The 230,686-nt window shown below is 53.8% G+C and carries 212 protein-coding genes, 5 tRNA genes and 1 pseudogene (2 of these 218 running past the window's edge); 84 read left to right on the top strand and 134 right to left on the bottom strand.

Annotation, left to right across the window (positions count from 1 at the left end; all coding sequences use genetic code 11):
* On the top strand, window positions 1-127 hold the 3' portion of the coding sequence (locus C1N58_RS10185; protein WP_394564861.1) for a methyl-accepting chemotaxis protein. 1,448 nt of this gene lie to the left of the window's left edge; 127 of the gene's 1,575 nt are visible here — the last part of the coding sequence; its start codon lies beyond the left edge, outside the window; the stop codon is at window positions 125-127.
* A 114-nt stretch (window positions 128-241) separates the two neighbouring features.
* On the opposite strand, the gene ptsG is transcribed toward C1N58_RS10185, so the two are convergent.
* The 14 genes from ptsG to yceD all read right to left on the bottom strand — a co-directional run bounded on the left by ptsG (window position 242) and on the right by yceD (window position 12,472).
* Window positions 242-1,678, bottom strand: coding sequence for a PTS glucose transporter subunit IIBC (ptsG, locus tag C1N58_RS10190; RefSeq protein ID WP_006118840.1), 1,437 nt, complete (start codon window positions 1,676-1,678; stop codon window positions 242-244).
* Window positions 1,679-1,968: 290 nt separating this feature from the next.
* Window positions 1,969-2,760, bottom strand: coding sequence for a metal-dependent hydrolase (locus tag C1N58_RS10195; RefSeq protein WP_394564862.1), 792 nt, complete (start codon window positions 2,758-2,760; stop codon window positions 1,969-1,971).
* 11 nt (window positions 2,761-2,771) lie between these two features.
* Complete coding sequence (gene holB / locus C1N58_RS10200; RefSeq protein ID WP_033737552.1) at window positions 2,772-3,761, bottom strand: DNA polymerase III subunit delta'; 990 nt, start codon at window positions 3,759-3,761, stop codon at window positions 2,772-2,774.
* The gene (tmk, locus tag C1N58_RS10205; RefSeq protein WP_164483135.1) at window positions 3,758-4,393 is read right to left on the bottom strand and encodes a dTMP kinase; all 636 of its coding nucleotides are present in this window, start codon (window positions 4,391-4,393) and stop codon (window positions 3,758-3,760) included. Before tmk ends, holB begins: the two co-directional genes overlap by 4 nt.
* Entirely contained in the window at window positions 4,383-5,402 is a 1,020-nt protein-coding gene (gene yceG, locus C1N58_RS10210; RefSeq protein WP_394549684.1) for a cell division protein YceG, read from the bottom strand. Before yceG ends, tmk begins: the two co-directional genes overlap by 11 nt.
* Window positions 5,399-6,214: an aminodeoxychorismate lyase gene (pabC, locus tag C1N58_RS10215; protein WP_394564153.1), complete on the bottom strand. Its 816-nt coding sequence runs from the start codon at window positions 6,212-6,214 to the stop codon at window positions 5,399-5,401. Before pabC ends, yceG begins: the two co-directional genes overlap by 4 nt.
* A 121-nt stretch (window positions 6,215-6,335) precedes the next feature.
* Window positions 6,336-7,577, bottom strand: a complete 1,242-nt coding sequence (fabF, locus tag C1N58_RS10220) for a beta-ketoacyl-ACP synthase II (RefSeq protein WP_033737555.1) — start codon at window positions 7,575-7,577, stop codon at window positions 6,336-6,338.
* Window positions 7,578-7,662: 85 nt separating this feature from the next.
* Window positions 7,663-7,899 carry an acyl carrier protein gene (acpP, locus tag C1N58_RS10225; RefSeq protein WP_003849865.1) on the bottom strand — a complete coding sequence of 79 codons (237 nt, stop codon included), beginning with the start codon at window positions 7,897-7,899 and terminating at the stop codon, window positions 7,663-7,665.
* A 152-nt stretch (window positions 7,900-8,051) separates the two neighbouring features.
* Entirely contained in the window at window positions 8,052-8,786 is a 735-nt protein-coding gene (gene fabG / locus C1N58_RS10230) for a 3-oxoacyl-ACP reductase FabG (RefSeq protein WP_006118833.1), read from the bottom strand.
* Window positions 8,787-8,796: 10 nt separating this feature from the next.
* Window positions 8,797-9,729, bottom strand: coding sequence for an ACP S-malonyltransferase (gene fabD / locus C1N58_RS10235; protein ID WP_394564154.1), 933 nt, complete (start codon window positions 9,727-9,729; stop codon window positions 8,797-8,799).
* Window positions 9,730-9,745: 16 nt separating this feature from the next.
* Window positions 9,746-10,699 carry a beta-ketoacyl-ACP synthase III gene (locus C1N58_RS10240; RefSeq protein WP_006118831.1) on the bottom strand — a complete coding sequence of 318 codons (954 nt, stop codon included), beginning with the start codon at window positions 10,697-10,699 and terminating at the stop codon, window positions 9,746-9,748.
* The gene (gene plsX, locus C1N58_RS10245; protein WP_283787263.1) at window positions 10,700-11,740 is read right to left on the bottom strand and encodes a phosphate acyltransferase PlsX; all 1,041 of its coding nucleotides are present in this window, start codon (window positions 11,738-11,740) and stop codon (window positions 10,700-10,702) included.
* Between the two features lie 25 nt (window positions 11,741-11,765).
* Window positions 11,766-11,936 (bottom strand): 50S ribosomal protein L32, encoded by a 171-nt coding sequence (gene rpmF / locus C1N58_RS10250; RefSeq protein WP_003849870.1) that lies wholly within the window; start codon window positions 11,934-11,936, stop codon window positions 11,766-11,768.
* 14 nt (window positions 11,937-11,950) lie between these two features.
* Entirely contained in the window at window positions 11,951-12,472 is a 522-nt protein-coding gene (yceD, locus tag C1N58_RS10255; RefSeq protein WP_006118829.1) for a 23S rRNA accumulation protein YceD, read from the bottom strand.
* Window positions 12,473-12,612: 140 nt separating this feature from the next.
* Between yceD and C1N58_RS10260 the strand changes: the two genes are divergently transcribed.
* Window positions 12,613-13,200: a Maf family protein gene (locus tag C1N58_RS10260; protein WP_394564155.1), complete on the top strand. Its 588-nt coding sequence runs from the start codon at window positions 12,613-12,615 to the stop codon at window positions 13,198-13,200.
* A 12-nt stretch (window positions 13,201-13,212) separates the two neighbouring features.
* Here the strand turns inward: C1N58_RS10260 and rluC are convergent, their stop codons facing one another.
* Window positions 13,213-14,169: a 23S rRNA pseudouridine(955/2504/2580) synthase RluC gene (rluC, locus tag C1N58_RS10265; protein ID WP_039341117.1), complete on the bottom strand. Its 957-nt coding sequence runs from the start codon at window positions 14,167-14,169 to the stop codon at window positions 13,213-13,215.
* 571 nt (window positions 14,170-14,740) lie between these two features.
* On the opposite strand from rluC, the gene rne reads away from it, so the two are divergent.
* Window positions 14,741-18,004: a ribonuclease E gene (gene rne / locus C1N58_RS10270; protein WP_394549687.1), complete on the top strand. Its 3,264-nt coding sequence runs from the start codon at window positions 14,741-14,743 to the stop codon at window positions 18,002-18,004.
* 299 nt (window positions 18,005-18,303) lie between these two features.
* Here rne and flgL read toward each other — a convergent pair whose 3' ends face one another.
* From flgL to flgB, 11 genes are all read right to left on the bottom strand, one after another.
* A complete protein-coding gene (gene flgL, locus C1N58_RS10275; RefSeq protein WP_058708499.1) occupies window positions 18,304-19,266 on the bottom strand; it encodes a flagellar hook-associated protein FlgL in 963 nt (320 codons plus the stop codon).
* Window positions 19,267-19,280: 14 nt separating this feature from the next.
* Complete coding sequence (gene flgK, locus C1N58_RS10280; protein WP_054634182.1) at window positions 19,281-20,921, bottom strand: flagellar hook-associated protein FlgK; 1,641 nt, start codon at window positions 20,919-20,921, stop codon at window positions 19,281-19,283.
* A 123-nt stretch (window positions 20,922-21,044) separates the two neighbouring features.
* The gene (flgJ, locus tag C1N58_RS10285; RefSeq protein ID WP_054634183.1) at window positions 21,045-21,989 is read right to left on the bottom strand and encodes a flagellar assembly peptidoglycan hydrolase FlgJ; all 945 of its coding nucleotides are present in this window, start codon (window positions 21,987-21,989) and stop codon (window positions 21,045-21,047) included.
* On the bottom strand, window positions 21,989-23,098 hold the full coding sequence (locus C1N58_RS10290) for a flagellar basal body P-ring protein FlgI (RefSeq protein ID WP_006118822.1): 1,110 nt from the start codon (window positions 23,096-23,098) through the stop codon (window positions 21,989-21,991). Before C1N58_RS10290 ends, flgJ begins: the two co-directional genes overlap by 1 nt.
* 9 nt (window positions 23,099-23,107) lie before the next feature.
* A complete protein-coding gene (locus C1N58_RS10295) occupies window positions 23,108-23,812 on the bottom strand; it encodes a flagellar basal body L-ring protein FlgH (protein WP_170317968.1) in 705 nt (234 codons plus the stop codon).
* Window positions 23,813-23,877: 65 nt separating this feature from the next.
* Complete coding sequence (flgG, locus tag C1N58_RS10300; protein ID WP_006118820.1) at window positions 23,878-24,660, bottom strand: flagellar basal-body rod protein FlgG; 783 nt, start codon at window positions 24,658-24,660, stop codon at window positions 23,878-23,880.
* 17 nt (window positions 24,661-24,677) lie between these two features.
* On the bottom strand, window positions 24,678-25,436 hold the full coding sequence (locus C1N58_RS10305) for a flagellar basal body rod protein FlgF (RefSeq protein WP_033737560.1): 759 nt from the start codon (window positions 25,434-25,436) through the stop codon (window positions 24,678-24,680).
* A 20-nt stretch (window positions 25,437-25,456) separates the two neighbouring features.
* Window positions 25,457-26,704 carry a flagellar hook protein FlgE gene (flgE, locus tag C1N58_RS10310; RefSeq protein WP_394564156.1) on the bottom strand — a complete coding sequence of 416 codons (1,248 nt, stop codon included), beginning with the start codon at window positions 26,702-26,704 and terminating at the stop codon, window positions 25,457-25,459.
* Between the two features lie 26 nt (window positions 26,705-26,730).
* Window positions 26,731-27,402 carry a flagellar hook assembly protein FlgD gene (gene flgD, locus C1N58_RS10315; protein WP_006118817.1) on the bottom strand — a complete coding sequence of 224 codons (672 nt, stop codon included), beginning with the start codon at window positions 27,400-27,402 and terminating at the stop codon, window positions 26,731-26,733.
* Between the two features lie 12 nt (window positions 27,403-27,414).
* Window positions 27,415-27,819, bottom strand: a complete 405-nt coding sequence (gene flgC / locus C1N58_RS10320) for a flagellar basal body rod protein FlgC (RefSeq protein ID WP_006118816.1) — start codon at window positions 27,817-27,819, stop codon at window positions 27,415-27,417.
* 2 nt (window positions 27,820-27,821) lie between these two features.
* Window positions 27,822-28,235: a flagellar basal body rod protein FlgB gene (gene flgB, locus C1N58_RS10325; protein ID WP_006118815.1), complete on the bottom strand. Its 414-nt coding sequence runs from the start codon at window positions 28,233-28,235 to the stop codon at window positions 27,822-27,824.
* Between the two features lie 153 nt (window positions 28,236-28,388).
* Here flgB and flgA point away from each other — a divergent pair, with 153 nt between their 5' ends.
* The 3 genes from flgA to C1N58_RS10340 all read left to right on the top strand — a co-directional run bounded on the left by flgA (window position 28,389) and on the right by C1N58_RS10340 (window position 29,890).
* Window positions 28,389-29,048 (top strand): flagellar basal body P-ring formation chaperone FlgA, encoded by a 660-nt coding sequence (gene flgA / locus C1N58_RS10330; RefSeq protein ID WP_033737561.1) that lies wholly within the window; start codon window positions 28,389-28,391, stop codon window positions 29,046-29,048.
* Between the two features lie 102 nt (window positions 29,049-29,150).
* Window positions 29,151-29,453: a flagellar biosynthesis anti-sigma factor FlgM gene (gene flgM / locus C1N58_RS10335; RefSeq protein WP_006118814.1), complete on the top strand. Its 303-nt coding sequence runs from the start codon at window positions 29,151-29,153 to the stop codon at window positions 29,451-29,453.
* Window positions 29,454-29,458: 5 nt separating this feature from the next.
* A complete protein-coding gene (locus tag C1N58_RS10340; RefSeq protein ID WP_006118813.1) occupies window positions 29,459-29,890 on the top strand; it encodes a flagella synthesis protein FlgN in 432 nt (143 codons plus the stop codon).
* 275 nt (window positions 29,891-30,165) lie between these two features.
* Here the strand turns inward: C1N58_RS10340 and C1N58_RS10345 are convergent, their stop codons facing one another.
* The 5 genes from C1N58_RS10345 to rimJ form a co-directional block, all read right to left on the bottom strand.
* Window positions 30,166-31,860: a methyl-accepting chemotaxis protein gene (locus C1N58_RS10345; RefSeq protein ID WP_205956305.1), complete on the bottom strand. Its 1,695-nt coding sequence runs from the start codon at window positions 31,858-31,860 to the stop codon at window positions 30,166-30,168.
* A gap of 505 nt (window positions 31,861-32,365) precedes the next feature.
* Window positions 32,366-33,904: a murein biosynthesis integral membrane protein MurJ gene (murJ, locus tag C1N58_RS10350; RefSeq protein ID WP_006118811.1), complete on the bottom strand. Its 1,539-nt coding sequence runs from the start codon at window positions 33,902-33,904 to the stop codon at window positions 32,366-32,368.
* A 121-nt stretch (window positions 33,905-34,025) separates the two neighbouring features.
* Window positions 34,026-34,946: a Gfo/Idh/MocA family protein gene (locus C1N58_RS10355; RefSeq protein WP_394564157.1), complete on the bottom strand. Its 921-nt coding sequence runs from the start codon at window positions 34,944-34,946 to the stop codon at window positions 34,026-34,028.
* Complete coding sequence (locus tag C1N58_RS10360; RefSeq protein WP_394549688.1) at window positions 34,947-35,591, bottom strand: YceH family protein; 645 nt, start codon at window positions 35,589-35,591, stop codon at window positions 34,947-34,949.
* A gap of 15 nt (window positions 35,592-35,606) precedes the next feature.
* On the bottom strand, window positions 35,607-36,197 hold the full coding sequence (gene rimJ, locus C1N58_RS10365; protein WP_033737566.1) for a ribosomal protein S5-alanine N-acetyltransferase: 591 nt from the start codon (window positions 36,195-36,197) through the stop codon (window positions 35,607-35,609).
* A 408-nt stretch (window positions 36,198-36,605) separates the two neighbouring features.
* On the opposite strand from rimJ, the gene C1N58_RS10370 reads away from it, so the two are divergent.
* From C1N58_RS10370 to C1N58_RS10405, 8 genes are all read left to right on the top strand, one after another.
* Window positions 36,606-37,169 (top strand): lipoprotein, encoded by a 564-nt coding sequence (locus tag C1N58_RS10370; RefSeq protein ID WP_006118807.1) that lies wholly within the window; start codon window positions 36,606-36,608, stop codon window positions 37,167-37,169.
* 157 nt (window positions 37,170-37,326) lie between these two features.
* Complete coding sequence (gene pyrC, locus C1N58_RS10375) at window positions 37,327-38,370, top strand: dihydroorotase (protein ID WP_394564158.1); 1,044 nt, start codon at window positions 37,327-37,329, stop codon at window positions 38,368-38,370.
* Window positions 38,371-38,432: 62 nt separating this feature from the next.
* Complete coding sequence (gene dinI, locus C1N58_RS10380) at window positions 38,433-38,678, top strand: DNA damage-inducible protein I (RefSeq protein WP_006118805.1); 246 nt, start codon at window positions 38,433-38,435, stop codon at window positions 38,676-38,678.
* A 142-nt stretch (window positions 38,679-38,820) separates the two neighbouring features.
* Window positions 38,821-39,093, top strand: coding sequence for a hypothetical protein (locus C1N58_RS10385; protein WP_394564159.1), 273 nt, complete (start codon window positions 38,821-38,823; stop codon window positions 39,091-39,093).
* Window positions 39,094-39,338: 245 nt separating this feature from the next.
* On the top strand, window positions 39,339-39,593 hold the full coding sequence (bssS, locus tag C1N58_RS10390; RefSeq protein WP_006118802.1) for a biofilm formation regulator BssS: 255 nt from the start codon (window positions 39,339-39,341) through the stop codon (window positions 39,591-39,593).
* A 96-nt stretch (window positions 39,594-39,689) separates the two neighbouring features.
* Entirely contained in the window at window positions 39,690-40,808 is a 1,119-nt protein-coding gene (solA, locus tag C1N58_RS10395) for an N-methyl-L-tryptophan oxidase (protein WP_394564160.1), read from the top strand.
* A 291-nt stretch (window positions 40,809-41,099) separates the two neighbouring features.
* Window positions 41,100-41,675: a cytochrome b gene (locus C1N58_RS10400; protein ID WP_394549690.1), complete on the top strand. Its 576-nt coding sequence runs from the start codon at window positions 41,100-41,102 to the stop codon at window positions 41,673-41,675.
* Window position 41,676: 1 nt separating this feature from the next.
* Window positions 41,677-42,252 (top strand): YceI family protein, encoded by a 576-nt coding sequence (locus tag C1N58_RS10405; RefSeq protein WP_162286204.1) that lies wholly within the window; start codon window positions 41,677-41,679, stop codon window positions 42,250-42,252.
* Between the two features lie 39 nt (window positions 42,253-42,291).
* Here C1N58_RS10405 and C1N58_RS10410 read toward each other — a convergent pair whose 3' ends face one another.
* Window positions 42,292-43,341 (bottom strand): oxygen-dependent tRNA uridine(34) hydroxylase TrhO, encoded by a 1,050-nt coding sequence (locus tag C1N58_RS10410; protein WP_033737572.1) that lies wholly within the window; start codon window positions 43,339-43,341, stop codon window positions 42,292-42,294.
* Window positions 43,342-43,601: 260 nt separating this feature from the next.
* Here C1N58_RS10410 and C1N58_RS10415 point away from each other — a divergent pair, with 260 nt between their 5' ends.
* From C1N58_RS10415 to C1N58_RS10425, 3 genes are all read left to right on the top strand, one after another.
* Window positions 43,602-44,525, top strand: coding sequence for a Kdo(2)-lipid IV(A) acyltransferase (locus C1N58_RS10415; protein WP_006118797.1), 924 nt, complete (start codon window positions 43,602-43,604; stop codon window positions 44,523-44,525).
* Window positions 44,526-44,691: 166 nt separating this feature from the next.
* On the top strand, window positions 44,692-45,042 hold the full coding sequence (locus tag C1N58_RS10420; protein ID WP_058701399.1) for a DUF3147 family protein: 351 nt from the start codon (window positions 44,692-44,694) through the stop codon (window positions 45,040-45,042).
* A 166-nt stretch (window positions 45,043-45,208) separates the two neighbouring features.
* A complete protein-coding gene (locus C1N58_RS10425; RefSeq protein WP_033737574.1) occupies window positions 45,209-45,610 on the top strand; it encodes a MysB family protein in 402 nt (133 codons plus the stop codon).
* Here the strand turns inward: C1N58_RS10425 and C1N58_RS10430 are convergent.
* The 3 genes from C1N58_RS10430 to C1N58_RS10440 form a co-directional block, all read right to left on the bottom strand.
* Window positions 45,601-45,825, bottom strand: coding sequence for a YceK/YidQ family lipoprotein (locus tag C1N58_RS10430; RefSeq protein WP_033737575.1), 225 nt, complete (start codon window positions 45,823-45,825; stop codon window positions 45,601-45,603). The genes C1N58_RS10425 and C1N58_RS10430 overlap by 10 nt on opposite strands.
* A 158-nt stretch (window positions 45,826-45,983) precedes the next feature.
* Window positions 45,984-48,536 (bottom strand): glucans biosynthesis glucosyltransferase MdoH, encoded by a 2,553-nt coding sequence (mdoH, locus tag C1N58_RS10435; RefSeq protein ID WP_394564161.1) that lies wholly within the window; start codon window positions 48,534-48,536, stop codon window positions 45,984-45,986.
* Entirely contained in the window at window positions 48,529-50,067 is a 1,539-nt protein-coding gene (locus C1N58_RS10440; RefSeq protein WP_172677658.1) for a glucan biosynthesis protein G, read from the bottom strand. The genes mdoH and C1N58_RS10440 overlap by 8 nt, the downstream gene beginning before the upstream one ends.
* Before the next feature lie 280 nt (window positions 50,068-50,347).
* On the opposite strand from C1N58_RS10440, the gene mdoC reads away from it, so the two are divergent.
* Window positions 50,348-51,472 carry a glucans biosynthesis protein MdoC gene (mdoC, locus tag C1N58_RS10445; protein WP_033737578.1) on the top strand — a complete coding sequence of 375 codons (1,125 nt, stop codon included), beginning with the start codon at window positions 50,348-50,350 and terminating at the stop codon, window positions 51,470-51,472.
* A 32-nt stretch (window positions 51,473-51,504) separates the two neighbouring features.
* Here the strand turns inward: mdoC and C1N58_RS10450 are convergent, their stop codons facing one another.
* Entirely contained in the window at window positions 51,505-52,965 is a 1,461-nt protein-coding gene (locus C1N58_RS10450; protein WP_039341167.1) for a phospholipase D family protein, read from the bottom strand.
* 156 nt (window positions 52,966-53,121) lie between these two features.
* Here C1N58_RS10450 and C1N58_RS10455 point away from each other — a divergent pair, with 156 nt between their 5' ends.
* The gene (locus C1N58_RS10455) at window positions 53,122-54,282 is read left to right on the top strand and encodes a glycoside hydrolase family 1 protein (RefSeq protein WP_033737580.1); all 1,161 of its coding nucleotides are present in this window, start codon (window positions 53,122-53,124) and stop codon (window positions 54,280-54,282) included.
* Here C1N58_RS10455 and C1N58_RS10460 read toward each other — a convergent pair.
* The 6 genes from C1N58_RS10460 to C1N58_RS10485 all read right to left on the bottom strand — a co-directional run bounded on the left by C1N58_RS10460 (window position 54,273) and on the right by C1N58_RS10485 (window position 59,360).
* A complete protein-coding gene (locus C1N58_RS10460; RefSeq protein ID WP_367143172.1) occupies window positions 54,273-54,446 on the bottom strand; it encodes a hypothetical protein in 174 nt (57 codons plus the stop codon). The genes C1N58_RS10455 and C1N58_RS10460 overlap by 10 nt on opposite strands.
* A gap of 32 nt (window positions 54,447-54,478) precedes the next feature.
* Window positions 54,479-54,622: a hypothetical protein gene (locus C1N58_RS10465; RefSeq protein ID WP_006118788.1), complete on the bottom strand. Its 144-nt coding sequence runs from the start codon at window positions 54,620-54,622 to the stop codon at window positions 54,479-54,481.
* Window positions 54,623-54,737: 115 nt separating this feature from the next.
* Window positions 54,738-56,156, bottom strand: a complete 1,419-nt coding sequence (locus tag C1N58_RS10470; RefSeq protein ID WP_394549691.1) for an efflux transporter outer membrane subunit — start codon at window positions 56,154-56,156, stop codon at window positions 54,738-54,740.
* Entirely contained in the window at window positions 56,153-57,247 is a 1,095-nt protein-coding gene (locus tag C1N58_RS10475; RefSeq protein WP_394549692.1) for an HlyD family secretion protein, read from the bottom strand. Before C1N58_RS10475 ends, C1N58_RS10470 begins: the two co-directional genes overlap by 4 nt.
* 2 nt (window positions 57,248-57,249) lie before the next feature.
* On the bottom strand, window positions 57,250-58,929 hold the full coding sequence (locus C1N58_RS10480) for an MFS transporter (protein ID WP_110267697.1): 1,680 nt from the start codon (window positions 58,927-58,929) through the stop codon (window positions 57,250-57,252).
* A 2-nt stretch (window positions 58,930-58,931) separates the two neighbouring features.
* Window positions 58,932-59,360, bottom strand: a complete 429-nt coding sequence (locus C1N58_RS10485; protein WP_033737583.1) for a MarR family winged helix-turn-helix transcriptional regulator — start codon at window positions 59,358-59,360, stop codon at window positions 58,932-58,934.
* Between the two features lie 162 nt (window positions 59,361-59,522).
* Here C1N58_RS10485 and C1N58_RS10490 point away from each other — a divergent pair, with 162 nt between their 5' ends.
* From C1N58_RS10490 to C1N58_RS10505, 4 genes are all read left to right on the top strand, one after another.
* Entirely contained in the window at window positions 59,523-60,368 is an 846-nt protein-coding gene (locus C1N58_RS10490; RefSeq protein ID WP_394549694.1) for an AraC family transcriptional regulator, read from the top strand.
* A gap of 36 nt (window positions 60,369-60,404) precedes the next feature.
* Window positions 60,405-60,812, top strand: a complete 408-nt coding sequence (locus C1N58_RS10495; protein WP_394549696.1) for a DUF2000 domain-containing protein — start codon at window positions 60,405-60,407, stop codon at window positions 60,810-60,812.
* 372 nt (window positions 60,813-61,184) lie between these two features.
* Window positions 61,185-61,445, top strand: a complete 261-nt coding sequence (locus C1N58_RS10500) for a biofilm/acid-resistance regulator YmgB/AriR (RefSeq protein ID WP_394549697.1) — start codon at window positions 61,185-61,187, stop codon at window positions 61,443-61,445.
* Between the two features lie 133 nt (window positions 61,446-61,578).
* Window positions 61,579-63,084 (top strand): SulP family inorganic anion transporter, encoded by a 1,506-nt coding sequence (locus tag C1N58_RS10505; protein ID WP_172912330.1) that lies wholly within the window; start codon window positions 61,579-61,581, stop codon window positions 63,082-63,084.
* 35 nt (window positions 63,085-63,119) lie between these two features.
* Here C1N58_RS10505 and C1N58_RS10510 read toward each other — a convergent pair whose 3' ends face one another.
* Together C1N58_RS10510 and C1N58_RS10515 are read right to left on the bottom strand one after the other, a co-directional pair.
* Window positions 63,120-63,317, bottom strand: coding sequence for a DUF6404 family protein (locus C1N58_RS10510; protein ID WP_006118780.1), 198 nt, complete (start codon window positions 63,315-63,317; stop codon window positions 63,120-63,122).
* Window positions 63,318-63,850: 533 nt separating this feature from the next.
* Complete coding sequence (locus C1N58_RS10515; protein WP_237166121.1) at window positions 63,851-64,090, bottom strand: YrhK family protein; 240 nt, start codon at window positions 64,088-64,090, stop codon at window positions 63,851-63,853.
* Window positions 64,091-64,730: 640 nt separating this feature from the next.
* Between C1N58_RS10515 and C1N58_RS10520 the strand changes: the two genes are divergently transcribed.
* Window positions 64,731-65,198: a hypothetical protein gene (locus C1N58_RS10520; protein WP_394549700.1), complete on the top strand. Its 468-nt coding sequence runs from the start codon at window positions 64,731-64,733 to the stop codon at window positions 65,196-65,198.
* A 178-nt stretch (window positions 65,199-65,376) separates the two neighbouring features.
* Here C1N58_RS10520 and C1N58_RS10525 read toward each other — a convergent pair.
* From C1N58_RS10525 to uvrY, 6 genes are all read right to left on the bottom strand, one after another.
* Window positions 65,377-65,463, bottom strand: a tRNA-Leu gene (locus C1N58_RS10525).
* A 10-nt stretch (window positions 65,464-65,473) separates the two neighbouring features.
* Window positions 65,474-65,547 (bottom strand) — tRNA-Cys (locus C1N58_RS10530).
* Between the two features lie 40 nt (window positions 65,548-65,587).
* A tRNA-Gly gene (locus tag C1N58_RS10535) sits at window positions 65,588-65,663 on the bottom strand.
* Window positions 65,664-65,853: 190 nt separating this feature from the next.
* Complete coding sequence (gene pgsA / locus C1N58_RS10540) at window positions 65,854-66,402, bottom strand: CDP-diacylglycerol--glycerol-3-phosphate 3-phosphatidyltransferase (protein WP_006118776.1); 549 nt, start codon at window positions 66,400-66,402, stop codon at window positions 65,854-65,856.
* Between the two features lie 68 nt (window positions 66,403-66,470).
* Window positions 66,471-68,303 carry an excinuclease ABC subunit UvrC gene (gene uvrC / locus C1N58_RS10545; protein WP_394564162.1) on the bottom strand — a complete coding sequence of 611 codons (1,833 nt, stop codon included), beginning with the start codon at window positions 68,301-68,303 and terminating at the stop codon, window positions 66,471-66,473.
* Entirely contained in the window at window positions 68,296-68,955 is a 660-nt protein-coding gene (gene uvrY, locus C1N58_RS10550) for a UvrY/SirA/GacA family response regulator transcription factor (RefSeq protein WP_394549703.1), read from the bottom strand. The genes uvrC and uvrY overlap by 8 nt, the downstream gene beginning before the upstream one ends.
* 430 nt (window positions 68,956-69,385) lie before the next feature.
* Between uvrY and C1N58_RS10555 the strand changes: the two genes are divergently transcribed.
* A complete protein-coding gene (locus tag C1N58_RS10555; RefSeq protein ID WP_006118773.1) occupies window positions 69,386-69,610 on the top strand; it encodes a DUF2594 family protein in 225 nt (74 codons plus the stop codon).
* Window positions 69,611-69,643: 33 nt separating this feature from the next.
* On the opposite strand, the gene C1N58_RS10560 is transcribed toward C1N58_RS10555, so the two are convergent.
* The 3 genes from C1N58_RS10560 to C1N58_RS10570 all read right to left on the bottom strand — a co-directional run bounded on the left by C1N58_RS10560 (window position 69,644) and on the right by C1N58_RS10570 (window position 72,703).
* Window positions 69,644-70,255: an acyl-homoserine-lactone synthase gene (locus C1N58_RS10560; RefSeq protein WP_006118772.1), complete on the bottom strand. Its 612-nt coding sequence runs from the start codon at window positions 70,253-70,255 to the stop codon at window positions 69,644-69,646.
* A gap of 121 nt (window positions 70,256-70,376) precedes the next feature.
* Window positions 70,377-71,099 (bottom strand): transcriptional regulator SdiA, encoded by a 723-nt coding sequence (sdiA, locus tag C1N58_RS10565; RefSeq protein ID WP_164483119.1) that lies wholly within the window; start codon window positions 71,097-71,099, stop codon window positions 70,377-70,379.
* 908 nt (window positions 71,100-72,007) lie between these two features.
* Complete coding sequence (locus C1N58_RS10570) at window positions 72,008-72,703, bottom strand: extensin-like domain-containing protein (protein ID WP_164483118.1); 696 nt, start codon at window positions 72,701-72,703, stop codon at window positions 72,008-72,010.
* 285 nt (window positions 72,704-72,988) lie between these two features.
* Here C1N58_RS10570 and cycA point away from each other — a divergent pair, with 285 nt between their 5' ends.
* On the top strand, window positions 72,989-74,383 hold the full coding sequence (cycA, locus tag C1N58_RS10575) for a D-serine/D-alanine/glycine transporter (RefSeq protein WP_039341206.1): 1,395 nt from the start codon (window positions 72,989-72,991) through the stop codon (window positions 74,381-74,383).
* 39 nt (window positions 74,384-74,422) lie between these two features.
* On the opposite strand, the gene C1N58_RS10580 is transcribed toward cycA, so the two are convergent.
* From C1N58_RS10580 to C1N58_RS10590, 3 genes are all read right to left on the bottom strand, one after another.
* Window positions 74,423-75,397 (bottom strand): metal-dependent hydrolase, encoded by a 975-nt coding sequence (locus C1N58_RS10580; protein WP_394564163.1) that lies wholly within the window; start codon window positions 75,395-75,397, stop codon window positions 74,423-74,425.
* A gap of 47 nt (window positions 75,398-75,444) precedes the next feature.
* Window positions 75,445-76,080: an HTH-type transcriptional regulator RutR gene (gene rutR, locus C1N58_RS10585; protein ID WP_033737596.1), complete on the bottom strand. Its 636-nt coding sequence runs from the start codon at window positions 76,078-76,080 to the stop codon at window positions 75,445-75,447.
* Between the two features lie 134 nt (window positions 76,081-76,214).
* Window positions 76,215-77,120 carry a DMT family transporter gene (locus C1N58_RS10590; RefSeq protein WP_394549707.1) on the bottom strand — a complete coding sequence of 302 codons (906 nt, stop codon included), beginning with the start codon at window positions 77,118-77,120 and terminating at the stop codon, window positions 76,215-76,217.
* A gap of 469 nt (window positions 77,121-77,589) precedes the next feature.
* Between C1N58_RS10590 and wrbA the strand changes: the two genes are divergently transcribed.
* Genes wrbA through C1N58_RS10605 form a run of 3 tightly spaced genes read left to right on the top strand, consistent with a single transcriptional unit; the run spans window position 77,590 to window position 79,868 of the window.
* Window positions 77,590-78,189: an NAD(P)H:quinone oxidoreductase gene (gene wrbA, locus C1N58_RS10595; protein WP_006118683.1), complete on the top strand. Its 600-nt coding sequence runs from the start codon at window positions 77,590-77,592 to the stop codon at window positions 78,187-78,189.
* Between the two features lie 20 nt (window positions 78,190-78,209).
* Window positions 78,210-78,440, top strand: coding sequence for a YccJ family protein (locus C1N58_RS10600; protein WP_006118682.1), 231 nt, complete (start codon window positions 78,210-78,212; stop codon window positions 78,438-78,440).
* A gap of 54 nt (window positions 78,441-78,494) precedes the next feature.
* Window positions 78,495-79,868 (top strand): NAD-dependent succinate-semialdehyde dehydrogenase, encoded by a 1,374-nt coding sequence (locus tag C1N58_RS10605; protein ID WP_110267822.1) that lies wholly within the window; start codon window positions 78,495-78,497, stop codon window positions 79,866-79,868.
* Window positions 79,869-79,935: 67 nt separating this feature from the next.
* Here C1N58_RS10605 and agp read toward each other — a convergent pair whose 3' ends face one another.
* From agp to C1N58_RS10620, 3 genes are all read right to left on the bottom strand, one after another.
* Window positions 79,936-81,543, bottom strand: coding sequence for a bifunctional glucose-1-phosphatase/inositol phosphatase (agp, locus tag C1N58_RS10610; protein WP_394564164.1), 1,608 nt, complete (start codon window positions 81,541-81,543; stop codon window positions 79,936-79,938).
* A gap of 261 nt (window positions 81,544-81,804) precedes the next feature.
* A tRNA-Ser gene (locus tag C1N58_RS10615) sits at window positions 81,805-81,892 on the bottom strand.
* A 71-nt stretch (window positions 81,893-81,963) separates the two neighbouring features.
* A tRNA-Ser gene (locus C1N58_RS10620) sits at window positions 81,964-82,051 on the bottom strand.
* Window positions 82,052-82,273: 222 nt separating this feature from the next.
* Between C1N58_RS10620 and yccA the strand changes: the two genes are divergently transcribed.
* Both yccA and C1N58_RS10630 read left to right on the top strand, forming a co-directional pair.
* On the top strand, window positions 82,274-82,930 hold the full coding sequence (yccA, locus tag C1N58_RS10625) for an FtsH protease modulator YccA (RefSeq protein WP_006118679.1): 657 nt from the start codon (window positions 82,274-82,276) through the stop codon (window positions 82,928-82,930).
* A 102-nt stretch (window positions 82,931-83,032) separates the two neighbouring features.
* Window positions 83,033-83,359: a TusE/DsrC/DsvC family sulfur relay protein gene (locus C1N58_RS10630; RefSeq protein ID WP_394564165.1), complete on the top strand. Its 327-nt coding sequence runs from the start codon at window positions 83,033-83,035 to the stop codon at window positions 83,357-83,359.
* Here C1N58_RS10630 and yccX read toward each other — a convergent pair whose 3' ends face one another.
* Window positions 83,360-83,638: an acylphosphatase gene (gene yccX, locus C1N58_RS10635; RefSeq protein WP_033737600.1), complete on the bottom strand. Its 279-nt coding sequence runs from the start codon at window positions 83,636-83,638 to the stop codon at window positions 83,360-83,362.
* 81 nt (window positions 83,639-83,719) lie between these two features.
* Between yccX and rlmI the strand changes: the two genes are divergently transcribed.
* Together rlmI and hspQ are read left to right on the top strand one after the other, a co-directional pair.
* On the top strand, window positions 83,720-84,910 hold the full coding sequence (gene rlmI, locus C1N58_RS10640) for a 23S rRNA (cytosine(1962)-C(5))-methyltransferase RlmI (protein WP_033737601.1): 1,191 nt from the start codon (window positions 83,720-83,722) through the stop codon (window positions 84,908-84,910).
* A gap of 60 nt (window positions 84,911-84,970) precedes the next feature.
* Complete coding sequence (gene hspQ / locus C1N58_RS10645; protein WP_006118675.1) at window positions 84,971-85,288, top strand: heat shock protein HspQ; 318 nt, start codon at window positions 84,971-84,973, stop codon at window positions 85,286-85,288.
* A gap of 33 nt (window positions 85,289-85,321) precedes the next feature.
* On the opposite strand, the gene C1N58_RS10650 is transcribed toward hspQ, so the two are convergent.
* Window positions 85,322-85,735 carry a CoA-binding protein gene (locus tag C1N58_RS10650; protein WP_033737602.1) on the bottom strand — a complete coding sequence of 138 codons (414 nt, stop codon included), beginning with the start codon at window positions 85,733-85,735 and terminating at the stop codon, window positions 85,322-85,324.
* Window positions 85,736-85,902: 167 nt separating this feature from the next.
* On the opposite strand from C1N58_RS10650, the gene C1N58_RS10655 reads away from it, so the two are divergent.
* On the top strand, window positions 85,903-86,541 hold the full coding sequence (locus tag C1N58_RS10655; RefSeq protein WP_394564166.1) for a YccT family protein: 639 nt from the start codon (window positions 85,903-85,905) through the stop codon (window positions 86,539-86,541).
* Window positions 86,542-86,609: 68 nt separating this feature from the next.
* Complete coding sequence (gene mgsA / locus C1N58_RS10660; RefSeq protein ID WP_039341234.1) at window positions 86,610-87,068, top strand: methylglyoxal synthase; 459 nt, start codon at window positions 86,610-86,612, stop codon at window positions 87,066-87,068.
* Window position 87,069: 1 nt separating this feature from the next.
* On the opposite strand, the gene helD is transcribed toward mgsA, so the two are convergent.
* Window positions 87,070-89,124 (bottom strand): DNA helicase IV, encoded by a 2,055-nt coding sequence (helD, locus tag C1N58_RS10665; RefSeq protein WP_394564167.1) that lies wholly within the window; start codon window positions 89,122-89,124, stop codon window positions 87,070-87,072.
* 123 nt (window positions 89,125-89,247) lie between these two features.
* Between helD and C1N58_RS10670 the strand changes: the two genes are divergently transcribed.
* Complete coding sequence (locus C1N58_RS10670; protein WP_054634211.1) at window positions 89,248-89,691, top strand: YccF domain-containing protein; 444 nt, start codon at window positions 89,248-89,250, stop codon at window positions 89,689-89,691.
* Window positions 89,672-91,819: a YccS family putative transporter gene (gene yccS, locus C1N58_RS10675; RefSeq protein WP_394564882.1), complete on the top strand. Its 2,148-nt coding sequence runs from the start codon at window positions 89,672-89,674 to the stop codon at window positions 91,817-91,819. The genes C1N58_RS10670 and yccS overlap by 20 nt, the downstream gene beginning before the upstream one ends.
* On the opposite strand, the gene C1N58_RS10680 is transcribed toward yccS, so the two are convergent.
* Window positions 91,816-92,442 carry a TfoX/Sxy family DNA transformation protein gene (locus tag C1N58_RS10680; protein WP_054634362.1) on the bottom strand — a complete coding sequence of 209 codons (627 nt, stop codon included), beginning with the start codon at window positions 92,440-92,442 and terminating at the stop codon, window positions 91,816-91,818. The genes yccS and C1N58_RS10680 overlap by 4 nt on opposite strands.
* A 210-nt stretch (window positions 92,443-92,652) precedes the next feature.
* Here C1N58_RS10680 and sulA point away from each other — a divergent pair, with 210 nt between their 5' ends.
* Window positions 92,653-93,144 carry an SOS-induced cell division inhibitor SulA gene (gene sulA / locus C1N58_RS10685; protein ID WP_039341244.1) on the top strand — a complete coding sequence of 164 codons (492 nt, stop codon included), beginning with the start codon at window positions 92,653-92,655 and terminating at the stop codon, window positions 93,142-93,144.
* Between the two features lie 351 nt (window positions 93,145-93,495).
* Window positions 93,496-94,569 (top strand): porin OmpA, encoded by a 1,074-nt coding sequence (gene ompA, locus C1N58_RS10690; protein WP_058707592.1) that lies wholly within the window; start codon window positions 93,496-93,498, stop codon window positions 94,567-94,569.
* Between the two features lie 82 nt (window positions 94,570-94,651).
* On the opposite strand, the gene matP is transcribed toward ompA, so the two are convergent.
* Window positions 94,652-95,119, bottom strand: a complete 468-nt coding sequence (gene matP / locus C1N58_RS10695) for a macrodomain Ter protein MatP (RefSeq protein ID WP_146212551.1) — start codon at window positions 95,117-95,119, stop codon at window positions 94,652-94,654.
* Window positions 95,120-95,214: 95 nt separating this feature from the next.
* On the opposite strand from matP, the gene C1N58_RS10700 reads away from it, so the two are divergent.
* Both C1N58_RS10700 and fabA read left to right on the top strand, forming a co-directional pair.
* The gene (locus tag C1N58_RS10700; protein WP_039341249.1) at window positions 95,215-97,041 is read left to right on the top strand and encodes an AAA family ATPase; all 1,827 of its coding nucleotides are present in this window, start codon (window positions 95,215-95,217) and stop codon (window positions 97,039-97,041) included.
* A gap of 68 nt (window positions 97,042-97,109) precedes the next feature.
* Complete coding sequence (fabA, locus tag C1N58_RS10705) at window positions 97,110-97,628, top strand: bifunctional 3-hydroxydecanoyl-ACP dehydratase/trans-2-decenoyl-ACP isomerase (protein WP_006118663.1); 519 nt, start codon at window positions 97,110-97,112, stop codon at window positions 97,626-97,628.
* A 69-nt stretch (window positions 97,629-97,697) separates the two neighbouring features.
* Here the strand turns inward: fabA and rmf are convergent, their stop codons facing one another.
* The 6 genes from rmf to rlmKL all read right to left on the bottom strand — a co-directional run bounded on the left by rmf (window position 97,698) and on the right by rlmKL (window position 105,665).
* Window positions 97,698-97,865 carry a ribosome modulation factor gene (rmf, locus tag C1N58_RS10710; protein ID WP_006118662.1) on the bottom strand — a complete coding sequence of 56 codons (168 nt, stop codon included), beginning with the start codon at window positions 97,863-97,865 and terminating at the stop codon, window positions 97,698-97,700.
* A 258-nt stretch (window positions 97,866-98,123) separates the two neighbouring features.
* Entirely contained in the window at window positions 98,124-98,708 is a 585-nt protein-coding gene (gene pqiC, locus C1N58_RS10715) for a membrane integrity-associated transporter subunit PqiC (RefSeq protein WP_033737612.1), read from the bottom strand.
* On the bottom strand, window positions 98,705-100,348 hold the full coding sequence (gene pqiB, locus C1N58_RS10720; RefSeq protein ID WP_394564168.1) for an intermembrane transport protein PqiB: 1,644 nt from the start codon (window positions 100,346-100,348) through the stop codon (window positions 98,705-98,707). Before pqiB ends, pqiC begins: the two co-directional genes overlap by 4 nt.
* Window positions 100,335-101,603: a membrane integrity-associated transporter subunit PqiA gene (gene pqiA / locus C1N58_RS10725; RefSeq protein WP_054634216.1), complete on the bottom strand. Its 1,269-nt coding sequence runs from the start codon at window positions 101,601-101,603 to the stop codon at window positions 100,335-100,337. Before pqiA ends, pqiB begins: the two co-directional genes overlap by 14 nt.
* Before the next feature lie 16 nt (window positions 101,604-101,619).
* Complete coding sequence (locus C1N58_RS10730) at window positions 101,620-103,545, bottom strand: ABC transporter ATP-binding protein (protein WP_172912324.1); 1,926 nt, start codon at window positions 103,543-103,545, stop codon at window positions 101,620-101,622.
* A 5-nt stretch (window positions 103,546-103,550) separates the two neighbouring features.
* Window positions 103,551-105,665 (bottom strand): bifunctional 23S rRNA (guanine(2069)-N(7))-methyltransferase RlmK/23S rRNA (guanine(2445)-N(2))-methyltransferase RlmL, encoded by a 2,115-nt coding sequence (rlmKL, locus tag C1N58_RS10735; RefSeq protein ID WP_110267711.1) that lies wholly within the window; start codon window positions 105,663-105,665, stop codon window positions 103,551-103,553.
* A gap of 108 nt (window positions 105,666-105,773) precedes the next feature.
* Here rlmKL and C1N58_RS10740 point away from each other — a divergent pair, with 108 nt between their 5' ends.
* The gene (locus C1N58_RS10740; protein WP_054634217.1) at window positions 105,774-106,883 is read left to right on the top strand and encodes a YcbX family protein; all 1,110 of its coding nucleotides are present in this window, start codon (window positions 105,774-105,776) and stop codon (window positions 106,881-106,883) included.
* Between the two features lies 1 nt (window position 106,884).
* Here the strand turns inward: C1N58_RS10740 and C1N58_RS10745 are convergent, their stop codons facing one another.
* The 4 genes from C1N58_RS10745 to C1N58_RS10760 form a co-directional block, all read right to left on the bottom strand.
* Window positions 106,885-107,427 (bottom strand): cell division protein ZapC, encoded by a 543-nt coding sequence (locus C1N58_RS10745; RefSeq protein WP_054634218.1) that lies wholly within the window; start codon window positions 107,425-107,427, stop codon window positions 106,885-106,887.
* A 142-nt stretch (window positions 107,428-107,569) separates the two neighbouring features.
* A complete protein-coding gene (gene pyrD / locus C1N58_RS10750; protein WP_006118653.1) occupies window positions 107,570-108,580 on the bottom strand; it encodes a quinone-dependent dihydroorotate dehydrogenase in 1,011 nt (336 codons plus the stop codon).
* 134 nt (window positions 108,581-108,714) lie between these two features.
* Window positions 108,715-110,016 carry a flippase gene (locus C1N58_RS10755; protein WP_283787334.1) on the bottom strand — a complete coding sequence of 434 codons (1,302 nt, stop codon included), beginning with the start codon at window positions 110,014-110,016 and terminating at the stop codon, window positions 108,715-108,717.
* An 83-nt stretch (window positions 110,017-110,099) separates the two neighbouring features.
* A complete protein-coding gene (locus tag C1N58_RS10760) occupies window positions 110,100-111,080 on the bottom strand; it encodes a glycosyltransferase family 2 protein (RefSeq protein WP_110267713.1) in 981 nt (326 codons plus the stop codon).
* A 756-nt stretch (window positions 111,081-111,836) separates the two neighbouring features.
* Here C1N58_RS10760 and ssuE point away from each other — a divergent pair.
* From ssuE to ssuB, 5 genes are read left to right on the top strand one after another with little or no spacing between them, the layout of a single operon-like run.
* Window positions 111,837-112,388: an NADPH-dependent FMN reductase gene (gene ssuE / locus C1N58_RS10765; RefSeq protein WP_039341268.1), complete on the top strand. Its 552-nt coding sequence runs from the start codon at window positions 111,837-111,839 to the stop codon at window positions 112,386-112,388.
* 9 nt (window positions 112,389-112,397) lie between these two features.
* Complete coding sequence (locus tag C1N58_RS10770; protein WP_394564169.1) at window positions 112,398-113,351, top strand: sulfonate ABC transporter substrate-binding protein; 954 nt, start codon at window positions 112,398-112,400, stop codon at window positions 113,349-113,351.
* A gap of 10 nt (window positions 113,352-113,361) precedes the next feature.
* Window positions 113,362-114,510 carry an FMNH2-dependent alkanesulfonate monooxygenase gene (gene ssuD / locus C1N58_RS10775; RefSeq protein WP_394549718.1) on the top strand — a complete coding sequence of 383 codons (1,149 nt, stop codon included), beginning with the start codon at window positions 113,362-113,364 and terminating at the stop codon, window positions 114,508-114,510.
* Between the two features lie 10 nt (window positions 114,511-114,520).
* The gene (gene ssuC, locus C1N58_RS10780) at window positions 114,521-115,312 is read left to right on the top strand and encodes an aliphatic sulfonate ABC transporter permease SsuC (RefSeq protein WP_033737624.1); all 792 of its coding nucleotides are present in this window, start codon (window positions 114,521-114,523) and stop codon (window positions 115,310-115,312) included.
* Window positions 115,309-116,097, top strand: a complete 789-nt coding sequence (gene ssuB / locus C1N58_RS10785) for an aliphatic sulfonates ABC transporter ATP-binding protein (protein ID WP_164483106.1) — start codon at window positions 115,309-115,311, stop codon at window positions 116,095-116,097. The genes ssuC and ssuB overlap by 4 nt, the downstream gene beginning before the upstream one ends.
* A gap of 32 nt (window positions 116,098-116,129) precedes the next feature.
* Here ssuB and pepN read toward each other — a convergent pair whose 3' ends face one another.
* Entirely contained in the window at window positions 116,130-118,745 is a 2,616-nt protein-coding gene (gene pepN, locus C1N58_RS10790; RefSeq protein ID WP_039341279.1) for an aminopeptidase N, read from the bottom strand.
* Between the two features lie 241 nt (window positions 118,746-118,986).
* Here pepN and pncB point away from each other — a divergent pair, with 241 nt between their 5' ends.
* From pncB to C1N58_RS10810, 4 genes are all read left to right on the top strand, one after another.
* Window positions 118,987-120,192, top strand: a complete 1,206-nt coding sequence (gene pncB / locus C1N58_RS10795) for a nicotinate phosphoribosyltransferase (RefSeq protein WP_006118645.1) — start codon at window positions 118,987-118,989, stop codon at window positions 120,190-120,192.
* A gap of 157 nt (window positions 120,193-120,349) precedes the next feature.
* Complete coding sequence (gene asnS / locus C1N58_RS10800) at window positions 120,350-121,750, top strand: asparagine--tRNA ligase (RefSeq protein ID WP_039341285.1); 1,401 nt, start codon at window positions 120,350-120,352, stop codon at window positions 121,748-121,750.
* 300 nt (window positions 121,751-122,050) lie between these two features.
* Window positions 122,051-123,229 carry a porin gene (locus C1N58_RS10805; protein WP_006118643.1) on the top strand — a complete coding sequence of 393 codons (1,179 nt, stop codon included), beginning with the start codon at window positions 122,051-122,053 and terminating at the stop codon, window positions 123,227-123,229.
* Between the two features lie 209 nt (window positions 123,230-123,438).
* On the top strand, window positions 123,439-124,629 hold the full coding sequence (locus C1N58_RS10810; RefSeq protein ID WP_033737628.1) for an amino acid aminotransferase: 1,191 nt from the start codon (window positions 123,439-123,441) through the stop codon (window positions 124,627-124,629).
* Window positions 124,630-124,671: 42 nt separating this feature from the next.
* Here the strand turns inward: C1N58_RS10810 and C1N58_RS10815 are convergent, their stop codons facing one another.
* The 7 genes from C1N58_RS10815 to cmoM all read right to left on the bottom strand — a co-directional run bounded on the left by C1N58_RS10815 (window position 124,672) and on the right by cmoM (window position 135,340).
* Window positions 124,672-125,301 (bottom strand): MBL fold metallo-hydrolase, encoded by a 630-nt coding sequence (locus tag C1N58_RS10815; RefSeq protein ID WP_033737629.1) that lies wholly within the window; start codon window positions 125,299-125,301, stop codon window positions 124,672-124,674.
* A 36-nt stretch (window positions 125,302-125,337) separates the two neighbouring features.
* Window positions 125,338-125,889, bottom strand: coding sequence for a YcbK family protein (locus C1N58_RS10820; protein WP_033737630.1), 552 nt, complete (start codon window positions 125,887-125,889; stop codon window positions 125,338-125,340).
* 187 nt (window positions 125,890-126,076) lie between these two features.
* On the bottom strand, window positions 126,077-127,891 hold the full coding sequence (ldtD, locus tag C1N58_RS10825; protein WP_394564170.1) for a L,D-transpeptidase: 1,815 nt from the start codon (window positions 127,889-127,891) through the stop codon (window positions 126,077-126,079).
* 169 nt (window positions 127,892-128,060) lie between these two features.
* Window positions 128,061-132,527: a chromosome partition protein MukB gene (gene mukB / locus C1N58_RS10830; protein WP_289366464.1), complete on the bottom strand. Its 4,467-nt coding sequence runs from the start codon at window positions 132,525-132,527 to the stop codon at window positions 128,061-128,063.
* A complete protein-coding gene (gene mukE, locus C1N58_RS10835; RefSeq protein ID WP_006118636.1) occupies window positions 132,524-133,249 on the bottom strand; it encodes a chromosome partition protein MukE in 726 nt (241 codons plus the stop codon). The genes mukB and mukE overlap by 4 nt, the downstream gene beginning before the upstream one ends.
* Window positions 133,230-134,552, bottom strand: coding sequence for a chromosome partition protein MukF (gene mukF, locus C1N58_RS10840; RefSeq protein WP_033737632.1), 1,323 nt, complete (start codon window positions 134,550-134,552; stop codon window positions 133,230-133,232). The genes mukE and mukF overlap by 20 nt, the downstream gene beginning before the upstream one ends.
* A complete protein-coding gene (cmoM, locus tag C1N58_RS10845; protein ID WP_033737633.1) occupies window positions 134,549-135,340 on the bottom strand; it encodes a tRNA uridine 5-oxyacetic acid(34) methyltransferase CmoM in 792 nt (263 codons plus the stop codon). Before cmoM ends, mukF begins: the two co-directional genes overlap by 4 nt.
* A gap of 125 nt (window positions 135,341-135,465) precedes the next feature.
* On the opposite strand from cmoM, the gene elyC reads away from it, so the two are divergent.
* Entirely contained in the window at window positions 135,466-136,251 is a 786-nt protein-coding gene (gene elyC / locus C1N58_RS10850) for an envelope biogenesis factor ElyC (protein WP_006118633.1), read from the top strand.
* A 99-nt stretch (window positions 136,252-136,350) separates the two neighbouring features.
* On the opposite strand, the gene kdsB is transcribed toward elyC, so the two are convergent.
* The 11 genes from kdsB to serC all read right to left on the bottom strand — a co-directional run bounded on the left by kdsB (window position 136,351) and on the right by serC (window position 149,324).
* A complete protein-coding gene (gene kdsB / locus C1N58_RS10855; RefSeq protein ID WP_185199756.1) occupies window positions 136,351-137,100 on the bottom strand; it encodes a 3-deoxy-manno-octulosonate cytidylyltransferase in 750 nt (249 codons plus the stop codon).
* Entirely contained in the window at window positions 137,097-137,279 is a 183-nt protein-coding gene (locus C1N58_RS10860) for a Trm112 family protein (protein WP_006118631.1), read from the bottom strand. The genes kdsB and C1N58_RS10860 overlap by 4 nt, the downstream gene beginning before the upstream one ends.
* 84 nt (window positions 137,280-137,363) lie before the next feature.
* The gene (locus C1N58_RS10865) at window positions 137,364-138,581 is read right to left on the bottom strand and encodes a winged helix-turn-helix domain-containing protein (protein ID WP_394564171.1); all 1,218 of its coding nucleotides are present in this window, start codon (window positions 138,579-138,581) and stop codon (window positions 137,364-137,366) included.
* 20 nt (window positions 138,582-138,601) lie between these two features.
* A complete protein-coding gene (gene lpxK, locus C1N58_RS10870) occupies window positions 138,602-139,603 on the bottom strand; it encodes a tetraacyldisaccharide 4'-kinase (RefSeq protein WP_394564172.1) in 1,002 nt (333 codons plus the stop codon).
* Window positions 139,600-141,348 carry a lipid A ABC transporter ATP-binding protein/permease MsbA gene (msbA, locus tag C1N58_RS10875; RefSeq protein ID WP_006118628.1) on the bottom strand — a complete coding sequence of 583 codons (1,749 nt, stop codon included), beginning with the start codon at window positions 141,346-141,348 and terminating at the stop codon, window positions 139,600-139,602. The genes lpxK and msbA overlap by 4 nt, the downstream gene beginning before the upstream one ends.
* 34 nt (window positions 141,349-141,382) lie before the next feature.
* Window positions 141,383-143,638 carry a DNA internalization-related competence protein ComEC/Rec2 gene (locus C1N58_RS10880; protein ID WP_394549726.1) on the bottom strand — a complete coding sequence of 752 codons (2,256 nt, stop codon included), beginning with the start codon at window positions 143,636-143,638 and terminating at the stop codon, window positions 141,383-141,385.
* A 201-nt stretch (window positions 143,639-143,839) separates the two neighbouring features.
* Window positions 143,840-144,124, bottom strand: coding sequence for an integration host factor subunit beta (gene ihfB / locus C1N58_RS10885; protein ID WP_003849360.1), 285 nt, complete (start codon window positions 144,122-144,124; stop codon window positions 143,840-143,842).
* An 82-nt stretch (window positions 144,125-144,206) separates the two neighbouring features.
* Window positions 144,207-145,880, bottom strand: a complete 1,674-nt coding sequence (gene rpsA, locus C1N58_RS10890) for a 30S ribosomal protein S1 (protein ID WP_033737767.1) — start codon at window positions 145,878-145,880, stop codon at window positions 144,207-144,209.
* Window positions 145,881-146,001: 121 nt separating this feature from the next.
* Window positions 146,002-146,682 carry a (d)CMP kinase gene (gene cmk, locus C1N58_RS10895; RefSeq protein ID WP_394550858.1) on the bottom strand — a complete coding sequence of 227 codons (681 nt, stop codon included), beginning with the start codon at window positions 146,680-146,682 and terminating at the stop codon, window positions 146,002-146,004.
* A 189-nt stretch (window positions 146,683-146,871) separates the two neighbouring features.
* Window positions 146,872-148,158, bottom strand: a complete 1,287-nt coding sequence (gene aroA, locus C1N58_RS10900; protein WP_394549727.1) for a 3-phosphoshikimate 1-carboxyvinyltransferase — start codon at window positions 148,156-148,158, stop codon at window positions 146,872-146,874.
* Between the two features lie 80 nt (window positions 148,159-148,238).
* Window positions 148,239-149,324 carry a 3-phosphoserine/phosphohydroxythreonine transaminase gene (gene serC / locus C1N58_RS10905; protein WP_006118621.1) on the bottom strand — a complete coding sequence of 362 codons (1,086 nt, stop codon included), beginning with the start codon at window positions 149,322-149,324 and terminating at the stop codon, window positions 148,239-148,241.
* A gap of 310 nt (window positions 149,325-149,634) precedes the next feature.
* Here serC and ycaO point away from each other — a divergent pair, with 310 nt between their 5' ends.
* From ycaO to pflA, 4 genes are all read left to right on the top strand, one after another.
* Window positions 149,635-151,398, top strand: coding sequence for a 30S ribosomal protein S12 methylthiotransferase accessory factor YcaO (ycaO, locus tag C1N58_RS10910; RefSeq protein WP_394564173.1), 1,764 nt, complete (start codon window positions 149,635-149,637; stop codon window positions 151,396-151,398).
* Window positions 151,399-151,776: 378 nt separating this feature from the next.
* Window positions 151,777-152,637, top strand: coding sequence for a formate transporter FocA (focA, locus tag C1N58_RS10915; RefSeq protein ID WP_033737642.1), 861 nt, complete (start codon window positions 151,777-151,779; stop codon window positions 152,635-152,637).
* A 72-nt stretch (window positions 152,638-152,709) separates the two neighbouring features.
* Complete coding sequence (gene pflB, locus C1N58_RS10920; RefSeq protein ID WP_006118617.1) at window positions 152,710-154,992, top strand: formate C-acetyltransferase; 2,283 nt, start codon at window positions 152,710-152,712, stop codon at window positions 154,990-154,992.
* A gap of 153 nt (window positions 154,993-155,145) precedes the next feature.
* On the top strand, window positions 155,146-155,886 hold the full coding sequence (pflA, locus tag C1N58_RS10925) for a pyruvate formate lyase 1-activating protein (RefSeq protein ID WP_039341323.1): 741 nt from the start codon (window positions 155,146-155,148) through the stop codon (window positions 155,884-155,886).
* A 107-nt stretch (window positions 155,887-155,993) separates the two neighbouring features.
* Here the strand turns inward: pflA and C1N58_RS10930 are convergent, their stop codons facing one another.
* The 6 genes from C1N58_RS10930 to lrp all read right to left on the bottom strand — a co-directional run bounded on the left by C1N58_RS10930 (window position 155,994) and on the right by lrp (window position 165,068).
* Entirely contained in the window at window positions 155,994-157,148 is a 1,155-nt protein-coding gene (locus C1N58_RS10930; RefSeq protein ID WP_006118615.1) for an MFS transporter, read from the bottom strand.
* Window positions 157,149-157,464: 316 nt separating this feature from the next.
* Complete coding sequence (serS, locus tag C1N58_RS10935; protein WP_039341327.1) at window positions 157,465-158,757, bottom strand: serine--tRNA ligase; 1,293 nt, start codon at window positions 158,755-158,757, stop codon at window positions 157,465-157,467.
* Between the two features lie 91 nt (window positions 158,758-158,848).
* Window positions 158,849-160,192, bottom strand: coding sequence for a replication-associated recombination protein A (locus C1N58_RS10940; RefSeq protein WP_394564883.1), 1,344 nt, complete (start codon window positions 160,190-160,192; stop codon window positions 158,849-158,851).
* Window positions 160,193-160,199: 7 nt separating this feature from the next.
* On the bottom strand, window positions 160,200-160,811 hold the full coding sequence (gene lolA, locus C1N58_RS10945; protein ID WP_039341330.1) for an outer membrane lipoprotein chaperone LolA: 612 nt from the start codon (window positions 160,809-160,811) through the stop codon (window positions 160,200-160,202).
* Window positions 160,812-160,993: 182 nt separating this feature from the next.
* Entirely contained in the window at window positions 160,994-164,455 is a 3,462-nt protein-coding gene (locus C1N58_RS10950; RefSeq protein WP_282498624.1) for a DNA translocase FtsK 4TM domain-containing protein, read from the bottom strand.
* A 118-nt stretch (window positions 164,456-164,573) separates the two neighbouring features.
* Window positions 164,574-165,068 (bottom strand): leucine-responsive transcriptional regulator Lrp, encoded by a 495-nt coding sequence (gene lrp, locus C1N58_RS10955; RefSeq protein ID WP_006118610.1) that lies wholly within the window; start codon window positions 165,066-165,068, stop codon window positions 164,574-164,576.
* A 524-nt stretch (window positions 165,069-165,592) separates the two neighbouring features.
* Here lrp and trxB point away from each other — a divergent pair.
* From trxB to infA, 5 genes are all read left to right on the top strand, one after another.
* Window positions 165,593-166,561 carry a thioredoxin-disulfide reductase gene (gene trxB, locus C1N58_RS10960; protein ID WP_033737645.1) on the top strand — a complete coding sequence of 323 codons (969 nt, stop codon included), beginning with the start codon at window positions 165,593-165,595 and terminating at the stop codon, window positions 166,559-166,561.
* Between the two features lie 135 nt (window positions 166,562-166,696).
* Entirely contained in the window at window positions 166,697-168,463 is a 1,767-nt protein-coding gene (gene cydD, locus C1N58_RS10965) for a heme ABC transporter permease/ATP-binding protein CydD (RefSeq protein WP_033737646.1), read from the top strand.
* Entirely contained in the window at window positions 168,463-170,193 is a 1,731-nt protein-coding gene (gene cydC / locus C1N58_RS10970) for a heme ABC transporter ATP-binding protein/permease CydC (RefSeq protein ID WP_394549732.1), read from the top strand. The genes cydD and cydC overlap by 1 nt, the downstream gene beginning before the upstream one ends.
* 33 nt (window positions 170,194-170,226) lie before the next feature.
* Window positions 170,227-170,919, top strand: coding sequence for a leucyl/phenylalanyl-tRNA--protein transferase (aat, locus tag C1N58_RS10975; RefSeq protein ID WP_006118606.1), 693 nt, complete (start codon window positions 170,227-170,229; stop codon window positions 170,917-170,919).
* 344 nt (window positions 170,920-171,263) lie between these two features.
* Window positions 171,264-171,482, top strand: coding sequence for a translation initiation factor IF-1 (gene infA / locus C1N58_RS10980; RefSeq protein WP_002211347.1), 219 nt, complete (start codon window positions 171,264-171,266; stop codon window positions 171,480-171,482).
* A 90-nt stretch (window positions 171,483-171,572) separates the two neighbouring features.
* On the opposite strand, the gene clpA is transcribed toward infA, so the two are convergent.
* Together clpA and clpS are read right to left on the bottom strand one after the other, a co-directional pair.
* The gene (clpA, locus tag C1N58_RS10985; RefSeq protein WP_006118605.1) at window positions 171,573-173,849 is read right to left on the bottom strand and encodes an ATP-dependent Clp protease ATP-binding subunit ClpA; all 2,277 of its coding nucleotides are present in this window, start codon (window positions 173,847-173,849) and stop codon (window positions 171,573-171,575) included.
* Between the two features lie 53 nt (window positions 173,850-173,902).
* On the bottom strand, window positions 173,903-174,223 hold the full coding sequence (clpS, locus tag C1N58_RS10990) for an ATP-dependent Clp protease adapter ClpS (protein WP_006118604.1): 321 nt from the start codon (window positions 174,221-174,223) through the stop codon (window positions 173,903-173,905).
* A gap of 318 nt (window positions 174,224-174,541) precedes the next feature.
* On the opposite strand from clpS, the gene cspD reads away from it, so the two are divergent.
* Complete coding sequence (cspD, locus tag C1N58_RS10995) at window positions 174,542-174,766, top strand: cold shock-like protein CspD (RefSeq protein WP_006118603.1); 225 nt, start codon at window positions 174,542-174,544, stop codon at window positions 174,764-174,766.
* A 67-nt stretch (window positions 174,767-174,833) separates the two neighbouring features.
* Here cspD and C1N58_RS11000 read toward each other — a convergent pair whose 3' ends face one another.
* The gene (locus C1N58_RS11000; protein WP_058707609.1) at window positions 174,834-176,483 is read right to left on the bottom strand and encodes an ATP-dependent nuclease; all 1,650 of its coding nucleotides are present in this window, start codon (window positions 176,481-176,483) and stop codon (window positions 174,834-174,836) included.
* Window positions 176,484-176,618: 135 nt separating this feature from the next.
* Here C1N58_RS11000 and C1N58_RS11005 point away from each other — a divergent pair, with 135 nt between their 5' ends.
* The 3 genes and pseudogenes from C1N58_RS11005 to ltaE form a co-directional block, all read left to right on the top strand.
* The gene (locus C1N58_RS11005) at window positions 176,619-177,518 is read left to right on the top strand and encodes a lysine exporter LysO family protein (RefSeq protein WP_033737650.1); all 900 of its coding nucleotides are present in this window, start codon (window positions 176,619-176,621) and stop codon (window positions 177,516-177,518) included.
* Between the two features lie 123 nt (window positions 177,519-177,641).
* The gene (gene poxB, locus C1N58_RS11010; protein WP_033737651.1) at window positions 177,642-179,363 is read left to right on the top strand and encodes a ubiquinone-dependent pyruvate dehydrogenase; all 1,722 of its coding nucleotides are present in this window, start codon (window positions 177,642-177,644) and stop codon (window positions 179,361-179,363) included.
* A gap of 62 nt (window positions 179,364-179,425) precedes the next feature.
* Window positions 179,426-180,424: pseudogene (gene ltaE / locus C1N58_RS11015) on the top strand (low-specificity L-threonine aldolase); the annotation flags it as partial.
* 90 nt (window positions 180,425-180,514) lie between these two features.
* Here ltaE and C1N58_RS11020 read toward each other — a convergent pair.
* Both C1N58_RS11020 and C1N58_RS11025 read right to left on the bottom strand, forming a co-directional pair.
* Window positions 180,515-181,315 carry an N-acetylmuramoyl-L-alanine amidase gene (locus C1N58_RS11020; protein WP_193751009.1) on the bottom strand — a complete coding sequence of 267 codons (801 nt, stop codon included), beginning with the start codon at window positions 181,313-181,315 and terminating at the stop codon, window positions 180,515-180,517.
* A gap of 20 nt (window positions 181,316-181,335) precedes the next feature.
* The gene (locus tag C1N58_RS11025; protein WP_039341355.1) at window positions 181,336-181,656 is read right to left on the bottom strand and encodes a heavy metal-binding domain-containing protein; all 321 of its coding nucleotides are present in this window, start codon (window positions 181,654-181,656) and stop codon (window positions 181,336-181,338) included.
* A gap of 105 nt (window positions 181,657-181,761) precedes the next feature.
* Between C1N58_RS11025 and C1N58_RS11030 the strand changes: the two genes are divergently transcribed.
* The 6 genes from C1N58_RS11030 to C1N58_RS11055 all read left to right on the top strand — a co-directional run bounded on the left by C1N58_RS11030 (window position 181,762) and on the right by C1N58_RS11055 (window position 186,238).
* Entirely contained in the window at window positions 181,762-182,301 is a 540-nt protein-coding gene (locus C1N58_RS11030; protein WP_058701036.1) for a lipoprotein, read from the top strand.
* Window positions 182,302-182,523: 222 nt separating this feature from the next.
* Window positions 182,524-183,252, top strand: a complete 729-nt coding sequence (artP, locus tag C1N58_RS11035) for an arginine ABC transporter ATP-binding protein ArtP (protein ID WP_110267732.1) — start codon at window positions 182,524-182,526, stop codon at window positions 183,250-183,252.
* Between the two features lie 15 nt (window positions 183,253-183,267).
* Window positions 183,268-183,999: an arginine ABC transporter substrate-binding protein gene (gene artJ / locus C1N58_RS11040; RefSeq protein WP_394564174.1), complete on the top strand. Its 732-nt coding sequence runs from the start codon at window positions 183,268-183,270 to the stop codon at window positions 183,997-183,999.
* A gap of 6 nt (window positions 184,000-184,005) precedes the next feature.
* Window positions 184,006-184,722 carry an arginine ABC transporter permease ArtQ gene (artQ, locus tag C1N58_RS11045; protein ID WP_033737656.1) on the top strand — a complete coding sequence of 239 codons (717 nt, stop codon included), beginning with the start codon at window positions 184,006-184,008 and terminating at the stop codon, window positions 184,720-184,722.
* On the top strand, window positions 184,722-185,390 hold the full coding sequence (gene artM, locus C1N58_RS11050; protein WP_394564175.1) for an arginine ABC transporter permease ArtM: 669 nt from the start codon (window positions 184,722-184,724) through the stop codon (window positions 185,388-185,390). Before artQ ends, artM begins: the two co-directional genes overlap by 1 nt.
* A gap of 116 nt (window positions 185,391-185,506) precedes the next feature.
* Window positions 185,507-186,238, top strand: coding sequence for an arginine ABC transporter substrate-binding protein (locus tag C1N58_RS11055; protein ID WP_033737657.1), 732 nt, complete (start codon window positions 185,507-185,509; stop codon window positions 186,236-186,238).
* A 60-nt stretch (window positions 186,239-186,298) separates the two neighbouring features.
* Here the strand turns inward: C1N58_RS11055 and rlmC are convergent, their stop codons facing one another.
* The 10 genes from rlmC to C1N58_RS11105 all read right to left on the bottom strand — a co-directional run bounded on the left by rlmC (window position 186,299) and on the right by C1N58_RS11105 (window position 195,178).
* Window positions 186,299-187,444: a 23S rRNA (uracil(747)-C(5))-methyltransferase RlmC gene (gene rlmC, locus C1N58_RS11060; protein ID WP_033737658.1), complete on the bottom strand. Its 1,146-nt coding sequence runs from the start codon at window positions 187,442-187,444 to the stop codon at window positions 186,299-186,301.
* Window positions 187,445-187,492: 48 nt separating this feature from the next.
* Entirely contained in the window at window positions 187,493-187,960 is a 468-nt protein-coding gene (locus C1N58_RS11065; RefSeq protein ID WP_033737659.1) for a YbjO family protein, read from the bottom strand.
* A gap of 73 nt (window positions 187,961-188,033) precedes the next feature.
* Entirely contained in the window at window positions 188,034-188,879 is an 846-nt protein-coding gene (potI, locus tag C1N58_RS11070) for a putrescine ABC transporter permease PotI (protein ID WP_054687951.1), read from the bottom strand.
* Entirely contained in the window at window positions 188,876-189,838 is a 963-nt protein-coding gene (gene potH, locus C1N58_RS11075) for a putrescine ABC transporter permease PotH (RefSeq protein WP_039341374.1), read from the bottom strand. Before potH ends, potI begins: the two co-directional genes overlap by 4 nt.
* Window positions 189,839-189,847: 9 nt before the next feature.
* On the bottom strand, window positions 189,848-190,981 hold the full coding sequence (gene potG / locus C1N58_RS11080; protein ID WP_033737661.1) for a putrescine ABC transporter ATP-binding subunit PotG: 1,134 nt from the start codon (window positions 190,979-190,981) through the stop codon (window positions 189,848-189,850).
* 110 nt (window positions 190,982-191,091) lie between these two features.
* Complete coding sequence (gene potF, locus C1N58_RS11085; RefSeq protein WP_033737662.1) at window positions 191,092-192,201, bottom strand: spermidine/putrescine ABC transporter substrate-binding protein PotF; 1,110 nt, start codon at window positions 192,199-192,201, stop codon at window positions 191,092-191,094.
* Window positions 192,202-192,693: 492 nt separating this feature from the next.
* Window positions 192,694-193,173, bottom strand: a complete 480-nt coding sequence (locus C1N58_RS11090; RefSeq protein WP_033737663.1) for a type III secretion system chaperone family protein — start codon at window positions 193,171-193,173, stop codon at window positions 192,694-192,696.
* 86 nt (window positions 193,174-193,259) lie between these two features.
* Window positions 193,260-194,162, bottom strand: coding sequence for a 30S ribosomal protein S6--L-glutamate ligase (gene rimK / locus C1N58_RS11095; protein WP_054687952.1), 903 nt, complete (start codon window positions 194,160-194,162; stop codon window positions 193,260-193,262).
* A 22-nt stretch (window positions 194,163-194,184) separates the two neighbouring features.
* Window positions 194,185-194,907: an oxygen-insensitive NADPH nitroreductase gene (gene nfsA, locus C1N58_RS11100; RefSeq protein ID WP_054687953.1), complete on the bottom strand. Its 723-nt coding sequence runs from the start codon at window positions 194,905-194,907 to the stop codon at window positions 194,185-194,187.
* Window positions 194,908-194,923: 16 nt separating this feature from the next.
* Window positions 194,924-195,178 (bottom strand): DUF1418 family protein, encoded by a 255-nt coding sequence (locus C1N58_RS11105; protein WP_054687954.1) that lies wholly within the window; start codon window positions 195,176-195,178, stop codon window positions 194,924-194,926.
* Window positions 195,179-195,414: 236 nt separating this feature from the next.
* Between C1N58_RS11105 and C1N58_RS11110 the strand changes: the two genes are divergently transcribed.
* The gene (locus C1N58_RS11110) at window positions 195,415-195,678 is read left to right on the top strand and encodes a GrxA family glutaredoxin (RefSeq protein ID WP_033737667.1); all 264 of its coding nucleotides are present in this window, start codon (window positions 195,415-195,417) and stop codon (window positions 195,676-195,678) included.
* A 105-nt stretch (window positions 195,679-195,783) separates the two neighbouring features.
* On the opposite strand, the gene ybjM is transcribed toward C1N58_RS11110, so the two are convergent.
* Entirely contained in the window at window positions 195,784-196,149 is a 366-nt protein-coding gene (gene ybjM / locus C1N58_RS11115) for an inner membrane protein YbjM (protein ID WP_033737668.1), read from the bottom strand.
* Between the two features lie 254 nt (window positions 196,150-196,403).
* On the opposite strand from ybjM, the gene C1N58_RS11120 reads away from it, so the two are divergent.
* A complete protein-coding gene (locus tag C1N58_RS11120) occupies window positions 196,404-198,092 on the top strand; it encodes an aspartate:alanine antiporter (RefSeq protein WP_033737775.1) in 1,689 nt (562 codons plus the stop codon).
* A gap of 367 nt (window positions 198,093-198,459) precedes the next feature.
* A complete protein-coding gene (gene ybjG / locus C1N58_RS11125) occupies window positions 198,460-199,065 on the top strand; it encodes an undecaprenyl-diphosphate phosphatase (protein WP_033737669.1) in 606 nt (201 codons plus the stop codon).
* Window positions 199,066-199,156: 91 nt separating this feature from the next.
* Here the strand turns inward: ybjG and C1N58_RS11130 are convergent, their stop codons facing one another.
* Window positions 199,157-200,359, bottom strand: coding sequence for a serine hydrolase (locus C1N58_RS11130; RefSeq protein ID WP_058701041.1), 1,203 nt, complete (start codon window positions 200,357-200,359; stop codon window positions 199,157-199,159).
* 273 nt (window positions 200,360-200,632) lie between these two features.
* Here C1N58_RS11130 and C1N58_RS11135 point away from each other — a divergent pair, with 273 nt between their 5' ends.
* A complete protein-coding gene (locus tag C1N58_RS11135) occupies window positions 200,633-201,289 on the top strand; it encodes an HAD family hydrolase (RefSeq protein WP_058701042.1) in 657 nt (218 codons plus the stop codon).
* A 1-nt stretch (window position 201,290) separates the two neighbouring features.
* Here the strand turns inward: C1N58_RS11135 and C1N58_RS11140 are convergent, their stop codons facing one another.
* Both C1N58_RS11140 and C1N58_RS11145 read right to left on the bottom strand, forming a co-directional pair.
* Window positions 201,291-202,427 carry a PQQ-dependent sugar dehydrogenase gene (locus tag C1N58_RS11140; protein ID WP_058707616.1) on the bottom strand — a complete coding sequence of 379 codons (1,137 nt, stop codon included), beginning with the start codon at window positions 202,425-202,427 and terminating at the stop codon, window positions 201,291-201,293.
* Window positions 202,428-202,586: 159 nt separating this feature from the next.
* Window positions 202,587-203,222 carry a carbonic anhydrase gene (locus C1N58_RS11145; protein WP_033737671.1) on the bottom strand — a complete coding sequence of 212 codons (636 nt, stop codon included), beginning with the start codon at window positions 203,220-203,222 and terminating at the stop codon, window positions 202,587-202,589.
* Between the two features lie 375 nt (window positions 203,223-203,597).
* Here C1N58_RS11145 and rimO point away from each other — a divergent pair, with 375 nt between their 5' ends.
* A complete protein-coding gene (rimO, locus tag C1N58_RS11150; protein WP_394564176.1) occupies window positions 203,598-204,926 on the top strand; it encodes a 30S ribosomal protein S12 methylthiotransferase RimO in 1,329 nt (442 codons plus the stop codon).
* Here rimO and C1N58_RS11155 read toward each other — a convergent pair.
* From C1N58_RS11155 to C1N58_RS11180, 6 genes are all read right to left on the bottom strand, one after another.
* The gene (locus C1N58_RS11155) at window positions 204,923-205,372 is read right to left on the bottom strand and encodes a DUF4385 domain-containing protein (protein WP_033737673.1); all 450 of its coding nucleotides are present in this window, start codon (window positions 205,370-205,372) and stop codon (window positions 204,923-204,925) included. The genes rimO and C1N58_RS11155 overlap by 4 nt on opposite strands.
* The gene (gene gsiD / locus C1N58_RS11160) at window positions 205,369-206,274 is read right to left on the bottom strand and encodes a glutathione ABC transporter permease GsiD (RefSeq protein ID WP_394549739.1); all 906 of its coding nucleotides are present in this window, start codon (window positions 206,272-206,274) and stop codon (window positions 205,369-205,371) included. The genes C1N58_RS11155 and gsiD overlap by 4 nt, the downstream gene beginning before the upstream one ends.
* Window positions 206,274-207,200, bottom strand: a complete 927-nt coding sequence (gene gsiC / locus C1N58_RS11165) for a glutathione ABC transporter permease GsiC (protein WP_394564177.1) — start codon at window positions 207,198-207,200, stop codon at window positions 206,274-206,276. The genes gsiD and gsiC overlap by 1 nt, the downstream gene beginning before the upstream one ends.
* A 109-nt stretch (window positions 207,201-207,309) precedes the next feature.
* Complete coding sequence (gsiB, locus tag C1N58_RS11170) at window positions 207,310-208,845, bottom strand: glutathione ABC transporter substrate-binding protein GsiB (protein ID WP_033737674.1); 1,536 nt, start codon at window positions 208,843-208,845, stop codon at window positions 207,310-207,312.
* 54 nt (window positions 208,846-208,899) lie between these two features.
* A complete protein-coding gene (locus C1N58_RS11175) occupies window positions 208,900-210,789 on the bottom strand; it encodes a dipeptide ABC transporter ATP-binding protein (RefSeq protein WP_081049466.1) in 1,890 nt (629 codons plus the stop codon).
* The gene (locus C1N58_RS11180; RefSeq protein WP_033737675.1) at window positions 210,752-211,711 is read right to left on the bottom strand and encodes an isoaspartyl peptidase/L-asparaginase family protein; all 960 of its coding nucleotides are present in this window, start codon (window positions 211,709-211,711) and stop codon (window positions 210,752-210,754) included. Before C1N58_RS11180 ends, C1N58_RS11175 begins: the two co-directional genes overlap by 38 nt.
* Before the next feature lie 218 nt (window positions 211,712-211,929).
* Here C1N58_RS11180 and moeA point away from each other — a divergent pair, with 218 nt between their 5' ends.
* Both moeA and moeB read left to right on the top strand, forming a co-directional pair.
* The gene (gene moeA / locus C1N58_RS11185) at window positions 211,930-213,165 is read left to right on the top strand and encodes a molybdopterin molybdotransferase MoeA (protein ID WP_394564178.1); all 1,236 of its coding nucleotides are present in this window, start codon (window positions 211,930-211,932) and stop codon (window positions 213,163-213,165) included.
* Window positions 213,166-213,933, top strand: a complete 768-nt coding sequence (moeB, locus tag C1N58_RS11190; RefSeq protein ID WP_058707619.1) for a molybdopterin-synthase adenylyltransferase MoeB — start codon at window positions 213,166-213,168, stop codon at window positions 213,931-213,933.
* 93 nt (window positions 213,934-214,026) lie between these two features.
* On the opposite strand, the gene C1N58_RS11195 is transcribed toward moeB, so the two are convergent.
* The 7 genes from C1N58_RS11195 to mntR all read right to left on the bottom strand — a co-directional run bounded on the left by C1N58_RS11195 (window position 214,027) and on the right by mntR (window position 223,025).
* The gene (locus C1N58_RS11195) at window positions 214,027-215,619 is read right to left on the bottom strand and encodes an ABC-F family ATPase (RefSeq protein WP_039341417.1); all 1,593 of its coding nucleotides are present in this window, start codon (window positions 215,617-215,619) and stop codon (window positions 214,027-214,029) included.
* A 321-nt stretch (window positions 215,620-215,940) separates the two neighbouring features.
* Window positions 215,941-216,342 (bottom strand): H-NS family histone-like protein, encoded by a 402-nt coding sequence (locus C1N58_RS11200; RefSeq protein ID WP_014606234.1) that lies wholly within the window; start codon window positions 216,340-216,342, stop codon window positions 215,941-215,943.
* A 702-nt stretch (window positions 216,343-217,044) separates the two neighbouring features.
* Window positions 217,045-218,574, bottom strand: coding sequence for an efflux transporter outer membrane subunit (locus C1N58_RS11205; RefSeq protein ID WP_058701048.1), 1,530 nt, complete (start codon window positions 218,572-218,574; stop codon window positions 217,045-217,047).
* 1 nt (window position 218,575) lies between these two features.
* Window positions 218,576-220,144 carry a DHA2 family efflux MFS transporter permease subunit gene (locus tag C1N58_RS11210; protein ID WP_054634255.1) on the bottom strand — a complete coding sequence of 523 codons (1,569 nt, stop codon included), beginning with the start codon at window positions 220,142-220,144 and terminating at the stop codon, window positions 218,576-218,578.
* Window positions 220,141-221,289 (bottom strand): HlyD family secretion protein, encoded by a 1,149-nt coding sequence (locus tag C1N58_RS11215; RefSeq protein ID WP_394564179.1) that lies wholly within the window; start codon window positions 221,287-221,289, stop codon window positions 220,141-220,143. The genes C1N58_RS11210 and C1N58_RS11215 overlap by 4 nt, the downstream gene beginning before the upstream one ends.
* 143 nt (window positions 221,290-221,432) lie before the next feature.
* Window positions 221,433-222,542 carry an SLC13 family permease gene (locus C1N58_RS11220; protein WP_054634256.1) on the bottom strand — a complete coding sequence of 370 codons (1,110 nt, stop codon included), beginning with the start codon at window positions 222,540-222,542 and terminating at the stop codon, window positions 221,433-221,435.
* Window positions 222,543-222,566: 24 nt separating this feature from the next.
* Window positions 222,567-223,025, bottom strand: a complete 459-nt coding sequence (mntR, locus tag C1N58_RS11225) for a manganese-binding transcriptional regulator MntR (protein WP_033737682.1) — start codon at window positions 223,023-223,025, stop codon at window positions 222,567-222,569.
* A 212-nt stretch (window positions 223,026-223,237) separates the two neighbouring features.
* Between mntR and C1N58_RS11230 the strand changes: the two genes are divergently transcribed.
* Complete coding sequence (locus C1N58_RS11230; protein ID WP_033737683.1) at window positions 223,238-223,423, top strand: hypothetical protein; 186 nt, start codon at window positions 223,238-223,240, stop codon at window positions 223,421-223,423.
* 383 nt (window positions 223,424-223,806) lie between these two features.
* Here the strand turns inward: C1N58_RS11230 and ompX are convergent, their stop codons facing one another.
* The gene (gene ompX, locus C1N58_RS11235; RefSeq protein ID WP_033737684.1) at window positions 223,807-224,319 is read right to left on the bottom strand and encodes an outer membrane protein OmpX; all 513 of its coding nucleotides are present in this window, start codon (window positions 224,317-224,319) and stop codon (window positions 223,807-223,809) included.
* A 369-nt stretch (window positions 224,320-224,688) separates the two neighbouring features.
* Between ompX and rhtA the strand changes: the two genes are divergently transcribed.
* From rhtA to glnQ, 5 genes are all read left to right on the top strand, one after another.
* Window positions 224,689-225,600, top strand: a complete 912-nt coding sequence (gene rhtA, locus C1N58_RS11240) for a threonine/homoserine exporter RhtA (protein WP_039341426.1) — start codon at window positions 224,689-224,691, stop codon at window positions 225,598-225,600.
* Window positions 225,601-225,921: 321 nt separating this feature from the next.
* Window positions 225,922-226,425: a DNA starvation/stationary phase protection protein Dps gene (dps, locus tag C1N58_RS11245; RefSeq protein ID WP_033737686.1), complete on the top strand. Its 504-nt coding sequence runs from the start codon at window positions 225,922-225,924 to the stop codon at window positions 226,423-226,425.
* Window positions 226,426-226,757: 332 nt separating this feature from the next.
* A complete protein-coding gene (glnH, locus tag C1N58_RS11250) occupies window positions 226,758-227,504 on the top strand; it encodes a glutamine ABC transporter substrate-binding protein GlnH (RefSeq protein ID WP_262960090.1) in 747 nt (248 codons plus the stop codon).
* 78 nt (window positions 227,505-227,582) lie between these two features.
* Window positions 227,583-228,242, top strand: coding sequence for a glutamine ABC transporter permease GlnP (gene glnP, locus C1N58_RS11255; protein WP_033737688.1), 660 nt, complete (start codon window positions 227,583-227,585; stop codon window positions 228,240-228,242).
* Window positions 228,239-228,961 carry a glutamine ABC transporter ATP-binding protein GlnQ gene (gene glnQ / locus C1N58_RS11260; RefSeq protein ID WP_058707624.1) on the top strand — a complete coding sequence of 241 codons (723 nt, stop codon included), beginning with the start codon at window positions 228,239-228,241 and terminating at the stop codon, window positions 228,959-228,961. Before glnP ends, glnQ begins: the two co-directional genes overlap by 4 nt.
* An 80-nt stretch (window positions 228,962-229,041) precedes the next feature.
* Here glnQ and rlmF read toward each other — a convergent pair whose 3' ends face one another.
* Together rlmF and C1N58_RS11270 are read right to left on the bottom strand one after the other, a co-directional pair.
* Complete coding sequence (gene rlmF / locus C1N58_RS11265; RefSeq protein ID WP_033737779.1) at window positions 229,042-229,965, bottom strand: 23S rRNA (adenine(1618)-N(6))-methyltransferase RlmF; 924 nt, start codon at window positions 229,963-229,965, stop codon at window positions 229,042-229,044.
* A 206-nt stretch (window positions 229,966-230,171) separates the two neighbouring features.
* Window positions 230,172-230,686, bottom strand: the 3' end of a protein-coding gene (locus tag C1N58_RS11270) for an SDR family oxidoreductase (protein WP_033737689.1). 592 nt of this gene lie beyond the right edge of the window; 515 of the gene's 1,107 nt are visible here — the last part of the coding sequence; the start codon falls outside the window, past its right edge; its stop codon occupies window positions 230,172-230,174.

Consider the following 230,686-nt stretch of genomic DNA (forward strand, 5'->3'; position numbering starts at 1 on the left):
GGACAGCGATACGCAGCAGAATGCGGCACTGGTTGAAGAAACGGCGGTGGCCACAGCTCAGCTGCAACGGTTGTCCGATCTGCTGTTGCAGACGACCTCTAAATTTGTGACGCGTCAGGCCAGCTAAAGCCAGCCCCAAACAGGTTATCGCCGTCATGCCGTTATGTCATGCCATAAAAAAACAGCGTTGAGTCGGAACTCAACGCTGTTTATGAAAGGCAAAAACGTACGCTACGGCCTGTTACATTTTACGGATGTAGTCATCCATATCGGTTTTCAGGTTATCAGATTTGGTGCCGAAAATGGCCTGAACCCCTGAACCTGCCACGACCACACCGCGTGCACCCAGGTTTTTCAGTTCTGTTTGATCGACCTTGCTGACATCCGCCACGCTGACGCGCAGACGGGTAATACAGGCATCCAGGTTGGTAATGTTATCTTTACCGCCAAACGCCGTAACCAGTTTGCCCGCCATTTCGGTGCCGGTTGCTGATGACGACTGCTCGCTGGCGCTGTCTTCACGGCCTGGCGTTTTCAGATCCAGCTTAACGATCAGCACACGGAACACGGTGTAGTAAACCGCCGCATAAATCATCCCGATGATCGGGAACAGCCAGATTTTGCTGCTGTTACCACTCAGAACGATAAAGTCGATCAGTCCGTGAGAGAAGCTGGTGCCATCACGCATGCCGAGCAGAATACAAATCGGGAACGCCAGACCGGCCAAGATCGCATGGATGACATACAGGACGGGCGCAACGAACATGAACGAGAATTCGATCGGCTCGGTAATCCCGGTCAGGAACGAGGTCAGTGCAGCCGAAATCATGATGCCGCCCACTTTCGCCCGGTTTTCTGGTTTTGCCGAATGCCAAATCGCAATGGCGGCCGCAGGTAAGCCATACATCTTAAACAGGAAGCCACCCGACAGTTTACCTGCGGTTGGGTCACCCGCCATATAGCGCGGAATATCGCCGTGGAAGACCTGACCTGCCGCATTGGTATATTCACCAATCTGCATCTGGAAAGGGACGTTCCAGATGTGGTGCAGACCAAATGGCACCAGCGCACGTTCAACCACGCCGTAAATACCAAAAGCGACCACAGGGTTCTGATAGGCTGCCCACTGTGAGAAATCCTGAATCGCTGAACCGACCGGCGGCCAGATAAATGACAGTACCAGGCCCATCGCGATAGCCGCCAGACCGGAAATAATCGGCACAAAGCGCTTGCCCGCAAAAAAGCCCAGATACTCAGGCAGCTTGATGCGATAGAAGCGGTTGAACATGTAAGCCGCGATGGAGCCGGCAATGATACCGCCCAGCACACCGGTGTCCGCCAGGTGTTTGGCCTCAATTTCTGCCGCAGGCAGATGCAGCACTAACGGTGCCACCACGGCCATGGTTTTCACCATGATGCCATAAGCCACTACCGCCGCCAGGGCCGAAACGCCATCGTTATTGGTAAAGCCCAGCGCAACACCGATGGCAAAAATCAACGGCATATTCGCAAAGACCGAGCCGCCCGCTTCCGCCATAACATGTGAGACGACCACAGGTAACCAGCTGAAATTGGCGGAACCTACTCCTAATAAAATACCGGCGATAGGCAGAACCGACACCGGCAGCATGAGCGATTTACCAACCTTTTGTAAGTTGGCAAAAGCGTTTTTGAACATAACGTGAAACTCCTGAGTATGAGTGCGTTTTTCGCGCAGTGCGCGTGGTAAAGAGGGAGGTTCTTTACCGGTTGGCGTTATCCACCATTTTGATTTATTACGAAGGGTAAAATAAATTACGCCTCGTTACTTTGACGGCTATCACGTTTCGCAAACCAGAGCGCTCAGACGGGTAAACATACGTGCATAACCGCCTATTTTTTCAGCGAAATCCCCTGACTCTGTTGGACAAAAACAGAGTCAGCAGCGGATATGTCGTATTTATTACAAAGCCTGAAATAAACTAACTGTCAGGCGCCAAGGCGGCTCAGGGGGATATGGAAAAGCGTGGAGAAATTCTGCGTGGTGGTTACCGCCAGCGTCTCGATATCCACGCCTTTCAGTACCGCCAGATAGTCGGCCACATCGCGTGTATAGGCCGGTTGATTCTCCTTGCCGCGATAAGGTACAGGTGCCAGATAGGGCGAATCGGTTTCAACCAAAATACGATCAAGGGGAACATAGCGTGCCGCCTCGCGTATCTGCTCAGCATTGCGGAACGTCACGATCCCTGAGAAAGAAATGTAGAACCCCATATCCAGCAGCTTCGCCGCTGTCGCCTGATCTTCCGTAAAACAGTGTAGTACACCGCCGCAGCGTTCAACCTGTTCTTCACGCAGAATCGCCAGAGTATCTTCACGCGCATCACGCGTGTGCACGATGATCGGCTTGTTCAGCGCGATCCCGGTACGGATATGCTCGCGAAACGAGTGCTGCTGCTGCGCTTTGGTTTCCTGCTGGTAATAATAATCCAGTCCGGTTTCACCCAAGGCCACCACCTGTGGATCGGCGGCCAGCCGACGGAATTCGTCGACATCGTAAGGTTCCTCCTGATTCAGCGGATGTACACCGCAGGAGAGTGCGATATTTTCGCGACCGCCTACCAGCGCCTTTAACGTGCTAAAGCCAGGTAACGTTGTGGCAATCGCCAGCATAAACCTGACGTCGCGCGCTGCCGCTTTGGCGATCACGTCATCAAGATCCTGATGGGTTTTTTCATAGTCAAGGCCATCAAGATGGCAGTGGGAATCAACAATAAACATAGTTTTCTCAGTCAGCCGGGTACTGCGGGCTTCAGGTTGTCCGCCCAGCTCAGTAGCCTGTCAGTTAACAAAAGTTCACGATTCACTGCCGCAACCTCTGACAGCGTTTCGCGGCAGCGCATCCAGTCCTGAGCGCTGTTGTTCAGCGCCGTTTGCGAGAAATGCTGCGCCAGCATCGCCACCACATCCTGACGATCCACATTGGTCAGCCACTGTGCCGCACCCTGCTGCCACTTGATGGCATCCAGTATCAACGCCAGCAGCCAGCCTATGCGCGTGCCTGGGTTATCAGTATTCAGTACTGGAAGCAGTTGCAGGATGTCCTGTTGCAGGGCGCTGGCAAGGGCATCACAGAGTGCCTGCCTTGCCTGCCATGCTCGCTCATCCAGCAGCGCCAGGGCGGCACCGGGCGCGCCTGCACTCAGGCGCAGCGCAGCCAGTAAGTGTGACTCGTCATACGCTCCCTGCTTTCTGAGCCATGCCAGACTGTGGGCTTCGTCTGGCGGTGCCAGCGTTAACACCATACAGCGGCTGCGCAGCGTCGCCAGCAAACGCGAAGGTTCACGACTGCTCAGAAAGAACCAGCTGTTTGCCGGCGGTTCTTCAAGGGTTTTCAGCAAGGCGTTCGCTGCCGCATCACTGAGCTGCGACGCATCGGGTAGCCAGACGACTTTAGCCCCGCCCTGCTGTGCATGGTGGTACATTTTTTCCGTCACCTGGCGCACGGCATCAATGCCGAGCGTGGCTTTGCCTTTTTCGGCTTCCAGCCGGTACCAGTCAGGATGCGTGTTTGCCTGCATCAGTTGACAGCCATGACAGTGACCGCAGCTTTTCAGTCCGTCGCGGCGCTGACACATCAGCCAGCGGCTCATTCCCCACACCAGGGCATCATCGCCCATGCCTTCCATGGCATTCACCAGCAGCGCGTGATGCGCGCGATCCGCCTGGTGCTGTGCAATCACCTGCCGGTAAGGCTGGTTTAGCCAGGGATACCAGTTCATGCCCGCTGTTCCGCCAGCCAGGCAGACAATGTGGATTGCAGCGCGGTGGTCACCTGTTCCAGAGGCTGCGTCGCATCGATTGTCCGAATCGTCGCATCTTCCGCCGCCAGGGCCAGGTAGCGGTCACGCGTGCGTTCGAAAAAGCGCAGTGACTCCTGCTCGATGCGATCCAGCGCACCACGAGCGCGGGCACGTTGTAATCCTGTTTCCGGTGTGACATCCAGATACAACGTCAGGTCAGGACGAAAATCCCCCAGCACCGTATCACGCAATGTACGCATCAGTTCGGCATCAACCCCACGGCCGCCGCCCTGGTAAGCCTGAGAGGAGAGATCATGCCGATCGCCCACCACCCAGGCGCCGCGCGCAAGGGCCGGTTTAATCACGGTTTCGACCAGCTGGACACGGGCGGCGTACAGCATTAACAGTTCCGCTTTATCGGTCACCTGCTCGCCCTCAATGCCCTGCTTCACCAGAATACGGAGCTGTTCAGCCAGCGGCGTACCGCCGGGTTCACGGGTAAAGACGATGTCTTCAATCCCGTGTGCCTGTAACGTTGCCACAATGGCCTCACGGGCCGTGGTTTTTCCCGCGCCTTCCAGGCCCTCAATCACAATAAACTTACTGTCCATTTTTTTCCTTTAACGCAAGCCGGTAAGCCTGGACGGCCTTGTTATGGCTGGCAAGATTGGTCGTGAACGTATGTCCACCTTTGCCATCCGCCACAAAATAGAGGTAATTGGTCTTTTCCGGATGGGCGGCGGCAATCAATGAGGCCTTACTCGGCATCGCAATCGGGCCTGGCGGCAAACCACTGATGATATAGGTATTGTAAGGCGTCGCTGTTTCCAGATCTTTGCGCGTCAGCGTGCCATTGTAGGCTGCGCCCATACCGTAAATCACGGTCGGATCGGTCTGCAGGCGCATGCCCGTCCGCAGTCGGTTAATAAACACAGAGGCCACTTTCGCCCGCTCTTCGCTGACGCCCGTCTCTTTTTCAATGATCGACGCCATCGTCACCATCTCCTGCTCATTCTTGTAGGGCAGGTTGTCCATGCGGCCTTGCCAGACTTCATCAACCATCTTTTGCATTCGCTGATGCGCACGCGTCAGCAACGCAATATCCGTTGTATTGGCGGTATACAGATAGGTATCCGGACAGAAGCTCCCTTCCAGCTGATTTTCATCCAGCCTGAGCGCCTTTGCCACGGTGGCATACTTATCATCAGGCAACGTATGTTTTACATAGGGTGCCTGGCGTAATTCACTCAGCCACTCCTGCAGGCGTTGTCCTTCTACAAAGCGCAGCGGGAACTGGGCCTCTTTGCCGCTGGCCAGCAATGCCAGTAGCTCGCGCACCGTCATTGACGGTTCCAGACGATAGGTCCCGGCTTTGAATTTTGCCAATTCAGGCTCAAACTTAAGCAACGCGCCAAACCAGATGCTGTGGGGAATAATATGCTGACTTTCCAGCTGGGCTTCTAACGCCACACGGCCCGTCCCGGCGGGCAGCGTGTAAATCGTTTCCTGGGAAAGGGGCAGACGGCTGGCAGCAAGTTGCTTCACCTGCCAGTAGCTGACGCCTGCGGCCGCCAGCAGCACTGCCAGCACACCCGCAATAATTTTTTTGCTTCGACTCATTCTGCTTCCATTATCGTTTTACAGCTTTCCTGTAGCTGGTTAAACAATGTGCGTTGATGAAAGGTCACCGCATCAAGTTGTCGAACGGGCAAGACAGGCATGAGCGTATTACAGATGACAATTTCGTCTGCGGCTAACAGCGACGCCAGCGTCGCCTGCACCACCTGACAACTCTGTCCTGCTGCACGTATTTGCGCCATCAGATTCTGCCGCATAATGCCGTCAACGCCAGCCTGATCCAGCCGGGGCGTAAAGATCGTGTTGCCGCTCCGCCAGAATAAATTGGCCGCACAGCATTCCACCACCCAACCTTCGGTGTCAAGCACCAGGGCTTCATCCGCGTCTGTCTGCTCAAGATGGGCACGAATCATCACCTGTTCAAGCCGGTTGAGATGTTTTAGCCCGGCAAACTGGGGGTTGCGTGCCAGCCGGACCGGACTGACCACCAGCCTGACACCGGTATTTTCTAACGCAGCATAGTGTCCGGGCCAGTCAGAGACCGAGACAATGCGCGTCGGCCCGCTACAGCCCGCACGACTGTAACCGCGTCCCCCACTGCCTGCGCTGATAATGACTTTAAGCACCGCGCTGTCATGGCCCGAGGCCGCCTGCAGCATTTCCCCCGCCAGAGCCTGCCAGTCAACATTCTGTAACCACAGGCGTTCGCAGCTTTGCTGTAGCCGCTGAATATGCCAGTCAAACAGCGCGATATTGCCCTTGATGATAGCGGCCGTGGTAAAGCAGCCATCGCCAAATTGTACGGCGCGATCGCGGGCCGTGAGATGGGATTGTTCGATGCCGTTAATCCACATTACCGCGTCTCCCGTATCGATATCGTGGTTGTCATGACGGTGATTTTATCGGTTTCTCTTCGTCGCTGGACAGAAAAAAGGCCCGCATAGCGGGCCTTTTAAGCAATCATAAACGCCAGGTTTAGATTTTACGGAAAATCAGTGAACCGTTAGTGCCACCGAAACCGAAAGAGTTACACAGCGTATATTCCAGTCCAGACACCTGACGTGCAGTGTGAGGAACGAAATCAAGATCGCAACCTTCGTCCGGGTTATCCAGGTTCAGGGTCGGTGGAACCGCCTGATCGCGCAGCGCCAGAATCGAATAGATCGATTCAACCGCGCCTGCCGCACCCAGTAAATGGCCGGTCATCGACTTAGTTGAGCTGACCATAACCTTGCTGGCAGCCTCACCAAACACTGATTTCACCGCCTGCGCTTCGGCTTTATCGCCTGCTGGCGTTGACGTGCCATGCGCGTTGACGTAACCGATCCTGTCAGGCGTCATCTGTGCATCACGCAGCGCATTGATCATCGCTGCGGCTGCGCCAGAGCCGTCTTCCGGTGGCGAGGTCATGTGATAGGCATCGCTGCTCATCCCAAAGCCCACGATTTCCGCGTAGATTTTAGCGCCACGCTTCTTAGCATGCTCGTACTCTTCCAGTACGATAATGCCCGCGCCGTCGCCCAGTACAAAACCATCACGGTCTTTATCCCATGGGCGGCTTGCCGCCTGCGGGTTGTCGTTACGTGTAGACAGTGCACGCGCCGCGCCAAACCCACCTACACCCAATGGTGTACTGGCTTTTTCCGCGCCACCTGCCAGCATCACGTCAGCATCGTTATAAGCGATGATACGTGCCGCATGACCAATGTTGTGAACGCCAGAAGTACAGGCGGTCGCAATGGAAATGCTGGGGCCTTTCAGGCCATACATGATGGTGAGATGTCCCGCCACCATATTGACGATTGTGGAAGGCACGAAGAAAGGGCTGATTTTACGCGGACCGCCGTTCACCAGCGAGGTATGGTTTTCTTCAATCAGACCCAAACCACCGATGCCCGAACCAATTGCCGCGCCAATCCGGCCTGCATTTTCCTCGGTCACTTCAAGACCGCTGTCCTGCATGGCCTGAATGCCTGCCACGATGCCGTACTGAATGAAGTCATCCATCTTGCGTTGATCTTTACGGGAAATAAAGTCATCGCAATTGAAATCTCTTACCAGACCTGCAAAGCGTGTTGCATAGGCGCTGGTATCAAAATGGTCGATCAGGTTAATGCCGCTCTGACCGGCAAGGAGAGCACTCCAGGTAGACTCTACGGTATTGCCGACAGGAGACAACATGCCAAGACCAGTCACAACTACACGACGCTTAGACACGTTCGTCCTCCAGGGAGGGAAAAAAATGACTATTGTGGGGCAAACATAAAACTCAGGCGGTCAATTGACCGCCTGAAGATATTCATTAGCCTTTGTGGCTATTGATATAGTCGATCGCTGCCTGAACGGTAGTGATTTTCTCAGCTTCTTCGTCTGGAATTTCAGTATCAAACTCTTCTTCCAGAGCCATTACCAGCTCAACGGTATCAAGAGAATCGGCACCCAGGTCTTCTACGAAAGATGCAGAGTTGGTCACTTCTTCCTCTTTCACACCCAGCTGCTCACTGATGATTTTCTTAACGCGTTGTTCGATATCGCTCATACTATTTAATTTCCTATCAAAACTCGCTTTCGCGATGGTTTTCGTAGTGTATAAAATGTTGAAAAAGATGCAACAAAATCCCGGCTGGTCTAACCACGATTTACGCTATTGTGCGGTTTTATACGCAAATAATGCAAATGATTTCGTGATTATCAGACCATATACATGCCGCCATTGACGTGCAGCGTCTCACCCGTGATGTAGGCTGCTTCGTCAGAGGCTAAGAATGCAACAGCATTAGCAATTTCCTGCGCTTCGCCTAAGCGACCCGCAGGCACTTCTGCCAGAATACCGGAACGTTGATCTTCGTTCAGTGCCCGCGTCATGTCGGTCTCTATGAAGCCCGGAGCCACGACGTTGACGGTAATGCCACGTGACGCGATTTCCCGCGCCAGTGATTTGCTAAAGCCAATCAAACCCGCTTTTGCTGCAGCATAGTTTGCCTGACCCGCATTACCCATGGTTCCGACAACGGAACCAATGGTGATGATACGTCCCATGCGCTTTTTCATCATGGCACGCATCACCGCCTTAGAAAGACGGAAAACTGATGTGAGGTTGGTATCAAGGATATCCTGCCACTCATCGTCTTTCATACGCATCAGTAAATTATCACGCGTAATGCCTGCATTATTGACCAAAATGTCCACTTCGCCAAATTCAGCGCGAATTTTCTCTAAAACGCTGTCGATGGAAGCGGCATCTGTCACATTTAACAGCAGGCCCAGTCCCTTATCGCCAAGGTAAGCACTGATCGCATCGGCACCACTTTGGCTGGTTGCAGTTCCCACCACTTTTGCACCACGTGCAGCCAGGGTTTCTGCAATCGCACGGCCAATGCCGCGGCTCGCGCCCGTTACCAGCGCTACTTTACCTTCAAAGCTCATGATTTTCCTCTTATTCCTGTGCAAGTGCCGCAGTCAATGACGCAGTATCGTTCACCGCTGCCGCAGACAGGCCATCTACGATACGTTTGGTCAGGCCAGTGAGCACTTTACCCGGACCCATTTCAATCAGTTGCGTCACGCCCTGCGCAGCCATCGCCTCTACGCTTTCTGTCCAGCGTACCGGGCTATAAAGCTGGCGAATCAGCGCCTGACGAATCGCGTCGGCATCCGTTTCGGCTTTCACGTCGACGTTGTTAATCACCGGCACCTGGGGTGCCTTAAAGGTGAGCGTTTCCAGCGTCAGTGCCAGTTTTTCCGCCGCAGGCTTCATCAGTGCACAATGCGAAGGTACGCTGACCGGCAACGGCAACGCGCGCTTGGCGCCCGCCGCTTTACAGGCCGCGCCTGCACGTTCTACCGCATCTTTGTTACCCGCGATAACGACCTGGCCTGGCGAATTGAAGTTCACCGGCGAAACGACTTCACCCTGCGCACTTTCTTCACAGGCTTTCGCAATGGCCGCATCATCAAGCCCGATGATCGCCTGCATGGCACCGGTGCCTTCTGGCACGGCTTCCTGCATCAGTTTACCGCGCAGTTCAACCAGTTTGATTGCGTCTGCGAAATCCAGTACGCCCGCACAGACCAGCGCAGAATATTCGCCCAGGCTGTGGCCCGCCATCAGCACAGGCTCTTTGCCCCCCTGCTGCTGCCAGACACGGTAAATCGCCACGGAAGCGGCCAGCAGCGCAGGCTGCGTCTGCCAGGTTTTGTTCAACTCTTCCGCGGGGCCCTGGCTCACTAACTGCCACAGATCATAACCGAGGGCCTCAGAGGCTTCACGGAACGTCTCTTCAACCACCGGATAAGCGGCAGCGAGTTCTGTCAACATGCCCACAGACTGTGAGCCCTGACCTGGGAAAACAAAAGCAAGTTGCGTCATTTTCAGTTCCTGTCAATCAAAAGCGAACCAGCGCAGAACCCCAGGTGAATCCACCACCAAAGGCTTCCAGCAAAATAAGTTGTCCGGGTTTGATGCGGCCATCGCGCACGGCTTCATCCAGTGCGCTGGGCACCGATGCGGCTGAGGTATTTCCATGACGATCCAGCGTGACCACCACTTTTTCCATGGTCATGCCCAGTTTTTTCGCCGTGGCGCTGATAATGCGAAGGTTTGCCTGATGCGGCACCAGCCAGTCCAGCTCTTCACGCGCAATGTTGTTCGCCTGCAAGGTCTCATCAACGATGTGCGCCAGTTCTGTCACGGCCACTTTGAAGACTTCATTACCTGCCATTGTCAGGTAAGCGGGTTGATCCTGATGCGCGCGATCCTGATAAGGCAGCGTCAGCAATTTGGCGTAACGGCCATCAGCATGCAGATGGGTAGAAATGATGCCCTGCTCTTCACTTTGACCCAGTACCACTGCGCCCGCACCGTCACCGAACAGAATGATCGTGCCACGATCTTCAGGATCGAGCGTACGCGCCAGGACATCAGAACCGATGACCAGCGCATGTTTCACTGCACCATTTTTGATGTATTGATCGGCAACGCTTAACGCATAAGTAAAGCCTGCACAGGCCGCGGCCAGGTCAAACGCGGCGCAATCTTTGATTTCAAGCATCTGCTGAATCAGGCAGGCAGAGCTGGGGAAGGCATGACTGGAAGACGTGGTCGCCACAATGATCAGGCCCACGTCATTGGCATCGACGCCCGCCATCTCCAGGGCACGTTGTGCTGCCTGGTGGCCCATACTTGCAACAGTCTCATCCGGCGCAGCAATACGGCGCTCACGGATGCCGGTACGGGTAACAATCCACTCGTCCGAGGTCTCCACCATTTTTTCCAGGTCGGCATTGGTGCGGACCTGGCTGGGCAAATAACTGCCCGTACCGATAATTTTGGTAAACATCTAGGCTTTGTCACTCCTGGCTAATACAGCGTCCAGACGGGCGGCAATGTGTTCAGGAACCTGCCGCCTCACCGCCTGCTCGGCCTGATTGATCGCCATGGCAAAGGCATGTTGATTTGCTGCGCCATGACTCTTGATCACTGTCCCGCGCAATCCTAACAGACAAGCGCCATTATACTGGTCGGGGTTGAGATGGCCGAAACGCCTGACCAAACGCTTTTTAACCCAGCGCCCCAGCAACGTCAGCCACCACGACCGCTTTTCACCTTCTCCCGATGATTTCAGCAGAGAAAGGAACATTCTTACCACGCCTTCCATTGTCTTCAGTGTGATGTTTCCAGCGAAACCATCACAAACCAGCACGTCCGTTTTGCCGGTCAGCAAATCATTACCTTCAAGGTAACCAATGTAATTAATTTGCGGTAATGCCTTCAGAATTAACGCCGCATCGCGAATGCTTTCAAGCCCTTTATGCTCTTCATGGCCAATATTGAGAAGTGCCACGCGGGGATGCGCTATGCCTAACACTTCTTCGGCCATGACCGCGCCCATCACCGCAAACTGCACCAGCATCGCACTGTCAGAATCGACGTTGGCACCTAAATCCAGAATGACCGTCTTTCCCTGATGTTGGTGGGGTAAAACGGTCATCAACGCCGGACGCTTAATGCCGTCCAGCGGCTTCAGTAATAATGTCGCCAGCCCCATCAGCGCGCCGGTATTGCCGCTGCTGACGCAGGCCTCTGCCCGCCCTTCTTTCACCAACTCTAACGCCACTCGCATTGAACTGCCGCGGCTGTTACGTATGGCTTGTGCGGGTCGCGCATCACTTGCAATAACGGATTCGGCAGGAACAACCTGCAAACGCGCCAGCAGGGCGGAATCGGCTTTGGCAAGCAATGGCGTGAGAATGTCGGGGTCTCCGACCAGAAGAAGGATAAGTTCCGAATGAGAGGCCAGTGCCTGCAATGCTGCAGGCACCGTCACGCAGGGACCGAAATCCCCGCCCATGGCATCGATAGCCAGGGTCAAACGTGTCAAGGTATCGCCTTGCTAAGCAAAGATCTTACTTAACGATAACCTTGCGACCGCGGTAGTAACCATCCGCAGTGATGTGGTGACGCAGATGAGTTTCACCAGAAACTTTATCTACTGACAGAGCAGCAGTGGTCAGCGCATCGTGCGAACGACGCATACCACGCTTAGAACGGGTGGGTTTATTCTGTTGTACGGCCATGGACCTTACTCCTATTACTTACGCTTTAAACTGGCTAATACGGCAAATGGGTTTGGTTTTTCTGCCTCTGCAGGCAATTGGCCAAAGACCATGTCCGCCTCGGACACTTCACAGTGTTCAGAATCGTGCACCGGAACCACAGGCAGCGCGAGAATAACTTCATCCTCGATAACCGCCAGCAAGTCGATCTCACCGAATTCGTTGACATCAACCGGCTCGTACGCTTCCGGCAACGCCTCGGCCTGCTCATCAGATGAAACAGGACTGAAGCAATAGCTTACGTGAACATGATGTGGAAAAACCTGGTTGCAGCGCTGACAACGAAGCGTAACCTCAACATCAGCAGTACCCGTCAGTACTGCCAGACGCTGGTTATCAACCGCGAACGACATGGCACATTCAACATCACTGTCCACACTGACGACCGACTCAGCCACACGCTCTACCTGTTGCGAGGTATAAACACCCTGGTAATCAAGGCGTTTTTGAGCGGTGCGGACGGGGTCCAGCGTCAGGGGTAATTTTACCTTTTGCATAGGGCGCGCATATTAACTTTGTAATCACATAGAGTCAAAGAAAAAGGCCGTTGGACAGCATCTTTCAACCACTATTCGCATCCAGTGCGGCGCACAGTTTAAAATGACTGCCACCAATTCGCTATCAATATTGAAAAAAAATGACAGCATCGATTCTTTTAGCATCAACCTCACCGTTTCGTCAGGCGCTGCTGAGCAAGCTTGGCCTGCCTTTTACAGTAGATTCACCCCAGACAGATGAAACCCCGTTAGAAAATGAACGCGCAGAGGATCTGGTTACGCGCCTGGCCATAGCCAAAGCTCAGGCGCTGGCTGAGCGTTATCCACATCACTGGATCATTGGTTCCGATCAGGTCTGCGTCCTTAACGGCAGGATTACCGGAAAACCCCATACGGCGCAGAACGCAGAAGCACAGCTGCGCGCTGCCAGTGGCAACCGCGTAACCTTTTACACCGGCCTCGCCCTCTACCACCCTGCCAGCCAGCGGCTGATGCAGTGCTGCGAACCTTTTACCGTGCATTTCCGCGCGCTGAGTCAGGCCGACATCACCAACTATATAAAGAAAGAGCAACCGCTCCAATGCGCCGGCAGTTTCAAAAGTGAAGGACTGGGCATCTGCTTATTTGACCGGCTTGAAGGGCGCGATCCGAATGCGTTGGTAGGACTGCCGCTTATCGCGCTCAGCGCGATGCTGCGTGAAGCGGGCATCAATCCCCTGGAAGCGTGATGCCGCCCTGCGTCAGTTTTTTTGCTGGCGCAGCTTCGTCAGGCACTGCTGTAACGTGTCATCCAGCGGCGCTTCCATACGCAGGGTCTCCCCTGTATTCGGGTGCGTAAATGTCAACGCAGCCGCGTGCAGGAACAGCCGATCCAGCCCCGTAGAGGCCAGTTTGCTGTCAAAGTCGCGCTCGCCGTAACGATCGTCAAAGGCGATGGGATGACCGGCGTGCAAGGTGTGTACACGAATCTGGTGCGTACGCCCGGTTACCGGACTGGCTTTGACCAGCGTGGCAAACGCAAAACGTTCTTCCACTTTAAAGCGGGTTTCCGACGGTTTGCCATCACTGCTGACACGCACCATACGTTCACCGCTTTGCAGGATATTTTTCAGCAGCGGCGCCTGAACCACTTTGATATGCGAGGGCCAGTTGCCCTGCACCAGCGCAAGATAATCTTTCTGCATGCCCTTCTCACGCAGCTGTTCATGCAGCGAACGCAATGCTGAGCGCTTTTTGGCCACCAGTAAAATGCCGGACGTATCGCGATCAAGGCGATGTACCAGCTCCAGAAAGCGCGCTTCCGGACGCAGGGCGCGCAGTCCTTCAATCACACCAAAGCTTAAGCCGCTGCCGCCGTGGACGGCTGTACCGGACGGTTTGTTCATGACCAGCAAATGATCGTCTTCAAAGAGGATGGCGTTAGCCAGTGAGGCAACTTTGGCCAGTTTGGGCGACACAGCGTCCTCATCACGCTCCGCCACACGTACTGGCGGAATGCGCACCTCATCGCCCTCTTCGAGTTTATATTCAGGCTTGATGCGTTTTTTATTCACGCGCACTTCACCTTTCCGCACGATGCGATAAATCATGCTCTTCGGCACGCCCTTTAACTGGGTGCGCAAAAAGTTATCAATACGTTGTCCGGCGTTTTCAGCCGTGATGGCGACAAACTGTACGCCGGGATTCTCTGTTTTCATGGCGGCGATTCTAAATAGTGTCCCCTGATAGCGCCACCCCTTTTTATGTGCTTAACTCTCTGCGTAGCGTCGGGATGAGCAATCAGATTGCTGGCATTTTCAACAGCCTGAATGCGCTTTCTGTCGCAGGGTTCTTAAAATGTAAAGAAAATTGATCAGTCAGTTAAAGTCACCTTGCTATATGAAGGTTAGCAGTGGAATAATGCTTAGGTTTCTTAGCTGAGGATTCAGATAAGAAAAAAAGCGAAATTAGTTATTTTGTCGGATTGAGCAGACACGCAGCAATGGCGTAAGACGTAATGCGAAATCAGGCACTTAGCGGGCTGCGGGTTGCGGCCTGGACATGAGATGGAGTGCACGGGTTTACAGAATTATCTCTCGCATTTCCACTATCTGGTGCTGTTGTTCCTTATGAAAAACAGGCCACCGACGTTATTTGCGCCCCTCGCGCGGTCGATAACCGTGAGGTTGACGACATTGCACTAAGTCACGGGGCCATCGGTTGATACTCGTCCAGGGTAACTATGCCCGCAGCTTTAATCACTCATGAAAGAATAACGAGTACGTTACGATGAAAAGAATGTTAATTAACGCAACTCAGCAGGAGGAGTTGCGCGTTGCCCTGGTTGATGGTCAACGTCTGTACGATCTGGATATCGAAAGTCCCGGACACGAACAGAAAAAAGCCAATATCTACAAAGGTAAAATCACCCGTATCGAACCCAGCCTTGAAGCGGCTTTCGTCGACTACGGTGCAGAACGTCACGGTTTCCTCCCTCTCAAAGAAATTTCTCGCGAATACTTCCCTGCTTCCTACAACGCTCACGGTCGTCCAAACATTAAGGATGTGCTGCGTGAAGGCCAGGAAGTTATTGTTCAGATCGATAAAGAAGAACGGGGTAATAAAGGCGCCGCCCTGACCACCTTTATCTCGCTGGCAGGAAGTTATCTGGTATTGATGCCGAACAACCCGCGCGCGGGCGGCATTTCTCGTCGAATTGAAGGTGACGACCGTACCGAACTGAAAGAAGCGCTTTCGGCACTGGAACTGCCTGATGGTATGGGGCTGATTGTCCGTACCGCAGGTGTAGGCAAATCAGCCGAATCGCTGCAGTGGGATCTCAGCTTCCGTCTGAAACACTGGGAAGCGATTAAGAAAGCCGCTGACAGCCGTCCTGCGCCCTTCCTGATTCATCAGGAAAGTAACGTAATCGTGCGCGCATTCCGCGATTACCTGCGCCAGGACATCGGCGAAATTCTTATCGACAACCCGAAGGTCCTGGAACTGGCGCGTCAGCATATTGCGGCTCTGGGCCGTCCGGACTTTACCAGCAAGATCAAGCTCTACACCGGCGAAATCCCGTTGTTCAGCCACTATCAAATCGAGTCGCAAATCGAGTCCGCTTTCCAGCGTGAAGTGCGCCTGCCTTCCGGTGGCTCGATTGTTATCGACAGCACCGAAGCACTGACCGCCATCGATATCAACTCGGCACGCGCTACGCGTGGTGGCGATATCGAAGAAACCGCGTTTAACACGAACCTTGAAGCAGCAGATGAAATCGCCCGCCAGTTACGCCTGCGAGACCTTGGCGGTTTGATCGTTATCGACTTTATCGATATGACGCCGGTTCGCCATCAGCGCGCGGTAGAAAACCGTCTGCGTGAGGCGGTCCGTCAGGATCGCGCCCGTATCCAGATCAGCCATATTTCACGTTTTGGCCTGCTGGAAATGTCCCGCCAGCGTCTCAGCCCGTCACTGGGTGAGTCGAGCCATCATGTCTGCCCGCGCTGTAGCGGTACCGGCACCATTCGTGATAACGAGTCACTGTCACTGTCTATTCTGCGCCTGATCGAAGAAGAAGCGCTGAAGGACAACACCAAAGAAGTGCATGCTATTGTCCCGGTGCCTGTGGCCTCTTACCTGCTGAATGAAAAACGTGAAGCGGTCAATGCTATCGAAAAACGCCAGGGCGGCGTGCGTGCGGTTATCGTACCGGACGACCGGATGGAAACGCCGCACTACTCCGTGTTGCGCGTGCGTAAAGGTGAAGAAACGCAGACGCTGAGCTATCACCTGCCTAAGCTGCACGAAGCCGAAATGGCGATGCCTTCGGAAGAAGAACATGCCGAACGTCGTCGTCCAGAACAACCGGCCCTGGCGGCGTTTGTGATGCCTGATGCGCCACCGGCACCGACGGAAGCAGCGCCGGAAACGACCAAAGCGCGAACTGCGCCGGTTGCTGAAACCGCCCCTGCAACGCCATCCAACGGAACAGGCTTTGTTGGTCGCCTGCTGGCGGGCCTGAAAAAAATGTTCGCCGGTGAGCCTGCGCCTGCTACGGCAGAGCCCGTTGCTGAAGTAACCGAACCGCAGAAAACCAGCGGTGAGGAGAACGGCAATCAGCGTGGCGATCGCCGTAACAACCGCCGTAACAATAACCGCCGTGAGCGCACGCCACGTAATGGTGACACCACCCAGCAGCGTGAATCTCGGGACAACCGCGAAACCCGTGACAATCGTGAACCGCGTGAAGACAACCGTCGTAATAAGCGTCAGGGGCAGTCTAACGAGGCGCGTGATGAACGTCCGGCGCTGAGCGATGAAGCTCGCCAGCAACGCGATGAGCAACAGCAGCAGCGTCGTGAACAGCGTGCTGAACGTCAGCGTCGTCGTCAGGAAGAGAAACGTGCCCAGCAGGAAGCGAACAGCGCGGTTGGACAGGCCGTTGAAACCGCTGAGCCCGTTGCGGCTGAAGCACAGGACGATGAGCGCGTTCAGGCTATGCCACGCCGCAAACCGCGTCAGCTGACGCAAAAAGTGCGCGTTGGTGACAACAATGATCAGCCTCAGCATGCTGCCGTCGAGTCAGCAGAATCTGTTGAAGCCCGCAAGATTCAGCCGGTTGCAGAAGCCTCACAGGACGCGGACGAAACCGAAGCGCGTGATAACGCCAACATGCCGCGTCGCTCTCGTCGTTCACCGCGTCATCTGCGCGTCAGTGGTCAGCGTCGCCGTCGTTACCGCGATGAACGCTACCCAACACAGTCTGCTATGCCATTAGAAGCCGCATCGGCCTCACCTGAAATGGCGTCAGGCAAAGTCTGGGTGCGCTATCCGGTCGCACAGACGAACGAAGAGCAGACCACACAGGATGCAGTGAAAACCGCACAGGACGACAGCCATGCAGACACAGCACCTGCTATCGCCCTGCCTGTGGCAGCGGCCGTAGACGAGGCGCCGGTTTCACAGACCGATCCAGTACAGGTTGCTGAACCCCAGGCAGACACACCGGTTACTGTGGTGAATACGGATGACACGCAGGCGATTGATGCTCCTGTGCATCAGGAACCCTCTGTGATTCCTGCGGCTGCAGAAGCCCGCGCCGACGCCGTTGCGCAGCAGGCACAACCTGCCGATGTTACGGCTGAAGACGCACATAAGTCCGACGTGACCGCCGCGCCTGAGGTTGCCCAACACGAGCACGTTGAGCCCTCAGAGCAGGCCGGTACGGCGGTGAGCCCGACAACCGAAGCTCAGGTTGACGCGGTGTTAAATGCACCGGTTGCTGCAGAGGAAACCGTTGCACCCATCACCGAACCGCATGCGCCTGTGGCTGCGCGCGACGTTGCTGTAGAAGCCCTCCAGGCCAATGCGGAAACGCGCTGGAAGCACTTTGCGTCAGCCCCAATGACCAAAGCGCCTGCGCCAGCATGGCAACCAGAGCCTGTGCGTCACAGCGACTGGCAGCGTCCTTCCTTCAATTTTGAAGGCAAGGGTTCTGCGGGCGGCCATAGTGCTACCCACCAGGCAACGGCCCCTGCGACCAAGCCATAAGCACGGTTCGCAGACGTGATAAACCCGGCTCCGGCCGGGTTTTTTATTGTCTGTAACGGACATTTCGGGTGAGGTATGCAGGCAGAAACGCCACGGAAGGATCATCCTGAGGTATGTAATCAGGGCGTCATTAGCCCGATCCGTGCAGCGCGGCGTCAATCATGCAGCAAAGGTTCTCCGCACAGGTCGCCATGTTAATTGAGCTGCGAAAGAGGCATTACGCAGACAAAAAAAATCCCACCGTCCCTGTAGGACGATGGGAAAAACTAAGCGCACCCGGTTAAAGTACGCCTAAAATTTTATGAATTTAACTGGAACAATGACATCTGAGACATATCAGTGAAGGTCTTATAAGAAGCCTGCAGCGCCTGTTGTTGCATGGTGTAGCTGGAAATCGCCTGGGTGTAATCCACATCCACCAGGCTACTCATCTGCGAGTCATAAATCACTTTGCGATCGTCACCCTGCGCATTCAACGTATCCAGTTCTTTCAGCTGTGTTCCGATTTCGGAACGTACGCTGAGCACGTTGTTAAGCGAGTTGCTCAGACCACGGTTGGTTTTATCCATTGCCGCTGAAAAGGTCGCTTTGGTGGCATCATCCGCGCCATTCTGAGGCACTTTTAGCGCACTGATAGCACCGTCCAGCATATTGAATAAATTCGTTTCACTGGTGCCGCCGTTCGGTTCTTTCACCGCATTGCTGGTGATCGACATTACGATGCTGTTACCGGTATGACCGATGGTCATCGTACGGTCCGTATCGACTTTCTGCGTAATCGCGTCGGTTCCGCCCTGATAGGTCACGCCGCCGGCACCATCCACAAACGGTGGTGTATCGGTCTTATAGCCGGCAAAGATATAACGCCCGTTGGCGTCTTTGCTGTTGACCTGGTTCAGTAACTGCGCACGCAACCCTTCCAGCTGCGTCGCATACGAGGCGCGGTCATCGTCGCTCAATGAGCCGTTTGAGGCGGCCACAATCATCGACTGCGCGCTCATAATGCTGTTTGTCACACCGTCCAGCGTGTTTTCTTCCAGGGATAAGCCCTGGTCGGCGAAGGTACGGGCAACCGCATACTGGCTTGCCTGCGCCTGAGTTTGCGATAACACCACGGCACGGGAAGCGGCGATCGGATCGTCAGACGGGTTAGACACTCTGTATCCGGTAGACAGCTGTTTGCCCGCACTCAACCAGGAGGATTGCGCATCACTTACGCCGCGAACCTGCTGGTCAAAAATCATATTTGTACTGAGTCGCATGATGTCCTCGGCTCTTAGTTGATGCTAAGCAGGGCGTCAAAAACGGTGCTGGCCGCTTTTAAAACCTGCGCATTCGCCATGTAATATTGTTGGTATTTCGTCAGGTTCGCGTACTCTTCGTCCAGGTTAACGCCAGACACAGACTGCTGACGGTTTGTTAACTGCGTCACCACGTTCTGCTGCGTTGTACTGGTCGTTTTCAGGGCCTGCGTTTTGTTACCGACCGTACTCACCATCGTGCCGTAGGCCTGAGACAGGGTCGCGTTACCGTTGACAATTTTGGCATCCTGTAGCGCCAGCAAATTTTGGGCATTACGGTTATCGCTTTCCCCATCCGCCGCCGCCGCCGCCGCAATCTGCGAGCCGCTGGTAATGGCCACTGACATCCCGTTAACCACGTTTTGAACGGGTTTTACCAGGAAACTGTCTTTGGCGTTTGGTGTACCATTGACCGTCAGGCTCATCCCGTCCAGGCTGAGCGTGGTGACGCCGCCAGAAGTAGTGGGCGTGAGCGTCGTTTTGGTGTTGTCTGACAGACGCGTGGCTGACCAGTTTGTTCCGTCATAAGTCACGGTATAATTGGATGCCTGTAGCGCATTGGTATTGCTCCACGCCGCGGTTAAGGTGGCGGAAGAGGTATTTTTGCTGTTGCCCTGCGCTGTTGGACTGCCGATAGTAAAGAAGTCGACGCCCTGGTTACCGTTGCTGTCATAGCCTTGCTTGTGCACGGTATTGAAATTGGTGGTGAAGGCGGCGGCAAGCTGTCCCAGCTGGTTTTGTGCCAGGTCCAGATCCTGCGAGCGGAAGCTTAACATCCCGCCCAGTGAGCCGGTGGTTATGGAAGATTCCGGAATCTGCACATTGCCAGCCTGCGGATCAACATAGCCCACCGTGGTGCGCGTCAGATCGCTGCTGGATGGCATTGCCACCAGCTTGGTGGACTGGAAGCCACTGACCAGAGAAAGGCCGTTGGCCATGGAAACCGTGTAACTTCCATCCTGCTGTGACACTGTCACACCGACGATATTATTCAGACCATTAACCAACTGATCACGTTGATCCAGTAAGTCATTGGGAGCAGCACCATTACCGGTTGTCAGTTTGGCAATCTGCTGGTTGAGACTAGAGATCTGGCTGGTAAAGGTATTGATCTGATCTACGTCAGAGGCCACGTTGGTATTCACGCTGTCTTGCATGTTGGTCAGGTATTGCGCCTGGGTCTGAAACTGATTGACCAGGCCCTGTGAGTTGCTGAGCAAAGACTGACGCGCTGCAGGATCGTTGGCATTACTGACCACGTTCTGCATGTTGCTAAAGAAGCCCTGAATCGCGCTCGACAGGTTTGTCGTCGAGGTTGACATCAGATCGTCGATATTGGAGACCTGCGAATACTGCGTATTTGCCGCATTATAGGTGGCTGAAGACCCACGCAGCTGCGCTGCGATAAAACTGTCGTATTCACGCTGAACACCGGTTACGTTAACCCCGTTACCGTAATAACTTTTTCCCTGCAGAGTACTGTTGGCTTCTGCCAGAATCGTCGTCTGACGTGAATAGCCGGCAACGGTGTAATTGCTGATGTTATTACTGGTGGTGCTTAAGGCGGCCTGTGCGGCACTGAGCCCGCTCATTGCGGAGTTAATTATGCTGGACATCTCGGTTCCTTACATTCCCCGCTACACGGGTCGCTGTCATCAGTGTGGTCGCCAACGTGCGCTGGCGCGCCTGGCTCTTGCTGTTATTATCGGCATGCTTAAGTGAAACTTGAGGCACAATTCTCAGAACAATGTGCTTAAATCCTGGCTATAGGCTTTCACCACTTTTTCACCCATGCTCTTGAATTGCTGAATCATTCCCATCAGTTTTTGCGCATATTTCGGATCGGTGGCATAGCCCGCAGCCTGCAATGCCTGGGCGCCCTGCTCCGCGCTCTGTGCATTGGTGACAGCCGCATAACGTGGGTTATTTGAAAGCAGTTTGACGTAGTCGTTTAACGCTTCGAAATAAGAACTGTAAACCCGGAATGTCGCACGCACCTTTTTAGCTTCACCGTGCTCATATTCTGTGGTCATGATATCGGTCGTTTCGCCTTTCCAGTTCCCACTGGCTTTGATGCCAAAGACGTTATAGCTCGGCTTTCCATCGCGGGTCAGGATTTGACGTTGTCCCCAGCCTGACTCCAGTGCAGCCTGCGCCAGAATCAGGTGATGAGGGATACCACTCTGCTGACTGGCGGCCTGAGCGGGCTGAGTCAGTTGGGCAATAAAGTCACGACTGTCGCTCGGCAGGCCGGTGGGCGAAGGCGCGGGCAGGCGCGGCATGGCTTTGCGCACCATTTGCTCCAGCGGCGTGGCGCCGCTGGTGCTCATGATGAAGCTGTTATCCAGCTTCATCGGCACCGTACCGGCGCGCTCGTCCGGGGCTTTGGCGGGTTCCATCTGTTTAACGATGATATCCGCCAGGCCCAGGCCACGTTTACCGATGTCCTGCGCAATCTGCTGATCGTACATTGACGTGAAAAGCTTGGTCTGTTCATTGCTGAGAATGCCGTCCTGCGGTAACGCTTCACGCATACTCTTCAGCATCATCTGAACAAACATCCCTTCAACCTGCTGCGCGACCTGCAGTGCTTTCCCTTTGGGATCGGCAGTGACATCGCGTTTCAGGTCGTTCAACGAGCGGCTGTCAAAAGCCGCATTCATCAGCGATTGCGTATCGTTCATCAGATAATTTCCAGTTTTGCGCGCAGGCAACCCGCGCTCTGCATTGACTGCAAAATAGACATCAGTTCGATAGGCGACGCACCCAGCGCATTCAGCGCACGCACCACGCTGTTCAGGTTGGCGCTGGAGTTAACCCGTTGCAACGCACCGCCGCTCTGACGCAGATCGATCTGCGTATTGGTGGTAGCGACAGTCTGTCCACCCGCCAGCGGCGTGTTCGGCTGACTCACGTTTTGCTGCTGATTGACCGTGACAGACAGGTTGCCCTGAGCGACCGCACAGGTGTTCAGTTTCACTTCACGATTCATCACAACAGAGCCGGTGCGTGAGTTAATGATGACTTTGGCATCCTCAACCGGCACGGAGACATCAATGTTCTGAATCTCTGCCAGTAAACGAACCTGTGCACCATTATTCGGGGACACGCGGACCTGGACCGTACGGGCGTCCAGCGGCTGGGCCGAACCGTATCCGCCACGGGCGTTGATCGCATCAGCAATTCGTTGCGCCATGGAGAAATCTTCGGTATTCAGCTGCAGGTTAATCGTATTCTGCGAACCAAAGTTGCTCTGCAGTTCACGTTCAACCGTTGCCCCATCGGTAATCCGTCCACCGTTAAGCTGGTTGACCTGAACGCTGCTGCCGCCTGCTGCGGCGCCCGCGCCGCCGACCAGAATGTTACCCTGGGCCAGCGCATAAACCTGGTTATCCACGCCTTTCAGTGGCGTCATTAACAGCGTGCCACCGCGCAGGCTTTTCGCGTTACCCATCGACGACACCACGACATCCAGGGTCTGGCCCTGGCGGGCAAACGAAGGCAGCCTGGCGGTAACCATCACGGCGGCGACGTTTTTGAGCTGCATGTTGGTGCCCGGCGGCACGGTAATGCCCAGTTGCGACAGCATGTTGCTGACGGTTTGGGTCGTAAACGGCGTCTGCGTTGTCTGATCGCCTGTTCCGTCCAGGCCCACGACAAGGCCATAACCCAGCAGTTGGTTATCACGCACACCCTGTACGGTGGTTAAGTCGCGGATCAGATCGGCACGCGCCATCAGGCTTACGCCTAACAGTAATCCCAGACCGACACGCCATAATGTTAGCTTTTTCATTGCAACCTCTTAGAACGGCGAGATATTCAGGAAGAAGCGCTGCAACCAGCCCATATTTTGCGCTTCATTGATATAACCATTTCCGACGTACTCAATACGTGCATCGGCCACGGCTGTAGACAACACGGCGTTACTCGCACTGATGGTGCGTGGGTTAACCACGCCCGAGAAACGAATAAACTCGGTGCCCTGGTTGATCTCAATTTGTTTTTCTCCGACCACGTGCAGGTTGCCGTTCGACAGAACCTGATCCACCGTGACGGTGATGGTGCCGGTAAAGGTGTTGTTGGCAGATGCCCCACCTTTGCCTGCGAAATCATTTTTGCCACCCGCCGCAAAGTTGGCTTTTTCGCCCGTTGCGCCGGCTAAACCTTCTAAACCGGTAGGCACTGCAGTGATACCCAGACTGCCGCTGCCGTTACGGCTGGCATTCGAGGTCGAACTTTTGCTGGCACTGACGTTTTCCTGCAAGGTGATAGTCAGCGTATCGCCGATATTACGTGGGCGGCGATCTTCAAACAGCGGCTGATAGCCGTAGTTGAGCGGCGCAACACCCTGAAAAATGGACCCATTTACCACAGGTGGCGCAGAGGGCAACGGCTGAGCCGTGGTCGCTCCTTGCACCAGTGGCGTGCGTGGCACCAACGCACAACCGTTAAGCGTCAGCAGTGCGGTGACTACTAACCAATGTCCAGGCTTAAGAATATGTTGCATCGCCACGGAGTTACGACCTTATTCATGACTAGTCTTCAGGCCAGCCTTAGCTGGCCCTGTTCGGTTTACAGCTGTGTCAACTTCGCCAGCATTTGATCGGAGGTGCTGATCGCTTTGCTGTTAATTTCGTAAGCACGCTGCGTCTGGATCATCGTAACCAGTTCTTCCGCGACGTTTACGTTAGAGGTTTCGGTATAACCCTGATACAGCAAACCGGCACCGTTCTGGCCAGGCGTACTGTCCGTCGGCGCACCCGATGCCTGCGTCTCCTTGTAGAGGTTTTCACCCACGCTATCGAGACCCGCATTGTTCATGAAGGTGCTCAGCGTTAACTGTCCGACCTGGGCGGCCTGCGTCTGCCCCTGCTGGGTTACGCTCACCACACCATCACGCGACACGGTGATACTTGTGGCGTTGGCTGGAATAGTAATACCAGGCTGCACAGGGAAACCCGCGTTGGTCACCAGTTGGCCGTTCTGGTCAACCTGAAATGAACCATCACGTGTATACGCAGAAGTTCCATCTGGCATCTGGATTTGGAAAAAACCCTGGCCGTTAATGGCGATATCTTTTGAGTTGTTGGTTTGCGACAGGTTGCCCTGCGTATGCAAACGCTCGGTCGTCACCGGACGTACACCAGTACCGATTTGCAAACCTGACGGCAGCGTTGTCTGCTCAGATGACTGCGTACCCGGCTGACGCATGGTCTGGTACATCAGATCTTCAAACACGGCACGTGAGCGCTTAAACCCGTTAGTACTGACGTTGGCCAGGTTGTTGGCGATCACGTCCATGTTCATCTGCTGTGCATCAAGACCGGTTTTGGCGATCCATAAAGAACGAATCATGTATTTATCCTCGCGCCTTAGCTGCCGATGCTGAGCAACTGGTTGGCTTTCTGTTCGTTTTGGTCAACGTTGTTAATGACCTTCATCTGCATCTCGAAACGGCGGGCATTGGCGATCATATCGACCATCGTTTCCACCGGCTTCACGTTACTGCCCTCAAGCACACCCGGCATGACCTGCATAGTCGGATCGGCCTGCAGGGCTGCGCCACGTGTCGCCTGCGTCGCGGCGGTAGGACGGAACATGCCATCGTCCCCACGCTCTAACTCTTTACCGGTTGCCTGAACGAGCTTCAGACGGCCCAGTTGTACAGTCGCATTGGGTGAGTCGCCAGCGTTCAGCCCGGTAATAGAGCCATCAGCCGCGATGGTGATCTCAGAACCTTGAGGGATCACAATCGGACCACCTTCGCCCATTACGGGATTGCCCTGCACCGTCAGCGTACCGTCCGAACGAATTTGCATGTTGCCGTTGCGGGTATAGGCTTCGCTGCCGTCGGCAGTGCGTACAGCCAGCCAGCCATCCTGCTGCATTGCCACGTCCAGTGGGCGCTGGGTGTAATCCATGGCCCCCTGACTCATGTCGGCACCCGGCGTAGATGCCGTGACCAACGTGCGCGTGGGCAGTGACCAACCAGTGACCGGTACAGCACGCAACGCGTTCAGCTGCGCCCGGAAACCGGGCGTTGAGGCGTTGGCGAGGTTGCTGGCGGTAACCGCCTGCTGATCCAGTGTCTGACTGGCCGCGCCCATCGCGGTATATATCGCGTGATCCATAGAGCAATCCCGTTAGCGAATTAACGTAAGTTGACCAGAGTGTTAAGGATCTGATCCTGCGTTTTGATGGTCTGCGCGTTCGCCTGGTAGTTGCGTTGCGCGACGATCATATTGACCAGCTCTTTACTCATATCGACGTTCGAGGACTCCAGCGCGCCCGCGGTCAGTGACCCAAAGGTGCCGGTGTTTGCCAGGCCAACCGCTGCCTGACCAGACGCATTGGTTTCCGCCCAGACGTTATCGCCCTGCGATTTCAGGCCTTCGGGGTTAGAGAAACTGGCCAGGACGATCTGTCCCAGTAACTGCGTGCGTTGGTTTGAGTAACTGCCGGTGATGGTGCCGTCGTTGTTGATGGCATAGCTGGTCAAATCGCCAGGCGCATAACCGTTTTGCGTGGCGTTACCAAAGGTGGTCGCCCCGGTATTTTGCTGCAGACTGCCCACAAAGTTTAACGCGACAGTCGTGCCGTTCGCGCCATTTACGCCAGGAATCGTGACGGTCGCGGTGCTGGCTGTTGTTGAGCCTGCCACCACGTTGCCGTTTGCATCCAGTGAAGATACGCCAGTCAGCTGACCGTTGGCGTTATAGCTCATCTGGTAATTCCCTACGTTTGAACCCGCAGTGGAGTCAATGCCGTGAATTTTCCAGGTGTTGTCTGCGGTCTTAACGAAATACAGGTCAAGCGAGTGCGCATTACCCTGCGTATCGTACATAGTGATAGTGTTCTTCGCGCTGTACGTCGTCGGATCGGTGGCAGAAAACTTGGTGTCGTCTAATACCGCTGAAGTCGAGTTCAGTTTCGCCACCTGGTTTGCCGTGGTAGTGGCATTAGCAGACATCTGCGTGGTAGGAATTTTCAGCGCAACCGGGTTCGCACCCGTCTGGATAGTCGGAGGCACGCCTGAAGCCGGGTAACCGGTTACGTTCAGGCCCTGGGTATTCACCAGGTTACGGTTCTGGTCCAGAGTGAACTGGCCATTACGTGAATAGGACACCGCACCCGCCGAGTTGGTCAAACGGAAAAAACCGTTACCGCTCAGTGCCACATCCAGCCCACGGCTGGTGGTGGTGGTAGAACCATCGTTGAAGTTCTGGATCACGGCAGCGACTTTAGTTCCCAGACCCACGTTTGAACCGGCAAACATGTCGGCAAACGCGATGGTGCTGGACTTAAAGCCCGCTGTGGCGGAGTTAGCGATGTTGTTACCGATAACGTCCAGGTTACTTGAGGCAGCGCCGAGACCGCTGACCGCTTGTGAAAATGACATTTAAATCTCTCCTGTCTACAGGTGAATCAGAGAATCTGACGTACGTCGTCAAGGGTGGCGGAGCCCATGGTGCCGAGATCCAGTTTTGCGGTATTACCCGCTGTGCTTACGCCATTGACGTAGGCATAGTTAAGTGGCTGAGCCACCTGTTGACCGCTGCTGTTACTGGCAGCAATCGCAACTTTGTATTTTCCATCTGGCGCGACGCTGCCATCCGGTAATTTGCCGTCCCACGAGAACGTGTGAACGCCGGCGGTCAGTGCGCCCAGGTCCTGGGTGCTGACCACATTGCCCTGTGCATCGGTAATCGTCGCCGTGGCGGTGGTGGCTGCGTTAGTCAGCTCCACGCCAAACGGCGTTGTCGTGCCTTTACCGACCAGAATCTGTGAACCATTCACCATCACGCCATGACCAATCAGCGTCGAACTTTGCAGTGACTGGCTGGTGCTGATCTGACCCGAAATCGATCCCAGTGTGGTGTTCAGTTTTTCAATACCGCTCAGGGTGTTGATCTGGGCCAGCTGTGTTGTCAACTGACTGTTATCCATCGGATTGGTGGGATCCTGGTTTTGCAGCTGCGTCACCAGCATGGTCAAAAACTGGTTTTGCAGATCCTGGGCGCTGTTACTTGTGCCGGTGCTGGATGAGCTAAGGACCGTGGGGTCCAGCTTTTCATTAACGCCTACCGCGATAGTCATTATTTTTCTCCGTTACTGACCCAGGGTCAGCGTTTTCATCATCATCGACTTCACGGTATTCAGCACCTCGACGTTCGCCTGGTAGCTGCGTGATGCCGACATGGTGTTGACCGTTTCCGCTACCACATCCACGTTAGGCATCTTCACGTAGCCTTTGGCATCCGCCATCGGGTTACCCGGGTCATACACCAGTTTCGCGGGCGTAGGATCATCAACAACCTGCGCCACTTTTACGCCACCGGTGGCCGCACCCGGCGCAGCATCGGTCTGAAAAACGACCTGCTTTGCCACATAAGGCTGCCCGTCCGGGCCGGTCACGCTGTCGGCGTTTGCCAGGTTACTGGCACTGACGTTTAATCGCTGTGATTGCGCGGTCATCGCTGAGCCGGCAATGTCAAAAATATTCAGCAATGCCATGATTATTGCCCTTGTAACACGCTCATCATGCCTTTGATTTGGCTACTGATAAGTGTGAGATCGGTTTGATATTTCAGGCTGTTATCCGCGAACTGAGTACGTTCGCGGTCCATATCGACGGTGTTACCGTCCGCAGATGGCTGATCCGGAATGCGATACAGCAAATCCATCGACGGTGCCGTGTTCGTCTGCGCTTCGATGTGACGCGACGAGGTAACTTTGAGCGCCAGGCTACTGCCTTCAGCACGTCCATTCGCCATTGCCCGATTCAGCTCGCTGGCAAAGTCGATATCCCTGGCCTGATAGCCTGGGGTGTCGGCGTTGGCAATGTTGGATGCCAGAATCTCCTGACGTTGAGCTCGCAGGTTGAGGGCTTCGGTACCGAAATGTAGCGCCGCATCGAGTTTGTCGAGCATGCTTCCTCCGCAAATGAGAATTTCGAGCTGGCAGCATAATTGGGAAAAAGCAAGAGCCATCGTCTGAATAACGCCTCAAATCGTCGCTATTTTAACTCTTGAGTTTTTTTTCAAACGCGTACACTCATTGCCATCATCAGTGAGGAAAAGCACATGCGTGGATATCCAGCCCTGTTAGCCAGCCTGCTGGCCCTGTTTGCCTTACCCGTTATGGCAGGCGATTTCAGCGCCCAACTGAACCAGTTTTTTAAAGCCCGTGATCCTGAGCATGCCACGGGCATGAACGTCGTCATTCGCACGCCACAGGCACAGTGGCCCTTATGTGATACGCCGCAATTTACGCTGCCCGGCAACAGCCGCCCGTGGGGCAATATGAGCGTGGCAGCCAACTGCGGAGAAAATCGACGTTATATTCAGGTCCAGGTTCAGGTCACTGGCCGTTATCTGGTGGCGAAAAATTTAATCGCCCGCGGCGCAACCGTGAGCAAAGACGACTTCCGTATCGAAGAGGGACGTCTGGATACGCTGCCGCCGCGCACCCTGCTTAACGATGAGACCGTCGCCGATTCTGTGGTGCTGCGTGACATTCAGCCGGGACAGCCGGTGAGTCAGTCGATGCTGCGCCAGCCGTGGCGTGTAAAAGCAGGTCAGGATGTCATGGTGGTTGCCAGTGGCGACGGATTTGATGCCAGCGGCGAGGGGAAAGCCTTAAGCAATGGCACTATCGCGCAATGGGTTCGTGTACGTATGGGGAACGGTCAGGTTGTGAGCGGTCGGGTCAGTGATGATGGGAAAATTCTTATAACACTATAAAACATTAAAGAAGCCTGTTTATTTGCCGATAGAAGAATCAGCAAAGCGATTACGCTATTATGATTCAGGTGGCAGACCCCCTGACCCTACAGGAGCCCGAATATGAGCATCGAAAGAACACAACCGTTAAAGCCCGCCAGCACCGTGCAAACACGTGACAGCAGCGAGCCGCAAACTGCGCGTGTGCGCCAGAGTGACAGCGCAACAGCGACCACGCCAGCCGCCGCTCAGGTGAGCCTGAGCAGCGCCCAGGCGCAGCTGATGAAGCCAGGCAGCCAGGACATTAACGTCCAACGCGTTGAACAATTGAAAACCGCTATTCGTAACGGCGAGTTGAAGATGGATACCGGCAAGATCGCCGATGCGCTGATTGCCGACACTAAGGCGTATTTAGAGGGTAAATAATCCCCATGAGTAATTTGCTGACCACATTAGATAAGATGCAGGAAGTGCTGGTGTCTCTGGCGACCGTTCTGGATGAAGAAGAACAACAGTTGTCGTCCGGAATGATTGACAGCAACAATTTGCAGCGCATTACCGAAGATAAAAGCGCGCTGCTGACGACGCTGAACTATCTGGATGAGATGCGCCGTAGCAACGAGAAAAGTCTGGGGACATCTGCACCTTATCGTGGTCAGAGTGACATGGCGCGCCGCTGGGAAGGTATTCAGCAGCATACACGCCGGTTACACCGTGCCAACACGCACAACGGCATCCTGTTACAGCACCAGATTACCTTCACGCATGATGCGTTAGACGTGCTTAAGCCGCATCAGACGCAAGCGTTCTACGGACCGGATGGAAAAGGTCAGGGCCAGGCGACGCTGAGCCGTAAAATCTGATAACGTCAGTCTGGTGATCACGCTGTCCATTTTTGAAGAATCCGTCATCACGCGTGGATGACGGATTTTTTCATGCTGTCGTCACAGGGCGGCGGGTCTGTTATGCAGAATATCTGCCCCCTCCGCCCAACAGATGCAGTGTCCAACGCGCTATACATCCTGCACCTCCGGCATCCCGGATAACGTCTCTGCTCCAGCGCATCCCTGCGCATACTGCCTGTTCTGATAAGAAGCGGACGCCGATTTAGCCTGCCACGATCTGGCAGGCATTCGTCTTAAAACGCTTCCCAGTTGTCGTGACCTTTCTTCGGTGCCGCTGCTGCAAAAGCAGGAACGGCGGGAGCAACGACTACAGTGGGGGCGTCAGACGGTGTTAACGGGGCTCGTTCAAGTTTAAAGACGGCCACGGCTTTCGTCAGTTTATCCGCCTGATCCTCAAGGGAGGCCGCAGCGGCTGAAGCCTCTTCAACCAGTGACGCATTTTGCTGGGTTACTGCATCCATTTCTGTGATCGCGTGGCTGACCTGCTGAATGCCTCGTTTCTGCTCGTCTGAAGAGACGGCAATTTCAGAAATGATGTCATTCACACGCTGGAATGCGTCTACCGTTTTCATCATGGTGGTACCGGCATCGCTAACCAGTTCCGTGCCGTTGTTAACCAGTCCGACAGAAGTGGCGATAAGCCCTTCGATTTCTTTTGCAGCCTGCGCGCTGCGCTGAGCAAGGCTGCGCACTTCGCTGGCGACCACCGCAAATCCGCGTCCCTGCTCCCCTGCCCGCGCGGCTTCGACCGCGGCATTCAATGCCAGAATATTCGTCTGAAAGGCGATGCTGTTAATGACGCTGGTAATTTCAGCGATCTTTTTCGAACTGCCGGAGATATCGTCCATGGTTTTGACGACGCGATTAACAATCTCTCCACCCGACTGGGCTTTTTCGGACGCATCGGACGCCAGCTGGCAGGCGTGATGCGCATTGTCGGCATTCTGTTTAACCGTCGCGGTCAGTTGTTCCATACTGGCAGCCGTCTGTTCCAGCGACGCGGCCTGCTGTTCCGTTCGGGAGGAAAGATCGGTGTTGCCGGAGGCAATTTCCCCCGCGCTCTGAAAGATAGCAATGGCCCCATCGCGGACAGCGCCGACAGTTTGGGCAAGCGATGACTGCATACGTTGCAGGTTCGACAGTAACATACCCGGCTCGTTACGACCGCAGGCCGAGGGTGGTACGGTCAAATCGCCGTGGGCAATCAGATCGATACGGTGAAGTGACTGTCTTAAAGGCTTAATTACCACTTTTCTCAGCAGAGCAAAAGCCAGTAGCACAATCACTACGGATGCGATAAAGGCCACTAACATCGTGGTATAGCCTGTTTTAACCTGTTCAACCGCCTGCTGTTTAATGTCCATCGAGCGCTGATTGCGCATCTGAATGGCTTTCATCAACACGTCTTTATACGCTTTGTCGAGTTTGTCAGCCGCCGTTTCATCCGCAATGATCTCTTCAAAACTGTTCTGTTTGGCTGCCTCAATCATCGGCATCAACCCTTTTTGCAGGTAATCCTTAAATCGCGCCTGCAGTTGTTTATCGAGTTCGATGCCGACTGGCGTCCTGACCGGACGGTTAAGGTAAATATTCAGCCCATTTTCTGCCTTTTTAATGCTGCCCTCTGTGGCGCTGAGGAAAGCGGCGTAGTTATCCGTGTCGGCAATACGTGCCGCTGCGCCGGCCTGAATAATATTGAGCCTGGCAGAGCGCATATGCGTTGAGCTGTCGAGTAATCCCTGCCTTACCGAAATTTCATCCGTTGACACGTCAAGGGAATGTTGCCCCTGCGTCAGAAACCAGGCGGATATCGTGCTACTGCACACGAACAGAAATAAGATGCCGCCAAAAATCAGGCTGAATAAGGGAATAAGATTGAGGTTGTACCAGAAACCTGGCATCGCGTTTTCATGAGCGCGGGTATGCATTTTGATCTTCCTCTCAATGATGGACTAAAGGTACTCATCGGCAGGAAGAAGACAGGATTTACGCCAAAACGGACTTTTGAATCAGTTTCTTACAACATTATGGGCTTACCGCCCGAAGCGATGTCAGACACTAAATAGCAATGAAAAAAACATGAATTTTTTATGACAATACGCTGTAAACAGGCTTTTCGACGCGCCGTATTAACGTCTTGCGCCTGATGAGTCAGTAACGGCGTGCCCCCATCCATTATCGGGTATCGTCTCTTTGGCAACCCGCTGAGCGGATTATTCACCTGAAGATGCCTACAGGTCTGCTGCGATAGCTGTTCCAGGCCAGCAAAAGGGATGACAGAGGTTCGTGGCATCGCCGGGCGTGATGAAATGACTGGTCTGGCACAGAATCCCTTGTTAGTCCGGCCTGCACTGCGCAGGTTTATGACAAAAAGGCCGTAATGTTATCCATTACGGCCTGGATTACGGCATTAACCGTTGGAGGGTTTCATGGTCAGACGGCGGTACGGCGGGCATAATCCCGCAGTCGGAAGCCCATCATGCCCAGGGCCAGGAAATAAGCGCCGCCGCCTACCGCACAGACGAGAGCCAGCCGCAACAGGCGCCATAGCATGTTGCCCTGCTCCCAGTCAGGCATCCAGTACAGCATGCCTGACAGCGCGGCCGCCATGACGATTACCGCCACCAGTAAGCGAATCAGAAAACCGGCCCAGCCAGGCTGAGGTTGAAAGATTTTCTTTTTACGCAGTTGCCAGTAGAGCAACCCAGCATTGAGGCAGGCACCCAGACCAATGGAGAGTGACAGTCCGGCGTGCTTCAGCGGGCCAATAAAGGCCAGATTCATTAGCTGGGTCGCGATCAGCGTAATAATCGCAATTTTTACCGGCGTTTTAATGTCCTGACGGGAATAAAAGCCCGGCGCCAGGACTTTCACGACGATCAGGCCCATCAATCCCACCGAGTAGGCAATCAGCGCACGCTGCGTCATAGCGGCATCAAAGGCAGTAAATTTTCCGTACTGGAACAACGCGACAGTCAGCGGACCGGACAACATACCCAGCGCCACCGCACTGGGCAACGCCAGTAAAAAGCACAAACGCAGGCCCCAGTCCATTAAGCGCGAATACTCTTCATGGTGGCCACTGGCGAAACTTTTTGCCAGAGAAGGCAATAAAATCGTGCCCAGCGCCACGCCTAACACGCCGGACGGAAACTCCATCAGGCGGTCAGCGTAATACATCCATGAGACAGAGCCCGAGACCAGGAACGAGGCAAAAATCGTATTGATGATCAGTGAGATCTGACTCACTGAAACCCCAAGAATTGCCGGCCCCATCTGGCGCATCACGCGCCAGACGCCAGCATCACGCAGGTTGATCCGCGGCAGGACCAGCATGCCCAGCTTTTTCAGATGCGGTAACTGATAGCCCAGTTGCAGCAGTCCGCCGACCACCACCGCCCACGCCAGCGCCATGATGGGCGGATGGAAGTGCGGTGCGGCGAACAGCGCAAAGCCGATCATGCTGATATTCAGCAGCGTGGGGGCAAACGCCGGCACCGAAAAACGGTTCCAGGTGTTTAATATGGCCCCAGCCAGCGAAGCCAGCGAAATCAGGAGAATATAGGGGAAAGTGACGCGCAGCAGCGCGCTGGTCAGGGCAAACTTATCGGCTGTATCGGCGAACCCCGGCGCCGTCACCAGGATGACCCAGGGTGCGGCAACCATGCCTGCGACGGTCACGAGCGCCAGCGCCAGGGTCAGCAGACCGGAAACGTAGGACACGAAAAGCCGCGTAGCCTCTTCGCCCTGCTTACTTTTATACTCGGCCAGAATAGGAACAAATGCCTGCGAGAAGGCCCCTTCAGCAAAAATACGCCGCAGAAGATTGGGTAGTTTAAACGCAACAAAGAACGCATCGGTCGCCATGCCGGCACCAAACACCCGTGCCACAATGGCATCCCGGGCAAAACCCAGCACGCGGGAAAACAGGGTCATTGAACTGACCGCTGCCAGCGATTTCAACAAATTCATAATTGACGGGGCATCCTGAAAAGAATCGGCAAAATGAGTGACTTAGCACGGGTCCTGTCACACGTCGGGCGATAGTCTACTGCGATCGCGTGAAATGACCAGCACTGAGTGTTACAAGGCGTTATTCCCGTTCCGCGTCACGCCACATGGATTCGACGATACGTTGCGCCAGTAGCGCCTGCTCACCACTCGTTTCCGGCTTTGTCTGATTTTCGATGCAGAGAACAAAATGTTCTGCCACGCCCACAAATCCGCGCTGAGCCAGGTGGCTCTGCCAGGCAGCAGGCGGCGTGATCACTACGCCTGCACCGCACTCTTCCTGCCAGTCGCGCATGTCATGAATATCAATGCATTTGCCATCACAGATGGCGCTGATACGTTCGCGCTGGCTGCCTGCCCGACGGTGCATACTGGTGGTTACCTGCAATCCACCCGCATTGAAATGGTGCTCGGCGTAAAGCATCTGTCCCTGTTCATTGGTCGCAATATGGCCCTGACGGGGCAGCGCACGGCCTCCTGCCAGCCACAGAGCCGTATCAACGACATGCAGGTAATCATCTAACAGTGTAAAGCGCAGATCCTGTGGACCCACGCTGTCGCTGCGGTGTTTTTCGATACGCAGCGCAGCGGCGGAGTGCATTTGTGTTTTCAGTTGCTGATAGCAGGGCGCGAAACGCCGGTTAAACGCCACCATTAGCTTTCGTTGTTTCTTTTCGGCCAGCGCGACCAGCGCCTCTGCCTGATTCAGGGTTTCTGCCAGCGGTTTGTCGACACAGACATCCTTGCCAGCCTGAAGCAGTGCTTTGACCACGTCGTAATGGCTGGCCGTACTGCTGTGCACAAATACGGCGTCACAGGCGGCAGCCAGATCGGTCAGTGAAGGGAAGCAGGTGATACGGTAGCGGTCACAGACGATGCGGGCGTTGGCCTGATTCGGCGAAAATGCGCCGACTAACTGCCAGTTATTTGCCTGCGATAACACAGGCAACCAGGCCTTTTGCGCAATACCGCCTAACCCAACAACACCAATGCGAATCGTCATTTATTGTTCTCTTTCCAGTAATTGCGCCAGTTGTGCCTGAAGATCGGCAACCTGTTGCTCAAGCGCCTCAACCCGATCCCGCAGCGCGGCATCGTCCGCCGTGGCTGGGTGTTGCTCCAGCGCCCCGAGTTCGACCTCATCAGCAAACATGTGCATAAAACGGCTTTCACGTTTACCCGGCTCCCGCGCCAGTCGCATGACCATGGGCCCCTCAGCGCGCGACATCAACGTGTCCAGCGTCTGTTCAACGTCGCTGACGTCGGCAAACTCATGCAAACGCCCACTCCGGGTCCGCAGTTCACCAGGGGTTTGTGCGCCACGCAGGAACAGCAATGTGAGAACGGCAACTTCTGCGCTACTGAGCTGTAAATTACCGAAGGCGGAATTGCAGAAGCGTTGCTCGTATTTCACCACGCGCTGGCCGAACCCGCTGTTGGCGGTCACCAGATGCTTTTTAATCAGGAGATCGAGCTGATCCTGCACGTCGCTTTCGCTCAGCGTCATCACGGGCTCGCGATTAGATTTTTGATTACAGGCGGTAAGCACGCCATTTAATGAAAGAGGATACTGTTCCGGTGTGGTGATTTGCTTTTCCAGCAGGCAACCCAGCACGCGCAACGCCTGCGCCGACAAGGTCATCTTCATTGCGAACTCCTCATTTTACCCACGACGATTGGGTGTCCATTCCTTGCTGGTCAGCGCAGTCAGGACATGATCCTGCCACTGACCGTTAATCATCAGGTAGTTTTTAGCATAGCCCTCTTTTTCGAATCCCAGGCGGGCCAGCAGGTCACCACTGCGCTGGTTATGCGGCATGTAGTTTGCCATGATGCGGTGGATATATTGCTGGCGCTGCATATAGCGAATCGCCGACTGCAGCGCTTCAAACATCAGGCCCTGCCCTTGCCACTTCTCGCCAAGCGAATAGCCAAGATAGCAGGCATGAAAGGCACCGCGCAGGACATTGCTAAAATTCGCCACGCCACGCACTTCCGTTTCATTGCTGTCCATTAAAATAAAATAGAACGCCGAGCCCTGTTTATGCATATCAGCGATCAGGCCCAGCCGGGCTTGCCAGCCAGAGGGATAACAGTGGCTGTCATCACGCACCGGCTCCCAGGGTTTAAGGAAGTCACGGTTTTCCGCGTAATAGTCGGCTAAACGCCATGCATCGCGTTCATGAACCAGTCTTACCACCAGCCGCTCGGTCGTGAGTCGCACCCTTGGTGCGGCAGAACGATAGCCAAACATCATCTCTCCTGAAGTCCATGGCGGGAAGGAAATGCCAGTCATTGATAACTTTCACTATAACCGCCGCCAGGTCTGCGGTAAAACGTTACGCATACCACAACAGCCAGGTCGCTGAATTATCGTCCGGCCCACCGTGCAGCGCAGACGCGTCAAAAGATCTGTTCATATCTCCGATCCAGAAAATTGGTTTGGTAACCACATCGGTTTCTTAACCCTGTGCGCTGCCACTGCCCCGCCGCGTAAGAAGTCGTAGGTGCCGCAAGCCGCCCGTTTTAACAGCGGCAGATCGGGACACTTTCTTCCGGAAGGCATTTTCGGCAAATCCATATCATCCCATTCCTGATGACAGACGGTTTGCATTCAGGCAGGCTATGCCACGAGCGAGTTTTACAGTTAAACGAGGGAAGTATGAAGACGGTTTTTCACGGGCTGGTTGCCCTGTTTTTAGCGGTTTTACTGAGTGGCTGTAATCAGTTAACGCAATACACAATTAGCGAACAGGAAGTCAATCAGGCCCTGCAAAAACATAATAACTTCGAAAAAGACATTGGCGTATCAGGTCTGGTCAATGCCCATATTGTGTTAACTAACCTGAATAGCCAGATTGGTCGGGACGTGCCAGGCAAAGTCACCTTATCGGGCGATGCCAAAATTAATGTCTCCTCACTCTTTGGTCCGCAACAGGCCGATATGCAGCTCAAAATGCGTGCGCAGCCAGTGTTTGATCAGCAGCAAGGAGCCATATATTTGCGCGATATGGAAATCGTCGATGCGCAGGTTCAGCCCGAGAAAATGGCCTCTATTATGAAAACCCTGACGCCTTATCTGAATCAGTCGTTAAAAAGCTACTTTGATCAGCACCCGGCCTACGTGCTGAGCGCCGATCGCAGTAAAGCGGAATCGCTGGCGAAAAAATTCGCGAAAGGGCTGGAAGTGAAGCCTGGTGAACTGGTCATCCCCTTCACCGACTAACCGCCTGACAGGCAGCTTTACCGTCATCTTATCCGCGCCTTCAGGCGCGGATTTTTTTTAAAAAAGAAAAACAGGTGCAAACGGTTGCCTGAGTCCTTATGCTTATAACCCGGCCTAAACACGCCTTTCGTTTATTCTACTTGCCGGAGCCGCATTCATGACCGCACACCCTCAGCAACTTACTATCCGCCGTCCAGATGACTGGCATATCCATCTTCGTGATGATGATATGCTCAACACTGTGCTGCCCTATACCAGCGCAGTCAATGGTCGTGCTATCGTCATGCCCAATCTGGTTCCGCCGGTAGTCAGCGTCGCGGCGGGCGAAGCTTATCGCAATCGCATTCTGGCTGCCTTACCTGATGGGCACGCTTTTACCCCCCTGATGACCTGCTACCTGACCGACTCGTTAGAGGCCGATGAGCTGGCCCGCGGTTTTCAGTCGGGATTGTTCACGGCCGCCAAACTGTATCCCGCTCATGCCACGACCAATTCAAGCCATGGTGTCACCAATATTGCTTCGATTGCTTCAGTGCTGGAGCGGATGCAAACGCTGGGAATGCCGCTGCTGGTGCATGGTGAAGTGACGGACTCGCACATCGATATTTTTGACCGCGAAGCCCGCTTTATTGAAACGGTGATGGAACCGCTACGCAAACAGTTCCCCGCGCTGAAAGTGGTGATGGAACACATCACGACCAAAGATGCAGCTGACTATGTGGAAAGCGCCAATGAAAACCTGGCGGCAACGATTACGCCGCAGCATCTGATGTTCAACCGCAACCATATGCTGGTCGGGGGTATCCGCCCTCACCTGTACTGTCTGCCGATCCTGAAACGCAATACGCATCAGCAGGCGCTGCGCAGGATTGTCGCCTCCGGTCATCCCCGTTTCTTTCTGGGTACCGACACCGCGCCTCATTTGCGCCATCTGAAAGAGAGCAGCTGCGGCTGTGCGGGTGTGTTCAACGCCCCTACCTCCCTGCCCGCGTACGCCACCGTATTTGAAGAGCTCAATGCCCTGCAGCATTTTGAGGCATTTTGTTCTGAAAATGGTCCGCGTTTCTATGGCCTGCCGCTGAACGACGGCACCCTTACGCTGGTGCGTGAGCCATGGACGGTAGAAGAAAGCATTGCAATGGGCGCTCATACGCTGGTGCCTTTCCTTGCCGGGGAAACCCTCAACTGGCGTATAAAATAATTTCGCTTGCCTCCGCCATATTTATACTGTAATTATATACAGTATCTTATACGGAGGCTTTTATGCGTGTTGAAATTACCGTTGCCAAAACCCAACCTCTTCCCGCTGGTGCGATGGAAGCCCTGAGCCAGGAGCTGTCGCGCCGGATCGATGAACAATTTCCGCAATTCACCAATCAGGTCAAAGTGCGTTACGCCACGGCGAATCAACTGAGCGTAATGGGCGGTGACAAAGACACGCGTGAGCAAATCAGTGAAATCCTGCAGCAAACGTGGGAAAGCGCTGACGACTGGTTCATTACCGATTAACCGCCACTGTGCTGTTTTTACCGGGTTTCGCCACCCGGTTTTTTTATCTTCATTTATGCCTGACGAACCGCTCGCCCATCTGGACTCCGAATGACCAATGCCCTATGCTGGCGCTGATCATGCATAAAAGGAGTTTCATCCCATGACTACAGATAAACCCGAAGAAACCATGACCTTTGGCGAGCTGCTGACGCTCATCGGTGAACAGCAACGCCGCTTGACGGTGCTGGAAAACGCCTTTTCCAGCCTGATTTTCTGTCTTGATGACCGGGCCAGTCAGTTGCTGGTGCATAATCTTTCGCTTGAAGCGCAAAATCAAAACCATGATGAGCAATTGCAGCAGCAGTTTGCGCGCCTTGCAGAGACATTACAAAAACGTAGCGGTTCAGCAGGCGTTGAAACTTCCCCTCTTTAACCCTGTTTAACGACCTTAATAAGCCTTTTTTATTGTTCAATTAGGACAATTGCACGCCCGGTATTCAGGTATTATATCTTCTCAGCCTGACTGTTTTAGAGATAATCATTCTGCATTCAGGCTTTCCATGATACGTTTTAATCAGTGAATCGCCATTTTGCTGTTATAATTGTTTCGCAGTGGAAATTAAAAGCCGCATTGAACCTCATCATGCACTTCGTTTAACGAGTAATAAGGAGGTTATAATGGACAGTCGGAAAGATGTAATTCAGACCCATCCTCTGGTGGGCTGGGATATCAGTACTGTTGACAGCTATGATGCGATGATGATCCGTCTGCACTCCCTTTCGTCGCAGGATCAAACTGAAGAAGACGCGGACGTCGGCCCGACCTACTGGCTGACGACTGATGTAGCCAGGCAATTTATCTCTATTCTCGAAGCGGGCATCGCTAAGATTGAATCTGCCGAGCAAGTAGAACGACTACGAAAGAAGCATTAATACTGCTGCATCAGCGAGGCACCCAACCGGGTGCCTTTTTTCATGGACTTTCTGGTATGCTATTGATTATGTAACCCTTTCAGGAGTTCCATTTTCATGATTTACGATCTCATTGTGGTCGGTGGCGGTTCAGTGGGTGCAGCGGCTGGCTATTATGCGACCCAGGCTGGCCTTTCCGTACTGATGATTGACAGCGCACATCCTCCCCATCATCAGGGTGCTCATCACGGAGAAAGCCGTTTGATTCGTCATGCCTATGGCGAGGGCGAACGCTATGTACCGCTGGTATTGCGTGCGCAAACGTTGTGGGATGAACTGGAACAGCAGGCGGGCGAGCGCATTATGCATCGTTGCGGTGTCCTGAATCTTGCGCCTGTCCAGTCTGAATTTATTCAAAACGTCGTAAGCAGCGCCAAAACCTGGCAGCTCCCTGTCGAGGTGCTGCAGGCGGCTGACGTGCGCAAGCGCTGGCCACAGCTGGCGGTTCCTGACGGATATCTGGGCGTTTTCGAACCAAACTCTGGCTTTTTAAAAAGTGAACAGGCGGTTCGAAGCTGGATACAGCTGGCAGAAAAACAGGGCTGCGCGCAGTTGTTTAACTGCCCGGTTACTCAGATCCGGCGTGACGGCGAATTGCAACAGGTTACCACGCTCGATGGCCTTTACCGTGGCCGCAAACTGTTGGTCAGTGCGGGCACCTGGGTAAGTAAACTGGTCCCCGATTTGCCCATCGCCCCTAAGCGTAAGGTGTTTGCCTGGTATCAGGCTGATGGCCGCTACAGTGAAAACAATGCGTTTCCTGGCTTCACCTGCGAAATGCCGGATGGCAGTCAGTATTATGGTTTCCCGGCGGACAACAATGCCTTAAAAGTCGGTCGTCATGATGGTGGTCAGCTAATGACAACACCTGAAGACCGCAAGCCGTTCGGCAGCCTTTCCGCCGATGGCAGTGAAGCCTTCCGGTTTCTCCGTCAGTTTTTACCGGGCGTTGGGGTTTGCCTGCACGGTGAAGCCTGTAGCTATGACGTGAGTCCTGATGAGGATTTCATCATTGATACACTTCCGGGCGAACCGAATCGTCTGATCATCACCGGTTTAAGCGGGCATGGCTTTAAATTTGCCAGCGTGTTGGGTGAACTCGCCAGTCAGTTTGCACAGAACAAACCGTTCAGTTTCGATCTTACCCCTTTCCGTTTATCGCGTTTTCACGCCTGACCGTACGGCGCGCGTGCAGTGCACCGCGCCGCATTGACACAGATTTACACGCCAGCCCGTTTTACCGCTTTTTCTTCTGCCAGCCAGGTGTTTCAGAGATGTTTTCTCCATCAGTCACGTCATGCCGCCGCCAGATAAGTGCGTTTATTCAATAATCCTGCGCATAGTCAAATCGGTTCACCAAACCCATTGCACCAGCACCAATAAATTTATAAAAAAGTAAGCATCATTGATTTTGTGTTTCATTCTGTAGATTCTTGTTTCCACGTATTCCTTTGATGCTGTAGCACAATGTCGCTGACAAATTCCTCCACCCGTTACGGTTTACTCACGATTTTTCTGCACTGGTCAATGGCCGTGGTTATTTATGCCATGTTCGCGCTGGGCCTGTGGATGGTTGGCCTGAGCTATTACGACAGCTGGTACCATAACGCGCCTGACATTCATAAAAGCATCGGCGTGTTATTAATGCTGGCGCTGGTCATCCGGCTGGTATGGCGTGTGCTTTCGCCGCCCCCTGAACCGCTGCGTAGCTATTCTCCTGCGGTGCGCTTCGCGGCAGTGTTCGTGCACTGGCTGCTTTACAGCCTGCTTATTGCCCTTCTGCTGAGTGGCTATCTGATCTCGACTGCGGATGGCAAACCCGTGTCTGTTTTTGGTTGGTTCTCGTTACCGGCGTTATTCAGTGGCGCGGGTGAACAGGCGGATTTAGCAGGAAATATTCATCTGTGGCTGGCGTGGAGCATCGTGGTGCTGTCGGTGTTGCATGGTCTTGCCGCGTTAAAACATCACTTTATTGACCGCGATATCACCCTGAAAAGGATGCTGGGACTGCGCATCCACTCTCCCTCTGAAAAGGAAAAATGATATGTTCAAAAAAACGCTTCTGGCTGTTACCGCTACTGCCCTGCTGCTGGGATCACTGACCGCTAATGCCGCCGATTACAAAATCGATAAAGAAGGCCAGCACGCCTTTGTTCAGTTCCGTATTCAGCATCTGGGCTACAGCTGGCTGTATGGGACGTTTAAAGATTTTGATGGCTCATTCACCTTCGATGCAGACAATCCCACCGCCGATAAAGTCGATGTCACGATTAAAACCAACAGCGTGGATACCAACCACGCCGAGCGTGACAAACATATTCGTGGCCCTGAATTTCTGAACGTGGCGAAACATCCCACCGCGACGTTCAAATCGACTTCCGTGAAAAAAGACGGTGACAAACTGGCGGTCACCGGGGATTTAACGCTGAATGGCGTGACAAAACCGGTGACGCTGGAAGCCAAAATGATGGGCGAAGGAAAAGATCCGTGGGGCGGTTATCGAGCCGGTTTTGAAGCTGAAGGCGAGATTGCGCTGAAAGACTTTAATATCACCCATGACCTGGGCCCTGCCTCGCAGAACGTCGAGTTAATTATCTCTGTTGAAGGCGTCCGTCAGTAACAAAACACCCGCCTGAAGTCGGCCTTCAGGCGGGGTCGGTTATTTCCGCGTCGGTGCCGGAATGGTCATATTCAGCAAGCCACGCGACTTGTTAAAGATTTTATTGCCATTCTCACGTCCCGCCCGACGGGCACGCTGTTCTTCAGGCGACAGACGGGCTTCTTCCTGGCACAACGGGCTACAGCAGTGCTCATACTTCTCGGCACAACTTTCGCACTGTATAAACAGTAAGTGACAACCATCATTGACGCAGTTGACGTGCGTATCGCAGGGCTCACCACACTGATGACAATGCGCCAGAACATCATCCGATATACGCTCGCCCATGCGTTCATCAAAAACAAAGTTTTTACCTTTAAAACGCACCGGTAAATTTTGTTCCCGCGCCCGACGAGCATATTCAATAATCCCACCCTCGACATGATAAACATCCTGAAAACCGTTGTGTCGCATCCAGGCGCTGGCTTTTTCACAGCGAATCCCTCCGGTGCAGTACATCACGATTTTTTTGTCTTTCTTGTCTTTGAGCATATCCACGGCCATGGGCAGCTGATCGCGGAACGTGTCGGCAGGCACCTCTAATGCGTTATCGAAACGCCCGACTTCATACTCATAATGATTGCGCATATCGACAAAGACCGCATCAGGATCGTCGAGCATGGCGTTAACTTCGGCCGCTTTCAGGTAGTTGCCGACGTTACTGGCATCAAAGGTGTCGTCCTCAATCCCGTCAGCCACGATGCGATCGCGCACTTTCAGGCGCAGCACCCAAAACGACTTGCCATCATCATCCAGCGCAATATTCATGCGCAGATTGTCCAGCGCAGGATCAAAGCCGTACAAAAAGGCTTTCATAGCCTCGTACTGGCTGGCTGGCACGCTGATCTGCGCATTGATGCCCTCATGGGCAACGTAGATGCGACCAAACACCTTTAATGCGGTTAACCCGACATAGAGCGCATCGCGAAAGGCTTTGGGATCGGCAATGGTGAAGTACTTGTAAAAAGAGACTGTGGTGCGCGGTTCGGTTTCGGCCAACATACGCGCCTTCAGCTCTTTATTGGAAACAAGGTTGTGTAACACTGGCATGGTGTTCGTTCCTGTTATCAATAGAAGAAATTTAGCGCGCACATCATACCTGAAATGAAAAAAATGCGAAGCGTATAAGAAAAATTGATAGGTAAAACGGTAAATTTCGTTGCGCGATGGTGTTGTGCCCTCATTTTCATCTTCTGCAACACCCGGAGAAATGCTCTAACATTTCAGCCGCGGGGAAAAAAATGGCACAATAACCGCAACTGACGAATAACAGCACCGCAGGTGCACGACGCAGGATAACAGTATTCAAGATGACCCAATTGCCTCAATTTTCACGTGCACTTTTTCATCCCCGCTATTGGTTGACTTGGTTGGGTATCATTTTTCTCTATATTTTGGTCCTGTTACCTTATCCCCTGCTCTACGCGCTGGGTAGCGGTATTGGCCGTATCGCTATGCGGTTTATGAAGCGACGAGTGGCCATTGCTCGCCGCAACCTGGAACTGAGCTTTCCGGATATGCCGACCAACGATCGTGAAGCCATGATTAAGCATAATTTTGAATCTGTGGGCATGGGTCTGATTGAAACCGGCATGGCCTGGTTCTGGCCCGACTGGCGGATTCATAAATGGCACACACCTTCCGGTCTGGAACATATCCAGCAGGCCCATGATACCCAGCGCGGCGTGTTACTTATCGGTATGCATTTCCTGACGCTGGAAATTGGCGCGCGTATGTTTGGCATTCATAATCCCGGTATTGGCGTTTACCGGCCGAATGACAATAAATTGATCGACTGGTTACAAACCCGCGGTCGTATGCGCTCCAATAAAGGCATGCTGGATCGTAAGGATCTGAAAGGCATGATCCGGGCCTTAAAACGTGGAGATATCATCTGGTATGCGCCCGATCATGATTATGGTCCCCGCAGCAGCGTGTTCGTGCCCTTCTTTGGCGTCGACAAAGCCGCCACCACCGTAGGGACACATATGTTAATGCGTACCGGAAAACCGGCGGTTATCCCGTTTGTGCCGCGCCGTCTGCCGGAAGGACGCGGTTACGAGTTGATCATTTTGCCTGATGTCAGCGCTGATTTTCCGCTGACCAGCGAAGAGGACACCGCCGCGCGCATGAATAAAGTGGTGGAAGAAGGCGTACTGCTGGCACCTGAGCAGTACATGTGGCTGCATCGCCGCTTTAAAACCCGCCCTGAAGGCGAACCTTCGCGCTATTAACCTCACCGCTGCCCGGCACCGATGCGGGCAGCGCTTTTTCTTTGGGTGGTAAACCGTTTGTTCTGCGCCCGACGTGGCGGTGCGACCTCGCCTGCCCCCATTCCACCGTCGGGCATGTCCTTCATGTTAAGCTGGGTGATGCGTTGCGGTTGAACAGGAGAAAACGATGCTCTGGCTGCTTTCAAAATATGCAATAACGGCTCTGATGGTGGTGGTGATCTCGGAAGCGGCAAAACGCAGCGATCGTCTTGGCGGCCTGCTTGCGGCGCTGCCACTGGTCACGATTCTGGTGCTTGTCTGGATGAAACTGGAAGGACAAGCGCAGACCAAAATTGCCGCCCACGCCTGGTACACCTTCTGGTATGTGGTGCCGACCTTGCCCATGTTTATCCTGTTTCCTTTTCTGTATCAGCGTACAGGCTTCTGGCTTACCCTGGGACTGAGCTGCGTCCTGACGCTTATCGTATTCGTTCTCTGGGCCGTTCTGCTGAAACGCTGGGGCATCGAACTGCTGTGATGACCTTCTCCGCGAGACAAGCCAGCACGATGTACCGCCTGATTTCATCACATCATTTTGCCTGCCGAACCGCCAGACATATTCGTCCTCTGACGCACTGACTTTCTCTCCTGCGATTTTGGTCTATCCTTCACTGAAATCACGTTAATCAGGCAAGGAGAGAAGCATGAGTATGTTCACTACACTGGAAGAAGCGATTGACGCTGCGCGTGAAGAGTTTCTCGCCAACCATCCAGACCTTGAGCAAGATGATGCAGCTATCAATCAGTTCGGTCTGCAAAAATATGTTATGCAGGATGGCGATATCATGTGGCAGGCAGAGTTCTTCGAAGACGAAGGGGATTCAGGCGAATGTTTACCGATTCGCAGTGGTGAAGCCGCTCAGGCAATTTTTGACGGTGACTTCGATGAGATTGAGTTGCGTCAGGAGTGGTTAGCGGAAAACACGCTGCATGAATGGGACGATGGCGAATTTCAGCTTGAGCCTCCACTGGACAGTGAAGAAGGTAAGGCTGCCGCCGAAGAGTGGGAAGACGATAACAGCGATTCCGATCGCGGTTACGTGTAAGGTCCATGGCTGGCGTCGACCGGAATAAGCAACGTATCGACGACCAGTGATAACGGCAGGTCGAGAATGGTGATAATCCGCCATGCCCCCTCCCTGACGTCCCACTTTACGCCGGGATAAAACTGGTTACCGTGTCCCTGTCCGGGCACGGTACGGCTGATAATACTGCCACAGCCGCTCAGCGTAACGATAGCGAGGGACAGCAGCGTTAACATAACGAGTTTATTCACAATAGCGACTCAGGTTAGACAGCCGTCATTTTAATCACGACTCAGGTGGCGTTACCATCCTGTTTACGTAAAACTGCAAAATAATGTTGCTGTCTGTGTCGGGCCAGGGGCAAAAAAAAGCGGCATCTCTGCCGCTTTTTTCATTATGCCTGATGCGGAAGCGCGTCAGGATTGAGCGAAAGTTTTTGATAACTCTCTACCCACTGATGGTATTTCTCGCCACTTTCCCACAAACGGGTGTGAACGCGCGCCAGTACCACCGGATCGCTGATCAACTGCAAACGTTGTTCACGACCCAGCTTCTCGGGCGCATCGCTCAGTGCCTGATCAACCCGCCGATCGCGCGCATGATCTAACAACTGGCTGTGCTTGTGCCGTGAGGTCGCCAGCGCTGTCGCCAGTGCGTTAAACGCCGGGTTAAACAACGCGTGCATAAAGCCGTTTTTCAGGACGCGCTGGCGGTTCAGCTCGACGTAACGGTCAGTATCGATCAGCTCTTTTGGCGGATCATACTCTTCCGGAATCAGGAACAGCTTCGCCTTCTTGGTCTTCAGGCCCAGCCCCGAACGGCTCGACATCACTGAGACAAACGGTGACAGAATCATTGAGAAGACAATAGGCGCCAGCCACCACAGGAAGTTGAGATCCAGCCAGCCCATTCCGGCTGCCCATACGATACCCAATGCCATCTGCGAGCCATGACGTTTAAAGGCCTCGCTCCAGGGCGTTGCATCATCATCACGCTGCGGTGAGTTCCAGACGACTTCCCAGCCCAGGAACGCGCTGACCACAAATACGGTGTGGAACAGCATGCGCACCGGTGCCAGCAGAACCGAGAACAGCATTTCCAGCAGCAGCGACACAAACAGACGCAGTGCGCCACCGTAAGGTTTCGCGCCTTTACACCAGATCAGCACCACACTCAGCAGCTTCGGCAGGAACAGCAGCACCAGCGTGGTGGAGAACAGCGCAATCGCCAGTTCAGGACGCCATTGCGGCCAGACCGGGAACAGCTGTCGAGGCTGCAGGAAGTAGGTCGGTTCCATCAGCGTGTGGACCACCTGTAGGGCGGTGGACAGCGCCAGGAACATAAACCACAGCGGGGCTGAAAGGTATGACATCACGCCCGTCAGAAAGACCGCACGGTGGACCGGATGCATCCCTTTAACGAGGAACAGCCGGAAGTTCATCAGGTTACCATGACACCAGCGGCGATCGCGTTTAAGCTCATCCAGCAGATTCGGCGGCAATTCCTCGTACGAGCCAGGCAGATCATAGGCAATCCATACGCCCCAACCCGCACGGCGCATCAGTGCCGCTTCCACAAAGTCGTGAGACAAAATGGATCCCGCAAAAGACCCTTCACCGGGCAGCGGTGCCAGCGCACAGTGCTCAATAAACGGTTTCACACGGATGATGGCGTTATGGCCCCAGTAATGCGATTCCCCTAACTGCCAGAAATGCAGACCCGCGGTAAACAACGGCCCATAAACACGCGTCGCAAACTGCTGGCAGCGCGCATACAGCGTATCCATTCCGGACGCTTTTGGTGACGACTGAATGATCCCGGCATTCGGGTTCGCTTCCATCATGCGCACCAGACCGGTCAGACATTCCCCGCTCATGACGCTGTCCGCATCCAGTACGACCATGTAGCTATAGTTGCTGCCCCAGCGACGACAGAAGTCATCAATGTTGCCGCTCTTACGCTTCACACGACGACGGCGACGGCGGTAGAAGATCTTTCCTGCCCCACCGACATCACGCACCAGCTCCATCCAGGCCTTTTGCTCAGCAATAGCAATATCGGCATCGTAGCTGTCACTCAGGATATAGACATCGAAGTGCTCAGCGTTGCCTGTACGCACAACGGATTCCCAGGTGGCGCGCAAGCCTGCGAACACACGGCCCACATCTTCATTACAGATGGGCATGATCAGCGCGGTACGGTGCTCTGGATTCAGCGCCTCATCCCCGACTGTCGAGTAAGAGATGCTGTATTTATCCCGACCGATCAGCAGTTGTAAAAAGCCCATCAGTGCTGTCCAGAAGCCCGCCGACACCCAGCAGAACAGAATCGCAAACAGGAACAAAATTCCCGTCTGCAACACATAAGGCAGAATCTGCATGACAGACTGCTGCCAGTTCTGGTTGATCATGTCCATCGGATCCAGCAGCGTCCAGCCCTGGTAAGGCAGAATGGTCTTCATGTACCACGTTGCCACCACGGTTTGAAACACCGTAAGAATCAGGAGGATATAGCGGCGAACAGAACCGACATGGCGCCATTTTTCTTCTGCGCGCTGCTCTTCCGCCGTGGCATAACGCGGAACCGCCTTATGACCCCGTAATGAGTCCCAGGCACGTGCCAGCGGGTTAGTGCGCCAGGCTTCCGGAAACATCAGTGAACGCTTCACCTTTGGCATCACTTTCAGGGTGGTACGTTCCAGATAGTCTTTGCCTAGCTGTGCACCACCCGCGAGGGAATCAGGCCAGGCCATTTCAATACGTGATGAAACGGACTTCAGCGGTGCATCGTCAGGACGATCGCTGGCGGCCACATCCTGACCCAGCGATTCGTGCAGTTGATGGAACGTCTGGGCATTCTGTAAAGACGCCGCCAGACGCGCTTTTCCTGCCGCATCCAGCGGCAGGGCTTCTACATAGCGTTGAGGTGTAAAAGTCAGATTATTCATTGGCAGGTAACTGATAGCTCCAGGTTTCCGTCAATGTTTTGTCACCGCTTACCAGCGCGGCACGCATTTCAGTCGCCTGCTTGTTATCTTTAACCCGGATACGCAGAACCAGGCGCCAGCCTTTGGTAACCGGATTGTAGCGAACGCTCTGTTCCACCACTTCCCCGTTTTTACCTACGCTGACCTGAGGCGCAACCTGGCTGTCGGCCGGCATTTCACTCATGTCTTTCCCTACGAAATCGATGGTGAAGGCCACGGTGCCATCCGGCTGACGAACCAGGTTTGACTGCTTCACGTCGCCCGCCGAGCGCAGCGTATCTTTGACCCAGGCAACATCATCTGAATGCAGCTTGTTTTCATTACGGCCAAAGTGCAGACGGTAGTCAAAGTCCATGGCTTTGCCGGGTTCCGGCAGATTTTCCGGTGTCCAGAACGCCACGATGTTATCGTTGGTTTCGTCAGCGGTGGGGATTTCCACCAGCTCAACATGGCCTTTGCCCCACTCGCCTAATGGCTCAACCCAGCCGCTTGGGCGCAGATCGTAACGATCGTCCAGATCCTGATAATTATTGAAATCACGTCCGCGCTGCAGCAGCCCGAAGCCTTTCGGATTTTCAATCGTGTAGGTGCTGACCGCCAGATGGCGCGGGTTGTTGAGTGGACGCCAGATCCATTCACCATTGCCGCTGTGGATCGACAAACCGTCCGAATCATGCAGTTCAGGGCGGAAATTCGAGACCGTCGATGGCTGATTGCGGCCAAACAGGAACATGCTGGTTAACGGCGCGATGCCCAGTTTACCGACCTTGTCACGCAAATAGACCTGCGTCTTAACATCGACGGTAGTCTCCTGGCCTGGGTGAATCGTGAAACGGTAGGCACCGGTGGCACGTGGAGAATCCAGCAGCGCATAAATCACTAACTGCTTGTCCTGGGGTTTTGGACGTTCAATCCAGAACTCTTTGAAACGCGGGAACTCTTCACCTGACGGCAGCGCGGTATCGATCGCCAGACCACGGGCAGACAGACCATATACCTGGCCTGCACCAATCACACGAAAATAACTGGCCCCCAGGAAGCTGGCGATTTCGTCATCTTTCTTATTCTTGCTGTTCAACGGATACAGGACTTTAAAACCGGCAAAGCCAAGGTTTTTAACCGCATCAGCATCGTGCTTCACGTTGCCAAAGTTGAAATAGTCAGGATTGTATTTGATCTCACGTACGGTATTGGCGGTGATTTCATTGATCTTCACCGGCAAATCAAAGTACATGCCCTGATGGTAAAACTCGAGCTTAAACGGCGTACGCAGTTTGCCCCAATACGCTTTATCGTGGTTGAACTGAATCTGCTGATAATCAGCAAATTTCATGTCACGAAACTGAGAGGGTAAATTACTTTTTGGCGCTTCAAAGCTTTTTCCAGACAACTCTTTCGCTTGTTTCGCGACATCATCAAAGTTAAACGCCCAACTGTTGTTGGCATACAAAGCCAGCAGGACCGCTGCGCCAATCCAGCGCATTTTCGTCAGCCCCACATTATTTTTTACATTAGTCAGCACATCCCCCCCTTTCGTGTGCTTAATACAAACCCGCTTATCTTAATGGATAATTCGGCTTTCCGACAGCATATGCACAACAATGTTCCCGATAATCATCTACTCGCGAGGTGATTTTAGGACAATTAAACGTTACGGGCTCAACTGAGATTCAACTGATAGTATACTCTGTTATCTCCAGCTAGAATTTCCCTCCAACATAAAACGGTTTCAGGGCGAAACCGCCTAAAACGTACTAACGAACTGGAACTTTATGAGTACAAAAAAACCTGAGCGTGAATATTTTCTCGACTCCATTCGGGCCTGTTTGATGTTGTTAGGCGTGCCGTTTCACGTCTCCCTGATCTATTCGTCTCAGTCATGGGCCGTCAACAGCCACGATGCCTCACTATGGCTCACTACCCTCAATGATTTTATTCATTCGTTTCGTATGCAGGTGTTCTTTGTTATCTCGGGCTACTTCTCTTATATGCTCTATCTGCGCTATCAGCCTCAGCGCTTTCTGAAAGTCCGCTTAGAGCGCGTCGGGATTCCGATGCTCACCGCGGTTCCGCTGATCACGCTGCCGCAGTTCTTTATGCTGAAAGCCTGGACACCAAAGCTGTCGAACTGGAACAATTTGTCGCTGTATGACAAGTACAATACGCTGATGTGGGAGTTGATCTCGCACCTGTGGTTTTTGCTGGTGCTGGTATTGCTTACCACACTGGGCATGCTCACCTTCCGCTGGCTACGCGATCAGCAGCGCAATATTGACTACCAACGTGTCGGCTGGACAAAGCTGGCTCTGGGGCTGTTGTTGTGGGCCGTGCTCTGGGGAGCGGTACGGCGGGCGATTTTTTATGCCCACCCTTCCCTGTTGGGCGATGCGCTGTTTAACTTTGCCGTTATGCAGTGTCTGTTCTTCCTGCCGTTTTTTATGCTGGGTGCCCTCAGCTGGAAACATCAGGCGCTGAAAACGCTGTTTGTCCGGGCAAACCCGCTGCTGTACGTTGGGGCCGTCGTGATGCTGGTCGCCTACATTGCAAACCAACGGCTGAACAGTGGCGAAGGCTGGCTGTATGAAACCGACGCGCTGATCAGCAGCATGATGGGGCTTTGCATGCTGAACGTTTGTTACAGCCTGGGTCATAAATGGCTGAATTCTCACTCTCCTCAGATCATGTACCTGGTCAATGCCTCCCTGTTCATTTACCTGGTGCATCACCCTTTGACCCTGCTGTACGGAATTTTTATGACGCCGCATCTGCACAACAACACGTTTGGCTTTTTTCTGGGCCTCTTAATGGTGTTTGGTGCCTCCTTCATTTTGTATGAGTTGCACCTGCGCATTCCTCTGCTGCGCTTTCTGTTCTCCGGTAAACCGCAAAAGCGTTAAGGTAAAGGCGACCATCCGGGTCGCCTTTTTTATTACAGTAGCCACTCAATAGGCAGCCGCCAGACCAGCCGGACCTGCAGACGTTGCCACCAGTTACAGCCGGGCTCATGCTTATGCACAACCTGCTGCGCTTCGCCCGGATATTCCAGCCAGTTTACCCGGCCCCACTTATCCAGTTGCAATGTCCAGGCTCTGTCACGCATGGATTCACTAAAGCGCCGGTGGGTTTCCGTGGCCAGGGTTTCACTTTCGATCACCAGTCCCATCTCCGTGTTTAACACGGCGGAACGCGGATCAAAGTTAAACGAGCCAATAAACAGAATGGCTTCGTCTACCGAGAAGGTTTTCGCATGCAGGCTTGAGCCAGAATTCCCGGTTAACCCGCGATCGTGCGGCGCATCGTTTACGCCCGCCTGCGGCTTTAACTCATACAGCGCGATGCCATGACGCAGGAGCTTTTTGCGCCACTTGGCATAACCGGCATGCACAACAGAAACGTCGTTCGCTGCCAGAGAGTTCGTCAGAATCGCAATTTTCACGCCTTTACGCTTTAGCGACAATAACTGCGCCACGCCCGCGCGGGTGGGAACAAAGTAGGCGGAAATGATATCAAACTGACGCTGGGGTGAACCGATAACCTCCAGCATGCGCTGGGGCAGAAGCGATTTGCGACGGGCTTTACCCAGCCCCTTGCGCGGATCGTCACTCAACAGCCGGGCTTTTGCCCAGACAAACGGTAAGCTGTCCTGCGTCAGTTGCTGAATCAGTGGCGAATGGCTCAGTCGCTTCAGATAGTGCTGAACGCCCTCGTTCTCACGCCATTCGGGAGGCAGAACGACCTCAGGATGTGCCGTCACGTCCTGTTCCAGCACATCGTCCAAAGGGGAAACCGGTTTACTGTGCCAGTAGCGTTCAAAATCCTCCGCCACTTCCTTGACCACGGTTCCAATTGCCAGCACGTCGAGATCGGCAAACAGCGGTTCGTTACCTGTCCCAAAGTATTCATCGCCAATGTTGCGCCCACCCACCACCGTGGTGATGCCATCGGCGGTAAAGCTTTTATTGTGCATACGACGATTGAGGCGTGCAAAATCAGTGAGGTAACCCAAGGCGCGCAACGTGCGAAAGGAAAAGGGGTTGAACAGTCTGACGGTAATATTTGGATGATGATTAAGCTGCGCCAGCGTATCGTCCAGCCCTGGCGTATTGTTATCATCGAGCAGGAGCCGGACTTTCACGCCGCGATTGGCTGCATCCAGCATGGCGCTGAACAGGAGCCGACCAGACATGTCGTTTTGCCAGATATAGTATTGAATATCCAGCGTCTTTGTCGCTTTTTCCATCAGCAGGTAACGGGCAGCAAAGGCATCCAGCCCGTCACTCAGCGGATGAATACCGCTTAGCCCCGGATGACGCAGCCCGGGCGGAACAAGCCGTTGCTCAAGCCAACTCTGGCTCGGTGCAGGCTGGGGAAGATTAAACGCTTCGGTCATGGAGAGTCCCTGAATCTTACGGTCATTTATTATTATTCCTTCGCGCGGCACGGGATGCCAGTCGCGGTTGCGCAGCTGCAAGACTGAAAGCAATGTTTTTTAGTCTAGACTTACTCCAACGATCTGTGACCGACATTTGTCCGGCAGGAGAGGAATATGCGCAACCAGCCTATCACTGACGATCACGTACACCATCAACCCCGTCTGTTTCAAAGCTTTTTTCAGGGCAGTTTTCCCTGCTCCACCGCCTGCCGCACGCCAGGTAAGCGCCTGGATATGGTGATCAGCAGTGGCCACGATATGTTGTTCAGAAAAGACTATGCCGCGCTGGTCGACTTGCACCTGTTGACCGCACGTGACGGTGCGCGCTGGCATCTGATTGAGAAAACGCCAGGCCAGTACGACTGGCGTAGCTTTTTACCCATGGTCGATGCGGCGCGGGATCAACAGTTGCAGGTCATCTGGGAGCTGGCCCATTTTGGCTATCCGGACCATCTCACTATCTGGAAAGCCAGCTTTGTCGATCATTTTGAACGTTATGCCCGTGCGATGGCGACATTGCTGCGCGATCGGGGAATCGAACAGCCCTTTTTTACCCCGATTAACCAAATATCGTTCTGGTCCTGGGCGGGTGCGGAGGTGGCCTGGTTTAATCCTCACGTCAGTCAGCGCGGAAAAGAGTTAAAACGGCAACTGGTCCGTGCCTCTCTGGCGGCGATACAGGCGATTCGCGACGTGATTCCCGCGGCGCGATTTGTCCTTACCGATCCGCTGGTACAGATTGCCCATCATCCTGATAACCCCGACAGTAAACCCGGGGCCGATGCCCAACATCAGGCTCAGTTTGAGGCATGGGATATGCTGGCCGGTCGCCTTGATAAGGAACTGGGCGGGCGCGAAGAGTATCTGGATATTCTGGGTCTGAATTATTACCCCGATAACCACTGGTATTTTCCCGATCAGCCCATGGACAGAGACGATCCCGTACGGGCCCCACTCCACCTGTTACTGGCCCAGTACTGGCAACGCTATCAGCGCCCCATGTTAATCGCTGAGACGGGCGCAGAAGGCGAGGCACGGGCCCCCTGGCTGCAGGAAGTCAGTGAAAATGTTATGGTCGCGCTGGATCAGGGTATCGCGATGGAAGGGATTTCTCTGTACCCGGTGGTTGAGTATCCGGCCTGGGCCGATGACAGACGGTCGCCAGGCTCACTGTTAGGGCTGGCCGATCCGAACGGCAACCGAACGGTACACGAGAATCTGGCACTGGTGCTACGAAGCCAGCAGATTAAATTCAGTCAGCGCGTTCAGCGTTGACCGGTGGGCGGTTTAGGATAGCAGGTTTGTACATCGACATGGTCGACGGGCGTGGTAAGACGGCTGTCGTTAAACCATGTCATCAGAAACAGAAAGGTGACACCAATCAGGCAAGCCGTCAGCAGCCCAATAATCGCAATCAGTTTATCATCGCGCGATTCCATCCCTCACTCCTTTCAGGTCCGGTTGATAAACACTAGCTCATCCAAAGCGTGACGATCAGAACGAAAATTATAAGCGTTACCGACGTCACTGCAAGCACCACAATCGCGAAGTGCGCATCGGCAAGCGGCTGAGCCACGGGTTCCTCATGCTCTTCTGGTGGGTGGGGTAAGAACATGCTCTTCCTGGTCAAAACGGCATAATGGGGCGATAGTGCGCGACAGTGTAAAACAAACCCGTCGCGTTAGCCGTGATTTTACAAAACAGACCGCTGGCAAACTGATGGGCGACGATTACGGCCCCCTGGCGTCAGCCTGATGCCGTGCCCCACTCTGGTTTTCGCCCGACCAGCCCCCGCCGAGTGCACTGTATAACGCGATTTGGGCCTGCAACAGATTATTCTTTACCGTTACCAGATTTAGCTGCGTGGCAAACAGGGTGCGTTGCGCATCCAGTTCGTCCAGATAAGAAGCATAGCCATTTTGATAGCGATTCGTTGCAATACGCAGTGCCTCAGCGACAAACTGCTCTTGCTTCTGGAGCGCTTCACGCTGTGCTTCGCCCTGGCGAATGGCATCCAGCGCGTTATTGACTTCGGAGAACGCGTTTCTTACCACTTTCTCATAGGTGTAAAGTGCCTGATTGCGAGAAGCCATAGCGACATCGACCTGAGCGGTCAATGCTTCACGGTTCAGCAACGGTGCCAGAATACTGCCCCCTACGCTCCAGAGGCGGAACGGATCGTCCACCAGCTGATGCAAAACGGAACGCTGTAATGTGCCCGACGCTGTCAGATTAATTCCCGGCAGTAACTTCGCCTTTGACGCAGCCAGGCTGGCATCGGCGGCCAGCAGCTGGCGCTGCGCCTGGACGATATCCGGGCGACGATTCAGTAAGGCTGACGGCAAAATGCCCGGTATCGTCTGTGGCATCAGGACAGTAAAGTCGCGGTGACGGGCCACCTCCCGAGGGTTCATGCCGACTAAAATACTGAGCGCGTTTTCCTGCTGAGCAATCTGATGCTGTAACTGCGGTACCTGGGCTTGCGCGGACTGATACTCCGATGAGGCCTGCATCCACTCCAGCCGGGACGTATAACCTGTTTCAAACTGACGCTGCGCCAGTCGGAGCGAGTTACGCCGTAAGGCCAGCGTCGCTTCGGTCACGCGCAGTTGTTCATCCAGCGCGCAGAGCGTCATATAACCCGATGCAACGGAACTGGCGATGGTCAGTTCTGCGGCCGACGCGGCCGCCTGCTGCGCCTCCAGCGTGGCGCGGGTGGCATCAATCGTATCGGCCCGTGCGCCCCACAAATCGACATTGTAACTGGCCTGAAGCTGCCCCTGAAAAACGGAGGTTTCATAAGGCTGCCCGGTCACAGCCGACAGGGCACGTTGACGCGTTGCCGCAACCCCGCCACTGAGCGTGGGAAAGTTATCGCCCTCAGCGCCACGCAGTTGCGCACGATATTGATCCACCCGCGACCGGGCTATCAAAATATCGGGATTATGCTGTAATGCCTGCTCCACCAGTCGGTTCAGATCCCGATCGCCAAACGCCTGCCACCAGGCCGCCTCTGGCGGCGCGGAAGGCCCAACCTGCTCGCGCCATTGTGACGGAATGGGTAACGAGGCCGGGGCTTTCTCAACCTGTGTGCTGCACCCTGCTAACAGGGCGGCCAGCATGCCTGCCACTAACCGAGCGCCCTTCATGGTGCGGTCTCACTGACTGGTGAAGCCGCCGTATCAATACTGACCTCGACTGACATGCCGGGCCGTAACTGTTGCTGCACCTCCGGCGCGACGTCAATGCGTACGGGAATACGCTGGGCGATTTTCACAAAGTTACCGGTCGCGTTATCCGGTGAGATAGCGCTGAATTCTGAGCCTGCCGCTGGCGAGATATCGGCAACGCGACCGTCGAAACGTTTACCATCCAGCGCATCGACACGAATCGTCACCGGCAACCCCGCGCGAATATGCGCAAGCTGGGTTTCTTTATAGTTTGCGATGATCCACTTATGTGCAGGCACCACGGAGGTCAGGCGCGTCCCGGCCGTCACATAGGCGCCTTTACGCACCGATAACTGCCCTAACTGACCCGCATCGGGCGATATGATACGGGTGTTTGCCAGGTCGATTTCAGCCAGTTCCAGCGCCGCCTGCGCACTGGCAACGTCCGCCTCCAGCGACGCCCGGTTTACGATCACCGTTTGCAGATTTTGCTGAGCGACTGCAACCTGGGCTTCCGCCTGATGAAGCTGAGCCAGCCCCTGCGCGTTCGCTGCGCGTGCGGCATCCCGCTCACGCACGGAGAGCGAACCATCCGCGGCCAGATTCTCTACCCGCTTCAGATCCAGGCCACTTTTCACCGCCTGCGCTCTGGCGTTTTCCAGAGCGGCTTTGTTGCTCTGGATCGAGGCCTGCGCGCTAAGACGCTGCTGTTGATTGTTGCTCAGAGCGGCCTGCTTCATGGCCAGTTGTGCCTGCGCCTGATGCACTCGCTGGCGATAAATACGATCGTCAATCGTCATCAGCACCTGGCCTTTTTTGACCGACTGCAGATCGGCCACGTTCACAGCGGTCAGATATCCGCTCACCTGCGGGCTGATAAAGGTGACCTGGCCGCGTACATAGGCGTTTTCCGTGCTCTGGACCGGACTGGTAAAAGGCCATAGCTGCCAGGCATACAGAATAACCAGCACACCAATGACCGCAATGCCGCTCCCCAGGGCGATAGAGAGAATACGACGACGATTGGCCCGATCGCGTTCTGCTGCCTGAAGTTCATCCTGCTGACTCATACTTACTCCGTTCGTTCTTGTGCGGCGGCGAGCTGACGCTGCTCTGCCAGATGAAATTTGGCCTGTCGCCAGTCAAGGTAGCGTCGACGTGTTAAACGCCACAACACCCACATCAGCGTAACCAGCGCCAGGGTTGCGGTCAGCAGATAGGTGTCGTTGTAGGCCAGGACGTTCGCCTGCAGGGTGGCGACGGACTGAAGCTGGCTGGTGCTTTGGGCACTCAATAACGCGCTATCGCCAATCTGGCTGCTAAAGAGCCCACCATATTGTGTAAGCCGGTCGCTGACGTTGGGATCCAGTAACGATAATTGATCGCCGAGCAGGCTGGAGTGGTATTTTTCACGCCAGACCTGAAAGGTCCCCAGAATCGCGGATCCGATTAAACCGCCCAGATTTTGGCTCATGCCGAACAGGACCACGAAACTGACCAGATTTTTAGGCTGCGTGACGACGCTGCCAATTCCCATCAGCATGGCCGGCGCCATGAAAAAGGCACTGCCGAACCCCAGCAGAAACTGACTCAGGTACATATTGTTCGCGCGCGTGACCGGGCTGGATTGCGCATCCATCAGTGAGGCGATAATCATGACGACCAGCGATGCGACGATCGGCCAGTTAAGATGGGTAGGTTTGATAGTCAGCGCGCTGGCGGCAATGCCCGCCACCACACCGGCCATGATGGCAAGCGCCAGGCCGTGCATTTGATCATTCTGTAATCCAATCTGCTGCAGGAAGCCGACTGCCCCCGTATTCTGCTCTGCCAGTACGATGCGAATCATGATCATCACAATGCCTAAACGCACGATCATTCCACTGCTGAGCCAGCGCGTGTTTATGAGTGGATTGCGGCGATTGTGCTCAATCACAAAGGCACTGACGATCAGCACCAGCGCCAGGGCTGAACAGATCCCCAGCCAGGGCGTACTGAACCACCACTCAATACGGCCCAGCGACAGCACGCCACACAGCAACGCCATGCCCGGAGCCAGCAGGATAAACGTCAGGAAATCCATCTTTTCAAAAGCTTTAATACGATCGCCCGGCGGCAGCTTAACCACCAGCACCGCCCCTAATGCAATCAGCGCTAACCCCAGCTCAAACAGATACAGCCCTCGCCACTCGTCCAGTTGTAACAACTCACTGGAGAACAGGCGCGCCAGCGGAATAGCGAGCTGTGAGGCGGTGAGACCAATGACCAGCGCTTTTAAGCGATGCCTGGCAGGCCAGGCCTGAACCTGGTAATAAATGCCCAGCGAGCTTAGCGCCGCACCGACCATGCCATGGGCCGTGCGCACGATAATCGCTGAACTCAGATCGTTGGCAAACAGATGGAAAAAGGCGACCAGGACGTACAGCACCAAAAACGCTTCGGTAAATACGCGTAAACCAAACTGCTGGCGAAATTTTACCAACAGCAGGTTGATAGAGATATTCCCCATCACATAAACCGCGGGCAGCCAGGCAATTTCGTTGGAATAAGCCGCAAAGGTGCCTTGCAGATTGGTCAGATTAGCCGTAACCAGCGCATTACTTAAGGCGCCGGTCAGCGAGATCAGCAACCCTATCAGCCCAAAGGCAACACGCTTGGGTGGGGAATGGATTGGCGTCGAAGGCGAGCCCGGCAGCATGGGTTTTTCATGAGGCAACCATTCACGCGCAGCGTAGGGATTGCGCCGGGCCATACTTACATACTTCCCATTCGGGTCAGCAGCGTTTGTAAAACGCGCTCTACCAGGGCGATTTCCTGAGGATCAATATCCGCCAGCAGTTGCGTGCGCAGCGCATCGGCCTGCGTCTTTACTTTTGCGAACGCTTCATTGCCCTTCTCGGTCAGCACCAGATGACGCTTGCGGCGATCTTCGGCGGGCTGGACCCGGGATAACAGGTCCTGTTTCACCAGGCGATCCACCAACGGCACCATACTCGCATCTTCCAGGCCCATTAACTGCGCCAGTTCGGTTTGCGTGAGGCGTTGAGGTTCACTGGCGATAAGCCCTATCGCCATCCAGCTACTGGTGCTCAAACCGCTGTCTTTAAGATGGCGGTCAACGGCCAGGCGCCAGGCATGGGCGGTCAGGTGCAGCAGGTGGGTAAAGGTACGGTTAGATGACATTTATAAGTAGCTGCCTAATTATTAGAGTTCTAATTAATTGGTTAAGTTATTATACGCAAAGCAAAATGCGAAAGAAAAGCATCTGTACTGTTAAATACTGGATAACAACGTCAAAATGTCCAGTCCTGATCCTGCTGTCAACACCTCGGGGAGGACAAAAGCGTGAACACCTCCACCCATAACTGGGTCGATCTGCGCCGCGACGCGCGTAGCGGCATCGAAACGATACGGGCGCATTTTACCGGGCATGCTTACGATCCTCACTGGCATGACAGTTACTTAATTGGCGTGACGGAGCAAGGCGTGCAGCAGTTCCACTCCCGTCAGAAACGTCATCAGAGCCGACCGGGCACGGTCTTTATGTTGGAACCTGAAGAGCTTCACGATGGCGATGCCATTGATGCACAGGGCTTTACCTACCGCATGCTCTATCTGTCACCTCATCATCTGCACCAGCAGTTTGCACCTGGCTGTCTGGACAGTGTGCCCGGCAGTGAACTGCGTTTTGCCACCACGCTTCAGGATGAGAAATGGCTCTCCTGGGCGGTCTGGCACGCCTTCGACGCGCTCTGGCACAATCACCCGCAGTTAATCAAAGATGCGGCGCTGGAGCGGTTATTCCGCCATCTTCGTCACTTGCCTGTCTGGCGCAATACGCGGCCGGATGTGGCACCGACACTGGCCCATCAGGCACGAGACTGGCTTATTGCTTACCATGTCAATAACCCCGGCATTGCCCAGATGGCACAGGCGCTGAACGTGGATCGTTTTCGGCTTTCCCGCCTGTTCCAACAGCAGTGGGGCCTACCGCCTCACGCCTGGTTAGTACAGTGGCGGCTCAGTCAGGCACGCCGACGGCTGGCTATGGGCCATTTACCCGCTGAGGTGGCTGCCGATCTGGGCTTTGCAGACCAGAGTCATCTGGGGCGCTGGTTTAAACGCGCCTGCCAGCTGACGCCTGCACGTTACCAGCAACTATGCACAAATCTTCCAGACGCTGACCACTAGCCTTGCCACAATGGCATTTTGTATCAGGAGAAGATAATGAGCGACTTACGATGTGTGATGATTTTGAACAGTGCGTTACCGGCCGGCAAAGCCACCAATGCTGCCGCCGTTATCGCTCTGACGCTGGGACAACGTCATCCCAGTCTGGTCGGTGAAGATCTGGAAGATGCGACAATGCAGCGCTATCCGGGGCTCATCCCCGTTGGCATTCCTGTCCTGGGGGCCGATAGTGCACAACTCAGCACCGTGTGGCACCAGAGTGAACAGACAGACTGTGACACTGTGGTCTTTCCCGAGCAGGGTCAGTCAACCACCGACTACCAGGCCTTCAGTGACACGATGAAGACGCTGCCCGCCTCGGAATGGCGCCTGCTTGGGATGGCGATAGTGGGCGACAAAAAAGCGGTTCGCAAACTCACTGCAAAACTCAACCTGTTTAATTAACCCTCCCGGGAAAGCACGCTGCTTTCCCGTCGGCCTGGTCCGCTTGTACACATTTCCTGTACAGGAAAGCGACAAACAAAATTCTTAACATCTTAATTGTTAAGGATTAGCATTTTATGCTTAACAATCTACTTGTACAAATAAACTTTAATTGTATAACTTTACATACAACGAGTTGTGATCACGACTCTGTAACGAATGATGCATCTGCGTCGCCTCTGAAGGTGTAATGGATTTCCACCCTCAGAGGTTTCTTTTTTGATTTTGATGACCTGCTTGTTGAGTTTGGCGCCATTGTATTTTTATGCGATGGCTTTTAGGTCTGTTTGTCGCGCACTCTACCGGGTAGCCGACTTTTTCAAAGGCTGACACATGCAAAACACACTGCCCCAAACGGATAAAGAGATCGCGGATTACTTCACCGCTGCGGCGAATAAACCCGACAGCGATATGGAGATTCTTGGTCTCGTTGTCGCGGAAATCCTACAGTCAGGTATGGCCGTCAATAATAAAGCCATTATTTCGAAACTGATTCATCGCCTCGAGCTGGAGCGCGACGAAGTGTCACTGGACGTTTATCGTCACCTGCTTGAGATGGTGGTGTATAAAACGCCAGACGACCTGACGTTATAATCTTTTCTCCATGGATGGAGTCATTTCGCTTTTTCTGGCTTCTTCTTTAAGCTGTCGGTAACATTCGCCCTTCACCAAATCCTGTCTTCCTTGCCTTTCGCGCAAGCTTAAAATAAAAGAGCCTGTTTACACTATGAATCAACAACATGATGTCGCCACAACTGCCGTTGTGGAAAACGATGTCAGTGTCGGCCGCGTCTTACGCTCGCCTGCACTGCTGACGCGAGAATGCCTGGCCGGCGTGATCACGGCGCTGGCGCTTATTCCGGAAGTGATCTCGTTTTCGGTTATCGCCGGTGTCGATCCGAAGGTCAGCCTGGTGGCCTCTGTCGTACTCTGCCTGACGCTGTCTTTGCTTGGCGGCCGCCCTGCCATGGTAACCGCCGCAGCGGGTTCGGTTGCGCTGGTGATTGGGCCTATGGTCCATGCGCATGGCGTGGCCTATATTCTTCCTGCCGTTGTAATGGCCGGGATCATTCAGATTCTGTTCGGCGTGACAGGTATGTCACGTGCGATGCGTTATATTCCCCGTTCGGTCATGATCGGCTTTGTGAATGCGCTTGGCGTTTTAATTTTCTTTGCTCAGGTCCCGCATGTCTGGGGTCAATCGCCGCTGGTGTGGGCACTCTTCGCTGTGACGCTGGCCATCGTGCTGCTCCTGCCCCGCGTGCTGAAAAGTGTGCCCTCTCCCTTAGTGGCCATCGTGGTCGTGACCGCCGTGGCGCTGGCGATGGGCTATCGCGTCCCGACGGTGGGTGATGAAGGCCCCATGAGCGCAGGTCTGCCAGACTTTACGGCACTGACCGTTCCGCTCAACTGGCAGACCTTATCCATCGTCTGGCCCACCGCGCTGAGCGTGGCGTTTGTAGGACTAATGGAATCGCTACTGACCGCCAAGCTGGTGGATGACCTTACAGATACGCCGTCCAGCAAACGTCGCGAATCCTGGGGGCTGGGTATAGGTAATATTTTGGCCGGTTTTTACGGTGGTATCGCCGGATGCGCCATGATCGGACAGACCATTGTCAACGTGGAACTGGGTAAAGCACGTAGCCGGGTTTCAACGGTTGCCGCCGCCCTCGTGCTGTTACTGCTGGTGACGGGCCTGAGCCACATCATGGCGCAGATCCCGATGGTGGTGCTGGCCGGCATCATGATGATTGTCGCCGTCAAGACGGTCAACTGGCACAGTTTGCAGCCCGCGACGCTGAAACGGATGCCCTGGTCAGAAACGCTGGTCATGCTGTTAACGGTAGGTATTACCGTGTTAACCAGTAACCTGGCGCTGGGGGTGCTGGCGGGTGTAGTGGTGGCAATGATGTTGTTTGCCCGGCGCGTCGCGCATGTGATTCATGCGGAAAGAACGTTGAGTGAGGACGGACAGTCTGTGCGCTACGATGTTCGCGGACCGCTGTTTTTTGCCAGCAGCAACGATTTGTTTGAGCACTTCGATTACGCACATGACCCTAAATCTGTCACCATTGATTTAACGCACGCACAGATATGGGATGCCTCCACCGTCGCTGCACTGGATGGTATCGAATACCGTTATCAGCGTCATGGTGCCAGCGTCACCATTGAAGGTCTGGATATGCGCAGCAGCGATTTTCATCGCCGCCTGAGCGGTAATCTGAGCTGAGACACTGGCCTGCTGCGGCACGCAGCAGGCCCCTCTTACGCCTGCTGTCGCCGTGCCCGATAGCGCGCGACCATCGTAATTAATGCCTGGTATAACAGGCCAGCATAAAGACTCATCAAAACAGCCAGGCCAATTTCTTTGCCCTGCGCCTGCCATGACATAAACCACATGAAGACGCCCCATAACACTGAAAAAATCAGCCAGCCGCGGACGAATTTCAAAATGCCATTCATAAACGCCACTCCTCTTTTGTGATGCGCTACTTTAGCTGGCGTTGAAACAAAAAACCGGATTAAACGCGCGAGATGAGAAGTATCTCAAAAAACGGATAGAGGGCGGAATCGCTTCGCTTTTCTGCTTTACCACCGTTATGTTTAGTAACAGCTAACTACAATTAGCTTACTGTTAATTTCACAAGGGAAATAGCATGAATCGTCGTCTGACTTTTTTCGCTGCTGTTGTCGCTGCCTCAACATTGACCGCGTGCGCACCGCCGCCACCGGGCCCCGGCTGTGCGCCACCCCCACTGCCACACGATCATCGCCCGCCGCCGCCTCCGCCACCACCACCGGGTCAGGCACTGGCCCCACCACCGGCAGGCACCGTTGCACCACCGCCGCCTGCAACCGGGCAGCAACCTTCACCACCGCCCGCCCGCACCTGGTGATCTCCTGAAATCGCCTCACCTTTCATTTAGCCTGCCTGAGTCGTTCATATATCAGGCAGGCTGAATGCGTTTAGCTGTCCGTGATACAGGGGTAAAGGACTACTGAGGTTTTTGTGGATGTTGATCGATGCGCTTTACGTGTACCAGTTCTGCCAGGGTGATTGCCGGGCGAAGTAATAACTGAAGGCTCCCCACGACAAATAACCATGTTCCACCTGTCATCAGCGAGTCGAAGAAAAACAGGATGCTGCCCGTCAGGAACCATACTGCGATAAAGAGATCGTTGAGCGCGCCAAGAGCGCGGTAACGTCGAGCGATAATGATATGATCTGAACCCACAGTGATTTCTGCTTTGTTTCCCGGCACGGCTTGCCCTTCTCTGAATAATGAAATGACTGCAGACAAGATTAGTACACAGAGAAGAAAGGTAACCTACTGGCCTCAGCCTGTCCGCCACAGTAACCCCGCCGCGCGGGAAAAAAGTCGTATCCGACCGTAAGAACATATCGTTTAACGCCTGCCAAAACATCTCCACGCCATTTTTATGTTGATTGTCAGGGAACACACTGCCATTGCTCAAACGACGGATAAGCGCTAACGGCACCATTAAGTCTTAGGGACACCTGGTCTGAATCTGACTCTGCCGCTTCTGCCAGCACGATCAATCTCGCAAAACCGAATAGCGACACGCTGTAAAAGTCAGTCAACGGGATAAGAACAGAGCACGTTGCCCGCCTTCCGCACCGAAGGCTGTCGGCAATATAAAAGGTTTATTTTTTACAGCGGCTAAAGCCTGCCGCGGGATTGCCGATAGTAAGGAAGTAATTGTTAGAACCTTACATTAATAGCCAATTTTGCTATGCCCACATCCGAGTGGGCTTTTTTATGCCTGCAACATACACATCGTGCCTTTTGCTGATCAAAAGTTATTCACTTGTATCTAAAAACCCCATTCGCTGTATGCTTGCCGGGTCAGCGCATGCTGACAACTGCATTTTCCCTTGTAACGATTTCTGCCTGTGTAACGCAGGCTTTTTTAATGAACGGATTGAACCGCTTAAAATCCGCAGCCTTCTCAATCTGCCTCCTTTTCCTCGCGTTTATTTTGGCCCTGAATGTATTGGTCAAAGGTAATCCATTCCGTTTTGATCGAGAAACGGCAATGATGCGTGACAGGACTGCCCGTAGCCAAAGGCGAAAATACCAGATAATGCCTTCTGTCACCGTCATGTCTGTCAAAACGGGGATGGAGAGCATAGTCAAAACTGTTACTGGTTTTGATATTGTCACCCACATTCAGGATGAGCGTTTTGGTGATAGATATCATGCTGCCTGTACCCGTAAAGCCTCTCTTTCTCAGTCTACCGGGCTTGTTTCCACTCATCGTGCAGACGTCATCTGGATGCCTCTGCTGGATTACTGGATTGCCAGACGTGACACGTTATAAAAAACAGCGTCAGGTCAGCACAGGAGGAGACAAACGGCAAAGGGAGAAAGGGGTTTAACAGGAGCCTGAGACCAGAATCAGAAATGACATAGCAGGAAGGGCTTATAAAAACAAAAAACCGCCCAAAGAGGCGGCTTAAACGACATTGCTACAACTTGATTTTATTGGTGTTTCAATATGGTGCCCGGGGCGGGACTTGAACCCGCACGACCTTACGATCGAGGGATTTTAAATCCCTTGTGTCTACCGATTTCACCACCCGGGCGAGGTATAACTGGAGGCGCGTCCCGGAGTCGAACCGAGGTACACGGATTTGCAATCCGCTGCATAGCCACTCTGCCAACGCGCCTAAAACCGATTTGCCGCCAGGATTGCCTGGTCTGCGAATTTGGAGCGGGAAACGAGACTCGAACTCGCGACCCCGACCTTGGCAAGGTCGTGCTCTACCAACTGAGCTATTCCCGCATCATCTTACCGTTCAGATAACTCGCTGCTGAAGGGTCAGACTTTACTACGCTTTATCGAACTTACTGATTTTTCTTAGCTTCTGCAGCTGTGCTGCCGTTCGATGCGATGCATTCTACTGAGATGACGCGGTGAGTCAATAAAATTATCCCCACATTGCGTCCGTTTGCTGCTTTTTGAATCGCATCGATCACGGTTCGAGCAAATCGCCTCTGGCAGCGCTTAAATACTGGAACATGGACCAGAACGTCAGTACCGCGGCAATGTACAGCGCGACCACGCCAACACCGACCACCATACTGTCCGGACGCCACAGCAGAGCAAAAAGCGAAAACATCTGCGCGGTGGTTTTCACTTTACCGATCCAGGAAACCGCAACGCTGCTCCGTTTACCTATCTCTGCCATCCACTCGCGCAGGGCTGAAATAATAATTTCACGGGCGATCATCGTGGCAGCGGGCAGCGTGATCCACCAGGCATGGAAATATTCCGCAACCAGTACCAAAGCAATGGCCACCATCACCTTATCCGCCACCGGATCGAGAAACGCACCAAAGCGGGTTGTCTGCTTCCAGCGGCGAGCCAGGAAGCCATCGAACCAGTCGGTCACGGCGGCAACAACGAAAATCAACGCGGTAACAAAGGGCGCCCAGTGAAAAGGCAGATAGAAAGCCAGCACAAAGAACGGAATAAGAACGACGCGAAACAGGGTAAGACAGGTCGGAATGTTAAATTGCATATGCTGGTAACTGTCTGGATTGGGTGGTGTTTAACGTATGTTCCTACATTGCCCCCCCTGTTTCAATGCTAGTGTTTCAACGAGTAGTAGATTTTTTCCGCCAGCGCATGCGATATACCGGGCACATTGGCGATCTCCTCGACCGACGCATTCATCAACGGTTGCAGGCCGCCCATGTACTTGAGCAACTGCTGTCGCCGTTTTGGTCCCACGCCCTCGATACTTTCCAGTGCGCTGGTGTTTTTGACTTTGGCCCGTTTTTTACGGTGCCCTGAAATTGCATGATTGTGAGCGTCATCACGAATATGCTGAATGACATGAAGCGCTGGCGCATCGGGTGACAGGGAAACGCCCTCACCTTCTGACTCGAAAAATAAGGTTTCCAGACCGGCTTTACGATCGGTGCCCTTTGCAACGCCCAGCAAAATGGGGCGGGATTTATCCCAGGGCACGTCCAGCTCTGCGAACACCTGTTTTGCCTGTGCCAGCTGACCTTTGCCCCCATCTATCAGGATCACATCGGGGATTTTTTCTTCCTCAATCGCTTTGCCATAACGGCGACGTAGCACCTGATTCATGGCCGCATAGTCATCGCCGGGTGTGATGCCGTTGATGTTATAACGGCGGTAGTCAGCGCGAAGCGGGCCGTTTTGATCAAACACGACGCAGGAAGCGATGGTTTGTTCACCCATGGTATGACTGATGTCAAAACACTCCATACGGCCAATCTTCTCCAGTTGGAGGAATTCGGCCAATGCGGTGAGGCGCTGATGAATCGTGGAATGCTGCGACAGACGCGTTTTTAATGCCGAACCGGCATTGGTCCGAGCCAGCTTGAGGTAACGCGCGCGGTCTCCGCGAGGTTTACTTTGAATGTTTACCCGTCGACCGGCTAATTCTGTTAATGAATCTGCCAGTAATTCACGTTCGGGTAAGGTGAAATCGAGTAAAATCTCGCTGGGCAAGGTGCGCATTTCACTGCCCTGCAAATAGAACTGTCCGACAAAAGTCTGGACGACTTCAGCCAGGTCCGTATCCGCAGGGACTTTGGGAAAATAGCTTCGGCTTCCCAGTACTTTCCCCTGGCGGATAAACAGGACGTGCAAACACGCCATTCCGGCGTCATACGCAACGCCAATCACATCCAGATCGTCGCCCTGATTAGAGACAAACTGTTTCTCGGTAATGCGTCTGACAGCCTGAATCTGATCGCGCAGCCGGGCCGCGTCTTCGAAGCGCAGCGATTGACTGGCCTCTTCCATGCGCGCAACCAGCAGATTCAGCACCTGATCGTCTTTGCCCGCTAAAAACAATCTGACGTAATCTGTTTGCTGGGCGTACTCCTCCTCACTGACCAATCCTGCCACGCAAGGGCCAAGGCAGCGGCCGATTTGATATTGCAAACAAGGGCGCGTGCGGTTGCGGTACACGCTGTTTTCACATTGACGTATCGGAAAGACCTTTTGCAGCAACGCCAGCGTTTCTCTTACCGCATAACCATTAGGAAACGGACCGAAATACTCTCCTTTGGCGTGCTTAGCGCCCCGGTGCATTGCCAGACGCGGATGTATGTCGCCACTCAGAAAAATGTGGGGGTAGGATTTATCGTCACGCAACAGGACGTTATAGCGCGGTTGATAAAGCTTGATGTAATTGTGCTCAAGCAACAACGCTTCGGTTTCAGTGTGGGTTACGGTGACATCAATGTGATGGATGTTACTTACCAGCGCTTCGGTTTTTCGGCTACCCACCTGGGTGCGAAAGTAGCTTGTCAGTCGCTTTTTCAGATCTTTCGCTTTACCGACATAGATAACCGTTCCGGATACATCGTACATCCGGTAAACACCTGGTTCGCTGGTGACCGTACTGAGAAAATTTTTGGGATTAAAGAGGTCACTCACTACTGATTAACGGCTCCGCATTGAACAGGCCATGTCTGATGGCCAGATGCGTTAACTCTACGTCGCCACTGATGTTCAGCTTACTGAACATTCTGTAGCGGTAGCTGTTAACGGTTTTAGGACTGAGATTCAGCTGCTCGGAAATTTCCGTCACCTTTTGTCCTTTGGTGATCATCAGCATAATCTGCAATTCCCTTTCCGACAAACAGCTGAAGGGAGATTCGGCTTTTTGCGGCTCAATCTGGCTTAACGCCATTTGCTGAGCAATGTCCGAGGCAATGTAGCGTTGGCCGGCCTTAACCGAACGAATCGCGTTCACCACTTCCTGCGGCGCGGCACCTTTACTCAGATAACCTGCCGCACCGGCCTGCATCACTTTGGCAGGCAGCGGGTTTTCAGTGTGAATCGTCAGCATAATAATTTTGATATCCGGGTTGTAACGCACAATTTTGCGCGTGGCTTCCAGCCCACCGATACCCGGCATATTCATGTCCATTAAGATGACGTCAACCTGATTAACCCGACACCACTTAACTGCATCTTCGCCACAACACGCTTCGCCAGCGATCACCAGACCTTTGATATCTTCAAGAATACGGCGGATGCCGGCACGTACCAGCTCATGGTCATCGACAAGAAGGACAGTGATCAACGCGAAGCACTCCGCAGCTAATAAAGAGGTAGCATTTAACGATTGCAAGCGGCAATCATACCTGTTTTTGCATTAAAAGCACAGATACAAAGTGGCAGGTCAGATCGCGTCAGTGTTTTATCTTCATGCAACCTGGCTCTGTTCTTGTTTACGCCTGCAGGAACAGACCTGACAGCCTGCATAATGTAAAAAAAATTTTTTATCAAACAGTTACAACAATCAGACGATATTGTATTTATGAGATTTTTACCAAACTGAGACGCTCTCGTCAGTTACTATTCACATCCGTGATTAATTAATATGACTGAACTGATATAGTTAAACAGCCTGCGTTGCCCACGCTAACAGCAAGTAATCTTTCATGTGATATACTCACCGGTTGCTGCGCGTAAAGATTGTAGAGACGATGTTAATCACCAAGGAGAAATTCATGAGCGATGAAGATTTCGCTACCTCGCAGGAAACGCAAAAATTATCTGATGAAGTGGCTTGCCTTAAGATGATGATTACTTTGATCCTGAAAGGGATGGGCCAGGCTGATGCCGGAAAAGTAATCATTAATATGGAACGTTATGTGAAAACACTGGGCGAAAAGCCGCAGGCAGACGTGTTCAGTAACACCATTAAACAAATCAAAGCGGCTTATCGCCAGTAATGGCTTGTGCTGCCCCCGCCCGGGGGCAGCGCGCTAACCGTTCGAATGCCAGTTAACGGACACGCCGAGGGAAGGCAGCACCTCTTCCGGGCTGAAACGCCGCGTACCGCGGTATTTCTCTGCCAGCGCAGGTTGACTGACGGGGATACGGATGGCAAAGAGATTATCCTCTGACAGAATTAAACCCGGCGTCAGAGGTTCATAGACGACCTGATGTTCTTCAAACATTTTTTCCAGCATCGGCGTAGCCGAACTGATAATGCATTCAATGCCGTTCAGCTCCGCCAGCTGTACCGCATGCCACAGAATATTCAGCGGTAGCTCAGGATCCACTTCCAGTCGTGCAGAGAAGCGGGACATTTCCCAGACCTTTTCATGATCGAACGGCAAAACAATGCCTTCCGTTTGCTCGGGTTCCGTCCAGGGCATCAGGCGGGCGCAGCCGCTAATGCCGCTTCGCACGCTCCAGGCGATTAACCAGGTCACATCAGAGCGGTCATACCGGTCGTATTCTTGCCCTGGTGTACTCAGACGCGGTGGAATCGACCAGCCTTCACCCCGCGCAAACACGCTGTAACGGTAGCTGCCAAGTTCGGCAAGCAAAGAGGATGGCATATCCTTTAACTGCGTTTGAACTATTTTCATCATGCGCCTCTGACATCCCCATGTTTGCAATGATTTCTATGCGCCTGCCAAAAGCGCACCCGCGCAGGGTAGAGAAGTCCCTTCAGGTAAGGAACTACTAAAGTTGGCAGTTGCTTTTCTTTTAAATCACACCAATTGCTGCGGCATAGCAGGCAATCTGCGTTTTATTGGAAACATTAAAACGTTTTTTCATATTTTTTTGGTAAAAATTTACGGTGTGTTCAGAAATCGACAAAATAAGTGAAATTTCCTGAGAGGTTTTTCCCTCTGCGGTCCATTTCAAAATTTCCAGCTCACGCTGGCTGAAATCATTTCCCTGAACCATCAGCGCTTCATCATTGAGGCGTTCAAGTAAGCACAAGCTTTGCTCGGCGAGGAAGTGCAACTTTACCTCCAGCTCCACTTGCCGACAGTCAGTAATAAAGGGACGATGCGAACCTATAGATAATATACCAACGGCTCGATTTGACGCCATTGCAGAACAAGAAAATCCGCTCAGCAGCCCAAAATTACCCGCGTCTTGCCACATTTCCTTCGCCGAGCAAAAGAGTTCAGGTGTCCATTCGACCCCCTTTCCAGCACGCAGGCAGCGCTGCAACACGGGGTCAATGGCATAATAATTCCGTTCCTTATAACGTTTAATCCACGCTTCGGGGTAAGTATCATGCAAATAAACTCGCGGACGCGTAAAAGGAACGCGATGCTGGATAAAAAAAGCGAAAAAATCGAAGCCCAGTGACTGGATATAATCCTGTAAAAGCCCCTTTAATTGCGGAGCTGCCGTTAATACCTGAAACTGCTGTTCAACATTTTCACGCCAGGAAAAATAATCTTCACCTATCATATTGCCTCAAATTCAACAACTTGCCGGGTATTTCTGATTAACACGTTATGTAATTAACTTACTCTTTGTTGCGACGTCATAAAAAGCATTATTTTCATTCTGGCGACAACGACTTGCAGAGAAAAGGATAAAAATACAGGGTAAGCAAACGCTTCGGGATAACTCAGGCGAGTGCAACAGAGGAAATAATAAGATTTTTGTTACATTTTTTCAATCATTTAACATAGCCATGATCAACAAATATCACTCGATAAGTTGCGCCCGGCAACGTATTATGCTGAAAAAAAACGCAGATCATATCTTGTAAAACACGATGTCTTTTTCAGGCAATAACCGCCGCATGTTTTCTGCAGTCAGGCAGAGAAAGCCCCCCTTTTCTGGTACGCATTTTACCCGGATCTTTTGGTCCTACAAAAGATGGCTTATGGCTCTGCGTCGTTGGGCAGACGGCCGTACAAGGCCTGTTGACTGGCCAGCATAACGGCACTGCCCGTCTTTACAGGCAAGACGCCTGGCGGATGGCGCAGACCTGTGGCCGCTGTCATTTTGGCCTGGTGCGGACTTGTACAGATAACTTATTTAATAAATAACGCATCTGAAAAGAGAAAAATAATTATTTAACGATACTGTCATCCTCCTTTATTTATGTACAGATAACTCAAATTTATCGCCCTGTTAAAACGGCATCATTCACCCAGTCAGGTAATAAAAACGCAGTATCCTCTCTCAATTTGGTCATTTAGCAGGCAATGAACGGTTATAACACCGGGTGAATGATTTAAATAACACTGACGCCATGAGAAAAAATAAGCCGATGTGACACCCTTTTTAAAACGGTAAAAAAGCAGAACAGAAGAAAATAATATTAAACCCACGACACAGTTTTACGGTGAAAGTAAAGGTTAATCTCACCTGCAATAACCCGCCCCCCGCATGCCCAGATGAAAATGTGTAGCATGCGCGCGATTATAATCAGGCCCAAGCGCATTACCAAAAAAGTTACAACCCGATCGCCATAATGCATGAAGTAATAGTGATTTCTGGCCAGGTTGTTGCCAGTTTTTTCCTGGCACCAACCGCTCGCCGTTAGCAAGCTGGTAGGCGGTAATATCCCAGGCATCCGCGCTGGCATGTTCACTCAGCCGTCCGGTGGCCTGATGGTAGATGTTGCGGCAGGCATAACTTCCGACATGTTCAATTCGGGTCAGATCACTGCCAGACAGATGTAACATTTGCTCGCGGCTGTAAGCCACGTACATTGTAGCCGCAACGGCCATTGGGCAACTGGCGAGGAAACTGCTGCTGAGCGAGACGGGCCCAAAATTTTGCAGCCTGAGGGGGCTGGACAACGGACAGGCCCCTGTCACCGCCGGCCGTTGACTGAAACGTACAACGCCGGCCTGCTGTGCACGCTGCATCACGTCAAGACAGGCGGCGGGATCAGTTTGCAGTCTTTTGAGTTTTAATCGCGTCATCCAGCCCGGCGGATCCGTTACAGAGAGTGGCGTAAAGGGATTAAATTGCGCAGGAAGGTGCTGTTTTAACCATGGCAAACTCATCCACCCCACTCCGGTCATGATGATAAGCAGAACAAGTGTGCGCATAGAACCCCTGTAGCTGAAAGAAGCTGTACGGAGGTAGTGTAGAAGCACACGGCAGGATACGCTTAAAAGATGACACAGGGTGATGAAATATTACCTAATCTGACGTAAAAATCGCCAACGTTAAGTGAAAGCGCCGTTTTAATGCCAGCGTTGTCCGATATTGTTAAAAAACAATTACCGTTTTCATTAACACTTCCACTATCTTATGCCAAATTGCTCCCGGCAATCCGGTATTCTCAACAGCCACCAGAGCTGACACAACATCAAGACAGGAAAGACACTTTCATGGTTGATCAATCTACTCAAACGCAGGCGAGCTCACAGGGCGATGACACGCTGCGACGTAATCTTCATAACCGACACATCCAGCTCATTGCTATTGGCGGTGCGATTGGCACCGGTTTGTTCATGGGCTCGGGTAAAACAATTAGTCTGGCAGGACCTTCGATCATTTTCGTTTACATGATCATCGGCTTCATGCTGTTTTTTGTCATGCGGGCAATGGGCGAATTACTGCTGTCGAATCTTGAGTATAAATCCTTTAGCGACTTTGCGGCTGACTTACTGGGTCCCTGGGCCGGCTACTTCACCGGCTGGACATACTGGTTCTGTTGGGTTGTTACCGGGATTGCCGACGTGGTGGCTATAAGCGCCTACTTCCAGCTCTGGTTTCCCGGCTTTTCGATCTGGATGAGCGCACTGCTATGTGTTTTTGTTTTCCTGGCCTTAAACATTGCCACGGTGAAATTATTTGGCGAGATGGAGTTCTGGTTTGCCATCATCAAGATCGTGGCGATTGTCGCGCTGATCATTACCGGCATTGTGTTGGTGTCCATTCATTACCCGTCACCGGGTGGTGGCACCGCTGCACTGAGTAATATCTGGGATCACGGGGGGCTTTTCCCGAAAGGACTGAGCGGATTCTTTGCCGGATTCCAGATCGCCGTCTTTGCGTTTGTCGGTATCGAGCTGGTGGGTACAGCGGCGGCCGAAACGCATGACCCGCACAGGGTTTTACCGCGGGCCATTAATGCCATTCCGCTGCGCGTCATTATGTTCTATGTTCTGGCGCTGCTGGTGATTATGTCCGTTACCCCGTGGACCGAAGTGATGGCCGATCGCAGTCCGTTTGTGGAAATGTTCGTGTTAATTGGCCTGCCAGCTGCGGCCAGCATTGTTAACTTCGTGGTCCTGACGTCGGCGGCATCCTCAGCCAACAGCGGTATTTTCTCCACCAGCCGCATGCTGTATGGTCTGTCGCAGCAGGGCGTTGCCAGCCGTGCTTTTGGTCGTTTATCGTCACGCGCGGTGCCCACGACCGGCTTGTTCTTTTCATGCTTCTGCCTGCTGTGTGGTGTCGCTCTGATTTACCTGATCCCGAATGTGATGACGGTCTTTACGCTGGTGACCACCGTGTCTGCCATTCTGTTTATGTTTGTGTGGACCATTATCTTGTGCAGTTACCTTGCATATCGCAAAAAATTTCCGGAACGTCATGCCGCCTCGACATTTAAAATGCCTTTAGGCAAATTCATGTGCTGGGCATGTATGGCGTTTTTTGTCTTTATACTGGTGCTGCTAACACTGCAGGAAGACACGCGACAGGCACTCATGGTCACGCCGTTGTGGTTTATCCTGCTCGCCGCAGGCTGGCAACTGCGTCGACGCACGCGTCGTTGATATAGAGACTGAAAAAAGCCCGACGCACGTCGGGCTTTTTTATAACCGCTCAAGTATACGATTGACGCCGCGGCGCAGGGCCCGTTCACCAGACGGCAGGCGCTGTGGCTGCAAATCAGGGCTTTCCGCCGTGCCCAAACCAAACGTAAACGTGTAATGGCTCCCTTCTCCCATACGCAAATCTGCAATGGTGACCTGCCCGTCACGCTCATCCATGGCATAAAAGCCATGGCTGAACCAGGCAACACGTTCTGCCAGCCAGTTTCCTTTAAACGGGACGAATAGCTCTGGATGACGCGGCCGCCACGTTACCGTGACAGGACGAGCAGGCGACAGCAAAGACCAGTAAGCCTCGCCATAGCGGTCAGGCGTGATGATGACGCTGCGCCAGACCAGCGTATTGAATGCCGTTGGGGTGACCAACACCTTGTCAGTCGCCACCCCCTGCTGTTCGAGTGAGTGTTTAATGTGTTCATCAGCCACCTGCTGAATGACCATACTCCAGGCAAGGTAGCCGGTACTGAGTGCCAGCCCCGCGTGATTCCAGCGTAATCCCCGTCTGTTACGTCGCCACAAAGCGACACAGAGCCCGATGATAAGCGGCAACGTATAAAGCGGATCGACGATGTACATGCTGCCAATCGCATAAGGATGATCGGTGAGAGGCAGCCCAAGCTGAGTGCCATAGACTGTCATCAAATCAAGAAGGGGATGCGTGATCAGCGCCAGCCAAATAGCAGGCCACCATGCGATCCATGTCACGCCGGATTTGAACAGCCGCGCGACCAGCGCGGCGAGCAACGGTGAACACAACGTCAGATAGAGTAAGGCATGGCTTTCAGTCCGGTGCAGCGTCATGTTGCGGATAGCATCACCGTGGTCGATAAACACATCCAGATCGGGCAATGTGCCACTGATTGCGCCTACCGCCGCGGCTTGCCAGGCAGGTATGCGCCGCCCCATCACAGTCAACGCTACGGATGCGCCCAGAAAACACTGTGAAACAGAATCCATCACGCCACTCCCTTGTCTGTTACAGGGCTGAGTTTGATCGCGTTTTATTAACGAACGCGAATGCCTTCAATAATAATGCGCTGAACGTTCTCCACCGTTTCCTCGAAGAAAACAGGATTGCTGAGCTGATTCCCCGTGATCGCTTCGACCTGGCTGGCAAAGTCAGCATAATGCTGTGTCGTCGCCCACAGCATAAAGATCAGATGCTGAGGCGCAATCGCCGCCAGCCGTCCTTCAGCTATCCAGCGCTCAATTATCGCTGTTTTGTCGTCCATCAACGTCTTCAGATCGCCGGCCAGTTCACCTTTCAGCAAGGGCGCACCCTGCAGCATTTCCAGGCAAAACAACTTTGATGCCTGTGGATAATCGCGAGAAACCTCCAGCTTAAGGCGAATATACTGACGCACGGCGCGCAACGGCTCCTGCTCGTAAGTCAGGGCACGTAGCGGTGCCAGCCAGACATCCAGGATCTCTTTTAATACGGCAATATAAAGCGCTTCTTTAGAGGGATAGTAGTACAGCAAATTGGTTTTGGAGACGCCAGCCTGCTCCGCGACTTTCTCCAACCGCGTCCCGTGAATACCAAACTGGGAAAAACAGGTCAGGGCAGCCTGCAGAATTGCCGCACGTTTCGCTGCAACGGCGACCGCACGACGCGTTGGCCCGGGCGTAGCCTTTTTCATACGTTTCTCCTTCACGTTACCGTTACGCATCACGGCAACAGACTGTTTTCAGGCGGTAACGTGCCGACAGCTGTGATATACGGCGCAGGGAAAGGGCCACACTGACAGGGCCATAAGCACTTATTCTCGCGCCACTATTCATCGGAAGAGGCCGATGGCATGCTACGTTTCCAGCGCAACTCGCTGACAATGACTCCGCAGACAATCAGGATACCGCCAAGAATGGCAGCGGCCGGCAGACGCTCGCCTGCTAAACGCCCCACCACACCCGCCCAGACCGGTTCACCGGCATAAATGACCGTGGCGCGTGTCGGTGATACGCTGCGTTGAGCCCAGTTCATTGTTACCTGTATCAGCGCACTGGCTGCGCCGAGCCCGACCGCGCTGACTAACAGCGGGGTCGATAACGCAGGCACGGATTCACCATTCGGGATCATAAAGCAGAAGGCACACAGTGAAGCGACAGCCAGTTGAATGAAGGTCACCCGACACACATCAACCTGACCGGCAAAACGACTGATAAGAATGATTTCTCCGGCAATAGCCAGCGTGCTGAGTAACGTCGCGGCTTCCCCTTGATTCAGCGCAATTCGGCCATCCTGCGGCCCCGCGACCAGAATCAATCCGCAGAACGCCAGTGAAATACCCAACCACGCCATCAGTTTTGGCGGACGGCGCAGAAACAGCCACTGCAACAGCGGCACCACGGGAACATAAAGCGCGGTGAGAAACGCTGACTGACTGCTGGATATCGTTTGCATGCCCCAGGTTTGTAAGCCGTAGCCCCCCGCAATCGTGAGGCCGATCATCGTGCCCGCTTTGACTTCGCGCCAACAGACGGCAGCAAGATAGCGGCGGAAAAAAAACGCCAGTAACAGCGCAGCGGTAGCAAAGCGTAAACCGACAAAGAAGAACGGACCTGAATAATGCATCGCCTGATGCACGACCAGAAACGTTCCCCCCCAGATTACCGTAATAAAAATAAGGACCAGTTCCTGACGCGTAATACCGACGGTCAGTTTGCGAGTCGTATCCGACATAATTCACCTGTATCTGTTTTCAGGCGCTATTGTGATCAGTGATTCGGGCGAATGCAATTCCGTTTCCTGCCGCGTGACTGTCGCCTCGCATCAGGCGGCACCCCGTCGCCTGACACGGTCTGGGCTGGAGCGATAACAGGTGAACATACCTGCACCGGTTTGCGATCTTCTGATGCATGAACGTTCAGTGCCACATCGCTTCACGTGAGGCGGCTTGATGTTCATCGAAGGACATGTGCGTGAAAGCCTGTGTGACATTCCACCTTTTAGGTCTCTGGATCGCTGAAAATTACATTTAGAAACAGACTCTACGCTAAGAATTGACTTAAAAGACGACGATTAATCCTTAAAAAAACCCATTCTCAGCATTTTCAGCGTCGTTACGCTGACTGTCTGACCGGTGATTTCTCACAGTCAGGTAAAGCTCTTCTATACTTTTCGATGTGTTGACTAACTCCCGGAGAGATCAATGGCTAAGATTCTGGTGCTTTACTATTCAATGTATGGACACGTTGAAACCATGGCGAACGCTGTCGCAGAAGGCGCACGCAAGGTGCCTGGCGCCCAGGTAGATGTGATGCGCGTCCCTGAAACCATGGATGCACAACGCTTTGCGGAAGTTGGCGGTAAAACTCAGCAATCCGCGCCTGAAGCGACGCCAGAGATACTGCCTGACTACGATGCCATCATCGTGGGCACCCCTACCCGTTTCGGCAACATGTCAGGGCAGATGCGAACATTCTGGGACCGGACAGGCGGCCTGTGGGCCTCTGGCGCGCTCTACGGCAAAATTGCCAGCGTCTTTACCTCCACCGGTACCGGAGGAGGACAGGAACAAACCATTACGTCTGTCTGGACCACCCTCGCCCACCACGGCATGGTCATCGTGCCTATCGGCTATGGTACCAAAGAGATGTTTGACATTTCTGAGGTCCGCGGCGGTACGCCTTATGGTGCCACTACGCTGGCCGGTGGTGACGGTTCACGTCAGCCAACCCAGGAAGAATTGATTATTGCCCGTTTCCAGGGCGAACACGTTGCCGGGCTGGCAGCAAAACTTAAGGACTAACCTTTCAGAAGGAGATCAGTATGTCGACGAATCAGTCAAAAGCACATCACGTAGGTGAATGGGCCAGTTTGCGTCACACCTCGCCCGAAATTGCCGAGGCCATTTTTGAAGTCGCAAACTATGACGAGCGCCTGGCGGAAGAGATCTGGCGTCAACAGGGAAGCGATGACGTATTAATCCGCGCGTTTGAAAAAACCGATCAGGACGTCCTCACGTGGGACGACAAAACGGTTGAGCGAAAGAACGTCTGACGGCATGGCGGGCCTGGCCCCGCCCTTTTTTTATCGTTGACCACGGAGAATTCTATGTCTTCTTATCAAAGCATCAACCCGGCAAACAATCAGTTAATGAAAAGCTGGCCTTCCCATGACAGCGCGGCCGTGACGCAAGCGCTGGAAACGGCGGATCGGCTGTTCCACTCTGACTGGAGTAAAGGCGCTATTCAGCCACGACTTCAGGTATTGAAAAAACTGGCTGATCTGATTGATGACCGTGCGGAAGAACTGGCGACTATTGCCAGTAAAGAGATGGGCAAGCTGATTGGCCAAAGCCGTGGCGAAGTCAAAATCTGCGCGCAAATCGCCCGCTATTACGCTGAGCATGCAGAACGCATCCTGAAGCCACAACCTTATGAAAGTGAGTTGGGCGATGCCTGGGTTGAGTATCATCCCATTGGTGTGCTGGTTGCGGTCGAACCGTGGAACTTCCCCTACTACCAACTGATGCGCGTGCTGGCACCAAATCTGGCACTGGGTAATCCGGTACTGGCTAAACACGCCAACATCGTGCCGCATTGTGCCGATGTCTTCGAAAAGCTGGTGAAGGAAGCGGGCGCGCCTGAGGGTGCCTGGACCAACCTGTTTATCTCTACCGATCAGGTTGCGGAACTGATTGCCGATGACCGGGTACAGGGCGTGGCTCTGACAGGATCCGAACGGGCGGGAAGCGCCGTTGCTGAACAGGCCGGTAAGCATTTGAAAAAATCCACGCTGGAGTTGGGCGGCAATGACGTCTTTGTGGTCACGGAGGATGCCGATCTGGATGAAGCCGTTCGTCAGGGCGTGCAGGCGCGACTGAGCAACTGCGGTCAGGTCTGTACAGCAGCCAAGCGTTTTATTCTGAACGAGAAGATTGCGGATACCTTTATCGATAAATTCAGTGCGGCGCTTAACGCAGCGGTGTTGGGCGATCCGCTGGATGAGAAAACCACTCTGGGACCGCTTTCGTCGGCTGATGCGCGCGATCGTCTGGTTAAACAGGTTGATGAAGCCGTCGCAAACGGCGCTAAGCTGGTCACAGGTGGTAAAGCGGTGGCGGGCGTAGGGTGCTATTACCAGCCCACGCTGCTTACCCATATCACCCGCGATAACCCTGCCTATTTTCAGGAGTTTTTTGGCCCGGTGGCGCAGGTTTATGTGGTCGCCAATGATGACGAGGCGGTGGCCCTGGCCAATGATTCACACTATGGGCTGGGCGGTTCCGTGTGGACACGCGATATTGCGCGTGGCCGTAAGCTGGCCTCCGCCATTGAAACGGGCATGGTGTTCATCAACTCGCAGAGCGACACCTCTGCGGAGCTGCCTTTCGGCGGTGTGAAGCGTTCTGGCTACGGACGCGAACTTTCCGATCTGGGTATCAAAGAGTTTGCGAACCAGAAACTGGTGGTTGTGGCCGGATAAGCGCAGCCTGAAGCGTAAAAAAAACCCCGTCTTAACGGGGTTTTTTGTTTTCAGTGACCGAAAGCTATTAGTTGGCTGCAGTGGGCTGCTTCGCAGGACTGTTATCCGTTTTATTTTGCGCGTTGGCGGCGTTTTCCGCTTTGGCTTTGTCATCCGCCGCTTTCTGGGCAGCAGCCTTATCAGCGCTGGCCTTCTCATCCGCCGCCTTTTGCGCAGCGGCTTTATCCGCGGCGGCTTTATCAGCTTTCGCTTTCTCGTCAGCCGCTTTGTCCGCCTTTACCTTATCGTCAGCCGCTTTCTGGGCAGCAGCGTTATCAGCCGTCGCCTTATCGGCGCTGGCTTTATCGTCAGCTTTTGACGCCGCAGGATTCGCCGCGCCCGCGTTGGCACTGGCCGCTGGCTGCTCTGCCGCCGCCGGTTGCAACGCAGTCCCCTGCAGCGCGCTGTTCAGCACCTGGGTAAACTGCTCCCAGCTGCAGTAACCGTTCGCGTCGGTCGGACAACCCGCCAGTTGCAGAGTGACGCGCTTCGGTGGCGTTTTCAGACTTAACACCTGGGCATCGCGCAACTGATCGGCGGTCTGATACACGTATTCCATCTTCAGCAGGTCTTTGTTGTTTTTGGCATCATGCCAGCGTTCAAACACCACCTGTCCACCAATGGGTGTTTTCTCATAGGTCTCTGGCAGATCATAAGGTTTGACCTGTAAGGCGCTCAACAATGACGCTATGTTGGAGTCATGCCCTACCATCAGGGTCACTTTGGGTGAGTCAGCTTTATCCTGATCGATGAGCTGGCTGCGAATATAGTCCACCAGTGGAGCCGCGACGTTGCGTGCCACATCTGGTGTGGTAAACAGCGTGTCCTGATAGCCGTTTTTAATCGCTGACAGTGACTGCCACTGCTCAGGGGTTTTAATTTGCCCCCAGGCAACCTGATCCAGCGGAAAGCCTTCGTAATATTGCAGCGTAAAGGCATCCATAAGGGAATTCCCCACTTTCAGCGGTCCGTTCACGCCAGGCTCTTTGCCGTTTTCAACAATAAAGGTATTTTGCCCACTGCTCAGATCGCACTGCTTTTTGTTATTACAGGCCGGAGAAGACTTGTAGTCGACAATTTTGTCCAGACGCTGATACGCTGGCTTCAGGGCCAGCTTCTCATTAGCGGCAGTCATGTCCGCCAGCGCTTTTTTGATGAATTCTTCATTGCCATCGGTGATCACGGGATTAAATACCGGATCCATGCTGCCCATTTCATCCTGATGGGTCACCGCAATATCACAGCCCGGGAAGGCACCATTTACAAAAAACTGGGCCGTCGCTACGGTACGTTGCAGACTATTTGCGTAGACAAACACGCTGTTGCTGTCCGGACAGGCGCCGTTCTTCACCAGGCCCTGCTGCGCAAGCCACTGGCGCGTGTAGTTACCCATATAGACTTCGAGCACGCCACCTTTGGTGGTCAGTTGCCCGCCGGGCACCTCCCACTCTGGCCAGCTTTTTTTGGTGGACTGTGCCAGTACGCTACCATTATCCGCAAGCGGCGCACGCAGATTATGGCGGCTAAACATCAGTACCTGCTGGAGCTGCATCTCGTTATCCGCGGCGTGGGCCAGCGTCCCGATCGGTAATGCAGCGAGTACCGACAATGCGCAAAGACTCAGTTTCTTGATCATTGTGCCTATTCCATTCATTCAGTAAAAAAACACTCTGGCTATCAACCGATTAGCTCGCCATAGAGCGACGTGACGGATAGTGTAACTCAGCTTGCCCCTGAAAAGCGCCAGGTGAAAGTAAAAACAATTACTGGACTATAGCAGAGATACCGGACGCGGGTAAAAACAGTCCAGTTTACTGAAAAGGCAGGGATAATAATGGAGAAACGTGTAAGGCACGTAAAACGAAACAGGCCAGCACGCTGTGCTGGCCTGTAAATGTGGCGGAGGAAGAGAGATTCGAACTCTCGGATGGTTTCCCATCGGCGGTTTTCAAGACCGCTGCCTTAAGCCGCTCGGCCATCCCTCCGGGTTGTCATACTACTGCAAAGGCAAGATGCGATAACGCTGTCTTGCCACTTCACTCTTTAAGAGATGAAGTGGCGGAGGAGGAGAGATTCGAACTCTCGGATGGTTTCCCATCGGCGGTTTTCAAGACCGCTGCCTTAAGCCGCTCGGCCACCCCTCCGCAATGACGCGCACTATAAACATCCCCTATGGAGATGTAAAGCCTGTGATAATCCGTTCGCCTGAAAAACAGTCAAAAAAGCGTTATTCGTTGTCAAAATCGCCAGTGTGCTCAAAGAATTAGCGTTTTTTTCGCGTAAAGAAGGGTAAAACCTCTTTTCCCGCTTTATCGCGCTGCGTATTCTCAACGCATATTTGGTGTTCTGCCTTACAGGAGCGCAACATGGACAGAATAGTTTCATCATCATCGCGACAGTCATTACTGAGTACGCACAAGGTCCTGCGTAACACCTATTTTCTGCTGGGCCTGACCCTCGCCTTTTCCGCGCTGACCGCAACAGCGAGTACACTGCTGGCCCTGCCCGCCCCGGGTTTGATCCTGATGCTGGTGGGCTTCTATGGTCTGATGTTCCTGACCTACCGTCTGGCTGACAGCCCGACGGGAATTTTAGCTGCTTTCGCATTTACGGGCTTCCTGGGCTACTGTCTGGGTCCTATCCTGAGCACCTATCTGGCCGCAGGGATGGGTGACGTGATCGCCCTGGCGCTCGGCGGAACGGCACTGGTGTTTTTCTGCTGCTCTGCCTATGTGCTGACGACAGGACGGGATATGTCCTTCCTTGGCGGCATGATGATGGCGGGCTTTGTCGTGTTACTGGTCGCCGTTGTGGCGAACCTGTTCCTGCACTTGCCAGCGCTGCAACTGGCGATTAGCGCCCTGTTCATTCTGTTCTCGGCGGGGGCTATTTTGTGGGAAACCAGCAACATCATTCATGGCGGCGAAACCAACTATATTCGTGCAACGGTCAGCCTGTATGTTTCCCTCTATAACATCTTCGTGAGCCTGTTAAGCATTTTAGGTTTCTCACGTAGTAACTAACGCACTGCATGTAAACTGAAAAACCCCGCTCAGGCGGGGTTTTTGCTTTTTCTGTGGGGCCAGTTTGGTAAACTGCAGCCCGAACGAATCTGAGGATGCACTATGGATTACAACGATGACGAAATTGCTGTCGATGCCGAAGGTTATCTGAAAAACCATCAGGACTGGAGCGAAGGCCTGGCGCTGCAGATTGCGGCAGAAGAAGCCATCACCATGACAGATGCCCATTGGGAAGTCGTGCGCTTCGTACGCGACTTTTATCTGGAATTTAATACTTCCCCCGCCGTAAGAATGCTGGTGAAGGCGATGGCAAAAAAGTATGGCGAAGAAAAAGGAAACAGCCGTTACCTGTTTCGCCTTTTCCCCGAGGGCCCTGCCAAGCAGGCAACCAAAATTGCCGGTCTGCCAAAACCGGCAAAATGCCTGTAATCAACCCGTGGTGAAGCCGTGCGGCATGTCAGCGGCATGATGCGGCTCCACCAGGACCTTTTCTACACGGGCTGTGCGCGGCCCGCCCGCTTTTAACCAGTCAAGTAATGCATTGACCTGTTCGGCATCGCCGCAGGCCAGGACTTCCACACGACCATCTTCAAGGTTCCGTGCGTAACCCTGCACGTTAAGTGTGTTTGCTTTCGCCTGGGTGCTGTAACGGAAACCCACGCCCTGCACCGTGCCCTGTACCCAGACTTTGTAACAGACCTTCGCCATGGCCTTCTCCTGCCTTTCGTTGCAATTTGCCGTTATCCACTGGACAATAGCGCCTCATTTTTTCAGGTAAGCATAGCAAATATGACCGTTCGATTGATTCTCGCGAAGGGACGTGAAAAGTCCCTGCTCCGTCGCCATCCCTGGGTTTTCTCTGGGGCCGTTGCTCGTCTGGAAGGCAAAGCGCAACAAGGTGAAACCATTGATGTCTGTGACAGTAATGGCAAATGGCTGGCTCGCGCCGCCTATTCACCGCAGTCACAGATTCGCGCCCGCGTCTGGAGCTGGCAGCAGGACGAATCCATCGATATCGCCTTTTTCGTGCGGCGTTTTCAGCACGCGCTGGTCTGGCGTGAATGGCTGGCTGAGCGCGATGGGCTGGACAGCTATCGCCTGATCGCTGGCGAGTCGGATGGTCTGCCTGGCGTGACTATTGACCGTTTCGGACGCTTTCTGGTGCTGCAGTTATTATCCGCCGGCGCAGAATACCAACGCCCGGCTATCATTTCAGCGCTGCAGCAGTGCTTTCCGGATTGTGCGATCTACGATCGATCTGATGTCGCTGTCCGTAAAAAAGAAGGGCTGGAACTGGCGCAGGGCACCGTTACCGGTGAGTATCCTCCCGCACTCTTGCCGATCACCGAACACGATATGAAACTGCTGGTGGATATTCAGGGTGGGCATAAAACAGGCTATTACCTTGACCAGCGCGACAGCCGTTATGCCACACGGCGCTATGCCAAAGATGCTCGCGTGCTTAACTGTTTCTCCTACACCGGTGGCTTTGCCGTATCAGCGCTAATCGGCGGTTGTCAGGAAGTTATCAGCGTAGATACGTCTCAGGACGCGCTGGATGTTGCACGACAAAACGTTGAGCTGAATAAGCTGGATCTCGCGCGTGCTAAATTTCAGCGCGATGATGTCTTTAAACTGCTGCGCCGCTACCGTGATGAGGGTGAAAAATTTGATCTCATCATTATGGATCCGCCTAAGTTCGTGGAGAATAAAAGCCAGCTCATGGGAGCCTGCCGTGGCTATAAAGACATTAACATGCTGGCCATTCAGTTACTGAATCCCGGCGGAATATTGATGACCTTCTCCTGTTCGGGCTTAATGGCTACCGACCTTTTCCAGAAAATCATCGCAGATGCCGCACTGGATGCCGGCCGTGACGTGCAGTTTGTTGAACAGTTCCGCCAGGCGGCCGATCATCCCGTGATTGCAACCTATCCTGAAGGACTTTACCTGAAAGGCTTCGCCTGCCGCGTCATGTGACTTGAAATGACTGTCCCTGCCCCCACATAACAGGCAGGACAGTTTTTTTCGGAGGTCATCATGATTGCCAGTAAATTTGGTATTGGTCAGCAGGTTCGTCATCGCCTCTCCGGCGTGCTGGGTGTCATTGTCGATGTCGATCCTGAATACGCGTTAGATGAGCCGCACCTGGATGAAATTGGTGCCGCCGATACCATGCGCAGTGCGCCCTGGTATCATGTGGTGATGGAAGATGAACAAGGCAGTCAGGTTCATACCTATGTGGCTGAAATTCAGCTGGCCGGTGAAACCAGCCCGGAACATCCTGAGCAGCCCTCAATGGATGAACTGGCCGCCTCGGTACGTAAACAGCTTCAGGCTCCTCATCTGCGCCATTAACAGCGGGCGGCAACGGTGTTGCCGCGCCTGATATTAGTGTCCCAGCCCCAGTCTCGGGATCTCGATTTTGGGGCAACGATCCATAATCACCGTCATTCCCGCATCCTGGGCCAGCACGGCGGCCTGCTCATTGATTACCCCAATTTGTAACCAGAGCGAATCGGCTCCGGCAGCGATGGCTTCCTGAGCCACTTCCCATGCTGCCTCTGAATTGCGGAACACATCCACCATATCGATTTTTCCCGGCACCTCTGCCAGCGATCCATAGGCTGTCTGCCCTAACAGGGTTTTGCCTGCCAGCTTCGGACTCACCGGAATAACCTCATAGCCTTGATCAAGCAGATACTTCATTACGCCATAACTGGGGCGTTCCGGACGATCACTCGCCCCCACCAACGCGATGCGTTTTGTCCGGGTCAGTACGTCACGAATAGTCTGATCATTCATGTCCATCTCCTTTCACTTTAATCTTTAGTGTAGATGAGGCGTTACAGAGTTCGCACCTGGCGTAAAGACATATTGTGCCGCTTCGCTCGAATATATATGTATAATTGTAAACTTAATGCCATAATGTAAAAAATTGCTACATCCACCCACTTTTGACCGGAGTCGAAATGAAGCTGTCAATGGCTGTAACGGGGTTTATTGCCCTCCTCGTTTCGGCGTCCTGTTCTGCAATTACGTTAAAACTTGATCCGCAGGTTACGCTAATGGTACTGGACGGGCGTAAGATATCAGGCTCTCTCTTGAAAGGGGCCGACAGCCTGGAGCTTGAACGGGGTCAACATCAATTTTTATTTCGGGTAGAACAACCGGCAGATCCCCGTAAGACGGCGCTACCGGGCTACCAGTCCGTGCCCATGATCGTGGCATTCACTGCGGCGGCAAAAACCATCACGATTCGCCTGCCACCGCTGACCAGTGCGCGCGAGCGATATAACTTCGACCGAACGCTGGCCTTCAGGCTGGTGGACGAGAAGGGCAAAGAAATATTCAGCGTGCGCGATCGTCTGCCCACCAGCCCGGGCGTGGACATCGAAAAAGCCATGGTTAAGTATAATCGCATGGGCCTGGCTGCCTCTGTGCCGCAATTCGCGAATCTTACCGCGCCCTCTCCTTCCGCCCAACTGACGGCGGACCTCGCCTGGTCCGTTCAGAGCACAACGCCTTCAATTCAGCGCTGGTTTGAACGTTTTGATGAAGCAACCCGCCAGCAATTTATCAATCTGGTCAAAATGCTGCGGGCAAGTTGATAGACAGAAAGCGTACAAGGTAAACTGCGGCAACGGGCTGTTGGGCTCACTGGCATCAGGATGCTGTTATGGACTACACCGTACGAACGCTTGGTCAACAAAAACATATCGCGCTGGTCGCCCATGACCATTGCAAAGCTTCTCTGCTGGACTGGGTTACACGAAACCAATCCGCACTTGAACCCCATATTCTTTACGCAACCGGGACGACCGGTAATCTCATCAACCGTCACACCGGCCTGAACGTGAACGCGATGCTCAGTGGCCCGATGGGCGGCGATCAACAGGTCGGTGCGCTCATTGCCGAAGGCAAAATAGATGCGCTGATGTTTTTCTGGGATCCGCTTAATGCCGTGCCCCACGATCCTGATGTTAAGGCCCTGCTTCGTCTGGCGACAGTGTGGAATATTCCGGTCGCCACCAATCGGGCAACGGCCGATTTTATTATTCAGTCACCGCTTTTTTCGCAAACAGTGGACGTGCGAATCCCGGATTACGCACGCTACCTTGCCGAACGCCTGAACTGATTCAGGCTTTACGTAATACGGGTACATCCAGTGCCCGGAACGCATCGACGAAGACTGAGGGTTGTTGTTTATCGAACAGCAACCAGACCTGTTGCCGCGCGCGCGTCAGGGCAACATACGCCAGCCGGCGCTCTTCTGCATCAGGGAAGTCTTCGGGCTGCGGCAGCAGCCCCTGCTCCATAATGGACTCACGCTGCGGCGCGGGAAACCCTTCTTTGCCTTGCTGCAGACCCAGCACAATGACGTAATCGGCCTGCTGACCTTTACTGGCATGAATGGTCATAAAATCGATACGCATTTTTGGCCAGCGGGTTTTTGCCTTATCCAGCAGTTCAGGACGCAAATAGTGATAGCGAGCCAACAGCAGTACGCGCTCATCCGCTTTAACATAACCGCTTAGCTTGTTAAGAAGTGCCTCAAACTGATCGTGCGGGAGCAAAGCAATCGACTTTTTATTCCCTTTCGTCAGACTGTTTAAGGGCTTACGCAGTTGATGCGGATTTTGCTGGATAAACCGATTCGCCACTTCACCAATACGATCATTGAAACGATAGGTCGTATCCAGCACACAACGATCGCCCTCACCAAAATAGCGATGGAATGCCGTTGTCAGACTCATCTCTGCGCCGCTGAACCGGTAAATTGCCTGCCAGTCATCGCCCACCGCAAACAATGTCGTGCGTGTGTTTTGCTGACGCAGCGCGCTGAGTAAAGCCGCGCGTTGTGGCGAAATATCCTGAAATTCGTCAACCAGAATATGCTTCCAGGGGCTGACAAAGCGGCCCTTTTCGAGGATCGCGATGGCCTGATGAATCAGCCCGGAGAAGTCGACTGCGCCCTCGTCCTTAAGCGCACTTTTCCAGGCCTTCAGAAGGGGTGCCATCAATTTAATCCGCTTACTGAATACGTCGCGCAGCGCGTCAGGTACATCCTCAATCATGGCGGCCTGTGCGCCGCCATGCATCCGCATCAGGCCAAGCCAGCGTTCAAGACGAGACGCCAGGCGCTGTGCTAAACGATCATCCTGCCAGAAAGGGCCTTCGCTGACCTCCCACTCCAGTTCATCACGCAACCATTGCCGCCAGCCATTCGCCTGAGCTTTTTTTTCATTACACTGCTGGCGCCAGTGGTCGATCAGCCATGTCCGACGCGCGTCGGCATCGCTTTCGAGTTTACTGATGACCGGCTGTTTATGACTTCCTTCCCGAATGATATGCAGGGCCAGCGCATGAAACGTACGCGCCTGGATATCCCCGGCCCCTAAGCGGCGTTGAATACGGTCATTCATCTCTTCCGCCGCATGACGACCAAATGCCAGCAACAAAATCTGATCGGCAGCGGCCAGTCTGCGCTGTAACAGCCACCCCGCGCGGGCCACTAATACTGACGTTTTGCCGCTGCCAGCGCCCGCCAGCACCAGCACAGCGTCTTCGCCGTTAACCACCGCTTCTGCCTGTGACTCGTTCAGCGGGGTGGATTCCACCGTGGCGAAAAAATCCCGGTAGCGGGTCAACATGGCCGCCGTCCAGTCACGATTGCGCTGCGTCATCGCCGTCTCGCCCTGCTGCAGCCAGTATTGGCAAAATGCCCAGTTTTCACGGCAGGAATCAAACTGCTCAATGCGGGAAAGCGGCAAAGGTAACGCGTCAAACTGTTTGCGGATCTTATCTTTGATCGCCTGAAGTTCGCTGCGCTTCAGCCAACGCTCCTGTTCGCTGAATCCCTGAATGTCGTCGCGCAGCGCCTGTAAAACCGCCGCGCATACTTCACTCATTTCCTGACTCCAGCTTTGCCACGACTGCATGAGGTAGTGGAAAAAACGCTGCGTCTCCTGCCATTCCGTACCGTGCAAACGCACAACCTTGTTGTCCGCCAGTAAGAATTCCAGTTCACCCCACACCATTCCCCGTTTACAGGTGATGTCGGACAACTGATTGAAGGGGATCAAATATTCGTGTTTGTCGCCGCTGACCTCAACGCCCGCGGATAACAGGCGAACACGATGATAAGGATGCTGGGCAAGCCGTTTGCCCATGGATGTTGCTTTAAGTTCCACGCCGACACCAACGACCGAGATAGAGAGTAATCGGAGTTTACCTGTCAGACTCTTGACGCTCCAGCCTTAAAACACGCTAAACTTGGCGGCACAGATTGCGGAGTGCAAAAGGAAAAGCCTGTTATGCGTACTGTTTTAAATATTCTTAATTTTGTCCTGGGTGGATTTTTCACCACGCTGAGTTGGTTATTCGCCACGCTCATCAGTATCGTCCTGATCTTTACCCTGCCCTTAACGCGCTCCTGCTGGGAGATCACTAAGCTGTCATTTCTGCCGTTTGGCAATGAAGCGGTCCATGTTGACGTTCTGCGCCCGGAGAATAAAAGCCCTATCATGAACACCGGCGGCACCTTTCTGAACATTTTCTGGTTTATCTTTTTCGGTTGGTGGTTATGCCTGTCGCACATTTCTGTCGGCATCGTGCAGTGCATCAGCATTATTGGTATTCCGGTGGGCCTCGCCAATTTCAAGATTGCCGCCATTGCACTCTGGCCGGTAGGACGTCGGGTCGTCTCTGTGGAAGAGGCGCGTGCCGCGCGTGATGCCAATGCCCGCCGCCGCTATTAGTATGCTGTCCGGGTGGCGAAAGTATCTTTTTAACAGCACCTGGCGTTATCTGCTGCGCATTCTGTTTGCCTTATCAGGATGTGCGGCTGTGCCCTGGATACTGCAGCAAATTGAGTGGACGATTCCGTTAACCCTCGGCGTGGTTGCCGCCGCGCTGGCCGATCTGGATGACAGGCTGGCCGGGCGGCTTAAAAACCTGCTGATTACCTTACTTTGTTTTTGCATCGCTTCGGTTTCAGTAGAGCTGCTGTTCCCGCATCCGTTGGTATTTATTATCGGCCTGGCAGGTTCAACATGGGGATTCATTCTGTTAGGCGCGCTGGGACAGCGCTATGCCACCATTGCATTTGGCGCCTTACTGATTGCCGTTTACACCATGCTGGGCATTGGGTTGTTCTCACAATGGTATATGCAGCCCATGCTGCTGTTGGTTGGGGCACTGTGGTATAACCTGCTGACGCTGCTGGGCCATTTAATGTTTCCGGTTCGTCCGGTGCAGGAACAACTGGCAGCCAGTTTTTCACAGCTGGCCCACTATCTGGATGCCAAAGCCAATCTGTTTGATCCTGACGCGGGTGAACAGGATGATGCTGCATTTGTTAAAGCCGCGATGGTAAACAGCCAGCTGGTTGCACAGCTCAATCTGACCAAGACCACCTTGCAAAGCCGTTTACGAGGTGACAGGGGCTCACGCGGTACCCGACGCAGCCTGCACTATTACTTCGTGGCTCAGGACATCCATGAGCGCGCCAGCTCTTCGCATCTGCAGTACCATCTTCTGCGTGGCGACTGGCGTTACAACGAGATCCTGTTTCGCTTTCAGCGTTTACTGAATATGCAGGCACAGGCCTGTCGCCAGCTTGCCCGGGCGATTCTGCTGCGCGAACGCTGGGAACATAATGGCCGCTTTGAGCGTGTTTTTGAACGTCTGGAAAATGCGATTCACCGGCTGGCGCAGAGCGAGCCGGATGCCGCCCATACCGGTGCACTGCTTTGGCTGCTTCGCAACCTGCAGGCCATCGATGCACAACTGGCCTCAATCGAAACCGAGCAGGCGCAGGCAGTTGATCCGCAGCACAGCGACAACCTGCTGTCACGCGAAGAACTGAGTGGCTGGAGTGATATTAAACTGCGCCTCAGCCTTCACCTGAGTCCGGCCTCTGCCCTGTTTCGCCACGCCGTACGCATGTCGATTGTGATGTGTGTGGGATACGGATTTATTCAGATTACCGGGCTGGAGCGCGGCTACTGGATCCTGCTGACCAGTCTGTTTGTTTGCCAGCCTAACTATAGCGCAACCCAACGCCGACTGGCGCTACGCATTGGCGGCACGCTCGCGGGCATTGCGCTTGGACTGCCCCTGCTCTGGCTGGTCCCTTCCATTGAAGGCCAACTGGTCTTGATTGTGGTCACGGGCGTCATGTTCTTTGCGTTTCGTCAGGTGCAGTATGCTCATGCAACCTTGTTCATTACTCTGCTGGTGTTGTTCTGTTTTAATTTGTTAGGCGAAGGCTTTGAAGTGGCCCTGCCCCGGGTAGTGGACACGTTACTGGGCTGTGCGCTGGCCTGGCTGGCCGTCACCTTTATCTGGCCAGACTGGCGTTTTCGCCAGCTTCCGGCGGTGGCGACGCGCACACTCAATGCCAATTGCCGTTATCTGGATGCCATTATGGAACAATACCATCAGGGCAAAGATAATCGCCTCGCTTACCGTATTGCCCGCCGCGATGCACATAATGCTGACGCGGAACTGGCCTCCGTCGTGTCGAATATGAGCAGTGAAACCCGTACCAACCCTAAGCTGCGGGAATGGGCCTTTCAGCTACTTTGCCTGAACCACTCGTTGCTCAGCTATATCTCCGCGCTGGGGGCGCACCGCGATAAAGTCACTGATCCAGTGCTGCTGGCACTTCTCGACGACACGGTGTGCTATGTCGAAGATGTGCTGCAAACCGACATCGTCAGTGACAGCCGGGCTGAGGAAATGCGTCGGGAACTGGAACAGCGCATCACCCGGTTTACCGCCGGACCTGATTCACGTACGCCGCTGGTGCTTCAGCAGTTGAGTTTACTGGTTGTCCTGCTGCCGGGAATCGCCCGCCTGCGACGCGCATTAGGCTCCCATTAAGACTCCTTCTTTGCCTTTTCTACCATTTTGAGCGCAGCCTGGTACCATTCGCCCAGCTCCGCTTTGACCGTCGGTGGCAGAGCGGCTTCATGATGGCCAGAAATGGCTCCTTCAAGCGCCAGCAAGGTTTTAAAGCCGAGGTGCTGGTTATGACGTTTAAGTTTTAACCAGCACGCCCGGGCTCCCACTTCGTGCAGATGTTCGACGCTGCAAATGCCTACCTCATGGAGCATCATTTCCAGCCGTAAAGTGACATTGGGTAAATCTTTTAAACGCACACGTCCCTGCCGATCGTCCTGTTCCCTGCGCGCAGTCTGTAATGAGGCCGCTGAAAGGGCAACCAGGTGCGCCTGGTCACACCATAAATGCTCATCGACTCTGAAATAATTCAGGCTAACCGCCATACCACGCTTGCGAAAAGTGAGCGGCTCCAATGGGCGTTGTGCAACATATTCTTTTAGCGCTTCGCTGGCGCGCAGATAAAGCTGATCGTCCTTTATCAGCGCAAACACGACGCGTTCAACAGCTAACGCGTAACCGCCGAACTGAGTGCGGGATTCAATGTTACCTAAAGGTGCCAGTTGTTGCTTTGATCGCAAAATGACCCGCTGTTCTTTCTTCATATCATCACCTCCCTGTAACAAACCCATGTTAAAATCTTTACTATTCAGTCAGTTAGAAGATAGGGAAATTCAGTTACAGGTTCAATGAATAAATCGTATTGAACACAAAATTATGAAAATTTTGCGAGGCATTTTCAGAAATTCAGGTTGATCTTTATCCAGGATGCCATTACTGTACATCCATACAGTCAACTGCTGAGTGATTAATTTATGCGCACCCAACATCCCCGTAATGTATGCCCGACTCACCGTTACGCTTCGCCTTCTGACCCCGCTTCTCAGAGCGGCTGGATTACTGAATTGCGCTATAGCGAAAAACCGGGAATGATGCAGATGCTGCTGTTACCGTTGCTTCAGCAACTGAGCCAGCAATCCCGCTGGCAGCTTTGGTTAACACCGGCGCATAAGTTGAGTCGGGTCTGGATGCAGGAAGCAGGCTTGCCCCTGGAGAAAAGTATGCATATCGCCGACGCTGAACGTTACAACGCCGTCGAGGCCATGATTAAGGCCCTGCGTACGGGAAATTACAGTGTCGTTTTAGCCTGGATTCCCTACGATCTGGATGAAGATGAGCGTCGGGAACTGGAGCTCGCTGCGGCTGAAGGTGAAGCGTTAGGACTCATCCTGCGCTCGGGTGAGTCCTCTAAAACGCCAGTCAGACCAGAAAGTCGGCTAAAAATTCAGTCTGATTTGTTTCATTAAGTAAAAAATGAGATTTATCTCAAGAAATTTTTTCTCTCGCGTTGGGCTAAGACACTGATTCTGCTCCTGCCAGTAATGACAATGGCTTAGCCCCCATTTTGCGGGTTACCCCCATCACAGAAGTTCACCCTAAATTGTTAGAATTTATGTATAAAACACTGTTTTTTTACATAAGTGCCTCACATCACACTTGTAAGTTTCCAATCTCGTTGTAGACTTTATCTCGCCAGGGTGCTCAATAACCTCCGTTTTTTGCGGTAGAGTCATAAGCGAGCGTTTTGACCCGGCGAAGGATTAAACCAAGAGCAACCTTTATGCTCATTGCCTATTTGGATGATAACGAGGCGCAAAATGAAAAAGACAGCTATCGCAATTGCAGTGGCACTGGCTGGCTTCGCTACCGTAGCGCAGGCCGCCCCTAAAGATAACACCTGGTACACCGGTGCTAAACTGGGCTGGTCTCAGTATCACGACACTGGTTACTACGGTAACGGTTACCAAAATAACGACGGCCCAACTCACGAAAGCCAACTGGGTGCTGGCGCATTCGCCGGTTACCAGGCTAACCCATACCTGGGTTTCGAGCTGGGTTATGACTGGTTAGGCCGTATGCCTAACAAAGGCAACGTCACTAACGGCGCTTTCAAAGCACAGGGCATCCAACTGGCTGCTAAACTGAGCTACCCAATCGCTGACGATCTCGACGTTTATACCCGCCTGGGTGGTATGGTATGGCGCGCTGACTCAACTCAGCAGAACGTAGCCACTGGCAACCGCATCAGCGACCACGACACCGGTGTTTCTCCACTGGCAGCGGTTGGTGTTGAGTATGCTCTGACCAAAAACTGGGCAACCCGTCTGGATTACCAGTGGGTGAACAACATCGGTGACGCACAGACCGTTGGTGCTCGTCCAGACAACGGCATGCTGAGCCTGGGTGTTTCTTACCGTTTCGGTCAGGATGATGTTGCTGCGCCAGCTCCGGCTCCAGCACCAGCACCAGCGCCAGTTGTTCAGACTAAGCGCTTTACTCTGAAATCAGACGTTCTGTTCACCTTCAACAAGTCAACTCTGAAGCCAGAAGGTCAGCAGGCTCTGGATCAGCTGTACAGCCAGCTGAGCTCAATGGATCCTAAAGACGGTTCAGTCGTTGTTCTGGGCTTCACCGATCGCATCGGTTCAGAGCAGTACAACCAGAAACTGTCTGAGAAACGTGCTCAGTCTGTAGTAGATTACCTGGTATCTAAAGGTATCCCTGCTAACAAGATCTCTGCTCGCGGCATGGGTGAATCTAACCCAGTGACTGGCAACACCTGTGACAGCGTGAAAGGCCGTAAAGCCCTGATCGACTGCCTGGCGCCAGACCGTCGTGTAGAAATCGACGTTAAAGGTATCAAAGACGTGGTAACTCAGCCTCAGGCTTAAGTTATACGTGATAAAAAACCCCGCGCATGCGGGGTTTTTTTTGTCCTTTAATCCGGAGCAGGCCTGAATATTGCTCCGTAAACTACCCGTTGTCAGTATCCGACTTGCCCAGTATAGCCTGCAAATCCTGCTTCAGCGTCGACATCTGGCTGGCGTACTTTTCTTTGCGTTCGGCATCTTCAATTAGCTGCACAATCGTTTCAGACAGGGTGCAGTTGCGCCGTTGCGCCAGGCCGGCCAGCCGCTGCCAGACCAGATATTCCAGATCGATGGATTTTTTCCGTGTGTGCTGATGCTCGGCATTGAAATGCCGTTTTCGCCGCGCACGGATCGTTTGTTTAAGCCGGTTGTCCAGTTCGGGATGAATGTGTTGGCTAATCCAGTCGTTAACGTCGACGGGATTATTCTCCATCATTAACAGCTTATCGACTGCCGCCTGTGCCGCGCTGAGTTCAAGGTGACGCGTGATCAGTTCACCTTCCCGATGTTTTTTCACCAGGTATTTCCACTTCCATCCACATTCAAGATTTTCGAGCTGCTGGTATTTCATCGGAATCTCATCGTGATCACGTAACGAACTAAGAATAACAGCTTTTTTACTGGATGCAGCAACGAAAAACATGTCGTCAGTGTCACAACTTCTGATTGAACTCCGCAGTGCTTAAGCACAGTGAATCCTGTATAATCTCGCTTTTCTCAAAACAGACAAATGCGATTATTTTGACCAGCACTCAACTCACGTGGCAAACCTTACAGCCGGATAGCGCGCAATATCAATCCGTTTTCTCCCGAATTGCTGATGAAGAAACCGATGCTTTAGCAACGGTGCAGCCCCGATTGCTGAATGCGCTGGCCCACTTGCACCATCAGAGTCAGGGTTTTCCTTTGCTGCTGGTTCGCAGCCAGGAAAACCGCGATTATCTCTCGCTGATCGCCAGTGCGGCACAGCGCGTAATGGGCACCGCTTCGTCCCTGGCGGGCGGGGATTATCATATCCTGGCCGACAACGTCACGTTGCAGCCGCCCACTGACAGTCAGCGTCCTTTTACCAGCCAGGGTGGTGTGCATTTTGCCGACTGGATTGAGCAGGAGCAGCTGTTTGGCTGTGTCCGGGTACATAAAGATCGTATTCAGCTGGAACCTGGTCTGATCCATCGTGCCAATGGCGGAACGCTGGTGCTTTCACTCCGTGCGCTCCTCGCTCAGCCCCTGCTCTGGCTGCGGCTGAAAAGGAGCATTGAGCAAGGCTACCTCGAATGGCTGTCGCAGGATGAGCGCCGCCCTTTGCCTGTCTCTGTCCCGCCGCTTCCGCTGAAGTTAAATCTGGTGCTCTGTGGCGAACGCGATACGCTCGCTGATTTTCAGGAGCTGGATGCCGAAGCGCATGAGATGGCGATTTACACTGAATTTGAAGAAAACCTTCAAATTGTGGATGAAGATGATGTGCTGGCATGGTGCCGCTGGACAGTAGATTTGGCCGCACAGGCTGATATCGCTGCGCCAGATGAGGACTTTTGGCCTGAGCTCATCAAAGAAGGCGTTCGCTATAGTGGCGATCAGGAAACCTATCCCCTTTGTCCACGTTGGCTGCTGCGTCAGCTGCGTGAGACCGCGTTGATGGGTGAAACACTAAACGCTGAAGCCTTGCGTGACGCGCTGGAAGCACGTCTGTGGCGCGAAAATTATCTGAATGAACGCATGCGTGATGAGATTTTGCTGCGCCAGATTTTGGTCGAAACGGAAGGCGAAGTGGTGGGCCAGATCAACGGTCTTTCCGTCGTGGAATATCCCGGTCACCCGCGGGCCTGGGGCGATCCCTGCCGTATCACCTGCGTGGTTCATCCTGGCGACGGAGAATTTACCGACGTCGAACGCAAAGCGGAGCTGGGCGGCAATATTCATGCTAAAGGCATGATGATTATGCAGGCCTATCTTATTGCGGAGCTGGAGTTAGATCAGCAATTGCCTTTTTCTGCTTCGCTGGTGTTTGAACAATCCTATTCGGAAGTTGACGGCGACAGCGCGTCGCTGGCAGAACTGTGTGCTCTGATCAGTGCCCTTGCCGATACACCGCTAAATCAGCAAATTGCGGTCACGGGCTCGGTCGATCAGTTTGGTAACGTCCAGCCGGTCGGTGGCCTGAATGAGAAAATTGAAGGCTTCTTCGACATCTGCCATCAGCGTGAGCTCACGGGTCAGCAAGGTGTGATTATTCCTGCCTGCAATGTGCGCCACCTGAGTCTGAATCAGCAGGTTGTGAGTGCGGTCGAAGCCGGTCGTTTCCATATCTGGGCAATCGATACGGCTGATGAAGCGTTGCCCTTACTGACCGGAAAAGTCTGGAACACGGAAGACGGCGAAGGCGAATGCCTGCTGCGTACGATTCAGGAGCGCATCAGTCAGATGAATCAGCCTGAGCCCACCCCTCGGGCATGGCCGTTGAGATGGCTTAACTGGTTCAACCACCGTTAATCTCATTTGCTCAGTGTACAACTGTTCGCTAATATTCGTGATTCACTAAAAGAAGGCTTAATAAGAACATGGTAGATAAACGCGAATCCTATACCAAAGAAGACCTGATCCTGTCTGGTCGCGGTGAACTGTTCGGCGAAAATGGTCCGCCACTCCCTTCCGGCAATATGCTGATGATGGACCGCGTGGTCAAAATGACCGAGGACGGCGGGAAATATGATAAAGGCTTCGTGGAAGCTGAACTGGATATCAATCCAGATCTGTGGTTCTTTGGCTGCCATTTCATTGGTGATCCGGTGATGCCTGGCTGTCTGGGCCTGGATGCGATGTGGCAACTGGTTGGCTTCTATCTCGGCTGGCTGGGTGGCGAAGGAAAAGGCCGCGCGCTGGGCGTGGGTGAAGTTAAATTCACCGGTCAGGTTCTGCCAGACGCGAAAAAAGTCACCTACCGCATTCACTTTAAACGCGTGATTAACCGTAAACTGGTTATGGGCGTGGCAGATGGTGAAGTGTTTGTTGACGGGAATTTGATCTATACAGCCAGCGATCTGAAAGTTGGCCTGTTCAAAGATACTGCTGCATTCTGACGTTTCATTCCACAGAAACGAAAACCTCCGCACAGTGCGGAGGTTATATCCCTTTTCAGTGACATCCGGCTAAGCCGCAGCCGACCTGTCCTCCATGGCTTGTCGCCAACCTCCCAACCAGTGAGACTTAGCGTCTATCATTTGATACGGACACATCTCTTTAGAGCGTCCTGTAATGCCAGCTTGATAACCACGTGAATGGGCGCGCTCAAGGCGGTCTCGTTTCTGTCTCTTCATACTCCGTGTCCCTCATGTAAGGTCTGTGGAATCTGGTGGAAAGAAAAAGGTGGTGAATTAATGTTCAGCCACTCTTTTGTTTTACTCGCTCTGTATGAAAAGATCAATGCGCAATATTCACGCCAGTGTCACAAATATGACCTGCTCCAGACATATACTTTCTGTTTCAACCTATGAAACTGTGACGATATCCGTATGATTTATAAAGAAAGCCTGGAAAACGTCAGAAAAATTATATGTGCTGAAACAACACGTTAACTAAAGCCCTGTTGCGGTTGACTCTGCCGTGGTTGCACCGCGTGCAATCTGCTGTGCGATTTGCTGCCAGCCCTGTGCCAGCGTTTTAACCAGCGAATCATAGCCATCTTCCCGCTGCGGTAGCACCAGATTAAAAGCCTGCTTTGTAAAGCGCCCCTGATGTTCCAGTGTCCACTGACCGCTGATAACCGCCTTGCCATCATAACGGCCCTGGAAATCATTCACCGTTACGCTCAGCGTATCGTGCTCCTGACCGATAAGCGTCTGGGTAACCAGACGGCCGGGTAACGCTTTCGTCAGATTAGTGATCAACGTTTGTTGCAATTGCTGATCGAGCGGGCTGGCCCACAGATTATTAGCGGCAATGACATATTTTACGTCGCTGGTCTGATAGACCAGCCCATTGCCCGCCAGATAGTCGGGGACCGTAATTTGCTGCACCCATAATGTCGGCTGCGCATTCGCCTCGCTGCTTATCACCTGCATTGAGGCTGCCCCCGAGGGCAGCTGATAATAGGTGGTATTGACCGTACTGCTACAGGCACTCAGTGCGAGAGCGGCAAAAAGCATTAATCCTTTTTTCATTGTTTCGCCCTCTTTGGCTGGGGATCCTGTCCCGGTTTGGCCTCAAACACTAACGCATTACTTTTCGCATTTAACGTTTTTAACACGGGCTGAAGTTCACGCAGCACCTGATCAAGCCGTTGCATATCGCCCACCAGCTTGCTGTAAGCCGGGGAGCCTGGCTGTAACCCTTTCATGCTACGGTTCAGCTCACGAAGCGTCTGCTGCGTTTCTTCTGGCAAGGTCTTCATCGCCGGACTGCTGGTCACCACATTGATGTTATCAATAGTACGCTGCAGATCCCTGAGCGTCTTCTGGCTCTCTTTCAGTGTGCCTGTGGCTTCCGTCATCATGTTGTTCAGCGGTAAACTGTTAATCTTATCCAGCGCCGCCATCAGTTTTTGCTGGATCTGACTGAGGCCGCCGCTTACTGTTGGAATCACTTCGTATCCCGCGACTTTATCCGGACCGGTATACGGCGGTGCGTTATTATAGAAGTCGATATCCACATACAGCGCACCGGACAGCAAATTGCCCGTTTTCAACGTTGCGCGCAGGCCACGTTTCTTACCATCCTGCAAATGCTGCTCAAGATCGAAGTTTTGCCCTAAACGGTTAATAAAGCGATCGGGTTCAATACGAATCAATACCGGCACGCGATAATCATTATTTAACGCCTGAGCGGTGCCCGCATTCATGAACGGCACTTCCGCAACGGTACCCAGACGAATGCCGCGGAATTCAACCGGCGCGCCCACCTGCAAGCCACGAATCGAATCCGAGAAGAACATCAGATAGTCGATATGATTGGTGTACAGCGAATCCTGAATACTGCGTTGATCGTCGAACAAATGATATTCAGCCTGATTCTGCGCCGCTTTGCCTAAATCCCACCCGTCCGGGACGTCAAAACTCACCCCGCCGCTAAACAGCGTGGTCAGGGATCCCATTTCGACACGCATCCCTGAGGCCGACATATCGACCGCGATGCCGCTGTCTTTCCAGAAGCGCACATTGGTCGTCACCAGGCGATCGTAAGGCGCGGCGATAAACAGCTGATAGGTCATCAGGCGTTTATCCGTGTCGAACGTGCTGGTTTCAACGGTGCCGACACGGAAACCGCGGAACAGAACCGGATCGCCCGGATTCAGTTGGCCTGCTTTATTACTGTCGAGCGTAATCCGGATACCTTTGGCATCCGGCGGCGCAAGCGGCGGTGAATCCATCAGGGTGTACTGCTCCAGAGGCGCTTTTTTAGTGCCGGGCTGCAGCTCAATATAGGCCCCGGAAAGTAACGTGCCCAGACCGGTGATCCCTTCACGGCCCACCTGCGGTTTAACTACCCAGAAGACGCTGTCGCTGTGCAACAGTTTTTCCATACCGGCATTCAGTCGGGCTTTAATTTCCACATGATGAAGATCGTCTGTCAGCACCGCACTTTCCACCACGCCAACGTTCACGCTGCGACTTTTAATCGTGGTTTTGCCCGCTTCGATCCCTTCTGCACTCTCGGTGATCAGGGTCACTTCGGGCCCCTGATGGCTGAAGTGATAAAACAGAATCCAGCCGCCTATTAATAACGTGACAATAGGGACGATCCATACCGGTGACCAGCGCTTGATCTGGTCCACTTTGGCATAACCGTGATTATTTTCCGTCAAGATGCGGCTCCTTCATGTTTTTCTCACCAGCACGATCCCAGGTTAAGCGCGGGTCAAACGTCATTGCCGCAATCATGGTCAGAATCACCACCAACGCAAACAACACCGCTCCCCATGCCGGATAAATTTTCATTAATTGCCCCATGCGCACCAGCGCAGAGAGCACGGCAATCACAAAGACGTCAATCATTGACCAGCGCCCCACAAACTCAACGACTTCATAAATCCGGTGCATTTTGTGACTGTCGCGCTGCCCTCGCCCACTGGCATCCCAGCACAGCCAGCCAATCGCCAGCATTTTCAGAGACGGCACCATAATACTGGCGATGAAAATCACCAGCGCGACCGGATAAGAGCCATCGCCCCATAGCAAAATGACGCCAGCCATGATGTTGGACGGCATCGCGGAGCCCAGGGTTTCCGTAATCATGATGGGCAGCAGATTGGCCGGCACGTAGAGCATAATGGAGGTGATCAGCAGTGCCATGGTCCACTGCAGGCTGTGCTTACGTCGGGCATGGGCGACTACGCCACAACGGGGGCATTCCTGCTGCGCCACGGGCAAGATCGCCGTACAGCAAGGACAGGATCGCAGCCCCTGCCTGAGTCCGCTAATGCCAGGCTGTGGCGCATGCGGCAAAGGCGGCGGTGCCTCAATTTGCAGCCAGAGCCAGCGACGGTCCAGGCACTGAAACGCCCGCAGTTGTAAAAGACAAAACAGACACCAGGGCCAGAAACTGGTTTCAAGGCTGATTTCGCCATAGGCCATGAGCTTCACAAAACTTACCAGCACACCGGCCATAAAAATTTCGGCCATGCCCCAGCTCCGCATATGAAACAGAATACGCGCCAGCCCCAGTTTCAGGCTAAGGGGCATCTTGACCTGGTTGACCAGCAGGACCAGCGTGACCATGCAAAACGCCGGAATCGCCTGAACAAACAGCAGAAACAGGGTGGCCAGGCTGGCATAGTCATCGGCCACCATGACACCAGGAATTTGCATCAGGCTAATCTGGCTGGAGAGCCCAGCCACTTTCATGGTGATAAACGGGAACAGATTAGCCAGGACTAACATAAACAGTGCCGCCAGCGCATAGCCGGTGGGACGTTTGCGTGGCTCTGACCAGTTGACTGTCAGGGACGTGTGGCAGCGCGGGCATGACGCGCGGCTGCCAACAGGGATATCCGGCAGTTTGACCATCAGGTCGCATTGTGGACAAAGCATCCACGCACTGGTTTTGTCTGCAGAACACATTCCCTGACCCTTATCGCTAGCCGCCGTTTTTCATTGATTCCAGTTCTTCCCAACGCGCAAACGCGGTTTCCAGCTGCGCTTCTACCTGAGCCAGTTCATCCAGCACCGGCTGCGTTTTATCGTGCGGCTGGCTGAAGAAATCCGGGTGGCTCATGCTTGCCTGCAGTTCGCCGATACGCGCCTCTAACTGTTCCAGTTTTTGCGGTAACTGCTCCAGCTCACGCGTCAGGTTATAGCTTAGTTTGTTCGCGCTGCGTTTGGCAGATTCATTTTTCGGTTCAGCAGACTGAGCGGCACGATTTGCCTCTTTCGCTTTCGCGGTCACCTGCGTTTTTTGCTGCTTATAGGCCGCACGCTGCTGTTGGGCATCGTGATAACCCCCGACGAAGGTGCCAATCTCACCATTGCCTTCAAAGATCCAGCACTCCGTCACGGTGTTATCCACAAACTGACGATCGTGGCTGACCAGCAGCACGGTGCCCTGATAGCCGTCGATAAGCTCTTCCAACAGTTCCAGTGTTTCCACATCAAGGTCGTTGGTCGGTTCATCGAGAATCATCAGGTTACTTGGGCGCAGAAACAAACGCGCCAGCAGCAGGCGGTTACGTTCTCCACCGGACAGCGCTCTGACAGGTGTCATCGCCCGCTTGGGATGGAACAGGAAGTCCTGCAGATAACCCAGCACATGGCGGGGCTTACCGTTCACCAGCACTTCCTGCTTCCCTTCGGCGAGGTTATCCATCACCGTTTTGTCGGGATCGAGTTCTGCACGATGCTGATCGAAATAGGCCACTTCAAGCTTGGTGCCTGAATGCACGCGGCCATGGTCGGCCTTAAGCTGTTGCAGCATCAGGCGCAGTAAGGTGGTTTTGCCACAGCCATTTGGGCCAATCAGGGCAATCTTGTCGCCGCGCTGAACCTGCGCCGAGAAATCGTTGACCAGTTGCTTGCCGTCTACCGCGTAATCGACATTCTCCAGCTCAAAGACAATTTTGCCGGAACGGGACGCTTCGCCGACCTGCATATTGGCTTTACCCATCACCTCACGGCGCTCTGAGCGCTCGCGACGCAGGGCTTTTAACGCGCGGACGCGGCCTTCATTACGGGTACGGCGCGCCTTAATCCCCTGACGGATCCATACTTCTTCCTGTGCCAGCTTGCGATCAAACTCGGCGTTTTGCATTTCTTCAACGCGCAAGGCTTCTTCTTTGCCTTCCAGATAGGCGTCGTAGTTACCCGGCCACGAAACCAGTTTGCCACGATCCAGATCCACGATACGGGTGGCCATATTGCGAATAAACGAACGGTCATGAGAGATAAACACGATGCTGCCGCTGAAACTTTTCAGGAAGGTTTCCAGCCAGTCAATCGTTTCAATATCCAGGTGGTTCGTTGGCTCATCCAGCATCAGTACGCGTGGATTACTGACCAGCGCGCGTCCGAGCGCGGCTTTACGTAACCAGCCGCCCGATAACGACGACAACTCCGTATCCGGCGACAGGCCAATCTGCTGCAACACGTCATTGATGCGACTTTCCAGTTGCCACAGATTGTGGTGATCCAGAATGCCCTGCAAGCGTGCCATCTCATTGAGGTTCTTGTCGCTCGGATCCTCCATGACCTGATGGGAAATCGCGTGGTAGGCTTTCAGATGCTCCGCCTGTTCCTGCACGCCTTCTGCCACAAAGTCGTAAACCGAGCCGGTAATATTTCGCGGCGGATCCTGTTGCAGACGTGCGACAACCAGATCGGTCTCATAAATGATGCGACCATCATCCAGCGGTTGCTCGCCGTTGATGATTTTCATCAATGTGGATTTACCCGCACCGTTACGACCAACCAGACACACGCGCTCATTCTCTTCGATGTGCAGCTCGGTGTTATCTAACAGCGGCGCATCGCTGAAGGAGAGATAAGCGCCGTGGATACTAATTAATGACATGTAGCTTATTCCTTACCGGCATGTGTAATCAGCCAGCAGTTGTGAATTTGGCGATTACGCGCAAAATCCTGTGACAGGGTTTTCTGTGTGATGTCCTGCGCCTGAAGGCCTAATGCCTTAAGGCCGTCCAGATCCATTTTGAAACCACGTTTGTTATTCGAGAACATGATGGTGCCGCCTTTGCGCAGCAGACGCTTCAGATTGCGCATCAGCATCATATGGTCGCGCTGCACATCGAAACTCTCTTCCATACGTTTAGAGTTTGAGAACGTAGGCGGATCGATAAAGATCAGATCGAAATTTTCATCAGTTTCATTCAGCCAGCTCAGGCAGTCCGCATGCAATAAGCGATGCTGACGGCCTGTCAGGCCATTCAGCCGCAGGTTCCGTTCCGCCCATTCCAGATAGGTGCGCGACATATCCACTGTGGTCGTAGAACGCGCGCCGCCCAGCCCCGCATGGACGCTGGCGGTGCCGGTGTAGGCAAACAAATTCAGGAAATCTTTGCCTTGGCTCATCTGGCCCAGCATTTTGCGCGCGATACGGTGATCGAGGAACAACCCGGTGTCCAGGTAATCGGTCAGATTCACCAGGAAGCGGGCATTGAATTCCTGCACCTCGAAATAATCGCCCTTCTCGCTCAGTTTCTGATACTGCGCTTTGCCCTTTTGGCGTTCGCGGGTTTTCAGGATGAGGCGGCTGGACGGCAGCTCCAGCACGCTGAGCGTCGCGCTGATAACATCGAACAGGCGCTGACGGGCTTTATTTGCGTCGATAGTTTTCGGTGGCGCATATTCCTGTACCACTACCCAGTCCGCATAGCGATCCACCGCCACGTTGTAGTCAGGCAGATCGGCATCATAAATGCGATAGCACTCAATCCCTTCCTGGCGCGCCCATTTATCGAGCTTCTTCAGGTTTTTACGCAAGCGGTTAGCGTAATCTTCGGCAATCTGGTTGGCGCGCTCACCACTGGCGGCAGATAACTGATAATTCTTCTGTACGCAGTCCAGTGGTCCGTTTTTCGCCTTGAACTGTCGATCGGCGCGCAGTTGCAGGCAACTGAGCAGCTCGGGTGAGGCGCTGAACAGCGATAAGTTCCAGCCCGCAAAATGCTGCTTCATCAGCCGCCCCAACTGACTGTGCAGGGCAATAAGCGCAGGCTCGCTTTCCAGACGCTCACCGTACGGTGGGTTACTCAGTACCGTGCCCGTTACGCCGTTCTCAAGCGGATTGTTCAGCTTCAGCAGGTCCTGTTGCCCAAAGGTGAACAACTCGAAAACGCCTGCGCGGCGGGCGTTGGCTTTCGCCCATTCCAGCACCCGGCCATTATTATCGAAACCATAAAAACGTGCCTGACAGACCGCCGTGCCCGCACGGGCCCGCGCCTGCGCATCGCGTTTAACGTCCAGCCACAGGCTTTCGTTAAAGCCGGCCCAGGCCGTAAAGCCCCACTGGCTCCGGAGTAAACCTGGCGCACGATCACAGGCCATCAGTGCCGCTTCAATCAGCAGCGTACCGGAACCACACATCGGGTCGATGAGCGGCGTAGTCGTTTGCCAGCCTGAACGCATCACAATGGCTGCGGCCAGGTTCTCTTTCAACGGCGCCTGACCGGTTTGCTGGCGATAACCACGCTGATGTAACGCGCTGCCGCTGAGGTCCAGTGCAATGCTGGCGCGATCGTCGTCGAGCCAGACGTTAATGCGGATATCCGCCTGTTCACGATCCACATCCGGTCGTGGCAGATTGCGGCGGGTAAAGCTGTCAACAATCGCGTCTTTGACACGCAACGCGCCAAACTGACTGTTACGGATCGCCTCGTTAGTTCCGTTAAAATGCACCACAAAGGTTTTATCGCTGCCAAAGGTAGCAGGCCAGTCAATGCCCTGCACACCAAGATAAAGATCGAGATCGCTGTACACGCCCACCTCCGTCAGCGGAAGCAGAATGCGCGACGCCAGACGGCTCCACATCAGGCTTTGATACATGACGCGATCGTCAGCTTTGAAGTGAACGCCTCCCTGTACCACTTGCAGGTCCTGCGCGCCCAGCGCGTCCAGCTCATTTTTTAACAGCTCTTCGAGCCCACGCGCCGTGCTGGCAAACAGAGAATTCATATCGTCACTTTTTACTCTTGAGAAAATTGTTGCGCATTATAGCGAATCGCAGACCTATGTCATAAAGTTAGCTTCTTTTGTCTTGCGCGCCTGCTTCAGGAGACTGTCATGATTACGCTTTCCCGCTTGTTTATTCATCCTGTTAAATCAATGCGGGGGTTGCAGGTTTCCCATGCCTGGGCTGCCAACAGCGGATTGACCTTCGATCGCATTTTTATGGTGACCGAACCCGATGGCACTTTTATTACTGCGCGCCAGTTCCCGGAAATGGTGCAGTTTACGCCCGCCGTCACCCCTGAGGGATTATTTTTACAGGCGCCCGACGGCAGTCAGTCGCTGATTCGCTTCGCCGATTTTACGCAAACGGAAGCGCCAACAGAGGTATGGGGAAACACCTTTACCGCCCGTATCGCGCCCGAGGCGATCAACCAGTGGCTGAGTGCCTTTTTCCCAAGACCGGTCCAACTGCGCTGGACTGGACCACAGCCGTCACGCCGCGTGAAGCGCTTCACCGAGGTGCCGCTGGGGTTTGCCGATGGCTATCCTTTTCTGTTAGTGAATAATGCCTCTCTGCGGGATCTGCAACAGCGCTGTCCGGCCAGCGTGCGCGTTGAGCAATTTCGTCCTAACCTGGTGGTCAGCGGTGCGCCTGCCTGGGATGAAGACAACTGGGCGGAGATTACGGTAGGTCAGGTACATTTTGCCGTCCCTAAGCCCTGCAGTCGTTGCGTGTTTACTACGGTTAGCGTTGAAAATGGCCAGAAACATCCTGACGGACAACCTCTCGCCACACTTCAGGGCTTTCGCACCGCACAGGACGGCAGTGGTGACATTGATTTTGGCCTGAACCTTATTGCGCTAAACAGTGGGATTATTCGTGTCGGTGATGACGTCAAGGTCGTCAAACGCCAGCCGCCACGCGCCTATGGTGCGGGAGAGGTTGTGGAAACCCTCAAGCCGCAGCAGCAATCCCCCAATGCGGTGACGATTTCGTATCAGGGCCAGACATTCAGCGGCGATAACCAGCAAATTTTGCTTGAGCAGCTCGAAGCCCAGGGGTTCCGCATTCCCTACTCGTGTCGGGCAGGTTTGTGTGGCAGTTGCAAAATCACCCTGGTGGCGGGAAAAGTGAAGCCCCTAAAACAGAGTGCCATCCGTGAGGATGGCACAATATTGAGTTGCAGTTGTATTCCTGCCGGGGATATTGATGTGAAGTAAGTTACACCGCGCGTGCATAACGCGTGGTTTTTTCCTGCTGATGCGGTTGAAGACGGTCGTTCATCACTTTAATCGCATCCCCTAACACCATTCCTTTGCCCGCCAGCGTTAACGCGGGCTGCGCCAGCAGGCAGAGCGCGGCGTTATCGCCATTTTCAACCACCAGCAAACGTGCCTGCTCGCCATTCTCGGCCAGCGTAACCTCAACCATCTCGCCGACCGCAGGTTGCATTGGCTGGCGATGTGCGGAGAAATGCCAGCTTTTGGGCATCAGGGGTTTTAGAAAGCGGGCGGCCACCAGCGCATTTAACACCAGTTCGGCGCGCTGATTACTGCTTAACGAGCTCTGGCGGCACTTCTCTTCAAAGGTGAAATAGAGCGCGGCGTCATCAACACAAAATCCGGATTCCGTGAAAGCATCCGGTGTCAGCATTTTGCGTGCATAGCGGGAACGAAAAAGCATACCGTCAGCCAGATCGAGCATCATCCGGTCGTGCTCGGCGTCATAATACCAACGCCAGTTGTCATCGGGTTTAATTTTCATCGTGTGCCCTGTATTTACCGCTGTGCTAAAGGCAAAATATCTGTCGAAGAATAATGAATGCTGAAAAATCGTGCAACAGGACAAAATATAAACGAGCCGGAGAGAGAAATAAACCCCCCGGCGCATTAATAGAGCGATTCTCTTAGATGTGGGTCACGATATCTTTAATTAAGCCCGGACCTTTATAAATAAAACCAGAATAAATTTGAACGAGCGTGGCGCCGGCAGCGATTTTTTCTCGTGCCGCGGTCAGCGAATCAATTCCGCCCACGCCAATAATGGGCAAACGCCCCTGCAGCTCTTGTGACAGACGCTGAATGACGGCGGTGCTGCGCGACTGAACCGGACGTCCACTTAATCCCCCGGCTTCCTCGCTATATTTCAGTCCATTCACCAGGGTACGATCCAGTGTGGTATTTGTGGCAATGACGCCATCAATTTGGTGGCGAACTAAACTGTCAGCCACCTGGATCAACTCGTCTTCAGAAAGATCCGGCGCGATCTTTACAGCGACAGGCACATATTTGAGATGCCGCTTTTCCAGTTCTTTTTGTTTTGATTTGATGGAACTGAGCAGATCGTCAAGCGCCTCACCATATTGCAGAGAACGTAAACCTGGCGTATTCGGTGACGAAATATTGATGGCAATATAACCGGCATGGGCATAAATTTTCTCCATGCACAGCAGATAATCGTCTTTGCCCTGCTCCACTGGCGTATCTTTATTTTTGCCAATATTGATGCCCAGCACGCCCTTGAATCGGGATTTTTTGACATTTTCCACCAGATTATCCACGCCGAGATTATTGAATCCCATGCGGTTAATAATCCCTTCGGCTTCAACTAAGCGAAACATGCGCGGCTTATCGTTACCTGGCTGAGCCCGTGGCGTGACCGTTCCCACTTCAACAAAACCAAATCCCATTGCGCCAAACGCATCAATGCACTCGGCATTTTTATCCAGCCCGGCCGCAAGGCCCAGCGCATTATCAAACGTCAGCCCCATACAGGTCACGGGGCGCGAGGGTAAACGCTGGCGGATAAGGGCTTCCAGCGGCGTGCCGCTCATAAAGCGTAACTGCTGAAAGGTGAGATGGTGCGCGCGCTCAGGATCGAGCCTGAATAACGCCGGTCGGACGATTGAGTAAAACATGCACTCTCCTGGAAGACGGAAGCGACGGTGGAAATCAGTGCACAGGAAATTGTGCGCCAGAATGGTAAGGTGCTCTGGCGCAAAAGTAAATCGTGGGGCGTTAAGCGAGGAAACTGTTTGACGCAGATTTGATCTTACACAACGGAATCGTTTGCCGTGCGCGAATTCATCCTGTCCGGAAACGCATAGTCACGCCAGATATTGTGGCGAACCATAATGCCAAAAATACCGATACAGACCAGCACTTCCGCCAGCACCATTGACCATGCTGCGCCGATCGCGCCAAAATTCCACGCCAGCAAACAGCAAACAGGTACGTTGACGACGCCCGCGACCATCATCACCATCATGCGCTGACGCGCCAGCCCGTGCGGAATCAGAATCTGCAGTCCGGCGGGATAGGCGATATTGCCGAACAGGAAGCACAGCACAAAGACGCGGAGAACATCGGCTGACGGCAGGAAGTCTTTGCCTAACAGCAATGACACCACCTGATCGGCAAACAGCCAGGTAAAGATCACAATAGACAGACTGAGGCCAAAAGACAGCATCAGGCTTTTACGTGTGGCAGCAACCGCAGCCGCTTTATCGCGACCAAACAGATGGCTCACGCGTGGGAAAAACGCACTGCCAATCTGCTCCGGTACAGAATTCGCGGCTTTGCGCAGCCTGTCCGCACCGTTGTAGATCCCCACCATGTAGTGGGAGGTAAAGCTGGCGAGAATCACGACGTTTACGCTGTTAAACAGGTTAGCACCGGCAATGGCGATAAACACATCTGCACTGTCGGTAACGCGCTGTTTGATCTCTTTCGGTTCGAAGCGATACGCGCCAATCACCTTCATTTCCAGCACAAACTTCAGCGTAATAATGGCGTTAATAATGGATACCGCGCCCGGTATCAGCGCCGCCAGCCAGGTATCGTCCGGTGTTTTCACCAGCAAAAACGTCAGCGGGATAGCACAAAAGTTGCCAAAGGTGGCGATCATCGCCGTTTTACCCAGCTTCTCGAAACCCTGCATCAGCCAGCCGAAGGAAAACAGTGAGCCGACTAATGTGGTGCAGTTAGCCAGAATAATAAAAAACAATGAATGCCAGGACGGATTAAACCAGGTCGCCGTGAGCAATGTGCCACTGGTCAGCAGCAGCAGCAGCAGTTTGGCATTGAATGTTGACCAGAAGAGTTGCGTCACGCGCGCCTTATCATCACGGTGGTGGGCAATGTCTTTTGTCGTAAAAACATTGAACCCCCAGTCAGAAATCGTACTGCAGTAAAGTACGCAGGCGATGGCCAACGCCAGAATCCCCATATGATCGACGCCCAGCACGCGCGCCAGGTAGGGTAAGGTCGCCAGCGGAAACAGGAAAGAAGCTCCCCGGTACGCCAGCAAAGATAAGATATTGACTACTAAACTTTTATCGAGCACTTTTGCCATGTCGCAACAACCTTATACACATTGCATGCCTCACCTTCTCATTTCGCTCAGGTGCAAACAATATCACTTGCCATTTTTCGGAATTACGGAACGCGTTTGAGTTCTTTTTTCACTTTATGGCTTTGCAATAAAATGAAGGTTTCCGGACTGTTGAACAGCAGCCACTCTTTCAGACTACTGGCTTTAACTCTGCGCCCGAAATAACGAATCGCATTAAGCACATAGTCAGGAACGGGCGTCTGGTTGTAGAGCGACAAATAAATCATCAACCGGAAGGAATGAAACAGGTAGGCTTTTTCTAAATCCTTTTTCAATTCACTTTTATGCAGTGAACGGCACAATGTGTTGAAGGTTGTAATAAATGCATTGTAGCGTTGAATAAAAAAGGTCGGGTTTTTGCTACTGTTGGTCAGTGAGCCGCCACGGATGCGCTGTTTGTAATAGGTTTGACGGCTTACCCAGACCTGATTGCATTTCATAAACACCGATAACGTAAAATTATGGTCTTCATGAACACGATCGATAAAACGTAACTGATGCTGCTGGATGACGCTTTTTTTCACGACATAATTCCAGGCGGCGGAAGTATACGAACCGTTTTGTAACAATCCCAACAGGACATCCTGCGGGCGCTGAATGCCAAACAGGCCGTGCCTGACTTTCGGCCACGTGATTTCCGGTTTGTCTTCACGGTAAGCACTGGAATTAAAACAAAACAAATCCGTATCCGGATAATGCTCAATGACCTGAGCCAGTTCGCTGACAAGGCCGTCCACCACCACATCATCAGGATCGCAGAAAAAAACAAACTGTCCTTTAGCGGCCTCTACGCCTTTGTCACGCGCATTGCCTGCTCCTCCATTCGGAATCGTGATCACCTTGACCTGAGGCAGGTGCGCATAATGCTGTTCAATTAACGCCACTGTCCCGTCAGTCGAACTGTCGTTAACAATGATAATTTCATTCGGCGCGCGAATTTGACTTACCAGGGAGTCAACGCATTCAACAATATATTTCTCAACGTTGTACGTTGGAATAATGACCGATAACAGGATGTCAGACATACATGATTTCTCTGCTGTTAGAAAATGAAAAATAAAATCCACCAGCCTGAGACAGGCACTGACTAAGGGCGAATAGTTATATTTAAAATAACAGGCGCTTACATTGAGCAGCGTTATTTTAATGCCTGATGCCGCAAAATGCCTGCCTCAATATCGTGCGGAGGCAGCACAGGCAAAAACCATCGTAAGAAAAACTAAAGTTTAATCACTTACCTTTCGTCACTTTGTTGAGAAATCATTTAATAAATACATCAGTCCCCTTTTCACTTTCGCCCTGCCGCCTGTAACCAGTTGTGAAATTCCATTAAAATTTTTATAAATGCTGGCCCTGTTTATCTGACACTTTTGTGGAACCCGTCTTAAACCCAGGTTTATCACATCACAAAACCCCGTTGAAAAATCGAATCTTTTTCGCTTTGTCCATTTTGATAACCCACAGTCAGAGAAGACCATTCTTTTCTTTCATGGATTTATTTCAATCTTGCGATATTCAAGTAACCAAATGTACGAAATCCATCTGCGACAGAGAATTCATTCATCCGGATTAATGTATCCCGTTGCGTACCAGGCCGTTTTTAAGATTTGTCGTAGCGGTTTTCTCCTGGATTCCAGATGCCACGCCTTATCTTCCTTTTGCGGTTTTCACCTTTAGATTGTCAGAAAAATCATTTAAGCCCTGCCGTGGCCTCTGCCAGGATGAAAGCCTGAGTTCTCAACAACAGATAATCAATAACTTTCAGTTATAAGGAGTAGTGAATGCGAGTGCTTACTCTGGCAGGCAGTCCACGGTTTCCTTCACGGTCCACCTCGTTACTGGCGCTGTGCCAGCACAAACTGGAAGCGCGCGGCGTGGAAGTTATTCCGTGGAATATTCATAACTTTCAGCCGGAAGACCTTATTAACGCCCGCTTTGATTCTCCGGCGATTCTGGCGCTGAGCGAGGACTTGTCTGCCGCCGATGGTCTGGTGATCGCTACGCCCGTTTACAAGGCGTCTTTCTCGGGTGCGCTGAAAACGGTGCTGGACCTGTTGCCCGAACGCGCACTGGCCCACAAAGTCGTGCTGCCGCTTGCCAGTGGGGGCAGCGCAGGCCACATGCTGGCGCTGGATTACGCGCTCAAGCCCGTTTTAAACGCGCTGAAAGCGGAAGAAGTGCTTCATGGGGTTTATGCCGAAGATAAACAGATCACGCATTACGATCGTCAGCCAGAACTGGATCCCCTTCTGGCCACCCGCCTGGATGAGGCGGTGGATTCTTTCTCACTGGCATTGTCACGCCGTCATCAACCGGTTGCCTGGGCAGTATAAGGATTAAGCATGAAACGGATAGTAAGCGCGTGGTTACTGGCAGGGATGTTGATAACGGGAACTCAGGTTTATGCTGCTGAGCCAGCCCCCGAACAGGTGCGTATCGGCTACCAGAAAGGATCGGTCAGTATGGTGCTGGCAAAAGCTCACCGGTTACTGGAAACGCGTTTCCCTCAGACCAAAATACAGTGGGTTGAATTTCCAGCCGGGCCGCAAATGCTGGAAGCCCTGAACGTTAACAGTATTGATATTGCCAGTACCGGCGATATTCCACCCATTTTTGCCCAGGCGGCGGGGGCAGATTTACTCTATTTCGGCTCGGAGCCGCCTAAGCCCAAAGCCGAGGTGATTCTGGTCAGCCAGGACAGCCCGCTGAAATCGGTGGCCGACCTGAAGGGCAAAAAAGTGGCCTTTCAGAAAGGCTCCAGCTCGCACAACCTGTTACTGCGCGCACTGGAGGAGGCCGGCCTGTCAATCAAAGATATACAGCCGGTTTATCTTACGCCTGCCGATGCCCGCGCGGCCTTTCAGCAGGGTAACGTTGATGCCTGGGCGATATGGGATCCCTATTATTCCGCAGTGCTGCTTCAGGGGCACGTTCGCGTTTTAAAAGACGGTACCACACTCAATCAGACCGGTCCGTTCTACCTTGCGACGCGCGCATTCGCCCAGAACCATAATGACTTTGTCTTAGCAACGCTCAAAACCTTTAGCGATGCGGAAGCGCTGACGCGCAGCGAACGTGACCAGAGCATTCATCTGCTTGCCACCTCCATTGGCCTGCCTGAGGCGGTCATTGCCAGTAATCTGGATCATCGTCCCCCTAGCCCGGTCAGTCCGGTCAGCGCGCACACTGTTGCGTTACAACAGAAAACCGCCGATCTGTTTTATGCCAATCACCTGATTCCCGTGAAAGTATCAATTGCCGATCGCATCTGGCATCCCCGTAGCGTGACGCAATAAGGAGAGAAAAATGAGTGTTTCCGTATTCTGGTTCCTGCCCACCCATGGTGACGGTCACTACCTTGGCACGGCCGAAGGTGCGCGCCCGGTCGATCATGCGTATCTGCAGCAGGTCGCGCAGGCAGCCGATCGCCTGGGTTTTGGTGGCGTGCTGATCCCGACCGGCCGCTCGTGTGAAGATGCCTGGCTGGTGGCCGCCTCATTAATTCCGGTCACTCAGCGCCTGCGTTTTCTGGTTGCCCTGCGCCCTGGCGTGATTTCACCGACTCAGGCCGCCCGCCAGGCCGCGACGCTCGATCGCCTGTCTAACGGACGTGCACTGTTTAATCTGGTAACGGGCGGCGATCCCGAAGAGCTGGCAGGTGATGGCGTTTTCCTCGACCATCGTGAACGCTATGCCGAATCGGCCGAGTTCACCCGCGTCTGGCGCCGGGTGCTGGAAGGTGAAACAGTGGACTACGAGGGCAAGCATGTGCATGTGCGCGGGGCGCGCCTGATGTTTAAGCCGGTGCAGCAGCCTCGTCCACCGCTGTGGTTTGGCGGGTCATCAGAGCCCGCTCAGGATCTGGCCGCTGAACAGGTTGATGTGTACCTCACCTGGGGCGAGCCACCTGAACTGGTAAAAGAAAAAATTGAACAGGTGCGCGCTAAAGCCGCTGCTCAGGGCCGCCAGGTTCGTTTTGGTATCCGCCTGCATGTCATCGTCCGTGAAACCAATGAAGAAGCCTGGCAGGCTGCCGACAAACTGATTGCTAACGTCGATGACGCCACTATTGCCAGAGCGCAAAGCGCCTTCCAGCGTACCGATTCCGTTGGGCAGCAACGCATGGCCGCCCTGCACGGAGGTCGCCGTGACAAACTGGAGATTAGCCCCAATCTCTGGGCTGGCGTTGGGCTGGTTCGCAGCGGTGCCGGTACCGCGCTGGTGGGCGATGCCCCAACCGTAGCGGCGCGAATGAAAGAGTACGAAGCGCTGGGCATTGAAACCTTTATTCTTTCCGGCTATCCGCACCTGGAAGAAGCCTATCGCGTGGGCGAGCTGCTGTTTCCCCATCTGGATCTGAAGATACCTGAAGTGCCTCTACCTCGGGTCGTTCAGGCGCACGGTGAAGCAGTTGCGAACGATTTTACCCCCGAGAAAAAAGCCGCACGGGCCTGAGGAGATCGCCATGATCCGATTACGTCAATCCTTCTCAGCGGCGCTTGTGCCCTGGCTGTTACCGGTATTACTGGTCGTGGTCTGGCAGATTGCGTCGCAGACCGGCTGGCTCTCCAGCCGTATCCTGCCGGCACCGGAGAAGATCGTCACCACCTTCTGGCAACTGGCCGCCAGCGGCGAGCTGTGGCGGAATCTGGCTATCAGCAGCTGGCGCGCGCTGCTGGGCTTTAGCATCGGCGGTTCGATCGGGTTAGTGCTGGGATTGATTACCGGCACCTCACGTCTGGGCGAGCGCCTGCTGGATACCTCGGTACAAATGTTACGTAACGTGCCTCATCTGGCGCTTATCCCGCTGGTCATCCTGTGGTTTGGTATCGATGAAACCGCCAAAATTTTTCTGGTGGCGCTGGGCACACTGTTCCCGATTTATCTGAATACGTATCACGGCATTCGCAACGTGGATCGGGGGCTGGTTGAAATGGCACGCAGCTATGGCTTATCGGGCTGGAGCCTGTTTGTGCAGGTGATATTGCCGGGTGCGTTACCGAGCATCATGGTCGGCGTGCGTTTTGGTCTGGGATTAATGTGGCTCACGCTGATTGTGGCTGAAACCATTTCCGCTAACGCCGGGATTGGCTACCTGGCCATGAATGCCCGTGAATTTCTGCAAACCGATGTGGTGATGGTCGCCATTATTCTTTATGCCCTGCTGGGGAAACTGGCCGATGTCAGTGCGCTACTGCTGGAACGTGTCTGGTTACGCTGGCATCCGGCTTATCAACATAAGGAGGAAGCAGCATGATTAACTCCGCTATCCCGGCGCGTCTGACGGCCGGTACGCCGGTTGGTGTAAAGGGCGTCAGCAAAAAATATGGCGAGCGTACGATTCTTAATAACCTCGACCTGCACATACCGTCTGGACAATTTGTGGCCGTCGTGGGCCGCAGCGGCTGCGGCAAAAGTACCCTGCTGCGTTTGCTGGCCGGGCTGGAAAACAGCACTGAGGGTCAGCTACTGGCCGGCACTGCGCCATTGCACACGGCGCGCGACGAAACCCGTCTGATGTTCCAGGATGCGCGACTGCTGCCCTGGAAAAAAGTGATTGATAACGTGGCACTTGGTCTGCGGGGCAATGCCTGGCGGGAAGCCGCACACGAGGCGCTGGCGGCCGTTGGGCTGGCCGATCGCGCCAGTGACTGGCCTGCCGCCCTGTCTGGCGGTCAGAAACAGCGCGTGGCACTGGCTCGCGCCCTGATTCATCGCCCCGGTCTGCTCCTTCTGGATGAGCCACTCGGCGCGCTCGATGCGTTAACCCGAATTGAGATGCAGGAGCTGATTGAATCACTGTGGCAGCAACACAATTTTACGGTGTTGTTGGTCACCCATGATGTCAGTGAAGCGGTTGCAATGGCGGATCGGGTTCTGCTGATTGAGGAAGGTCGGATTGGGCTGGATTTGCAGGTTGATTTGCCACGTCCCCGGCGGCGGGGTTCCGCCCGTCTGGCCGAGCTGGAAGCGGAGGTGCTGGATCGGGTGATGCGTCGCAGTGCGGCAGATAAACCGCCGCGCTATGCGCAACAGCGCTGATGAAACGGCGGGCCATGGCCCGCCGTTTTTTATCAGGCGTTAAGCGCCTTGGTAATTTTCTCGTACAGATCGCCCGACAGTTTCTCCAGACCCTGTAGCTGCTCCAGCGCCTGGCGCATCAGCGCCTGACGGCGAGTATCGTAACGTTTCAGACGAATCAATGGCTCAATCATGCGCGACGCAACCTGCGGATTTCGGGTATTTAAATCCGTCAACATCTCGACCAGGAAGCGATAGCCGCTGCCATCTTCGGCATGGAAGGCCGAGGGGTTCCCCGATGCGAAGGCACCGATCAATGAACGAATACGGTTGGGGTTCCCCATGCTGAACGAACGGTGCGACAGCAACCGGCGCACGTTAAGTAACGCATTCTGCGCCGGGCTGGTGGCCTGCAACATAAACCATTTGTCCATCACCAGGCCATCGCGATGCCAGCGATCGTCATAGTCAGCCAGTAAGGCGTCACGGCACGGCAACTGCGCCGCCACGGCGGCCGAGAGTGCCGCCAGGGAATCGGTCATATTATTCGCGCGCTGATACTGTGCCTGAACCAGTTTATCGGCCAGATCCATGTCACCAAACGCCAGATAGTACAGGCAGATGTTTTTCAGTGACCGTTTGCCTGTTTCCGCATGATCAACGTGATAGTCCGCCTGCTGATTGGCGTTATACACGGCAAAGAATTCATCCGCCAGTTCACGCGCCAGCGTACGGACCAACGCTTCGCGCACCAGCGCAATGGCCTGCGGATCGATAATCTCAAACAGCTCGGCAATTTCGTTCTCACTCGGCAATGTCAAAATCAGCGCCGTCAATGCCGGGTCGCTGTCTGCGTCAAGCAGCACGGTGCGGAAAGCATCGGCAACGTGCAGCGGCAGTGACAAATGCTGCCCCTGCTGATGACGCGCAACATTGAGACGTAAATAGGTTGCCAGCAGACTTTGCGCCGCATCCCAGCGGGAAAAATCGTTACTGGCATGGCGCATCAGGAAGGTGAGCTGGGCATCGCTCCACTTGTAATCAAGTTTCACAGGTGCGGAGAATTCACGCAGCAGTGACGGCACCGGCTGGAAATAGACGTTATCAAACGTAAACGTCTGGAACTCTTCCGTCACGTTCAGGACGTGATGCACAGGATGGCCATCGCGCTGCAACGGAATCACCTTGCCCTGGCCGTCATACAGTTCGATATCCAGCGGGATGTGTAGCGGCAGTTTTTCTTTCTGATCGGCTGTCGGTGGCGTGTGTTGCGTAACGTGCAACGTGTACTGCTCCAGTTCCGGATTGTAGTCGTCGCGTACCGTGACGGTTGGTGTACCTGACTGGCTGTACCAGCGGCGGAACTGAGACAGATCAACGCCAGACGCGTCTTCCATCGCCTGAACAAAATCATCGCAGGTGGCGGCGCTGCCGTCATGCCGTTTGAAGTACAGTTGCATCCCTTTCTGAAAGTTCTCCTCTCCCAGCAAGGTATGCATCATGCGGATCACTTCCGATCCTTTTTCATACACGGTTAAGGTGTAGAAATTATTCATTTCGATCACCTGATCCGGCCGGATCGGGTGCGCCATCGGACTGGCATCCTCAGCAAACTGCGCGCCGCGCATGATACGGACATTATCGATACGATTAACGGCGCGCGATCCCAGGTCTGAACTGAACTCCTGATCGCGGAAGACGGTCAGGCCCTCTTTGAGGCTCAACTGGAACCAGTCACGACAGGTGACGCGGTTGCCGGTCCAGTTGTGGAAATATTCATGGCCTATCACGGCCTCAATCCCCAGGTAATCTTTATCGGTTGCGGTTTCGGCTTTTGCCAGCACATATTTGGAGTTAAAGATGTTAAGCCCTTTATTCTCCATCGCGCCCATATTAAAGAAGTCCACCGCGACAATCATAAAGATGTCGAGGTCATACTCCAGGCCAAAGCGCTCTTCATCCCACTTCATGCTGTTTTTCAGCGAGGTCATTGCCCAGTCGGCGCGGTCCAGATTGCCTCTGTCAACAAAGATCTCCAGTGCGACATCACGCCCCGAACGCGTGGTAAAGCTGTCGCGCAGCACGTCAAAATCACCTGCCACCAGCGCAAACAGATAGCAGGGCTTCGGGAACGGATCCTGCCACTTCACCCAGTGACGTCCCTGCTCGTCATGACCACTGTCGATACGGTTGCCGTTCGACAACAGGAAAGGATAGCGGTTGCCATCGGCAATGATGGTGGTCGTGAAACGCGCCAGCACATCCGGCCGATCCAGATACCAGGTAATATGGCGGAAGCCTTCGGCTTCACATTGCGTACAAAGTGCCTCACCGGACTTGTACAATCCTTCAAGCGCGCTGTTGCGGTCAGGATGAATGTCATTCACGATTTTCAGCGTGAAACTGTCTGGCAACTGGCTGAGTACCAGTGCGCCTTCTTCCTCTTTATAAGCCGTCCAGGCCTGGCCATTAACTTCCAGCGAGATCAGGGTCAGATCTTCACCGTCCAGACGCAATTCAGCCCCGTTATCACCCTGGCGTTTAACCTGACTGATGGCCGTGACGCGCGTAGTCGACTCATCCAGTTCAAAGGTTAAATCAATATCGGTGATGGTATAATCGGGAGCCCGGTAATCGTGGCGATATTTTATTTTTGGCTGCTGCGTCATATTTCGTCTCGCAATGAATAGTTTACCCGTCAAAGTCTAAGCCTGATGCGTTAAGCTTGCCATGCGTAATGCATGTCGTGGGCAAAATGGCTACACTTTCTTAACAATGACACAATTCGGCCTCGACTCGCTATCCTGAAATATGCTGTGATCGCCGTCTGTTAGTGATTTATACTTTTGCGTCTTTGTGACGTTTAATACACCGGGCTCTGCGCCACCGAACAGGATGCCGAAACGCGCCATGACAGGACATGCTTCCCCGATACTGACTTCGCTGCTGGATACTGACGCGTATAAGCTTCATATGCAGCAAGCCGTCTTCCATCGCTACTATGATGTTACGGTAGCGGCGGAGTTTCGCTGCCGCAGCGATGAGTTACTGGGTTTTTATGCTGACGAAATCCGTGCAGCGATCAATGCCATGCAGACGCTGGCGCTGACCGACGCCGAATATGCCTGGTTATCTGACCTCCCCTTCTTTGCTGACGACTACCTTAACTGGCTGCGCAATTTTCGCTATGACCCCCAGCAGGTCGACGTGCAAAATCACAACGGCAAGCTGGCCATCCGAATTCAGGGGCCCTGGCGTGAGGTCATCATGTGGGAAGTTCCCCTGTTGGCTTTGATCAGCGAAGTGGTGCATCGCCATCGTACACCACACACCGGCAGTCAGCAGGCCGTGGACTTTCTGCACCAGAAACTGGCGACGTTCAAAACGCAAATTGCGGATACCGATATGTCACGTTTTCGGTTGATGGATTTTGGTACCCGTCGCCGCTATTCCCGGTCGGTGCAGGAAGCCATTGTCAGTACGCTGAAGCAGGACTTTCCCTGGCTGATGGGCACCAGCAACTATGATCTGGCCCGCCGTCTCGAACTGACACCTGTCGGCACGCAGGCGCACGAATGGTTTCAGGCTTTTCAGCAAATCAGTCCGGTGCTGGCGAACAGCCAGCGGGCCGCGTTACAGGCCTGGCTGGATGAATATGATGACAAACTAGGTATTGCGTTAACGGACTGCATCGCTATGGACGCCTTCCTGCGCGACTTCGGCCCGGTCTTCGCCCGCCGTTACCAGGGTTTACGCCATGATTCGGGCGACCCGGTTGAATGGGGTGAAAAAGCCCTGGCGCATTATCAGCAACTGGGCATAGATCCACAGAGTAAAACCCTGGTGTTCTCCGACAACCTGAATCTGGATAAAGCGCTGGCGCTCTATCGCCACTTTGGTCAGCGTACTCACGTGGTGTTTGGCATTGGCACCCGACTGACCTGCGATATTCCCGGCGTGACGCCACTCAATATTGTCATTAAGCTGGTGCAGTGTAACGGGAAGCCGGTTGCCAAGCTGTCAGACAGTCCGGGCAAAACCATTTGTCAGGATAAAGCCTTCGTCAGAGCCTTGAGAAAAGCCTTTGACCTGCCGCTGGTAAAAAAAGCCAGCTAAGCGCTATGTGACTGGGGCGCGCTGCGCCCCGCTTTCCTGGCAATAAATCTGCCCTTCCCCCTGAATTTTGCTTGTTTCCTGTTGACTCGCAAGTAACATAGCAACACCCCAGTCTGGGGAATTCATTCACACACTTCTTCTATATAGAGAGATATTTATGAGCGTAGTGCCTGTAGCGGATGTACTGCACGGTCGCGTCGCGGTTGACAGTGAAGTCACCGTACGTGGTTGGGTACGTACCCGAAGAGATTCAAAAGCCGGTCTGTCCTTTATCGCCGTGTATGACGGCTCCTGCTTTAATCCCGTTCAGGCCGTCGTCAATAATTCTCTGAATAATTACCAGGACGAAGTGCTGCGCCTGACTACCGGCTGCTCCGTCATTGTCACCGGTACCGTTGTGGCATCTCCGGGCCAGGGGCAGGCGTTTGAAATCCAGGCGACAAAGCTGGAGGTGGTAGGCTGGGTGGAAGATCCCGACAGCTATCCTATGGCGGCCAAACGTCACAGCATTGAGTATTTGCGTGAAGTGGCCCACCTGCGTCCACGCACGAACCTGATTGGTGCCGTAGCCCGTGTTCGTCACACGCTGGCGCAGGCGCTGCACCGTTTCTTCCATGAGAACGGCTATTTCTGGGTTTCTACGCCGCTGATTACCGCTTCCGATACCGAAGGTGCGGGTGAAATGTTCCGCGTATCAACGCTGGATCTGGAAAACCTGCCGCGTGACGATCAGGGCAAAGTCGACTTTTCAGAAGACTTCTTTGGTAAGGAAGCTTTCCTGACGGTATCCGGCCAGCTCAACGGCGAAACCTACGCCAGTGCGCTGTCAAAAATTTATACCTTTGGCCCCACCTTCCGGGCCGAAAACTCCAACACCAGCCGTCATCTCGCCGAATTCTGGATGCTGGAGCCGGAAATAGCCTTCGCCTCCCTGGATGATGCGGCCGATCTGGCGGAAGCCATGCTGAAGTATGTGTTTAAAGCCGTCCTGGAAGAACGTGCAGACGACATGGCGTTCTTTGCCGAGCGCGTTGATAACGACGCCATCGCTCGTCTGGAGCGCTTTGTTACCACAGACTTTGCGCAGGTCGACTATACCGATGCCGTCGAGATTCTGATGAACTGCGGCCAGACGTTTGAGAACCCTGTCTCCTGGGGCATTGATTTGTCTTCTGAGCATGAGCGTTACCTGGCGGAGAAACACTTCAAAGCGCCTGTCGTTGTGAAAAACTACCCGAAAGACATCAAAGCGTTCTACATGCGCCTTAACGAAGACGGTAAAACCGTGGCCGCAATGGATGTGTTAGCGCCTGGCATTGGTGAAATTATCGGCGGTTCACAGCGTGAAGAGCGTCTGGATGTACTGGATGCGCGTCTGGAAGAGATGGGGCTGAAAAAAGAGGATTACTGGTGGTATCGTGATCTGCGTCGCTATGGCACCGTTCCCCATTCCGGATTCGGATTAGGTTTCGAACGTTTAATCGCCTATGTCACAGGCGTACAAAATGTAAGAGATGTTATCCCGTTCCCACGCACGCCACGTAATGCGAGCTTCTGATTTTCAGCATTTAATATAAGAAATTCATATATATAAAGAGGTCGGCTTCGCCGGCCTTTTTTTATTTTTGTAAATTTTGATATGACTCACAAAGTTCCGTTATTTTTACATTTAGAAATACATTTTTTATCTTTGAAACAAGATTACGACTTTTGTAGCATTTTCGCAGTAGAATTACCCGATGGGGGATGGAAAGATGCGTGCAGACACAGGAGACACCAAACTTCTTTCAAGGTTCATGTAAAGATTTCTTGACGGCAGTGGCAGGTGTCCAAATAACTCCAATGAGGGTAATAAATAATGATGAAGCGCAACATTCTGGCAGTGGTTATCCCTGCTCTGCTCGCCGCTGGCGCAGCCAATGCAGCAGAAGTTTATAATAAAGACGGCAATAAGCTGGACCTGTACGGTAAAGTGGATGCGCGTCACCAGTTCTCTGATAACTCAGACGATGACGGCGATCAGACTTATATCCGCTTCGGCTTCAAAGGCGAAACCAAGATCAATGACCAGATGACCGGTTATGGTCAGTGGGAATACAACATCCAGGGTAATAACTCTGAAGGTTCTGACGCACAGAGCGGTAACAAAACCCGTCTGGGCTTCGCAGGTCTGAAATTCGGCGACGCTGGCTCAATCGACTACGGCCGTAACTACGGTGTGGTTTATGATGCAATCGGCTGGACCGATATGCTGCCAGTCTTCGGTGGTGACTCAGGTAACTCTGATAACTTTATGAATGGCCGTAGTGGTGGTCTGCTGACCTACCGCAACACCAATTTCTTTGGTCTGGTGGATGGCTGGAACTTTGCGCTTCAGTATCAGGGCAAAAATGAGAACTCAAACCGTAGTGATCGCAGAGCGAATGGCGATGGCTGGGGTGTGTCAACATCTTACACCTCGCCAATCGGCGTGGGCATTGTAGGTGCCTATAGCAGCAGCGATCGTACTAATTCTCAGGCTGCTGGTGGACAGACAACTTATTCTAACAATGGCAGCACCACTACCACTACTGACGTAACAGGTCAGGGTGCCGGTAAGCATGCCGAAAGCTGGGCAACTGCACTGAAGTATGATGCTAACAACATCTACTTAGCTGCCATGTATGGTGAAATGCGCAATGCCGCACCAATTTCATCTTCTTCTACTGGCAACTTTATTGCAAACAATGGTCAGACTTTCACCAACGCATCATTCGCTGGCTACGCTAACAAAGCGCAGATCATTGAACTGGTAGCACAATATCAGTTCGATTTTGGTCTGCGTCCGTCTCTGGCCTATGTCCAGTCTAAAGCGAAAGACATCGAAAATATCGGCGATGCTGACCTGTACAAATACTTCGATGTGGGCGCAACCTACTACTTCAACAAAAACATGGCCACCTACGTTGATTATAAAATCAACCAGCTGGACAAAAACAACCCACTGGGCATTCCTAACGACGACGTAGTCGGCCTGGGTGTGGTTTACCAGTTCTAAGTTTGTTGATGCAGTACAAAAAACGGAGCTTCGGCTCCGTTTTTTATTGCCTTTATTCAGCGCAGCCGCTATGTGGCCCCCTTCTCCCTATAAGTACCGGTAATTCTGCCGACCGGACAATGAATTTTATCGCAAACGGTTGGCATTTCGCCGTGCTGACGTTAACCTGATGCTTCATTTGCTAAAGTTCACGCTACTGGACCCGACTCATGTTTGAATCGATCTCTGCTGCACCTGCCGATCCTATCCTTGGCCTGGCCGATCTGTTTCGTGCCGATGACCGCCCGAATAAAATTAATCTCGGTATTGGCGTTTATAAAGATGAAACCGGGAAAACCCCGGTGCTCACCAGCGTTAAAAAAGCAGAGCAATATCTGCTGGAAAACGAGACCAGCAAAAATTACCTGAGCATTGACGGTCTGCCGGATTTCGCACACTGCACTCAGGAATTGTTATTTGGTAAAGGCAACGCCCTGATTTCGGCGGGCCGCGTACGTTCCGCGCAGACGCCAGGCGGGACAGGTGCACTGCGTGTCGCTGCGGATTTTCTGGCCACACAGACGTCGGTGAAGCGCGTATGGGTCAGCAACCCGAGCTGGCCGAACCATAAAAACGTGTTTAACGCCGCGGGTCTCGAGGTGTGTGAATACTCGTATTATGATGCGGTCAACCATACGCTGGACTTTGACAGCATGCTGGCCTCGCTGAAAGAGGTTAAAGCCGGTGATGTGGTGCTGTTCCACGGCTGCTGCCATAACCCAACCGGTATCGATCCGACAGCAGAGCAGTGGCAACAGCTGGCTGCGCTTTCCAAAGCCAATGGCTGGTTGCCGCTGTTTGACTTCGCCTATCAGGGCTTTGCCCGTGGGCTGGAAGAAGATGCAGCAGGTCTGCGCCTGTTTGCGGCCAGCCATCAGGAGCTGATTGTGGCCAGTTCCTATTCCAAAAACTTTGGTCTGTATAATGAACGCGTGGGTGCGATTACGCTGGTGGCGAGCGATGCAGCCACGGCCGATACCGCCTTCAGTCAGGTGAAGTACACGATTCGCGCGAACTACTCTAACCCACCGTCACACGGTGCGGCAGTGGTTGCAACCATCCTGGGAAATGACGCGCTCCGTACCATCTGGCAGCAGGAGTTGTCCGATATGCGTCAGCGTATCCAGCGCATGCGTCAGCTGTTTGTGAATACGCTGGCGGAAAAAGGGGCGCAGCAGGATTTCAGCTTTATCATTAAGCAGAACGGTATGTTCTCGTTCAGCGGGCTGACCAAAGATCAGGTCATTCGTCTGCGTGAAGAGTTTGGCGTATATGCGGTGAACTCAGGCCGGGTGAACGTGGCCGGGATGACGCCCGATAATATGTCTGCCCTGTGTGAAGCGATTGTCGCCGTGCTGTAATCCTGTCCTTATGAAAAAAAATGGGCCTGACTGGCCCATTTTTTATTGCAGAAAAGGATTCGTCAGACGTTCACGACCTAAAGTGGATAGCGGACCGTGACCGGGCAAAAACGTCACATCATCTCCCAGCGGCAACACTTTGTTTTTGATGGCATCAATCAGATGCTGATGGTTACCCTGCGGAAAGTCGGTGCGTCCTACACCACCGTTAAAGATCACATCACCGGAAACCAGTAAACGCCCCTGTCGGTCAAAAAACACGATATGGCCTGGCGTATGACCGGGACAGTGCAGAACCTCAAGATTAACCTGACCAACCTGAACAGTGTCCCCCTCTTCCAGCCAGCGATCGGGCGTAAGCGGCGCGCAGTACTCAAGTCCAAACATCTGGCTCTGCGTGGGCAATGCCTCAAGCCAGAACGCATCCTGTTTGTGCGGGCCTACCAGCGGTATGTTCCAGCAGGCCGCCAGTTCCGCCGCGGCCCCGACATGATCAAGATGACCATGCGTCAGCAGGATCTGACCAGGCGTTAAATCAAGCTGTTCCAGCGTTTGCCTGATTGTATCGGCGTCACCCCCCGGATCCACAATCGCAGATTCACGTGTGGTGTCGCACCAGATAACCGAACAGTTCTGCGCGAAGGCGGTAACGGGGATAATGTGATAATTCATAACGCTCCATGGTCGGCACCCGCAGCGTTGCCGACGTTACGACCAGTGCCTGACCGGACCGGTATCAATATGTACAAAGTTGCTGCTGGGGTAATATCCTACACCACCCGCCCGCATTTTTAACGCGGCTTTCCGGACATTCGCCAGACTAATCCCCTCAATATGGAAATCCATCGCCTGACCTTTGGTGTGGTAGCTGTGTTTGGCGACACCAGGACCAGATTCGCGCAGCATATTATTGGTGGCCAGAGTGCGGTAGCCCGAGATCAGCTGAACGGGCTTACGCGTTTCCAGCAGCGCCTGGAGGCGGTAGAGCTGATCGAAAAGGTGGGGATCGATACTTTTGATTTTATTGGCGCGGTAGTCACGGAAAAAATGGTTAAGACGCGATAACTCGCTCTTGTCGTAACTTTTACCGTTGAAGAATTCTGTTTTGAGGGTTTCACCCGTGTGAAGGTTATTCAGCGTTAAGACGCGCGGTCGTGACGTAGAGAGTGAAGCCATCGCTGACGTCGGCAACAAAGCCAGTCCCGCAGCGGCACTTCCGCAAAACAACAGTTTGCGACGGACAGAATCAATTGTAGACATGAAGCGTTTTACCTGAGAACAGAGCCAATGACACGTGCAAAAAACGCACTGGCGGAACCATAACTTTCTCGCGGTAGCACGTCAACCCATGTCTGGCAAGTTTGGAAGACGGCGCCTCATCGGAGGCACCGGCTTTCTCAGGTCATCTTCCTGCGCGCAATGCGCACTTACGGTTAAAAATCAACCGTTAGAGGAGCAACTGCTGCGCGCGACTCAGCACCAGACTCCCGGAACGGGCCGTATTATCATAATTGTAAATATCTGTACGAAACTGCGTTTTACCATCATCCGCGACCCAGGCGGTTAAATAATACAGGTTAACCGGTATCCGATGGCGAATAGGCACATAGCGCGTATCACCCTGTTTTAACGTCCCCGAGATACGGGCATCATTCCAGCCTACATCCTGCAGCAGAATGCCCGCTAGTTCAGACGCTTTGTTGACCCGCACGCAGCCCGAGCTGAGTGCGCGAATATCGCGCTGGAACAGATTATGATTGGGCGTGTCGTGCAAATAGATAGCATCTGAACTGGGCATATTAAATTTGAAACGGCCCAGTGAATTGGTCTGCCCCGGCGCCTGACGAATTCGGTACGGGAACGACGAGGCAGACACCATGCTCCAGTCGATCATGGTGGGATCGATCACCTCCGCATCCGCACTCCAGCCCGACAGCAGGGTATATCCATGCTTATACAGGTACGTCGGGTCCTGTTTCACTTTTGGAATGATGTCCTGGCGCACCAGCGTGGTAGGCACATTCCAGGGCGGATTCAGCACCACGTTGTTGAGCGCGCTGCGCATCAGTGGCGTTTTACGGTCTGGCCGGCCCACAATCACCCGCGATGTCAGCACCCGGGTGCCGTTGTTGTAATAATTCAACGAGTAATTGGGAATGTTGACCATAATGCCGTTGTGCATATCATCCGGCAGCAAACGCAGGCGTTGAATGTTCAGCGCCAGCAGGGCGGCACGTTGCTGAGGTGACACATTCAGCCATTCACGTGTACGCGGACCAATGGCTCCATCCGCGTCCAGCCCCTGCCACTGTTGAAAGCGTTTTACCGCTGCGACCAGATTATCGTCATAGACATTGACGCCACTTGTCGCCGTAGGTGCCACTTGTACGTTGTCCGGCGCGCCTGGCGGTGGCGGCGGAATAGCGTTCACGGCAACGGCAGACGGGCTGACCGCGACAGGTTCACTGTGGCTGACCGTAACTGGCGCAGTAGGAACCGCATCGTCATTCGGCGCAGGTGCCGTCGCTTGTGCACTTAACATACCGCTGCGCCGCAGGATTTCCCGCAGTGCCGGTACATCATCACTGACCTGACCGGGCCTTACCGTGCCGCGATTTTTGATTTGCGGCCACGGCTGTTTATCGTTAAGCAGGTTTATTAACGCTTTGTGCATTAAGGGATACTGCGGATGTTGCGGTTCCAGCGAATTCACAAAGGCCGCTGCCCGCCCCGCATTCACGGCGTTTTGCCAGGCATTAATGACGGACACCGACGGCACAGCCAACTTATAGGGCACCGTACTGTAGAGCCACGTTTCCCCCTGTGCGGGAACCGATGAGACAAACTGCAGATAACCCAGCATGGCATCGGACAGTGTCACATCGCGGGCGAATCCGGTAATGGATGGATCGGTCAGACGCTCCACCCACCGGGTAAATTGTGGCTGGACGCCGGATAACGCTACCTCAGCCAGCTGCTGCTGAAACTTCTGCACGGCGTCATGATCCTGCCAGATCGGTTGCATATTTCGTGCGGCATACAGGGCGGCCATTGAAGCACCGTAAAAAGGCTGACTGTCACTGGCAAACGCCTGGCGAATTTTTTGCTGACTGGCAGAAACAGAGGTGGTGGCCTGGGTCGAATGGACACCGGGCATGGCCGCGATGATAGCCGCCTGGGACGGCACGCACGGACTCAGGGCAAGTGCCAGCACCAGCCATGAACTAACCTGATGAATTGTTAAGCCTTTATTCAGTAACATCCCTGCCCCCTTCATTAATCTACCGCGCAGCCTGAGAGGAAAAAGCTGCAATCGGGCTGTTACTCATATGACTGAGTATACAAACAAAAACGGCATTTGCCTCCTGCGACAAATGCCGTTACCAGATTAACCAATGGCGCTGTTTTTGACTATCCTTGCCGCACGAATATTATGTCGTCGTTTCACTGGCCGAATCGGCTTCACTGCCGCGTTTGGCAGGCAGCGGATCGGCGGCGAAACCCCGTAATCCCACGACATGAACGTGTTCCGTGTTGTTAAACACCTTACGCATCAGTTTGTAGGTCGTGCCCTTCTCAGGACTGATGTTCTCAGGTGCAGCGATGACCAGTTGCATCTCCAGGCGCTCACAGAGTTCAAACAGCGTGGCGATTGAACGCGCATCCAGACGGGCGGCTTCATCCAGGAACAGCAAGCGGCAGGGTGAGATATCTTTCCCACGCAGACGGCGTGATTCCTCTTCCCAGCTCTGCACGACCATGACCAGGATCGACATACCGGTACCAATCGCTTCACCGGTAGAGAGCGCACCACTTTCTGCACGCAGCCAGCCATCGGAGCCACGATTCACCTCGACTTCCATCTCCAGGTAGTTACGGTAATCCAGCAGTTCTTCACCAATTGTCTGCGGCGTGCGCTGTCCCATATCAATCTGTGGATTGAGGCGTTGATACAGTTTTGCCAGCGCTTCCGAGAAGGTCAGTCGGTTGCTGTTAAACAGATCCTGATGCTGTTCATGCTCCTCGGACAAGGTATCGAGCAGCATCGCGTGTGTTTCCCGCACGTTCACGTTGAGCCGCACGCTGCGTACCTGTCCAAAGCTGACGGTCTGTAACCCCTGGTTCAGCTGGCGAATACGGTTCTGTTCACGCTGAATCGTTTTGCGAATAATGTTCGCCACGCTGCGTGAACTGATGGCCAGCGTTTGCTCGCGGGCAGTCAGCTCTTCCGTCAGACGGTTCAGCTCGATTTCCATCTGTTCGATGGCTTCAACCGGATCGTCGGTACGGATAATGTCCTGACGGATACGTTCGCGCAGATGCTGATACACGGCGATAAAGAACTGAATTTTACGCTCTGGCCGTTTGGGATCTTCCGACAGGCGCAGCACATCGCGCAGGTGTTCGTTATCCGCCACCGCCAGGCGCAGCGCACCGAGTGCCTTATCCGACATTGAACGCAGCTCATCCGCGCTCAGGTAAGCCAGTTCCCGACGATGCAGACGCCGCTCCACGCCATTGTCCTTCACCAGACGGAGCACCATGCACCAGCCTGCTTTGGCACTGACCACCTGTTCGCGGATCTGATGATAGTTGCGCTCAAGCTGGCGCAGTTTCTTCTGCAGATTGTCCATTTCGGCTTCGCAGAAGGTGAGCTGTTTCTCCAGTTGGTTACGACGGGCACGATTGTGACTGAGCGCGGTATACAGTTCGTCACGGCGGATACGGGCGCGTTCTTCCGCGCTGGCATCCGCCTGCACACCGATATCCTGCATCTCCTGCTGCAACTCTTTCAGCATGTCGCGTTTCGCGTCATAAGCGCTTTTCAGCGATGCCAGCACCTGAGAATACTGGGTCAGCTGCGACTGATGGGCACGCAGGCGCTCACGGCAGCGGCTGCGCTCCGCTTCCGCCTGCTCCAGACGCTGGCGCAGCTTATCACTCAGATCGGTGTTGCCACCGAGCATACTGGCCGAGTCGTCATAGCTGAAGTGAGCGCGACGCTGTACCACCTCGGTCAGCGCAAAAGCCTGCTGACGCGCGCGTTGCTGCTGCTGCTGTGCATGCTGGTAATCTGCCTGCAACTGGTCGTGCTGTTCCGGATCGCTCTGCAGCACCGCCAGCATCGGTTCAAGTTTGGCCAGCTTCGCCCCATGCTGATGGAGGAAGCGTGCGGCTTCCTGCGCGTCTTCCACCTGCTCACGGATCTCTTCACAACGGTCTGCCAGCGTGTCGTCCAGTAACAGATTCACGCGCGGCAACAGGCGGTTAAGCTGCGCAACGCCCTCTTTGGCCAGGTCAAACTGCTGACGTTGCTGCTGATTGTTGCTTTCATGCTGGTTGAGCGCACGTTCCAGCTCACCCCGACGGGCGCCGAGCTGACGAATCTGCGCTTCGGGATCGTCATCAAAGGCGACCGCCAGATGGCTACCGATAAAACGGCTGAATGACTGATGAAGCCGCTGCGTCTTTTGAACGTCAAACGACAGGGTGGCATACCGTTCCGCCAGACGATCGCGTTCGTTATTGAGCAACTCCAGCTGGTTTTCGCGTGCCGCCCGGCCGAAAAGCGGGATTTTAGGGAAGCGGGAATAGCGCCACTGGCGCTCGGCCACCTTGACCACGACGGCATTTTGTAACTCGTCGACGCTGAACACGCTGTCATCAAAGGATTGCGGATCGCCCTCGATCAAATAGAGATCTTCCGGGCACTCTTCCAGGCCATCCAGTTGCTCACGCACCAGCGAAAGATCGGGCACCACAATGGCGTGACGTGACGGGCCGTACAGGGCGGAGAAGTAAGGCGCATCGTCGAGCGTGACATCGTCATAAATCTCAGACAGCAGCACACCGCCAAAGCGTTCGGCCAGCTGGTTCAGTCGCGGATCTTCCGCACCGCCCGGCTGGCTCAAGCGCTCAATCTGCTGCTCAATTTCACGTTTCCTTGCGGCCACTTCATCACGTTCAACAGTGGTTTCACGTTCCCGCTCCAGCAGCTGCTGCATGTATTCCGTAACGTCCTGGCTGCTGGTCAACGCCTGACCGGTTTGCTCGCTGAGCTGCGTCAGGATTTCTTGCGCAGCCAGCCAGTGCGGCGCACGCGCGGTCAACGTTGCGATGCGCTGACGGAGCTGTTCCAGCTCCTGACGCATCAACATACGCTGTTCGCCCGCATCGGCAACGCTGCTGTTCAGCTGCTCGATTTGGGCTTCCAGTTCACGCTGCAATCCTTCCAGCGCATCAGGCTCATATTGCTGCCCCTGACGCTTGCAGAATTCCGCCAGCAGACGTTCTGCCTCCTGCTGCTCGCGCAGGCGCTGTTCAAGTTCGCTCAGACGCAGGCGCAGTGAAGCAAGCTGATCGGCGTGGTGACGCTGATTGCTGGCATCACGCAGGAGATCGCGCCCGACTTGCCAGGCCTCTTTACGGCTGACCTCACCGGCAATGCTGGTCACCAGCGATAAGGCCTGTTCAAACTGACTGTGCGCCGCTTCGGCCACACTCAGTTTCTGCTCCAGGCGCAACAACTGCCCGGTTGCTTCTTCTTCTTTGGCCTGGAAGCTGGCCTGCCATTCCGCCGCGTTGTCAATGTTCAGCTCAGGCAATTCACACAGCGAACGCGCACGTTCCAGAGCCTGTAACGCCTGCTGATACTGAATGGCACGGGTTTGCTGCACGTCCAGCGCCTGCTGAAAATCGGCCAGCTGACTTTTCAGCTCATCCACTTCCAGTTCGGCCGCTTCAGCACGGGCTTCATTTTCTTCCTGGATTTCACGCGCTTCGGCCACGACTTCACTCTGTTCTTCCAGGCGAAGTGTCAGATCCTCGATATCACTGTCATAACGGGTAATTTTTTCCTGCTGGCGCATTGCCGTCTGCACCAGATTCAGGTGATCGCTGGCCGCCTGATAATCGATTTCAAGATCGTTCTCTGCCCCGCTGTGTTCAGCCAGCTCTCGTGCCATTTCCACGTGGCGATACTGCTCCGACGCCAGCTGCTTGCGGCTGGTGAACAGTTCATTGCGCAGCTGTAGTGCGCTATCCAGGTGGATGCGTCGTTCATTGGCATGACGCATATAGTCGGCCGATACATAGCTGGTGGCTTCAGAAATCAGGTGCTTAAACAGATCGCGATCAGACTGGGTTACGCGGATCGCTTCCAGCGTCATACGGTTCTCGCGCAGCGCAGCTTCCATGTCCTGGAACGCTTTACGCACGCCACTGTTTTCAGGCAACAGATAATCGCGCAGAGAACGGGTGATGGCGCTGGAGATACCGCCGTACAGAGAGGCTTCAATCAGGCGATAAAACTTACTGCGGTCGCTGGCGGTACGCAGACGACGCGGCACAATCCCCAGATCAAACATCATCGCGTGATAGTCCGTTACCGAGCTGTACTGCCGATACTGGACACCGTCCAGCGCCTCGACGCGTTCTTTGACCTCGTTAAGCGGTAACACGCGCGCCTGACGGCTGTTCAGAATTTCCGTGAGCATGTCCGTGGGCAGTGTATCCGTGGGCAGGCCATGGATACTAAAGGGCTTGATATCAACCTTTTTGTCACGTCCTGCCACCTGCTGTAACCGGACCCCGACCACCACACGTTGATGGCGTGAGTTCACTACGTCCAGCATCGCGTAGCAGACGCCTGCCCGCAGTTTACCGTGCAGGCCTTTATCGCGTGAGCCTGAGGTTGCGCCCGCTTCGGTGGTGTTACGGAAATGCAGCAGGGTTAAGTCAGGAATCAGCGCCGTGACAAAGGCCGCCATTGTGGTGGACTTACCTGCCCCGTTCCCGCCCGACAGCGTGGTGACCAGTTCATCCAGATCAAAGGTTCGGGCAAAAAACCCGTTCCAGTTGATCAGGGTTAGCGAACGAAATTTGCCGCGTTCAATCATGCCTGCTCTTCCTCCGCGATATCACCCGCATCGCTGTCATTCTCTTCACTGTCATCAGCCTCTGTGGCTGCCGTCGTGTTGTCCAGCAACATCGCTTCGCCATCGCGGATCAGGCGCAGTTGCGCTTCACGCGCATCATCACCGCTACGGACATCGGCACCAAAGCGGAAGACAGACTCGGTAATACGAAACTTGCTGCTGTCGTTGCCAAAAAACCACACCATGCCCAGACGGCGCAGGCGGCTTAAGGACGCACGCATTTTTTCCTGTAACTTAGCCCGATCGAGATCCGACCCGGTTGAACGCTGGTTAACCAGCTTCAGCAGCTTGCTTTCGTCCGCCAGGGACAGCAGTTCATCATAGAGTTCCTGTTGCGTGAAAATGCCTTCATTCGCCAGGCGTTCCGGGCTGAGATACAGATAGCAGAGGATTTTCCCGACCATCATGTCCAGTTCGGAAAGCACGGAACGGGGAATCAGCGTGGTTGAGCGTGGACGCAGATAGAAAAAGCCCTCTGGAGCACGAATCAGCTCAACGTTGTAGCGCGTGTAAAACTCTTCCAGATACTGCTGGTAATCCATCAGAAAAGCGTGGTTATCCAGCTCTTCAATGCCAATATGGCGACCGGCACGTAACTGGCTGTCCAGCGCCGGAAAAATCGGATTTGCCAGTGCCTGTGCCAGCTTAACCGGCATCACTTGTTCAATATTTGTCGATGACATGTGCCTGCACCTTGGCTCCGTAATCATTAATGGCTTGCCATTCCACAGGCAAACCGGCTAAATCGGCTTCCGCTACACCTAATCGCACCGCCTGGTCCACGACAATGCGCGCAAGGTCGAAGTGACGCGCGCGCGGGTACTGGGCCAGATAGTCGCGCATGACGGCGGCGAGGTTAAGCGGTTTTTGCTGCGTTTTATAAATCGTTAAGGCTTCTTCGATCATGGCCGCCAGCTGCTCGCGAATTTCATTAAATTCTTCGAACTCCAGTTCAGCAGGCAATTCGCCCATCACTTCGTCATTACGCAGCGTCAGCTCATCGTCACGCATATCGTAAAGACGTTCGGCATTGGCATAAGTCAGCGCCCAGGGTGAGTCAAAATAGTTCTGTACGGATACGCGCAGGCGCTGGGCAAAAACACGGTTTTTGTCCATGTCGATAGCGGTGCGGATAAATTTATGCACGTGGCGGTCATAACCAATCCACAGGTCAATGGCCTGCTGCCCCCAACTGGTGATGCGGTCGAGTTTACTTTGCAGATCGAACACCAGTTTATCGACGAAGCCCAAATCCGGGCTGTCCAGCGTCGCGTCCTGAATACGCAGCAGATTTTCCTGGAGTTTGTCACCGGCCGCTTCCAGCGTATCCTGCAATTCACGCAGCGTACCGGAAGTTTCCGACAGTAACATTTCACAGCTTGAAATCGCGGCGCGCCAGTCTTTATTCAGTAGCTCCGCAATATCCGCTTTCACCGCCTGCTGCTGCTCATCCATCAGGCGTTGCGTCATATCAATGCTGTCGAAGATTTCGGCTACGGAGTATTTCAGCGGCGCGAATACGTTACGATGCCAGTGAAATTCATCGCCATTCTCCTGCGCCGCGTCGGCGGCACGCTTAAGTTCAGCGGCAACGATAGAAAGCTGCATGGAAAGCCGCAGCGTGGAGAACTCGCGCTGGCGGATATAGTAATCCGTGATGCCGATGGCCAGCGGCGTCAGACGATAAATTGCATTGCCTTCAGTTAATTCACTGGTGAAACGGTTCAACAGGCGCTGACGCACCATATCATTGATGGCGTTGTTGGCCCGCACCAGTACGGTTTCGCTGGTTTGTTCAAACGCTTTGCTGACATGACGAAACGCATCGACCAGGTCACCTTCACTCATTTCTCCGTCCATGCGCTCGCCATTCAGCGTGGCGATGGCCAGCAAAAAAGCCAGACGTTCAACGGGCAGCGCAAGGGAGAAGTCGTTCTTGCGCGCCCAGGATACCAGCTCCGGTACCGTCTGGGAAAATTCACTCATAATTCGTCCTTCTGCCCGGGTTTGCGCGCGGTCACGTGGATGTAACGCCCTAAGCTTAAAAAGGGTTCCTGACGGCAAAAACGCCGCTCCATCTCAATGATTTCGTCGTCGCTTTTTGGCTCGCCTTTAGGCGGCTTCATATAGTCGCTGAACACCCGAATCCCGGCACGCTGTTCAATCTGGAAACCGCAGGCCTGTAACCAGCGTGACACATCGTCAGGATCGCGCGGATAGTCCGGTGACAGCGTGCGCTTCTTACGCTTGGTTAAGTTGGTACGAAGGTAACCAAAATTGCCCAGCGTCAGGGTGCGTAATGTTAACCCATGCAGGTTATAAAACATCAATGACAGCACGCCTCCCGGCCGCAATGTATCAAACAGGGCTTTCAGCACAGTTTCCGGTTCAGCGACCCATTCAAGCACAGCGTGAAACAATACCAGATCCACCGGCTTATCCAAATGTTCACCGACCTGCTGCGCGCTAATTTGTTTGAATTGCATGTTATGGCTCACACCCAGCGCATCCGCATTTTCCTGGGCACGGCGCAACATTTCACCTGAGAGGTCGCACAGCAGAATCTGATGGCCCCGCGCGGCCAGTCCACTGGAAATTTGCCCAATGCCACCGCCCGCATCCAGCACGTTCAGTGAGGGAGACGAGGACGTCAGGCTGGGAAGCAAGGCTTCAAGCTCATCCCAGACGATTGCCTGACGCACCCGGCCTTTGGTGGTGCCGTAAATATTTTGCGAAAATTTATCCGCGAGATCGTCAAAGTTACGATCCTGCATGGCATGGACTCCGGTATGCTGCGGTAAAACGTATGCTATTTTGTCACAGGTGCCGTAAGAATGAAGCTTTCATGCCCTTCTTCTGCTCTGGCTGCTGTTTTTTCGGACAACAAGAGGGATTTTACATGTTTTTTATGCTGAAAAAGGCATTTGGCAACCTGTTACTGCCCCTGCCTTTTCTGCTTCTTTTAATGGCTGTCGGCATTTTGCTGCTTTGGTTCAGCCGCTGGCAGAAAAGCGGTAAAATCTTTATCTCAGTGAGTTGGCTGATGTTATTACTGATAAGCCTACAGCCGGTCGCCGATCGCTTACTGTTGCCCGTCGAATCGCATTACCCGACGTGGAATGGGACTGAAAAAGTCGATTACATCGTGGTGTTAGGGGGCGGCTATACCTATAACCCGGCCTGGGCGCCCAGCTCGAACCTGCTGAACAACAGTTTGCCTCGCGTGACAGAAGGTGTGCGTCAGTGGCAGCGCCATCCGGATGCTACCCTGGTCTTTACCGGTGCTGCGGCAGGGCAAAATCCCAAAAGTAATGCCTGGGTCGCCGCACAGGTTGCCGAAAGCCTGGGCGTACCTTCATCGCACATTCGTCTGCTGGATCAGCCAAAAGATACCGCACAGGAGGCGCAGGCTGTCAGCACGCTCATCGGGCACCACCCTTTCCTGCTGGTTACCTCAGCTAATCATATGCCGCGCGCGATGCGGTTTTTCAATCAGGCAGGCCTCAAGCCGATTGCAGCGCCCGCCAATCAGCTGGCGATTACTTCGCCACTTAACTGGTGGGAACGTTTTTATCCTTCCCCGCTGTGGATGAGTCACAGCGAACGCGCGATCTACGAAACGCTGGGGAGCGCATTGCAACGTTTCTCATCCGCCTCACCTTCTGCCGCACGATCTGATGGATAGACGCAAAGGCGGACATCCGTCATGGCGCAGGCTGAGTGGACCGGAACCCGGCGCCTCAGCCGCGTGCGCAGACGGTCATCGCACAAGAAGCGGAACAGGTCAGCGAAGCATCGCGGCGCGGACCCGGGTGAGATCCTCTGGCGTATCCACGCCAACGCCGGGAATCGTTTTTGCCACCGCAACGTGGATCTTTTCGCCGTACCACAGCACGCGCAACTGCTCCAGCAGTTCGATCTGCTCAAGCGGACAGGGTTCCCAGCTGATATAGCGACGAATAAACCCGGCACGATAAGCATAGATGCCGATATGGCGCAGCAGCGTGTCACCGATCTGTTCCCGGGACTGCGCATAACGTTCACGATCCCAGGGAATCGTCGCGCGTGAAAAATACAACGCGTAGCCTCTGGCATCCATGACCACCTTGACGGCGTTGGGATTGAACGCCTCTTCCGCATCCGTAATCGGCACCGCCAGCGTCGCCATGCCGGCGTCAGCCTGAGCCAGATTGGTCGCCACCTGATGGACGATATCAGCGGGGATCATGGGTTCGTCGCCCTGAACATTGACGATGATCTGGTCATCCGCGAACTGATATTTTTCAATCACTTCTGCAAGGCGTTCCGTACCGGAATGATGATCGGCGCGTGTCATACACACCTCGCCACCGGCAGCCTCGACAGCGCAGGCCACCTCAGGATGATCGGTCGCGACAATCACACGGCTGGCACCCGATTCCCGGGCACGCTCCATCACATGCACCACCATTGGCTTGCCATGAATATCAACCAGGGGTTTACCCGGTAAACGGGTGGAAGCATAACGCGCAGGAATGATGGCAATAAAACTCATGGATGGATCTCTTCGACCGATAACGTACGGGCTTCGTTTTCCAGCAGTACCGGAATACCGTCACGCACAGGGAAAGCCAGCGCGTCGGGCTTGCAGATCAGCTCTTGCTGTTCTTTGTTAAAGTACAATTTGCCATTACAAACCGGGCAGGCAACGATTTCGAGTAAACGGTGATCCATATGTCCTCCATCTCGGACCGAGAGCGTAAGGACTAAAGCATATCACAGCGCTGATGAGAGCGGGTAAATCACACCCGCGCTGCATCAGGAATTGTTAAGCTGCCAGCGCGTTGGCCAGTGTGTCAGTAACGCCGAAGGCGCATTCTTTAGCAAAACCGTTTCGGCCCCCTGCCAACGGGCGAAGCGTTCAATAGCACGTTGCACGTCATTGAGAAAGGAAACGGTTACCGCGACGTCAGGTTCCAGCCAGATGTTGTTAATTTCCAGCAAGGCTGTTGAGCGCACCATCCGTGCATCCAGACGGGCTTTGAGTTGGCCCCGATGCAGCACCGGTAAGACAAAATAGCCATATTTACGTTTGGCCGCAGGCGTGTAACATTCAATGCGGTAGTCAAAGTCAAACAACGCAAGCGCACGTTTCCTGTCCCATACCAGCGGATCGAAAGGGGATAACAGCGTGGTATGTGTTGCGATCAACGGCGTGGCTAATGCGGCCTGAGCGTCCCGATGCAGCCACATCTCTCCCATGCCGTCGACCTCAACCGGCATGATTTCGCCGGCCGCCTGTGCCCATAAGATAAAGTCTTTAACGGGCGCGCGCTTTAGCCGGTAATAGTCTGCCAGCCACTCACGGCGAAAAATGCCCAGGCTGCGTGCGCTGTTCACTAACATCAGGCGGACAGCGTCATCCTCACTGATAGCATGCAGCGCATCCTGCCAGTCAGGCATGACACGTGAGCGTAAATCATAGACGCGCTGAAAATTATGGCGCGCTGACACCATTAGCTCCCCTGAAGTGAACAGGTTTTCGAGATGCCGCTTGTGGGGTTTCCATGCCCACCATCCTGGCTTATGATTTTTTCCACTGGCGAAATCAGCCGATCTGACGGGCCCGTTGTCGCGTATATAGGTAAGTAGATCAGCGATTTCCTGCTGATGTTCCGTTGCCCAGTCTGCACTGTACTTCCAGCCCAGGCGCTCTGGCGACAGCATGCGGTGCCGCAGTAACCGGTAATCTGCGCGGGGAATAAAACAGGCTTCATGCGCCCAGTATTCGAAAATCTCCCCCTGCGCCAGCGACTCGTCCAGCCAGACGGGCGGATAGTCGCCTAAGCGACTGAATAAGACAAGATACGGACTGCGGGCCACCACATTGATGGTGTCGATTTGCAACAGCGACATGCGGCTAATGCAGGCTGAAATATCCTGAAAACGTGCCCGACGTTTCACCGGACGCAATAACCCCTGCGCCGCGAGCTGAATATTACGTGCCTGCTGTCGTGAAAGTGAATGCGTGCCCATTCTCTTCCTTCTAGTGGGAATTAGTGCGGCTCCCGTGGTGAATACGTGCCACACAGGCGTTGTATATCGTCTAACAGTAGCGTCGCTGCCTCAGCCTGCAGATGGGCATCGACGGGAAGATACCACCATGAGGATTGCGCGAATGCGCGGCATTTAACGGCATCTTTCTCCGTCATCAACAGCGTTTGGCCGGGCGTGACCAGACGCGACAGTTCCTCTTCGCTGTAAGCATGATGATCGGCAAAGGCGATCTCCGCAACGGGCGTCAGACCGTGCTGTTTTAAGGTATGAAAAAAGCGCGGCGGATGACCAATGCCGGCCATGGCGACGACATCGTGCAACGTGTTGAGCGGTCGTTGTTCACCGCTGAGCAGATGGGTTGCCATCCCCGCCTGCAGTTGCATGGCAATTTCACCCTGTTGCGCTTCACCACCGTTAACGATCACCGCGTCTACCGTCTTAAGGCGGGATGCCCGTTCCCGCATGGGGCCGGCAGGTAACCACCAGCCGTTGCCAAAACGTCGCACGCCATCCACCACCACAATTTCCCGATCGCGCTGGAGCGCATAATGTTGCAGGCCATCATCAGTCACGATGAGATCCAGTGAATGATGTTGCTGAAGGGCTTCGATCGCCTCACGGCGTCGCGGTGCCACTGCAACGGGTGCAGCTGTGCGCTGCGCAATCAGCACCGGCTCGTCACCCGCCTGATCGGTGGCGGTTTCCGCAGTGACACGCAGCGGATAGCGGTCTGATTTCCCCCCGTAGCCGCGGGAAATCACACCTACCCGTAATCCTCGTTGCTGCAGGGCGTCAACCAGCCAGATGACCACGGGTGTTTTACCATTCCCGCCCGCGGTCAGATTCCCCACCACGACAACAGGCAAGGGCGCACGCCAGCTTTTACGCCAGCCACGCCGGAAACTGAGACGGATCAGCGCCGTGATGGCACCATAGAGCACACTGAGTGGCCACAGGACTAACCATAATGGCGATCGGCCACTCCAGATGCGCTCAATCATTGGCCGAACTGCATTTTATGGAGTTGAGCATAAGCACCTTTTTCCGCCAGCAGGTCGGCGTGCGTACCGCGTTCGATGATATTGCCCTCTTCCACCACCACAATTTCATCCGCTTTTTCAATAGTAGAAAGGCGATGCGCGATCACCAGTGAGGTGCGGTTTTTCTGCAGCTCATCCAGAGCAGACTGGATAGCACGCTCGGACTCGGTGTCCAGCGCAGAGGTGGCTTCATCAAGAATCAGGATAGGACAGTCACGCAGCAGAGCGCGGGCGATGGCGATACGCTGGCGTTGACCGCCTGATAGCAGCACACCATTTTCCCCGATGACGGTATCCAGCCCCTTGTCCATGTTTTTGATAAAGTCCATCGCGTGTGCCATCGTCGCCGCCTTTTCGATTTCCTCGCGGCTATACTGTTCACTGCGCGCATAGGCAATGTTATTGGCAACGGTATCGTTGAACAGATGCACATTTTGCGACACAAGTGCGACCTGATTACGCAACGACGCTAAGGTGTATTCACGCAGGTCATGGCCATCCAGTAAAATCTCGCCCTGCTGAATATCATAAAAACGCGTCAGCAAACTGGCGATAGTCGATTTACCTGAGCCGGAGCGCCCGACTAAGGCAACGGTTTTTCCGGCAGGCAGCATCAGGTTAATGTTTTTCAACGCAGGTGTTTCACGGCCGGGATAGGTGAAGGTCACACCTCGGAATTCGACATCACCTTTTGCGCGCGTGATTTCACGCGTACCGGTGTCGTTCTCCTGCTCACTGTCGAGAATGGAGAACAGCGTCTGACAGGCCGCCATACCACGCTGAAACTGCGCATTCACGTTTGTCAGCGATTTCAGCGGGCGCATCAGAGCGATCATAGATGAGAAGACTACCGTAATGGTCCCCGCAGTCAGCGTATCCATCACGCTGGGGAAACTGGCGGCGTACAGAACGAATGCCAGAGCCAGAGAAGCAATGAGCTGAATAACCGGATCGGAGATTGAAGAGGCTGAAACCAGCTTCATCCCCTGCTGACGCATGCGGTTACTGACCTTGGCAAAACGCTCGGATTCAATGTCCTGGCCACCAAAAATCAGCACTTCTTTGTGCCCTTTCAGCATCTGCTCGGCACTGGTCGTCACCTGTCCCATGGTGTTTTGCATCGATTTGCTGATGTTGCGGAAGCGTTTTGACACGGTACGAATCGCGAAGGATACGATTGGAGCCAGAACAATCAGAATCAACGACAGCTGCCAGCTGTAATAAAACATCATGACAAACAGGCCAATTATTGAAGCGCCCTCACGCACAACGGTGACCAGCGCCCCCGATGACGACGAGGCGACCTGTTCCGAATCATAGGTGATGCGAGAGAGTAACGTACCCGTGGACTGCTGATCGAAGAACGCGACCGGCATGCCCATCATATGGCTGAACAGACGACGGCGCATATTCATCACCACATTGCCTGACACCCATGAGATGCAGTAGCTGGAGATATAGCTGCTTACGCCACGAACCAGCATCAAGCCGATGACTGCCAACGGCATCCACAGCATCACGGATCTGTCCGCTTTACCAAAGCCGTCATCCAGCAAAGGCTTCAACAGGGAGAGCATTAACGTATCGCCTGCGGCATTAATAATCAGGGCAATAGCCGCCACAATTAAGCCAGCTTTGTTGGGTGCGATCATCGGCCAGAGTCGACGGAATGTCTGCCACGTTGAGAGATCTTTATCTTGATGCATTATTTATTCACGTTGTTGGAAATAGCCGGTCATTCTACCTGGATTCGCGTTTGACGCCAAACCACTGATGATACCAACGGGGCACTAATTGTTCTCTGAAGGAAAAAACCTGCACGGTGTTTGCCTCTATTTTGATACTTATTTGTCCGGACTGACCGGTATCACGCCAGTCATAAGCGTGTTCACGGTAATTTCGCAGCACGGACTTCGCGGGCATTCGCCACGCATTATAGCGTGCTACAGAGGCGATGGCGGTATGGCCGGCGATGCTGCGCAGCAGTAAGCGCGATGAGGATGTCCGGCTGCCATGATGAGGTACCTGCAGAATATCCGCCTTTAACTGCTGCTTTTCCAGCCGCACTAACTGCCGCTCCGCCTCGGTTTCCAGATCGCCCATGAGTAACAAACGGACGCTTCCATCATCCACACTCACCACGCATGAATCGTTGTTTTCCCCCTGGTTGGGAGACGTTGCTGGCCAGAGCACCCGGAAATGTAGCCGTTTCCAGCGCCATGTGGTACCGCGTACACAGGGTAAATGCCCGCTTTCTGTAAGTCCGCTGCGCACCCATACAGTAGGGACATGTTGCAGAATAGCCGACAGCCCGCCGGTATGGTCAAGATGCCGGTGGCTGAGAATAACCTCCCGCAGTCTGAGTCCTTTACGTTCAAGCCAGGGCAGAATAACGCGGCTCCCTGCATCGCTGTATTTCCAGCGTGGACCGGTATCGTAGAGCACCGCTTCACCGCCCTGACTGATGACGACGCTCAATCCATGCCCCACGTCCAGCATATCAATGCGCCATAGCGCTTCCGGCTTAGCATGGCGGGAAAACAGGATTGCCAGTGCGACAGCGCTACAACTGAACGGCATGGAGAACAGTACGCCGGAACGCCACAGGAGTAGCCCTCCCCATATGGCTATTATCAGGAAAGGTGCGCCTTGCAGCGGCCACCAGCCTGCCGGTAGCAGGGCAAGGCCGGAGAACAGAAACCGCAGGGACAGATCGGCCGCCTGCCACCCCCACACTGATAATGCCGGGAAAGGTAGCAACAGGGTGATGAGTATCAATGGCACAGTAATAAACGACACGACAGGAATCGCAAACAGATTAGCGAGCAGCGCGGTCAGGCTGATGCCATTAAATAATGCGGCCTGAAGCGGCACCATCAGGATCATCATTCCCAGTTGCAGATGAAGGAGTTGCAGTAAAAACCAGCGCCGCCTGTCACGAAAGCGCTCGGCCAGAGGAAACCAGCGATACCAGGTCAGCAACATCCCCACCGCCAGCACCGACAGCCAGAAGCTGTCCGAGAGAACGGTAAGCGGATCCAGTGCCAGCAACAACCCTACGCAGAGCGTCCAGATTTGCCAGGGGCTGAGCTGGACACCTGCTATACGTGTTATTGCCCATAGCGTCAGTGCCAGTAATGCCCGCTGCGCTGGCGCCTGGGCCCCTGAAAGCCACGTATAGAGTGCGGCACAGAGCCAACTGACAATGAGCGGATACAGATAGCTAATGCAGCGTGCCGGTAACAAAAACTGGCTGCCCCGCGCCAGTAGCCATCCGGTGCCCGCGGCCAGGCCAATGTGCATACCTGAAATGGCCATAAGATGCGCCGTTCCGGTATCACGTAACAGCTGACGGGTTGCCTCACTCAGATTGTCGCGAATGCCAAAAGCCAGTGCCTCAAGCGTAGCCGAAGCGGGTAAATGTTCGTAATGTTGCCTGTGGCCACGAATATGCTGCCAACGCCAGCTGCATTCAGACTGCACAGGATGTTGCTTGATAATGCGCCCCTGCACCGGGGTATGATTCGCCATGGCAAAGCGTTGTGCGTCGAATTCTCCCTCATTAAGTCTGGCATGAACAGCGCGTAACCTGAGCCGCATTTGCCAGCGCTGCCCCGGACAATATGCTGTAGCGTTATCCTGCAGTGACAGCCAGGCAAAACGGGGAGGAAAGAAAATCCGGTTTCCCGCTTTCAACATTCTGACCCGAATACGTGACGCGTCTTGTTTTACCTCTTCAATTTGCACGACAAACCAGGCGGGTCGGGTACTCATCCATTCCGTGTCGTTGACCAGGGATTGCGCATTAACCAGCCCCCAGGCGGCCAGCAAAAGCGCACAGCCTGCGATGCGGACATAACGTACGGACATCCCCACCAGACAAGTGCCACACAGCAGCATCACGACAATAAACGTTCGCGAAGGGAGCTGAGGCACGATCAGTAAGGGTAACGCGGTCAGCGAGGCCAGTCTCGCCAGTCCAATCCATGTCAACATACCGTATCCCGCTGATGAACTGGCGTAAGTATGTCCTTCAGACTTTCAGGGTAAAGCGCGTAAAGAGTGAATTAAGAAAGGGTTTCCAGAGAGGATAATTCGTTGCAGCGCAGACGCATTTTTTTGCGGGAGAGCGAACATAATCACGCGGGCAAAAAAAAACGACATCCGGAGATGTCGTTTAGGCGTTTCGGTATCGGCTTAGCCGTAGATGTTAGCACGGTCACGCAGTTCTTTGCCCGGCTTGAAGTGGGGAACGTATTTACCTTCCAGATCCACTTTGTCACCCGTTTTCGGGTTACGGCCAGTGCGCGGTGCGCGATAGTGCAACGAAAAGCTGCCGAATCCCCGGATTTCAATGCGTTCGCCCTGTGCCAGCGTTGTGGCCATGTGCTCAAGCATCTCTTTGACTGCATCCTCAACGACTTTCGCCGGTATATGAGTATGCTGTCCCGCCAGCCTTTCAATCAATTCTGACTTGGTCATGTAACCTCCGGTTAATCCCTACAGGAATGTATGACAGCCTTTACCGAAACCGGGCGGATAAATCCGCCCGGTGCAAGGTCGATTACTCGCCTTTAGCCGCTTTGAACGCTTCAGCCATTGCGCTTGAGAAGTTGCCTTCTTCCTGTTTGGTGTTAACAGTGTTGATAGCTTCTTTCTCGTCAGCCTGGTCTTTCGCACGAACAGACAGGCTCACTACGCGGTTTTTACGGTCAACGCCAGTAAATTTAGCTTCAACGTCGTCACCGACGTTCAGAACCAGTGTAGCGTCTTCGATACGGTCCATTGAAGCTTCAGAAGCGCGCAGGTAACCCTCAACGCCGTCTGCCAATTCAACTGTAGCACCTTTCGCATCAACTGCAGTCACTTTACCGGTGACGATAGCACCTTTCTTGTTCAAAGTGATGTAGTTGTTGAACGGATCTTCTGCCAGCTGTTTCACGCCCAGAGAGATACGCTCGCGCTCTGCATCAACCTGCAGTACAACGGCAGCGATTTCGTCGCCTTTTTTGTACTCACGAACTGCTTCTTCGCCAGTCGCGTTCCAGGAGATGTCAGACAGGTGAACCAGACCGTCGATGCCACCGTCCAGGCCGATGAAGATACCGAAGTCAGTGATTGACTTGATTTTACCTTCAACGCGATCGCCTTTGTTGTGGGTCTCAGCGAACTGCTGCCATGGGTTAGATTTGCACTGCTTCAGACCCAGGGAGATACGACGACGCTCTTCATCGATGTCCAGAACCATCACTTCAACCACATCGCCTACGTTTACAACTTTAGACGGATGGATGTTTTTGTTGGTCCAGTCCATTTCTGAAACGTGTACCAGGCCTTCAACGCCTTCTTCGATTTCAACGAAGCAGCCGTAGTCAGTCAGGTTGGTTACACGCCCAGTCAGCTTGGTGCCTTCTGGATAGCGCTTAGCGATAGCCACCCATGGATCTTCGCCCAGCTGCTTCAGACCCAGAGATACACGGGTACGCTCGCGGTCGAATTTCAGGACTTTAACGTTGATTTCATCGCCAACATTCACGATCTCGCTTGGATGCTTAACGCGCTTCCAGGCCATGTCAGTGATGTGCAGCAGGCCGTCAACACCGCCCAGATCAACGAATGCGCCGTAGTCAGTGAGGTTCTTAACGATACCTTTAACTTCCATGCCTTCCTGCAGGTTTTCCAGCAGCTGATCGCGCTCTGCGCTGTTCTCAGATTCGATAACCGCACGACGTGAAACCACGACGTTGTTGCGTTTCTGATCAAGCTTGATCACTTTGAATTCAAGCTCTTTGCCTTCCAGGTGCAGTGTGTCGCGTACTGGACGCACATCAACCAGTGAACCTGGCAGGAACGCACGGATACCGTTCAGCTCAACTGTGAAGCCACCTTTGACTTTGCCGTTGATAATACCGGTAACAGTTTCAGCTTCTTCGTAAGCTTTTTCCAGCGTGATCCAAGCTTCGTGACGCTTAGCTTTCTCACGTGACAGCAGAGTTTCACCGAAGCCATCTTCCACTGCGTCCAGAGCAACGTCAACTTCGTCACCAACCTGGATTTCCAGTTCGCCGGCTGCGTTTTTGAACTGCTCTGCAGGGATTGCAGATTCAGATTTCAGGCCCGCATCAACCAGAACAACGTCTTTGTCGATAGAGACAACAACGCCACGAACGATGGAACCCGGGCGGGTTTCGATTTCTTTCAGGGATTCTTCAAATAGTTGAGCAAAAGATTCAGTCATATTGATAATCTTAGGATTCTTCAATTTAACGTCCATCTGACATCATGTCGGATGGGGTTGTTTCACATGCCCTGCACCGGATCCGTGGCACAGGGTTAATACATTCGTTTAAGCCGGAAGATTACACACCAAGCGTTTTGCGGGCATAATTTAACGCGTTATCAATAACCTGCTCGATGGACATCTGGGTTGAATCCAACACCAAAGCATCAGCGGCAGGGACTAACGGTGCGATAGCGCGGTTGCGATCGCGGTCGTCGCGTTCTTTTATCTCGGCTAAAAGGCGATCAAAGTTAACATTAAAGCCATTCGCCTGCAACTGTAGCATACGTCGCTGAGCACGTTCTTCCGGGCTGGCATCAAGGAAAATCTTTACAGGCGCATCGGGGAAAACGACGGTGCCCATATCCCGCCCGTCTGCAATCAAACCGGGTTCCTCGCGAAACGCGCGTTGACGACGTAACAGCGCTTCCCGAACGCGAGGAAAAGCCGCGACGCGTGAGGCGGTATTACTGACTTCCTGGGTACGAATTTCGCTGGTGACGTCTTCCCCTTCCAGGATGACCTGCATTTCGCCATGATGAGAAAGGAAACGCACATCAAGATGGGCGGCGATAGGGACTAACGCCTCTTCAGACTCAATATCGACCTGATGATGTAATGCGGCTAAGGCCAGTACACGATAAATTGCGCCGGAATCCAGTAAATGCCACTGTAATGCTTCCGCCATCGCCTTGCACAGGGTGCCCTTTCCCGCGCCACTTGGCCCATCAATTGTTATGACCGGGGCAGTTGCTGTCATCATTCCCTCCTGTTGCTGCGCGCATTTTGGCCGGTTGGCCGTCACAAATGTCGGGCATTATACGCTGCCCGGCGACGCTTAGTTACTTTTTGAGAAGAGGCAATGAGAAATTTAGCCAGGAAAAAGGCCTCTGGCGTGGAAAAGCGTCCTGAAGATGATGAGCCCGATGCACGACATCGGGCGAGGGGATTAGGCGTTTTCGCTAATTTTTTGCAGCTGTTCAAAATAATCAGGGAAGGTTTTTGCCGTACAGCCTGGATCAAGAATGGTAACGGGCGTATCGGACAGCGCAACCAGCGAGAAACACATCGCCATACGGTGATCGTTATACGTGCCGATGTCGGCATGCTTCAACGTCTCAGGCGGCGTGATGCGAATAAAATCGTGCCCTTCTTCCACCTCGGCACCGACTTTACGCAACTCGGTTGCCATAGCCGTCAGACGATCCGTTTCTTTAACTCGCCAGTTATAAATATTGCGCAGTTGCGTCGTACCTTCTGCAAACAATGCCGCAGTGGCAATGGTCATGGCAGCATCAGGAATATGGTTCATATCCATATCAATAGCGCGTAATGTCCCGGCCGTGCAGGCAATATAGTCATCGCCCCACTCAATTGATGCCCCCATCTTTTCGAGTACATCCGCAAAGCGAATATCGCCTTGTACGCTGTTGCGACCAATGCCGGTGACACGTACGGTACCGCCTTTGATTGCGGCTGCGGCAAGAAAATAGGAGGCAGAAGACGCATCCCCCTCCACCAGATATTCACCTGGTGACTGGTAGTGCTGTTTACCCTTAATCAGGAAGTGTTGATACTGCTGATTCTCAACCTCGACACCAAAGCAGCGCATCAGGTGCAGAGTAATGTCGATGTAAGGTTTGGAAACCAGCTCACCTTTAATGCTGATACGGGTAGGATTTTCAGCTAACGGAGCCATCATCAGAAGCGCGGTCAAAAACTGGCTGGATACGCTGCCATCTACTGTAACGTCGCCGCCAGTAAACCCACCCCGCAGGCGGACTGGGGGATAATCTGTATTTTCGAGATAGTCTATAGTAGCCCCACCTTGCCGTAGTGCATCGACCAGGTGCCCGATAGGGCGTTCTTTCATGCGTGGTTCGCCCGTCAGGACGACATCCTGCACACCCAGGCAAAGCGCTGCCGCAAGCGGCCGCATGGCAGTGCCGGCGTTGCCCAGAAACAGCTCTGTGGGCTGTGATGCATGCAGCGGCCCACCCTTTCCTGTCACCTCGCACACCGTACGATCGCTGGAAAGCGTGAACTCAACACCCATTGCATCAAGCGCATTAAGCATGTGCTTAACATCGTCGCTGTCCAGCAGATTAGTTAATCGGGTTTTACCTTTCGCCAGTGCAGCAAGCAGAAGCGCACGGTTTGACACGCTTTTGGAACCGGGCAAATTAACCGTACCATTAACGCGAGCGATGGGCTGAAGGGTCAGGGAATCTTGCATGTGAAACGTAATCCTTAAAAAACGATGACTCCGCCAGAGGGCGGAGTCGGGTGTCAGTCATTCCACTGACAGTGAAAGACTTAGCCGTGGCGGCGTTCGAAATCAATCATGAAATCGGTCAGCGCTTTAACGCCTTCCAATGGCATCGCATTGTAGATTGAGGCACGCATGCCGCCCACAACACGGTGACCTTTTAATGCGTGCAGACCTGCCTTAAATGACTCTTCCAGGAAGAGGCTGTCCAGCGAGGCATCAGCCAGTTGGAAAGGAATGTTCATCCGGGAACGGTTTTGCAGTGCCACATCGTTACGGTAAAAATCGCTGTTATCGATGAGACCATAGAGTAATCCGGCTTTTGCCTGATTAATTTTTTCCATCTCAGCGACACCACCCTTCTGCTTCAGCCACTTAAAGACCAGGCCACTCAGATACCAGGCAAACGTAGGTGGCGTATTAAACATGGAATCATTTTCAGCCAGAACGGTGTAGTCAAGGATGGAAGGCACGCTTTGATGCGCGTTGCCGAGAAGATCGTCCCGTACGATAACCAGGGTAAGGCCAGCCGGACCAATATTTTTCTGCGCACCTGCGTAAATCACACCATAGCGCTTGATATCAATTGGGCGTGACAGAATCGTGGAGGAAAGATCGGCGACCACAACCTTGTCACCAAAGTCAGGCTCTTCGTCAATAGCCAGACCGTCAATGGTTTCATTTGGGCAAAAATGCAAATAGGCGGCCGTGTCGCTGACATCCCATTCGCGCATCGGCAGGATGGCGCGCTTACCCTCTTGGGTCGTTTTGACATCCAGCGTCCGCGGTGAGCAATATTTTTCCGCTTCTTTAATGGCACTGTGAGCCCAGTAGCCTCCATCTGCATAGTCCGCACTGGTCGCACTGCCGAGTAAATTGCCCGGTACAGCAGCAAACTGCGCACGTGCGCCGCCATGACAGAATAATACTTTGTAATTGGAAGGGATTTTCAGCAGATCGCGGAAGTCCGCTTCAGCCTCTTCTGCCACCTGAATAAATTCTTTACTGCGGTGGCTGATCTCCATTACTGAAGTTCCCAGACCATGCCAGTTTGTCAGTTCTTGTTCTGCACGGCGGAGTACTTCGCTCGGCAGCATCGCTGGCCCAGAGCTAAAATTATAAATTTGCGTCATTTCCCTCACCACTGTCATATCGAACGGTTATGAATAACGATTCGGTTTTATCACTGCCTTCTGGTGGCTGCAATCATAAATCGAACTGCGGTCACATTTTTTCGGCATGACGCACCGAAGGTTATATTACCAATGTAATCCGGCACGAAATATTGTGAGGCGGCTTCCTTTCATGCAGTCCCGGCTTTGGCTCAGATGACAAAGCATGAGAAAAACGACGGTAAAATTGCGGCGTCTTGATAGCGAACAGACGGTAAAAAACGTATCATTGCGCGCTTTATGTCTCCCCATTTACAGAGAGAGCGGCACCATGACGCAAACTTTTATCCCGGGCAAAGATGCCGCCCTGGAAGACTCCATTTCACGCTTCCAGACCAAATTACAGGATCTGGGTTTTAATATTGAAGAAGCCTCCTGGCTGAATCCTGTGCCACACGTCTGGTCTGTCCACATTCGTGATCGCGACTGCCCCCTCTGCTTCACCAATGGTAAGGGCGCCAGCAAAAAAGCCGCTCTGGCCTCGGCGCTGGGGGAATATTTTGAACGCCTGTCCACGAATTACTTTTTTGCTGATTTCTGGCTTGGCAACAGTATCGCCCAGGGGGATTTTGTTCACTATCCCAATGAAAAATGGTTTGCTCTGCCTGAAGACGACAGCCTGCCTGAAGGCATCCTGGATGCGCGCCTGCGCGCCTTTTACGATCCTGAAAACGCCCTCTCCGCTTCAGATTTAATCGATCTCCAGTCGGGTAAGAGCGCACGCGGCATCTGCGCCCTGCCCTTTACCCGTCAGTCCGATCAGCAGACCGTTTATATTCCGATGAATATTATCGGTAACCTGTATGTGTCGAACGGCATGTCCGCCGGCAACACGGCCAACGAGGCACGGGTACAGGGGCTGTCAGAAGTTTTCGAGCGCTATATTAAAAATCGTATCATCGCCGAGTCCATCAGCCTGCCTGCCATTCCTGAATCCGTGATGGCGCGTTACCCCGATGTGGTTGAAGCCATCGCCCGTCTGGAAGACGAAGGGTTCCCGATTTTTGCCTATGACGCGTCACTGGGTGGGAAATATCCGGTTATCTGCGTTGTGCTGTTTAATCCTGCCAACGGCACCTGTTTCGCCTCTTTTGGCGCGCACCCTGATTTTGGTGTCGCGCTGGAGCGTACCGTTACCGAACTGCTTCAGGGCCGCAGCCTGAAAGATCTGGATGTGTTCACGCCGCCCACGTTTGATGATGAAGAAGTGGCAGAGCACGCCAACCTGGAAACCCACTTTATCGATTCAAGCGGCCTGATCTCCTGGGATCTGTTTAAAGAAACAGCGGATTATCCCTTCGTTGACTGGAAATTTGATGGCACCACCGAGCAGGAATTCAGTACGCTCATGGCGATTTTCAAAGCCGAAGGTCAGGACGTTTACATCGCTGATTATGAGCACCTCGGTGTGTATGCCTGCCGCATTATTGTGCCCGGTATGTCAGATATTTATCCGGCTGAAGACTTGTTGCTGGCGAATAACAGCATGGGTGCAGGTATTCGTGAAACGCTTCTGGCCCTGCCCGGCAGCAACTGGAATCCGGAAGAGTACCTGGATTTAATTTCTCAGCTGGACGAAGAAGGTTTTGATGACTTCACGCGTGTCCGCGAGTTGCTGGGACTGGCGACAGGCAAAGATAACGGCTGGTACACGCTGCGCATTGGCGAACTCAAAGCCATGCTGGCCCTGGCTGGCGGTGATCTCGATCAGGCGCTGATCTGGACGGAATGGACAATGGAATTTAATGGCTCCGTATTCAGCCCGGAGCGTGCAAATTATTACCGCTGTCTGCAAACTCTGCTGCTGCTGGCGATGGAAGATGAGCGGAATCCGCTTGAGTATCACGCAGCCTTTGTGCGTATGTATGGTGCTGACGCTGTCGACGCCGCCTCGGCCGCAATCAGCGGTGAGGCGGCCTTCAATGGCCTCCAGCCGGTAGACAGCGATCTTAAGGCTTTCCCTGCTCATCAGGCTTTGCTTGCTGCCTATGAAAAGCTGCAAAAGGCGAAACGTCTTTACTGGAAAAACGCCTAATCTTTCGCGGCTCTGTTTCAGGATAAAGCGATAATAATCTCACAGGCACCTTATTTAATGGGTGCCTTTCTTTTTTTTGAGAATAAGTATTTAAGGGATGTATTGTTCAGCGTTTTTATCATCATTATTTAAAGCAACATAACAGATGCATTTCGTTAACTCTGCAGAGATCGTCCTGACGGCACACCGCCATCTCTTAAACAAAAATTGCATAATTTAAAATATTTTTAATCATTATATTTCAATAAATTAACCCCAAAAATCCCGTCTTTCAGTCAAACACGCACCGTCCTTGCATGGCTGATCATGATCCAAATCAACTTCTGTAACTGTTGCCTTTGTTATCATTTTTTCAGACAACTTTTGGAGTGAGTTAGTGTGAAAGCTGACAATCCTTTTAATCTGTTATTACCCGCCGCGATGGCGAAAGTGGCTGAAGATGCTGGCGTTTATAAAGCCACTAAACATCCCCTCACCACGACCTTTCTGGCCTTTACTGCGGGCATGTTCATCTCGATTGCTTTCGTGTTTTACATCACGGCTACCACGGGCAGCGGTGCTGTGCCTTATGGCCTGGCAAAACTGATCGGCGGCATCTGTTTTTCACTGGGACTCATACTGGTCGTGGTATGCGGTGCCGATCTGTTCACATCTACCGTCCTCATTGTGGTCGCCAAAGCCAGTGGACGCATCACCTGGGGGCAACTGGCACGAAACTGGATAACCGTTTATATCGGTAACCTGGCTGGCGCGTTATTTTTCGTCACGCTCATGTGGTTCTCCGGTGAACAGATGGTGGCAAACGGCGCGTGGGGATTAAACGTCCTGCAAACAGCCGACCATAAAATGCATCATACTTTTATCGAAGCCGTTTGCCTCGGCACATTGGCCAATTTGATGGTCTGCCTGGCGGTCTGGATGAGCTATTCAGGACGGACATTGACCGATAAAAGCCTGATTATGATTTTGCCGGTGGCCATGTTTGTCGCCTGTGGTTTTGAACACAGTATCGCCAATATGTTTTTGATTCCTTTCGCGATCGTGATACGCGACTTTTCCGGGCCTGAGTTTTGGCAGGCCGCAGGGGCCACAGCAGCACAGTTCCCGGCCCTCACCGTTAAAAACTTTATTTTCGACAATCTGATTCCGGTCACGCTCGGTAACATCATTGGCGGCGGCCTGCTAGTCGGATTGACCTACTGGGTAATTTACTTACGCGGTGGTAAAGAAACGCACTAATCCTGTCTCAACGGCATATCGCAGCCTGGTACGCCCGAGAGCAAAAGTCTCCTTAAATAAGGCAGGTATATTATGACCGAACGTAATGCAAAACTCGCTTCAGCCTGGCAGGGATTTACTGAAGGCGAATGGCAGAACAGCGTCAACGTACGCGACTTTATTCAGAAAAACTATACGCCTTATGAAGGCGACGAGTCCTTTCTGGCCGGTGCCACCGAGGCCACCACAACACTGTGGGAGAGCGTGCTGGAAGGCATCAAAATTGAAAACCGCACCCATGCACCAGTCGATTTTGATACCGATCTTGCCTCAACCATCACTTCCCACGATGCCGGTTACATCAATAAATCACTGGAAAAAATTGTTGGCCTGCAAACCGAAGCCCCGTTGAAACGCGCCATTATTCCTTTTGGCGGTATTAAAATGGTTGAAGGCTCATGCAAGGTCTATGGTCGTGAACTCGACGCGTCTCTGAAAAAGATTTTCACGGAATACCGCAAAACGCATAACCAGGGTGTTTTTGATGTTTATACACCTGACATTTTACGCTGCCGTAAATCCGGCGTATTGACCGGCCTGCCTGATGCTTATGGTCGTGGACGCATCATCGGTGATTATCGTCGTGTTGCCCTATACGGCATTGATTATCTGATGGCGGATAAGTTTGCTCAGTTCACCTCACTGCAAAACGATCTTGAAAACGGCGTAAACCTGGAAGCCACGATTCGCCTGCGCGAAGAAATTGCTGATCAGCATCGGGCGCTTGAACAAATTAAAGCGATGGCAGCCAAATACGGTCATGATATTTCTGGCCCGGCCACCAACGCGGCTGAAGCCGTTCAGTGGACCTATTATGGCTATCTGGCTGCAGTTAAATCACAGAACGGCGCGGCCATGTCTTTTGGCAGGGTGTCGACTTTCCTCGATATCTACATCGAACGCGACCTCCAGGCAGGAAAACTGAACGAAGAGCAGGCACAGGAACTGATTGACCATCTGGTCATGAAACTGCGCATGGTCCGCTTCCTGCGTACACCGGAATACGATGAGCTGTTTTCTGGCGACCCTATCTGGGCCACCGAATCGCTGGCGGGGATGGGCGTTGATGGTCGCACGCTGGTCAGTAAAACCACGTTCCGTTTCCTGAACACGCTTTACACCATGGGCCCCTCCCCTGAACCAAACATGACCATTCTGTGGTCTGAAAAACTGCCCGTTAACTTCAAAAAATATGCGGCTAAAGTTTCAATCGACACCTCGTCACTGCAGTATGAAAATGACGACCTGATGCGTCCTGACTTTAACAACGATGATTACGCCATTGCCTGCTGTGTCAGCCCTATGATCGTCGGCAAGCAAATGCAGTTCTTTGGTGCCCGCGCCAACCTGGCAAAAACCTTGTTGTACGCGATCAACGGCGGCATGGACGAAAAACTGAAAATGCAGGTGGGGCCGAAAGAAGCCAAAATCATGGATGAAGTGCTCGATTTCGACGTCGTGATGGCCCGTCTGGATCACTTCATGGACTGGCTGGCAAAACAGTATGTCACCGCACTGAACATCATCCACTTCATGCATGATAAATACAGCTATGAAGCGTCACTCATGGCGCTGCACGATCGTGATGTTTACCGCACCATGGCCTGCGGTATCGCCGGACTGTCTGTGGCTGCGGATTCACTATCAGCCATTAAATATGCCAAAGTGAAACCCGTGCGTGATGAAGATGGCCTGGCAATTGATTTCGACATCGAAGGCGACTATCCCCAGTTCGGTAACAACGATCCGCGCGTGGACGACCTGGCATGCGACCTGGTTGAACGGTTTATGAAGAAAATTCAGAAACTGGAAACATATCGCAACGCGGTGCCAACGCAGTCCGTTCTGACCATTACCTCTAACGTCGTTTATGGCAAGAAAACTGGTAATACGCCAGACGGCCGCCGTGCAGGCGCCCCCTTTGGCCCTGGCGCTAACCCCATGCACGGTCGCGACCAGAAAGGAGCGGTAGCATCGCTGACCTCGGTAGCGAAATTACCCTTTGCGTACGCTAAAGACGGTATCTCTTATACTTTCTCCATCGTGCCTAATGCGCTTGGCAAAGATGATAATGTACGTAAAACCAATCTGGCAGGACTAATGGATGGTTACTTCCATCATGAGGCCAGTATTGAAGGCGGCCAGCATCTGAATGTTAACGTGATGAACCGGGAAATGTTGATGGACGCAATGGATAACCCTGAGAAATATCCTCAGTTAACCATCCGCGTTTCGGGCTATGCCGTTCGCTTTAACTCGCTCACCAAAGAGCAGCAGCAGGACGTGATTACCCGTACCTTTACCCAGTCACTCTAGTTCACCCTTGAGGCTCCTTCATGGAGCCTCTTCTTTCGAGTCAGGTTTGGTCGCTGTCTGTATGACGGATAACCACCAAAATTGATTTCCCGTTCAGAGCGCACCGGAGAGTGCGCCACCTGCTTCGCAGGCTCATCAGGAGAATACATCGCAATGTCTGCCATTGGTCGCATCCACTCATTTGAATCATGCGGAACCGTAGACGGTCCCGGCATCCGTTTTATCACCTTTTTTCAGGGCTGCCTGATGCGCTGCCTGTACTGCCACAACCGTGATACATGGGACACGCATTGCGGCAAAGAAATTACCGTCGACGCGCTCATGGCGGACGTTCTGTCTTATCGCCATTTCATGAATGCGTCCGGTGGCGGGGTGACGGCTTCAGGCGGTGAGGCCATTTTGCAGGCGGAGTTTGTGCGCGACTGGTTTCGCGCATGTCAAGCTGAGGGCATTCATACCTGCCTTGACACCAACGGCTTTGTCCGCCGCTACGATCCCGTTATTGATGAATTACTGGATGCAACAGATTTGGTGATGCTTGACCTCAAGCAGATGAACGATGACATCCACCAGATTCTTGTCGGTGTGTCGAATCATCGCACACTCGATTTTGCGCGCTATCTTCAGAAGAAAGGAAAACGGACGTGGATTCGTTTCGTCGTCGTGCCCGGCTATTCTGATGATGATGACAGTGTCCATCGCTTAGGTGCATTTACGCAGGATATGGCAAATGTGGAGAAGATTGAGCTTCTGCCTTATCACGAGCTGGGTAAGCATAAATGGATTGCGATGGGTGAAGAGTACAAGCTCGACGGCGTAAAACCGCCCAGTAAAGCGACCATGGAACGGGTCAAGCATATTCTTGCCAGCTACGGACATGAAGTGATGTATTGACAGACCACGTCACCGCAGTCAGTAAACGATAACCGTCTGACAGTCAGCGCAGCCAGACGGCGATAATTAAGCCCAGGCGCCCTGTCACCGCCTGGTTATCGTTATGATCAGGCATGTGCCACTGGCGTGGCATGGTGATCGGCCTTACGCAGTAACATGACTAAGTAAACCAGCGCTACCGCCGCGATCATAACGAACAGCAGACGGTCGGAATAACTTTGCATCAGCATGGCCGTCATGCTTGGTCCGGCCAGGCTGCCCACGGTGTAGCTCAGTAACAGCGCCTGGTTCATTGCCACCAGTTCATGGTGCGCCACGGTTTCGCAGGCCCATGACATGGCGACCGGATAAAGCGTAAAACCTGCCAGCCCCAACACAAACAGGGCCGGGGCCATCGCGGCATTTGTCAGCATCGCAATCGCGCCGAGGATCACCACAAATACCTGCACTCGCAGTACCATCATGCGGCCAAAGCGGTCAGCAAGCCGACCAATCGGCCACTGCCCGACAATGCCGGCACTCACCAGCAAGGCCATCCAGTAACCCACGTTGGCATCACTCATACCCTGATGAGAAAGATAGAGCGGCATCAAGCCGTACAGCGATCCCAGAACAATGCCAGAAATAATACAGCCGTTAATACCGAGACGAGAACTGCGACGACGCAGCATAGGTAAAATTCGTCCGCCTGGCGTAGCTTCTACGGTATCGCTGTTGGCAGAAACCTGCGTGAAGATTAACGGTAAGATGGCGCTGATGACCGTGGCGGTTACCCAGGGAATCACACTCAGTAATTCGGTAGACAGTTTGCTCACCAGCAGTTGTCCGGCAACCGTACCCAGGTAATAGACGATCATATAGGCAGCGAGCAACTGCCCACGGTTACGTACTGTTCCACTGCATAACAATGCGCTTTCCACCACGACCCAGACTAACGCGCAGCCGATACCGGCCGTGAAGCGCAGCAATGTCCATGCCCAGAATCCTTCCAGCGCCAGCATGCACAGTGTCGACAGCGCAAAAAGGCCGGTCGCCAGATAATAGCTTCGGTTAAAACCGTATCGCTTGATCAGCCAGCCAGCCACTAAAGTGCCCAGCAGGTTACCGGTGTAATACGACGAACTCACCACGCCTACCTGCCATGTTGCCAGCGCATCATGCGTCAGCCAAAGGGGCACTAACGTATTCAGTACCGCAATGGAAACTGTCATCAATAACAGGCCGCAGAGCAGCAATATCACAGGACGTGACCAGGTCGACATAGGGGATAAAAACCAAAAGAAATGAAGGAAATTGCGCGCAGTTTGCCATCGCGCGTTGTAAAGTCAACGGGAGGAATGAGGGTGCAGCACATTTTGCTGCGTGACCATTTAAATTATTTATCTTCAGTAAGTTAGCCATCTGTCAGGCATCAGATAACTTTGCGCTATCTCTATGATAATCTGGATTTTTACGCTTTCTGCCCGCGTCGTCATCGATAATGTTTATTTGTGATAAATTTTAAACGTGTTGAGGATGCCTCGCGGTAAAGATAAAAAAACCCAGCCTGAGCTGGGTTATTTTAGACAGGATGAACGCTTAGCCAATAAATTCCAGGCCGTTCATATAAGGACGTAATACCTCTGGCACGGCGATGCGGCCGTCCTGCTGCTGGTAATTTTCCAGCACGGCAACCAGCGTACGTCCTACGGCCAGGCCCGAGCCATTCAGGGTATGCACCAGACGCGGTTTTTTATCCTGCTTATTGCGGGTGCGCGCCTGCATACGGCGAGCCTGGAAATCCCCCATGTTTGAGCAAGAAGAGATTTCACGGTAGGTATTTTGCGCCGGTAACCATACTTCTAAATCGTAGGTTTTTGTCGCACCAAAGCCCATATCACCGCTGCACAGCAAGACCTTGCGATACGGCAGGTTCAGCAGTTGCAACACTTTTTCAGCATGGCCAACCAGCTCTTCCAGCGCATCCATAGAGGTTTCAGGCGCGACGATTTGTACCATTTCAACTTTGTCGAACTGGTGCATACGGATGAGCCCACGCGTATCACGGCCATAGGAGCCTGCTTCAGAGCGGAAGCAGGGTGTATGTGCCGTAAGCTTCAGCGGCAGGCTCTCTTCTTCAACGATTTCATCCCGCACAAGGTTGGTCAGCGGCACTTCAGCGGTCGGAATGAGCGCGTAATGGCTGCTTTCGGATTCTTCTTCCAGCGGACGTGTATGGAACAGATCTTCACCAAACTTAGGTAACTGGCCTGTACCGTATAAGGTCGCATGGTTAACCAGGTAAGGGACGTAAGTTTCCAGATAACCATGTTGTTCCGTGTGCAGGTCAATCATGAACTGGCTGAGCGCACGGTGCAGGCGAGCAATCTGGCCTTGCATAACCACGAAGCGTGAGCCGGTGAGTTTCACTGCCGCAGCAAAGTCCAGCCCTTTAGCCGCTTCACCCAGCTCAACGTGATCTTTCACCTCAAAATCAAACTGGCGGGGTTCACCCCAGCGACTGATTTCCAGGTTTTCCGTGTCGTCTTTCCCCAGCGGCACTTCATCCGCAGGAAGATTCGGCAGCGCCAGGCTGAAATCGCGGATCTGATTTTGCAGCTCGTCCAGTTCTGCTTTAGCCGCATCCAGGCGTTCGCCCAAGCTGTTCACTTCCTGACGCAGTGGCTCGATGTCTTCCCCACGTGCTTTGGCCTGACCGATGGATTTGGAGCGGGAGTTGCGCTCGGCCTGCAGGTTTTCCGTTTCAACCTGCAAGACTTTGCGACGCTCTTCGAGCGAACGCAGCATTTCCACATCCAGTTTAAATCCTCGGCGTGCCAGTTTTTCTGCGACTGCGTCTGGCTCATTACGCAGCAGATTGGGATCGAGCATGCTTATCCTGTGTATTTATGAGTTAAAAGAAGGGGACGCACTCCCGCTGGAATGCGTTGAAAACATTGACCACATTACCGCAACGTCTGTTTCAGCGGTAGCGTTTTGTCGGGCTATTTTGATCGAGTTCAGCCAGCCAGGCCAGCTTTTCGCCAATTTTGCCTTCAAGACCGCGTTGAGTGGGATGATAGTAACGCGTTTGCGCCATTTCGGGTGGGAAATAGATTTCACCCGCAGCATAGGCATTGGCTTCGTCATGCGCATAGCGATAGCTTTCGCCCAGCCCCATCTCTTTCATTAGCTTCGTGGGGGCATTGCGCAAATGATCGGGAACATCGAAATCTGGATGGTCGCGTGCATCACGCATCGCCGCCTTAAACGCGTTATAGACGGCGTTACTTTTTGGCGCACTGGCGAGATAGACAATGGCCTGCGCAATCGCGCGCTCCCCTTCTGCCGGACCAACCCGGGTGAAACAGTCCCAGGCCGCAATAGCCACCTGCATGCCTCGTGGATCGGCATTGCCGACGTCTTCAGACGCAATGGCCAGTAGCCGACGCGCGACATACAGCGGATCGCCACCGGCGGTAATAATACGGGCGTACCAGTACAGGGCGGCATCCGGCGCCGATCCCCGGACGGATTTATGCAAGGCAGAAATCAGGTCATAAAAGCGATCGCCTTTATTATCGAACCGGGCAGACCGTTCCCCCGCCACTTCGGTCAGCAACTGGGGCGTCAGCTCACGTTTGCCTGTGCCGTTGGTTTCGGCCATATCGGCCATCATTTCCAGCGTATTCAGAGCACGACGTGCATCGCCGTTGACCAGTTCCGCAATCATACGCCGCGTATTGTCAGGTAACAGGATATCGCTGTTGCCATAACCCCGACTGGCATCCTGCATCGCCTGGTCAAGCACCTGCTCAATATCTTCTGTGGTCAGGGATTTAAGTAAATAGACACGAGCACGTGACAGCAGTGCGGAGTTAAGCTCAAAGCTGGGATTTTCTGTCGTGGCACCGATAAACGTGATAGTGCCGTCTTCAATATGGGGAAGAAACGCATCCTGCTGACTTTTGTTGAAGCGATGGACTTCATCTACAAACAGGATAGTGCGGCGGCCCGCCTGCTTGCTCAGCCTTGCGCGTTCAATGGCTTCACGAATCTCTTTGACACCAGAGGTGACCGCAGAAATACGCTCAACGTCCGCATTGCCATAGTGAGCGATAATCTCGGCCAGCGTTGTTTTTCCTGTCCCTGGCGGTCCCCAGAGAATCATGGAGTGCAGGTGCCCCGCTTCGATCGCGCGCGGCAACGGTTTACCCGCAGCCAGCAGGTGCTGCTGTCCAATGTATTGCTTCAGGGTTGCTGGCCGCATACGCGCGGCCAGCGGTTTAAAATCTTCACTGGAAAAATCCAGGGACAGGTTACCCACTACCACCTCACTGACGTTGGTCATCCACCGTGACGCCTTTTGGCGGGGTGAATGTGAATTTATCCGGGCTAATCGGGCCGTTTTTCTGGCTCTTTAGCTGGTAGTTACTGCGCTGCCCATCCTGCTCGATGGCGCTAAACTGATTAATGGTGCCATCTGGCGTCACGTCAATCGTGAACTGCTTGAGGTTGCCATCGCTTTTCTTCGGCGTTAGTTCAAATTTGTCACCCTGCTGTTTTACGTTGTATTGCTGCCAGTCACTGGCCTGGTTACGGGCAATCAACATAAACGGTGTATTGCTTGTCGCATTCTTTAACAGGCTGACCGTAGCTTGTTCAACAAACGGGTTATAGAACCATAACGATTTCCCGTCAGAAATAATGATGCTCTCGTCGGGTGCGGTCATATGCCAGTTGAACAGGCTGGGGCGCTTAACCCAGAGCTCGCCTTCACCCTCCTGCACGTTGGCACCGCTGCCATCGGTCACCTTTTGAGTAAAGCTGGCGTGGAAGCTGTTAACTTTATTAAGGCGCTGTTGCAGGTCGCTCGACGCATCGGCGAGAACGTTGGCTGACCCCAAAGCGGCCAGCAGGCCTAAGGCGATTACGCGTAATTTCATCTGCTTAAATCCTTATTAAATCGTTTCCCGTTGATCACGTGACTAAGCCTGGTCGCTGTCCTGCGTTTAATACAGGAGAAAAAACCGAAACACTAATCAACTATGGGGGTTAACCGCTAAAAAACAATGAGCCAGTGGAAACTGGCTCATTGTTTTGTGTTTCAAAGCTTATCGTTCAGGCTTTACATATCATGGGGTGGTGGAGAGAGCACTTCACGGTTACCGTTGTGGCCCGGTGACGAGACGATGCCCTGTGCTTCCATCTGTTCAATGATGCGCGCAGCACGGTTATAACCGATACGGAACTGACGCTGTACGCCCGAAATCGAGGCGCGTCGCTTATCCACCACAAAGGCAACAGCCTGATCGAACAACGGATCGAGTTCTTCATCGCTGTCAATGCCGCCCCCGCCTTCACTTTCTTCGCCCGCTGTAATGCTTTCAATATATTGCGGACGCCCGCGCGCTTTCCAGTCCTGCACGACAGCATGTACTTCCTGATCGCGCACAAAGGCACCGTGAACACGCACCGGCATTGATGAGTTGGGCGGCATGTAAAGCATATCGCCCATCCCCAGTAACGATTCTGCACCGCCCTGATCAAGGATGGTTCGCGAGTCAATTTTACTTGAGACAGTAAACGCGATACGGGTAGGAATGTTGGCTTTGATGAGGCCGGTAATGACGTCAACTGACGGACGCTGGGTTGCCAGAACAAGGTGGATTCCCGCCGCACGCGCTTTCTGTGCAAGACGTGCAATCAGTTCTTCCACTTTCTTACCGACAGCCATCATCAAATCGGCGAACTCATCCACCATCACCACGATGTAAGGCAGTTTTTCCAGCACTGGCGGCGTCATATCCATGCTGTCGCCTGGCTTCCAGAACGGATCGGGAATCGGCCGCCCCATTGCATCCGCCTGCGCCACTTTTTCGTTGTAGCCAGCCAGATTACGTACACCTAGCGCCGACATCAGCTTATAGCGACGCTCCATCTCACCGACACTCCAGCGCAGCGCGTTCGCCGCATCTTTCATATCGGTCACGACTTCGGTCAGCAGATGCGGAATGCCTTCGTAAACGGAAAGCTCGAGCATCTTGGGGTCAATCATAATAAAGCGCACGTCTTCCGGCGTGGCTTTATACAGCATGCTGAGGATCATCGCATTCACGCCGACGGACTTACCGGAACCGGTTGTACCCGCTACCAGTAAGTGTGGCATTTTAGCCAGATCGGCGACGACCGGCTGGCCGGCAATATCTTTACCCAGCACCACAGACAGCGGCGAGGGATTGTCACGGAATTTTGGACAATCCAGCACTTCACGCAGGTAAACGGTCTGGCGATGACGGTTGGGTAATTCCAGACCAACATAGGGTTTGCCAGGGATCACTTCAACCACACGCACTGCCGTAGTCGACAGGGAGCGGGCCAAATCGCGTGACAGGTTAGAGATACGCGCCGCTTTTACGCCCGGCGCGAGATCCAGTTCAAAACGGGTAATCACAGGTCCTGGCGAAATGCCCACCACCTCGGCCTTGACGCGGTAGTCACCCAGACGCGCCTCAACCAGTCTTGCTGTCTGCTCAAGGGCGAACATATCAACCGGTTCTTCCTCTTCCGGCGGCGCGGTCAGGAGATCGAGTGACGGTAAGGGTGTAGAAGGTTTTTCGAGTGGCTGCTCGTGACGCATCAGGAAGGGGTGAATCAGGCTGTCATGCACGGATGGCTTCGCCTCCGTGACCGGCTCCGGCTGCTGCGCAGGCGCGGCAAAATGATCGGCCGCAAAGGTCTGGGCCGATTCTACACGCTGAGCCGCAGGCTGTTCTGGTGCAGCCTGAACGTGCTGCCAGGGCTCATGTTGTGGCGCGACCTCGCTGACGTCCGGCGATGCTGCAATGGTGAACAGCGGCTCGACAGGGCCATCGTCGACCAGGTCCTTCATTGGGGAGAAATCGAAGGCCGCTGACGTATCCAGATTGAAAACGGGTGCATTGTCTTCAGGCACCGTTTCATAGCGCTGTTGCTGTTGCTGTGCGAACTGACGCGCCAGCGAGGCCTGCTGCAATGCCAGCTCATCGTCCTCGTGCGCGTCGTCCTGCTGCCAGCTTTCGCCATAGCGTTGCTGCTGCTCTGACTGGAACGCCTGACGCAACTCTGCCTGTTGCAGCGCATCCTGCTCCTCTGCTGACCAGTCAGTGAGTGACGCATCTTCTTTCGTAGGTTGTGATGACGGCAGTTCAGCACGTTTGGCTTTTTCTTCCGCCATACGCTGTGAAGGCAGTTTAATGCCGTACGAGGCCAGCTCACGTCGGGTAGGCAGTTTAACCGGATTAGGCCGCGGCAGCGCCGGACCAATCCCCTGTTTCACCTGTGGATTCGACACCGTTTCAGGGACAGGCTCAAACAGCGGTGAGGATGCTGACGATGCTGCGGTTGCCGCAGCACCGGCGACAGCAGCGCTGTTCAGCGAGGCTGCTGACGTGGCTTCACGCCAGTTACCCATTTTGGGTTCGTCATCCTCATAAGCGGTAAAGTGCGGGGCAGCCGCCGGTGCATCGTCCGGTAACTCAAAGCGGTAGCGCGGCGGTTCAGTGAGAGGCTTCTCCTGTGGCATCGGCTCGCGCGGTGCAGTGTGCGTCACCGGGGCAGGATGAGGCGATGCCGCAACAGGCGAAACAGGTTCAGGCGTCGCTGCAACCTGTTCAGGCTCAGGTGAAGCTGATGGCGCACTGACAGGCGTTGCCGCCATTGTTGCGGCAGCAGGCTGCGCAGGTGCTGTGGCAGTAGCCTGAGCGCTTGCCGTCGGTGTCGTGGTCGCAGATACTTCGGCTGTGGCCGCAACAGCGGCGCGGGTGGCGGTGGCGGCCCTGGCTAACAGTGGATCATGCGCATCCAGATCGGGCTGCGCCTTACGCGGCGCGGTTAGCAATACGTCATCGTCGTCGTCCGTCTGAGCATGAAGGACGGGTGCGCTCTCGTGATAATCGTCTGCTTCGTCCTCTTCATGCCAGGGTTCATCATGACGTGAGCGGTTGCTGGCGAATGTCAGCACGCCCATGACCACGCCACCGATTCTTTCCGCAATGGTTAACCATGACCAGCCCGTATACAGCGTGATCCCTGCGGCCCAGATGCAGAGCAAAGTCAGTGTGCCACCTGCCGGACTGAACCAGGGTGAAATGGCATTACTGACGAGGCTGCCAATGACGCCTCCGGAAGCAAAATACCAGATGTCGTCCGCGTTGAGCGCGGCCATCCCACAGGTGGTGACGACCAGGGCCAGGACACCGATTAAGCGTAAACCAATGGCAAAGTAGTCCACATAATCCTGGTTATCCCGCTGGCGAAACGCTATCCAGCACAGCCCCAGTATGACCGGCGGAATGGCATAGGCCATCACACCAAAGATGAAAAGCAGCGTATCAGCCAGCCATGCGCCGACTGTGCCACCCATGTTATGGATAGGTTCATGCCAGGCCGTTTGCGACCAGCTCGGATCGGAAGGATTAAAGCTGACCAGGGAAACCATCAGGTAGATGGCGAACAATGCCACCAAAATAAGTAACGCTTCCAGCAGACGGCGTCCGCTGCTCAGCGACTGTAACGAAACGTCTTTATCTTCTGTGTATTCCTGGCTCAAGAGATCTCTCCAGGTGCCTGTAAAGTAAGAAACAACAGCGTCGGGCTCACCCGACGCTGGTCCTGTATGTATTCACAGGAGTGTACCGAAATTTCCCAGGCTTTGCACCTGCCACGCATCAGCGCGTTTTGATCACCAGACGATTGCTCTGTTTGACCTCTTCCATCACCACATAAGTACGCGTGTCGTTTACGCCTGGCAGGCGCAGCAAGGTTTCACCCAGCAGCTTGCGGTAAGCGGACATATCAGGCACGCGCGTTTTAAGCAGGTAGTCGAAATCACCAGAAACCAGGTGACACTCTTGAGTTTCCTCAAGTTTTTGCACAGCGGCGTTAAATTGCTCAAACACATCAGGTGCGCCACGATTCAGAGTAATCTCAACAAATACCAGTAATGAAGCATCCAGGTAGTGAGGGTTGAGTTGCGCAGTATAGCCAAGGATGAACCCCTGACGTTCAAGACGGCGTACACGCTCAAGACAAGGTGTAGGAGATAATCCTACACGTTTGGAAAGTTCCACGTTTGAGATGCGACCGTCTTTCTGCAATTCATTGAGAATGTTTCTGTCGATCCTGTCGAGATCCTTACCGGGGCGTTTCTTATTATCTACCATTATTATTGTCTCTCTTCATTCCTTCCCTTTACCTGCCATCCCCTGAAAACGGTCATTGTTCGGGGCATTTTTGAAGTGAAATAACGGCGTCTGAGCGCATTCGTACCTATTTGTATGACGCATGCTGTCTGTCCACCGCATGCGTCATGACCAATATCAGACGATAAAATTCGTTCGGTACTCTGCCCAAAACGCGGCGGCAACACCCGTTTTGTTCAGACTAAGTTATTCGCTTCTCACACTGTTTTCGCAAATGCGCAGGCGATTGTCAAAGTAAAATGTCTAAATTCAGGACAAGATGCCAGACACTTCGCTGGGTCACTGTTTTTAAATGAGTATTTTCGTGCGATGGTGGTCTGTAAACTGAATTTTTGCCCCCTTTTGGCACAGGAGGCAGGCGAAAAAGCCATTCATCGTCTACGCCGTTTGCAGCAATCGCTAACAAAAGTGCGCAAGTGTTGTCTTTGCTACGGCATATTCCCTACAATCGCAGGTTATGTCAGGTGAATAAAACTGAGGAACGCATGAGTACGGCTAAACACAGTAAGTTGCTCATTTTGGGCTCTGGTCCGGCAGGTTATACCGCGGCCGTCTATGCTGCACGCGCCAATTTGAATCCAGTACTGATTACCGGGCTGGAAAAAGGCGGTCAGCTGACCACCACGACGGAAGTGGAAAACTGGCCGGGCGACCCGCATGATCTGACAGGTCCCTCGCTGATGGAACGTATGCATGAGCATGCCGAGAAATTTAACACGGAAATTATTTTCGATCATATTCATACGGTCGATCTGCAGAACCGTCCCTTCCGTCTGACCGGTGACAGTGGCGAATATACTGCCGATGCGCTGATTATTGCCACGGGTGCATCAGCACGCTATCTGGGCTTACCGTCGGAAGACGCTTTTAAAGGCAAAGGCGTTTCGGCCTGTGCGACCTGTGATGGTTTCTTCTACCGCAACCAAAAAGTCGCCGTTATCGGTGGCGGAAACACCGCGGTTGAAGAAGCACTTTATCTGGCGAATATCGCCTCTGAAGTGCATTTAATTCACCGCCGCGACAGCTTCCGCGCAGAGAAAATCCTTATTGATCGTCTGATGGAAAAAGTCAGCAACGGCAATATCGTGTTGCATACACACAGAACGCTGGAAGAAGTGGTCGGCGATCAGATGGGCGTGACGGGCCTGACGCTACGTTCAACGCTGAATACCGAAGAGACCGAAACGCTGGATGTTGCCGGCCTGTTTGTTGCTATCGGACACAGCCCGAATACGGCGATTTTCGATGGTCAGCTGGCGCTGGAAAACGGCTACATCAAGGTACAGTCCGGCCTGCATGGTAATGCCACGCAAACCAGTATCCCTGGCGTGTTTGCCGCGGGTGACGTCATGGACCATATCTACCGTCAGGCCATTACCTCTGCCGGTACCGGTTGTATGGCTGCGTTAGATGCAGAGCGTTATCTTGACGGATTGGTTAAGAACGATAAGTAAGTTGTTAATAACCTGATCTTAATTGTTTGAGGCGACTGTTTTTCAGTCGCCTTTTTTATTATCACCATGCTAAATTCAGGCGCCGGGTGTGAGGACCAGCCTCATTTCATTTGTCTTTGCCACATTGGGTTTCGCATGAATAAATCGCGTCAGCAGCATCTTACTCGTTGGCTTCGTCAACAGTGTCATCATGCTGGCCCCTGGTTGCGCGTTACGTCGTTGCTGGGCTGCGCTGGCGCGCTTCTGATTATCATGCAGGCATGGCTTTTAGCGTCGCTACTGCAGGCGCTGATTATTGACAGGCATTCTCCAGCCTCCCTTTTGTCCTCATTTTCACTTCTGATCCTGTGCTTTGTTCTGCGCGCCGCGCTGAATTATGCCCGTGAGCAGGCTGGATTCCGTGCAGGGCAGGCCATCCGTCAGGCTTTGCGTAAACAGGTGCTGGATCGTCTGGCCGCGTTGGGTCCGGCCTGGATACAGGGCAAGCCCGCCGGCAGCTGGGCAACGTTACTCCTTGAGCAAACCGAGGATATGCAGGCCTATTACGCGCGTTATTTGCCACAGATGACGCTGGCGGCGGTCATTCCCTGTTGCATATTGCTCACCCTGTTTCCGTTAAACTGGGCGGCAGGTCTGATCCTGTTCGCGACCGCGCCGTTGATCCCGCTTTTTATGGCCCTGGTCGGCATGGGCGCGGCCGAGGCTAATCGCCGTAACTTTGTGGCGCTCGCACGCCTGAGTGGCAACTTTCTGGATCGCTTGCGTGGTCGGGAAACCCTGCGTCTGTTTCATCGGGCAGACGCCGAAAAACAGGCGATTGCTGACGCCACGACGGATTTCCGTCAACGGACGATGGAGGTTCTGCGCCTGGCCTTTCTTTCTTCGTCAGTACTGGAATTTTTTGCGTCACTGTCCATCGCCGTTGTCGCCGTTTATTTTGGCTTTTCCTATTTGGGCGAACTGCACTTTGGTGATTATGGCCGCGGCGTGACGCTGTTTGCCGGCTTCCTGGTGCTGATTCTGGCCCCGGAATTTTTTCAGCCTCTGCGCGATTTGGGCACATTCTACCATGCTAAAGCGCAGGCAATTGGCGGTGCCGATGCGCTTGAACGCTTTATGCAGGAAACGCCAGAGGCCGAAAACACATCCGCCAGCGACGCCTTTAGCGCAACGGCGCCAGTAGAGCTGGTGGCAGAAAATCTGACGGTGCACGCGCCCAATGGCCATCAGCTCTGCGGCCCGCTCACCTTCACCCTGCGCGCAGGCACGCGCGTCGCGCTGGTGGGCAAAAGCGGTGCAGGCAAAACCGCACTGTTAAATGCCCTGCTGGGCTTTTTACCTTATCAGGGATCGCTGAAAGTTAACGGCATTGAACTTCACCGTATCGCACGCCATGACTGGCATCGGCATCTTGCCTGGGTCGGCCAGAATCCCCAGCTACCCGCCGCAACGTTACGGGACAATATCATCATGGATGCGCCGCACGATCCCGCACGGCTAAGTGCCTTAACCGCATCATGTGGGATCGATGAATTTCTTTCCCGACTGCCTGCCGGACTGGATACCGAACCGGGGGATGCCAGTCATCACTTATCGGTCGGTCAGGCACAGCGCATTGCCGTAGCCCGCGCGCTGTATAAACCCGCCCAGTTATTGTTACTGGATGAGCCCGCTGCCAGCCTGGACAGTCAAAGTGAACATCATGTGATGCAGGCATTAAATCAGGCGGCCACGCGCCAGACGACACTGATGATCACCCACCAAATTGATCTGCTTCAGACATGGGATGCGATCTGGGTAATGCAGGCCGGTCAGATCGTACAGCAGGGCGACTGGCAGACGCTGACTGCGTCCGGTCCGTTCAGTGATTTATTACAACACCGGCAACAGGAGATTTTCTGATGACGGCTCTGCGTCCCTTTCTGCGGCTATGGCTGCGTCATCCCTTCCGCCTGACGTCAGGGATCGTGCTGGCGATTGTCACGCTGTTAGCCAGTATCGGCTTGCTCACGTTGTCGGGCTGGTTTCTGGCCGCCTCTTCTGTAGCCGGTGTGGCTGGCCTGTATAGTTTCAACTATATGCTTCCCGCCGCTGGCGTGCGCGGCGCAGCGATTACCCGTACCGCCGCCCGGTATTTTGAGCGCTTAGTAAGTCACGACGCAACGTTTCGGGTTTTACAGCATCTGCGTGTCTTCACGTTTAGCCGCCTGATTGCGCTTTCTCCCGGCCAGCTCGCGCTCTTTCGTCAGGCCGATCTGCTTAATCGTTTTGTTGGTGATGTGGATACGCTGGATTATCTCTATTTGCGGGTCCTCTCGCCGCTGCTGGGCGCGTTTATCGTTATCGTCGTGGTAACAGCCGGCCTCAGCCTGATTGATCTGCACCTGGCGCTGGTGCTGGGCGGCATTCTGCTTACGCTGCTCTGCCTTTTTCCCCCGCTGTTCTACCGTCTGGGCGCGCCCACCGGCATCGCGATTGCCAGGCAGCGATCGCGCTGGCGAGAGCAGTTAATGCACTGGCTGGCGGGACAGGCAGAACTGACACTGTATGGTAACGCTGCCCGCTGGCGGGCCAGGCTGGACGAAGATGAGCAGCAGTGGCAGGACGCACAACGTCAGCAGGAGCGTTTACAGGCGCTGGCGCAAAGTCTGCTGCTGTTATGCAGTGGCCTCACTGTTACTGCCCTGCTCTGGCTGAGCGCAACAAGCATTGCGCAGCAGCAACTGCCCGGACCGCTCATTGCCCTGGTGGTGTTTTGTGCCCTGGCAGCTTTTGAAGCACTGGCGCCGATCGCGAGCGCCTTTTTGCCCCTGTCTCAGGTAATCACAGCAGCACAACGCGTCAATGACGTTATCGATCAGTCGCCTGCCATCCTCTTTCCATCCACAAGCACGGTTCCCGCCGGTGCGCTGCAACTCAGGATTGACGCGCTGGATTTCCGTTATCCGGGACGACCTGAAAAGGTGTTGGATCAGTTTTCACTGACGATGAAAGCCGGTGAACGTATTGCCCTTCTCGGCCCCACAGGCTGCGGCAAGTCCACCTTGCTTGGGCTGCTCACCCGCGCCTGGGAGGCGCAACAGGGCGAAATCGTATTGAACAGCGTACCGCTTGCGGACTGGGATGAAGCCCAACTTCGCCAGCGCATCAGCGTAGTCACCCAGCGCGTCCATGTGTTTAGTCAGACGCTACGGGACAATTTGTTGCTGGCCTGCCCCACCGCCAGTGATGCAATGCTTGAAAATGCACTGGTGCAAACCGGGCTTCAGGGCCTGCTGGAAAATGAAGAAGGGCTTAATGCCTGGCTGGGTGAAGGCGGCCGTCCGCTGTCGGGTGGAGAGCTACGCCGCCTGGCCATCGCCCGGGCGATGTTACACAACGGCGACTTATGGCTTCTGGACGAGCCGACTGAAGGACTTGATGCCACCACCGAGCAGCAGATTCTCGCCCTTCTGCAGCAGATCACCACGGGTAAAACGGTCATTATGGTAACGCATCGTCTGCGCGGCCTGGCGCAAATGGACCGAATTTGCCTTATGGACAGCGGTAAGATCGTCGAGCAGGGAAATCATTCTGAATTAGTCGCAAAAGGTGGACGTTACTGGCGTTTCCAGCAGCGCTTTGCGCTATAGTGCTGAGCAAACGCTGAGGGGTACATTACCGCGATGAGACTGGTTCAACTGTCACAAGAGTCGTTGCGCTTTCCGCCACCGGAAACCGCGCTGCGCGAGCCGAACGGCCTGCTGGCGATGGGCGGCGATCTCTCCCCTGCACGCCTGCTGAGTGCCTATCAGCAGGGTATTTTTCCCTGGTTCTCGCCCGGCGATCCGATTTTGTGGTGGTCACCCGATCCGCGAGCGGTGTTATTCCCGACGCAGTTCCATCTCAGTCGCAGTATGAAGCGGTTTCATCAGCAGTCACCTTATCGGGTGACGATGAATGAGGCCTTTGGCGATGTCGTTGACGGCTGTGCCCTGGGCCGCGAAGAAGGTACATGGATTACGTTTGAAGTGAAACGCGCCTGGCAGAAGCTCTATGAACTGGGCCACGCGCATTCGATTGAAGTCTGGCGCGATCAAACCCTTGCAGGTGGCATGTACGGTCTGGCGTTGGGACAAATCTTTTGCGGCGAATCGATGTTCAGCCTGCAACCCAATGCGTCAAAAACGGCCTTACTGGTATTCTGTCAGCATTTTATTAAGCACGGGGGCCAGTTAGTGGATTGTCAGATACTTAACCCCCATACCGCTTCGCTGGGAGCGGTTGAGATTGCACGCGATCGTTATCTTGAGCAGGTAAAAAACCTGGCATCCCTGGCCGTTGACAGCGGCTGCTGGCGTAATCAAACCCTTTTTTAAAAGTTGCGTAGATGTTTTGCACACATAAAGTCGGTTAAGTGATATAATAGCCAGGTTTGGTATGTCGTCCGCGCTTGGTTTTCAAGCCGGAATTGCCAGGCTGGGAATCTCATCGCACTCTCGGAACTGTTTCAATCGTGCGCGTGTTACCGGTTGATTCAGATTCTTAGCCCGCTAATCCCCCGCAGACGTCACATAAACACCCGAATTTAACCGACATGCTCGCGTTGACACGCGAAGCACGGCGATGCGTTGGCTTTATTGCCGACGGTTCTTTACATAACTTGTTGAATTGGGCATTATCTTGCCGATTCAACTGAAAGGTAGTACACCCAGAGGATTCGATGGCCAAAGAAGACAATATTGAAATGCAAGGTACCGTACTGGATACGTTACCTAACACCATGTTCCGCGTAGAACTTGAGAACGGACACGTGGTTACCGCTCATATCTCCGGTAAAATGCGTAAAAACTACATCCGCATCCTGACGGGCGACAAAGTGACTGTCGAGCTGACCCCGTACGACCTGAGCAAAGGCCGCATTGTCTTCCGTAGTCGCTGAGTTGCGTTGATGCTGCTGCCTGCGTGCGCGCAGGCGGACAAAAAAAAGGCCGGATTTTATCCGGCCTTTTCTCGTTCTGTGAAACGGTGCTTAGTGCACCGTCCCTTCCGTTTTGCGTTTTTGCGCGCTGAGGAAGTGATAGGTCAGTTGCCCCTTCTCTTTATCCAGCGCAACGGAAACCGATCCCCCGTCGACCAGAGAACCAAACAGCAGTTCGTTCGCCAGCGGTTTCTTCAGGCTCTCCTGCACGGTACGCGCCATTGGACGGGCACCCATCGCTTTGTCATAGCCCTTCTCTGCCAGCCAGTCACGCGCTTCGTCACTGACTTCCAGCGAAACGCCTTTCGCATCCAGCTGCGCCTGCAGTTCAACAATAAACTTGTCGACCACCTGGTGAATGACGTCCGTTGACAGGTGGCTGAACCAGATAATGTTGTCCAGACGGTTACGGAATTCAGGCGTAAAGATTTTCTTAATCTCTTCCATTGCATCCGTACTGTTGTCCTGATGAATCAGGCCAATAGATTTACGCTCAGTTTCACGCACGCCGGCGTTGGTGGTCATCACCAGCACCACGTTACGGAAGTCCGCTTTGCGACCGTTGTTATCAGTCAGCATGCCGTTGTCCATGACCTGCAACAACAGGTTGAACACGTCCGGATGCGCTTTCTCAATTTCATCCAGCAGCACAACGGCGTGAGGATGTTTGATCACCGCATCGGTCAGCAAGCCGCCCTGATCGAAACCGACATAGCCGGGAGGCGCACCAATCAGACGGCTGACGGTGTGACGTTCCATATATTCGGACATGTCGAAGCGCAGCAGTTCGATGCCCAGCGCTTTAGCTAACTGGACGGTCACTTCGGTTTTACCCACACCGGTAGGACCGGCAAACAGGAACGACCCTACCGGCTTGCGATCCTGACCCAGACCTGCGCGGCTCATCTTGATGGCTTCAGTCAATGCCTCAATGGCATTATCCTGACCGAAGACCAGCATTTTCAGACGGTCGCCCAGATTTTTCAGCGTATCGCGATCGGTTGCTGACACACTTTGCTCCGGAATACGGGCAATACGCGCCACCACCGTTTCAATGTCCGCCACATTCACCGTTTTCTTACGTTTGCTGGCAGGCATCAGGCGCGCACGGGCACCGGCTTCATCAATGACATCGATAGCCTTATCCGGCAAATGACGATCGTTGATGTATTTCACCGCCAGCTCCACCGCCGCGCGCACGGCTTTCGCGGTGTAACGTACATCATGGTGCGCTTCGTATTTGGTTTTCAGACCATTAAGAATCTGCACCGTCTCTTCAACAGAGGGCTCGGTAATGTCAATTTTCTGGAAACGACGCGCCAGGGCACGATCTTTCTCAAAAATATTGCTGAATTCCTGATAAGTGGTTGATCCCATTACGCGGATTTTGCCACTGGAGAGCAGCGGCTTAATCAGGTTAGCGGCATCCACCTGTCCACCCGATGCGGCGCCCGCACCGATAATGGTGTGAATTTCATCAATAAACAGGATGCTGGAGTTATCTTGCTCAAGCTGTTTCAGCAACGCTTTAAAACGTTTTTCAAAGTCACCACGGTACTTGGTGCCCGCCAGCAGCGAACCAATGTCCAGCGAGTAAATGGTGCAGTCCTTCATCACCTCTGGCACGTCGCCCTGAACGATTCGCCAGGCTAATCCTTCCGCAATCGCGGTTTTACCGACGCCCGACTCACCCACCAGCAGGGGGTTATTTTTACGGCGACGACACAGAACCTGAATCGTACGTTCCAGCTCTTTGTCGCGGCCAATCAGCGGATCAATGCCGCCAACGCGAGCAAGCTGATTAAGATTGGTGGTGAAGTTTTCCATACGTTCCTCCCCGCCTGCTTGCTCTTCGTTAACCGGATTTTCAGCACCAGGTGCCTGGCCCGGTTCGTCTTTGCGCGTACCGTGAGAGATGAAGTTCACCACATCGAGGCGGCTGACTTCGTGTTTGCGCAGCAGATACGCTGCCTGGGATTCTTGTTCGCTGAAGATGGCGACCAAAACATTCGCGCCATTGACTTCGCTGCGTCCGGATGACTGAACGTGGAACACGGCGCGTTGCAACACGCGCTGGAAGCTGAGCGTCGGTTGCGTATCGCGCTCCTCTTCACTGGCGGGCAGCACAGGCGTGGTTTGTTCAATGAAGGCTTCAAGCTCCTGCCGCAGAGCCACAATGTCCACCGTACAGGCTTCCAGTGCCTCTCTTGCCGACGGGTTACTGAGCAATGCCAGTAACAAATGCTCGACAGTCATAAACTCATGACGGTGCTCACGCGCTCTGGCGAAAGCCATGTTTAAACTGAGTTCCAGTTCTTGATTGAGCATTAGGCACCTCCTCCAGTTAATCGCTCTGACCTGCTTCCTGTATGGAGAGAGGCTCAGGCTTTTTCAAGCGTACACAGCAACGGATGATGATTGTCCCGCGCGTAATTGTTCACCTGTGCCGCTTTCGTCTCAGCGACTTCTGCGGTAAATACACCACAGATGGCTTTACCGTGGTAGTGAACTTTCAGCATCAGTTGCGTTGCACGTTCAATATCATAAGAAAAGAACTTTTGCAGAACGTCAATAACAAATTCCATAGGTGTATAATCGTCATTATTCAGAATGACTTTATACATCGAAGGTGGCTTTAACTCTTCGCGTACTTTACCTTCGGCTAAGTGTTCGAAATTTAGCCAGTCTTTAGTGTTTGCCATAGTGTTCCGTTGTGAGTCAGTACGTCATCATCAAACCCGGTGTCATCTGTAGAGTTTAACACGTGTGTCAAGTGCACTGCCGCTAATGAATCGGTCAGCCAAAAATTCGTTACGCGACCTGTATCACAAAATTTCAAATAGCGTTAACTACCTCAAATTTTGATGATTTTCTCCCCACCTGGCCCGGTGGTTTGCTTGACGATCGCGGCGATTTTTCTACATTCTAGCTTCACAAGCTGATTGAGTTTTAATCAAACCCGACTCACAGCTTACGTCACCTCACCTACTTATAAAATGTCTTGCGAGGGAAGTAAAAGCATGGAGACAGGTACCGTTAAATGGTTCAATAACGCCAAAGGTTTCGGCTTTATCTGTCCAATCGGGGGCGGCGAAGATATCTTCGCACACTACTCAACAATACAGATGGATGGTTACAGGACGTTAAAAGCGGGCCAGCAGGTCCATTTTGACGTTCATCAAGGCCCGAAGGGCAACCATGCCAGTCTTATTGTACCCGTAGAAGCGCAGCAGGCCGTGGCCTGACATCCCCAACGTTGGACCGCTCCGTCAAAAATGCCAGCCTGATGCGCTGGCATTTTTACTTTATGCCTTAACCCGCCTTCCCCTGCGCCAGTTGGATGACGCGAACAAACATCTCTTGCAGACAGGTCGGAACAGACGCGGTTCCGCGTTCTGCGGCCGCCATAGCGACCGTGATGGCCAGTTCCGGTTTTGATGCGCGATGAATCGCTTTGGTAATAATACGCCTGGAATTAACAGGCACGTTTAACGGCAGATGCGCTGCCGCATGGTAAACCTCGCTAAAGCCGTTGTTGTAGAGGAACTGTTCCATATCGGCCGCCGGAAGCTGGGTCAGATGATGCTTTTCATTATCATGCGGCTGAAGCTGGCTGCGCGCCGTGGCGGCATATTTTTTTCCTGCCATGTCGCCATCCGTCAGGACATGCCAGGCGATGCCCATGCGTCGGGCAAATTTCAGCAACGGCTTCAGACCTGACTGCGCATATTCAATGACTTTTATCCCTTCTGCCGCGAAGTGATAACCGCATTGTCGTGCCATCTGATTGATAATCCAGACTTCGGTTTCACCTTCCACCAGCAACCAGCAACGGGCAAACAACGCTGAGGGGCGGTTAACACGAATATGAAAGCCGATGCGACGGCTGTCTTCTGCACTCAATCCTTCAGGGCCGATGCGCCACGCCGCCACGCGCGTGGGTTCGCGTACCAGTCGACACACATCCTCTACCGCCACCTGCGACAATAACTCGCCCGAGTTGGTCGTGGCAATCTTCTGCAACGGCAGCAGCGCAAGCAAGTTCCAGGCCACCGAAAGCATGATGGGATGCAGTCGTGTTTCCGGATCTTCAATTAACAACAGCGGTCGCGCACCCGGGAGCAACGGCTCATTGCCCCTTGCCTGCATCAGTAAGCTAAACATCCGCAGCAAAATCAGCTGACGGCTGCGCACATCGGTCGCAGCAATCAGATGATTAAGCTGATCTAGCGAACGCCAGCCCTCAACGCCATCCCGTGACTGTGGATCGACGCGGAACGCCTGGCTCCCGTGATCCGGATGCTGCACCAGAAAATAGTGCTCCATCAGTTGCTGTAGCGTTTGCACGCCCTGACGCAGGACCGCATCGCTCAACTGTTGGGGATGACGGTCCAGATCGCGCGTCAGGTTATCCAGCTCCTGCGTCAGTTGATTTAATGTCGTCAGACGTTCATCCACCCGGCTGGCAATGGGACGCAGGCGGCGGCTAAAACGCGCATCGCGCAGGCGTAATACCGGATTCATACGCAGAAGAACATCGATCGCCTCAGCCGTTCCCGCTTCAGGCAACACCTGGCCCTCGCTGTCGATAAAGCGTCGCGAGGATCGAATCTGGCCAGCGTGTCGTCTGGCCTGGATGCTGTAACGCAGATAGCGTTGTCCGGGTATCGCGCCTCGCCAGAAAGGCGCAAGTGGTCCGCTGGTTTCTGCCTCATCCTCACGAAAATGAAAAACCACAGACAGGCGATGCACCTGGTCGTCCCTGTCACCTGGCGTAAAATGAAAATCGTCAGACGTAAAAACATACTCGCGCGTGTGCGGTGACAGCAGCAGACTCAGTGCATCCAGCAGACTGGATTTCCCCCAGGCATTTTCGCCGATCAACAGGTTAATGCGCGTTAACGGAAGAGAAAGCTGATTAATGCCGCGAAATCCCCGGATATCGATATGTTCCAGATTCATAGCGCTTTATCCTCTGAGCTGACCGAAGAAGGGAACGCGTTGCTCTGGCGGTCAGGTGACTTTACCGTCAGGGTTTACTCCCCTGTGCTTTTTCGTTAGCGTAGCGTCAATTTTAACATGGACGATCTTTTCATTATGTATTCAGGACTGTTACTGATTCTCCTCCCGCTTTTCGCTGGCTGGCTGTTACCCGTCCGGCAGGCCAGGTTTCTTAAGGCGGTAAATCGTCTGCTGGGCTGGATGGTCTATGTCATTCTGTTTTTTATGGGCATCAGCCTGGCTTTTCTGGACAACCTTAGCAGCAATCTGATCACCGTTTTTTATACGGCATCCGTCGCTGCGGGCTGTATTTTACTGTGCAACCTGCTGGCATTGCGCTGGCTGGAACAGCGGATGCCCTGGCAACATCATCATAAACAGCAAAAACTGCCGTCACGTTTACATATGGCGCTGGAATCGCTGACGTTGTGCGGCGTCGTAGTCCTCGGCTTTGCGCTGGGCCTTACGCAATGGCCCTGGCTGCACCATGCATCCGCAGCCAGTGAATATGCCTTGATCTTCCTGCTCTTGCTGGTCGGTATTCAACTGCGCGGCAGCGGCATGACGCTGCGTCAGATTATCCTGAATCGCCGGGGGATGACGATTGCCTGTGTCGTCCTGCTGAGTGGCTTACTGGGCGGCATTATAGCGGCGCTGATACTGGGGCTCCCCCTTAAAACCGGCCTGGCACTCGCCAGTGGCTTTGGCTGGTATTCCCTTTCCGGCATTCTGATGACAGAAGCCTTTGGGCCAGTGATCGGCAGTGCCGCGTTTTTTAATGACCTGCTGCGAGAGCTTATCGCCATTATGCTGATTCCCGCGCTGATCGCCCGCCACCGCAGCAGCGCGCTGGGCTTGTGCGGCGCGACGTCGATGGATTTTACCCTGCCCGTTTTACAACGTGCAGGCGGTACCGATATTGTGCCGGCGGCGATCGTGCATGGATTTATTATGAGCCTGGCCGCGCCCGTGCTTATTGCGCTGTTCTCAGCCTGAGCGCGAAATTCAACTTTTGATGCAATTTTTTACGGTAGAGTTGAATGACTCTCGTCTACGCTTCTTGGTAGCTGTTTAATTCTGCCCTCCCCGGGATGGCAACGAATGACCAAGGAGATGAAGATGAAACAAACCGTCGCGGCGCTGGTGGCCAAAACGCTGGAAAACGCCGGTGTAAAACGTATTTGGGGCGTCACAGGTGACTCGTTAAACGGACTCACTGACAGTCTGAACAAAATGGGCACCATTGAGTGGATGCCTACCCGCCATGAAGAAGTGGCAGCTTTTGCTGCGGGTGCGGAAGCACATGCCAGTGGCACGCTTGCGGTCTGCGCGGGTTCCTGTGGGCCAGGTAACCTGCATCTGATTAACGGGCTGTTCGACTGCCACCGCAATCGCGTTCCGGTACTGGCCATTGCCGCCCACATCCCCTCCAGTGAGATCGGCAGCGGTTACTTCCAGGAAACGCATCCACAAGAGTTGTTTCGCGAGTGCAGTCACTATTGCGAACTGGTCTCCAATCCCGAGCAGTTGCCCCAGGTATTGGGCATTGCCATGCGCAAAGCGATTCTGAACCGTGGGGTTTCCGTGGTGGTGCTGCCGGGCGATGTGGCGCTGCAACCTGCTCCCGATGCTGCGCGTGCAGAGTGGTATCCACCGCAGCTACCCGTCGTGTTGCCGTCTGCCGATGAACTGGCGACCCTGACACAAACACTGAATGACGCCCGCAATATTACGCTGATGTGCGGCAGCGGCTGTGCCGGTGCGCATGAGGAAGTGGTGCAACTGGCGGCAACGCTGAAAGCCCCTGTTGTGCATGCGTTGCGCGGCAAAGAGCATATCGAATATGACAACCCGTACGATGTGGGCATGACCGGGCTAATCGGTTTCTCCTCGGGTTATCATGCCATGATGAATGCGGATACGCTGGTGCTGTTGGGTACTCAGTTCCCCTATCGCGCCTTCTACCCTGAGAAAGCCAACATCATTCAAATCGATATTAATCCCGGCAGTCTGGGATCGCACTGTCATGTCGACCAGGCGTACGTCGGTGATGTCAAAACGACGCTGCGCGCGTTACTGCCGAAGCTGCAGGTGAAAACCGATCAGCATCATCTCGACAGTGCGCTGAAACACTACGCGGAAGCGCGTAAGGATTTGGATGCGCTGGCCACCGCGAACGACAGGCAGCCCATTCACCCGCAGTATCTGGCTCAGCAAATCAGTGAACTGGCTGACGAAGATGCTATTTTTACCTGCGATGTGGGCACGCCGACCGTGTGGGCGGCGCGTTATCTGAAGATGAACGGCAAGCGTCGCCTGCTCGGATCGTTTAATCACGGTTCGATGGCGAACGCCATGCCACAGGCGATGGGTGCACAGTCGCTTAACCGGGACCGTCAGGTCGTGGCGCTCTGTGGCGATGGTGGATTCAGCATGCTGATGGGTGATTTTCTGACCGTCGCACAGCTGAAATTGCCTGTCAAACTGGTCATTTTTAACAACAGTTCGCTGGGGTTTGTCGCCATGGAAATGAAAGCGGGCGGCTACCTGACTGACGGGACGGATCTGCATAATCCTGACTTTGCGGCCATTGCCGAGGCCTGCGGCGTGAAAGGTATTCGGGTTGAAAAAGCGTCAGAACTCAATGGCGCACTGGAACAGGCCTTTGCCCATGACGGCCCGGTGCTGGTGGATGTGATCACCGCGAAGGAAGAGCTGGCTATGCCGCCGGAGATCAAGCTGGAACAGGCCAAAGGATTCAGCCTCTATATGCTTCGTGCCATCATCAATGGACGGGGTGACGAAGTGCTGGAGCTGGCAAAAACCAACTGGCTACGGTAAAACAGAGTGCTCTTGCGGGCGGGTTCTCTGCCCGCCTGTTTTCCGCAGACCAGGAGCGCCCGATGATCGATTTACGCAGTGATACCGTCACCCGTCCCGGCAGCGCGATGTTACAGGCGATGATGGCCGCTGAAACCGGTGATGACGTCTATCGCGATGATCCCACCGTCAATGCACTGGAAGCCGAAGCCGCACGTCTGAGTGGTAAAGCGGCAGCGCTGTTTTTCCCTACCGGCACGCAGGCGAACCTGGTGGCCCTGCTCAGCCACTGCGAACGCGGCGAAGAGTATATTGTGGGCCAGCAGGCGCACAATTATAAATATGAAGCCGGCGGCGCGGCGGTGATGGGCAGTATCCAGCCCCAACCCATTCTCGCAGCAGCAGACGGCAGTTTGCCGCTGGATGTCGTGGCAGACGTTATTAAACCCGACGACATCCATTTTGCCCGCACCCGGCTGCTGAGCCTGGAAAATACCCATCATGGTAAAGTGTTACCCGCTGCCTACCTGGAGCAGGCCTGGCATTTTACCCGAGCACATAAACTGGCGCTGCATATCGACGGCGCTCGCATTTTCAATGCGGTCGTCGCACAGCAAACCACGCTGGAAAACATTGCCCGCTATTGCGATACCTTGACCATTTGTCTGTCGAAGGGCCTGGGCGCGCCGGTAGGCTCGCTACTCTGCGGCGAGGCAGCCTATATCGAACGTGCACGCCGCTGGCGCAAAATGGCCGGCGGAGGCATGCGCCAGGCCGGTATTCTGGCGGCGGCGGGCCTGTATGCGCTGCAACACAACGTTACGCGTTTGCAAACGGACCACGACAACGCCGCCTGGCTGGGACAGGAACTGCAAAAGATGGGGATTGACGTCGCTGAGCAGCAGACGAATATGCTGTTCGTGCGCATCCCGGTCGATCAGGTTACGGCGCTGGGCCAGTGGATGCATGCGCACAACGTCCTGATGAGTGTGGGCCCGGTAACACGGATTGTGACCCATCTGGATGCTGAGCGTCCCGCGCTTGAAACGGTGCTCGGTCATTGGCGGGCCTTCTTGGCACAGCACCGTCCTGATGCGGCAACGGATGCGGTGAACCTGCCCGCCTCGCCTTACGCAGGCCGCTGACCTCGCCACAGCGCCGTGATCGAGGGATTATTGCGCTGTGCCGTATTTCTCCAGCAGGGCCTGCGCTATCGCCAGGGTTTCGGCATCCGCGAAGCCCTGAATATTTGCAGAACGAAAATGCATCTGAAAGGCGGCAATCAGTTTCTGTTGCGCGTCCGCGCTCATTCCTTCCGTTACCTGATAACCATAACGCTGCAAGCACTCCAGCAGGGTTACGGCTGGCACAGCGGCGTAACGATCGCGTCCGGCCAGATAAAACGCCACGCGTTGTGGATCGGGCCACGCGCCAATGCCCTCAGCGGCCAGTTGCTGCCAGGGAAACAGCGGGCCGGGATCCTGCTTACGCTGCGGCGCGATATCGCTGTGGCCCACAATATTTTCCGGTGCGATGCCATAGCGCTGCGTTATATCCCGTACCAGCGCCGCCAGGGTGCGAATCTGCGCAGGAGGAAACGGTTGCCACGTCACTCCGGCCGGCGTCCGGCGATAGCCGTTGTTCACCAGTTCGATGCCCACCGAGGTGTCGTTAATACGGGTTGCGCCGCGCCAGAAGCTGGCGCCGGCATGCCAGGCCAAATCCTGCTCCGGTACCAGTTGCCAGATAATGCCTTTACCGTTGCGCTGCGGTGGCTGGCGAGGAATAAGATAATGCACGCTGACGTCACGGTCAGTCAGCGTAGCCAGCGAGGAGGAGAAATCCTCAGCGGTATAGTGAATCACTACCACCTTCACGCGCGGACGCGCCCCCTGTGCGGGATGGCGCAAATCAACCCAGTAGCCCGATCGTGATTCAATGCCTGAGTGGCAGCCCGCCAGCAGCAGCGCCATCAGACAGCACAGGAGGCGTTTCAACGAATAACAACCGCCGTGCCGCTGACGCTAACCATCAGCATGCTGCTGTCTTTCCCTACGGTTTCATAGTCAATATCAATGCCCACCACCGCGTTCGCCCCTAGCGCTCTGGCCTGCTCTTCCAGCTCTTTAAACGCGATCTCGCGCGCTTTACGCAGTTCTTTCTCATAAGCGCCCGAGCGGCCGCCCACAATATCGCGAATCCCGGCGAAAAAATCGCGGAATATATTGGCCCCCAGAATCGCTTCACCGGTGACTACGCCGCAGTATTCCGTGATGCTGTGTCCTTCCAGCGTCGGGGTTGTTGACAATTTCATCGTACTCTCCTGTTACCGAAACGGGTCAAAGGCTCTTTCACCTAAAAGCAGGGCTATACTCTATGTTAAAAAAGCACCTTGCCAGAGAACAATAAGGAAATCGAGATGAGAAACAAAGGTTTTGCGCTTTTGCTCCCGGCTGCGCTGCTGCTGAGTGCCTGTACGACGGTCGAGCCGGTAATTAAGGATAATGGCCCGCGCATGGCCCCCTGCGTGGAAGGTGGCCCGGACACCGTCGCCCAGCGTTTTTACGACATGCGTATTGAGCATCCTTCATCCGGCCTGCCTGATACCGCGACGCTGGCACAGTATCGCCCTTACCTGAGCGATGGGCTTTATCAGGCGCTGCTGCAAGCCAGCCAACGTCCGGATGCGGCGACGTGGCGCAACGGCGATCTCTTCTCCAGCCTGGCTCAGGGGCCAACCGGGGTTGACGTTGCCGATGCTTCCACGATTCCTAACCGGGATGCCCGTAACATTCCCCTGCGCGTGAAAATGAGCCGCGGTGACAAACAGTGGCAGGACGAAGTGCTGATGATTCATCAGGGCAGTTGCTGGGTCGTCGATGATGTCCGCTATGTGGCAGATGTCCCGCATCCTGGCGGAGGATCGCTTAGCCAGCTGCTTGAAAAAACAAAGAAATAAACGCTTTTTGACATCAGCAGATAAAAACGCCGGCGGCCAGGCCGTGCGTTTTTATCCCGTGCCACCTCCGGTTCCCCGTCTTCTCACCGCCTTGTCTCGCGATATCTTGTGCTAATCTTTTGTGTGTTTACCGCTTATTCGTAAATTTTAAGCCACCTTAATTGCATAACTATTTTGGTGACGTTAAAATCCGCAAAACTAATAGCTATTCAAAATTGGCGCATGAGTATTCAACTAAACGCGATTAATTGTTTCTACGGTGCTCACCAGGCGCTGTTTGACATTAACCTGGAATGTCCGCAGGGCGAAACGCTGGTGCTGCTTGGCCCAAGCGGCGCAGGAAAAAGTTCGCTGTTGCGCGTGCTGAATCTGCTTGAGCGCCCACGCTCAGGCCAGTTGCACATTGCAGGTAATGATTTCGACTTCAGCAAAACCCCTTCAGAGGCCGCGATACGCGAGCTTCGTCAAAATGTCGGGATGGTCTTCCAGCAATATAATCTCTGGCCGCACCTGACGGTGCTGCAAAACCTGATGGAAGCCCCCTGCCGTGTACTAGGCCTGAGCAAGGCCGACGCACGGGCCAGAGCCGACAAGCTCCTCGATCGTCTGCGCCTGACCAGCTATAGCGACCGTTTCCCCCTGCACCTTTCTGGCGGGCAACAGCAACGCGTAGCCATTGCCCGTGCGCTGATGATGGAGCCGCAGGTGCTGTTATTTGATGAACCCACTGCCGCGCTCGACCCTGAAATCACCGCCCAGATCGTCAGTATTATCCGCGAGCTGGCTCAGACGCAGATTACACAGGTTATCGTGACGCACGAAGTGGACGTGGCCCGTAAAACGGCCAGCCGTGTGGTTTATATGGAAAACGGGCATATCGTGGAACAGGGTGATGCCAGCCGCTTTACACAGCCGCAAACCGAGGCGTTTGCACATTATCTTTCGCACTAAGTCAGGATGCTAAAAATGAAAAAAGTCGTACTTGCTGCACTGCTTGCCGGATTGAGTTTAAGCGCCTCCGCCGCTGAAACTATTCGTATTGCTACAGAGGCCTCCTATCCTCCGTTTGAATTTGTCGATGCCAACAACAAAATTCAGGGCTTCGACGTCGATCTGGCGAATGCGCTGTGTAAAGAGATGGATGCAACCTGTACCTTTACCAACCAGTCTTTTGACAGCCTGATCCCAAGCCTGAAATTCCGCCGTTTCGATGTCGTTATGGCCGGTATGGACATTACGCCTGAGCGCGAAAAGCAGGTGCTGTTCAGCAAGCCTTACTACGATAACTCTGCAATTTTCGTGGCGCAGAAAGGCAAAGTGGCCAGTGTTGATGCGCTGAAAGGTAAACGTGTAGGCGTGCAAAACGGCACCACACATCAGAAATACCTGGCCGACAAACACAGTGACATCACCGTTGTCCCTTATGACAGCTATCAGAATGCCGTGCTTGACCTGAAAAATGGCCGTATTGATGCGGTCTTTGGCGACAGCGCCGTGGTAAACGAGTGGCTGAAACAAAACGCGAATCTGGCCCCGGTGGGTGAGAAAGTCACGGATAAAGCCTACTTTGGCACCGGCCTGGGCATCGCCGTTCGTCAGGGCAATACCGAGCTGCAAGGCAAGTTCAACACCGCGCTTGATAAAATCAAGGCCAATGGTACTTACAAAACCATCTACAACAAATGGTTTCAGCAGTAATCTCTGATGAATGAAATAATTCCGCTTGCAAGCGCCGCCGGCATGACCGTCGGCCTTGCTGTTTGTGCCCTCATCGCTGGCCTTGTGCTGGCGATGATTTTTGCTGGCTGGGAGTCAATGCGGCTGCGTCCGCTCGCCTGGGCAGGCACCGCACTGGTCACCCTGATTCGCGGCCTGCCAGAGATTCTGGTGGTGCTGTTTATCTACTTTGGTGCCTCGCAACTGCTCCTGACGCTGTCTGACGGTTTTACGCTACATTTCGGTCTGTTCAGCGTACCGGTTAAGATGCAGATCGAAAATTTTGATGTCAGCCCGTTCCTGTGTGGCGTGATTGCACTGGCTATGCTTTACGCCGCCTATGCGTCACAAACGCTGCGCGGTGCGTTAAAAGCCGTGCCGGTCGGTCAATGGGAATCGGGCCAGGCGCTGGGCATGAGGAGGTCGGCGATCTTTTTCCGCCTCATCATGCCGCAGATGTGGCGTCATGCGCTGCCCGGTCTGGGTAACCAGTGGCTGGTCTTGCTGAAGGACACTGCGCTGGTGTCGCTTATCAGCGTTAACGACCTGATGTTGCAAACCAAAAGCATCGCTACGCGTACGCAGGAACCCTTTACCTGGTTCCTGATTGCGGCGGCCATTTACCTGGTGATTACGCTGTTTAGCCAGGCAGTGCTGCGTCGTATTGAACACCGTACGACCCGTTTTGAACGGGGGAACAGCTGATGCTGCAATATTTACCCGAACTGTTGAAAGGGCTTCATACTAGCCTGACACTGACTGCGGCGTCGCTGGTGGTCGCGCTGTGTCTGTCGCTGATGTTTACCATCGCACTGACCCTGAAAACACCGCTGTTTTCGCCCCTGATTAAAGGATTTATCACCCTGTTTACCGGCACCCCGCTGCTGGTGCAGATTTTCCTGATCTACTACGGGCCCGGTCAGTTTCCCAGCCTGCAAAAACTGCCGTGGCTGTGGCATCTGCTGTCACAACCCTGGTTGTGTGCCATGCTGGCGTTGTCGCTGAACAGTGCTGCCTATACCACGCAGCTGTTTTACGGTGCGGTGCGGGCGATACCTGCCGGTCAGTGGCAGTCCTGCGAGGCGCTGGGCATGACGCCCAGACAAAGCCTGCGCATTTTGCTGCCTTATGCATTTAAGCGTGCACTCTCCTCTTACTCCAATGAAGTCGTGTTGGTCTTTAAGGGCTCCTCGCTGGCGTTTACGATTACGCTGATGGAAGTCATGGGACACGGTCAGTTACTGTATGGCCGGACCTACGATGTCACGGTTTATGCGGCTGCGGGACTGATTTACCTGTGCGTTAACGGCCTGCTTACCCTTCTGATGCGCCTGATCGAAAAACGCGCTCTGGCCTTTGAGCGTCGCGACTAATCTTCAGGCAGGGAAACCTGCCTGAGTAATTTCCAGTCACATTTATTGCATAAAAATTCATTATCTGGCATCTTACTCCGCTGTATGTTATGTGACTGATGGCCAGGGAGCCTGTAATGAAAAAATGGATGATTGCTGCAGTACTGGTAAGCCTGGCGGTAAGCGCGCAGGCCGCTGAGAAAATTCGTTTCGCCACCTCTGCTACCTATCCCCCTTTTGAATCGCTGAACAGCGACAACCAGATTGTCGGCTTTGATATTGATCTGGCAAAGGCCCTTTGCCAGCAGATGAAAGCGGAATGCTCGTTTACCAATACGGCATTTGACAGCCTGATCCCCTCGCTGAAGTTTCGCCGATATGATGCCGTCATTGCCGGCATGGACATCACGGCCGAGCGCAGCAAACAGGTCGATTTCACCCAGCCTTATTATGCCAACTCGGCGATTGTGATTGCCCCGAAAGGCAAATTCAGCGCGATAAGTGACCTGAACGGTAAACGCGTAGGCGTCGAAAACGGCACCACGCACCAGAAATACCTACAGGACAAACATCCGGACATCAAGGTGGTGGCTTATGACAGCTATCAGAATGCCATTCTGGATATGAAAAGCGGCCGTCTTGACGGCGTGTTTGGCGACAGCGCGGTGGTCAATCAGTGGTTAAAAACCAACAGCGATCTGGCCAGTGTGGGTGAGCATGTGACGGACGCCGATTATTTTGGGACCGGCTTAGGCATTGCGGTACGCAAAGGTAACGACGGCCTGCGTGAGAAACTTAACCAGGCACTGGCGGCACTTAAAGCCAACGGCACCTGGCAGAAAATCAACCAGCAATGGTTTCCTGAATAAGGTTTATGGGCCAGCCGCGTACTCTGCTGACCGGTTCTGCACTGTCCTCAGTTCAGCAGCTTACCTGGCTGGCCCGCCCTGACGTTGATGCGTCAACAGCGTCAGCACCTCATAATGCGCGGTGTGCGGGAACATATCAAACAGCTGGACCTGCGTTACCCTGTAGTCACTGAGCCGGGCGATATCCTGCGCCATGGTCTGTGCATTACAGCTTGAATAAAGTACATAATCCGGTGCCATCGCACGGAGATACTCACACAACTCACGGCCAATCCCCCGACGCGGTGGATTGACCAGCACCAGCTGCGGCACCGCTTCGCGTCCCAATGCAAACGCGGTGGAATCCAGCGCGGCAAAACTGACATTATCCAGGCCCAGCATAGCGGCAGAGCGTTCTGCACAGCGAATCGCTTCGGCGCTGATTTCAATCCCGGTAAGCTGCAGGGACGGCGACGCGCAATGCAGGCCAAATCCGCCCACCCCGCAGAACAGATCCCACATGCTGGTTACCGGGAGCGCACGGACCCAGTCGCGCGCCGTGGCATACAGCGCACTGGCGACCTGAGGATTGGTCTGGAAAAAACTCTGAGGGCGGATCCACAAGGGCACCCCATTGAACGTTTCTGCCAGCGACTGGGTCGGCGTTAACGGAATCTCCTCCTCCCCTTCCAGAATGGCCATATGAACCGGCTGGATATTGGCGGAGATCACCGTCAGTTGCGGCAGCTGTTGCTGAAGCCAGGGCAGCGCAGCTCGCAGTTGTGCCAGCTTCGTGTGCGAGCGCAGAACAAAGCGCAGCATCATGCCGCCCTGCGTGCTTTCCGTCAGCAGCAGATACTTCAGCTCACCGCGCTGGCGTTCAATGTTGTATGGCGTTAACCCCGCGCGCGCGATAAACGGTTTTAAGGTTGCCAGCACTGGTGAAAAACGGTCAGGGTAAAGCGGACAGTCCGACAGATCGACGGCCTCGCCGTTGCGCTGCACGATGCCAAAAACAGGCCGCTCTACACTTCCACTGACCACCATCTTCGCTTTATTACGAAACCCTTCCTGGGCCGAGGCGACCGGCGGCAGCCAGGTTGCAACCGGAACATCAGCCAGCAGTTGGGCCAGCAGAGACTGTTTTTCATCAAGCTGCTGTGAATAGGGTTTTTCGAGCCACTGGCATGAGCGGCAGCGGTTAGCGTCATAGAGCGCGCATTGCATGGTAAAGCCTGTATTGCCTGTCGGGAGGGTGAGCGGAGCGCGATTGTATCACCGCTTGCGAAAAAATGCGCGGCTACTGGCGGGCAGAAACAACAGCAGGAATACCGCCAGGTCGGGCAGTTTTTGCTGCAAGGTGTGGTGAATGATCTGCAGATTACTTTCGCCGTCAATACTGAAAATTTCCGGATAGATCCCGCCCGTGGAGGCCATCAGCATGTAGCACAACACCACAATCTGCACCACGACAAATCCCCAGCGCCCGCGATTGCTCCCGCGCATCAGGGTAAAGGCACAGCGCAGCTCAAATAAAAAAATGATCTGACTGGCAATGAAAATCAACGTGGAATCCCAGGACTGCGCACTGCGATGGAGAAAGTTGATGATTTCGGTATAGCCCAGCGCGTTCACCAGCATCAGCACGCTGAGGCAGCGCGTGGCAATAATGGCGATGCCGGCCACCGTAACGGGCACCGGCGCATCCGGTAAAACAGAACTGTGCTTCAGGGTTTCCGACATGTCCTCGACTCCGCCACGCGATAAAAAGGCTGGATAAACCAGCCTTTATCTATATTGGCAAACGTCAGGCATTTCAGCCACGTTTAGCTTTCTGAATATCGCTTAAACGCTGTTTTTCTTCATGCGCCATCACGCGCCAGGCGATAAAACCGACAATGCCCACGACAAACAGGATGAGTGACGCCAGGGCGTTAATCTCCGGATTGACCCCACGACGCACCGTGGCAAAAATCGCCATCGGCAACGTTGTCGCGCCCGGCCCGGTGACAAAGCTGGCAATCACCAGATCGTCCAGTGATAAGGTAAAGGCCAGCAGCCAGCCGGTGACGATAGCGGGTGCAATCATCGGCACCGTAATCACGAAAAACACCTTCAACGGCGTCGCGCCCAGATCCATCGCCGCCTCTTCAATGGAACGGTCCAGCTCACGCAGGCGCGAGTTAATCACCACCGCCACATAGGCTGTACAGAAGGTCACGTGCGCCAGCCAGATGGTCAGCGTGCCGCGTTCGGTTGGCCAGCCCAGCGCATTACCGAGCCCCACAAAGAGCAGTAACAGCGACAGACCGGTAATCACATCCGGCATCACCAGCGGTGCGGTCAGCATAAAGGCAAAGCCGTTATGCCCACGAAAACGCCCAAAGCGCACGATAATTACCGCCGCCATCGTGCCCAGCACCACCGCCATGGTGGCAGAAAGCGCGGCGATGGTCAGGCTCAGCACCACCGCATCGATCATGGCATCGTCCTGGAACAACACCTGATACCAGTGGAAGGAGAAACCTTCCCACACCGTCACCAGCTGCGAGCTGTTGAAGGAGTAAACCACCAGCAGCAGCATCGGCGCGTAGAGAAATAAAAAGCAGCAGGCCAGGATGACTGTGCGCCAGGGAGAGCGGATCGTTGGCAGATTGTTCATCCCTTCTCTCCCATTTCGCGGTTTTGGTGTTTGTGGAACCAGATAATCGGCAAAATCAAAATCAGTAAGATGATCACCGCCAGTGCCGACGCCACCGGCCAGTCACGGTTGTTAAAGAACTCCTGCCACAGAATGCGGCCAATCATGATACTGTCCGGGCCGCCCAGCAGCTCAGGGATCACGTACTCGCCGACCGCCGGAATAAACACCAGCATGGATCCGGCAATGATGCCGCCTTTGGTCAGCGGCACAATCACGCTAAAGAAGGTTTTCAGCGGACGCGCGCCCAGGTCCAGCGAGGCTTCCACCAGCGAATAATCAATGCGCGTCAGCGCGGTATAGATCGGCAGCACCATAAACGGCAGATAGCAGTAGACGATGCCAATGTACACCGCCGTGTTGGTATACAGGATGATCAGCGGATGATCGATCACCCCCAGCCACAGCAGGAAACGATTAAGAATACCGTTATTGTTCAGCAGCCCCATCCACGCATAAACCCGCACCAGAAACGATGTCCATGAGGGCAGAATCACCAGCAGCAGCAGGATGGATCGCATTGAAGGCTTACTGTGCGCGACCGCCCACGCCAGCGGATAACCTATCAGCAGGCAAATCACCGTCGAGATAGCGGCCACTTTTAATGACTGCAGATAGGCGTCAATGTAGAGCGGATCGTCGCTGAGCGTGACGTAGTTGCCCAGATTGAGCACCAGGCTCAGCTGATCGTCAGCCCAGTTAACCAGTTCGGTATAGGGCGGAATGGCGCGCGCAATGTCGGCAAAACTGATCTTAAGCACGATCAGGAAAGGCAGCAGAAAGAACAGCGTCAGCCATATGTAAGGTAAGGCAATGACCAGCTTGCGCCCGTGCTGCATTTTGACGCGCGTTGCCCAGCGCTGCAGCGGCGTGCCCAGCAGTTTGGCAGGGGCTTTAGTGCGTTGAAAAATCTGGCTCATCCCGCCTCCTTAAACCGTCAACACCACGCAGCTGTCGCTGTCCCAGCACAGGCGAACTTCATCGCCCCATGTCGGTAGCCCTTTGCGGTAGCGATGTTCATTTTGCAACTGGGCGCTCAGCATCTGACCGCTGTGCAGGCGCACGTGATAAATGGACAGATCGCCCAGGTAGGCAATATGGACCACTTCACCGACGGCAAAGTTACAGCCATCCGCCGGCACCGTTTCGCACAGCATCACTTTTTCCGGGCGCAGCGCAACATGTACCGGCACGTTATCGACCACCGACACGTCCGAATCGACTTTAAGCGGATGTTTCAGGCCCGGGCTGTCAATCACCAAGCCATCTGCCTGACGCTCACGCAGCAGACCTTCAAACACATTGACCGAACCGATAAATTCCGCGCTGTAGCGGCTGGTCGGATGCTCATAAATTTCCTCTGGCTCGCCGATCTGCACAAATTTGCCCCGGTTCATGATAGCGATGCGCCCCGCCATCGTCATGGCTTCTTCCTGATCATGCGTCACCATCACGCAGGTTGCCCCCACCCGTTCCAGGATATCCACCACTTCCAGCTGCATCCGATCGCGCAGCTTTTTATCGAGCGCGCCCATTGGCTCATCCAGCAGCAGCAGTTTTGGCCGTTTTGCCAGGCTGCGCGCCAGCGCCACGCGCTGACGCTGACCGCCCGAAAGTTGATGGGGTTTGCGCTTAGCAAACTCCTGCATATGTACCAGCGATAACATTTCTTCGACACGGCTGGTAATTTCGCCTTTAGCCAGCTTGTCCTGTTTCAGCCCGAACGCAATGTTCTGCTCCACCGTCATGTGGGGAAACAGCGCGTAACTCTGAAACATCATATTAATAGGACGCTGATAGGGCGCGACATGCGACAGATCGTGTCCATCCAGCACAATCTGCCCGCTGGTGGGCTGTTCAAAGCCTGCCAGCATGCGGAGTAAGGTCGATTTACCACAGCCGGAGGCGCCGAGCAGGGCAAAAATTTCGCCTTTATAAATAGTCAGGCTGACATCGTCCACGGCATGCTGGCCGTCAAAGGATTTTGTCAGATTACGAATTTCCAGTAACGGCGTTAACGCTTTTGCCGTTTTAGTCTGCGGGCGTGGGATGGCATCGTTCACTCATATCTCTCCGGAGCCAGGCGGAACAACGCGGCAAACAGTGCCGCTAAAAATGGCACAACAGAGGCCGGGACTGCGCCTCTGTTGCTGTAGCAGGACATGCCGTTTCGTTACTTACCGCTTTTAACCTTAGTCCATGCACGCGTGCGCACACGATCCAGTTTCGGATCCTGTACCTTCAGTACAAACAATTTGGCCATGGCATCCGGCGTAGGGTAAATGCCCGGATTGTTGCGGATATCGGCATTAATCAGCGGCAGAGACGCTTTATTGCCGTTGGCATAATTCATTTTGTTGGACACGTCAGCAATAACTTTCGGATCCATGATGTAGTTCAGCCAGGTGTAAGCCGCGTCCACATCTTTGGCATCTTTAGGAATCGCCATCATATCAAAGAACGCCAGTGCGCCCTCTTTCGGTACGCTGTAGCCGATATTAACGCCGTTCTTCGCTTTTTCTGCGCGATTTTTTGCCTGAAGAATATCGCCGGACCAGCCGATCGCCACACAGATGTTGCCGTTGGCCAGATCGTTAATGTATTGCGACGAGTGGAAGTAACGAATATTTGGACGCAGCTTCAGCAGCAGATCGGTCGCGGCACCGGAATAATCCTTAGGATCGCTGCTGTTCGGATCTTTGCCGAGGTAGTTCAGCACGGTCGCGAAAATTTCTTCAGGTGCATCCAGGAACGAGACGCCACAGCTTTTCAGTTTTTCCAGGTTCTCAGGTTTCAGCACCAGATCCCAGCTGTTGACCGGCGCATCCGCACCCAGTGCGGCTTTGACTTTTTCAACGTTGTAGCCAATGCCAGTGGTGCCCCACAAATACGGAATGGCATATTTATTACCCGGATCGTGCTGGGCAACCTTCTCCATCAACGCCGGATCAAGATTTTTATAGTTGGGCAGTTTGCTTTTATCCAGCGGCTGGAACACGCCAGACTGCAGCTGACGCGCCAGGAAGCTGGACGAAGGCACCACCACATCGTAGCCGGTGCTGCCGGCCATCAGTTTGCCTTCCAGCACTTCGTTGGAATCAAACACGTCATAAACCACTTTAATACCGGTCTGCTTTTCAAAGTTCGGCACGGTATCGGGCGAAATATAATCCGACCAGTTATAAACGTGCAGCGTTTTATCTTCCGCCATGGTACTGGCTGAAGCAGCCATCAGCACCCCAGCAACCACACCTGACAACCATTTTTTACGTTGGTTGAACATGTTTTTAATCCTCCTGAGCGGGTTATAACAACGCTGCACATCAGTGATCCGACATTGCGTTTTTATGATTTAAAAATCAGTGACACAATGAATCATTATTCAGTGGACGTTTAATAGTAAAAACCTATACCAGCACGGTATTCCTGCGGTTAGTGCCGCACCGCAAGCATAGCCGCCCCGTTCGGGGTTAACCATACCTCAGCGTAAAAAACGCCTGAACGTAATATTTTATGCATGTTTAAGCTATGAGGTTCGGCTTTTACGGCATAAAGAACGTCATAAATCTGGCAATTAAGGGCTTAATGCAGAATAAAACATTACGGTTACAAAATAATCTACCTCCTTCACAATTGATAACATTGAGAATATTTGACGCTGAAGGAAAAAAACGATTGCATGACGCGTGCGGCAGGAAAGCCTGTGCCAGGGACAGGCAGCGTGACAGGCATAAAAAAGCCGTCCTGGCAGACGGCTTAATCACGGCGGTGAGGATCAGTGAAGAACGGAATGCATGCTGCTGGTGGCAACATGCTCTTCATCTTCACCCATCATCAGCAGGTTGTTGGCGAAGGCTTCCATGATGACCATGGAAATTTCTTCTTCGCTCTGCTTCATGAAATGCGAAAACTGGCCGAAGGTTAATCCGGCTGTGATCATCATCGACTGGCACACAATCAGCTTCGGCAGATTGTCATCCTGAATATCGATAAACGCTTTCACCGTTAACGAACTGGCGTTAATTTGCGACAGGTCACCCACCAGCGGAATTAACGCCGTCGGCTTCACTTCCGCCAGTGCTGAAAACAGAATGACGTTGTCTACCAGGTCGATTTTAGCGTCAAACACCCCGTCGAAGTTTTGCATATGCGGCAAATGCAGCGCCTGACAAGCATCACATTCAAACCAAGTGATATTTTGCTGATCCAGCCAACGACGCAGTAGGTCGATATCCGGAACGACAAGAGAATCCATTGTAAAATCCCATGGGGTGATAAATAAGCGACTTAGCTTACGGAAAAATGTGGTGAGTTTCCACGAAAACCACTGAAAAGCGCGGGTCAACCTGCGGTTTTAGGACGGTGCCCGGGGGCAGCGTACCGCTCAATATGATCGATCATCATACCTGCAATGTTAAGACCACTTGTAGTTTCAATACCTTCCAGACCGGGCGAGGCATTCACTTCCATCACCAGTGGACCGCGATTTGAACGCAGAATATCTACACCCGCGACATCCAGCCCCAACACCGCCGCCGCTTTAACGGCCATCAGACGTTCCTGCTCACTGATGTCAACGATGCGGGCTTTGCCGCCCCGGTGCAAATTCGAACGAAAATCGCCCTCTTTTGCCTGACGCTCAATCGCCGCCACGACCCGGTCGCCAATCACCAGACAGCGTACATCGCATCCGCGCGCTTCCTGAATAAACTCCTGCACCAAAATATGCGCATTCAGTCCACGAAACGCATCGATGACACTTTCAGCCGCCTGGCGGGTTTCCGCCAGAACCACGCCGATGCCCTGCGTGCCCTCGACGAGCTTTACCACCAGCGGCGCACCGCCCACCATGGCGATCAGGTCCTGTGTATCATCGGGCGACGAGGCGAATCCGGTCACCGGCATGTCGATGCCATCACGGGCGAGCAGTTGCAGGGAACGCAGTTTGTCCCGGGCACGCGTGACCGCAGCGGACTCATTGAGTGGATAGCTGCCGCACATCTCAAACTGGCGCAGCACCGCCGTGCCATAGAAGGTGATTCCGGTACCGATACGGGGAATCACGGCATCGAAGTGACCCAGCAACTCGCCACGGTAATGGATACCGGGCGAGGCAGAATTGATGTTCATGTAGCAGGAAAGAGGATCAATGATTTGTACAAAATGACCACGCTGTTCGGCGACTTCACGTAAACGGCGGCAGGAATAGAGCGATCCATCGCGCGACAGAATAGCCATTTTCATCAATTAAAATCCTTGGGTTGTATTAGCGTGTTGCCCAGCCCTGCTGATGCAGGTAGTCCAGCATAAACGGGCGCGTTTCTTTAATAATCAGGCGCTGAATCAACTGACTCCAGGTTTCGCTGCGCTGGTTGCTGTCGCGTTGTTCGTAATAGATCGCCGTCCGGTTATCGTAATCAGCCAGCACGGCCGGATCCACTGGTTGATAGCGATTTTCATGCACTAACATGGCCTGGGGAATACGCGGCTTCACATCCGGCACCGATTCGGGATAGCCCAGACAAAAACCAAACAGCGGCAGGACAAATTTTGGCAGCCCCAGCAGTTCTGTTACCTGAGCGATACTGTTACGGATGCCACCAATAAAAACGCCGCCCAGCCCCAGCGACTCTGCTGCAACCATGGCATTTTGCGCCATCAGCGCCGTATCGACACAGCCCAGCAGCAGTTGTTCTGCGCGGCCCAGCTGCGCATCAGGACAAATTTGCAGATGACGATTAAAGTCAGCACAAAATACCCAAAACTCAGCGGCTTCCCCTACCCATGTCTGTCCGCCTGTTAATGTCACCAGCTGCTCACGCATGGCCGGATCGGTGATACGGATGATGGATGAGCACTGCAAAAAGCTGGACGTGGACGCCGATTGCGCCGCAGCAATAATCGCTTCGCGCTGTTCAGCGCTTACCGGCTGGTCAGTGAACGCGCGAATTGAACGGTGGCTGCACAGTAAATCGATTGTCGGTGTCATAAAGTCTCCAGCTGATTTATCTTTTTTTGTCGGAAAGGTTGAACAACTGCGGCGCAAGCGCTTTCGCACTGCGCCACATCAGGAGCCAGGCGGCAGGCAACATTAGCAGAATGCCGATGATAAACAGCGCGGTAGCCAGCCCGGGTGTAGCCAGGCGGCCCGGCAGGCCAGGGAACCAGTGATTCACAACCAGCAATGCACTGGCAATCAGTAACCCACCCAGCGCTTCCATCACCAGCAGTGCTTTCGGCAATTTAGCGACGTTTTGCATGCGTTTCTCCTGCCTCAAGGCCAATCGCCCCCCAATTATGGTTAACATCCGCAAATTTGCACATCAGAGGTGTCGGGATTGTTCCGCTCTGCCGACGTGCGACGGATTCATCGGGGACGGGCATTAGACTAACAGGTAATTCCTGCTTTCTTTAAGCGCAACGAGCGGGCATCATAAGCGGCTTTTCTGACGTGATTCCGTGTCACTCACACGACGTCCCTTGCAAGGAGTTTTCGATGATTGCTGTTATTTTTGGTCGTCCCGGCTGCCCGTACTGCGTTCGCGCAAAAGAACTGGCTGATAAACTGCAAGCTGAGCGTGATGATTTCAACTATCAATACGTAGATATTCAGGCGGAAGGCATTACTAAAGCGGATTTAGAGGCCAGTGCGGGGAAACCGGTCAGCACCGTGCCGCAAATTTTCCTGGATGAGCAGCATATTGGTGGTTATACCGAGTTTGCCGCATGGACGAAAGAGAATCTGGGCTTCGTGGCCTGATTTCGCTCACCCGGTCAGCGCGCTGACCTCACGGGTGAGTTCTTCGTTGCCTGCATCAGATACCGTTCGCAGAGTGCCGGGTCTCTGATGCAGGCCGTTCCGGCCTTACTGTCTGATTGCCACAATCAGCTTCATCAGTCTGACGATTAATGCGCCGCATCCTGCCCAGAACATCCCGCTCAGGCTCCAGACCATAATATAGTCCCAGCGTGCCGGCACAGCGAAAATACCGTGCAGCAACAGCGCCGCCAGCAAGGTGCCAACAGAGGCCATGATCAACGTACTTTTCAGCGGTGCCGAGTGCTGCATAAACGCCATCAATCCACCCGGCAGTAAAAAAAGCAACAATGCAGGCTGACTGTGCAACGCATGTTTATCCAGGGCACAAAAATCCTGGGCAAAAATAAACACCAGACAATAAAGCAGACCTCCTGACAGACAGGTCGCCCAAAAATAATAACGCTGCGGCATAACTCCCCACTCATTTAAAACACGCCAAAACATCGCTTTTGACCTTGATGAGCCTGGTGGAAATAAAAATAAACAGTCGTTTTGTGTACGAATGAAAGTCGCCAATGGCTGAGAAAGTATTTTCTGATTAGAATATTACCCGCGTTATCCGCGCAGTCATTATGGATGACGTAACGGCACGCTTACGGTCTGGACAAGATAGCGAAAAACAGACCACTCTTCAATACGTTACACGTAAACAAGAAGTTAAAATGTTGAATGTTAACATCGCAGAATTGTTAAGAAGTAATGACATTTTGTTATTATTTTTCGTACTGGCGTTGGGACTTTGCTTAGGAAAATTACGTTTTGGCTCCGTCCAGCTCGGAAATTCCATTGGCGTATTAGTCGTTTCGTTATTATTAGGCCAGCAACACTTCTCGATGAATACCGATGCCCTGAGCCTGGGCTTTATGCTGTTTATTTTTTGTGTCGGCATTGAAGCCGGCCCTAACTTTTTCTCTATTTTCTTTCGGGACGGGAAAAATTATTTCATGCTGGCCATTGTCATGGTCGCCAGTGCTCTGCTGCTGGCGCTGGGCTTTGGCAAGCTTTTCGGCTGGGACATCGGCCTCACCGCCGGTGTTCTGGCGGGTTCGATGACGTCGACGCCAGTCCTGGTGGGCGCGGGCGATACGCTGCGTCAGAGCATTAGCGACCCCAGGCAGTTAGGCATCATGCAGGATCAACTCAGTCTGGGCTATGCGGTTACCTATCTGGTGGGGCTGGTCAGCCTGATTTTCGGTGCACGTTACCTGCCACGTCTGCAGCATCAGGATCTGTCCACCTGTGCTCAACAGATTGCGCGTGAGCGCGGTCTTGATGCCGACAGTCAGCGTAAGGTTTTTCTGCCCGTTATCCGCGCCTATCGCGTGGGCCCGGAGCTGGTGGAATGGAGCGGCGGTAAGAATCTGCGCGAGCTGGGCATCTATCGCCAGACGGGCTGCTATATCGAACGTATCCGACGCAACGGTATTCTCGCCAGCCCCGATGGCGATGCTGTGCTCCAGCTGGGCGATGACATTTCGCTGGTGGGCTACCCGGATGCGCACGCGCGCCTGGATCCCAGTTTCCGCAACGGGAAAGAAGTCTTTGATCGCGATTTGCTCGACATGCGAATCGTGACCGAGGAGATTGTGGTGAAAAATCACAATGCCGTGAACAAGCGGCTGAGCAAACTTAACCTGACCGATCACGGCTGCTTTTTAAACCGCGTCATTCGCAGTCAGATAGAAATGCCTATCGACGACAATATTATGCTGAACAAAGGCGATGTGTTGCAGGTCAGCGGGGAAGCCCGCCGGGTGAAAAGCGTCGCGGATCGCATCGGCTTTATTGCTATTCACAGCCAGATGACCGACTTACTGGCTTTCTGCGCCTTTTTTATCATCGGCCTGATGACAGGACTGATCACGTTCCAGTTCAGCAACTTCAGTTTTGGCATCGGTAACGCGGCCGGGCTGTTATTTGCCGGTATCATGCTGGGCTTCCTGCGGGCTAACCATCCTACCTTTGGCTATATTCCGCAGGGTGCGCTGACGATGGTCAAAGAGTTTGGTCTGATGGTGTTTATGGCAGGGGTTGGCCTGAGTGCAGGCAGTGGAATCGATCACGGTATTTCCAGTAACGGGGCGCTGATGCTGTTGTGCGGCCTGCTGGTCAGCCTGCTGCCGGTGGTGATTTGCTACCTGTTTGGTGCCTATATACTGCGCATGAACCGGGCACTGCTGTTTGGGGCGATTATGGGTGCCCGCACCTGCGCGCCAGCCATGGAAATTATCAGTGATACCGCGCGCAGCAATATTCCGGCTTTAGGCTATGCCGGCACCTATGCTATTGCCAACGTCCTGCTGACGCTGGCCGGCACGCTAATCGTCATTATCTGGCCGTTATTGCCCTTATAAAATTTTTTTACTGACGTCCAGAACTTTTTATTTTGATCACAGTCTGAATAAGTGCCACTGCTTTTCTTTGAAATCCCCAAATTGTGGAGCCCGCTGGTCTTTTTCCCGGCGGGTTTTTTTATGCCTGCTTTTCTCCCGTCCTTTTTAACACAAAAAAGTCATAAAAGTTAAACCGCATTGCAACCTCTGTGCAGATTAAGAACCTTGTGATGGACTCGCCGGGCATCTGGATTCAGGATAGCTGACTTAATTTGTTAGCAATGTGTGCTGGCAGATGCGACAGACTCCATCCGGTTTGACCTGCTTGTCAGGCTTTTTTTGGATCGAGAAAATCTGAACATCAGTAAAACGAGGAACCGTTCACGTAATGGAAGAATTAAACCGTACCCTGTTCACGGCGATTAACGCGACGCCCGACTCACCTCACTGGTTACTGCAGCTTGCCACGTTTATTGCCAGAGACGTCATTGCCATCGTGCCACTTTTGATTGTGGCGTTGTGGTTATGGGGCCCGCGCGATCAGGTTGCGTCACAGCGTGTGCTGGTGCTGAAAACCGGCATCGCGCTACTTTACGCACTGGCGATATCCTGGTGCGTTGGTCAACTGTTACCGCATCCGCGGCCTTTCGCCATTGGTTTCGGTTATCAGTTTCTTCATCACGCACCTGACGACTCGTATCCGAGCGATCATGGCACCACCATTTTTACTTTTGCGCTGGCCTTTCTCTTCTGGCACCGCCTCTGGTCAGGCGTCATCCTGATGGTCGTAGGTACCGCAATCGCCTGGTCACGTATTTATTTGGGCGTGCACTGGCCAATGGATATGCTGGGCGGCTTGCTGGTAGGTATGCTGGGTTGTCTGGCGTCGCATCTTGCCTGGCAGCTTTATGGTGAACGCCTGTTGAATGTTCTTAACCCCGCTTACCGACTGCTGTTTGCGCTACCGATTCGTAAAGGCTGGACGCAGAGTTAATCTTTTGCTGATGTCGGCGCAAACGTACGTGGATTTCAGGGCCAAACGGGCCGCCTGCCGTAAAAAAGGGACGCCCTCGCGTCCCTGATTGTTAGCTGAACCACTTCCCGAACCAGCCGTTGAACTTCATCATCACAAAATCGATCATCCGGCTGAAGAAGCCGCCCTCCGGCACATCCTGCAGCACGACCAGTGGCCGTTGTTCAATGGTTTTGCCATCCAGCTGGAAATTAATGGTGCCGACGACCTGATTTTTCTTCAGCGGCGCTTCTAACTGGGGCGATGACAGCGTATAGCTGGCTTTCAGGTTTTTCATCTGACCTTTTGGAATGGTCAGCGCGGCATCCTTCGCCACGCCCAGACTGACCTGACTCTGATCACCAAACCAGACGCGCTGCTGGGCGAACGGGGCATCCGCTTTTACTGGCGTAACCGTTTCGAAGAAGCGGAAACCCCACGTCAGCAGCTTTTCGCTTTCGCGGAAGCGAATGGCATCGCTGGCGGTGCCCAGCACCACCGAAATCAGTCGCATATCGCCCTCGGTTGCCGAGGCGACCAGATTATTACCTGCGCCTGACGTATGGCCCGTCTTGATGCCGTCAACGTGAAGGTTGGTGCTCCAGAGCAGACGGTTGCGGTTCATCTGGCGAATATGATTGAAGGTGAACTCTTTCTCTTTATTCAGTGCGTACTCTTCCGGCACGTCGCGGATCAACGCCTGACCAAGCAGCGCCATATCCCGTGCGGTACTGTACTGCCCTTCCGCATCCAGACCGTGTACCGTCATGAAATGTGTATTGGTCAGCCCCAGCGCTTTAACGTAGTTATTCATCAGCCCGATAAACGCGTCCTGACTGCCTGCCACATAGTCGGCCAGCGCGATACAGGCATCATTGCCTGACTGGATCACAATGCCTTTATTCAGCTCATGCACCGGAATACGATCGCCCGGTTTAAGAAACATCAGCGACGATCCGCGCAGTTTGGGGTTGCCGGTCGCCCAGGCATCCTGTCCTACGGTCACCATGTCATCTGGCTTAATTTTGCCGGCTTTAATTGCCTGCCCAACCACATAGCTGGTCATCATTTTGGTCAGGCTGGCTGGATCAAGCCGCTGGTCCGCATTGGACTCGGTCAGGACCTTGCCGCTGGCATAGTCGATTAAGATCCAGGCTTTGGCATCAATTTGAGGAGCATCCGGTGCCTGTACTGCCAATACAGTCATCGGTGCAATCAGTAGCAAAGAGGTGGCAGCGACGCGCCGCAGGTGAGATGAGAAGCTAGTTTTTGTCATGAGCTTGACCGGATTGTCCTTGTTAAAACGGAAAGTCAAAGGCGTGAAACCCTCTGTCAGAACGCTACCCGCTGGCGTGACTGAAAAAAACCGCTTAATCGTAAAGTTTTATAGATTTTAGTAGATTAACCCTGGCATGACCGCCGCGCGCGTGCCATTTTCCGGCAACAGTGTCGTCCATAAAAATGCGTTAAATTCCGAAATTTTCATCAGAAAGTTAAGGCCGTCACAAAACTGGGTTAACCTGACGCTATTCACTCGAGGAGAACCCGTATGGACCTGGCACTGTTTGATCTGGATGAAACGCTGATTAGTGAAGACAGCACCGGCCTGTGGCTGCGCTGGCTGGTTTCACAAGGCTTTGCGTCCAGTGAGCTGATTGAGGAAGAGCAGGCGCTTATGCGCCAGTATTACGCCGGGACGCTGTCCATTGAAAACTATATGCATAAAACGCTGTCCCCGTTAAGCGGCATGGCGACCCTGACGGTTGAGGGCTGGATCCGCCGCTTTATTCATCGCGACATTATGCCGCGCGTCTATCCTGAAGCCCGGGAACGTCTCAAATGGCATCAGTCACGTGGCGACAGAATCATTGTTATCTCCGCCAGCGGTGAACATCTGGTGACGCCGATTGCCCGCCAGTTAGGGGCCTGCGGTGCCCTCGCCATCGGTGTGGAAGTGGTGGATGAGCGCTACAGCGGCAACACCTACGGAACGATGACCTTTCAGCAGGGCAAAGTGACGCGGGTGGAAGAATGGAAAGCCCAGCGGCCGGATGAACACTACTCACATACCTGGGCTTACAGTGATTCTCTGAACGACCTGCCGATGCTGGTGCAGGCCGATTATGCTCACGTGATTAACCCTGCGGAACCGTTACGCCAGGAAGCCGAAAAACGCGGCTGGCCGGTTTACCACTGGGCGCGTTAAGTTAACCGCGGGAGGCGCTGGCGTCCTGCGCCAGCCCTACCTTCAGGAGCTTGCCGTTAGCTTCATCCGTCAACACATACAGATACCCATCCGGCCCCTGGCGGACATCACGAATGCGTTCGTTTCGCTCACCCAGCAGGCGTTGCGCCTCAACGACTTTTTCACCATTGACACGCAGTCGAATCAGTTGCTTCTCTTTCAGCGCCCCGATAAAGAGCGAGTTTTTCCACTGGGGGAAACGGGCACTGTTATAAAAGGCCATGCCGCTTAGCGCCGGTGAAACTTTCCAGTAAAATACCGGCTGTTCCGTGCCCGCCACGTGCGTGCCTTTCGATTCAGGAACCTTGCTGCCGTTGTAATCAATCCCATAGGTCGCCAGCGGCCAACCATAATTTTTCCCTTTTTCGATCACGTTGACCTCATCGCCACCACGTGGGCCGTGCTCACTTTCCCACATGACCTGTGTCCAGGGATTAAGCGCCAGGCCTTGTGGGTTACGTAAACCGTAGGCCCAGATTTCAGGCCGGGCGCCCTGCCTGCCCACGAAAGGATTATCCCTGGGGACGCTACCGTCGCCGTTCAGGCGCAGCAGTTTTCCCTGCAGCTTGTCGAGATCCTGGGCGGCGCTGCTGACAAAATTATCCCCGAAGGCAATCCACACGAACCCCTGACGGTCAAAGGCCAGCCGGGTGCCAATATTGTTGCCGCTTGAGAGCCGGGGCGTTTGGCTGATGACTTCATGAAAATCGGTCAGCTGGCGATGATCGTCGCTGAGTGTGCCATAACCCACGACGGCCCCCGCCTTGCCGTCGCTGTCCGCTTTGGTATAGCTGAGCCACACCCGACGGCTCTGGGCAAAATCCGGGGCCAGCACCACATCCAGCAGGCCGCTCTGTCGCTGCGCCCACACCGCGGGCACGCCCTTAATCGGCTCAGATAAACCGGTATCAGGTCGCCAGCTACGCAACTGGCCGGCGCGTTCAGTGATGAGTAACGTCTGGTTATCCGGTAAAAAGGCCACCGACCAGGGATGGTCCAGCTTATCCTGAAGCACCTTCACCGTCAGATCATCCGCCCATAACGGGCTGGAAACGAGTAACGCGCCATTCAGTAACAGTAGGGTGGAAACACGGGTCATAGCATTCTCCAGACAGAGGCAGTGTGTTTAAGCGTAGTCAGCCTGTCCGTCATGATGTTGAGGATTTACAAAAGATTAAACAGCGTGGGCGTGATAAAGACGGGATGAAAAAACAGGCGGTAAGGGGCCCGCGACCTGAACGGCGCGGGCAAACGGAACTTACTCGAAAAAGGTCTCGGGATTATCCGCCAGCGAGATGAACTCTTTACCGCCGGGCGTGAGCGCCAGAATGGTGCCCGACTCAATGTCGTAAACCCAGCCATGCAGACGCAGCTTGCCCTGACGTAACCCTACCGACACCGAAGGATGGGTTTTCATGTTGTTTAGCTGCGCAATCACGTTCTCCTGCACCATAGCGTTGAGCTTTTTCTCGGGTGATTCATAGTCACGCTGCTCCACCACCGCTTTGGCCGCATCGGCAAAGCGCAGCCAGTGCTCGACGGCTGGCATGCTGTCCATGCAGGCACAGGACGAAATCGCGTTCATCGCACCGCAGTTAGAGTGGCCACAGATGATGATGTCAGAAACGCCCAGCACCATCACCGCATACTCAATGGTGGCTGACACGCCACCCGGCTCCGGCCCAAAAGACGGCACAATGTTGCCCGCATTACGGATAACGAATAGCTGCCCGGGTTCCTGCTGCGTGACCAGCTCCGGCACCAGACGGCTGTCTGAGCAAGAGATAAACAGGGCTTTCGGGTTCTGATTTGAGGCCAGACTTTTGAACAGCGCCTCTCTTTCAGGAAAGACAGTCTGCTGAAAACTCAGAAACCCGTTAATGATCTCTTTCATTATTTTGCTCTCACATTATCCACGTCATTGTCTGAAAGGCCAGGCTCTCAGCACTTGTTAAGCGAATCATTATTAATGAAAACAAGCAAATATCAACCAACAATATGATCTTCAAATGGCGTTATCACCTGCGTTGATAAGAAAATTAACGAATTAATTTTTAGCTATTTATTAGAAATCCTTTTGCAAAACGGCGGGTTACTGCGGTTTTCTTCCTTTCCGATCATCGGCTTAAACGCCTGTCACTCTCGGGAACCCTTTACGGTTTTTTGCGTGACTTTACACTGTTATGCCTGAGGTCAGATAACGCTACAATTTTCATCGCAACACAGGTAAAATCGCGCGCCATTGCTGTGCTGAACCGGAAACCACCTTATGTCCACTACTACTACACTGCCGCCGCGCGTGGGATTTGTCTCGCTTGGCTGCCCCAAAAACCTTGTCGACTCTGAGCGCATTCTGACGGAACTGCGCACCGAGGGCTATGAGGTGGTCCCACGCTATGACGATGCGGAAATCGTTATCGTCAACACCTGCGGATTCATCGACAGCGCCGTCCAGGAATCGCTGGAAGCGATCGGTGAAGCCCTGAACGAAAACGGCAAGGTGATTGTGACCGGCTGCCTGGGGGCGAAAGTCGACCAGATTCGCGAAGTGCACCCGAAGGTACTGGAAATCACCGGTCCGCACAGCTATGAACAAGTGCTGTCGCACGTGCACCGCTACGTGCCGAAGCCCCAACATAATCCGTTCCTGAGTCTGGTGCCGCAACAGGGCGTGAAGCTGACGCCGCGTCATTACGCTTACCTGAAAATTTCTGAAGGCTGCAACCATCGCTGCACCTTCTGTATCATCCCGTCTATGCGCGGCGATCTCGACAGTCGTGCCATTGGCGAAGTGCTGGACGAAGCAAAACGGCTGGTTGAAGCGGGCGTGAAAGAGTTGCTGGTCATTTCGCAGGATACCTCGGCTTACGGCGTGGACGTGAAACACCGCACAGGGTTCTGGAACGGCGCGCCGGTGAAAACCAGCATGGTGAGCCTGTGCGAGCAGTTAGCGAAACTCGGCGTGTGGGTTCGCCTGCATTATGTTTATCCTTATCCTCACGTGGACGACGTGATTCCACTGATGGCAGAAGGCAAGATTCTGCCGTATCTGGATATCCCGCTTCAGCACGCCAGCCCACGCATTCTGAAGCTGATGAAGCGTCCGGGTGCCGTGGAACGCACGCTGGAGCGCATTAAGCGCTGGCGTGAGATCTGCCCGACGCTGACGCTGCGCTCAACGTTTATTGTAGGCTTCCCCGGCGAAACCGAAGAAGACTTCCAGATGCTGCTCGACTTTATTAAAGAAGCGCGTCTGGATCGTGTGGGTTGCTTCCAGTACAGCCCGGTTGAAGGCGCAACGGCAAACCAGTTACCCGATCCGGTCGATGACGCAGTGAAACAGGAACGTTATGACCGCTTTATGCAGTTGCAGCAGCAGATCTCTGCCGAGCGCCTGCAGGAAAAAATCGGCCGTGAAATTATAGTCATCATCGATGAAGTCGATGAAGAAGGCGCGATTGGTCGCAGCATGGCTGACGCGCCAGAGATCGATGGTGCCGTCTATCTGAATGGCGAGAGCAACGTTAAGCCGGGCGATGTTCTGCGTGTCAAAGTGGAACATGCTGACGAATACGATTTATGGGCGAGCCGCGTCTAACCATACTTCTGCTGGTGCGCTTTTTTGCGCGCCAGATAATCGTCATCTGCCCGTAGCTTATCCCAGTACGCTTTGAAAATGGCCGCCGCAGCGGCCTTTTCTTCGTCCCTGCCCCGGGGCAACTCCTTGCCCTCCGCATCGTATTTCCGTCCGCCCTTATGGTTGCTGTAGCGGCGCGCACGGGTGTAGCCCATTTGAATAAATTTGCGCGCCATGTCCATGCCCACAAAGTCATCCTGCTGGCGATAGGCTTCGAACAGCCGCATGATTTCTTCTGCCGAGGCTTTCGCAACCTCAACGGTACGAAAACGCCAGTGCGGCAGGATTTCGCCTTTATAGGGCTGGACCATCAGCACGCCCTGCTCACCGCGCCCGACCTGATAACGTTCAGGATGTTTGCGGAAGTCGATAGTGCTGAAGTCTTGTTCATAGTCAAAAGGTTTCATGTCTTCAGTTTAGGATCAAGTGCGTCACGTAGCCCGTCGCCAAGCAAATTAAAGGCTAAAACCGTGAAAAAAATAGCCAGTGCCGGAAAAATCGCCACGTGCGGCGCGATAACCATATCCGCGCGCGCTTCGTTGAGCATCGCGCCCCACTCTGGCGTCGGTGGCTGCGCGCCCAGCCCCAGAAATGACAGGCTTGCGGCGGTGATAACCGAGGTCCCGATGCGCATGGTGAAGTACACCACAATAGAGGATACCGTGCCGGGCAGCAGGTGACGTATCATGATCGTCCAGTCTGACGCTCCGATACTGCGGGCTGACTCGATGTAGGTTTGCCGTTTCAGTACCAGCGTATTGCCACGCACCAGGCGGGCAAAGGCAGGAATACTGAATATCGCCACGGCGATAATGACGTTACTGATGCCACTGCCCATGATGGCCACGACGGCAATCGCCAGCAAAATGCCGGGAAACGCAAACAGCACGTCGCAGATGCGCATGGTGATCCTGTCCCACCAGCCTTCATAGTAGCCCGCCAGCAGTCCTGCCAGCGTCCCCACTATCGCCCCTATCGCGACGGAAACGAAGCCGGCGAGAAGCGAAATTCGGGTTCCCACCAGCACGCGGCTAAAGATATCGCGTCCCAGTGAATCCACGCCAAACCAGTGCACCAGTGAGGGGCCGTCGTTAAGTCGGTCGTAATCAAAGTAATTTTCTGCATCGAATGGCGCAACATACGGTGCCGTAAACGCCAGTACGATCAGCACCAGGACAAACAGGCCCGCCAGCAGAGCGACCGGCTGACGACGAAAGCGTCGCCAGAATTCCCGCCAGGGCGTTCTTACCCGGTTGCTGTCCAGCAGTGGCATGTGTTTGAGTGCCGCTTCCCGTCGCCAGTTTTTCATCAGGTGTCCTTAAAGCGAATCGCCGGGTTAATGACGGCATACAGCATATCGACAATCAGATTGATCAAAATAAACTCCAGCGAAAACAGCAATACCTCTGCCTGAATCACCGGATAGTCACGCATCTGTACCGAATCCACCAGCAGGCGTCCCAGCCCCGGCCAGTTGAACACGACCTCAACCACAATCGAGCCACCCAGCAGGAAACCAAACTGCAGGCCCATCATGGTGACCACCGGTATCATGGCATTCCGCAGACCGTGCTTAATCACCACGCGGTACTCACTGACGCCTTTGGCACGCGCGGTGCGCATGTAATCTTCCTGCATCACCTCCACAAAGGATGCCCGGGTGAAACGGGCCATCACAGCCGCTACCGCCGCGCCCAGCGTGAGAGAGGGCAAAATATAGTGCTGCCAGCTGTCTGCGCCCACCGTAGGCAACCAGCCCAACTGGACGGAAAACACGTCCATCAGTAACATGCCCAGGGCAAAAGCCGGAAAAGAGATACCCGAAACCGCGAGCGTCATGCCGAGGCGATCCGGCCAGCGATTGCGCCATACGGCCGAAACAATGCCGATCGCCATGCCCAGGATCACCGCCCACACCATGCTGGTGAGCGTCAGCCACAGGGTTGGCATAAAACGCGTAGCGATTTCCGCCGAAACCGGACGCCGGGAAACCAGCGACTGACCAAAATCCCCCTGCAGCGCATTGACGATAAAGTGCACAAACTGCACCGGCAGGGGTTTATCCAGGCCCAGATCCTGACGGACCAATGCCACAACAGACGCATCGGCTTCCTGTCCGGCAATCAGCCGCGCCGGATCGCCCGGCAGCAGATGGACAAACAGAAACACCAGCACTGCCACGATAAACAGCGTGGGAATCAGGCCCAGCAGGCGTTTAAGAAAATAGTTAACCATGTGACATCCCACACAACAGTCAGCAGCGCAGCTGACCTGCCCGGTGCCTCATTGCTGACGAGGCACCGGGCATCACACATCCTGTTCAGGACAGAACAGGTCCGGCGACTTACTTCATCTCGGCGTCATCAAAACTGAATGACGTATCCGGCATCATGTAAAAACCGCTCAGGTTTTTGCTGTGTGCGGACACCAGTTGCTCCACCACCAGCGGGATCCACGGATGATCGTTCCAGATGGTGTCCTGCGCATCTTTATACAGTTTGGCTTTTTCCGCCTGATCGGTCGTTTTCAGCGCGTCGGCCAGGTCTTTATCCACCTTCGGATTGCTGTAAAACGCCGTGTTGAAGATCGCCGGTGGCCAGGCTGCGGTTGCGAACAACGGCGTCAGCGCCCAGTCGGCTTCACCCGTTGAGGCTGACCAGCCAGTGTAGAACATGCGCACGCCGCTCTCTTTCTGGCCCTTGCCTTCCACTTCCGCTGCGCGCTGTCCCGCATCCATCGCGGTCACTTTCACCTTCACGCCGACCTGTGCCAGTTGCTGCTGAACAAACTGCAACACTTTCTGTGCCGTGCTGTGGTTATGCGACGACCAGAGCGTGGTGTCGAAACCGTTCGGATAACCCGCTTCTTTCAGCAACGCTTTTGCTTTAGCGGGATCGTAAGGAATGGGCGGATACGTTTGCGCATAGGCAATAGAGGGAGGCACTACGCCGGTAGCAGGTGTGGCATAACCGGCGAACGCAACTTTAACCAGTGCCTGGCGATTGATCGCGTACTCCAGCGCCTCACGCACTTTCGGATTATCAAACGGTTTTTGTGTCACATTCAGGCTGATGTAGCGCTGCATGATGGAGGGCGATACCACCACGTCCAGCTTGCTGTCCTTCTCCAGCAATTTGGCCTGCTCATAAGGCACCGGGAAGGCAAAGTTCGCTTCACCGGTCTGCAGCATGGCCGCACGCGTATTGTTATCCACGACCGGGCGCCACGTAATGCTGTCGAGTTTGGGATAGCCTTTTTTCCAGTAGCCGTCCCATTTCTTCACCTTCACAAAGTCGGTCTGATTCCAGGTCACAAATTCGAACGGCCCGGTGCCCACCGGATGAAAACCGATGTCCTTACCGTATTTTTTCAGGGCGGCAGGGGAAATCATCACCGCCGCAGGGTGCGCCAGAATATTAATAAAGGCCGAGAACGGCTGCTTCAGCGTAATTTTCACCGTCGTGGGATCGACCGCTTCCGTGCTGGCGATGTATTTAAACAGGTTATAACGTTTGAGATGGTTGTCGGGATTACTGGCCCGATCCAGGTTGACCTTGACCGCCTCGGCATTAAAGTCGGTGCCATCCTGAAACTTCACGCCTGAGTGCAGCTTAATGGTGTAGGTCAGGCCATCGCCGCTCACCGTGTAACTGTCCGCCAGCACATTGGTCAGTTTCATATCTTTATCAAAGCCAAACAGCCCCTGATAAAATGATTTCGCGACCGCCTGGGACAAGGTGTCGTTAGCGTCATAGGGATCAAGCGTGGTGAAATTAGAGGCGACGGCGATCACCGCATCACCCGCGGCCCAGGCGGGCAGCGTCATGACGCTACTTAATATCCCTGCTGCCAGTAAGCTTCTACGCATCGTTATCTGCATTGTTTTCTCCTGTAATCCCTGTCTGATTTATCGCCGTGGCGATAGCGTATTATTTCAGATCGCGCTGGTGGCAGAGCGAGCCACAAAATGACCGGGGGCCACTTCCATCAGCGAAACCCGTTCGGGTTCATCGCCCAGTGCACGAATCGGGCTGGGGATCTCATCGACCAGCAGACTGCGCTCGCGTTGCCGACGTGTCGGGTCGGCAACCGGCACGGCGGCCATTAATTTTTGGGTATACGGATGATGTGGCTGCCCGAATACCGACTGACGTGGGCCGATTTCCACAATCTGTCCAAGATACATCACCGCTACGCGGTGGCTGATGCGCTCAACCACCGCCATATCATGGGAAATAAACAAAAAGGCGATACCAAATTCACGCTGAAGGTCTAGCATCAGGTTGATGATTTGTGCCTGAATGGAGACATCAAGCGCGGACACCGACTCATCGGCAATCACCACTTTGGGGTTCAGCGCCAGTGCCCGCGCGATGCAGATACGCTGACGCTGGCCACCCGAAAACTCATGCGGATAACGCTTTGCGTGTTCCGGCAGTAAGCCAACCTTTTCCAGTAACCAGGCCACGCGCTGTTCCGCTTCGCGTCGTGGCATCACCTTGTGAACCAGCAGCGGCTCCATAATCGAAAATCCCACCGTCAGGCGCGGATCGAGCGATGCATAAGGGTCCTGGAAGATAAACTGAATATCGCGCCGCAGATGCGCCAGCGCCGCTCCCGAAAGATCGTTAATACGCTGCCCGTCAAAGATAATGCTGCCTCCCTGACTGGCGACCAGTTTTAGCAGTGAACGTCCGGTGGTCGATTTACCGCACCCGGATTCCCCCACCAGCGCCAGCGTTTCGCCTGCATACAGATCAAAGCTGATGTTCTCGACCGCGTGCACCCGGCTCGTTACGCGATTCAGTAATCCTGAGCGAATATCGAAGCGCGTGACCAGATTGCGCACCTGCAGGATGGGCGGGCGATCGTGACGTACGGTGTTTTGCGGTACGTCGGGTGCCGCATCGTTGAGCAGGAGAGGAAATTTCGCGGGCAGCGGCTGGTCCTGCATCGCACCCAGGGTCGGGACAGCGGCCAGCAACGCCCGGGTGTAAGGCTGCTGCGGTGCGCTGAACAGCTCGGCGGTAGGGGCGTTTTCCAGCACCTCACCGCGATACATCACCTGGACGCGGTCCGCCATTTCCGCCACCACGCCCATATCGTGAGTGATAAAAATCACGCCCATCTGCATCTCTTTCTGCAGCTCGCGGATCAGTTGCAGGATCTGGGCCTGAATCGTCACGTCCAGAGCAGTAGTCGGCTCGTCGGCAATCAGCAGCGCAGGCTTACACGACAGGGCCATCGCAATCATCACGCGCTGCCGCATACCGCCGGAAAGCTGGTGAGGATAACGGCGCAGCATACTTTGTGCGTCAGGAATGCGTACCCGATCCAGCATACGACGCGCTTCCGTCAGGGCTTCGGACTGGCTTTTACCCTGATGCAGTCGAATGGATTCTGCGATCTGATCGCCTACCGTAAACACCGGATTCAGCGAGGTCATCGGTTCCTGGAAAATCATGGCCATATCCGCGCCGCGCACCCTGGGCATCTGACCGCGCGGCATCCGCATCAGATCCAGTGCCTCACCACTGCGTCGACGCAGCCGTATCTCACCACTGACCTCTGCGCTGTCCTGCGCCAACAGGCGCATGATCGCCAGTGAGGTGACGGATTTGCCCGAGCCGGACTCGCCCACTAAAGCCAGCGTTTCGCCGCGAAACACATCAAGTGAAAGATGACGCACGGCTTCGGTCACCTGGCCGTCATGGTGAAAACGTACGTTCAGGTCGCGCACCGCCAACACCTGTTCGGGAGACAGAGGGAGCCTGTCAGGCTGGCTGTTAGCTTTCACGGTAAATTGCGACCTCTGCGACGTCATCCACCCGGGCAACAGCCCGGTACATGCCTTCGCTGTTGAACGGCAGTGCCACATTGCCCTCCCGATCAACCGCAATCAGCCCACCGCTGCCGCCCAGCTCCAGCACGCTGTCATGAATCACATTGACGCTGGCCTGTTGTAATGTCCGCCCGGCGTAACGCATTTGTGCCGCCACATCGTAGGCCGCCAGGGTGCGGATAAACACTTCGCCAGTGCCGGTGCAGGACACCGCCGCGCTGTCGTTACTGGCATAGCAGCCTGCGCCAGGCAACGGTGAGTCGCCTACGCGCCCCTGCTGTTTATTGGTCATGCCGCCGGTCGACGTCGCCGCCGCCAGGTTTCCCGCCAAATCCAGCGCCACGGCACCGACCGTGCCAAACTTACGATCCGGGTCAAGAGGATCGCCGCCCTGGGCGGCGCCATCGTGGTCAAGCACAGCGGCATCGCTGCGCAGCGCCCGTTGCAGTTGCTCCAGGCGTTCAGGCGTGGAAAAGAAATCCGGTTCAACCTGCTCAAGCCCCTGCGCAAACGCAAAGGCTTCGGCCCCTTCCCCGATCAACAGGACATGCGGGCTGTGGTCTAACAGCGCACGCGCTGCCAGTACCGGGTTGCGCAGCCGGGAGACGCCCGCCACTGCCCCAGCCTGCAGCGTTCTGCCATCCATGATGCTGGCATCCAGCTCATGCGTGCCCTGATGGGTAAACACAGCACCTTTACCCGCATTAAACAACGGGCACTCTTCCAGCCTGCGCACCGCTTCAGTCACCACATCCAGCGCGGATGCGCCCTGCGCCAGCAGGGTTTGGCCATGTGTCACAATATCGTGAAGCGCCTGACGATAAGCCTGTTCTTTCTCTGCGCTCATGGCAGCACGCGTAATTGCGCCTGCGCCGCCATGAATGGCGATCACTGCTTTAGCCATACTGCGTTACCCTGTGGTTGCATCAGAAGGAAAAACACTGATTTTGAATGGTTTTACGTCTTGTTAGCGTATTTTTGAATATAGAAAGCCCGCCATAGCTTGTAAAGCGGAAACTGGTCCCGCGCTAATAACCTTTCGTTGTGGCTTATACCGATGTGACTCTGAGGATAAAAGCCACCATAATAGTCAGCAATTGCAACAGACAGACTGAGACAATAATGGAAAGCTTTACTGCCGGACTGATTTCCCTTGAAGACGCGCAACAGAAGATGCTGGCGCAACTGACGCCCATCACCGAATCCCTGAATGTGCCCCTGACTGACGCGGCCGGGCGCATCACCGCCTGCAGCGTGACCTCCCCCATTGATGTACCGCCTTTTAACAACTCAGCCATGGACGGTTATGCCGTCAGGCTTGCTGATGTACAAGAGGGTCAGCCCTTAACGGTTGCCGGTAAAGCCTTTGCCGGTGCGCCGTTTTCGGGTGACTGGCCTGCGGGCAGCGTCATCAGAATCATGACGGGCGCGCCGGTACCGGACGGCTGCGATGCCGTCGTCATGCAGGAGCAAACCCATCTGCAGGGCGAACAGATTGTTATTGATGCGCCCGTAAAAGCCGGAAAAAACATCCGCCTGATCGGCGATGATATCCGGGCAGGCCATCAGGTCCTTGCGCCTGGCGTGCGCCTGGGCGCTGCGGAACTGCCGTTGCTGGCCTCATTAGGCATCGCCACGGTGAAGGTGCTGCGCAAATTGCGCGTGGCAATTTTCTCCACCGGGGATGAGCTGCAACCCGTGGGCCAGCCGTTGTCTGACGGGCAAATCTATGACACCAACCGGTTTGCCATCTCCCTCATGCTGCATAAGCTGGGCTGCGAGGTGATCGATCTTGGCATTGTTCGCGACGATCCGGTCGCCCTTCGGGCTGCCTTTATGGACGCCGATCGCCAGGCCGATGTGGTCATCAGCACCGGCGGTGTCTCTGTCGGTGAAGCCGACTTTACTAAGGCGATGCTGGAGGAACTGGGCAGTATTCGCTTCTGGAAGCTGGCCATTAAACCGGGCAAACCTTTCGCCTTTGGCCGCCTGGCAAACAGCTGGTTCTGCGGCCTGCCCGGCAATCCGGTCTCGGCCGTCGTGACCTTTTATCAACTGGTGCAGCCCCTGCTGGCCCGTCTGACCGGACAGTCAGCTTCGGCTTTACCGCCACGTCAGCGCGTGCGTACAGCAAGCGCACTGAAAAAATCGCCAGGCCGTCTGGATTTTCAGCGCGGTGTGCTGCGGCGAAATGCTGAGGGTGAAACAGAAGTCATCAGCACGGGTGCCCAGGGTTCGCATGTGTACAGCTCGTTTTCACAGGCTAACTGCTTTATCGTACTGGAGCGTGAGCGCGGCTATGTCGAGGCGGGAGAATGGGTAGATGTTGAGCCCTTCAACGCCCTGCTGGAGGGATAAATGCTGCCCGAACTCAGCCACGAGGAAATGCTGCGCTATAACCGGCAAATTGTCCTGCGGGGGTTTGACTTTGACGGACAGGAAGCCCTGAAGGCCAGCCATGTGTTGGTCGTGGGCCTGGGCGGTTTAGGCTGTGCAGCCGCACCTTATCTGGCGGCAGCGGGCGTCGGTCACCTGTCTCTGCTGGATTTTGATACGGTTTCGCTCTCAAACCTGCAGCGACAGATTCTGCATCATGATGCGGATATTGGTCGGGCCAAGGTCGAATCCGCCCGGGCACGCCTGGCGGAGATCAATCCCCACTGTCAGTTATATCCTGTCCACGGCCAGTTGGACGATAACGCGCTGCGGGCGATCATCGCCAGGCAGCAGGTCGTGGTCGACTGCACGGATAATGTCAGCGTGCGTGAACAGCTTAACCGGCTTTGTTATGAACTGAAGGTGCCTCTGGTTTCGGGCGCGGCGATTCGCATGGAAGGTCAGTTGAGTGTGTTTGACTGGCAGCCTGGTGCGCCCTGCTACCGCTGTATCAGCCGTTTGTTTGGCGCTCAGGTGCTCAGCTGCGTGGAAGCCGGTGTAATGGCGCCGCTGGTGGGCGTTGTCGGTGCCATGCAGGCGATGGAAGCGATAAAGCTGCTGACCCGGTTTGGCACGCCCGCGCGCTCACGTTTGCTCATGTATGATGCCATGCGCGCAGAGTTTCGCACGATGCATGTCGCACAGGATCCGAATTGTGAAGTCTGTGGCCATTCTGAGTGCACAGGCTAAAGGCCGGTCTGATTGAACGCTGAGCGTGAGCGATTACAAAAGGCGGGTAAATGCACGAAAGAAAACGGGGTAGTCAGCGCTACCCCGCAGGTCTTAAACGATGCCCTGACTGCGCAGGTAGTCTTCGTAATTCCCGGTGAAATCGACGATGCGATCCGCCTTGATTTCCATAACACGCGTCGCCAGTGAGCTGACGAATTCACGGTCATGGGAAACGAAAATCAGCGTGCCTTCATACATTTCCAGCGCCATGTTTAATGACTCGATGGATTCCATATCCAGGTGGTTGGTGGGTTCATCCATAATCAGAATGTTAGGCTTCTGCATCATCAGCTTGCCGAACAGCATGCGCCCTTTCTCACCACCCGACAGCACCTTGGCGGGCTTTTTAATGTCGTCCTGAGAAAACAACAGGCGGCCAAGAATACCGCGTACGGCCTGCTCATCATCGCCCGGCTGCTTCCACTGACTCATCCAGTCAAAAACCGTCAGATCGTCAGCAAAATCGTCTGCGTGGTCCTGCGCGTAATAGCCAATTTTGGCATTCTCGGACCATTTAACGCTGCCGCTTTCTGGCGTCAGTTCGCCGACCAGGGTTTTTAACAGCGTGGATTTACCGATACCGTTAGCCCCTAATATCGCCAGTTTTTCACCGACTTCCAGCAGCAGATTAAGATTTTTGAACAGAGGACCGTTATCAAAGCCTTTCGTCAGGCCTTCCACTTCCAGCGCATTACGGAACAGTTTCTTATCCTGTTCAAAACGGATATATGGATTCTGACGGCTGGAGGCTTTCACTTCTTCCAGTTTTATTTTATCCATTTGTTTAGCGCGCGAGGTGGCCTGACGCGATTTAGAAGCGTTGGCACTAAAGCGGCTGACAAACGACTGCAGATCGGCAATTTGCGCTTTTTTCTTGGCGTTATCCGCTAACAGACGTTCACGCGCCTGGGTGGCCGCGGTCATATATTCATCATAATTACCGGAATAAACGCGCAGCTCGCCATAGTCCAGATCGGCCATGTGCGTGCAGACCATATTGAGGAAGTGACGGTCGTGCGAAATGATAATCATGGTGCTGTCGCGTTCGTTTAACACCTGCTCCAGCCAACGGATGGTATCGATATCCAGGTTGTTGGTCGGTTCGTCCAGCAGCAAAATATCCGGATTAGAAAACAAGGCCTGGGCTAAAAGAACGCGTAATTTAAAGCCTGGCGCAATTTCGCTCATCGGCCCGTAATGCTGTTCAACCGGGATGCCCACGCCAAGTAATAATTCACCGGCGCGCGATTCCGCGCTGTAACCATCCATTTCGCCATACTGTACTTCCAGGTCTGCGACTTTGTAGCCTTCCTCTTCGCTCATTTCGGGCAGGGAATAAATACGGTCACGTTCCTGTTTCACTTCCCATAATTCATGGTGCCCCATGATTACCGTATCAATCACACTATATTGTTCAAAGGCGAACTGGTCCTGGCGTAATTTACCAATACGTTCATTGGGATCGTAGGAAACATTGCCGCCCGACGGCACCAAATCGCCACCCAAAATCTTCATGAAGGTGGATTTTCCGCTGCCGTTCGCACCGATTAAACCGTACCGATTACCCCCGCCAAATTTAACGGAGATATTTTCGAACAGTGGCTTGCTGCCAAACTGCATGGTGATATTGCTGCTAACTAACACGGCATTGACCTTAGTGAAGAGAGTGGATGGAAAACGGCGGCTATTATGCCAGATGTGACGTAGCGCACGCCAGTCTCCGGCTACCCTTGCATGAGTGTCTGTTGAAAACGCATGACTTTTTATTTTCACTGCCCGTACGTTTGCCGCTTAACCCAGCCGCTGGCTAAACGTACCGGACGCTGCGCAGAGGGGAAGCCCTACCTGCGCACGCCACACCGGGTGCATGACAGCGAGAGTAATAAAGCAAAGAGCAGGGTTTTTTAAATAAAAAAAGCCGGCGACATAAATGTCGCCGGCTACCACTTACAAGGATTGTGTCGATTAATCGATCAGGAAGCTGTCCAGGCTTTTACCTTCGTCCAGCGCTTTTTTAATTGCTGCTGGCGTGCGGCCCTGGCCGGTCCATGATTTTTTCTCGCCATTTTCGTCGGTGTAAGAATATTTAGCCGGACGTGGCGCACGCTTAGTGCGTTTTTTACCCTGCTCCAGCGCACCTAATAATTCATTAGGATCGATGCCATCAGCCAACAGCATTTCGCGATATTTCGATAACTTCTCTTCTTTTTCACGATTCTGTTGTTCTTCAGCGTGCGCTTCTTCACGACGTTCCGTTACTACAACGGTCAATTTCTCAAGAATTTCTTCCAGATCGCTCAGTGGCAGTTCACGAGCCTGGGCACGTAATGTGCGAATGTTGTTTAGAACTTTAAATGCGTCACTCATCACAATATCCTTGATTAAGGGGTTTAATTAAACTGTAGCGTCAAGATTACCTAATTCAAATAAAAAAATAAATTAATTTATTACTACAGATAATTCCGATAGGTTTTTTAAATGTCAGTGAAGTATTCAGAATGCTTATGTGGAGAGATAATTAACCTCAAATTAACACTAAATGCCTGCTATCCTTGCACAATGTAAACGATTTCATTGATTACACTTACTGTATGAATTCGCTATGCGCTTTTAAATTTTAACGCTGAATATTTTTTAACACCGGTGAAGAATTTGGATTAATTTGCCTGTCCTGAGTCAGACGTTCTCCGCCCGGAACACGCGGTCTGTGAACAAAATAGCTGACGTCGGGTACGAGGTTTATCGCGCTTCGCCACAATAATATCGGCTTTATGGCGAATAAAATGTGGGGATATTGCCTTTGTCCCCCTTCACTCCCCGACAAAAATGCTGCATCGGCACAGGCAAGGCGACGGCGTTTCACAGCCGTTATAAGGTTGAATACATTTACAGACAATTTATGCTTCACAGTAAGTGCGCCGGCTAAATAGCCAGCAACCCTTTTAAACCACCAGCTTTAAGGGTGATTAAATGAGTTTACTAAACGATATAACAGATAAATAATAAAGCGCAGGTATTACACTGTCTGATAACAGGCCGTGGTCTGCCGAAAGGCCACGGCCTGAAGGATTAATTTACCTGGGTCGCAGGTCCAAACACGTCATACTGAGGGAGCTGAACGTTTTGATAGGTTTCCCAGCCGCCGCCCAGCGCTTTGTAGAGCGCCACCAGATCCAGCCCGCTTTGCATGCGCGCCTGTGTTGCCTGCTCCTCGGCCTGGGCGAGCTGGCGCTGCGCATCAAGCACCTCAAGGAAGGTCGATAATCCCTGACGATAGCTGTCGCTCGCCAAATCAAAGGTCCGTTGCAGTGCACCGGTCGTTTCGTCCAGCGCCGTGACGCGCTGCTGATCGGCCCGGTAACTCACAAGGGCGTTTTCGACATCCTGCAAAGCCGTCAGCACCGTCTGGCGATAATCCAGCGCCGCGCTGGCCTGCTGAGCACGTGCAAGCTTCACGCTGGAAACCAGCCGGCCTCCCTGAAAAAGGGGAATCGACAGCGAAGGCCCCACGCTATAGAAGTGGCTGCTCCAGTCGTCCAGATAACTGGCATCGGTATTGCGCACGCCCAACTGTCCGGTAAGAGAGAGGCTGGGGAACAGCTGTGCGACAGAAACGCCGATCCCGGCGGTTTGCGCATGGAGTTTCGCCTCTGCCTGGCGAATATCCGGGCGTCGACGCGCTAAGGTTGAGGGAATGCCGACCGCGACCGCATTCGGCAAGGCTGGCAGCGCTTTCGGCGTCTGCAGTTCTGCATCCAGCGCGCCGGGGGTTTTACCGATAAGCACAGCCAGACCGTTCATCGCCTGACGCGTTTGCGCCTGATACTGCGGTAGCTGCGCCTGTAAACTGCTCAACTGTGCCCGGGCATTTTCCACATCGGTTAACGGCGCCAGGCCATTGCGCTGCTGGCTTTGTGTCAGTTGCCAGGTCTGATCCGCCACCGCGATTTGCTGTTGCAGCGTGTTGACGGTTGCCTGCGCCCCACGCAGTTGTAACCAGGCACGGACAACTTCCGCTTCCAGCGACACCAGCGCATCGTTACGTTGCTCAATGGCCGCCTGTTGCTGTGCATTGGCTGATTCGATCTGACGTCGTACCTTGCCCCACAGATCCAGTTCCCAACTGGCATCGAAGCTGCCCTGATATAAGGTGACGGGCTGCGTCAGCCCGTTCAACTGGCTGGCGACAGTGCTGTCTACCTGGTCATTGACCCCATTCGCTTTCAGCAAACCTTCCAGCCCCAGTTGCTGACGCGTGACTTTTGCCGAACCGTTCAGGCTGGGAAACAAGCCGCCCTGCGCCTGAGATAACTGCTCGCGCGCGCCCGCAATGCGCAGGACGGTCTGCTGCAACGACAGATTACCCGCGATTGCGCGGGCAATCAGGCTGTCCAGTTGGGGATCGTTGAAGTTACGCCACCAGCGCGTATCCACTGCCGACGTCTGCGGTTTCGAGCGCTCCTGAGAATCCAGCGCGTGGTAGCTGCCCGGCAGCTGAGGTTTTGGCGCCTGGTAGTCCGGGCCCACGCTGCAACCTGCCAGCGATAACGTCAGCAACAAGGTAAAGGGATTCAGGCGATACGTAGTCATAACCTTCATGTCAGTGTGCTCCTGCACTGCCTTCGCTTTTGACGGGCGACAGCAGCCAACAAAATGGAATCAAAATCAGGGCGACAATACTTAAGCCTGAAAAGACGTCGATATAAGCCAGAATGCGTGACTGGACAATCATCTCTTTATAGAGCTGGCCGGTTGCCAGCGTCACGGGATCGCCCACCGCCGACGTAAAGTCGCGAATCGCCTGCGCCCAGTGCTGAACGGTAATGTTAAATTGTTCATTTAACGGCGTCATGTTGTGCACCATGTGGGCCGAACGCGCCTGCTCCCGCTCCGTAATTGCCGCCGTGGATAACGAGATGCCAATCGAACCCGCAACGTTACGGAACATCGTAAATAATGCTGATGCATCCGCGTTCAGGCGTTGTGGGATGGTAATGAAGGCAATGGTGGTCAGCGGCACAAACAGGAAGCCCAGGCCAATAGACTGCGCACTGCGCATCATGACCAGCGTGGAGAAATCGACATTGGGCGTTAACGTGGAAGAGTAGAAAAACGCCAGGGCCAGGCAGCTAAAACCAAATGCGATGATATAGCGGGTTTGCACGACCGGCATCAGCTTAAGCACCAGCGGAATCGTCAGCACAATCAGCACGGCTCCGGGTGAAAGCACCAGCCCTGACCAGGTCGCCGTATAACCCAGATCCTGCTGGGCCAGTTGAGGCAGCACGACGGAACTACCATACAGAATCATCGCCATCCCGGCCATGAGCAGGCCCGCAACCCAGAAGTTACGGTCTTTCATTACCAGAATGTCGACCACCGGTTTGCGAGCATACATTAGCCAGTAGACGGCTCCGACAATGCCGACCAGCGCCAGTACCGCGAATAACACAATAAAGTGCGACGCAAACCAGTCCTCATCTTCACCCCGATCCAGCATTACCTGCAGGCAGCCCAGGCCCAGCGTAATTAAACCGATACCGATGTAGTCAATTTTCAGTTTGCCCCTGGCCCACTTGCGCTCCCATGGCGGATCTTCCAGCAGCGGCAAAATGGCCATGATCGTCAGGATACCGACCGGGATATTGATAAAGAACACCCAGCGCCAGCTGTAGTTATCCGTAATCCAGCCGCCCAGCGTCGGGCCGATAACAGGCGCCACGATAATCGCAATCGAGGAAAGGCCAAACGCTTTGCCCCGATCCTCAGGTTTAAAGTAGTCGAGCAGCACCGACTGCTGCACAGGCTGCAGGCCGCCGCCGAAAAACCCTTGCAGGACGCGGAACAGAATGATCTGCCAGAGTTCGGTGGCAATACCACACAGGAATGAGCAGATTGTGAACATGACGATACAGATTAAGAAAAACTGTTTACGGCCAAATAAACGACTGAAGAAGGCAGAGATGGGCAGCACAATGCCGTTCGCCACGAGGTACGAGGTCAGCACCCAGGTGGATTCATCGTAACTGGATGAGAGCGAACCGGCGATATGTGGCAGGGCCACATTCACGATGGTGGTATCCAGGATTTCCATAAATACCGCCAGCGTTACCGTAATGGCCACGAGCCACGGATTACTGGCGGGTTTCCAGCTCTGCGATTCACTCATTCCACGGTTACCTTCGGTTCAACCGATAAGCCCAGTGGCAGTGGACGGTTAGGATCCAGTCCTTTATCAATCACAATCTTGACCGGCACGCGCTGAACGATTTTCACGTAGTTGCCCGTGGCATTCTCCGCCGGGAAAGTCGAAAAGCGCGAACCGGTGCCCATCTGGATGCTGTCGACGTGGCCTTCAAGTTTCATGTCAGGCCAGGCATCCACGCTGATGGTTACCTTGTCGCCGGGATTCATTCGCTCCAGCTGTGACTCTTTAAAGTTGGCGGTGATCCAGATATCCGGGGAAACCAGTGAGAACAAGGCGCTGCCCGCCTGAACCAACGTTCCCAACTGGACGTTTCGCTTAGTCACAAACCCGTCGTAAGGAGCACGAACCTGTGTGTAAGACAGATTCAGCTCGGCCACATTCAGTTGGGCTTTTGCCTGCTCGACCTGTTCCTGACGCGCTTCAACATTGGTTTCCTGCTGACGGATTTGCAGGGCCACCTGCGAGGCGACTTCCACCTGAGCTTTGGCATTTTGCAGTTGTGCCTGCGCGGAGCGTAACTGCGCCGAGGCTGAATCAATATTGCGTTGACTGGTGGCGCGGGGATCGACGCCGCGCTGACGACGGTAATCCGCCTGCGCATTCAGGTAGTTGGCCTCGGCTTTGGCCTGATCGGCCAGCGCCTGGTCGCGTTGCGCCGGGTACTGAACGCGCGACAGTGCCAGTTGCGCCTGAGCCTGGTGCAACTGTGCCATGGCCAGGCCAAGCTGTGCTTTTGCCTGCGCGCGCTGGGCTTCGTTATCGCTGGGATCGATTTCCACCAGCAGATCGCCCTTCTTCACGCGCTGGTTGTCTTTCACCAGCAATTTTACGACGTAACCCGAGGCTTTCGCTGCGATAGTCACTGCGTTGCCTTCGGTAAACGCATCGTCAGTCGTTTCTTCATTACGGGTGGTAAACCAGAAGAAGAACGCCACGATCAACATCACCACAACGACGACCGCCAAAATAATTAACGGCTTTTTGCCGGGACGCTTACGCGGTTTCTCGTCGTTATCGCTTTGGCTATCGTGTGCTGGGCTGTTTTTATCGGGCGCGTTTTCTGTGTCTTTCTGGTGTGGGTCGCGGTTGTTGTTGTTCTCGCTCATAGTGTCCGTCGCTGGCTAAGGCCCTCAGTCCTGGGCGTAGAAAGTCAACTAAACATTAGATCGAAAACTGACAAAATCCAGTACAACTTTACTTAACTTGAGAAAGTCCGCACGTCCTGCCACGAGGGCAGGACAGGTTCGCGTCAGGCAACCAGTTTAAGCAACAGCCAGCCGGTCAGCATCGACCATGCGAGTAAGGGAACGGAGAACAGATGGAAGCGCCACCAGATGGCACGATCTTTCGCCATGCGCAGCGCAATCAGGTTGGCAAGCGAACCCGGCAGCAGGCCAAACCCACCGATATTGACCGCCCAGGCAAGGACGTCTGAAGGCGGCACTTTCTGCAAAAGCAGGATCGTGGCAGGCACATTACTGATTACCTGTGACAAGCCAATCGCCAACAGATAAAGCTCCCCTTTGGCAAGATGGGCAATCGCATCAAAATGGGCCTGCACAACAGGCAAGCGTGTCAGCAAGAACACGTCCAGGAACATGACAATGAAGACCACCAGCAGGCTCCAGTCGATATTCAGCAATACCTGGCGCGCCATAATAAAAAAGCAGACAAGAATCAGCAGTAGCGCCCAGCCGGTCAGGTGCCACTCCAGCGCGGCGATAAACAAGACGTAAAGCGCCAGACTGACGGCAAACAGTGGCTTCTGCCAGCTGTGCTGTTCTGCGTTCTCATGTTTTTCAATCGCGCGCTTGGCAAAACTAAACCAGGTGACGACCAGCAGGCTTAACAGCAGCCAGACGGCCAGCGGCGTCATTTGCCAGATAAAACCGACTACACTCAGCGAGCCGTGGCTCCACAGCAAAATATTCTGCGGATTGCCCACCGGCGTCAGCAACGAACCGGCATTTACGGCCAGCGCTTCGAAGATGATTAAGCGGGAAATCGGTAAATGGGAAAACTTGCGCAATGTCAGCGTCAGCGGCACCAGAATAAACAGGGCCACATCGTTGGTTAAGAAGGTCGAGAGCACCGCCGCCGCCAGCACCATAAACAGGGCCAGCGTGCGCTCATGCTTAAACCCCGCAATTAACCGACCGCCCAGAACATCAAAATACCCACTGGTTTCTAACCCCTTGGTGAGGATAAGCAGCCCACTCAGGGTGATGATGGTGTGCCAGTCCACTGCGGCAGGCAGATCCGCCCAGTGGTAATGAGCAAGAAACAGCAGAACAACCCCAACAACGACTAACAAGTGCAATATATGGTCATGCAGAAATGAGCGAAGCACAATGGGCATGATGTCCGGCGCCTTAACTGAGGATTAATTGTTTTGGTAAAATTTCTGGAATACGGCCAGGGTTTCATCACTGACGTGATGTTCGATGCCTTCAGAATCGCGGCGTGCCGTTTCCGGACTAATGCCAAGCGCTAACAGGAAGGTTTCAACGATGTGATGGCGGGCGCGGCTCTCTTCAGCCAGCTTTTCCCCTTCACGCGTCAAAAAGACGCCGCGATAAGGCACCTGCTCGACCAGGCCGGCAGTTCCTAACCGCTTTAACATTTTGGCGACGGTCGGTTGCGAAACCCCCAAACGCGCGGCCATGTCGACCTGGCGCGCCTCGCCAAACTCACCAATCAAATCAGAGATTAGCTCAACATAGTCATCAATCAGTTCACGACGATGCGCTTCGCGCACCTGCCGAAAACCTTCGACATGCTCTTCAATATCTTTTAGTGGTCCTTGCGGGGCAGAAACCACGCTTTTGGCACGACGACTCATTCAGCTTCCTCTTTATTTTTTCCACACCAGCCCTTCCGTGTGGATTTAGCTGCGCTCATTGTAAACCAGGCGCAAATAAGCTCAAATTTTTCGTCGTTAGCCTTGGCTAAACGGTATAGCCAGTGCTATATTTGTCGATAATGTAAACAGAGTGATGTATTAAAGCACGATCTCTGCTTACCGTTGCGTTAAATTTTATGGGAGGTGATGCTATGAGCACTCTGAAAAGCTGTATCGACTGCAGCAAATGCTTCCAGGCCGAAAAAACAACATCAGGAAAATCCTGGTGGTGCCTGCTGACGCGCTCCCCTTTTACGCTGCGCCTCATGCTTATTGAGCGTCTGCTGGGCCAGCAGCCGGAAACGCGCTACTGCCAAAAACTGATCTGGCGCGGCTGAATCCGTTTTCACATTCAGATTCATTACCCACGCGCGGTCTGTTTTCCTTTCCTCGCCGCGCGCCTGCATTGATCCACGCTTCTGATCCGGTCACCTGTGCCCTGCGCTTAGCGCTGTTCCTGTAAAGGTAAGCGTCAAAATACAGCCGCTGTGTAAGGCGCCCTTCTTTTGTTCTGTCCGGGCCTGAAAAAAGGCTTCCAGCCAGGGAAGTCCAAGGCGCGGGTTAATGTCAGAACGCAATGCGGCGCGGAGAAGACAGATACAGTGACAGTCGCGGTGGCAAAGACAAAGACAAAGACAAAGGCAGGTTATTAGCGCGGGTTTTTGTTACCAATAAAAACGGCCCTGAAGAGGGCCGTTTTTTTAATCTAGACTAAGCTCGCTTAGAAGCTGTAGCCTACGCCAGCAATCCAGGTGCCAACGTCAACGCTACGGATGCGGCTCTGCTCATAGCCAACGTCCAGTGCAACGTTTTCCATTGGGTTGAACTGCATACCTGCGCCGTAAGAGAAACCGTAGTCGCTGGTGTCAGCTTTGTCGCGTGAAGTGGTGTCGTTAGCCTGGTATTTGCCGTAGCCAACACCAACCACACCATAGATGCTTGCCCAGTCATTCAGACGGAATGCTGGACCACCGGTGATACCGTAGTACTGGCCTTTATTATAAATGCCGTCTTCGGTACGATCTTTCTCGGTGTAAGTGAATGAGCCGATCCAACCCAGTGGGTTAGAACCGTCTTCATAGCGATATTTCAGGTTGAAGCCGTTTGCTTTGTTAGCAACGCCCTGGTAGTCGCTCTGTGCGTAGCCACCGGTTACGGTGCTCTGTGCCATGGCGGAACCTGTTGCGACTGCTAACACACAGGCTAATGCTGAAAGACATGCAATTTTTTTCATAACCACCTCAAATGTGAAAGTACTTCTCTCCTGACAACGCTAAAAATATAACAAAAAATAGCGAGAAACTCTGCCCGCATTTTGTTGTCTAACACAGTGTTTGGTGTAACAGAAAGTTAATGGAGTTTCCTATGTCATTCATTTTTCTTATAAAAATCGTCATATCCTTGCAATAATGACCCCAAACAAATTTTCATTCTTTAAGTAAATTCCTAAAAAAACCTGACATTAATTTACTTTCCAGCCGGAAAAACTGCTTAAAAAGCAGGCAAACAGACAAAATTAAAATCAGTTTACGTCCCCTTTTTGACCAACATTTCCTTTACACTGGTCATCTTGTTAGCTCATTGACTGGGAAGTATCAACAGGATGTCAGTTTCGCCACTCAAATCGCTCACGCCAGCTTTACTCCCTGTCGTCGTGTTACTTATCTCCATGTTGTCGCTTCAGGGCGGCGCCTCACTGGCAAAAACACTTTTTCCCACCGTGGGTGCCACCGGCATCACCGCATTGCGCCTGGGCTTTGGCACCGTCATCCTTTGCCTCATCTTCAAGCCCTGGCGACTGCGTTTTCGTCCTGAACAGCGCATGCCGCTGATTATTTATGGCTTAGCATTGGGTACGATGAACTTTTTATTTTACCTGTCTATTCGGACGGTACCGCTTGGCATCGCGGTCGGGCTGGAGTTTGTTGGCCCGCTTACGCTTGCGCTGCTCGGCTCACGTCGGCCACTCGATTTTCTTTGGGTCATACTGGCGGTCATTGGGCTGTGGTTTTTACTGCCGTTCAGTACCGGTATTACCTCCGTCGATCCGATAGGTGCACTATTTGCGCTCGGTGCCGGTGTCTGTTGGGCAGTGTATATTCTGTCAGGGCAGCGCGCGGGCGCTGAGCACGGCGCGGCAACGGTCGCCATCGGCTCCCTGATCGCTTCGCTGATTTTTGTTCCCGTAGGGCTGACGTTTGCCGCAAGCGGCATCTGGCAATGGAGCGTCGTGCCGGTTGCCATTTTAGTGGCCTTTCTTTCAACGGCGCTTCCCTATTCACTGGAAATGATGGCACTGACCCGTTTACCTGCGCGCATTTTTGGTACGCTGATGAGCCTTGAGCCTGCGGTGGCGGCACTGTCTGGCATGCTTTATCTGGATGAGAGCCTTTCCGGCGTGCAGTGTCTGGCGCTGCTGGCGATTATCCTGGCCTCGTCCGGCGCGACCCTGACCATGCGTCCCAGAAAGCGCCAGTTAAATGCAATAGAATTATCTGATAATAAAAAGAAATAACAGGTTTCCGCCTGCTGAAAGGCAGGCTAAATAACAATAACTCTCATGCTGATAATTATTTCAGTTAATGTGTAATAGAAAGTTAATATTTAATACAGGTAAAAATCATTCTATTGAATTTTTATTTAACCTTATGTATTTAAAGTGCTTTATGAAATTTTAATTTTAACAATTTATTAACTATTTCATCCGCGCACCCACGCACGCTAAGGTGAATGCTATTTCATCCATTGATTAAGCCAATCCTGCAAGGCGGCAAATCGCTGCTATACTTAGTTTCGTACTTGATTAGGACAACCATTGAAAGAGAGGACTGAAACAATGAGTACCGCTAAACTGGTTAAAACAAAATCTTCTGATCTACTTTATACCCGTAATGACGTGGCAGATGACGAAAAGCGCGCCACCATTGAGGTGCTCAATCGCCTGGTCGTGGAGTTCATCGATCTGTCCCTGATAACTAAGCAAGCGCACTGGAACATGCGCGGCGCGAACTTCATCGGTGTGCACGAAATGCTGGACGGTTTCCGTACCACCATCACCGACCATCAGGACACCATCGCGGAACGCGTGGTGCAACTGGGTGGTGTAGCACTGGGTACCACTCAGGTCGTCAACGATAAAACGCCACTGAAAAGCTATCCGCTGAATATCCACAGCGTACAGGATCATCTGAAAGCGCTGGCCGACCGTTATGCTGTGGTGGCTAACGATACGCGCAAAGCAATTTCTGAAGTGAAAGATGAAGATACCGCCGATATCTTTACCGCGGCTTCTCGCGACCTGGATAAATTCCTGTGGTTCATTGAGTCTAATATCGAATAACGGTCTTACAGACTATTACCAGGCGGGGAAACCCGCCTTTTTTACGTCTGCGTTACTATAATTTATGACTTTGTTAACATTTCTGACGCTGCGCCCTTCCCGTTTTCGCCTTCTGATGCACACTACTCCTGCACCACTTTAGCGCTTCGCACCAAGATGGTGCCACCATAATGGTGCATCGGCGCGACAGGTTGCAGAATCGTGTCAGCGATGATCTCCTGATCATTATATTTTTTACATTTTGAAAAGTTGGCATACTTTTTTCATATGAAAGCCCGCAAATGATAGCTCGCAAACCCGGGCCCGGTGCCCGGTCGCAATAAGGAAAAATGATGAAATCGCTATTTAACATCTCTGTGGCCGCGTTGGCGCTGGCCTTCTCTCTCTCCACTACCGCAGCAGAAAAGAAACTGATCGTCGCCACCGATACAGCTTTTGTCCCATTTGAATTCAAACAAGGGGACAAATATGTCGGCTTTGACGTGGATTTATGGGATGCCATTGCGAAGGAACTGAAACTGGATTACACCCTGAAGCCGATGGACTTCAGCGGCATCATCCCTGCCCTTCAGACGCACAACGTTGATGTGGCACTGGCCGGCATTACCATTACTGACGAGCGCAAGAAAGCCATTGAGTTCTCTGATGGCTACTACAAAAGCGGTCTGCTGGTCATGGTGCGTAACAACGAGAAAGACATCAAAGGCATTGACGATCTGAACGGCAAAGTGGTGGCGGTGAAGAGCGGCACAGGTTCCGTAGATTATGCGAAGGCGCACATTAAAACGAAAGATTTGCGCCAGTTCCCGAATATCGATAACGCTTACATGGAACTGGGCACCAACCGCGCTGACGCAGTGTTGCACGATACGCCCAATATCCTCTATTTCATCAACACCGCAGGTAAAGGCCGTTTCAAAGCTGTAGGTGATTCTATTGAAGCCCAGCAGTACGGCATTGCGTTCCCGAAAGGCAGTGATGAACTGCGTGAAAAAGTGAACGGGGCGCTGAAAACGCTTAAAGAGAACGGTACCTACAATCAACTCTATAAAAAGTGGTTCGGAACTGAACCGAAATAATCACTGAGCCCGTTTTTTATTTTTCAGCAGGGACCCTGTCCCTGCTTTTTTCCATCGCAACAACAGCGGAGTTTCACCATGGATTTTGACTGGAGCGTCATCTGGCCAGCCATGCCCGCGCTACTCGAAGGCGCAAAACTGACCTTAATTATTTCCATTATTGGCCTGGTCGGTGGATTGATCATCGGCCTGGTCGCGGGTTTTGCCCGCGCATACGGTGGCTGGCTGAGCAATAATATCGCCCTGGTTTTTATTGAAATCATTCGCGGTACGCCCATCGTCGTGCAGGTTATGTTCATCTATTTTGCCCTGCCTATGGCGTTCCCGGATTTACGCATCGATCCGTTCACCGCCGCGGTGGTAACCATTATGATTAACTCGGGTGCCTATATTGCGGAAATTACCCGCGGTGCGGTTCTGTCCATTAACAAAGGCTTTCGCGAGGCCGGGCTGGCTTTGGGCCTGTCAGGCCGCGAAACCCTGCGCTACGTCATCATGCCGCTGGCGCTGCGTCGTATGCTGCCCCCGCTGGGCAATCAGTGGATTGTCAGCATTAAGGACACCTCGCTGTTTATTGTGATCGGTGTGGCCGAACTGACCCGCCAGGGACAGGAAATTATTGCCGGTAACTTCCGCGCGCTGGAAATCTGGAGCGCAGTGGCCGTTATTTATCTTGTGATTACGTTGGTGTTGAGCTTTGTGCTGCGCCGTATTGAGAAAAGGGTGAAAATCCTGTGATTGAATTTAAAAACGTCTCAAAGCATTTTGGCCAAACCCAGGTGCTGCACAATATCGACCTGAAGATTAATCAGGGTGAAGTCGTCGTGATTATCGGCCCCTCCGGTTCGGGTAAATCGACGCTGCTGCGTTGCATCAACAAGCTGGAAGAGATCACCAGCGGCGAACTGATCGTCGATGGCCTGAACGTTAACGATCCCAAAGTAGACGATCGCCTTATTCGTCAGGAAGCCGGCATGGTGTTTCAGCAGTTCCACCTTTTCCCGCAGATGAGTGCGCTCGATAACGTGGCTTTTGGCCCGATTCGCGTTCGCGGTGCCAGCAAAGAAGACGCACGAAAACTGGCCCATAGCCTGCTGGCGAAAGTGGGCCTGGCCGAGCGCGCCAACCATTTCCCTTCTGAGCTTTCGGGTGGGCAGCAACAGCGCGTGGCGATTGCCCGGGCACTGGCGGTGAAACCCAAAATGATGCTGTTTGATGAGCCCACCTCCGCGCTGGACCCAGAACTGCGTCACGAAGTGCTGAAAGTCATGCAGGATCTGGCTGAAGAAGGCATGACAATGGTTATCGTCACACACGAAGTGGGTTTTGCCCAGAAAGTGGCGTCGCGCCTGATCTTTATTGATAAAGGCCGTATTGCCGAAGACGGCGATCCGGACCGTCTGATCAGTGATCCGCCCAGCGAACGTCTGCGCGAATTTTTACAGCACGTTTCCTGAGTGCGAACGGGCCGGCAGGCGGCCCGTTTTTCTCTGGCGACGCCACACGATGATGCGGCGAACTGACGCAAGCGCCTGCGTTAGCGGGACAATCGCTGCGCGCGTTGGGCGGCGGACATAAAGCTCCATGCCAGGAACCGGCTCTGCTTCTGCCCCTGCGCCATATTGACCACACGTACCACCTGGGTATCCAGCGCCTTCAGCTGTTTCTCCAGCGCGGGTAAATGCTCTTTGCGTGATACCAGCGACGTAAACCAGACGACCTGCTGAGCCAGACTGGCGCTTTCAGCGATCATTTTCCCGACAAAGCCCTTTTCTCCCCCTTCGCACCACAATTCATTGTGCTGGCCGCCAAAATTCAGCGGTGCAGCCGGTGCCAGTCCCAGGTTGCGCGTTTTGCGCTGTGAACCGGCCGCCGCCTCTGCCGCAGAAGCGTGAAAAGGCGGATTGCAGATGACCGCATGGAAGTTTTCATTCTTATTCACCACGCCATTCAGCACCACGGCGGGATTTTTTTGCCGACGCAGGCGGATCAGGCGTTGCATGCCCGGGTTCGCCGCGACAATTTTTGTCGCCGTTTTTAGTGCCGCGTCATCAATATCCGTACCGGTAAAACGCCAGCCATATTCCGCCGCGCCGATCAGGGGATAAATACAGTTCGCCCCGCAGCCAATATCCAGGATGTCCGCCGGCGGGATCCTGCCCTGGTTGTCCAGTGCCAGTAAATCGGCCAGGTAGTGAAGATAGTCAGCGCGCCCAGGCACGGGCGGGCACAACGAACCAGGCGCCAGTTGCCAGTCAAGGCCGTAGAACCGTTTAAGCAGCGCCTGATTCAACAGCATGACCGCTTCAGGATCGGCAAAGTCCACCGACATGACGCCATAGCCGTTGGGCCGGACTTTTTCTGCCAGCGGCGGGTGCGCTGCCGTCAGCGCGGCAAAATCATATTCACCCTGGTGGCGGTTACGGGCATGGAAAGGGGACGGGCTGGCAGATTTTTTCATACGTTCTCTCATATTTTCAGGCGCGCGTACAATACGCTGTGGCGGGCAGAAAATAAACCGCATTCTCGGTCAGAGCGGCCAGCAGGCCGACGTTGCGGACGTGCGAAATCGCGAGGGTACGGCGTCGTTGCAGGAAAGCGAGGTGAGCAAAAAAGCAAAATGCGCCCCGCCAGCAACAATGCTGGCCGGGCGTTAAGTCTGCGGGATTATTTAAAATCGACGCGCATTAAATCCTGAATCGGCATGCCCCGGGTGGTTTCAACACAGCGGTCAATATAGCTGGTGAATCCTGGCGGTGAGCTCATGCCCAGACGCAGTAATTTGTCGTTAGAGAACACTACATTCAGACGGGCGAACTCGCCGTAAAGACGCATTGCGCGCAACATCAGACGTTCGTTGCAGGGTCCGTAGATCTTTTTAAAGTTCTTACGCTCTTTAACGATTTCGCTGAAATCAACCTGCAGATAATTCGGTGCCAACGGGGCACTTTTTTCTGCACTGGCAAAAGCCGAATCAATTTCAGAGAAGGTATTACTGCTGCGCTCGCCGGCAGAGATGTGATAAACCATCTCCTCGGTGCAGCCATGATCCATCAGGAACACCAGCGATTTGGCACAGTAGTCTACCGGGATGACATCAACACGGTCATCGAGTGAGCAGAGGAATTTCTCCAGCTTCATGACCATTTTAAACACCCAGAAGATGCTGCCTGACGGCGTGC

The sequence above is a fragment of the Pantoea sp. SGAir0180 genome, from assembly GCF_043546245.1.

Coding starts and splice junctions, on each gene's coding strand:
- C1N58_RS10355 (WP_394564157.1), bottom strand. CDS start 34,946: ATGACGATTCGCATTGGTGTTGTTGGGTTAGGCGGTATTGCGCAAAAG.
- C1N58_RS11215 (WP_394564179.1), bottom strand. CDS start 221,289: ATGAGCGAGAACAACAACAACCGCGACCCACACCAGAAAGACACAGAA.
- tmk (WP_164483135.1), bottom strand. CDS start 4,393: ATGGACAGTAAGTTTATTGTGATTGAGGGCCTGGAAGGCGCGGGAAAA.
- rlmC (WP_033737658.1), bottom strand. CDS start 187,444: ATGCAATGCGCGCTCTATGACGCTAACCGCTGCCGCTCATGCCAGTGG.
- ssuB (WP_164483106.1), top strand. CDS start 115,309: ATGATTAACTCCGCTATCCCGGCGCGTCTGACGGCCGGTACGCCGGTT.
- rpsA (WP_033737767.1), bottom strand. CDS start 145,880: ATGACTGAATCTTTTGCTCAACTATTTGAAGAATCCCTGAAAGAAATC.
- yccX (WP_033737600.1), bottom strand. CDS start 83,638: ATGGCGAAGGTCTGTTACAAAGTCTGGGTACAGGGCACGGTGCAGGGC.
- flgG (WP_006118820.1), bottom strand. CDS start 24,660: ATGATTCGTTCTTTATGGATCGCCAAAACCGGTCTTGATGCACAGCAG.
- dps (WP_033737686.1), top strand. CDS start 225,922: ATGAGTACCGCTAAACTGGTTAAAACAAAATCTTCTGATCTACTTTAT.
- C1N58_RS10555 (WP_006118773.1), top strand. CDS start 69,386: ATGAGCGATGAAGATTTCGCTACCTCGCAGGAAACGCAAAAATTATCT.
- pqiC (WP_033737612.1), bottom strand. CDS start 98,708: ATGAAAAAAGGATTAATGCTTTTTGCCGCTCTCGCACTGAGTGCCTGT.
- C1N58_RS11005 (WP_033737650.1), top strand. CDS start 176,619: ATGTATTCAGGACTGTTACTGATTCTCCTCCCGCTTTTCGCTGGCTGG.
- yccA (WP_006118679.1), top strand. CDS start 82,274: ATGGACAGAATAGTTTCATCATCATCGCGACAGTCATTACTGAGTACG.
- C1N58_RS11110 (WP_033737667.1), top strand. CDS start 195,415: ATGATTGCTGTTATTTTTGGTCGTCCCGGCTGCCCGTACTGCGTTCGC.
- C1N58_RS10260 (WP_394564155.1), top strand. CDS start 12,613: ATGACAGCATCGATTCTTTTAGCATCAACCTCACCGTTTCGTCAGGCG.
- C1N58_RS10655 (WP_394564166.1), top strand. CDS start 85,903: ATGAAGCTGTCAATGGCTGTAACGGGGTTTATTGCCCTCCTCGTTTCG.
- gsiC (WP_394564177.1), bottom strand. CDS start 207,200: ATGGTTAACTATTTTCTTAAACGCCTGCTGGGCCTGATTCCCACGCTG.
- rne (WP_394549687.1), top strand. CDS start 14,741: ATGAAAAGAATGTTAATTAACGCAACTCAGCAGGAGGAGTTGCGCGTT.
- C1N58_RS10420 (WP_058701399.1), top strand. CDS start 44,692: ATGCTCTGGCTGCTTTCAAAATATGCAATAACGGCTCTGATGGTGGTG.
- mntR (WP_033737682.1), bottom strand. CDS start 223,025: ATGAGTCGTCGTGCCAAAAGCGTGGTTTCTGCCCCGCAAGGACCACTA.
- msbA (WP_006118628.1), bottom strand. CDS start 141,348: ATGCATCAAGATAAAGATCTCTCAACGTGGCAGACATTCCGTCGACTC.
- C1N58_RS10630 (WP_394564165.1), top strand. CDS start 83,033: ATGGATTACAACGATGACGAAATTGCTGTCGATGCCGAAGGTTATCTG.
- rutR (WP_033737596.1), bottom strand. CDS start 76,080: ATGAAAAAGGCTACGCCCGGGCCAACGCGTCGTGCGGTCGCCGTTGCA.
- C1N58_RS10385 (WP_394564159.1), top strand. CDS start 38,821: ATGACTACAGATAAACCCGAAGAAACCATGACCTTTGGCGAGCTGCTG.
- yccS (WP_394564882.1), top strand. CDS start 89,672: ATGCCCGCCGCCGCTATTAGTATGCTGTCCGGGTGGCGAAAGTATCTT.
- rlmKL (WP_110267711.1), bottom strand. CDS start 105,665: ATGAATTCTCTGTTTGCCAGCACGGCGCGTGGGCTCGAAGAGCTGTTA.
- kdsB (WP_185199756.1), bottom strand. CDS start 137,100: ATGAGTTTTATTGCCATCATTCCTGCGCGTTATGCTTCCACCCGTTTA.
- ptsG (WP_006118840.1), bottom strand. CDS start 1,678: ATGTTCAAAAACGCTTTTGCCAACTTACAAAAGGTTGGTAAATCGCTC.
- rhtA (WP_039341426.1), top strand. CDS start 224,689: ATGTCAGTTTCGCCACTCAAATCGCTCACGCCAGCTTTACTCCCTGTC.
- C1N58_RS11135 (WP_058701042.1), top strand. CDS start 200,633: ATGGACCTGGCACTGTTTGATCTGGATGAAACGCTGATTAGTGAAGAC.
- C1N58_RS10520 (WP_394549700.1), top strand. CDS start 64,731: ATGCTGACAACTGCATTTTCCCTTGTAACGATTTCTGCCTGTGTAACG.
- potH (WP_039341374.1), bottom strand. CDS start 189,838: ATGAGCCAGATTTTTCAACGCACTAAAGCCCCTGCCAAACTGCTGGGC.
- holB (WP_033737552.1), bottom strand. CDS start 3,761: ATGAACTGGTATCCCTGGCTAAACCAGCCTTACCGGCAGGTGATTGCA.
- ssuE (WP_039341268.1), top strand. CDS start 111,837: ATGCGAGTGCTTACTCTGGCAGGCAGTCCACGGTTTCCTTCACGGTCC.
- cydD (WP_033737646.1), top strand. CDS start 166,697: ATGAATAAATCGCGTCAGCAGCATCTTACTCGTTGGCTTCGTCAACAG.
- C1N58_RS11175 (WP_081049466.1), bottom strand. CDS start 210,789: ATGACGTCGCAGAGGTCGCAATTTACCGTGAAAGCTAACAGCCAGCCT.
- C1N58_RS10805 (WP_006118643.1), top strand. CDS start 122,051: ATGATGAAGCGCAACATTCTGGCAGTGGTTATCCCTGCTCTGCTCGCC.
- C1N58_RS10505 (WP_172912330.1), top strand. CDS start 61,579: ATGAATCAACAACATGATGTCGCCACAACTGCCGTTGTGGAAAACGAT.
- C1N58_RS11065 (WP_033737659.1), bottom strand. CDS start 187,960: ATGTCGGAAACCCTGAAGCACAGTTCTGTTTTACCGGATGCGCCGGTG.
- C1N58_RS10580 (WP_394564163.1), bottom strand. CDS start 75,397: ATGGATTCTGTTTCACAGTGTTTTCTGGGCGCATCCGTAGCGTTGACT.
- pgsA (WP_006118776.1), bottom strand. CDS start 66,402: ATGCAATTTAACATTCCGACCTGTCTTACCCTGTTTCGCGTCGTTCTT.
- C1N58_RS10305 (WP_033737560.1), bottom strand. CDS start 25,436: ATGGATCACGCGATATATACCGCGATGGGCGCGGCCAGTCAGACACTG.
- C1N58_RS10340 (WP_006118813.1), top strand. CDS start 29,459: ATGAGTAATTTGCTGACCACATTAGATAAGATGCAGGAAGTGCTGGTG.
- C1N58_RS10410 (WP_033737572.1), bottom strand. CDS start 43,341: ATGCCAGTGTTACACAACCTTGTTTCCAATAAAGAGCTGAAGGCGCGT.
- wrbA (WP_006118683.1), top strand. CDS start 77,590: ATGGCTAAGATTCTGGTGCTTTACTATTCAATGTATGGACACGTTGAA.
- C1N58_RS10590 (WP_394549707.1), bottom strand. CDS start 77,120: ATGTCGGATACGACTCGCAAACTGACCGTCGGTATTACGCGTCAGGAA.
- C1N58_RS10295 (WP_170317968.1), bottom strand. CDS start 23,812: ATGCAACATATTCTTAAGCCTGGACATTGGTTAGTAGTCACCGCACTG.
- cmoM (WP_033737633.1), bottom strand. CDS start 135,340: ATGCAGGATCGTAACTTTGACGATCTCGCGGATAAATTTTCGCAAAAT.
- ihfB (WP_003849360.1), bottom strand. CDS start 144,124: ATGACCAAGTCAGAATTGATTGAAAGGCTGGCGGGACAGCATACTCAT.
- mdoH (WP_394564161.1), bottom strand. CDS start 48,536: ATGAATAATCTGACTTTTACACCTCAACGCTATGTAGAAGCCCTGCCG.
- pabC (WP_394564153.1), bottom strand. CDS start 6,214: ATGTGGATTAACGGCATCGAACAATCCCATCTCACGGCCCGCGATCGC.
- rmf (WP_006118662.1), bottom strand. CDS start 97,865: ATGAAGAGACAGAAACGAGACCGCCTTGAGCGCGCCCATTCACGTGGT.
- C1N58_RS10670 (WP_054634211.1), top strand. CDS start 89,248: ATGCGTACTGTTTTAAATATTCTTAATTTTGTCCTGGGTGGATTTTTC.
- bssS (WP_006118802.1), top strand. CDS start 39,339: ATGGACAGTCGGAAAGATGTAATTCAGACCCATCCTCTGGTGGGCTGG.
- C1N58_RS10500 (WP_394549697.1), top strand. CDS start 61,185: ATGCAAAACACACTGCCCCAAACGGATAAAGAGATCGCGGATTACTTC.
- potF (WP_033737662.1), bottom strand. CDS start 192,201: ATGTTCAACCAACGTAAAAAATGGTTGTCAGGTGTGGTTGCTGGGGTG.
- C1N58_RS10405 (WP_162286204.1), top strand. CDS start 41,677: ATGTTCAAAAAAACGCTTCTGGCTGTTACCGCTACTGCCCTGCTGCTG.
- C1N58_RS10475 (WP_394549692.1), bottom strand. CDS start 57,247: ATGAGTCAGCAGGATGAACTTCAGGCAGCAGAACGCGATCGGGCCAAT.
- moeB (WP_058707619.1), top strand. CDS start 213,166: ATGCTGCCCGAACTCAGCCACGAGGAAATGCTGCGCTATAACCGGCAA.
- C1N58_RS10930 (WP_006118615.1), bottom strand. CDS start 157,148: ATGTCGACCTGGTCACGTCCTGTGATATTGCTGCTCTGCGGCCTGTTA.
- flgA (WP_033737561.1), top strand. CDS start 28,389: ATGCGTGGATATCCAGCCCTGTTAGCCAGCCTGCTGGCCCTGTTTGCC.
- mukB (WP_289366464.1), bottom strand. CDS start 132,527: ATGATTGAACGCGGCAAATTTCGTTCGCTAACCCTGATCAACTGGAAC.
- rimO (WP_394564176.1), top strand. CDS start 203,598: ATGTCCACTACTACTACACTGCCGCCGCGCGTGGGATTTGTCTCGCTT.
- artQ (WP_033737656.1), top strand. CDS start 184,006: ATGAATGAAATAATTCCGCTTGCAAGCGCCGCCGGCATGACCGTCGGC.
- C1N58_RS10740 (WP_054634217.1), top strand. CDS start 105,774: ATGATTACGCTTTCCCGCTTGTTTATTCATCCTGTTAAATCAATGCGG.
- ldtD (WP_394564170.1), bottom strand. CDS start 127,891: ATGTTACTGAATAAAGGCTTAACAATTCATCAGGTTAGTTCATGGCTG.
- C1N58_RS11230 (WP_033737683.1), top strand. CDS start 223,238: ATGAGCACTCTGAAAAGCTGTATCGACTGCAGCAAATGCTTCCAGGCC.
- C1N58_RS10760 (WP_110267713.1), bottom strand. CDS start 111,080: ATGTCTGACATCCTGTTATCGGTCATTATTCCAACGTACAACGTTGAG.
- cspD (WP_006118603.1), top strand. CDS start 174,542: ATGGAGACAGGTACCGTTAAATGGTTCAATAACGCCAAAGGTTTCGGC.
- flgL (WP_058708499.1), bottom strand. CDS start 19,266: ATGCGACTCAGTACAAATATGATTTTTGACCAGCAGGTTCGCGGCGTA.
- pepN (WP_039341279.1), bottom strand. CDS start 118,745: ATGACGCAGCAGCCAAAAATAAAATATCGCCACGATTACCGGGCTCCC.
- flgJ (WP_054634183.1), bottom strand. CDS start 21,989: ATGAACGATACGCAATCGCTGATGAATGCGGCTTTTGACAGCCGCTCG.
- clpA (WP_006118605.1), bottom strand. CDS start 173,849: ATGCTCAATCAAGAACTGGAACTCAGTTTAAACATGGCTTTCGCCAGA.
- C1N58_RS10425 (WP_033737574.1), top strand. CDS start 45,209: ATGAGTATGTTCACTACACTGGAAGAAGCGATTGACGCTGCGCGTGAA.
- yceD (WP_006118829.1), bottom strand. CDS start 12,472: ATGCAAAAGGTAAAATTACCCCTGACGCTGGACCCCGTCCGCACCGCT.
- artJ (WP_394564174.1), top strand. CDS start 183,268: ATGAAAAAAGTCGTACTTGCTGCACTGCTTGCCGGATTGAGTTTAAGC.
- C1N58_RS10370 (WP_006118807.1), top strand. CDS start 36,606: ATGAAGACGGTTTTTCACGGGCTGGTTGCCCTGTTTTTAGCGGTTTTA.
- asnS (WP_039341285.1), top strand. CDS start 120,350: ATGAGCGTAGTGCCTGTAGCGGATGTACTGCACGGTCGCGTCGCGGTT.
- C1N58_RS10755 (WP_283787334.1), bottom strand. CDS start 110,016: ATGGCAAAAGTGCTCGATAAAAGTTTAGTAGTCAATATCTTATCTTTG.
- mukF (WP_033737632.1), bottom strand. CDS start 134,552: ATGAGTGAATTTTCCCAGACGGTACCGGAGCTGGTATCCTGGGCGCGC.
- C1N58_RS11055 (WP_033737657.1), top strand. CDS start 185,507: ATGAAAAAATGGATGATTGCTGCAGTACTGGTAAGCCTGGCGGTAAGC.
- C1N58_RS10455 (WP_033737580.1), top strand. CDS start 53,122: ATGCGCAACCAGCCTATCACTGACGATCACGTACACCATCAACCCCGT.
- C1N58_RS11020 (WP_193751009.1), bottom strand. CDS start 181,315: ATGGCGCTGCTGCTGGCGGGCTGCCACTCAGGCATTGAATCACGATCG.
- lolA (WP_039341330.1), bottom strand. CDS start 160,811: ATGAAATTACGCGTAATCGCCTTAGGCCTGCTGGCCGCTTTGGGGTCA.
- C1N58_RS10240 (WP_006118831.1), bottom strand. CDS start 10,699: ATGTTTACCAAAATTATCGGTACGGGCAGTTATTTGCCCAGCCAGGTC.
- ssuC (WP_033737624.1), top strand. CDS start 114,521: ATGATCCGATTACGTCAATCCTTCTCAGCGGCGCTTGTGCCCTGGCTG.
- C1N58_RS10810 (WP_033737628.1), top strand. CDS start 123,439: ATGTTTGAATCGATCTCTGCTGCACCTGCCGATCCTATCCTTGGCCTG.
- C1N58_RS11140 (WP_058707616.1), bottom strand. CDS start 202,427: ATGACCCGTGTTTCCACCCTACTGTTACTGAATGGCGCGTTACTCGTT.
- elyC (WP_006118633.1), top strand. CDS start 135,466: ATGTTTTTTATGCTGAAAAAGGCATTTGGCAACCTGTTACTGCCCCTG.
- infA (WP_002211347.1), top strand. CDS start 171,264: ATGGCCAAAGAAGACAATATTGAAATGCAAGGTACCGTACTGGATACG.
- serC (WP_006118621.1), bottom strand. CDS start 149,324: ATGACGCAAATTTATAATTTTAGCTCTGGGCCAGCGATGCTGCCGAGC.
- lpxK (WP_394564172.1), bottom strand. CDS start 139,603: ATGATTGAGCGCATCTGGAGTGGCCGATCGCCATTATGGTTAGTCCTG.
- C1N58_RS10470 (WP_394549691.1), bottom strand. CDS start 56,156: ATGAAGGGCGCTCGGTTAGTGGCAGGCATGCTGGCCGCCCTGTTAGCA.
- C1N58_RS10600 (WP_006118682.1), top strand. CDS start 78,210: ATGTCGACGAATCAGTCAAAAGCACATCACGTAGGTGAATGGGCCAGT.
- pncB (WP_006118645.1), top strand. CDS start 118,987: ATGACAGGACATGCTTCCCCGATACTGACTTCGCTGCTGGATACTGAC.
- C1N58_RS10860 (WP_006118631.1), bottom strand. CDS start 137,279: ATGGATCACCGTTTACTCGAAATCGTTGCCTGCCCGGTTTGTAATGGC.
- mgsA (WP_039341234.1), top strand. CDS start 86,610: ATGGACTACACCGTACGAACGCTTGGTCAACAAAAACATATCGCGCTG.
- fabA (WP_006118663.1), top strand. CDS start 97,110: ATGGTAGATAAACGCGAATCCTATACCAAAGAAGACCTGATCCTGTCT.
- C1N58_RS11155 (WP_033737673.1), bottom strand. CDS start 205,372: ATGAAACCTTTTGACTATGAACAAGACTTCAGCACTATCGACTTCCGC.
- C1N58_RS10400 (WP_394549690.1), top strand. CDS start 41,100: ATGTCGCTGACAAATTCCTCCACCCGTTACGGTTTACTCACGATTTTT.
- fabD (WP_394564154.1), bottom strand. CDS start 9,729: ATGACGCAACTTGCTTTTGTTTTCCCAGGTCAGGGCTCACAGTCTGTG.
- C1N58_RS11130 (WP_058701041.1), bottom strand. CDS start 200,359: ATGACAAAAACTAGCTTCTCATCTCACCTGCGGCGCGTCGCTGCCACC.
- C1N58_RS11000 (WP_058707609.1), bottom strand. CDS start 176,483: ATGAATCTGGAACATATCGATATCCGGGGATTTCGCGGCATTAATCAG.
- C1N58_RS10430 (WP_033737575.1), bottom strand. CDS start 45,825: ATGTTAACGCTGCTGTCCCTCGCTATCGTTACGCTGAGCGGCTGTGGC.
- pflA (WP_039341323.1), top strand. CDS start 155,146: ATGTCTGCCATTGGTCGCATCCACTCATTTGAATCATGCGGAACCGTA.
- C1N58_RS10650 (WP_033737602.1), bottom strand. CDS start 85,735: ATGAATGATCAGACTATTCGTGACGTACTGACCCGGACAAAACGCATC.
- yceG (WP_394549684.1), bottom strand. CDS start 5,402: ATGAGTCGAAGCAAAAAAATTATTGCGGGTGTGCTGGCAGTGCTGCTG.
- C1N58_RS10460 (WP_367143172.1), bottom strand. CDS start 54,446: ATGGAATCGCGCGATGATAAACTGATTGCGATTATTGGGCTGCTGACG.
- poxB (WP_033737651.1), top strand. CDS start 177,642: ATGAAACAAACCGTCGCGGCGCTGGTGGCCAAAACGCTGGAAAACGCC.
- C1N58_RS10820 (WP_033737630.1), bottom strand. CDS start 125,889: ATGTCTACAATTGATTCTGTCCGTCGCAAACTGTTGTTTTGCGGAAGT.
- C1N58_RS10605 (WP_110267822.1), top strand. CDS start 78,495: ATGTCTTCTTATCAAAGCATCAACCCGGCAAACAATCAGTTAATGAAA.
- C1N58_RS11105 (WP_054687954.1), bottom strand. CDS start 195,178: ATGCAAAACGTCGCTAAATTGCCGAAAGCACTGCTGGTGATGGAAGCG.
- lrp (WP_006118610.1), bottom strand. CDS start 165,068: ATGGTAGATAATAAGAAACGCCCCGGTAAGGATCTCGACAGGATCGAC.
- C1N58_RS10815 (WP_033737629.1), bottom strand. CDS start 125,301: ATGAATTATCACATTATCCCCGTTACCGCCTTCGCGCAGAACTGTTCG.
- hspQ (WP_006118675.1), top strand. CDS start 84,971: ATGATTGCCAGTAAATTTGGTATTGGTCAGCAGGTTCGTCATCGCCTC.
- rluC (WP_039341117.1), bottom strand. CDS start 14,169: ATGAAAACAGAGAATCCCGGCGTACAGTTTGTCGCCATCACGGCTGAA.
- ssuD (WP_394549718.1), top strand. CDS start 113,362: ATGAGTGTTTCCGTATTCTGGTTCCTGCCCACCCATGGTGACGGTCAC.
- serS (WP_039341327.1), bottom strand. CDS start 158,757: ATGCTCGATCCCAATCTGCTGCGTAATGAGCCAGACGCAGTCGCAGAA.
- matP (WP_146212551.1), bottom strand. CDS start 95,119: ATGAAATACCAGCAGCTCGAAAATCTTGAATGTGGATGGAAGTGGAAA.
- cydC (WP_394549732.1), top strand. CDS start 168,463: ATGACGGCTCTGCGTCCCTTTCTGCGGCTATGGCTGCGTCATCCCTTC.
- flgK (WP_054634182.1), bottom strand. CDS start 20,921: ATGTCCAGCATAATTAACTCCGCAATGAGCGGGCTCAGTGCCGCACAG.
- trxB (WP_033737645.1), top strand. CDS start 165,593: ATGAGTACGGCTAAACACAGTAAGTTGCTCATTTTGGGCTCTGGTCCG.
- C1N58_RS11210 (WP_054634255.1), bottom strand. CDS start 220,144: ATGAGTGAATCGCAGAGCTGGAAACCCGCCAGTAATCCGTGGCTCGTG.
- agp (WP_394564164.1), bottom strand. CDS start 81,543: ATGATCAAGAAACTGAGTCTTTGCGCATTGTCGGTACTCGCTGCATTA.
- C1N58_RS10730 (WP_172912324.1), bottom strand. CDS start 103,545: ATGTCATTAATTAGTATCCACGGCGCTTATCTCTCCTTCAGCGATGCG.
- C1N58_RS10570 (WP_164483118.1), bottom strand. CDS start 72,703: ATGCGCACACTTGTTCTGCTTATCATCATGACCGGAGTGGGGTGGATG.
- ycaO (WP_394564173.1), top strand. CDS start 149,635: ATGACGCAAACTTTTATCCCGGGCAAAGATGCCGCCCTGGAAGACTCC.
- C1N58_RS11205 (WP_058701048.1), bottom strand. CDS start 218,574: ATGAAGGTTATGACTACGTATCGCCTGAATCCCTTTACCTTGTTGCTG.
- pyrD (WP_006118653.1), bottom strand. CDS start 108,580: ATGTTTTACTCAATCGTCCGACCGGCGTTATTCAGGCTCGATCCTGAG.
- pflB (WP_006118617.1), top strand. CDS start 152,710: ATGACCGAACGTAATGCAAAACTCGCTTCAGCCTGGCAGGGATTTACT.
- artM (WP_394564175.1), top strand. CDS start 184,722: ATGCTGCAATATTTACCCGAACTGTTGAAAGGGCTTCATACTAGCCTG.
- potI (WP_054687951.1), bottom strand. CDS start 188,879: ATGAACAATCTGCCAACGATCCGCTCTCCCTGGCGCACAGTCATCCTG.
- murJ (WP_006118811.1), bottom strand. CDS start 33,904: ATGAATTTGTTGAAATCGCTGGCAGCGGTCAGTTCAATGACCCTGTTT.
- moeA (WP_394564178.1), top strand. CDS start 211,930: ATGGAAAGCTTTACTGCCGGACTGATTTCCCTTGAAGACGCGCAACAG.
- pyrC (WP_394564158.1), top strand. CDS start 37,327: ATGACCGCACACCCTCAGCAACTTACTATCCGCCGTCCAGATGACTGG.
- aat (WP_006118606.1), top strand. CDS start 170,227: ATGAGACTGGTTCAACTGTCACAAGAGTCGTTGCGCTTTCCGCCACCG.
- rlmI (WP_033737601.1), top strand. CDS start 83,720: ATGACCGTTCGATTGATTCTCGCGAAGGGACGTGAAAAGTCCCTGCTC.
- C1N58_RS10865 (WP_394564171.1), bottom strand. CDS start 138,581: ATGGGCACGCATTCACTTTCACGACAGCAGGCACGTAATATTCAGCTC.
- C1N58_RS10745 (WP_054634218.1), bottom strand. CDS start 107,427: ATGAAAATTAAACCCGATGACAACTGGCGTTGGTATTATGACGCCGAG.
- flgM (WP_006118814.1), top strand. CDS start 29,151: ATGAGCATCGAAAGAACACAACCGTTAAAGCCCGCCAGCACCGTGCAA.
- ybjG (WP_033737669.1), top strand. CDS start 198,460: ATGGAAGAATTAAACCGTACCCTGTTCACGGCGATTAACGCGACGCCC.
- flgE (WP_394564156.1), bottom strand. CDS start 26,704: ATGTCATTTTCACAAGCGGTCAGCGGTCTCGGCGCTGCCTCAAGTAAC.
- C1N58_RS10560 (WP_006118772.1), bottom strand. CDS start 70,255: ATGAAAATAGTTCAAACGCAGTTAAAGGATATGCCATCCTCTTTGCTT.
- C1N58_RS10345 (WP_205956305.1), bottom strand. CDS start 31,860: ATGCATACCCGCGCTCATGAAAACGCGATGCCAGGTTTCTGGTACAAC.
- flgD (WP_006118817.1), bottom strand. CDS start 27,402: ATGACTATCGCGGTAGGCGTTAATGAAAAGCTGGACCCCACGGTCCTT.
- C1N58_RS11180 (WP_033737675.1), bottom strand. CDS start 211,711: ATGGCTAAAGCAGTGATCGCCATTCATGGCGGCGCAGGCGCAATTACG.
- dinI (WP_006118805.1), top strand. CDS start 38,433: ATGCGTGTTGAAATTACCGTTGCCAAAACCCAACCTCTTCCCGCTGGT.
- C1N58_RS11090 (WP_033737663.1), bottom strand. CDS start 193,173: ATGGATTCTCTTGTCGTTCCGGATATCGACCTACTGCGTCGTTGGCTG.
- C1N58_RS10360 (WP_394549688.1), bottom strand. CDS start 35,591: ATGAAGATGACCTTGTCGGCGCAGGCGTTGCGCGTGCTGGGTTGCCTG.
- pqiA (WP_054634216.1), bottom strand. CDS start 101,603: ATGTGTTCTGCAGACAAAACCAGTGCGTGGATGCTTTGTCCACAATGC.
- C1N58_RS10195 (WP_394564862.1), bottom strand. CDS start 2,760: ATGTTTATTGTTGATTCCCACTGCCATCTTGATGGCCTTGACTATGAA.
- C1N58_RS10880 (WP_394549726.1), bottom strand. CDS start 143,638: ATGTTGACATGGATTGGACTGGCGAGACTGGCCTCGCTGACCGCGTTA.
- gsiD (WP_394549739.1), bottom strand. CDS start 206,274: ATGAAAAACTGGCGACGGGAAGCGGCACTCAAACACATGCCACTGCTG.
- artP (WP_110267732.1), top strand. CDS start 182,524: ATGAGTATTCAACTAAACGCGATTAATTGTTTCTACGGTGCTCACCAG.
- rimK (WP_054687952.1), bottom strand. CDS start 194,162: ATGAAAATGGCTATTCTGTCGCGCGATGGATCGCTCTATTCCTGCCGC.
- gsiB (WP_033737674.1), bottom strand. CDS start 208,845: ATGCAGATAACGATGCGTAGAAGCTTACTGGCAGCAGGGATATTAAGT.
- mdoC (WP_033737578.1), top strand. CDS start 50,348: ATGAGTACAAAAAAACCTGAGCGTGAATATTTTCTCGACTCCATTCGG.
- aroA (WP_394549727.1), bottom strand. CDS start 148,158: ATGCAAGATTCCCTGACCCTTCAGCCCATCGCTCGCGTTAATGGTACG.
- solA (WP_394564160.1), top strand. CDS start 39,690: ATGATTTACGATCTCATTGTGGTCGGTGGCGGTTCAGTGGGTGCAGCG.
- rimJ (WP_033737566.1), bottom strand. CDS start 36,197: ATGTTTGGCTATCGTTCTGCCGCACCAAGGGTGCGACTCACGACCGAG.
- rpmF (WP_003849870.1), bottom strand. CDS start 11,936: ATGGCCGTACAACAGAATAAACCCACCCGTTCTAAGCGTGGTATGCGT.
- glnP (WP_033737688.1), top strand. CDS start 227,583: ATGGATTTTGACTGGAGCGTCATCTGGCCAGCCATGCCCGCGCTACTC.
- mukE (WP_006118636.1), bottom strand. CDS start 133,249: ATGTCATCGACAAATATTGAACAAGTGATGCCGGTTAAGCTGGCACAG.
- sulA (WP_039341244.1), top strand. CDS start 92,653: ATGCGCACCCAACATCCCCGTAATGTATGCCCGACTCACCGTTACGCT.
- ompA (WP_058707592.1), top strand. CDS start 93,496: ATGAAAAAGACAGCTATCGCAATTGCAGTGGCACTGGCTGGCTTCGCT.
- ompX (WP_033737684.1), bottom strand. CDS start 224,319: ATGAAAAAAATTGCATGTCTTTCAGCATTAGCCTGTGTGTTAGCAGTC.
- clpS (WP_006118604.1), bottom strand. CDS start 174,223: ATGGCAAACACTAAAGACTGGCTAAATTTCGAACACTTAGCCGAAGGT.
- C1N58_RS10450 (WP_039341167.1), bottom strand. CDS start 52,965: ATGACCGAAGCGTTTAATCTTCCCCAGCCTGCACCGAGCCAGAGTTGG.
- C1N58_RS10680 (WP_054634362.1), bottom strand. CDS start 92,442: ATGAAGAAAGAACAGCGGGTCATTTTGCGATCAAAGCAACAACTGGCA.
- C1N58_RS11030 (WP_058701036.1), top strand. CDS start 181,762: ATGAGAAACAAAGGTTTTGCGCTTTTGCTCCCGGCTGCGCTGCTGCTG.
- C1N58_RS11220 (WP_054634256.1), bottom strand. CDS start 222,542: ATGCCCATTGTGCTTCGCTCATTTCTGCATGACCATATATTGCACTTG.
- flgC (WP_006118816.1), bottom strand. CDS start 27,819: ATGGCATTGCTGAATATTTTTGACATTGCCGGCTCAGCGATGACCGCG.
- C1N58_RS10485 (WP_033737583.1), bottom strand. CDS start 59,360: ATGTCATCTAACCGTACCTTTACCCACCTGCTGCACCTGACCGCCCAT.
- cycA (WP_039341206.1), top strand. CDS start 72,989: ATGGTTGATCAATCTACTCAAACGCAGGCGAGCTCACAGGGCGATGAC.
- C1N58_RS11025 (WP_039341355.1), bottom strand. CDS start 181,656: ATGAAATTGTCAACAACCCCGACGCTGGAAGGACACAGCATCACGGAA.
- C1N58_RS10415 (WP_006118797.1), top strand. CDS start 43,602: ATGACCCAATTGCCTCAATTTTCACGTGCACTTTTTCATCCCCGCTAT.
- C1N58_RS11145 (WP_033737671.1), bottom strand. CDS start 203,222: ATGAAAGAGATCATTAACGGGTTTCTGAGTTTTCAGCAGACTGTCTTT.
- flgB (WP_006118815.1), bottom strand. CDS start 28,235: ATGCTCGACAAACTCGATGCGGCGCTACATTTCGGTACCGAAGCCCTC.
- C1N58_RS10465 (WP_006118788.1), bottom strand. CDS start 54,622: ATGTTCTTACCCCACCCACCAGAAGAGCATGAGGAACCCGTGGCTCAG.
- C1N58_RS11200 (WP_014606234.1), bottom strand. CDS start 216,342: ATGAGTGACGCATTTAAAGTTCTAAACAACATTCGCACATTACGTGCC.
- C1N58_RS10290 (WP_006118822.1), bottom strand. CDS start 23,098: ATGAAAAAGCTAACATTATGGCGTGTCGGTCTGGGATTACTGTTAGGC.
- fabG (WP_006118833.1), bottom strand. CDS start 8,786: ATGAGCTTTGAAGGTAAAGTAGCGCTGGTAACGGGCGCGAGCCGCGGC.
- C1N58_RS10510 (WP_006118780.1), bottom strand. CDS start 63,317: ATGAATGGCATTTTGAAATTCGTCCGCGGCTGGCTGATTTTTTCAGTG.
- C1N58_RS10480 (WP_110267697.1), bottom strand. CDS start 58,929: ATGGCCCGGCGCAATCCCTACGCTGCGCGTGAATGGTTGCCTCATGAA.
- sdiA (WP_164483119.1), bottom strand. CDS start 71,099: ATGATAGGTGAAGATTATTTTTCCTGGCGTGAAAATGTTGAACAGCAG.
- nfsA (WP_054687953.1), bottom strand. CDS start 194,907: ATGACACCGACAATCGATTTACTGTGCAGCCACCGTTCAATTCGCGCG.
- acpP (WP_003849865.1), bottom strand. CDS start 7,899: ATGAGCGATATCGAACAACGCGTTAAGAAAATCATCAGTGAGCAGCTG.
- C1N58_RS10495 (WP_394549696.1), top strand. CDS start 60,405: ATGAGCGACTTACGATGTGTGATGATTTTGAACAGTGCGTTACCGGCC.
- ybjM (WP_033737668.1), bottom strand. CDS start 196,149: ATGCCGCAGCGTTATTATTTTTGGGCGACCTGTCTGTCAGGAGGTCTG.
- C1N58_RS10770 (WP_394564169.1), top strand. CDS start 112,398: ATGAAACGGATAGTAAGCGCGTGGTTACTGGCAGGGATGTTGATAACG.
- glnH (WP_262960090.1), top strand. CDS start 226,758: ATGAAATCGCTATTTAACATCTCTGTGGCCGCGTTGGCGCTGGCCTTC.
- rlmF (WP_033737779.1), bottom strand. CDS start 229,965: ATGAAAAAATCTGCCAGCCCGTCCCCTTTCCATGCCCGTAACCGCCAC.
- cmk (WP_394550858.1), bottom strand. CDS start 146,682: ATGACAGCAACTGCCCCGGTCATAACAATTGATGGGCCAAGTGGCGCG.